The following is a 230,686-nucleotide window of genomic DNA, read 5'->3' on the forward strand; positions in this document are numbered from 1 at the left end:
AAGTGAATACAGCCCAAATTCTATGTTTGGGGGTTCCCCCCAAACATAGAATCTCCCACATTTCTGATAGGTGTCAGGCCACCGGGATGATGGGCAGGTCCAGGGTTTGGTCACCGCTAAACCGTGAGAAAGAGCCGGCAAGCGTTTCGTGCGGCACACCTTTGGCCACATCGCTGGCACCATCGAGTCGCGACAACTGATCCGCGCTCAGTTGCACGTTCAGTGCCCCCAGCGTCGCGTCCAATTGCTCACGGGTGCGCGAACCCAGAATCGGAATCAGCGCGGTGGTCGAGCGCTGGGCTTTTGCCCGCAACCAGGCAATGGCCACGTGCGTCGCGCTCGCGTCCAGTTCGGCTGCAACGGCGAGCAACGTATCAAGGATGGCGGTTTCCCGGGCGCCTTTTTCCGCATGAATCAACATGCCGAGTTTGGACGCGCGATTGTCGCCATCGTTGGAGCGGTACTTGCCGGTGAGAAAGCCGCCACCCAATGGCGACCATAATGTCGCCGCCAGGCCCAAGGCTTCGGCCATCGGCAGTTGTTCACGTTCGGCTGTACGTTCAGCCAGGCTGTATTCCACCTGAAGCGCTGCAATCGGCGAAAAACCACGCACCTCGGCCAACACATCGGCGCGGGCGATACGCCACGCGGGGAAGTTCGACAGCCCCGCGTAATGAATCTTGCCGGCGCGCACCAGATCATCGAAGCCGCGCAGGATTTCTTCCATGGGCGTCACGCCATCGCTCATGTGCGCCCAGAACAGGTCCAGGTGATCGGTTTTGAGCCGGGTCAGGCTTTCTTCCACGGCGCGAACCATGTTTTTGCGGTTGTTACCGGTGTGGGAAATGCTCGCGGACGGCGTCGTCCCCAAGGTGTACTTGGTGGCGATGACCAGGCGATCGCGCTCGGCGGCGATGAACTCGCTGAGCATCACTTCCGACTGACCCGCCTGATAACCGTTGGCGGTGTCGATGAAGTTGCCGCCGGCCTCCAGGTAGCCATCGAAAATACGCTTGGCCTCGTCACGCTCGGCACCATGCCCCCAACCCGTGCCGAAATTGCCGGCGCCCAGCGCCAGTTCCGAAACCCGCAAGCCGGTTTTGCGGCCGAACACTTTGTAATGCATGGGGTGACTCCTGAGAAAATACACCGGGATTAAGTATAGATGTCTGGCAACATGTATTTAATATGATGCCGATAATCTATGCCGTCAATGCGCTTTTCCTGGAAGTGGCAAAATAGGCGACCACCGGGCCTACTCAAGTTTTTGCGGGGGTCGCACGTAGCAGCTGTCGAGCACCGCGAGGCTGCGTTCGGCGACGCAGTCGTCGTAAACCCTGCGAATGCGGTTTTCCTGTCACACTGCGGTGTCTGATTTCACGACCACTTCGTCGCCGAACGCAGCCTCGCGGTGCTCGTCAGCTGCTACAGGCGAACGCAGTCTGCGGCAGTTGCTCCAGATCAGACGTATACTCCCGCGCATGAATGTCGACTCTCCGTTAAGCGCCTGGCAACACGCCATTGAAACCAAGGGCTTCGTCCAGGACGAAGCCCAGGAACACGCCGTGTGGGCGCTGCAAAAATGCCACGAAGCCTTGCATGAAGGGCGAACCCCGGTCACCGGTGTTTACCTGTGGGGACCGGTCGGGCGGGGCAAGACCTGGTTGATGGATCAGTTCTATCAAACCTTGCGCGTGCCGGCCCGGCGTCAGCATTTCCACCACTTCATGGGCTGGGTGCACCAGCGTTCGTTTCAACTGACCGGCACCGCCGACCCCTTGAAAGCGCTGGCACGGGAGTTGAGTGAGGAAGTGCGCGTGCTGTGCTTTGACGAGTTGTTCGTCAATGACATCGGAGACGCAATCATTCTCGGGCGCTTGTTTCAGGTGATGTTCGAGCAAGGCGTGGTGGTGGTGTGTACCTCCAACCTGCCGCCGGACCAGCTCTACGCCGATGGTTTCAATCGCGACCGCTTTGTGCCCGCGATCGAGGCAATCAAGCGGCACATGCAGGTGATCGCGGTGGAGGGCGGCGAAGACCATCGCCTGCACCCGGGCACCGCGTTGCAGCGCTACTGGGTGAGCGATGCCGCGCATCCCGATGCACTGGGCGAGGTGTTCAAGGCCTTGACCGTGGGCCAGTCCGTGTCCAGCGACCCGGTGACCGTCGGCTACCGTCACGTCAATGTCCTGCAGGCCAGCGCCAGCGTGTTGTGGTGCCGGTATGCCGACCTGTGCGAGCAACCTTTCTCGGCCATGGACTTCATGGCCCTGTGCGACACCTACAGCGCTATTCTGTTGAGTGAAGTGCCGAACCTCAGCGCACAAAAACGCGAAGGGCGCATCGCCCGAGGCACCGAAGACGCGGCCGAACACGTCGTTGCGGGAGACCGCGAGCTGCCGCAACTGTCCGTGCACGACGATGGCGTGCGGCGGTTCATCGCGCTGGTGGACGAGTGCTACGACCGCAAAGTGCCGCTGTACCTCGAAGCGCAGGTGCCGATGGAGGCCTTGTACACCGAGGGTTATCTGGAATTCCCGTTCCGCCGCACGTTAAGCCGTTTGAAGGAAATGCAGCTGCAACGCTTTGCTGAAGCCTGATTGTCGGGAGTCGCGAACATGAATCAGCCCCTGTCTCACCATCTGCTGACCATGGCTTATCAAAACGCCTGGGCCAATTACCGACTCGCCAAAGCCTGGAGCCGGTTGCCCCCGGCCGAGTTGGCGGCCCCGCGCGTCAGCTTCTTTCCCAGTCTGATTGCCACCCTCAACCACATCCTGACCTGCGACTGGTTTTACGTGGACGCGCTGGAGCGCGAGTTGCGCGGTGATGATCCGCACCCCGACTGCTACGTTTTTTTCAAGGATGACGAGCCGTTCAGCGTCGGCGCTGACCTCAAGCGCGAGCAATCGCTGGTGGACAATCGGTTGATTGCCTACTGCGAGCAATTGCGTGATACCGACCTCGGGCGAATCGTCACCATCGCCCGTGACACGCCACAACATGACAGCCGTTTACGTCTACTGTCCCACCTGTTCGAACACCAGCTTCATCACCGCGGCCAGGTCCATGGCATGCTCAGCGGCACCTCGGTGGCACCGCCGCAACTGGACGAGTTTTTCTGTTCCGGCGAGTCGGGTTTGCGCGCGGCGGATTTTGTCGAGCTGGGCTGGACCGAGACGCTGATCTGGGGTGTTTGAAGGCTGGATCAGGTTGTCGGCGATGGCGACTCACGTTAATGTCCTCCGACTTTGCGGCGCGAGTACGCGCCGGGACAACTCGACGGGATAGCAACGATGGAAATGGAATCCGCAGACATTCTGGTGCTTCAGGCCAGCTACACCAACCCGGTGCACGCCGAGGCGATTGGCGTGGTGCTCAATGCCTATGCCCAGGACCGGATGGGCGGCGGGCATGCATTGCCCGAAGATATTCTGCAGCAACTGCCGGGGGAGCTGGCCAAGCGTCCCCACGCGTTCAGTGTGTTGGCGTTTGTCGACGGCGCGCCGGCCGGGCTGGTCAATTGCTTCGAAGGTTTCTCGACCTTTGCCTGCCGGCCACTGGTCAACGTGCACGACGTGTCAGTGGTGCCGCAGTTTCGCGGGTTGGGGCTGAGCCAGAAGATGCTGCAAAAGGTGGAAGACATTGCCCGCCAGCGCGGTTGCTGCAAGATCACCCTGGAAGTCCTCGAAGGCAATGCGGTCGCACAAGCGTCTTATGGCAAGTTCGGGTTTGCTGCCGGCATGTTCGACCCGGCCCATGGCCGCATGCTGTTCTGGACCAAGGCGCTTTAACTGCTCAGGCATAAAAAAGGGCGCCCCTCAGGACGCCCGGCTGGCTTCGATTACTTCGGTTTGTAGTTTTCGGTCACTTGTGCGGTTTGATCGCTCGGAACACGCAGTTCAATATTTTTGATCTCGAAGCCATTTGCCTTTTGCTGGGCGAGATGCAACGTCTCGTAGTAATACTGCATGCGTTCGGAGCCGTATTCTGCAAAGGCAGAGACTGAGCCGAACATCATCAGGCCAGCAACGATCAGGGTCGTACATTTCATGGGTGCCTCCCATTACGGGTTCAGGGCCTTTCGTCCATGAAGCAATGTCGCAGGGACATTATCTGCCGATTCTGCCAAATGGGAATGAGCATGCTAGAGCTTCCAGTCCAGGCTTAACGTGACGGTACGCGGGTCACCCCAAAACACGCCGTTGTAGAACCCGACGTTGTCGTAATACATCGTGTCGAACAGGTTATCGACGTTCAGCGACGCCGAGAGGTGCCGGTCGAATTCATAGCGCGACATCAACTTCACCACGCTGTACGCCTCCTGGCGGATGTTCGCGCTGGCGGTGATCACTTCGCCATCGGCGCCACGCCCGACCGGGCGCCTGGCCGCGCGGTAGACGTCGCTTTGCCAGTTCACCGCGCCACCCACGGTCAGTGCCTGCCACTCGCCGGGCAGCCGATACGCCGTGGACAGCCGCACCATGTTCAGCGGTTGAGGGGTGTTGGTGCGTTGCTTTTCACCGTTGACCGAATGGGTGTAGGTGTAACCGGCCGTCATGTTCCAGCCTGCCATGACCTCGCCGGAGACCTCGGCTTCAAAGCCCTGGACCTTGTTGCCTTTGCCGCCGGATTTGAAAAACTCCTCACCGGTGACCGGGTCCGGCGGCACCGAGTCGTCGAGTTCGGCAACGTTGTCTTGCTTGCTCCAGAACAATGCCGTGGCGAGATTGAGGCGTTCTTCGAGCAGGCTGCCCTTGAGCCCCAGTTCATAGTTGCTGCCCACCACTGGCTCGAGGTATTTGTGGTTGCTGTCGCGCGCGTCTTGCGGCTTGAAGATGTCGGTGTAGCTGACGTAGGCGGTGTACTCGGGCGTGATGTCGTAGAGCAGACCGGCGTAGGGCGTCCACATGTCGTTGTGCTGCTGGCGGGTGGTTTCGACGCCGGTCAGTTGCAAGTTGTTGTCGTAACGGTTGGACTTTTTCGAGATTTCCCACGTGCCATAGCGACTGCCGAGTACCGCGTGCAGGTCGTCGGCCAGGGTCAGGCGCGTGGCCAGGTAACCGGCCTTTTGCCGGGTGCTTTCATGGGCGCCTTGCAGGCGGGTGACGGTGTCGGGGAATTTGGGAATGCCGCCCATGTATTTCCAGTCAGGCACATTTTCGTAATCCGACGGCCGTGCGCCATCCACCGTGTAAGGATTTTCTTCGCTGCGCTCCGATTCGCCATACCCGATCATCATTTCGTGCTCACGCCCGAACAGTGAGTAAGGCCCGGCCACGTTGAAGTCATACACGTCCATCTGTTGCGTGCCGATCATGTGGCTGACGTTGGCGACCATGCCGCTACGATCCGCCTCGGGGAAACCGCCACCGGCGTAGTAAATCTTGCCGTCGGTGTCACTCTCGCGATGGGTGTAGGCCGCCTTGAAGTGCCAGCCCGCGCCGAGTTGCTGCTCCAGCGTGGCGAATGCCGTCCTGTCCTTCAGCGGCCAGGAACTCCACGGCGTCGCCATGTTGGTGGAGCGACCCAGATTGGCTTTGCTGCCGTCGGCGTTCCAGTATGGGACCGTGCCCCAGGACGTGCCTTGCACCTGTTTGTCCTGATAGTCGTAACCCACGGCCAACAGGGTGTCGTCGGTCAGGTCGGCTTCAAGAATGCCGTAGCCGACTTCCCGTTGCAGTTGGTACTTGTCGCGGTAGGAATGGCTGTCGCGATACGCCAGCACGCTGCGCCCGCGCAAACGGCCATCGAAGGCCAGCGGCCCGCCAACGTCGACGTAACTGTAGTAATCGTCATAGCTGCCAGCGCTGACCCCGCTCTGCGCTTGCCACTGCGCGGTCGGTCGTTTGCGCACCATGTTGATCGTTGCCGAAGGATCACCGGCGCCCGTGGTCAGCCCGGTGGCGCCGCGAACCACTTCGATGCGGTCGTAGATGATGGTGTCCGAATCCGACTTCATGTAGCTGAAGGTATTGAGCATCCCGTCGATCTGGAAATTGGTGATCGAATAACCACGGGACGAATAGCTGACCCGGTCCGAGTCATTGTGCTGGACCACGATACCGGTGGTCTGGCCCATGGCTTCGGACAGCGTGCCGAGTTTGAAATCGTCCATTTGCTGGCGGGTGACCACGGACACCGATTGCGGGGTGTCCTTGATTGACAGGTTCAGGCGCGTGGCAGTGCTCATGGCGCCGGTGGTGTAGGACTCGGTGTTTTCGGTGGTGCTGCCCAGGCGGTCGGCGGACACGCTGGTGGCGGCCAGTTCAAGGGTGGCGGGCTGTTTGTCGGGATCAGTCTCGGCCAGCGCATCAGGGCTGAGTGCGGCACTGCACAGGCCGAAGGTCAAAGTCATGGAACGGGTGATAGGCGCGAACATCGCAGCCGACTCCTTGTCGTCAATGGAAAATTTCCGTTTGTTCAAAGACGAAGAGAGGAGAGGGGATTTAGCGACAAACGAGAATTAATCTCGTTTTAAGATGTTTCCAAGAGGGGAGGTTTTGCGCAGGGCACAACAAAAGGGGCCGGAATCGGCCCCTGAATGGATCTACTGCTTGACGATGGTCGGATCAACTTTCGAATCAGCTTTCGGCTTCATCAGGCTGAAGTCGATCAGTGGGCGCACCTGGCGCTCATAAGGGTTGCCGATCATCAATGGGCGCGGCTTGAAGCTGGCGCTGACCAGGCTCTTGCTGCGGTCCAGTTCATCAGAACTCAACCCGGCGAGGTCAGCCCAGGTGTGAATCAACTGCGAGCTGCTGTAAGGCCGGCTCAGGTCCGCGGCAAAACTCCAGTCATGGTTTTCACGCCATTTCGGCGAGGCCCAGGCCATGAACGGGATGGTGTACATCGGCGCGGTTGGCTTGTTCTCGTTGCGGCCGAGGGTGGTGTGGCCGACGGAGTCGAACACGTCTTCGCCGTGGTCGGAGAGGTACAGCAGGAAGCCGTTCGGATCGGACTTGGCGTAGTCCTTGATCAGGCTCGATACCACGAAGTCGTTGTACAGGACCGCGTTGTCATAGCTGTTGTACGTAGGCACCTGGTCGTCGCGCACGCCGTCCGGCACGCCTTTACGGTCGGTGAACTTGTCGAACGTTGGCGGGTAACGGTATTGGTAGCTCATGTGTGTGCCGAGCAAATGCACAACGATCAACTTGCGCGGCGCGGCATCGGCCAGTGCCTTGTTGAATGGCTCGATCACGTCGCCGTCGTACTGCGCGGCGTTCTGGTTACGGTTGTTGTTCAGGTACACCTGCTCGTCGGCCTGCTCGGAGAAGGTCGTGAGCATGGTGTTGCGCTTGGTCATGGTCTGTTGGTTGGTGATCCAGAACGTCTTGTAACCCGCCTGTTTCATCATGCTGACCAGCGAAGGCGTGGACAGGTAAAGGTCCGGGTTTTCTTCGTCAGCAAAGGTCAGCACCTGTTGCAACGCTTCAATGGTGTAAGGGCGCGGGGTGATGACGTTGTCGAAGACCGTCAGTTGATCCTTGAGCTTGTCCAGCTCCGGCGTGGTTTCACGCGGGTAGCCGTAGAGGCTCATGCGCTGACGGTTGGTGGACTCGCCGATCACCAGCACCAGGGTCGCCGGCTGGTTGGCCATGGTGTCCGTCAGGTTTTTCAGCGGTGGGATCTTGCTCGCGCTGTGCAGCATGTCTTGCATGCCTGCCAGGGTTTCCAGATAACGGTGGTAAGCCACGGCCATCTGCCAAGGCACGGCAGGCTCGATGCGGGTTTCGAATTTCTCGAAACCTTCAGCGAAACTGCCGGTGCGTGCGGTCTGCTTGACCAGCGGGTAGCCGACCACGGCGATCACAATGGCCGTCGCGGCAACCAGTGCCTGCCAGCGGGGCAAGACGACCGGGCGCAAGCGAGTCCACAGGAAATAAGCGAACAGCGTGTGGGCGAGGAACGCTGCGACCATCCACCAGGCGAAATACTGGGTCATGTACTCGCCAGCTTCAGAGATGTTCGACTCGAACATGATGAAGATGACGCTCTGGGAAAACTCCTGCTGGTAAATAAAGAAGTAACCCAGGCTGGCCATCGAGCAGGCCCACAGCACGACGCCGATCACCGCCGCCATCACGCGCGTCTGTTTAGGGAACAACAGCATCGGCGCAAGCCAGATGGCGCTCATCACAAACGCCTGGCGGAACCCGGTAAAGCCCGAGGTGCCGGTCAGTTGAATGAGTAATTGGGTGATGCCGGAAAAATACCAGAAGAACAGGAACAACCAGAGGAATCCTGCCCAATCGAAACCTTTCGCAGACGTAGTGCTGCGTTTAAACAATGCCATTCAACGCTCCAGCCAGAAATCACTTCGACGTCGTGCCATCCCTTGCCGACGAACGGAGACCACACGAGAACCGAGCGGCCATAATGCGCGGGATTATCAGTAAGTATTTGTGAAAAATTTGTGAAACGGAGGAGCTTGCGGGGGCCAGACGAGGACGGAAACAGCAGAAGGCTGTTTCCGATTTACCTGAACGAATCAGGCCTGAGGTGCGCGCTGGGTAACGGGTAAGGAAGGCGATTGAGTGCCTTGAGTCAGCTGGCGCAGTTGCGCGAGTTCCTGCTTCAAGAGGTCGCGCTCTTCTTTCAATTGACGCAATTCATCCCGACGAATCGTAACGTAAAGGGTCTGTGCTGGCCGTGCTGCGTGTACTGTGCCCATTGCTCACCTCGCAAATGGTTGACTCAACTGTAGATCCGCGCTTTGCAAGCGGGTGCTGATCTACTATCGGCGCTGATTTTGATTTCTTTTGCCTTACAAGGGAACTTTTTTATTTTTCATGGTCGTTGTGTCTTCGACGCGATTACCGACGTTATCAATCTGGATCGGGCACAATGCCCGGAAACTATGTGCCAACGCTCTGGACTAAACCCCATGTCTCACGTTGGGCTATAACCTTTGACACACTTTATTTGTAGTAGGGAGCATCAGCACATGCAACTCGGGATCATTGGACTGGGCCGCATGGGCGGCAATATTGCGCGGCGCCTGATGCTCAATGGGCATACCACTGTCGTTTACGACCGCAATACCGCCTTCATCGACACCCTGTCTGCCGAGGGCGCCACGGGCGCCGCAGACTTGCCGGCCCTGGTCGCCGGCCTGGCCAAACCGCGAGCGGTCTGGGTCATGCTGCCAGCCGGCGCACCGACCGAAGACACCATCGAGACCCTGAGCACCTTGCTCGAACCCGGCGATACCATCATCGACGGCGGCAACACCTTCTATAAGGACGACATCCGCCGGGCCAAGACCTTGTCGGAAAAAGGCCTGCACTACATCGACGTCGGCACCTCCGGCGGCGTGTGGGGCCTGGAACGCGGCTATTGCATGATGATTGGCGGCGATGCCGAGGAAGTAAAACGCCTTGATCCGCTATTCGCCAGCCTGGCGCCGGGCATGGGTGACATCCCGCGCACCAAGGACCGCAAGTCCGATGACGATCGCGCCGAACGTGGCTACATCCACGCCGGCCCTGCAGGGTCGGGTCATTTTGTGAAGATGATTCACAACGGTATCGAATACGGAATGATGCAGGCCTTCGCCGAGGGTTTCGACATCCTCAAGACCAAGGCCAGCACCCATCTGCCGCAAGACCAGCGCTTTGACCTGAACGTCGCCGACATCGCCGAAGTCTGGCGTCGTGGCAGCGTGGTCTCGTCCTGGCTGCTCGACCTGACCGCCGATGCGCTGGCCAGCGACCCGAAACTCGACGGCTATTCCGGTTCCGTGGCTGACAGCGGTGAAGGTCGCTGGACCATCGAAGCCGCCATGGAGCAATCGGTGCCCGTGCCAGTACTGTCGAACTCGCTGTTCTCGCGCTACCGTTCGCGCGGTCAAGGCACGTTTGGCGACAAGATTCTCTCTGCCCAACGCTTCGGCTTCGGCGGCCATGTGGAGACTTCGAAAAAATGACCCGTCTGATCCGCAATAAATCCAAGGCAGAACCCGCACCACCGACCACGTTGTTCCTGTTCGGTGCCCACGGTGACCTGGTCAAACGCCTGCTGATGCCGGCGTTGTACAACCTGAGTCGCGACGGTCTGCTGGGGGATGGATTGCGGATCATCGGCGTTGACCACAACGCCATCACTGACGATGCCTTTGCCCGCAAGCTCGAAGACTTCATTCGGACCGAAGTGGCCGCCAAGGTCGGCAAGGGCGATCAAGCCCTTGATCCGCAGGTGTGGGACAAACTGGCCCAAGGCATCAGCTACGTCCAGGGCGACTTCCTGGACGACAGCACTTATCAAGCGCTGGCGGCGAAAATCGCCGACAGCGGCACGGGCAACGCGGTCTTCTACCTGGCGACCGCGCCACGTTTCTTCAGCGAAGTGGTGCGTCGGCTCGGCGCCGCCGGTTTACTGCAGGAAACGCCTGAATCGTTCCGAAGGGTGGTCATCGAAAAACCGTTCGGCTCCGACCTGCAAACCGCCGAAGCCTTGAATGCGTGTCTGCTCAAGGTGATGACGGAAAACCAGATCTACCGGATCGATCACTACCTGGGCAAGGAGACCGTGCAGAACATTCTGATCAGCCGGTTCTCCAACAGCCTGTTCGAAGCCTTCTGGAACAACCATTACATCGACCACGTGCAGATTACCGCCGCCGAAACCGTCGGCGTCGAAACCCGTGGCAGTTTTTATGAACACACCGGCGCCCTGCGGGACATGGTGCCCAATCACCTGTTCCAGTTACTGGCGATGGTGGCCATGGAACCGCCGGCCGCGTTTGGCGCCGATGCGGTACGAGGCGAGAAGGCCAAGGTGGTGGGGGCCATTCGCCCCTGGTCCACCGAAGAGGCTCGGGCCAACTCGGTCCGTGGTCAATACGCCGCTGGCGAAGTCGACGGCAACCCACTGCCGGGTTATCGCCAGGAAAACAACGTGGCGCCCGACAGCACGACCGAAACCTACGTGGCGCTCAAAGTCATGATCGACAACTGGCGTTGGGTCGGCGTGCCGTTTTACTTGCGCACCGGCAAACGCATGAGCGTGCGCGATACCGAGATTGTGATCTGCTTCAAACCGGCGCCGTATGCGCAGTTCCGCGACACCGAGGTCGACGAGTTGCAACCGACCTACCTGCGCATCCAGATTCAGCCCAACGAAGGCATGTGGTTCGACCTGTTGGCCAAGCGGCCTGGCCCGGCGTTGAAGATGGCCAATATCGAACTGGGTTTTGCGTATAAGGACTTCTTCGAAATGCAGCCGTCCACCGGCTACGAAACGCTGATCTATGATTGCCTGACCGGCGATCAGACGTTGTTCCAGCGAGCCGACAACATCGAGAACGGTTGGCGCGCCGTCCAGCCGTTCCTCGACGCCTGGCAGCAAGACGCAACGGTTCAGCCTTACGCGGCAGGTGAGGATGGCCCGGTCGACGCCGATGAACTGCTGACCCGAGACGGTCGCGTCTGGCACGGCCTCGGATGACCGGCGTAACGCAACACCCCATCCGTTTTCTGCTCAGTGACATGGACGGCACGTTGTTGCTGCCCGATCACACGCTCAGTCAGCGCACTATCGAAGCGGTCCGTTCGTTGCGCGAGGCGGGCGTGCTGTTCAGCCTGGCCACCGGTCGCCCGCCCAAAGCGATGTTGCAGCAAATCGAAGCGTTAGGGGTCGATGTGCCGACGGCGGCGTTCAATGGCGGCACCATCGTCAACCCGGACGGCAGTTTGCTGGTGGCTCATTACTTGCCGGCGACCGCTGCGCTCACCACCCTGACGCAGTTCGCCGATCTGCCGGACATTGAAGTGTGGGTGTTCAGCGGCGGCGACTGGCTGTTGAAGGACGCCGATGGCCCGATGGTTCCCCGGGAGCAGCATGGCCTGGGGTATCCGCCGGTGGTGGTGGAGAGTTTTGAACCGTACCTGGAACGCATCGACAAGATCGTCGCGGCCAGTAATAACACCGGTTTGCTGATCGAACTGGAAGCGCAGTTGCTGCCCAAGGTCGAAGGCCAGGCCCAGGTCTCGCGCTCACAGCCGGTGTACCTGGACGTGACCGCGATGCAGGCGAACAAGGGCGCGGCGCTGGCGACACTGGCCGAGTACCTCGGGGTTTCGCTGGAGCAGACCGCTGCGTTGGGGGATGGCGGCAATGACCCGGCGATGTTTCATCGCGCCGGGCTGTCGATTGCCATGGGCCAGGCGGAAGAGGCGGTCAAGCGTCAGGCTGACGTAGTGACCGGGCCTAACACCGAAGACGGCGCGGCCCAGGCGATCGAGCGCTACATCCTCCCTCGATAAACACTCAAAACCAATGTGGGAGCGGGCTTGCTCGCGAAGGCGTCGTATCAGTCGACATCTACATAGACTGGCACACCGCTTTCGCGAGCAAGCCCGCTCCCACATTTGATTGCGGTGTTACAGCCAGTAACTCACGGCGTACCACCCAAGCACACCCATCACCACCGTATACGGCAATGCCATCCACACCATCCGCCCATACGACAACCGAATCAGCGGTGCAATCGCCGAGGTCAGCAGAAACAGAAACGCTGCCTGGCCATTGGGTGTCGCCACGCTGGGCAGGTTCGTCCCGGTGTTGATCGCAATGGCCAGCGTCTCGAAGTGCTCGCGGGTCATATGACCGGCAATGAACGCCCGTTTCACTTCCGTGATGTAAATGGTCGCCACAAACACGTTGTCGCTGATCGCCGACAGCACACCGTTGGCAATGAACAACATGCCCGGCTGCTGATCCGCCGGCAGCGCCAGGACCCACTGGATCAGCGGCGTGAACAGTTGCTGATCATGAATCACCGCCACCACCGCAAAAAACACCACCAGCAACGCGGTGAATGGCATGGCGTCCTTGAACGCGTTGCCGATCCGGTGTTCGTCGGTGATGCCGGTGAATGCAGTGATCAAGATGATCACCATCAACCCGATCAAGCCGACTTCCGCGATGTGAAACGCCAGCCCTGCAATCAGGATCAACGCCGCAGCGCCCTGTACCAACAAGGCAGCGCGCTGACGTGCAGTGCGTTCGGCGTCGTCTTCGGCGGCATAGTTGGCCAGCACGGCGCGCACGTTATCGGGCAACAGGGTGCCATAACCGAACCAGCGCAGTTTCTCCAACAGCACGCACGTCACCAGGCCAGCGACCAGCACTGGCAGCGAAACCGGGGCCACTTTCAAAAAGAATTCGGCGAAGTGCCAGCCCATCTCATGGCCGATCAGCAGGTTCTGCGGCTCACCCACCAGCGTGCACACACCGCCCAGTGCCGTGCCCACGGCACCGTGCATCAACAGGCTGCGCAGGAAAGCGCGGAACTGCTCAAGGTCTTCATGGTGCAGTTGCGGCAAATGCTGGTCATCGCTGAACTCGCTGTCCTGGCGTGGATCGTTGCCCGAGGCGACGCGGTGATACACCGAATAAAACCCCACGGCCGCACTGATAATCACTGCCGTGACGGTCAAGGCATCGAGGAACGCCGAGAGGAATGCCGAGAGGAAGCAGAACATCAACGCCAATAGAGCCTTGGAACGAACACCCAGCAGCAAGCGCGAAAACAGGAACAGCAGCAGGTCTTTCATGAAGTAGATGCCGGCCACCATGAACATCAGCAGCAGGATCACCGGAAAGTTGTGCACCAGTTCGTCATACAGCGCCTGTGGTGTGCTCATTTTCAGCAGCAGGGCTTCGATCACCAGCAGCCCGCCGGGCATCAGCGGATAACATTTGAGCGCCATGGCCAGGGTGAAGATGAATTCCAGCACCAGCAACCAACCGGCCACGACCGGACCTACGGTCCACAGCACCACTGCGTTGAGAATCAGAAAACCGAGAATGCTCGCCTTGTACCAGCGAGGTGAGTGGCCGAGAAAGTTATGCGCGAACGCCTGGGCCATTGAACCGGACATCGGCTACTCCTTGTATTAAGAAGCGCGCAACTTGCCGTAACAGGATGGGAATATCAAGTGCGGGGAATGCAGGTCTAGCCGAGGTATCGCACAACAACGGCCTTATAGTTGCCATCCAGCGAATAACCGCCGACGACGATTCTTCCGTCAGCCTGAGCGGCCACCGACGTGGCAGTGTCCAGGCTGCGGCCCAGCCGCGTTCGAACCCAGCAGGTGCCTTCGGCAAACCCCGGGTCCAGCTGACCGCCGGGTAAATATCGGGCCAATAGAAAATCGGCTTCGACGCCGCCAATCGTGGCGCCAACCGCCATCACTCGACCGTCGCTCAGGCGCCGGGCAGCTGTCCATTGGCAACCGCTGCGGCCGATTTTCAAGAGTTGGGGATGGCCACTGTTGCAATGGGTGTCCGGGCGGCCATTGCCGTGAACTTTGAACGCGAGGCAATGCATCGGGTCGCGGCTGCTGCCAAAGCACTGCAAGTCGCCATTGTCCTGCTCGATGATCTGGCTGACCTGAGCGCCGCGTTCCTCGGCCCGGAACGTCATAAAACCATCCACGGCGAACGTGTCATCCAGGCGCCCATCGGGGTGGTAACGGGCGAGCAAGCCTTCTTCGGGGAAATTGATTGACCCACCCACCATGATCCGGCCGTCGCGTTGCACCATCAGGCTGCTGAGCCAGGAGTTCATCAGTAGATGCCGGACGATGACAAAACCTCGGCCGTTGAAGGACGTGTCCAGTTCCCCCTGGCGGGTAAGACGTATCAGCAGGCCGACGTGGTCAGCCAATTCGAAATGGTGGTTGGCCAGCAGCAGGATCCGGCCATCCGCCTGGACCTGGACGTCGCAGGCTTCGGCCCCCGGGACCCCCGGAGGCAGCCAGAGGTCGCGCATGCCTTGGGACAGGTTTCCCGGCAGGCGGACGACACAGCGCCCGTTATCACCGAAATGTTCGACCGGGTGACCTTGCGAATCGAACAGTGCCAGCGCTGGCAGCGTTCGGTGGGCGTTTTCATAGTGCAGGCCAGCCACCAGCAGGTGTCCGTTGGCGAGGACGTGGACTTTGCCCGCCATGGCTTCGTGACCACGCTGAAACTGTCCGATCACGCTGCCGTTGAGCCCGAACGTCAGGTCCGCCGAGCCGTCTGCCAGTAGCCGGGCCAGGCCAAAGCAATTGCCATCTCGCATGCCGACAGTTGCCGCCACCAGCACACGACCATTCGGGTCGATTTCCACGCTGTTGGCGATGCTTGAGGTACTGCCCGCGAAATACACCTGGGTTTTACCATTGGCGGCAAAACTTTTATCGAGGTCGCCAGCGATGTTCCGCGATACAGGTAAGGCAAAAACAGTCTGGTGTGGCATGCGCGCATCTCCTTGCGAGCTGACCGAAACCCGGGTGTGGGAGGGGCAACTGCCTGCGAAACATTCAATCCCTGAATGCGCGATTGCACAACTGTCATAACTAACAGGCGGAGGGTCACTGTGTGCCAGAACAGTGTCTTTTCGAACCACTGGCGAGGCAGCCAAGTAATACGAGGCGGGGAAGTTGGAGTATCGAGTGCGCTGTTATTGCCACAAACAGCCAGATAAAGAGGGGGCGGATTACCTTGAAGTAATCCGCGAACACCCTTAATGCGGCATGGACCACGATTGCAGCTTATAACCTTCCTGGCTCAATTCGGCACGGGCCTGCTGCAACAGGTATTCGAGTTGTGCAGGATCGGTATAGGCGCTGCATGGGATTTGGGTGCGGCCGATATGGGTTTTGGTGCGGTCGATGACGGTGATGCAGAGCTCGCCGTTGCCGTCTTGTTGAGCCCAGGCGACGCATTGGAAAGGTTGGAATGCGCGGTCGGCAATCAAAAGAGCTTCGTTGATACGGAGCGGGGCGGTCATGGGGTCTTCTCTCTGTATGCCCAATCAAGTGATGTGCCGTCGGTTGGGCTTACCGTTCGGCTGGTTACTTGTACTGATGCCCCCAATAGGGGGTCAGGTCACACACAAACAAAAGAAATTTCAACTTTCTTTCATATACTCAATAGCAGGGATTGCTTTTGAAAGCTGAATGAAAGGTTCAACTCGTTAGGTAACTAAGCAAGTCGCTGCTTATAACTTATTAAGTGGCTGCTCTATAGTCAATCGATACAAGGCTGTGTCAAATTCTTGCTAATGTTACAGCCAGGTCCGCCAAATGACTGTTTTTACTAATATTTCCTATAATTTGGCGCCAAGGAACAGTCATGATCGAAGCGCCCGCGTTACGACGTCTGTTAGTAGTAGATCCCTGTGACGACTGCCATCGTCTGTTACCGGGTTTACGCTCTGTGGGTTGGGATGTTGATAGCTGTTCTCTGGAGAACGCCGCCGATAAAACCTGCGACGTTGGCCTCTTGCGATTACAACCCTTCCACCTGGAACGCCCGGAAGCCGTCAAAGAGCTGATCAGCCGCAGTGGCACCGAGTGGATCGCCGTACTCAATCAGGAAGTCCTGCGCCTGCAGAATGTCGGGGACTTCGTTTGCGAATGGTTTTTCGACTTTCACACCTTGCCGTTTGACGTCTCCCGGGTTCAGGTCACCTTGGGGCGGGCGTTCGGCATGGCGCGCCTGCGCGGGCAGGGCACGATTCACATCGATCAGCCTGAGCACGAACTGCTGGGCGACAGCAAACCGATTCGCGAACTGCGCAAGTTGTTGAGCAAACTGGCGCCCACCGAATCCCCGGTGTTGATCCGCGGCGAAAGCGGCACTGGCAAAGAATTGGTCGCCCGCACCCTGCACCGACAGTCCCAGCGCCACAGCAAACCTTTTGTGGCGATCAATTGCGGCGCTATCCCTGAGCACCTGATTCAGTCCGAGTTGTTCGGCCATGAGAAGGGCGCCTTCACCGGCGCCCATCAACGCAAGGTCGGGCGGATCGAAGCGGCGAACGGTGGCACGTTGTTCCTAGATGAAATCGGCGATTTGCCGCTGGAACTGCAGGCCAATCTGTTGCGCTTCCTACAGGAAAAGCACATTGAACGCGTCGGCGGCAGTCAGCCGATTCCGGTGGACGTGCGGGTATTGGCGGCAACACACGTCGACCTTGAGGCCGCTATCGAGAAGAAACGCTTTCGCGAAGATTTGTACTACCGCCTGAACGTCCTTCAGGTGGTGACCGCCCCGTTGCGTGAACGCCACGGCGATCTGTCGATGCTGGCCAACCACTTTTCCCACTTCTATAGCCACGAAACCGGGCGCCGTCCGCGCAGTTTCAGTGAGGACGCGCTGATTGCCATGGGCAAGCATGACTGGCCGGGCAATGTCCGCGAGTTGGCCAACCGGGTACGGCGCGGGCTGGTGTTGGCCGAAGGGCGGCAAATCGAAGCGCGCGACCTTGGGCTGATCAGCCAGCAAGCCTTCGCCACGCCCATGGGCACGCTGGAGGACTACAAGACGCGCGCTGAGCGCCAGGCGCTGTGCGACGTACTGAATCGGCACAGTGACAACCTCAGTGTCGCTGCCAGAGTGCTGGGGGTTTCACGCCCAACCTTTTACCGATTGCTGCACAAGCATCAGATCCGCTAGGGCGCGGCAAAACGAAAAGGCCCGCTGCGACTTGCATCGCAGCGGGCCTTTTCCATTCCTCGTCAGGCGTTAGAAGTAGTAAGGGAATTTCAGGCTGAACTGGAAGTCCGGGGCATCGTCCGTCATGCCCATGGACAGGTTGGGTACGATGGTCAGGTTGTCGGTGGCCGCAATGGTCATGCCGATGTTGAAGTAGCCGGCGTTTGCATCGCTGGAGACCACGGATTCCCAGTCCCCGCCATCCTGTTTCAGCTTGCTTTTGCGTTGCACCAGGTCAGACACCGAGAACGACATACTCATCTTTTCGTTCAGGGCAAACGCAATACCTGCGCCGATCTGGAAGCTGTCGCCGATTTGCACCTTGCCCGGGGTCTTCTGGTTGACCGTCGCGCTGATGTCGTCGAAGGATTCTTCGAAGTTGTGCGTGTAGGACAAGCTGCCGAACAACACCGCCGGGTCAAAGGTTTTGACCAGCGAGATACCAGGGGTGACGGACCACACGCCGTTACCGGTCGGCAGGGAGTCAGGTACGAACAGGTTGGTATTGGCATCGGTCTGACGCAGTTTGATCCCGAACGGGTCCTTGCCCGTCGGCGCCTTGACCCTGAAGGTGAACACGGCATCCGGGGTGTTTACCGACTCGTCCATAAATTTGTAGGCGACGCCAAAGTTCACGTCACCGATTTCCGGATCCTGGGTGACAGTCGCTTCTGTCGTGACGTTAGCCGCGCCCTGATTGCCGCCACCGGATTGATAGGTCGACTCGCGGTAAATCACCGGCACGTTCAGGTCGAACTGCCAGCGGTTGTTGAAGTTGTAGCGACCCGTGAGGTCGAGCGTCCAGGTGTCGGCCTTGATCCGGTCGAGGTTGATGTTGCCAAGGAAGATCGAGTCCAGTGCGAGAAAACCGTTGAGGATCAGCTGGCGGGTGTCGTATCGGGAGTAAGTGATCCCGGTTTCGACGCTGAATTTTCCGCCGCCGAAGAACCCGCTGGCTTCGTCGTACAGGTTGGAAACGCTCTGAGCCGGTTGTGAATCGTCAGCCAGCGATTGGCCGTAAGAACTGCCGCTGCCCCCCGCGGCTCCCCCCGATGCTGCGGCGGCGCCAGTCCCTGTGGCTACCGCGGTTCCCGCGTTCCCCTTCATGTCGGCTGGCGACTTGGCCAGGCGTCTTGGTGGGGGAGCTGCGGGTTGATCCTCTACCTGGCGGACCCGTTGTTCGAGTACCGCCAGGGCCTTTTGTTGTACTTCGTATCGTTGCTTTAGCTCCAGAAGTTCCTGTTTCAGGGCCTCTACATCGGCGTTGGGTGCTGCTTGCAACATTGCCGCCGGAAACAGAGTGCTCAAACAAACTACTGCACGCAGTGATACTGATCGATACATGAATAAGCCGTCCCTTAAAGCCCAATGATCGAGAGTCAGCGTAGTTCAATATCCTAAGGTGCGTAGGGCGTTAAGTTGGGTCAGGTTGCAGTCCAATGCGCCAGCACTCGGGCCATTATTATTGAGCACCACGTTGAGTTGGGTGAGGTTATTGACCATGTTGCTGTTGCCCAGCAATCGGGTGTTCTGCAGCAATCCGCCCTGGGCGACTTGTTGCAGCGCCGTGCCCTGGTTGCCGCTGGCTTGAATAGCCATTTGTATGCCACCCCCGGTGGCTGACACGGCGACGCTGCCGGCGGCGTTGCTGCCGCTGATGGTTTGCCCGGCCATCAGGGCTTGACCTTGACCCGGCACGAGCGCCGGAGCCTGGTTGGCTTCTTTCACGTCGATCGCGACGTTGTTGTAGGCGGTGTTGCCGTCCCCGGCGGCTCGAACGCTTTGGGTAACGCCCTGACTGGTCGCCAGGCCTGCTCCACCAATCACGCTGCCGGCGCCTTGGTCAGGCGTAGTGCCATTGCCGTCGATCTTGATGGTTGATACGTAGAATTCGGGTTTGATCGTTGTTGCCTGGATTTGCATGGACGACGCCGCTCCGATGACGTCACCGCTGGCATTGCGCCAGGTACTGCTCATGACCACGCCGAAGCTGATAATCCGGCCCGGCATTACATAACGGCCGCGCAACTGGGCGAGTTCCTGATCCTTGATTTCGATGGGTTTGAATCCATTGGCATAGCCTGATGCGCTCGCTGCCAGACAGGCAACGGCCAGCCAGTATGAGGTTTTCATCTGCTGCTCCCGGAGCATCCTGCCCCAATATCATCTTTTGGCGATTAAAAGAAGTCGCTCTGTATGAAACCAAAATCCATCAATTCAGCGTCTCTGACAGGGTTGAAGGTATCCAGCTTGTTCTTGGCCGTCAGCGGTACCGGTGGACTGCGCAATGCATTGGTTTTGTCGTAACCGGGACCTACGATAGCGAAGACTATGCCGTTCCAACCTTTGACAAAGTCATCATGGGAGTAGCGTTTGTGTCCAAGTACCGGGTCGCCGATATAGACCCACTGCTTGTCCGCACGCTGCATCACCACGAAATGCTTGTAGCCGCGAATTTCCATCAGTACCACCACCGGAATCGTCACAGCGTCCAGCTTTTCGGGTGGGATCTTGTAGCCTCTGGCGCGCATGCCGATGCTTTCTATGTAGCGCTTCATGTCCAGCATGGAGAAACCTTGAGTACGAACAAGGTTCTGGTCAGCGTTGACCAGCATGCCTTTGATGATGTGCTCCTCATCGACGTCGAGCCAATAAGCCTGGCGTAACACCGTCGCCAGTGCGGCTGCACCGCAACTGAAGTCGGTTTTCTGTTCGACGATGTCGGCAAACTTGCGCTCACGCAAACTCTGTACCTGCTTATAGACCAGCACGCCGCCAGGCAGGGCGGCAACCGGCATCTGTGCGGCCTGAGTCAGGCCAGACAGGCAGAGTAGGGCGAAAAGGGCAGTCTTGCGCATGATCGATTACGCCTTTGCGGACTGTGGAAAAGCCCCGTTGCCGGGGCTTTCATTTCGATCGCGATTACAGGCAGGCTTTGCAACCTGCGGCGATGGACAGCGAGTTGCTTTGTTGGTTGCCTACACCAGACGATACGTTGGCTCCGCCGTTGCCGGAGAAGTTGTTCATCGAGTTTTGCATTACAGCAGTGTTGGTTACAGGGTTTTTCCAGCCATCTGGGGTCATCACTTGTTGAGTGGTTACGCCAGCCAGACCGAAGACGCCAACTGCAACGAAGTCGGAATTGACTTTGCCATCATCATGGCCGCCGCCATGACCACCACCTCTGTTGTCGTTGCCATAGCCACCGTGACCATGGTCATCGTCAGCAGGAGTGGACACTGCTTTACCCGCTGCTACAAACGCGCCAGCAGCAGTGAAGGTACCTCTGAGGGTGTCGGTTTTGTAGGTCTGAGTGCCGTTGTTGGCCACTTGCAGACCACTGGAGCTTTGGTCAGCCGATGCGGCTGCTGCGGCTACACGGCCACCCGATACAGCAATCGCCAGGTTGTTTTTCTGTTGGTTGAAGTTGCCAGCAGTCACGTTCATCCCGATGTTGCCGGAACCATTGTTGCCTGCGTTAGTGAGCGTAGCAGTGTTGGTGTTGGAGTAGTTGCCAACGGCGTTGTTAGTGTTGGTTTGAGTGGCGCTGGAAGCCGCAACTGCGGAACCAAAAATAAAGCTTTCGTCAGCAGTAGCCAGTGCCGCGGCGTTGTCTTGTTGGTTGCCGTCGCCGGCTGCCACGTTAGCGCCCATGTTGCCGTTGGAACCATTGAGCGAGTTGTCGAGCGCGGCACCATTTTTGGTGCCTTGGTTCAGCACGGTGTTGCCATCGCTGTCCTGTGTATCCATCACAGTAGCGCCAGCGCCTGCAGTAATTGAAAGAATTTGATCCAGGGTTGGGCCTTTAGGCTGATGACTGCCATGCCCGTTGCCGTGCCCATTGCCATGACCGTGATCATCATCACGACCGCCTGCTTGTGCTGCGATTGCCATCACTGCTGCGAGAGCGAAAACCAGTGGTTTCAAGGCCATTGTAGGTTTCATGGTGTTTCTCCGTGCTTATTAGTTGGTTAAGTGTTGGTACTTTCTAATCGCACTGCGTTTGGGTCAGTCAGCGACCCGGATGCTCAGGGTGTTAGCCATTCGGTTCCCCACCCCGGCACTCTGGTTCACCTGGATAATCCCTCGGCTGCCGGTGAAGGCCTGGTCGCTGGTAACGACCTGGCGACTGCCGGTTTGGGACCCAGTTGCTCCTGAGTTTGGTAGCAACGCCACGTTCTGTTGAGAAAGGGCGCTATCGTCGACGCTCTGCGGTCCTGCACTGATGCTGATCCGCGCAGCGTTGGCCATCTGGTTGTTGGCCCCGGCGCTCTGGTTGACGCCCAGTACACCGTTGCCATTGCTGAAAGAGGTGCCGCCGATGGTGGCCGTCGCATTCATGGACGGATTGGCGGGGGTGTCGAGTGACTGGTGGATCTTGGTGCTCGCCCCGGCATTGGTGCCGATAGCGATGGCGCGAACGTTGGTTTGTTGTTGTTGATCACCGGCCGCCTGGTTGACGTTGAAGTTGCCTTTGTACTGGACGCCGGCATCCTGGATGTTGGCGTTGTTCACGGTTGGAACACCGGAGTCGGCCATGGCGCTGGCACTGGCCAACAGTGCGAGAAAGATCAGGCTACGATTCATGTCATTGACCTCCGGCCATTCTGGTCAGTGGGGCCAGGCCGGAACTCATGGCCCGATTGATGGTTCCGGAAATCGCGGCACCGCTGCCACCACCGTGGCCGGCGCTCATGCCAGGCATCCCGTTGGGATTGGTCACGACGTTGAGGCCGGGCATGCTGCCACCGGTTGAGTTCGGATTGATGTTGCCGCTGATGGTCGAACCGCTGGCAATGTTGGCGAAATCACCGTCAGTCAACTCGGTGTTGGACATGGTTGAAGTGATGCGTGCCGATGGGTTGGCATTGACGGTGGTCGGGTAGGGGTCTTTGCCACCAGTGCGGCCAATAGGGACGGGCTGTACATCGCGTTTCAGTACAATTACGCCGTTACCTTCAGCCTGGGCATTGAAACTGAGTACCGAGGTGGCGGCACATCCGATCAGCAGTAGGCAGGTCATGCCTTTATTGAAAGTCCCCACGGCAGCAATTCCTTCTTTTGTGGGCTGGCCCTAGTCAGCGTTGGGAAGGAGAGAGCGAAAGCTGTGCCGCTTTTGAATTATTGTTTTAATTCAAAGGGTTAACCTTTTATGAAAAGCGCGCGATACGTTCGCTGTTTCATAGCTGAGACAGGCCCTGCAGGGTTACGCTGAACAATCGCGACGCAAAGCTCTAGATCAAGGGTTTGCGCGGATGTGTTTCAAGCGCTTAACAAGACCCATGACAAGATGATGAAGGGCGCTGAAACGGCCTGTTTGCGGGCAGATGAGTGTTTCACGAACGGACACTCTTTCCCCAAAACAGGGGAAATCGCTGGGCAAATCGACCCAAAACAGGCTCAGCTAGCCAGTAGGCGAGAGACCGCTTCAATGGCCTGAACCCGGCGGTTTTCCCAGCTTCCCCGCAGGATCTGAAACGGTTGGCGGTGCTGTTCGAGCCAGGTGTGGGTCGCCTGGAAAAATACCAGGCGTTCACTCAGTTCGGGCTGACAGCGCTGGCCATCATCCGTCCAGTCGACGTGCTCCGGTGACAGCAGCAAGTGCAAATCGTAATGGCGAGCCAATAATGCCGGTTCAAGCCATTCAGGGCAGTCGCCAAACAAGGTCTGGCTCCAGAGGATATTGCTCAGCAAGTGAGTGTCGAGAATTAGCAGCCGGGGTTGCGGGGAGCGGGCCTCATCTTCCCATTGCAACTGGCCGCGGGCAATCTCGGTAATATCGCCAAGGCACGTATCGCGGGGGTTCTGCTCAATGAACCAGCGCACGTATTCATCGACCCGCACACCGCCGAAATGCCCCTGCAACTCGGCCGCCAGCCAACTCTTGCCACTGGATTCGGGCCCTGTGAGCACCAGCACCTTCATGTGCGCAATGCCGGGTCGGCATGCCATTCACGCCAGCCTTGCACGGCCAGCAGCAGGAACAGTGCATAGAGGGCAGAGGTGAGGTACATGCCTTTATAAATAAACAGCCCGACGAAAATCACATCAACGGCGATCCACAGTGGCCAGCATTGCACGCGTTTTTGCGCCATCCACATTTGCGCGACCAGGCTGAACCCGGTCAGTGCGGCGTCGAGCCATGGCTGGGCGGCATCGGTCCAGTGCGCCATGGCAGCGCCCAACAGCACACTGCCCAGCGCGCCGACCGCCAGGCCCAGGGCCACTGACCTGCTGTCGAGGCGGCTGACCTGCCGACCGGAATTCGCTTCGCCTGCGCGGGTCCATTGCCACCAGCCATAGAGTTGCAGCGCGGCGTAGATCACTTGCAGGAGCATGTCCGAATACAGCTTCACCTCAAAAAAGATCCAGCTATAGAGCAGTACCATGACCAGACCGATCGGCCAGCACCAGGGGTTCTGTTTGACCGTCAACCAGACGGCGATCACACCGAGGGCGGCGGCAAACAGTTCAAGCCCGGACATGGAGGTTCCTTGGGGAAAGCGAAGTGGGGTGCGGATTGTACCGGCAGGCGCCTCGGACGTGTAGCAGCTGTCGAGCAGCGCTCTGTGGCGAGGGGGCTTGCCCCCGCGGGGTTGCGAAGCAGCCCCCTAATTCTTGAGCGTTTCCATAATCGTGCCAGCGCGGCGCACTGGAACGGGGGCAAGCCCCCTCGCCACAGGGTTTATCGTGTGTGCGGTTACACGCGAAATTGCTTGAGCAATCCGTTCAACTGCTCGCTCAGGTCTTTGAGTCGAACACTCGCCACACTCGATTGCTCCGCCGCCAACGCAGTGCTGTGGGACAGCCCCGCAGCCTGGGTCACGTTCTGGTTGATATCCTCCACCACATGGGCTTGCTGCAACGTCGCGCTGGCGATAGACGCGTTCAGCCCGTTGAGGTTGCGTAACGCCTGGCCAATCGCATTCAGGCTCGCACCGGCCAGGCCGGCCTGTTCGATGGTCAGTTGTGACGCGCGGCTGCTGTCACCGATGACCTTGACCGCGGCTTCCGAATGGCTTTGCAGGCGTTCGATCATCGACTGGATCTCTGCTGTGGACTTCTGCGTGCGCTGGGCCAGCAGGCGCACTTCATCGGCCACCACCGCGAATCCTCGACCCTGTTCACCGGCCCGGGCGGCTTCAATGGCGGCGTTGAGGGCGAGCAGGTTGGTTTGCTCGGCGATGGAGCGGATCACCTCCAGGACGCTGCCGATCTGCGTGCTTTCCGTTGCCAGGGTGCGAATCACTTCGACAGCCTGATCGATGGTGCCGGACAGTTTGTCGATCTGCTGCAAGCTCCCGTCGATGTTGATCTGGCCCTGCTGCGCCTGGGATTCGGCGTCGCGCATTTCGCTGGCCGCATGCTCGGCGTTTTTGGCCACATCCTGCACGCCATAGGTCACTTCATTAATAGCCGTGGCCACCAGTTCCATTTGTTGGGACTGTTTCTGGCTGCGTTGCTGAGCCTGGGCGGCGTCACTGCCCAACTCACTGGACGACTGACCCAGTGCGCTGGCGGACACCTGCAGCTCGGTGACCACCAGGCGCAGCTTGGTGGTAAACGCGTTGAAGTGCCGTGCCAGTTGCGCCACTTCGTCCTGGCCGTGGGTATCGAGGCTGCGGGTCAGGTCACTTTCACCGCTGGCGATGTTGGCCATGGCGTTCACGGTGTCCTGGAGCGGGCGAACGATACTGCGCGCGATCAGGATGACCAGCAGCGCCATCACCAGCGCAATCACCACGCCGACGAAGGTGGCCTTCCACACTTGGCCATTGAATTCGGCTTGCATGTCATCGATGTACACGCCCGAGCCAATCACCCAGCCCCAGGGCTCGAAGAGTTTGACGTAAGAGGTTTTTTCCACCGGGGCACTGGCGCCCGGTTTCGGCCAGCGGTAGTTGACCATGCCGGCGCCCTTGGCCTTGGCCACGGCGACCATTTCGTTAAACACCGCAAAACCGTCCGGGTCGCGGATAGCCGAGAGGTTCTGGCCGTCCAGCTTGGGGTTGGCCGGGTGCATGATCATCACCGGCGTCAGGTCGTTGATCCAGAAATAGTCATTCTGGTCATAGCGCAGCCCGCGAACCGCGGTCAGTGCCTGCTTCTGTGCGGCATCGCGGGTGAGGGTGCCGGCTGTTTCCAGGTCATGGTAGTAATTCAGAATGCCGCTGGCGGTCTGTACCACGTGCTGGGTTTTCTGGGCCTTGGCCAGATAAAGGTCGTCGTGAATCTGTTTGAGCATCAACACGCCCAGCGTCAACAACATCACTACCGACACGATCAAGATGAGCCACAAGCGTCGGCTGATCGACACACTGCGCAAGCTGTTCATAACGCTGTCACTCCAGTTTTCTTTTTATTGTCATAAACGATTGCCAGCATCCAACCACGCTTTGCCGGTCGGGCATAGGCGACCCAAGTCGTATTCCGCGGCAGCGTTTTAAAGGCTTGTCTGATAGGATTTCGGCCCCGCGCGGAAAAACCTGAATCACGCTCGACTTTCACGGAATTTTTACAGTTTCGTCTGGATCCTGTGCGCGCGGAACTTCAACTACGCTCAGCGCAATGAACGTTTAAAAAAAACTAACGGGGCATGCCTGGGGGCATTGTTTCTTGGGGGATTGATGGATCTTTGGACCGCCTTTCAGGCATTGATACTTGGCGTAGTAGAAGGGCTGACAGAGTTTCTGCCCATTTCCAGTACCGGGCACCAGATCATCGTGGCCGACTTGCTCAACTTCGGTGGTGAACGGGCTATCGCGTTCAACATCATTATCCAGTTGGGTGCAATTCTGGCGGTGGTGTGGGAGTTTCGTCGCAAGATTCTCGATGTGGTGACCGGTTTGCCGACGCAACCGAGCGCCCGTCGTTTCACCGCCAACCTGCTGATCGCCTTCATGCCGGCCGTGGTACTGGGGGTGATTTTCTCCGACCTGATTCACCATTACCTGTTCAACCCGATTACCGTCGCGACGGCGTTGGTGGTGGGCGGTGTGATTATGTTGTGGGCCGAGAAACGCCAACATCAGGTGCATGCCGAAACGGTCGACGAGATTACCTGGCAAGATGCGCTGAAAGTCGGTTTCGCCCAGTGCCTGGCGATGATTCCAGGGACCTCGCGTTCCGGGTCGACCATCATAGGCGGGTTGCTGTTTGGCCTGTCGCGCAAGACCGCTACCGAGTTCTCGTTCTTCCTGGCGATGCCGACCATGGTCGCGGCGGCGGTGTATTCGGGTTTCAAATACCGCCACCTGTTCGTGCCGGCGGATTTTCCGGTGTTCGCGATCGGTTTCGTGACGGCCTTCATCTTCGCGATGATCGCGGTACGAGGCCTGCTCAAGTTCATCGCCAGCCACAGCTACGCAGCGTTCGCCTGGTACCGCATCGTGTTCGGCCTGGTCATTCTGGCCACCTGGCAGTTCGGCTGGGTTGACTGGTCTGCGGCCAAGCCATGAGTGACGCCGGCAGGCGCCACGATCCTGGACGCAGGTCCGGGGGCGAGCGCATCCAGCATCCACGGCTAAAACTGCTGGTTTTCGCAGCGTTGTGCGCGTTGCCGCTGTTTGGTTCGGTGTCGCTCTGGCTGCGCGGGGTGTCGCTGATTCCGCTGGCGGCGTACGGGATTGTCAGTGTGCTGGCGTTCTTCCTGTACTGGAGCGACAAGCGCAAGGCCCGCGCCGACGCCTGGCGCACGCCGGAAAACGTCTTGCACGCAGTCGAACTGGCCGGTGGCTGGCCCGGCGCCTTGCTGGCCCAGCAGGTGTTTCGGCACAAGACCCGCAAAGTCTCCTATCAACTGTTGTTCTGGCTGATTGTGTTGCTGCACCAGGTGTTCTGGATCGACCAGATGTTTCTCGGCGCACACCTGTTGGCCTTGTTTTAAAGCAGCAGTCCTACCCGGGTGCGTTTGGGCAGTTTGCTCGCCACCAACTGGTGGGACCGTTGCAACAAACCTTGCAGCTCTTCAGCGCCCAGCGGGTAGGGCGTTTGCATGATGATCCACTGGGCCCTCGCCAGATAGGGGGCCGGGTGGATGCCTGGTCGGTCGCAATGCCCCAGAAACAGGTCCTTGTCGACTTTGAACGCCAGGGAATCGCCGCGCAGGTTCTGCAACGCGAACATCTTGTTCCCGGCAATCGAAAACACCCGCACTCCGCCCCATTTATAGTCTTCCCGCGCACCCGGTAGCGCGAGGCAGAATTGCGCGACATCCTCTTCGCTCATACGTCCAGCCTTCATATCAATCGGTCCCCACACGCATTGAATGTTTCGATCAAATGGTCGAGCCAGGCGCGAACCGCCGGCATCACCCCGCGCCGGTGAGGGTAGACCGCTTGCAGCCAGCCGCCAGGCAATGACCAATCGGGCAGCAGTTGAACCAGCGAGCCGTCTTCCAGCTCCGGCTCGCAATACATCATCGGCAACATCGTAAAACCCTGACCGGCGAGGGTGCAGGCCTTGCGCACGATAAAGTCGTCGATGCCCAGCCGCGCTTCGAGGCTGAGTTCGACACTTTTGCCCTGTTGATCCAGCAAGCGGATATGCACCATGCGGTCGGCTTCAAGGGCGCCGAGCACGGGGAGGGTTTTCAGGTCGTCGGGGTGATTGATTTCACGCCCGTGCAAAAACGCCGGGGTGGCGACCATGGCCATTTGTGCCTGGCGCAGGCGTCGGGTCACCAGCAGCGGATCTTCGTCGCCCAGTTCACGCACGCGCAAGGCGACATCGACGCCTTCGGTTACCAGGTCGACCCGGCGATTGAGCAGCATGACTTCAAGTTGCACCTGCGGGTATTTCTCAAGAAATCGGGCGATAACCGTCGGCAGCATTTCATGCGCCAGGCCGACGGGGCAGGACACTCGCAAGCGCCCACGCGGTTCGCTGGACATGCTGGCCACCGCTTCATCGGCCATCTCCGCTTCCAGCAGCATCGCCTGACAGTGCCGCAAATAGCGCTCGCCCACGGCCGTCAACTTGAGTTGGCGGGTGGTGCGTTGCAGCAGGCGAGCGTTGAGGCGTTCTTCCAGTTCGGCGATGCGCCGCGACAGGCGCGACTTGGGAATCCCGAGCAAACGCCCGGCGGCCGCGAAACCGCCGGCTTCCACCACCTTGGCGAAATAGTAGAGATCATTGAGGTCTTGCATGACGGCAGTCCGATTGTTCTATCAGTGGGACGAACTATCGCATTGTTGCGGTCTAATCAGCCATTGGTTTCGCCTGTAGGATTCACTCCATCAGATCGCCCCGTGGCGGTCCTCACCTGGAGATCCCCACATGAAACTGTTGCATATCGATTCGAGCATTCTTGGTGACAACTCGGCTTCCCGTTTGCTGAGCAGCGAAGTCGTCAAAGCCTGGCAGACCGCTGAGCCTAACGCCGTGGTCACTTACCGCGACCTGGCCGCCGATGCCATCAGCCATTTCTCCGCCACGACACTGGTTGCTGCGGGCACTACCGCTGAACTGCGCGACGCCGCCCAACAGCACGAAGCCGAGCTGAGCGCCACCACCCTGGCCGAATTCCTCGCTGCCGATGCCGTGGTGATTGCCGCGCCGATGTACAACTTCACCATCCCGACCCAACTCAAGGCCTGGATCGATCGCATCGCCGTTGCCGGTCAGACCTTCCGTTACACCGAAGCCGGCCCAGAAGGCCTGTGCGGTGGCAAGAAAGTCGTGATCGTTTCGACTTCCGGTGGCCTTCACGCCGGTCAAGCCACTGGCGTGGCTCACGAAGAGTACTTGAAAGTGTTGTTCGGCTTCATCGGCATCACCGACATCGAGTTCGTGCGTGCCCATGGCCTGGCCTACGGTGATGAAGTGCGCACCAAAGCCATGAGCGACGCTCAAGCGCAAATCAGTGAGCAATTGTTCGCCGCCGCGTAAGGCTTGCGTAAAAACGCAAAACTGCTCAGGCAACACCCCAAAAAACTCTGTATTCTGGTCACGCAAGTGCCAGATACGGAGTTTTTTGTTTCTGGCCGTTTCAGGTTGTGGCCCAGGTTATGCAACAGGGGGTTAACGCTCCCGTTCTGCAACGACCTTGATGGCCGCGATTGCTGGTACAAGGCCGCTGCCTCGATCAACCGAGGAGAACGGGCTTTCCGGTCAAGTAACAAATGGTGGGGCATCCTTATGGTGCGTCTTTGTGCAACGTTACTGTTTTGCCTGCTCAGCAGCCTGAATTCAGTGCACGCCGCGCCTGCGCCGCATCCTCACTGGAGCGTCGGCTTCCATGAGATGAGTTTTCTCGACCCGCTCGATTTGCAACCGATGCACGCCATCGCTTTCTATCCCTCCAGTGACCGCGAACACACCAGTAAAATCGAGGGCTACACGGTCGAAGCCGGTGAAGACATCCCGGTGGCTATCGGCCGTTTCCCGATGCTGATGCTGTCCCATGGCAACACCGGAACCCCACTGGCCCTGCATGACCTCGCCACCTCGCTGGCACGCAAAGGTTTTGTGGTGGTGGCGGTGGTCCATCCCGGTGACAACTCCAAAGATCACAGCCGCCTCGGTACATTGAGCAACCTTTACGGTCGCCCGATCCAGATTTCCGAAGCCATTACCGCCACCTTGGGCGATCGCATGCTCGCGCCGTTCGTCAATGCCAATCAGGTCGGCGTGATTGGCTACTCGGCGGGCGGGGAGACAGCGTTGATCCTCTCCGGCGCCACGCCAGACCTGGATCGTCTGCGTCGGTATTGCGAGGAACGCCCGGACGATCGTGATGCCTGCAACACCAAGGGTGAATTGATTGTCGATCGTGACGACCTGCAACCTGTGGCCGACCCGCGGGTGCGCGCCTTGCTGTTGATGGCGCCGTTGAGTTTGAAATTCGGCCGTCACACCCTGGCCGACGTGCATGTACCGGTGCTGCTGTATAGCGGTGACGGCGACAAACTGGTGGCCTTCGACAAGAACGCGGCTGCACTCGCGCGTAAGCTGCCGATTGCACCGGATTTCAAATTGCTGGCGGGGGCCGGGCACTTCGTGTTTATGGCGCCGTGCAACGAAGAGCAGATCGCGGCCATGCCGGCGTTGTGTACCGATGCCGACGGTGTCGACCGCGAAGGCATCCATCGCGACATGATTTCCGAGGCTGGGCGATTTTTCTCTCGCACTCTGGGCATCGCCACCCGCGCCGGCCTGCAAACCGCAGATCAGTGAACACCACAACCCTTGTAGCAGCTGGCGAAGCCTGCGTCCGGCTGCGCAGCAGTCGTAAAATCAGCCGCTACGGTGTTTCATATAGACCGTGTTATCAGGGTTTACGACTGCTACGCAGCCGGACGCAGGCTTCGCCAGCTGCTACAGGTCGCGTGTCGGCTAGGCCATTGCGCGGCGTTTCAGTAGCAGGGTCAACGCCAATCCGGTCACCGACAACAACGCCGCGCTAAAGAAAATCCACGTATACCCCAGGTTCAACGCCACCGCGCCCATCAGCGGCCCGGCGATAGCCAGTGCCAGATCAAAAAACACCGCATAAGCACTCAAACCCGCACCGCGACTGGAGTTGGGCACCTGTTTGATCGCTTCAACCCCCAGCGCCGGATAGACCAGTGACAGGCCAAAACCGGTCAGCCCTGCGCCGATCAGTGCGTAACCCGTCGAAGGCGCCAGCCACAGCAGCACCAGGCCCACGGTTTCAATGCTCATGCAGGCAATGGCCGAGGTGAATCCGCCGAAACGGCTGATGCTGGAGATGAACAACAGCCGCGCCAAAATGAAGCAGACACCGAACACGGTGAGGCAATACGCGGCACCGGCCCAGCCACGGCTGACGTAATACAGGGTAATAAAGGTGGTCAGCGTGCCATACCCGATGGACGCCAGACTCAGGCTCGCCCCAAACGGCGCGATTCGCCCGAACACCGCCCAAAAGGGCAGCCGCTCGCCACGAATCACCGGCACCGAGGGTTTGTTGCGGATCAGCAACAGCGCGGCAAGCGCCAACAGTGAGAGCGCGATTCCCAAACTGGCGAAACCATACTCGGCGACCATCACCACCCCCAACGGCGCGCCGATGGCGATGGCACCGTAAGACGCGATGCCGTTCCAGGAGATGGAGCGGGCGGTGTGCTCCGCGCCGACCTGGCCCATGCACCAACTGATGGTGCCGACGCCGATCAAGCCCTGGGCTATCCCGAGCAGCAAGCGACCGGCAATCAGGATCAACAGGCTTACCAGCGGCATGCTCTGCAGCAACGTCGAAATCAGCGTCAACACGCCGCTCAGCACAATCCCCGACAACCCATAGACAATCGCCCGCTTGGTGCCAATGCTGTCCGACATGCGCCCGGCCATCGGCCGGCTGAGCAGGGTGGCCAGGTACTGCGAGCCAATGGTCAGCCCGGCGATGATCGCGCTGAAGCCCAGTTGCTCATGAACATAGCCCGGCAACACCGCAATCGGCAGGCCGATGCAGAGGAAGGCAATAAAGGTATAAAAAACGATGGAGACGATCTGCAGGGTGATCGCCAGGGAGCTTTGCGGGGGCTGTTGCTGCGCAGACATGTGGGCTCGTTCGCGGGCGGCGGTGGGAGAGCTGCATCATGGCTTGGGCTGTGAATAAAAGGAAGCAGGCTAACTATTTTGTCTGACTATTTTTGGTTGTCCTTTAGGGCCCCTTCGCGAGCAAGCCCGCTCCCACATTTGCCCGCATTCTTAAAGGGAGAACTCGATCAAATGTGGGAGCGGGCTTGCTCGCGAAGGTTTCAGCACCAGAAAAACTGTCGCCATGAAATGCAAAAAGCCCCGTCACCAGGACAGGGCTTTTACTTGCCGCTTGCAGCTTTAAACTAATCGCTGCTCTTAAAACACTACACCCTGGCTACGCAGGTAATCGTCATAAGTACCGCTAAAGTCGATCACGCCACTAGGGCTCAACTCGATGATGCGGGTTGCCAACGACGATACAAACTCACGGTCGTGGCTGACGAAGATCAGCGTGCCCGGGTAATTCTCCAGCGCCAGGTTCAGCGCCTCGATGGATTCCATGTCCAAGTGGTTGGTCGGTTCGTCCATGATCAGCACGTTCGGCTTTTGCAGGATCAGCTTGCCGAACAGCATACGACCTTGCTCACCACCGGAGATGACCTTGACCGACTTGAGAATCTCGTCGTTGGAGAACAGCATGCGACCGAGGGTGCCGCGAACGATTTGCTCACCGCCCTGCGTCCACTGGCCCATCCAGTCGAACAGGTTGCAGTCGTCTTCGAAGTCGTGCGCGTGGTCCTGAGCGTAGTAGCCCAGTTCCGCAGCGTCGGTCCATTTCACAGTACCGGCATCCGGGGTCAGTTCGTTGACCAGGGTACGCAGCAGGGTGGTTTTACCGATACCGTTCGGGCCGATGATCGCCACGCGCTCGCCGGCTTCAACCTGGAAGCTGAAATCCTTGAACAGGGTCTTGCCGTCGAAGCCTTTGGCCATGCGCTCGACGATGACCGCCTGACGGTGCAGCTTCTTGGTTTGTTCGAAACGGATGAACGGGCTCACACGGCTCGAAGGCTTGACTTCGGCCAGCTGGATCTTGTCGATCGCCTTGGCGCGGGACGTGGCCTGCTTGGCTTTCGAGGCGTTGGCCGAGAAGCGGCTGACGAACGATTGCAGCTCGGAAATCTGCGCCTTCTTCTTGGCGTTGTCCGACAGCAGTTGCTCGCGGGACTGGGTCGCCACGGTCATGTATTCGTCGTAGTTGCCCGGGAACAGACGCAGCTCGCCGTAATCCAGGTCAGCCATGTGGGTGCACACGCTGTTCAGGAAGTGACGGTCGTGAGAGATGATGATCATCAGGCTGGAGCGCTGGGTCAGAATGTTTTCCAGCCAGCGAATGGTGTTGATGTCCAGGTGGTTGGTCGGTTCGTCGAGCAACAGCACTTCAGGATCGGAGAACAGTGCCTGCGCCAGCAATACGCGCAGTTTCCAGCCTGGGGAAACCTCGCTCATCGGGCCAAAGTGCTGCTCGATGCCGATACCCAGGCCCAGCAACAATTCACCGGCACGGGATTCGGCGGTGTAGCCGTCCATTTCGGCGAACTCGGTTTCCAGCTCGGCCACGGCCATACCGTCTTCTTCGGTCATTTCCGGCAGCGAGTAGATGCGATCGCGCTCGGCCTTGACCTTCCACAGCTCTTCGTGACCCATGATCACGGTATCGATCACGGTGAATTCTTCGTAGGCGAACTGGTCCTGGCGCAATTTACCCAGACGCACGTTCGGCTCGAGCATGACCTGGCCGCCGGATGGCTCGAGGTCGCCACCCAGGATTTTCATGAAAGTCGACTTGCCGCAACCGTTGGCGCCGATCAGGCCGTAGCGGTTACCCGCGCCGAACTTGACCGAAACGTTTTCGAATAGCGGCTTGGCGCCGAACTGCATCGTGATGTTAGCTGTAGAGATCAAAGGTTTTTCCTGCGAAGCATTCAGAGTAGCTAGGGTTGCGGCAGTACCGATTCAGTACCCGTTTCCGGTATTCAAACCACGGGAAATGCATCCCGGTCAGAAGCGGAAGGTCCATCTGGCAATAAGTGGACAGCAGCATATGGAGCGCTTGGCCCGAGTCGAAGTGCGCTGAGACGGGGTTCATTCCCGTCATCAACCAAGGGGGGCGCGTAATGTTTGGCGGCGATTGTACTGGTCTGGCTCTCTAAACGATAGGGCGTTGAGGCCGCTCGGGCGCATTGACAGTACCAGCGGACAGATTTTCACATTTGTAAGCTAACGATTTGTTACAGAGAGTGGCTAAAATGCGATTTTCCACCCGATGCCGACAACCGGCGCAGGCTCAAGGACGCGCCACCGGGTTCGCTGTTTCGTTTTCAGACGCTGCACAAGACCCTTGGCCACTGGGTTGGCCGGGAAGGCAGTTTGTTCACTTCAGCCGTGTGACGATTTCTGTGAAACTGACCATCGCCCTTGTTTACATATTCTCCATTGCGTACGTCCACCTGCGTGGTCGCGTGCGTCACAAGCTCGGCCGCCAGTTGAGTGATCACTCTTCGTTTTTGGCGCCGCTCAATTGCTTCCTTTATCTGTTCTCGAAAACCCCGAACAAGCCTTATCTCGATCCTGCGGATTTTCCTGATCTGAGCCCGTTGCAGGCGCATTGGCAAGAAATCCGTGCTGAAGGTCAGAACCTGCTGAAGGCGGGGGAGATCAAGCGCTCGGATCAATACAACGACGTTGGCTTCAACTCGTTCTTCAAGACCGGGTGGAAGCGCTTTTACCTGAAGTGGTACGGCGACAGCCATCCTTCGGCAATGAAACTGTGCCCGCGCACCACGGAACTGGTCCAGGGCATCGGCTCGATCAAGGCCGCGATGTTCGCGGAATTGCCGCCAGGCTCGAAATTGGTCCGTCACCGTGACCCGTATGCCGGGTCCTACCGTTATCACTTGGGCCTGGAAACGCCGAACGATGCCGGTTGCTACATCAATGTCGACGGCGAGAAGTACCACTGGCGCGACGGCGAAGCGGTGATGTTCGACGAAACATTCATTCATTACGCCGAGAACACCACGCAACAGAACCGGATCATTCTGTTCTGTGATGTGGAACGTCCGATGAAGTACCGCTGGGCGGCGGCGTTTAACGGGTGGTTCAGCCGTAACGTGATGTCGGCGGCCGGGGCGCCGAATGACGAGGGTGACAGGACGGGGGGGATTAACCGTTTGTTCACCAAGGTCTACAAGATTCGCTTGCGGGGTAAAGCGCTGAAAAAGCGTAATCGCAAGCTCTACTATGCTCAGAAGTGGGCGATTTTTGGCGGGTTGCTGGCGGTGTTTGTGTTGATCTGAATGATGTGTTGTGCCGTTTGACGCCTTCGCGAGCAAGCCCGCTCCCACAGGGCATTTGTGTTCGCCGCGAATCCAATGTGGGAGCGGGCTTGCTCGCGAAGAGGCCCTGACAGCCACCACAAAACATCAATCAGCCACGAGAAGTCTTCGTGGCTTTTTTGTTTGCGGCAGGTTTTGCGGCCGGCTTCGTTTTGCCCGTACTCTTGCCGCCAAGACTACGCTTAAGCAACTCAGTCAAATCAATCACATCCGCCGTTTTCCGTTCCTCCTCACCCGTCGCCGTCTCGACATCCTCAATCTTGCCTTCATTGGCCTTTTTCTCCACCAGCGCCATGATCTTGTCTTCGAAACTGTCGCGGTAGTCTTCAGGTTTCCAGTCCGCGCTCATGTCCTGCACCAGACGCTTGGCCATATCCAGTTCACCCTTGGCCAGTTCGGGTTTGGTCACTTCGCTCCCCAGTTCAAGGGTATCGAGGCTGCGCACTTCCGCCGGCCAACGCAACATTACCAGCACCATCGCCGACTCCAGCGGCATCAATGCCGCCAGGTGCTGGCGTGTGTGCAACACCACGTGGGCGAGCGCGACTTTATTGGTTTTGCTCAACGTTTCGCGCAACAACGCGTACACCTTGCCGCCGCGTTTATCCGGGGCGAGGTAGTAGGGCGTATCGATGTTTTGCAGGGGAATCTGTTCACTGTCGACAAAGGAAAATATGTCGATGGTTTGCGTGGATAACGGGTGCGCCGACTTGATTTCCTCTTCGCTGAGGACCACGTACCGTCCCTTCTCGTACTGCACGCCTTTGACGATGTGCTCCTTGGTGACTTCCTTGCCAGTGACCTTGTTCACGCGTTTATACCCGACCGGCTCCATGCTGCGGCTGTCGAGCCAGTCGAAATCCACCCCCTGGGAAGACGTCGCCGAGACCAGCGCCACAGGGATATGCACCAGCCCGAAACTGATTGCGCCTTTCCAGATTGCCCGTGCCATGGTCGTCTTCTCGCGAGTGATGATCAGGTGACCTGTGGCCTGAGGCAAAAGTTTCAGCCAGTTGTGGGCCCCGGCCGGGCGGGGTGGTCGTCTCGTCTTACATCTTGTGAAGGAGGTTTTAGTTAACAAATCCGAACCTCGGGCGTAGCGTGCTATCGAAGACCCTATCCACGTCGAGAGGCTCGCCCCATGAACAGATATGTACTCGGCTGCTGCACTGTGCTGGCGCTGAGTGGTTTGCTGAGCAGCCTGGCCCAGGCTTCGCCACCCTCGTCATTGCTCCTGGCACAAAGCCCAACGGGGGTTTCGAGCAATCCCTACAACAGCCCGATTCGCCGCGCCAACCCGAACAGCATGCAAGGCTCTCAATCCAGCGCCCCGGCCATTCGTGGGCCCAACACCATGCCAGTGCCGCGTCCGCCGACGCTGGACAACGGCGGCATCGGCAACCGCTATCCGCAAAGCCAACCGGCCCCCTCCAGCCAACCTAAATTCATTCCCAATCCACCTCAGCGAGATACAGGCACCAACAACCGTTGAACCGAAACGACAAAAGGAAGCGTGCATGTTGCGTAAAACCCTCCTGGCCACCCTGTGTGCCAGCGCATTGATCACCGCCGCGGCGCCTGTCTTCGCGGCATCGACTCAGGAACTGGACAGCGAACAGGGCACCCTCGAAGTCACCACGATCACCAAGGGGCTTGAACATCCCTGGTCGGTCGCCTTCCTGCCGGATCGCAAGGGCATGCTGGTTACCGAACGGCCCGGCAACCTGCGCGTCGTCAGCGTCGACGGCGAACTCTCCGGCCCGATCGATGGGGTGCCGAAGGTCTGGGCCAAGGGGCAGGGCGGATTGCTGGATGTGGTGCTGTCCCCCGACTTCCGGCAGGACCGCACGGTTTACCTGTCGTATGCAGAAGGCGGCGGCGCGGGTGACAAGGCAGGCACGGCGGTCGGTCGAGGGCAATTGTCCGAAGACCTGAAAACCCTCAAGGACTTCAAAGTGATCTTCCGCCAGGAGCCGAAGCTCTCTGTCGGCAACCACTTCGGTTCGCGACTGGTGTTCGATCGTGACGGCTATCTGTTCATCACCCTCGGCGAAAACAACGATCGGGCAACCGCTCAGGACCTCGACAAGTTGCAAGGCAAAGTCGTGTGGATCTACCCGGACGGCAAGGTGCCGGACGACAACCCCTTTGACGGTCAATCCGGCGTGCGTCCGGAAATCTGGTCCTATGGCCAGCGCAACCCGCAAGGTGCAGCGCTGAATCCCTGGACCGGCGTTCTCTGGGAGAACGAACACGGGCCACAAGGCGGAGACGAGCTGAACATCATCGAACGCGGCAAGAATTACGGCTGGCCGCTGGCAACCCACGGCATCAACTATTCCGGCAATCCGATCCCGGAAGCCAAGGGCAGGACCGCCGTAGGCACCGTGGCGCCGCACCATGTCTGGGAAAAATCCCCGGGATTGAGCGGGATGGCGTTCTACGACGGGGATCGCTTCAAGGCCTGGCAGCACAATGTGTTTATTGGTGCGCTGGTGAGCCAGGAGCTGATTCGCTTGCAGTTCGATGGCGATAAAGTGGTTCACGAAGAGCGCCTGCTGGGTGAACTCAAGGCGCGGATTCGCGATGTGCGGCAAGGCCCGGATGGGTACTTGTATGTATTGACCGATGAAGACGACGGCGCGTTGTACAAGGTTGGCCTGAAATAACCCGAGCCGCTGCATGCCCCCTGTAGCAGCCGGACGCAGGCTTCGCCAGCTGCTACAGGGACGATTCAGCGTTGGGAGAGAATCACCGCCGCCCGCAACTTGCCCCGGCCAAAACTGCTCATCTTCTCGAACTCCCCATGACTCACCGGCAAATGCTGGCAGTCCATGGGCTGGCGATGCTGGCTGTGGTCGACATCCGGATCATGCAGGTACACAAACTCCTCATCGCAGTCAGTGACGATGACCCAATGCGGTGATTTGGAGCGGGTAAGCCGATAGCTGCTGATCAACACCAACGGCTGGCCAACGTCATTCAGCAAGCGCGGCAAGTCCAGCGGGCCGCCGATCACCTGCTCGACATCCGTAGCCTGCAACTGCGCGGTGAACTCTTCGTGCACCAGGCGCATGACGTCTTTTTTATGCTCGTCACGCACCCCATCGAGAAATAACGGCCCGGACATGCTCACTTGCAGACGCACGCCAAATCCGCGATTCCATGCGGCCAACGCCAGGCCTTGCGGGCTGCAACCGCCGTGACCTGAGGTCATGAACACGGTCGTCGCCTCGCGCCAGAGTTGCAGCTCTTCGCGGCGTTCCAGTTTCCGGTCTTTTTGCAGCGCGCCCATGGCCATCAGCAGGCAGGCCGGGCCGCAGGTGAAATCGGTGGTCTGCGGGTAATACGGGACCTTGATGTTTCTTGAATCACGGTGCTGGAGAATGCGTTTCTCCAGACGCAACGCATCGGCGTGGTCCTGGTAATAGTCATGGATCAGCGCGAAACGCCGGTATCCGTTGCGTTCGTACAGAGCAATCGCCGCTGGATTGTCCATGCGCACCTCCAGCCGCACGTAGGCACAATCGTGTTCCAGCGCACAGGCTTCGATGCGTTGCAGCAGCTGCTTGCCCAATCCGCTGCCACGCGCTTCGGCGGCAATCGCAATCGAATAGAGACGGGCCAGCGACGTGCCCCGATGAAACAACACCACGGCGTAGCCGACCAGTTGCTCGTCCCGCTGTGCCACCAGCAACTGTCCGTGTGCCCGAGTGATCATCCATTGAAAGCTGCGACTGGTGAGCCGGTCCGTGGTGAAACATTGCTGTTCAAGTGCCAACAATGCAGGTAAGTCTTCAACTACCGCCAAGCGAAAGACAAGATTCATATGACCGCCGTAAAAGTTGCGTAACGAAACGGGACTTTCGAAAAAGTTCGTGCTTAATAGGAAAGGTCTTGTTCTCCAACGGATCAATCACTATGTCAGCGGTACAAGGTCATTGGCGCGAAGTATCCGAGCAAACTTCGCCGGCGGCAACTTTTTTAAATGAAGCAGTCAGCACTTCAAGCCAGTTGATTATCATCGTCGAACGCAAGGAAGACTGGGCCTCCTACTTTCCCAGTGAAGACATCGTCACCGCCCAGGAATACCTCGAAAAGGCCCACGACAACGGGCAAGGCAAACGGGTCCAGGTGATCAACCTGTGCCGCAGCTACAAGTACCTGGGGCACGGTTATTACTGCTCGCTGCTGGCGGAAGCGCGGGGGCACAAGGTCATTCCGTCGGTGCGGACCATCAGCGAACTGACCAAAAAATCCTTGTACGGGCTATCGCTGGATGATCTGGAAAAACCGCTGGAAAAAGCCCTTACGCATCATCTTTACAGCGACACCGAAGGCTTTACCCTGACCCTGTATTTCGGCAAAACCAATATCGAACCCTTGCAAGACTTAGCGCGACAATTATTTGAAGTATTTCCATGTCCAATCTTGTTAGTTGAGTTTCGTCGAACTAACGGTTGGCACATTGAAGGCGTCAAGTCTGGCGCACTGCACAAGTTGCGAGAAGACCAGGAAGATCAATTCGCCCACTCGCTGGACAGTTTCAGCCGCAAGATCTGGCGCATGCCACGCTCACGGCGTTTGGCCCGTTATGACTTGGCCATCCTCCACGATCCGTTGGAAGCATTGCCACCGTCCAACCCCAAGGCACTTGAAAACTTCGTACGCGTCGGCAAGACCTTGGGCATCGATGTGGAACTGATCGAGCGCAAGGACTACGCGCGCATTGCCGAATACGACGGCTTGCTGATCCGCGAGACCACCAGCGTCGATAACCACACCTACCGTTTTGCCAAGAAGGCCGAGAGCGAAGGGCTGGTGGTAATGGATGATCCTGCGTCCATCCTGCGTTGCACCAACAAGGTCTACCTGACCGACCTGCTCAAAAGTCATCAACTCGGCATGCCGGCCACCGAAATTCTCTACAAGGAGCGACCGGAAGATTTCGAACGGGTCGGCGAGCGCCTGGGTTTCCCTTTGGTACTGAAGATCCCCGACGGGTGTTTCTCTCGAGGCGTGATCAAGGTTGAAAGCCAACAGGCGTTGCTGGAAGCCACCGCCGAACTGTTCGAACACTCGGTGCTGTTGCTGGCGCAGGAATTCTTCTACACCGAGTACGACTGGCGCATCGGCGTACTGAATCGCAAACCGATCTTTGCCTGCCAATACTTCATGTCCAAGGGCCACTGGCAAATCTACAACCACAAGGCCAAAGGTCAGGACATCAACGGCGAATGCCGCACACTGGCGGTCCACGAGGCACCGCGCGCCGTGGTGGAACTGGCGGTAAAAACCGCCAATCTGATTGGCGATGGACTGTATGGCGTCGACCTCAAACAGTCCGGCGACAAGGTGGTGGTGATCGAGGTCAACGACAACCCGAACATGGACGCCGGCATCGAAGACGCTTACTTGCAGGACGATTTGTATTCGTTGGTGCTGGAAGAGTTCGTCCGTCGGCTGGAGCTCAAGCGTCGCGGCCAGGCCTGGTGATCGCTCGATGATCAAGAGCTTTCAACTGACCCACGGCGCCCTGCAATCAGTCGAACGGCTGGACGCCGAAGTGATGCTGTTCAGCAATCCGGATGCCGCCGAACGCGATCTGCTGCACAGCCATTTCAAACTCGATGAACACGCGTTGGCTTCCGCCCTCGACCCGGACGAGGTGTCGCGCATCGAGTTCCATCCCGACAATTTGTTCCTGATCTGGAAACGCCCGGAAAACTATTCCGGCGCCGACAGCCTGGCGTTTGAAGTGTCGTCGTGTGGGTTGTTGTTTTGCGAGCACCGGTTGTTGGTGATCGCCACTGACGACTCACCGCTGCATGGGCTCGGCACCCGGCAGCGGTTGAACACGCCGTTGGATGTCTTGCTTGATCTGCTGTTCAACAACATCCATCACTATTTGGGTCACCTGAAGGTGATCAAACTAGTTGCCCGGGAGTTGCAGCAAAAATTCAACGCCTCGATGCAGAACCAGCACCTGATCCAGATGTTCAACCTCAGCGAGAGCCTGATCTATTACATCAACGCGATTCACAGCAACGGTGCGGTCCTGACGCGGCTGCGCAATCACGCGGCCAAGGAACACTTCAGCGCCGAGGCGATCAGCCTGATCGACGACCTGATCATCGAAAACAACCAGTGCTACAAACAGGCGGAAATCTACTCCACGGTGTTCTCCGGGCTGATCGACGCCCGGGGCAACCTGATGAACAACAGCATGAACAACCTGCTGCGCAAACTGACGCTGATCAACGTGGTGTTTCTGCCATTGAACCTGATCGCCAGCATTGGCGGCATGTCCGAGTTCAGCATGATGACCGCAGGCACGCCGTGGTGGGTGTCTTATCCGTTGTTTCTGAGCGCGATGATGCTGGGGGCGGGGGTGATGGTGTTGGGACTCAGGCGGTTGGCGAAATGAATGGGTTGGCAGGTCCGGCCCCTTCGCGAGCAAGCCCGCTCCCACATTTAACCGCGTCCTTCGGGAAATACTCGGTCGAATGTGGGAGCGGGCTTGCTCGCGAAGGCAATTTCAAGAACACACCTTCCGACCCTGCAGCCCCCGAACGACGAGATACAGAGTCAGCACCCTACACAAGCCCACGAAAATTGACCATTGACTTGCCATCCCCCCAAAGGCTAATTTTCCAGCCATGACTTCCACCGTATTGCGCTGCCAGCCAAGCATTATTACCGCCATTCCTTATCTGGCGGGCTAGCTCACGACTGCAGCACCCAACCCGCCCTAGAGGCGGGTTTTTACTTTCTGTCTCCAGGGCCCCGAACACAGCCAGGAGACGACCATGACCAGCACGCTCGCCCAGCAGACCTTGCTTGAGCATTACGTAAAAAAGATCCTCGCCGCGCCGGTGTATGAATTGGCGGTGCGCACCCCGTTGCAAGCGGCGCCGGCGCTTTCCGAGGCGTTGGGCAGCCAGGTGCTGCTCAAGCGCGAGGACTTGCAGCCGACCTTTTCCTTCAAGATTCGCGGTGCCTACAACAAGCTGGTGCAGCTAACCGACGAGCAAAAAGCACGCGGCGTGATCACCGCGTCGGCGGGCAATCATGCCCAAGGCGTGGCGCTGGCGGCGAAAACCTTAGGGATTGCCGCGACCATTGTCATGCCGCTGACCACGCCGGAGCTGAAAGTGCTTGGGGTTCGAAGTCGCGGGGCCGAGGCGGTGCTGTATGGCGAGAGTTTTCCGTTCGCCCTCGACTATGCGTTGAACCTGGCCGAACACACCGGTCGCACGTTTGTGTCGCCCTTCGACGACCCGGACGTGATTGCCGGGCAGGGCACCGTGGCGATGGAAATCCTGCGCCAGCATCAAGGCCCGCTCGATGCGATCTTTGTGCCGGTGGGCGGTGGAGGTTTGATCGCCGGCATCGCCGCGTACGTGAAATACCTGCGACCTGAAGTGCGCATTATCGGCGTCGAGTCGGAACATTCGGCGTGTCTGGCGGCAGCGCTACAGGCGCACGAGCGGGTTGTGCTGCCGAGCGTCGGCACTTTCGCCGATGGCGTGGCGGTGGCGCAGATCGGCGCTTATGGCTTTGAAGTCTGCCGGTTTTGCGTCGATGAAGTGTTGACGGTCAGCAATGACGAACTGTGCGCCGCGATCAAGAACATCTATGACGATACCCGCTCCATCACCGAGCCCTCGGGGGCGCTGGCCGTGGCTGGAATCAAAAAGTACGTCGCGCAAACCGGTGCCCGTGGTCAGACACTGGTGGCAATCGATTCAGGGGCGAACATCAACTTTGACAGTCTGCGCCACGTGGCCGAACGCGCCGCTATCAGCGGCGTCCCGGCGTGAGGCAGGAAGGTGTTATTCCTGAACGGCTTTCTCGACCTTGCTCGATGCAGACCAGATGCGATAGCGGACTTCGATGTCTTTAGGCACGTAAAGCACGATCGGCAGCTTGCTGTTGTACCGCAGCAAGAAGCCGTCGCCGACCACCGGTACGAAGTCTTTTTTGCTCTTGCCATCCGGGCAGGCCATCAGCGTGCTCATCGGGCCGATGACTGTTTCCAGTCGGTAGAACGGATAGCCCCAACCCTCTAGGTTTTTCTCTTCCAGCATCCCGCCAAGACGCTGGCGATTGCAGTCCACGGTCAAGGTTTTACCGGCGAGGATTTCGACCTGGAAGTCGTCTTCTTTCGTTTGCGGGGCGAGGTGAATGACCTGGCGGGTAAAACCGCTTTCAGGCTTGGGGAAGGGGGCGACGGTTTCCAGTGTTGCGGCGTGAGCGATGGTCGACAGCCCGGCAACCACTAGTCCGACAGTCGTGGTAAAGGTCAAAGAACCCATGATGCCTCCTTGCGTGTATTCAATTGGTGGCGCCATTCTTACTGCGCTCAGGCCCCAATGCAAACCCGGCACTGTCAGACCGTAATTTGCAACGCCTTCCAGACCCCTTCATGCAAATTGCACGGTAGTTTCATTAAGTCTTGCGGCTAAATCATTGATTTGCCGATGAACTGCACGGCGAAATCCAAGGCATGTTTTATGCTTCAGTTGCTCTTAATCTGGCCGGACTGCACATGAGCCAGCGTCGATTGTTGATTGGCTGTCTCACAAAGGAGGGGTCGCCATGTTTCTTTCTGCCTTGGAACTTCGCAACATCATCGAAAACAGCTTTTTGCCCAAACGTTGCCAATGTACGCTGTCCCCGGATTTATTGATGACGATAAAAGTGTACGCCGACGGTCAGACCGATCGGCTGGATCTGCACGTGACCGGGATTGATGCCAAGGGGCTGAATGGCTGCCGGGAAATCAACGAATTGATCGCCGGGCTGCGCACCAGGAAACATCCTGAGCTCTTTTCTCCACATCGGGCGAGGGCGCTTTAGCGCACAGTTTCGAGTTCCACCGACAGGCGCCGGGCCTGAAGAAATCCCAGGCCTAGCGCCAGCTCCACCAATACCGCCAGCAAAATGCCCGGCCCGGTATGGCCGTTGAGCCATTCGCCGAAACCCAGTGCCGCCAGACCGAAACAGCCGACCATAAAACCGCTGCTTAATGCGCTGCGGATGACCGAGGGTGGCTCGTTTCGAACCCAATAAAAGATCAACCCCAACGCCGCGAACACCACCGCGATGCGCCGTGAAACAACGCCTGTCGCCGAGGAGTATTCAATGCCCCAAATCGCCAGCAGCCAGTCCGGCATCAAACCCCAGACCAGCGCCAGCGCCAGACACAGGGCGGCGGTGAATATCGATAACGTGCGAAATGACAACTGCATAGCGAATCCTTGCGGCAGTGAGGGAGGCGCTAGAGCATAACGCCAGAACCCTCACAGCAAAACCGCCAGGTTTCGAATCAGACCTTTCCGTCAGTTTTGCAAACTGCACGCGTCGGAAAGTTTCCTGTAACTGATTTCTTCAGGCTTGCCCGACGTGTCGATGTACTTCATGTCTGCGGTAATCACTTTGCATTCATTGGTCGTAGGCTCTGTCAGCGCCACGACTTTGCCGACATTGAGCGGCATGCCGTAGTGATAGGGCGTGGCTTTGGACGTGGACGTGTCGTTGGCCTGAGCAAGCCCGGCATACGCGGTGCAGGCGAGGGCAGAGGCAAGGAGCAGCATGCGAGTGTTCATGTGACGATCTCCAGTGCAGACGGAAGTTAGTTCGACGATCAGCGTCAAACCTGCCGCACTGGGCATCAGAGGAGTCTGAGGGCGTGCGGTCCAGTAGAGTTTTGGACCGCGGCGTTAAGCGATGGTTAACCCGCCTGAACGCCGCCTGTCGCGAGGGGCGGTGTCTGACGGATGTTTCGTTAGGAAAGGGGGGACGGATTCTTCGGCCTGGTCCTACAGAGCCAGACGCCTTATCGACTTTCGCCTGATGGGGGGAGCGATTACTGTTTGGGCTCGCTGCAAAATCAGCGATCGGGTTTGGTCACCTGAAACAACGCACTTAAGTGTGCCATTATTCGCCCCGCGGACTTCTACGTCCTCATGTCGAGTAGTTATGGCGGCTGTGTGCCGGACGCTTTCGAGCGAGCCGATGGTTGTTTCGGTTGACCAAGCCTGTACACAGTCCGCCTCCCACCGTTTGGTCACGGTGTTTGCGGTTATTTTACAAACAACCGAGTAATTACTATGCCAACGTTCAAACCGTTTCCAGATCGCTATCGTCCACTCAACAGCGGCGTTACCGATTCAAGTCCTTTGCTGATCGACACCGAAGCCAACCCCCAAGACATATTCGAAGCTGGGTTACAGCGCGTACGAGCCTCTACCCAGCTACTTGAAACGCTTCATTGCCTATGTTTCAAACACAGCGATGTTCAAGATATTCCGCACATTACTCACGCGCTTTACTTGCTGACACAGGATGGGTTTGACCTGTTAGCGGTTGCGCAACAGCGAATGATGGGGTGGAAGGCGCCGGTCTGAGGCTGATCATTAAAAAATCCAGCGCATGTAGACGCTGGATTTTTTGTTGTCGATGGGAACTCAGCGTTCACGCTTAAGCATTATCGGCGCCAAGCCTGAATGCGCTTAAAGTGGTTTGTGAAAGTTCTTCAATCTGTTGCCGGTCTTTCACTTCCAAGAATCATAGGGCACACCAAACTCTTTGACATAAGCTTTGGATTCATCAGATAGAGAATCGTACTTGCCACCGGATTTCCCTTCATATGGGCCTCGCGGATCAATCACGCCTTTTACCCTGATTACCTCGATCGGAGAAAGGCATGACCCTCGTACCCAAACCTTGGCTATGCCACCGGGAGCCAAATTGATAACCAATGCGTTTCGGTAGTCTGTTATCCACTTGCCATCGGCAGCACAAAAAGCCTTTTCGCCCTTGCGCATGATCTCCTGAGTCGCCTCGGGTATGTTGATCACTATCTGATAAGTCTGGGGTTCGACCAAAGATTGCCAGCGGACATAGATTTTTTGGGGCAAATCCGCCCCAGTCACATTTTTACCTTTTCCAATGCCAGGTTTCTGAGGCTATCCTTTAGGGTCACCTGAATTGTTGGGAGGTCTCTGTATCGCAGCGGTGCCACTCATCGCACGGGGATACACCTGTTCCTTTACATCGACCACATCAGCTGACTCGATCCAAACCTCCATGTAATCGGGCGCCGAGAATCCCAAGTACCAGGATTTGTAAGGCATTGGCTCGCTGTTGGCGTATGTGCAACCACTGAGCAAAAATGCGCAAATCGTAGTTCGCAAGAAATTACTCATCAGGCTGCATTGGCTCTGTCACTTCCAGAATCATAGGGCACGCCAAATTTTTCGACGTAGGCTTTGGATTCATCGGAGAGTGAGTCGTACTCACCCCCTGATTTACCCTCATACGGGCCACGTGGGTCAATCACCGCTTTGACCGTTGTGACCTCGATCGGCGTCATGCATGGACCGCCAACCCAGACTTTGGCAATACCTCCGGGGACCAGCCTTATACCGATTGACTGACGATAGCCAGTGATCCATTTTCCATCGGCCGCGCAGAAAACCTTTTCACCCTTACGCATGATCTCCCGAGTAGCCTCAGGGATTTTAATCACCATCAGGTAGGTTTGAGGTTCGACCAGCGATTGCCAACGAACATAGATCTGTTTGGGCAAGTCGGCCCCTGTTACGTGCTTACCGCTGCCAATGGCCGCTCTTTTCGGCCAGCCTCGGGGATCGCCGGAATTGTCGGGAGGCTTTAGCATGGAGGCGACTCCACTCATCGCACGTGGGTATACGTGATGCTGAATATCGACCACGTCGGCGGTTTCGATCCAAACTTCCATGTAAGCGGGGGTCGAGAACCCCAAGTACCAGGATTTGTAAGGCATCGTCTCGCTGTTGGCGAATGTGCACCCGCTGAGCAGTAACGTGCAGATGGTTAATCGTAAGAACCTATTCATTAGAGTGCCATGGCTCTTTCTTTACCAAGAACCATATGGCACACCAAATTTTTCAATGTGAGCTTTTGATGCGGCGGAGGGCGGGTCGTATTGCCCGCCAGTCTTACCTTCATTCGGCCCACGTGGATCAACTTCAGCTTGTACCCGTGTGACCTCTATGGGTGGAAGACAAGGGCCGATTACCCATACTTTGGCGATGCCTCCAGGCGCAAGGCCTATGACCAATGCCTCGCGGTAATCTGTTATCGATTTACCATCAAAGGCGCAAAAAGCCTTTTCTTCCTTGCGCATGATCTTTCTGGTTGACTCGGGAATATCAATGGTCATTTGGTACGTTTGGGGCTCGACCAATGACTGCCAACGAACATAGAGTTGTTTTGGCAGGTCCGCTCGCAGAACATATTTGCCTTTCCCCCATCCAGGCTTTGCAGGCCAACCTTTAAGATCGCCAGTGCTGTTGGCAGGGCTCCGTATTGCAGCGTTACCGCTCATGGCACGGTTATAGACTTTCCCCTGAATATCTATAACGTCTACTGTTTCGATCCAGACCTCCATATAGTCAGGCACGAAAAAGCCCAGTCGCCAAGCATCATAAGGTAGTGGCCCGCTATAGGCAGATGTGCATCCAGTGAGCAAAAATGCGCAAATTGTAGTTCGCAAGAAACTACTCATATGAATGCTTTCGCGCTGTCACTTCCAAGAATCATAGGGCACACCAAATTTTTCGACGTAGGCTTTTGATTCATCGGAGATTGAGTCGTACTCACCGCCAGACTTACCTTCATAGGGACCACGTGGGTCAATCACCGCTTTTACCGTTGTGACCTCGATCGGCGTCATGCAAGGACCGCCTACCCAGACTCTGGCGATACCTCCAGGGACAAGTCTTATGGCTATTGCCTCACGATATCCGGTGATCCATTTTCCGTCGGCGGTGCAGAAAACGTTTTCGCCCTTGCGCATGATCTCCCTAGTCGCCTCGGGTATATTAATGACCATCTGATAAGTTTGCGGCTCAACCAGCGACTGCCAACGAACATAGATCTGTTTGGGCAAGTCTGCCCCTGTTACGTACTTACCTTTCCCCCAACCAGCTCTTTTTGGCCAGCCGCGGGGATCGCCGGAATTGTTGGGGGGAGTTAGTATTGAGGCGTTGCCGCTCATCGCACGTGGATATACCTGGCCCTGAATATCCACCACATCAGCCGACTCGATCCAGACCTCCATGTAGGCGGGGGCCGAGAATCCCAAACGCCAAGCTTTGTAAGGCATTGAATTGCTGTTAGCAGATGTATAGCCACTGATAAGTAAGGCGACAAGCGCAATACGTATAAAATTACTCATTTGGATGCACCGTGCGCACAGAGTTTTTGTCTGGCCGATTGATGAAAACGATATTCAGGTCACTATTATTTCGGCTTTTAGCAGCATTCCAGTTATCGGAGATATGAACATAGCGCTGGAAAAGCAGTTCCTCCTCCTGTGAGGTTAGCCCGGTCGTTTTTCTTTGCCCCTGGGCATAGGCCATTAATTTTTCGGAGATGGGGACCAGCTCTGCAGGTAACGCAAATCTTGGATTTTTCTCCGGGATATGTCCAAAAGGCACTCCATTTTCCACGGCCAGTTCGCGCATGATCCGTAAGTAGATCAAAGACAAATCGCTACGGACTTCGCGCTGGCTGCTAACCGCGGCGTAAACGTACTTCATGTTTTTGCTATTGTTTTTCTCTGTGGTACGAAATGGCACTTCCCACGTCCGGATTTCCAAAGAAAGGTTATATTGGGCCAGCTGATCTTGAAGTCGACGCAGGTCTTGTTGGGCACGTTTGTAACTGTTGGCTTCAACGAAAGATGTCCTCTCTTCGACCGCACTACTACGCGGTTTGCTGAGTAAAATCCGTTCGGATGCTTTAGGTAAGTAGCCACCACCCAAGTCCGAATGCACGCCAGGCAGGGAAATATCGGCCGCCCCAAGACTGTTGAGGGCAAAGTTATAGCGACGCTCATTTCGAGCGACCAATTGCACGACCTTTTTCGCTGCATCAGGTGCCAAAAATATATTGATTCCAGGGTTGTAAGCGTTATTACCATTCCAGTCCCCTACAAGCGGATTGGCAATGGCTGCGACAGTGTCGTAAACCCCTATAAAGTTTATGGAAACGTCGGAATGTGGTACCCAGCCAAAACTGTCAGCCAGTCCCTGTGATCCCGAAGGTAATGCTTTGGCGAGGATACTTTGGTTGCCCTTTAATACTTCATTTGCAAAGTCCCTTGCCGCTGCTGAGCCTCGACTGAACCCGAAAATATCGAACTCGATTTTCGCTACGCGCTTATCGGGATTGCTGTCCTGAAAGGCTTGGATAGCCTTAAGAATAAGTGAAGGTGTTTCTTCCACTCGTGTCCTTACGCCCTGCGGACCAATACCTGTGCCTTGCGAAAAAGTGGAGTCAGCTCCGGTGCTACTGGTACCAATTCCGTCCACATAAACAGGCACACTGGCCGTTTTTGCGTCGATGGGCAGAGTTTCATCCGTTTGGTCTATGTAAAGGTCATACAGCCTGGCCACGTTACTGACATCATTGCCATAACTGTTATCCGGGCTACTTCCCTTGCCGTCATAACCATGCGCCGCACAGAACTGACGAATATCCTCAGCCGATTCCTCCAAATTCACATCCGGCGCAAAGCAGCCAAACACCCGTTCACTGTTACTGCGGTTATTCCCCGTACCATCAAAGAACATCCCTATCCGCAAGATAATTTCTTCCTCCCCGACCTCTTCCTCTTCCTCTTCTTCCTCCAGCTCCTCCTCCTCAGCCGGACGTGCTGCCTTAGGCTCCAAATCCGCCACCGCATTAAACTTGCCAACCGGCGGAGCACTCAGCAGTTTCCCTGCTGCGGCCGCCGCTGCTGCACCCGGAATAATCGGCGGAAGAATCTTAATCCCGCTCCCCGAACCCGGCGCCCCACCCGAATTGGTCTTCACCTCAGCCCCACTGATCGTCACACCCCCGGCATCCACCTTGACGAAACTCCCGCCAGCCTTGGCCGTCAGTTCCATCCCGCCTTCAACCACGACCTTGTCGCCAGCGTTGTAGTGAATCTCTTCACCCGCCTCGACAAACTGCGCCGTGCCGACCTTCACATGCTGGGTCGCCGCCACCGTCAGGTGATCATCGGCCCGCGCTTCAGTCTTGCGGTCCAGGTGAGTGATGCGGTGTTCTTCAACCTTGAACTCGCTGAAGACATTGGCCTCGACCGTGTCGTGCCGCTCGTTGCCGATGCGGATTTTCTGGTCGTGTTCGATGTTTTCATCCCAGTCGCGCTGGGCGTGGAGGTAGATCTGTTCCGCGCCTTTTTTGTCTTCGATGCGAAATTCGTTGTAGCCCTTGCCGCCCGGTGAGCTGAGGGTCTTGAAGGTGCTGCGGGTTTTGTTTGCCGGCAGGTCGTAGGGGACGACGTTTTCCTTGTGGTACAGGCAGCCGGTGACCAATGGCTGGTCGGGGTCGCCTTCGAGGAAGGTGACGAGCACTTCCATGCCGACGCGCGGGATGGCGATGCCGCCGTAGGCACTGCCGGCCCAACCGGTGGCGACGCGTAGCCAGCAGCTGGTTTTGTCGTTGGCCTGGCCGTCGCGGTCCCAGAAGAATTGCACTTTGACGCGACCGTATTCGTCGCAATGGATTTCTTCGCCCGGCGGGCCGGTGACGATGGCGGTCTGGCTGCCGAGGACTTGCGGTTTCGGGTGTTCGAGGGCAGGGCGGTAGTGCGCGTCCCACTGCGTGGCGAGGAAGCGGTTGCGGTAGCCCTGGTGGAAATCGTCTTTGTTGTGGGTGACGTCGCTGGTGATGTTCTCGCCGAGCACTTGCGGCTGTTTGCCTTCGTGGACCACTTCCAGCAGCAGCCAGAGATCGTTCCATTCGCTGCGCGGGTGTTCGCTGAGGGCCATGAAGTGGCCGCTGACCAACGTCGGTTCGTCACCTTTGCCTTCAGCGAGTTTGTAGTCGCTGCGATGGCGTTCCAGCGCACGGGTCGCCAGTTGTTTACCGCGTTCGCGCGTGAGAAAGAGGCCGGGGTAATCGTAGTCTTCGAGGTCCGGGGCGACGCCGCTCTTGGCGGCGCCTTCGGGCAGGATGCGTGGCTTTTCAAAGTCGTAGTCGCGGCGGCTGACGCGGCTGGTGCGGGTTTCCAGGCGCAGGTTGAAGCGTTTGATCACCGGTTTCTCGGCGGCCATGCCGGAGTCTTGCTGGTAGGCCACGGGCGCGAGTTTGCGGAACACGGTCTGATCGTCGCCGAACACCAGTTTGTGGCCGCTGGCGCTGTGCTGGAAGTGGAAGTGAATGCCTTCTTCTTCGCACAGGCGCTGGATGAAATGCAGGTCGGATTCGTCGTACTGCACGCAATAGTCGCGGTCCGGGTAAACCGCGCCGAGCTGAAAACTGTAGGCGTCCGCGAGGATGCCGCGCGCTTCCAGGACCTGCGCGATGATCTTCGGCACGCTTAACTGCTGGAAGATTTGCTGGTCGTGGTTGTGGCGCAGGTAGGCCAGTTGCGGGCACAGACTGATGCTGTAGCGGGTCAGTTTTTTACCCGAGTCGCCTTGCTCGATGCGATAGACCAGGCCGTGGATGATGCCTTTGCCGGTAGCGCCGAAAGTCAGGCAACCGGGTTTGTGCAGGATGTCTTCGAGTTTCAGGTCGGGGCGGGCGCTGACCAGTTCGATGTCGAAACAGAACGGCTGGTTGAGGGCTTCACGGCCGACGAAACTGAGGACTTGCAGGTCGGCGGAAACACCTTCCAGCGTGAGGGAAATATGGGTTGCGTTAGCGTCCAGCATGCCTTGAATTCCGTCCTTTGGATAAGCTGGGGCGGATGGTGCAGGATTAAACCGCCTCGTTCAAGGCGCAAATGGCGTAGGCGCGGGGGGCTTGGGGTATCGGGAAAACCCTTAGTGGCACGGTTTTGGCCAGTGAATTCGGGGGGATACATCACTTGATGTGCCGCTCTTGAAGTGGTGAATGGCTGGCATTTGCGGTGTAAGTGATACCGCCTTCGCGAGCAAGCCCGCTCCCACATTGGATCTCCAGTAAACACAGATATTGTGTTCGGTGATTATCAAATGTGGGAGCGGGCTTGCTCGCGAAGGGGCCATTAGCCTCAGAGAAGATCCAACTGATGCCGATACGGCAAATCCGGCCCGGTCTTGCTGCACGTCAACGCCGCCGCCTGCACCGCGAACTTCAACATCCCGTCAATCTGCTCACGGCCGAGCGATTGCACACCTTCCACCGAATCCAGCTGTTGCTCAGTCAACCAGGTAATCAACGCCGCCTGAAAGGTATCGCCAGCCCCCACCGTGTCGGCAATCTTCACCGAATTGGCCGGCACCGACCAAGAACCATGAACCCGGCTAAATACCGTCGCACCTTCGCCACCACGGGTCAGGAACACCAACTGACAGCGATGCTGCAGCCAGCCTTCGATCACGCGCTGCGGGTCCTGCTCGGGATACAACAGGCTCAAATCCTCATCGCTGACTTTGATAAGGTCCGCAAATTCAACCAGCGTCGCGATCCGCGAACGCCACAGGTCGATGTTCGGCTCAGGATTGAGCCGCACGTTCGGGTCGAGGCTGATCAGGCGTTTACCGCTTTCGCGCTGCACCAGCGCCAGTAACGTGTCGGCAATCGGTTGCACCACCAGCGAGAACGAACCGATGTGCAAACCGCGCACATCAGCCCCCAGTTCTGGCAGGTGTTCCGGTTTCAGCTGACGGTCCGCGCAGCCTTCACCTCGGAAGCTGTAATGCGGCGAGCCGTTGGCGCCCACTGCAACCATCGCCAATGTCGTCGGTGCGGCGAAGTCCACGAGGAAGTCCTGGCGCACGCCTTCGTCCTTCAGCACTTGCTGCAAACGCCGGCCGAGGTAGTCGGTGGACAGTCCGGCAAACAGCGCCGAGTCCACGCCCAAACGGCGCAAACCGACTGCGACGTTGAACGGCGAGCCGCCGGCAATCGCCTTGAAATTTACTTTGGAAGCCAGGCCGCTGGCATCTTCTTCGCTGAAGAAATCGAACAGCGCTTCGCCACACACCAAATACATAATTGTTCACTCTTTAAAGGGTTGCGACATGCTGTTGATAGCGTTCGTAGGCCTGCTGACAGGCCGCTACATGCTCTGTAATCGGCAAGGTTTCGCTGGCCAGGTCGAGTTTGACGCAGCGCTCGCACAGGTCCGCCAGACTGTCTTCCTGGCCGTTTTCCCAGGACCTGCACCACGCCGCCTGAATCGCCGCGCCGAGGGCGGCGGCTTCGCTTTGTTCGGTGCAGATCACGGGTGTATTCATGATGTCGGCGACGATCTGTCGCCACACCGGACTCTTCGAGCCGCCGCCGATCAGGCAGATGCTGCGGCTTTGTAAGCCATTCTGGCGCAACAGGTCCAGCCCATAACGCAAACCGAAGGTCGTGCCTTCCACCACCGCGCGGCACAGGTTGGCCTGCGTCAGGTTGGTCATCGTCAGCCCCAGCAGGCTGCCGCTGGCATGGGGCAGGGCGGGGACGCGTTCACCGTTGAGAAAGGGCAGCATGCTCACGCCTTCGGCGCCAATGGGGGCTTGCGCGACTAAATCGTTGAACTGTTGGATATCCAGGTCGAACAACTCGCGAACAACACCCGTCGCATTGGTCAGGTTCATCGTGCAGATCAGCGGCAGCCAACCACCGCTAGAGGAACAGAAGGTTGCGACCGAGGCGTCCGCGCTGACTTTCGGTTGATCGGCATAAGCGTAAACGGTGCCCGACGAACCGAGGCTCATGGTGATCGCGCCGGGCTTGATGTTGCCAGTGCCGATTGCGCCCATCATGTTGTCGCCGCCGCCGCTTGAAACGAGCGCTTGCGGGTTGATGCCCAAGTGTTCGGCGATGCTCGGCAGGATCGTGCCGACGGCTTGATGGGCGTCGATCAATTCCGGCAAGGCCGCTTGCAGGCGCCCGCTGGGGTCGATGTCGCGCAGCAGTTGCAAGTCCCACTGGCGGCTGCGCACGTTGAAATACCCGGTGCCGGAGGCGTCGCCGTACTCGCTGCAACTGCGGCCGGTGAGCCAATAATTCAGGTAGTCGTGGGGCAGCAGTATGCGGGTGATTCGGGAAAAAACCTCGGGGTGCTGTTCTTTGGTCCAGAGCAGTTTGGACACGGTGTAGCCGGGTGCAATGACCACCCCGAGGCGCTCGAGTGAGCCTTTTTCACCGCCGAGGTGCTCCAGCAGGCGGTCGTTTTCAGGTGTGGATTCGGTGTCGCACCAGAGTTTGGCGGGGCGCAGGACCTGGCCCTGATCGTCGAGCAGGACCAAGCCGTGTTGCTGGCCGGAGACGCCGATGCCGAGGATGTGTTGGCCGTCGACGTTGGCGGCGAGCAAGGCGTTTCGGGTGGCGAGGGTGAAGGCTTCCAGCCACTGATTTGTGTCTTGCTCACGGCGGCCGTTGGCGCCGCTGATCAGGGGGTGGGCGGCGGCGCCCTGGCCCAGCACTTGTCCGCTGACTGCGTCGAGGACGATGGCTTTGGTGCCTTGGGTGCCGCAGTCGATGCCCAGGAATAGGTGTTGGTTTGGCATGTCAGGTCCTTGGTGTGTCAGGTCGATCTCGGTGAAACCATTCGCGAGCAAGCCCGCTCCCACATTCGATCGTTGTCGAACACAAACGCTGTATCCACTGAGAGTCTAATGTGGGAGCGGGCTTGCTCGCGAAGACGGTTGTCCATTCACCGCAGTACTCAGGCCAATACCCGCTCCAGCGTCCGCGTCACACCCACCTCCCGCAAGCTGTTACAGCACCACTCGAACGCCGCGACAAACCCGGCCGAATGCGGGATCGCCGTGCCAAAAATCTCCTCGACCGCCAGCAACCGCTGGGTAATCAACACATCATCCGCCACCAATCCCTGACAAAACGCCGCCCGTGGGTCCGGAATGGAATACGTATCACCGTTCTCATCCACCCCCTTCAAATACAGCGCCCACGCCGCCACCACCAGCGCCGCACGTTTGGTCTCGCGACCGTCGGCAATCAAGCGGTTGATCGTCGGAATGGTGAACTTGGGAAACTTCGACGAACCGTCCGAGCACACCCGCTCCAATTGATCGGCAATCGCCTGATTGGAGAAGCGTTCAACCAGTGTGTTTTTGTAGTCGGTCAGGTCAATCCCCGGCACCGGCGACAGTTGCGGGGTCACGTCCAGGTCCATGTAAGCCCGCATGTAGCGCACGAACAGCGGGTCGTTCATGGTTTCGTGAACGAAGCGATATCCCTTCAAGAATCCGAGATACGTCAGCGCCAGATGGCTGCCATTGAGCAGCTTGATCTTCATTTCTTCATAAGGCGTGACGTCATCCGTGAATTGCACACCGACCTTTTCCCAAGCAGGGCGACCGTTGACGAATTTGTCTTCCAGCACCCATTGCACAAACGGTTCGCAAACCACCGGCCAGGCATCGTCAACCGCGTGTTTGTCGGCCAGTTGCAGACGATGTTCGGTGCTGGTCATCGGCGTGATGCGGTCGACCATGGCGTTGGGGAAGCTGACGTTGCGGTCGATCCAGTCGCACAGATCGGCATCGCGCAACGCGGCGAAGGCCAATAGCGCCTTGCGGGTCACCGCGCCGTTGTGCGGCAGGTTATCGCAGGACATCAAGGTGAACGCCGGGGTGCCGGCAGCGCGCCGTTTGGCCAGCGCGGCGCAGAGGAAACCGAACACGGTTCTCGGTGCATTCGGGTGCGCCAGATCGTGCTGGATTTGCGGCAAGTGCGCCATGAACTCGCCGTTGCTGTCATCGATGCAGTAACCGCCCTCGGTGATGGTCAGCGAGACGATGCGGATCTCGGAGCTGGCGAGTTTGTCGATCAGCGCGGCCGCGCCGTCTTCCGCCAGCAGCATGTCGCGAATGGCACCGATGACTCGGACTTCGGTGTCATCGGTGTCGCCGAGCTCGAACAGGGTGAACAGGTAGTCCTGCTCTTTGAGATCTTCCCGGGCGCGGCGGTCTTCGGCGCGCAGGCCGACCCCGCAAATCGCCCAGTCCAGGCCTTCGCCAGTGTTCATCAACGCGTCGGTGTAATACGCCTGATGGGCGCGGTGAAAACCACCGACGCCAATGTGCGCGATGCCTTGGCGCGTATCGCTCAGGGCGTAGGCGGGCAGGACCACCTCGGGATTGAGGTGGTGGAGATTCTGTTTATTGAGTTTCATCACATAGTCTCGATATCAGGCCGCAGCGCGCAACGGACGGGTCAACGCCACGCCGTCGGCATCGAATAAATGGCAGTGTTCCGCGTCCAGGTGCAGGCTCAGCGTCTCGCCATAACGGCTGGCAAGGTCGCCACGAACACGCATGGTCAGCGCTTCGCCGGAGGAGGTCACGACGTGGCAGAAGGTGTCGCTGCCCAGGCGTTCGCTGACATCGGCGGTGACCTGCAATGTGCAGTCGCCGGGTTGTGCCAGTTCCAGGTGCTCCGGACGAATGCCCAAGGTCACTGCGCCACCGAGGCTCAGGTTGGCGCCGGTCAACGGCAAGGTGATGCGAGCACCGGCGTCGAGCAGCACTTCACAGCTTTGGCTGTCGATGCGAGTGACGTTGCCCTTGAGGAAGCCCATTTTCGGCGTGCCCAGGAAGCCGGCGACAAACAGGTTGGCCGGTTGGTGATACAGGTCCAGCGGCGAGCCGACCTGTTCGATTTTGCCGCCGTTGAGCACCACCACTTTGTCAGCCATGGTCATGGCTTCGACCTGATCGTGGGTCACGTAAATCATCGTCGCTTTAAGCTCTTTGTGCAGTCGCAGCAGTTCAAGGCGCATCTGCACCCGCAGGGCGGCGTCGAGGTTGGACAGCGGTTCGTCAAACAGGAAGATTTTCGGGTTGCGCACAATCGCCCGGCCGATGGCCACGCGCTGACGCTGGCCGCCAGACAGTTGTTTCGGTTTGCGCTCCAGCATCGGCCCCAGTTCAAGGATGCGCGCCGCTTCGCCGACTTTCTTCTCGACTTCCGCTTTCGGCACGCCCGCCAGATCGAGGGCGAACGACATGTTCTTTTTCACGGTCATGTGCGGGTACAGGGCGTAGGTCTGGAACACCATCGCCAGGTCGCGCTTGGCCGGGCTGACTTCGGTGATGTCGCGGCCATCGAGCTCGATGGTGCCGCCGCTGACTTCTTCCAGTCCGGCGATCAGGCGCAGCAGGGTGGATTTGCCGCACCCCGACGGGCCGACGAACACCACGAATTCCTTGTCGTTCACTTCCAGGTCGATACCTTTGATGATGGAAAAGCCTTCGAAGCCTTTTTGCAGATTCTTGATTTTCAGGTTGGCCATGGTGGCGCTCCTTTTATGCTTATTCTTTGAGGGCTATTTCACGGCGCCAAACGACAGGCCGCGGACCAATTGTTTCTGGCTGATCCAGCCGAAGATCAGGATCGGCGCGCAGGCCAGCGTCGACACCGCCGACAACTTGGCCCAGAACAAGCCTTCAGGGCTTGAGTAGGAGGCAATCAATGCGGTCAGCGGTGCGGCTTTGGATGAGGTCAGGTTCAAGGACCAGAACGCCTCGTTCCAGCACAGGATCAGCGACAGCAAAACGGTGGAAGCCAAGCCTCCCTTGGCGATCGGCAACAGTACCCGGACCATTTCCTGCCACAGCGTGGCACCGTCGAGGCGCGCGGCTTCGAGGATGTCTTTGGGGATGTCTTTGAAGTAGGTGTAAATCATCCAGACCACAATCGGCAGGTTGATCAGCGTGTAGATCACGATCAGCGCGATGCGCGTGTCGAGCAGGCCAAAGGTCTTGGCCAGCAGGTAGATCGGCATCAACACGCCCACTGGCGGCAGCATCTTGGTGGAGAGCATCCACAGCAGCGTGCCTTTGGTGCGTTGGGTTTCGTAGAACGCCATGGAGTAGGCCGCCGGCACGGCGATCAGCAGGCACAACGCCGTGGCGCTGAAGGAAATCACCACCGAGTTCCAGGCGAAGCTGAAGTAATCGCTGCGCTCGTTGATGTGCAGGTAGTTCTCCAGCGTTGGCGTGAAGATGAACTGCGGTGGCGTGGCGAAGGCGTCGATTTCGGTTTTAAAACTGGTCAGCACCATCCAGAAAATCGGGAAGAAAATCAGGATGGCGATGGCCCAGGCCAGCGTGCCGAGCAACAGGCTTTGCAGGCGACGGGATTGTTGAAGGGTCATGGCGCAGGCCTCAGGCTTTGTCTGTCAGGTTTTTGCCGATCATGCGCACCAGCACGATGGCCGCGATGTTGGCAATCACCACCGCGATCAAGCCACCGGCAGATGCCATGCCGACGTCGAACTGCACCAGCGCCTGGTTGTAGATCAGGTAGGCGAGGTTGGTCGAGGCGTAGCCGGGGCCGCCGTTGGTGGTGGTGAAGATTTCGGCGAACACCGAGAGCAGGAAGATGGTTTCGATCATCACCACCACCGCAATTGGCCGCGCCAGGTGCGGCAGGGTCAGGTGCCAGAAGATGGCGACAGGCCCGGCGCCGTCGAGGCGTGCGGCTTCCTTCTGTTCCTGGTCGAGGGACTGCATGGCGGTCATCAGGATCAGGATCGCGAACGGCAGCCATTGCCAGGACACAATGATGATGATCGACAACAGCGGGTAGTGCGCCAGCCAGTCCACCGGTTGCGCGCCGAACAGTTTCCAGACGTAGGCGAGAATCCCTGACACCGGATGGAAAATCAGGTTCTTCCAGATCAACGCACCGACGGTGGGCATGATGAAGAACGGCGAGATCAACATGACCCGGACGATGCCGCGCCCCATGAATTCACTGGCTTCTAGCAGCGCACTGATCAGCACGCCGAACACCACGCTGATCAGCAGCACGCTGCCCACCAGCAACAAGGTGTTGGTCGCACCAGGGAGGAAACCGGAATCGGTCAGGAAGTAGGTAAAGTTCTCCAGCCCGACGAACTCGTTTTCACCCGGATTGAGCAGGTTGTAGCGAATGGTCGAGAAGTAGACGGTCATGCCCAGCGGCACGATCATCCACAGCAGCAACAGTGCCACCGAAGGACTGACCAGAAACCAGCCGGGGTTGGCCAACCGGCTTTTGCGCACCGGTTGGGGAATGTCCATGTGAGCGTTGGCAGTTGAAATATTCATGGCATTAAACCGATTAGGAACAGACAGACGAAGATCGAAATGTGGGAGCGGGTTTGCTCGCGAAAGCGGTGTTCTGGTCGCTGAAGAAGCATCGGATGTACCGGCTTCTTCGCGAGCAAGCCCGCTCCCACATTTGATTGCGTTAAACCTGTAGGAGCGAGGCTTGCCCGCGATGGGGGCAACCCGGTGTCCCGACAATCAGGACATGGTTACTTGGGATAACCGGCGCGCTTCATCTCGCGTTCGGTGGTTTGCTGGGCCGCGGTCAGCGCTTGATCGACCGTGGTTTGCCCAATCAGCGCCGCCGAGAACGACTTGCCCACCTGGGTGCCAATGCCCTGGAACTCAGGAATGGTCACCAACTGAATGCCGATGTAAGGCACGGGCTTGAGCGTCGGTTTGCTTGGGTCTGCCGCTTTGAGCGATTCCAGCGTGACCTTGGCGAACGGCGCGGCATTCATGTAGGCCTCGCTGTAGGTGGAGGCGCGAGTGCCAGGCGGCACGTTGGCGATGCCGTCTTTTTCCGCGACCAGCGCGCCGTATTCCTTGGATGTGGCCCAGGCACTGAAGGTTTTAGCGGCGTCCTTGGCCTTGGAACTGGTCGGGATCGCCAGCGCCCAGGAATAGAGCCACGCCGAACCCTTGTCGGTGGTTTCGTGCGGGGCGTAGGTGAAGCCAACGTGGTCGGCCACTTTGCTTTGGGTTTTGTCGGTAACGAAAGAACCGGCGACGCTGGCATCGACCCAGATCGCGCACTTGCCGCTGTTGAACAGCGCCAGGTTTTCGTTGAAACCGTTGCTGGAAGCGCCCGGCGGACCGGATTGCTTCATGGTCTCGACATAGAAGTTCAAGGCGTTTTTCCACTCTGGACCGGTGAATTCCGGCTGCCACTTCTCATCAAACCAGCGCGCGCCATAGGCGTTGGCGACGGTGGTGATCAGTGCCATGTTCTCGCCCCAGCCGGCCTTGCCGCGCAGGCAGATACCGTACTGTTCTTTATCCTTGTTCGTGAGTTTGCTGGCGAATTCGCCGATCTGGGTCCAGGTCGGGCGCTCGGGCATGGTCAGCCCGGCCTCTTTGAACAGGTCGGTGCGGTAATAGGTGATCGAGCTTTCGGCGTAGAACGGCAAGGCGTACAGGGAACCCTTGACTGAAAGGCCCTCACGCACCGACGGGAAGACGTCGTCGAGGGCGTAAGACGCTGGCAAATCCTTCATTGGCTCCAGCCAGCCCTTGGCGCCCCAGAGTGCGGCTTCGTACATGCCGATGGTCAACACATCGAACTGTCCGCCCTGAGTGGCGATGTCAGTGGTGAGGCGTTGGCGCAGCACGTTTTCTTCCAGCACCACCCAATTGAGCTTGATGTCCGGGTGCTCGGCCTCGAAGGTTTTCGAGAGCTTTTGCATACGGATCATGTCGCTGTTGTTGACGGTGGCGATGGTCAGGGTCTGGGCGCCGAGACTGACGCTGCTGAGGGTCATGCAGGTGAGAGCAAGCAGAGCTTTGACAGAAGGTTGCATCGTGCACTCCTTTTCTGCGACCCAAGGGTTACAGAAGGACAGTTATTGTTTTTGTGTCTTCCTGCGGCAGGAAGAATGTGCACTGATTACAGCCCTCAATTGATGGTGTGACAAATCATCCATCGCACTTGGATCGATACTATTTTGCACTGGGCTTTAAAGCAGTAGACGTTGGGAAGGGCTTTTCAGCGCGCAGGCGCTATCGATTCCGTACAGGTTTCAGGCTGCAATACAGCCCCCTGTGGGATTAACCGAGATTTTGCTCAGTAAGACGCTGCACCGCCAGCCGCCGATAGTGCGACGGTGTCATGCCCTTGAGTTGCTGAAAACGCCGGTTGAAGTTGGAAATATTGTTGAAGCCCGACTCGAAACACACGTCGGTCACCGGTTTGTCGCCATCGGCCAGCAACTCACAGGATTTGCTGATGCGCAGACGATTGACGAACTCGATGAAGCAGCGCCCGGTGGCCTGCTTGAAGACGCGACTGAAGTAGGTCGGCTTCATGCCCAAATGCTCGGCGACTTCCTCGAGCGACAGCTCCCGGGCGTAGTGGGCGAAGATGTAGTCCACGGCCCGGTTGGTGCGATCGATATTGTGCTCATCGGCCAATTGCGGCGTCGTTGCACCAGACAGCAATTGAAAATCGTCGGAGGCCGCCAGCAGTTCCAGCAGAATGAAAAAGTGTCCCAGGCGGGTGACCCCTTTGGTGTCGGCAATGCGCTGCATCAGCGTCATGGCCTGGCGGATGGTGCGCTTGCAACGAAACTCGATGCCGTACTGTGCGCGCTCCAGCAGGGGTGAAAGGGTCTTGAGCTCGGCAAACACCTGATGGCCGCTTTCGAACAATTCGTCGGTGAAGTTGACCAGCATGTCGCGCTTGGGCACCACTTCGTCTTCCTCGACCTGGCTGATCCAGTTATGCGGAAGGTTGGGGCCAGTAAGGAACAACGTCTCCGGATAGAAGTTGCCGATGTAGTCGCCAATGAACACTTTGCCGGAGCTGGCGACAATCAGGTGCAGCTCGTATTCCTTATGAAAATGCCAGCGCACCAAAGGGCAGGGGAACCCGTGCTGACGGTAAATGATGGACAACCCATTATGGTCATCCATCAGTTCATAGGAGGGGTCTGTCACGCGGGCTGTTCGGGTCATGTCGGGGCGCTTTTCTTGTTATCGCTGCCGGATCATGCCCCTTTTGGCACCCGAGATGCCAGCCTGCAACGACTTTCGCCTATGCCGGCTCATGCAACCGGTGTCCGTAAACCGCCTTCATACTGGTTGCACTCCAGCAATAGCGGACAATGTCCGCCTCATCAAAGAAGTCGGTGCTGATGATGCTGCATCGGGTTACCCAATCGCGAGAGCTGTGGAACCAGTCGTTGATTTGGTTTTTTAAGTGTTGCGGGCCACCCAGCAGCGAATAGCAGGTCGCTGGTAACGACCAGAGGAAAGTCTCGTAAGGCGCTCCCGCGAGGGTGGTCTCAATGTGTGATTTCAGATCGCTGGAATCGGTGAATGCGTTGCCGTTCCACTTATGAGGAATCTGCGGCCAGAAATACTCATCGTCCAGTCCGGGTTTCGCCTGCGCCGCCAGGACGATACGGCGCTGCGAACTGGCACGCTTGAGCTGTTCCACGGTGCTGAATGCATCCGACCAGGGAATCAAGCGCGAACCCAGGCGACCCATCAGCAAACCATTGAATTGCTGGTAGTCGAAAATCCTTGGCCCATCTCCCAATTGATGGAAATCGAGGACGATGAATTCGTCCGGATTCTGAGTCAGGAATGTCGTCACCGCTTCGATCAGCTCATCAAGAATGCGGTGGGACTGAAAGCCGTTGTGATGAAAATAATAGACCGGTACTACCGGGCCGGCGGTACAGCCGAGCCGGATATCGAATGCCCGTGCGCCGTTGGCCAGTTGCCAGGCAAATGAATCGTTCTGGCACGTCGTCCAATTGCCGACCACTACCTCGTAGTTGGGTGCCTTCTTGTCCATCCCGGCGTTGTGCGTGCCGGGCCAGACAATATCGGTCAGCTTCAACCGGCCGATGTCCAGTACGTTGCTCATCCATTTCTGTTTGTCGAGTGCGGTTGTTGTGTTGTGGGTCATGACGTTTCCTTGTCGTTGATTCGCCCCATCCGTGGGGAGATTTCATGACCCAGCATAGAAGTGCCTTCCAGCATTGCCAGTCACGGAAACACTTGCACAAAAATAGCGGTTTGGTGGCACGGCAACCAAGGATTCCGCCGGCCGGTTTTTTTCAGGTTGCCAATTAAATGACTGACGAAAAATGATTATTGTGGGATTTTTACAGTGGGGTTTTATTCTTGGCTTCAATCCATTGAGCCATATACTGCGTACTTTTATGGTGGTGGTGACGCAGCATGCTGCCCGTGAAGTTATCTCTTCTAAGTTGCGTCAGGTTTTGCTGGCAGTACAACAATTTTTCGATCAATGCAGGGCCATGTTCAGACTGTTGATAACGATCGACCAACAACGTCCGCCCCTGAGATTGGGCCTCTATCCAAAGTGTTTCATCCTTGTACAGTCGAACCGCGCTATCGGCGAACGCCTGAGCTGTTTGGGTCACTGCGCCGGGCCACAGATGTTCGCCATGCATCGCTTCAGCACCGATTGGCGTCGTGACTGTAGGCGTGCCACACAACATCGCGTCGACGATCTTGCCTTTGATACCTGCACCGAATCGCAGCGGTGCCAGACACACCCGTGCCGCCGACATGACTTGCAAGGCATCTTCAGCCCAGTTCATGACATGAAAGCCCTGCGCCGGATTGTGCAAGGCCGTGGCCTTGGGCGGTGTGTAAGCGCCGTAGATATGCAACTGCGCCTTGGGCAATTGTTCGCGAATCAGTGGCCAGATAGCCGTTTTCATCCAGAGTACCGCGTCCCAGTTCGGCGCATGGCGAAAGTTGCCGATACTCAAAAAATGCGCCCGGTCTGCAAACGGCACCGGCGGCGCACTGGGCGGTTCAACCATCAGCGGGCACCAGTGCAACAGGTCGCGTGGCAGCTTGAACTGCTCGACCAGCAACTCGATTTCCACCTCGGAGATCATCAGGTTCAGGTCGCAACGATACAGCGCGGCAATCTCGCGTTTGGCCAGGTCCGCATCGGCCATCAACTCGAACTCTTCACGCAATGCCGGGGCAAATAACTCGGTGAAGTCATTGGCGTCATCACGGTCTTTCAATCGGTCTTTCAGTCGTTGATGCCGGGCATGACGCAGGCTTTGCAAATCGGAAGTTTCGAGCACACGTAACGCGTTGGGGCAGTGTTTTTCAACGCGCCAGCCGAACTGTTCTTCGATCATGAACTGATCGAACAGCACAATATCCGGCGCCAGCTCAGTGATGAACGCGTCGAAGCTGCTGTTGTTCAATTCGATGGCGACTTCACGGATACCCAGCGCCGTCAGGTCCGCCCGGTGTTCACCGGTGCCGGCCGGACTGCTGAAAGTGATGTCCCAGCCTTGCTGCAAGAACGTATCGAGGATCTGCATGACATGCCCGCTGGCCGCTGAAGAGCGGGGCTCGGGCCAAACGTAACCAACAACCAGAACTTTGGTTGCGCGGGGCTGACTCATTAACGGGTATTCCTTGGTGCGGGTAATGGAGAGGGGGAGTACGAAGAAGTCAGGCAAGCATGGACTTCACCTTGTCTCGCAACTGATCAATCGAGAACGGCTTGCCGATCACTTCCATGCCTGCAGGTACATCGATGCTTTCGGCATAACCGCTGGCGAACAGGATGGGCAACTCAGGGCGCAGCATCCGCGCCTGGGTGGCCAGTTCCCGGCCGTCCATCACGGGCAGGCCGACATCGGTCATCATCAAGTCGATGTGCTGGTCTTCGTCGTTGAGAAACTCCAGCGCCTGTTCGCTGCCATCCGCCTCAAGAACTTTGAACTCCAGCTCCTCCAGCACGTCAACGATCAGCATGCGCACAATGGCATCGTCTTCGACTACTAATATGATGGATGCGTCGGCGGACATAGTGGGGCTCTCAAAGAATGAATTCAGGTGCCGGTCGAGAAAATCACCGGGTTCTTGCATGAGTAAGTGGCGGATCCCGACAAGTTCCCAACGCTGTGCAAAAAAGAATAGCTGCACAAGACGGCAAGGATAACCGCTCCCTTCGCGCTCGCGCAGCTAATTGCGGGGATTTACCCTGATACGTGGCAGAAAATTGGATCAACACGCCCTATATGGGGCAAACTCCATCATTTCGAACAGTTCGACAAGGCCTCCACATGACCACTGCGTCTTCGGTTGATGAGCAACGATTCCGCAAACTCCTGAGCCGTAACGTCAGCCTGCCATTGGGCGTGGGTCTCATCAGTGCGGTGTTTTTTGTCTCGCTGATCACTTATCTGCTGTCGGTGATCCAGTGGGTTGAACACACCGACCGGGTGATCAATAACACCAATGAAGCGGTCAAGCTCACCGTCGATCTGGAAACCGGCATGCGCGGTTATTTATTGACGGGTGACGATCACTTTCTTGAGCCCTACGAAACGGCCAAGCCGAGAATAGCGGTTGCTCTCGACACGTTGTTGGAACTCACCGCTGACAACCCGTCGCAGACTGATCGTTTGCGGCGTCTGCAAGCGTTGCAGACCGAGTGGGCGAGCTACGCGCAATCGATGATCGATTTGCAGCGTGCCAGTGGTGATTATCGCGGTGCGGTCAAGACCGGGCGCGGCAAGCGACTGACCGATGAAATTCGCAAGCAGTTCGAAGAAGTGATCGACATGGAGCAGCAGCTGCGCGCCACGCGCAACGACGAAGTGCGCCGTACCACGATCTGGAGCATCGCCCTGTACCTGCTTTTCGTCGCCAGTATCAGCGCCTTGCTGGCCTACATTGGCCGTCGCGATTTGCTTAATCTCTCGCAAATCTACAGTGCCAACCTCGCGGCGCAACAAGCCAGCGCCCTGCGTCTGGAACAACAAGCCTGGCTGCGAAACGGCCAGACCGAGCTGGCCGAGCAAGTGCTGGGGCAGTTGAGCCTCAATTTGTTGGGGCGCAATATTCTGCAGTTCTGCGCGCAGTACCTGGGCACGGCGGTCGCCGCCATTTATGTCCGCGAAGACCACGGCGGCCTCAAGCGCGTCGCGTCCTACGGCTTCTCGCGCGAGCAGGAAGAGCGCGATCAGCAGATCTACAGCGATGAGGGAATTGTCGGCCAGGTCGCGAACCAGGCCCGCCTGATTCGTCTGGATGCTGTGCCGAGCAACTATTTCAAGGTCAGCTCCGGCCTGGGCGAAGGCCTGCCGCACAGCGTGCTCGTGGTGCCGACCAGTGACGACGACCGGGTCAACGGTGTGATCGAACTGGGCTTCCTGCGTCCGTTGTCTGATCGTGACATCGAGTTGCTGGAGCTGATTGCCGGCAACATTGGCACCTCCATCGAGGCGGCACGCTATCGCCAGCGTTTGCAGGAAGTATTGGCCGAAACCCAGCAGCTCAACGAAGCGCTGCAAGTGCAGCAGGAAGAGCTGAAGACCGCCAACGAAGAACTCGAAGAACAGTCGCGGATTCTCAAGGAGTCCCAGGCACACCTGGAAACCCAGCAGGTGGAGCTTGAGCAGACCAACGAGCAGCTCGCCGAGCAGGCGCAGATCCTCGCAGACCAGCGCGATGCCATGGACCAGAAGAACACCGAGCTCAACCTGGCCCAGGTGCAGCTTGAGGACCGTGCCCTGGAGCTGCAGCGCTCCAGCAAGTACAAGTCCGAGTTCCTCGCCAACATGTCCCACGAACTGCGCACGCCGCTCAACAGTTCGTTGATCCTGGCCAAATTGCTCGCCGAAAACCCTCAGGAAAACCTCACCGCCGAGCAGGTGAAATTCGCCGAGTCGATTTATTCCGCCGGTAATGACTTGCTCAACCTGATCAACGACATCCTCGACATTTCCAAAGTCGAGGCCGGCAAGCTGGAGATGCGTCCGGAGAACGTCAGCGTCGAGCGTCTGGTCGACGGCTTGCGCGGGATGTTCGAGCCGATGGCGGCTGACAAGCACCTCGCGTTTCACGTCGAGTTGCAACCCGGTGCGCCGAAGATGCTTTTCACCGACCGCCAGCGTCTGGAACAAGTGATCAAGAACCTGCTGTCGAACGCGGTGAAATTCACCGAGAAGGGATCGGTCAGCTTTACTGTGGCCTCGCAACCGAATGATGGCGTGGCCTTCATCATCCGCGACTCGGGCATTGGTATCGCCGAAGACCAGCAGGACAGCATTTTCGAAGCGTTCCGCCAGGCTGACGGCACCACCAATCGCCGCTACGGCGGCACCGGCCTGGGCTTGTCGATTTCCCGGGACCTGGCCGCGTTGCTCGGTGGCTCGATCAGCGTCAACAGTGAACCAGGGCAGGGCAGTGTGTTCACACTGGTGTTGCCTCAGCAATACGTCGAGCCGGGCGACGAGCCTGTCGAGCCGATGCAGGCTTCACCCGTCGCAATCACTCCCCGCGCAGCACCGCCAGCGTTGGCGCCACTGGTTGCCCCGGTTGATATTCCCCGTTTCAACGACGACCGTAGCCAGGCGCCGTTCAAGACTCGGTGCATTCTGATCGTGGAGGATGAGCCGAATTTTGCGAACATTCTTTTCGATCTCGCGCATGAACTGGGCTATCAGTGCCTGGTCGCCCACGGGGCCGACGAAGGGTATGACCTGGCCAAGGAGTTCATTCCCGACGCCATTCTGCTGGACATGCGTCTGCCGGATCATTCCGGGCTGACCGTGCTGCAGCGCCTGAAAGAACACGCTGAAACCCGGCACATTCCGGTTCACGTGATTTCCGTTGAAGACCGGGTCGAGGCGGCCATGCACATGGGCGCCATCGGTTACGCGGTCAAGCCGACGACTCGCGAAGAGCTCAAGGATGTGTTCGCCCGCCTCGAAGCCAAGCTGACCCAGAAGGTCAAGCGCGTGCTGCTGGTGGAAGACGACGATTTGCAGCGCGACAGCATTGCCCGGCTGATTGGCGACGAGGATATTGAAATCACCGCGGTAGGCCTGGCTCAGGACGCGCTGGACCTGCTGCGCACGACGATTTTCGATTGCATGATCATCGACCTGAAATTGCCGGACATGCTCGGCAACGACTTGCTCAAGCGCATGTCCACGGAAGACATCTGTTCGTTCCCGCCGGTGATTGTCTACACCGGGCGCAACCTGACCCGCGATGAAGAGACCGAACTGCGCAAGTATTCGCGCTCGATCATTATCAAAGGCGCGCGTTCGCCTGAGCGTTTGCTGGACGAGGTCACACTCTTTCTGCACAAAGTCGAATCGAAGTTGTCCCATGATCGGCAGAGGATGCTCAAGACCGCGCGCAGCCGCGACAAGGTCTTCGAGGGTCGCAAGGTGCTGCTGGTGGACGACGATGTACGCAACATCTTCGCCCTCACCAGCGCACTGGAGCAAAAGGGCGCAGTCGTGGTCATTGGCCGAAACGGTCGTGAAGCGATTGAAAGGTTGAATGAAGTCGAGGACATCGATCTGGTGTTGATGGACGTGATGATGCCGGAGATGGATGGCTTCGAAGCCACTATCGAGATCCGCAAGGACCCGCGCTGGCGCAAGCTGCCGATCATTGCGGTGACGGCCAAGGCCATGAAGGATGATCAGGAGCGCTGCCTGCAGGCCGGCTCCAATGATTACCTGGCCAAACCTATCGACCTGGATCGCCTGTTCTCGCTGATTCGCGTGTGGTTGCCGAAGATGGAACGTATTTAGTGGAAGGCCTTTATTCCGTGGAGCGAAACAGCGACATCGAATTGCGCTTGTTGATCGAGGCAATTTACCTCAAGTACAGCTACGACTTTCGCGACTACTCCGGCGCTTCGATCAAGCGTCGGGTGAGTCATGCGCTGGTTCAATTCGAGTGCAATACCATCTCGGCCTTGCAAGAAAAGGTCCTGCACGACCCGACTGCGTTCATGCAGTTGCTGCAACTGCTGACGATCCCGGTCAGCGAGATGTTCCGTGACCCTTCGCACTTCCTTGCGATCCGCAAGGAAGTGGTGCCGCTGCTCAAGACCTATCCCTCGATCAAGATCTGGATTGCCGGGTGCAGTACCGGCGAAGAGGTCTATTCGATGGCGATTCTGCTGCGTGAAGAAGGCTTGCTGGACCGCACCATCATTTATGCCACCGACATCAACCCGCGCTCGCTGGACAAGGCCCGGCAAGGGATTTTCTCCATGGAGAATGTCCGGGCCTACACTGCTAATTACCAACAGGCAGGTGGCCAGTGTTCATTCGCCGACTACTACACGGCGGCCTATGGCTACGCCATTTTCGACAAGAGTCTGTGCGAGAACGTGACCTTCGCCGATCATAGTCTGGCGACTGACAGCGTCTTTTCAGAGACTCAATTAATTTCGTGTCGTAACGTATTGATTTATTTTAATAAAAAACTTCAGGATCGTGCCTTCGGATTGTTTCATGAGTCGCTATGTCATCGGGGTTTCCTGGTATTGGGCAGTAAAGAAACCCCGGATTTTTCGGCCTTCGGCGACCAGTTCGAGCCGTTGGTCAAACAAGAACGGATCTACCGAAAATCATGAACAACGCTGCAACTGTTCCTTCAATTGAAGCCATCGCGATCGGCGCTTCGGCCGGCGGCGTAGAGGCGTTGCTCGCTATTCTCGGCCCGCTGCGCGAAGGTTTCGCGCTGCCGATCATCGTCGTGTTGCACCTGCCCGACGAGCGTCGCAGTCTGTTGGCCGAAGTGTTTGCCCGCCGGGTTTCGATGCCTGTTCGGGAGGCGACTGATAAAACCCGGATTGAAGCCGGCACCTTGTATTTCGCCACACCCGGTTATCACTTGTCGGTGGAGCATGACCGCAGCTTCTCGTTGAGCCTGGAAGATCGCGTCCACCATTCGCGACCTGCCATCGATTACCTGTTCGAGTCCGCTGCCGACACCTACGGTTCAGCCCTGGCCGCCGTGTTACTGACCGGGGCCAACCGTGACGGCGCCCGTGGTTTGTCTCACGTCAAACGTCGCGGTGGCATGACCGTCGTGCAAGACCCGAATGAAGCCCAGGTCGCCACCATGCCCCAGGCGGCGCTGGATATTCATGAGCCAGACCATATTCTCCCTATCTGCGGCATCGGCCGTCTGCTTGTCGAGCTGGAACGAATAGCATGCTAAGTAACATCCAAGCCAAACTGCTGATCGTCGACGATCTGCCGGAGAACCTGCTGGCGCTCGAGGCGCTGATCAAGCGTGAAGACCGCATGGTCTACAAAGCGTTGTCCGCCGATGAAGCCTTGTCGCTGCTGCTGCAGCACGAATTTGCCATCGCGATTCTCGATGTACAGATGCCCGGCATGAACGGCTTCGAGTTGGCCGAATTGATGCGCGGCACGGAAAAAACCAAAAACATCCCGATTGTGTTCGTTAGCGCTGCCGGCCGGGAGTTGAACTACGCGTTCAAAGGCTACGAAAGCGGGGCGGTGGACTTCCTGCACAAGCCGTTGGACATTCACGCGGTCAAGAGCAAGGTCAATGTGTTCGTGGATCTTTATCGCCAGAGCAAAGCGATGAAGCAGCAGGTTGAAGCGCTGGAGCAGAGTCGTCGCGAGCAGGAAGCGTTACTCAAGCAATTGCAGAGCACTCAGCTGGAGCTGGAGCAAGCGGTGCGCATGCGCGATGACTTCATGTCGATTGTCGCCCACGAAGTGCGCACGCCGCTCAATGGCCTGATCCTTGAAACCCAGTTGCGCAAGATGCACCTGGCCCGGGATAACGCCTCGGCGTTCACCCTCGACAAAATGCACGCCATGGTCGACCGCGACGAGCGGCAGATCAAGAGCCTGATCCGCCTGATCGAAGACATGCTGGATGTGTCGCGCATTCGCACCGGTAAGCTGTCGATCCGTCCGAACCGATTTGACCTGGTGCAATTGGTCAGCAATCTGCTGAATAACTTCAAGCCGCAAGTCGAGGCCGCCGAGTGTTCCACGCGCTTTACTGCCGAACAGCCAGTGGTCGGCAACTGGGATGAATTTCGCATCGAGCAAGTGATTTCAAATCTGCTCACCAACGCCTTGCGTTATGGTGGCAAAAGCCAGATCGATGTGCGGGTTTACGTGCAGGACGGTCAGGCGCGGGTCGAGGTGCAGGATCAAGGGATCGGCATCAGTGAAGAAAACCAGAAGCGTATTTTTCAACAGTTCGAGCGTGTTTCCGCCAAGACCGTTGTCGCGGGGCTGGGGCTTGGACTGTTTATTTCAGAGCAAATTGTCGCTGCCCATGGCGGCTCCATCGCCGTCGAGAGCAAAATCAACGAAGGCGCCTTATTTCGCGTCTGTCTGCCGCTTTAGGAAATGAGCCAGATAAACGCAACCTCTGAGCGACCCCACGGTCGTATCAGCAGCTATTGACCGAACAAAGGCTTCCCATGAGTGAAGATGCGCAAGATGTAGTACTCATTGTCGAGGATGACCCCTCGATTCTGATGGTGTTGTCCGCTTACTTGTCGGGTGAAGGTTACCGGGTGCTGCAAGCCGAAAACGGCGAGCAGGCCTTCGAAATTCTGGCGAGCAAGCCGCACCTGGACATGATGATCACTGACTTCCGTCTGCCCGGCGGGATTTCCGGCGTGCAGATCGCCGAACCTGCCGTGAAATTGCGACCGGAACTCAAAGTGATTTTTATCAGCGGTTATGCGCAGGAAGTCCGCGAGACGGACAGCCCTATCACCAAAAGAGCGCCGATCCTGGACAAACCATTCGACCTGAATGAACTGCAAGAGCTCATGCAGCAAATGCTGTCCTGAGCTCGTTGCCATAGGTAATCAAGGCGCATCAGATACTGATCATCTCCCGCACCTTTGCCGTCAGCAGGTCAAAGGTGAAGGGTTTGGTGATCATCTGCATGCCGGGGTCGAGGAAACCACCCCGCACGGCCGCGTGTTCGGCATAGCCGGTAATGAACAGCACTTTAAGGTCAGGTCGATACTGCCGACCGATTTCCGCCAGTTGCCGACCATTCATTCCCGGCAGCCCGACATCACTGATCAACAGATCGATCCGTTGCGCAGAATCCAGAATCGGCACCGCGCTGTCGGCGTCACTGGCCTCCACGAAGGCATACCCCAACTCACTCAACACGGCACTCACCAGCACGCGAACCGCCGGATCGTCTTCGACAATCAATACGGTTTCGCCGTCCTGGGCGTAAGGCGCCTGCTGGATGTCGAGCAGGTTTTCCTCGGCCAGGTCCCCGCCGCTGTAACGCGGCAAATACACACTCACCGACGTACCGTGACCCACTTCGCTGTCGATCGTGACGTGACCGTGGGACTGCTTGCTGAACCCGTAAATCATCGACAACCCCAACCCGGTGCCCTGACCAATCGGCTTGGTCGTAAAGAACGGGTCAAAGGCGCGGCTGATCGTGCTTTCGGGCATGCCGCAGCCAGTGTCGGTAACGCGCAGCACCACGTAATCACCGGGTAGCAGATTGCCTTGGGCCGCAACGAACCCCGCGTCGAGTTTTTGATTGGACGTATTGACCACCAGCGTGCCGCCTTCGGGCATGGCATCGCGGGCGTTGAGCACGAGGTTGAGCAGGGCGCTTTCGAGTTGATTGGGGTCGGCCTCGGCCACCCACAAGTCATCGCTCAACTGCATGTCCAGATGAATACTTTCATTGATGCTGCGTTGCAGCAGTTCGCCCATGGACACCACCAGTGTGTTCATTTCCACGGGTTTGGAATCCAGTGACTGACGGCGCGAGAATGCCAGCAGCCGGTGAGTCAGGCCGGCGGCGCGGTTGGCCGAGGTCACGCCCAGGTCGATCAAGCCGTCGAGGTCCTCGGTGCGTCCTCTCGCGAGGCGCCGTCGCAGCAACTCAAGGCTGCCGATGATGCCGGTCAGCATGTTATTGAAGTCATGGGCGATGCCGCCGGTGAGTTGGCCGACCGCTTCCATCTTCTGGGATTGTCTGAGGGCTTCTTCGTTGTGGCGCAACTGTGCAGTGCGTTCCTCGACCTGTTGTTCGAGGGTTTCCAGGGTGTTTTGCAGGCGCAGTTCACTTTGGCTCAGATCGATCAACCGGTCCCTGGCTTCATACTGTCGTCGACGGCCGCGCAATGCGGTGGTGACGAGGCTGATCAAGGTCACCGGGTGAAAAGGGCGCTCAAGGAACGTGACATTGCCTAATTGTGGACCGAGCCGCGACGCAGGGTTCTGCTCCGGACCACCATGGTGGGTCAGCAGGACGATCGGCAGATCGGACCAGGCCGGTTGCTGGTCGATCAGACCCCGCAGAGGGTCAAGATCACAGCCCATCAGGGCTTCTGAAGAAATCAGCAGCAGACCGGCACCTTTGACCAACTCGCCGCACAGCGCCACCAGATCACGGGTCACAATGCCCTCGAATCCCGCCTCGTTGAGCATCATCAGCGCAATCTGGCTGTCGCGTCCCAAGGGCGCGAGAATAATCGCGCGCTCGGACGTCGCCTCGACAATACTCACCGGACATCGTCCTTGAGCAGCGGCTGGCTGGCGCCCAGATAGGTCGGCACGCCGCGCAATACACCCTGGAACGCATCCAAAGGCTCACCAATCGTCATGCCCTGGCTACCGATGCGGTATTCGCGAATGGTCGATTCGTGGCTGCCGGTACGTTTCTTGATGATCGATATCGCCCGGCGAACCTTGCCCAGGGCTTCGAAGTAACGCAACAGAATCACCGTGTCAGCCAGGTACGTGATATCGACCGGCGCTTGCATGTCACCGACCAGTCCATGCTGAGCGACTGTCATGAACGTCGCAGCGCCTCGGCGATTGAGGTACAGCAGCAACTCGTGCATGTGCAGCACCAGCGCGTTTTCCTCAGGCATCGCGGCCTGATAGCCGTTAATGCTGTCGATCACCACGGTTTTGATTTGACGCTCATCGACACAGCGGCGCACGCGGTGAGAGAACTCGCCAGGGGACAATTCGGCGGCGTCGACTTGCTCGATCAGCAGGTTGCCGGTGTCTTGCAGGGCCTGCAGGTCGATGCCCATGTTTTTCATGCGCTCGAACAGCAGCCCCAGCTCTTCGTCGAAGATGAACAATGCTGCTTTTTCGCCACGGGCCACGGCGGCAGCGGCGAAGATCATCGAGATCAGAGATTTACCGGTACCGGCCGGACCCAGAATCAGCGTGCTGGAACCTGTCTCGATACCGCCGCCGAGCAGGGCGTCCATTTCCCTGATGCTGCTGGTCAACTGTTGGCGGATATAGCCACCGCGGTGTTCGGCCGCGACCAGACGCGGGAATACGTGCACGCCGTCGCCCATGATGGTGAAGTCATGAAAGCCGCCGCGATACTTCTGGCCGCGGTACTTCACCACGCGGATGCGACGGCGTTCGGCGCCATAGTTCGGCGTCAGTTCTTCGAGGCGAATCACACCATGCGCGACGCTGTGTACGGTTTTATCGAGGGATTCGGTGGTCAGGTCATCCAGCAACAGCACGGTGGCGTCGTAACGCACAAAGTAGTGTTTGATCGCCAGGATCTGCCGGCGATAACGCAATGAACTCTGGGCCAACAGGCGGATTTCGGACAGGCTGTCGAGTACCACACGCGTCGGTTTGACCCGCTCGACCACTTCAAAAATCTGCTTGGTGGCTTCACCCAGTTCCAGGTCCGAGGAGTACAGCAGGCTTTGCTGGTGCTCGGCGTTGAGCAGGCTTTCTGGCGGGGTCAGCTCGAAGATGTGGATGTTCTTATCCAGCTCCCAGCCGTGGGACAGCGCGCCTTGACGCAGCTCACGTTCGGTTTCTGACAGAGTGATGTACAACGAGCGTTCGCCGGCTCGAGCGCCGGCCAACAGGAAATGCAAAGCAACGGTGGTTTTGCCGGTACCGGGTTCGCCCTCCAGCAAAAATACATGTCCACGAGACAAGCCTCCGGCCAGGATGTCATCCAGACCTTCGATGCCGGTGGCGGCTTTTGCACTGAACAGCTCGGTTGATGTAGACAAGAAAAACCCTCTCATGACCAGGGGAAGCGAGGCAGCAGGCTTGAGGTGCCTGTTGGGACTGCCTGTTCTCTTGACCTTTGGCCGTGACGAGGGTTCCCACTATTTGCGGGGCAGCTGCTACAGAGGGGAGTGTTACAAACCTTGCTGCAATGCGGGGTCATCCGGGTTGAGCTGTTCCAGCTGCGCCAACAGGATCTGCACGTTCTGCAACTGGCCGCTTTCTTTCCAGTAATTGATCAGCAGTACGCGCGCCTTGCGGTCGGATGGGTGGCGCTGGACGATCTCTTGCAACTGCTTCTGCGCGGCTTCCAGCTCCTGCTCAAGGTGCAAGGTGGTTGCCAGGTCATAGCGATAATCCTTGTTGTCGGGCTCCAGCTCCACGGCTTTGGAAAGGCCGAGCACGGCAAACTCACTTTGTCCGTGGTGCAGCAACCAGAGCCCGAGGGCATGTTGCAGGTAGGCCGAGTCGGGTTGCGCTTTCAGCTGTTTGGCCAGCAACTGGCGTGCGGCATCGCTTTGACCTTGCCGGTCGAGCACATCGATTTGCATCACCAGCGCCGGCAGGTTGCCGGGGTCTAGCTGTAGTGTGCGGTCCAGCGCTTCTTGTGCCTCTTTCAATTCGGCGTTGTGCAAGTGCAGGCGCGCCAATTGGTATTGGTTTTGCGCGCTCGGCGGCTGACTTTTCAGGGCCAGTTCCCAGGCATCGATGGCTTGCTCCAGCGGCGCGAAATATAAGCCCAAGTCATCCGGCGACAATCCCAGCAGTGCATTGACGGCGGCAAATCGTACGCTTTCTACGCTGTCATCGAGCAATGGGCCGATCAACAGGCTGCGTTGCCCAGAGGCCACCAGGCCGCTGATGCTCTTGATCGCGGCGATTCGTACGTTTTCATCAGGATGTTGCAGGTCCGCATCCGCCAGTTTCAGGGCCTGCGGGCTTGGGTAGTTGGGGAGTTCGGCATGCAGCCAGATGCGCCGCTTGGGGGACAGGTCAGGGCGAGCCAATTGCTGGTACAGCACCCGTGCGGCACCCGGCTGACCGGAGCGTGCCTGGGTCAACGCTTCGCTGTAACCGCGTTTGATCGCTTCGGGCACTTCAGGCGTTGTGCTGCGCAGGAACAACCAGGCAATAACGATGGCAAACAGTACACAGAGACTGATGAGCAAGTAGCGGCGGGACTGGGGCATGCAGGAATCCGGGGGCTGGCAAGCTTTTGCAAAGGTCGTCAGCTTCGGTCAGGTGGGGCTGTGAGTCAAATCCCGAGGTGGCTCAATGTCGACGATTTTGCCTACGGGCTCCGTCGACATTGAAACCTGTCGGGGCCTTGAAGCAGTGACTACGCTTGCTGGATACGAACCGAAGAGTGCTCCCATGCAACCGCTGCTTCAATACTTCAAGGCAATCCTCAACCCCGGGCCCGGGGTACTGCTGTTTGCCTTGAGAACCATTGTGGCCGGGCTGCTGACACTGTACCTGGCCTTCCTGTTCGACCTCGATCAACCCAAGTGGTCGATCATGGCGGTGGTCATCGTCAGCCAGCCATTAGGAGGCATGGCACTGGCGCGCAGTCTCGGTCAGGTCATCGGCACCACCCTGGGCGCGGTCGCAGCGGTCGTGATCATGGCGATATTCCCCCAGGCGCCACTGCCTTTCATCATTACTTTGGCGTTGTGGCTGGCGCTGTGCACCGCCGGTGGCACACTGTTGCGCTACACCAGTTCCCAAGCCTTTGTGCTCAGTGGTTACACGGCAGTGGTGGTGGCGCTGTTGGCCGTGCCTGATCAGGACGGCACCTTCCTGCTGGCGGTGACGCGCTTGACCGAGACGCTGCTGGCGGTGGCGTGTGTCTGCGTCGTCAGCCTGCTGACCGCACGCCCCGAGACCGTGGCCCGGAGCTACTTCGCCAAGATCGATCAGGTGATCAAGTTGCTGGCGACTCACGCCGCGGCGGTCATTCGAACCGAAGAGAGCGAAGCCGATTTTCATCGCAGGCAAATGCAGTTGCTAGGCGAAATCAGCGTCCTTGAAGGATTGCGCCGGCACCTTTACTACGATGCCCCCCGATTGCGCAGCGCCGATGGCCTGGTGCAGCTGCTGGGAAACCAATTGGTGTTGCTGACCTCCCGGTTGACGGCGCTGCGCCACCAGCGTGAGTTGCTGGCCGAGCGCTGGGAGGGTGAATTGCCCCTGGAAATACAGCATTTACGCGCCGAAGAACTCACGTTTCTTGATGAACTGGCCGAAAAGGGCCGCTCGCTATCGGCCGATGCTCGTCATCATTTTTCGGCGTTGCAACAACGCTTTGATGATCAGGCTTACAAGGCAGAACAACTGACCGAAACAATGCCGGCCACATTGCGCTCGCTGGCGTGGGCCCTGCGCTGGGAGCAGGCGCGGTTGTTACAGCAACTGGAACAGATTCTGGAGCTGAGCGACGCCATTCAGGAGGAACGCCAGGCCAGCTGCGTCTACCGGGGACAGGCGAATCCGCTGCATCTGGATTTCACCCTGGCGGGGATGAACGCCATTCGAGCCTTTATTGCATTACTGGTGGCCGGACTGATCTGGATCGAGACCGGCTGGGACGGAGCGCGGGGCGGGATGGTGCTGGTCGGGATACTTTGTTCGCTGATGGCAACGTTCCCCAGACCGCTGTTGGCGGCGCAAAGCTATGCAAGAGGGCTATTCCTGGCGTTGATTGTGTCGGCGCTTTACCAATTCATGCTGGTGCCGATGATCAGTGATTTCGAGCTGATGGCCTTGCTGTTGGCGCCGTTGCTGTATGCGGTCGCGGTAGGTCTCTCCGCGCCGGCGACCACCGGGACGGGCATCGGTCTTGGGTTGTCGACCTTTCTCTTGCTGGGGCCGCAAAATGTGGGGATCGGCCAGAACAGTGCGAGTCAGTGGTTCGAGTTTGCCGGAGCCTATGTCAGCGCAACGGTCCTGGCATTGAGCGTCTTCGCCTTGATCTTCCCGTTCAGGCCTGTTCTGCGGATTCGCCGGCTGTTCAAGGAAAACGCAGAGCAGGTCTACACCTTGATGAAGACGCCGGCCACCGATGCACAGCAATTTGCCTTCGAAAGCCGCATGGTCGATCGACTGACCATGATGCTGGGGCTATTACCTGCGACCAGCGATAAGCAGTCTCGCGAACTGTTTCAGGTCAGCCTCGGGTGCATGGCTCTGGGTGTTGCGTTGAACCAGCTCAGGCAACAGGGGCAGGGCAATACCTTGTTGAGTTCGCAGCAACAGCAACGGTTGTTGGCTGCGGTCCGCGATTGCGCAAGATGGGTGGCCGGGCGGTCCGGGACTGACTCCGATCGGCTGCTGGGGGAATTGCGCGTCCTTGGCGACGAGCTGGACGACCTGCATCTGATGGTTCACGAGCACCTGTGGTCGGTGTTCCGAATGCGCGTGGCGCTGCTGATCGTGGAGTCGTTCGTGCGGCGATATCGCGAGTACTTTCAACCCGTAGTCGCAGAAGGAGTGCCAGCCCTTGCCCATTGATTTTGAACTGGGTGGCGTGTACTTGCCGCCCATCGCCCAGGCGCTGTTATTGGCGTTGCCGATTTTTCTGGCGCTGGACTGGGGGTTGCGCCGCCTCGGTGTGCTGCGTTTCGTCTGGCATGAAGCTTTATTCGAGGGCGCGTTGTATGCCTGCGTGTGCGCAACGCTGATTCTGGTAATGGGAGCCTGATGCCTTGAAGAAATTCCTTCCCCGACTCGCCACACTGATCGTTGTACTGCTGGCTTTCATTCTTGGCTGGTTTGCCTGGGAGCATTACACACGTGCCCCCTGGACCCGGGATGCACGGGTTCGCGCTGACGTGGTGACGCTGTCTGCCGATGTCTCGGGGCGCATCGTCAAGCTGAGCGTTCAAGACAACCAGCATGTTGAAAAAGGCCAGTTGCTGCTGGAAATCGACCCGGCTCGCTACACCCTGGCAGTGGAGCATTCCAAACGCTCGGTGGAAGTGGCGAAAGCTTCACTGGGGCAATCACAGGCGGCAATTGTGGCCAGCGAAGCGTTACTCAAGCAGCGGCAGAGCGAAGAACGACGCCGACGCACGTTGAAGGAACGCTCGGCCGTCTCTGGCGAAGAGTGGGAAAAAGCCAGCACGGACGTGTCCGTGGCAGAAGCCGATCTACTGCGTAACCAGGCCATCCTGGTGCTGGCCCAGGCCAATGTGCAACTGGCCATCGCGGCATTGACCCAGTCCGAACTGGACTTGCAGCGCACTCGGGTTGAATCGCCCGTCACCGGTTTTGTCACCAACCTGCTGACCCGTCAGGGCGACTATGCCTCCGCTGGCAGCCCGTTGTTGGCACTGGTGGACAGCGATTCGTTTTATGTCAGCGGTTACTTCGAAGAGACCAAGCTGCCGCGAATCTCAGAGGGCGACCGGGTCGATATCCAGTTAATGAGTGGCGAATCCTTTGGCGGCACCGTGCAAAGCATCGCTTTCGCCATCGCCGACCGTGAAAACCTGCCGGGCGGACGCTTGCTGGCCAACATCAACCCCAGCTACACCTGGGTCAAACTGGCGCAACGGGTGCCGGTACGGATAAAGATTGATGATGACTATGCCGGCAAAAACCTCCTGCGCGCCGGAACAACAGCGACCGTAACCGTCCGCGAAAACCGCAACGATAAGGAAGCCCACTAACCCATGTGGGAGCGAGCCTGCTCGCGAAAGCAGAGTATCAGACGACATTGATGTTGAATTTGCCGTCCTCTTCGCGAGCAGGCTCGCTCCCACAGTGGGGCGTGGTGGTTTCAAGAATCAGCAGACGAAAAAAAGCCCCGCGACCGAATGAGACGCGGGGCCAAAAATTTGGTTGGTTGCGACCAACCAAAGGAGCTCTTTAACAACTTACTTGCTGGCGACTGTCTCCGGTTGCCAGCCACCGCCAAGGGCTTTGTAAATCGCGACAATGCCGCTATACAGCTCGGTTTCGGCCTGTGCCTGGGTGTCTTCGGCCGCCAGTCGCTCGCGTTGAGCGTCCAGCAGGACGAGGAAGTCCGCCGTGCCTTCGCGGTAGCGAATTTCGGCCAGGTCGGCGGCGGCGCGGCTCGACTCGCTCTGACGAATCAGTGAGATCAAGCGTTGCTGACGCTTGCCGTAATCGCTGAATGCGTTTTCCGACTCTTCCAGTGCCAACAGCACTTGCTGCTCGTAGCTGGCCAGCGCGCCTTCGGCATCCGCGTCCGCACCGCGAATACGGGCCTTTACACTGCCCAGGTCAAACGCAGCCCAAGTGATGCTTGGGCCCAAAGCCCAGGCGTTGGCTGCCGAGGAACCGATTTGCGAACCGCGTCCTGCCGTAAAGCCAAGGAAGCCGCTGAGGCTGACCTGTGGGAACAAATCAGCCGTGGCCACGCCGATACGGGCGGTGGCAGACGCCAGTTTGCGCTCGGCGCTGAGGATGTCCGGACGACGTTGCAGCAGTTGACCAGGATCGCCAATCGGCAGCGCTTTGGCGATGGCCGGCAGGCTTTTGGGGCTCAGGTCGACCGTCAGCTTGTCCGGGCGCTCGCCCAGCAGGGTGGCGATACGGTTTTTCTCCCGAACCTGTTCGGCCTGCAATTGCGGCACGCTGGCTTCAACGGACGCCAGGCGTGCATCGGCGCGCTCCACATCCAGTTGATCGCCGACGCCGGCATCACGCAGGCTGATGGTGATCTTGCGTGACTCCTGTTGGTTCTCCAGGTTCGCCAGGGCGATTTTTTCCCGCAGTTGCGCACCGCGCAGTTGACCGTAGGAATCCACCAGTTCGGCAATCATGGTGACTTGCAGTTGGTACAGATCGGCCTCGATGGCTTGCTGTTCGGCGTTGGCCGATTCCAGGTTGCGCTGGATACGGCCAAACAGGTCGATCTCCCACGCCATGTCCAGGCCCAGGTCGTAGCGTTCGCTGTTGACCCGTTTGGTGGTCTGGCCAGGGATTTGCCCTTTGCCCAGCTCACTGCTGGCCCGGCTGGTGATGGTCGGCATGGCGTCATTGCTGATGTCATCGCGAATCGCCCGGGCCGCTTTCCAGCGGGCGAATGCCACGCGCAAATCACGGTTGCCTTGCAGCGATTGAGTCACCAACTGATTGAGGGTCGGGTCCTCGAATTGCTGCCACCAGATGCCTTCGAAGTGCGAGCGATCGAAGTTTTTCTGGCCGGCAGCGCCATCGGTAGCCGTGGTGATATGGGCCGGTTCAGTCGCTGGGGTCTTGTAGTCCGGGCCGACGGCACAGGCACTCAGGGCCAGTACCAGCAGGCTCGGAAGAAAGGCTTTCAAGCTCATTGTTGCGACTCCAGTTGCTTTTGAAGATTCAGCGCCTTGGCCGCTTTGCGCTTTTCACCGCGCTCCACAAAGTTGCGAATCAATACGTAGAAGACTGGCGTCAGCAACAGACCGAAGAAGGTCACCCCAAGCATCCCGGAGAACACCGCCACACCCATGGCGTGACGCATTTCGGCACCGGCACCGCTGGAGAACACCAGGGGCACAACACCCATGATGAACGCGAAGGAGGTCATCAGGATCGGACGCAGACGCAAGCGGCAAGCTTCCAGCACCGCAGCGAGCGGGCTCATGCCTTCGCCCTGCTGTTTGTCCTTGGCAAACTCGACGATCAGGATCGCGTTCTTACAGGCAAGTCCCACCAGTACGATCAAGCCGATCTGGGTGAAGATGTTGTTGTCGCCACCCGAAGCAATCACACCGGTAATGGCTGACAGCAGGGTCATCGGTACGATCAGGATCACCGCCAGTGGCAGGCTCCAGCTTTCGTACTGAGCCGCGAGTACCAGGAACGCCAGCAGTACGCAGAGCGGGAACACGAACAGCGCGGTGTTGCCGGACAGAATCTGCTGGTAGGTCAAGTCGGTCCATTCGTAGGTCATGCCGTTCGGAAGTTCATCCTTGAGCAGTTTCTCGATGGCTTTTTCGGCCTGGCCAGAGCTGTAGCCCGGGGCTGCTGCACCGTTGATTTCAGCGGTGATGAAGCCGTTGTAGTGCATGACGCGGTCCGGCCCCGAGGTGTCGCTGACCTTGATGAAGGTCGCCAGCGGGATCATCTCGCCTTTGTTGTTGCGCACTTTCAACTGACCGATCTGATCCGGTTCAAGGCGGAACTGTTGTTCAGCCTGAACGTTGACCTGGTAGGTACGACCGAAGCGGTTGAAGTCGTTGGCATACAGCGAACCCAGGTAGATCTGCAGGGTGTCGAAGATGTCACTGACGGCCACGCCGTGGGTCTTGGCTTTTTCCCGGTCGATGGCGGCATCGACCTGCGGCACGTTCACGGTGTAGCTGGTGAACAGGGCGGCCAGTTCCGGCACGTTGTGGCTTTTGTTGATGATGTTCATGGTTTCTTTGTACAGCTCGTCGTAGCCGAGGTTGCCCTTGTCTTCGATCTGCAGGCGGAAACCACCGATGGTGCCCAGACCCTGTACTGGCGGCGGCGGGAAGATCGCCATGTAGGCTTCCTGAATCCCGGCGAACTGACCGTTCAAGGCCCCGGCAATCGCACCGGCGGACATGCTCGGGTCTTTACGCTCGTCGAACGGTTTCAGGGTCACGAACACGATGCCGGCGTTAGGACTGTTGGTGAAGCCGTTGATCGACAGGCCCGGGAAGGCCACGGCGCTTTCCACACCCGGCTGTTTCAGGGCCAGGTCGGACATGCGTTTGATCACGTCTTCGGTGCGGTCCAGGCTCGAAGCGTCCGGCAGTTGCGCGAAGGCCACCAGGTATTGTTTGTCCTGGCCGGGTACGAAACCGGTCGGGGTGTGCGCGAAACCGAAGAAGGTCAGCACCATCAGGCCTGCGTACAACAGCAGGGCAATACCGCTGCTGCGGATAACCCGGGCTACGGTGCCGACATAGCCATGACTGGCGCGTTCGAAGAACCGGTTGAACGGACGGAACAGCCAACCGCCCAATAGTTTATCAAGCACTTTGGTAAAGCGATCTTTCGGCGCATCGTGGCTCTTGAGCAGCACGGCGGCCAGGGCAGGGGACAGTGTCAGCGAGTTGAACGCCGAGATCACGGTCGAGATGGCAATGGTCAGGGCAAACTGTTTGTAGAACTGGCCGGTGAGTCCGGAAATGAACGCCGCCGGGATAAATACCGCACACAGCACCAGCGCCGTCGCGATGATCGGCCCGGTCACCTCTCGCATGGCTTTCTTGGTGGCTTCTACGGGCGTTTCTCCCAGCTCGATGTGCCTTTCCACGTTCTCCACCACCACGATGGCGTCGTCCACCACGATACCGATCGCCAGTACCAATCCGAACAGCGACAGGGCGTTCAACGAGAAGCCGAACAAGTGCATCACCGCGAACGTACCGATCAGCGATACCGGCACGGCTACCAATGGAATGATCGAGGCGCGCCAGGTTTGCAGGAACAGAATCACCACCAACACAACGAGAATCAGTGCTTCGAAGAGGGTGTGAACAACGGCTTCGATGGAACCGCGAACGAAGATCGTCGGGTCATAGACGATGCTGAAGTCCATGCCTTCCGGGAAGTTCTTCTTCAGCTCGGCCATCTTGTCGCGCACTTCGTTGGAGATTTCGATCGCGTTGGAACCAGGGCGCTGGAAAATCGGGATCGCCACCGCCGGCTGATTGTTCAGCAGCGAACGCAGTGCGTATTGACTGGAACCCAGTTCAACGCGGGCAATGTCTTTCAGGCGAGTGATTTCACCGTTATCGCCGGAGCGAATGATGATGTTCTCGAACTCTTCTTCAGAAACCAGACGACCCTGAGTGTTGACCGACAGCTGGAAAGCGGTGGCATTCGGCGCAGGTGGCGCACCCAGTGCACCGGCGGCCACTTGACGGTTCTGTTCACGGATCGCGCTCACCACATCGGTGGCGGTCAGGTTACGTGACGCGGTCTTGTTCGGATCGAGCCAGACGCGCAGCGAGTAATCGCCCATACCGAACAATTGCACATCACCGACACCGCCCAGACGCGCCAGCTCATCCTTGATGTTGAGCAAGGCGTAGTTGGACAGGTAAAGCATGTCGTAGCGTTTGTCCGGCGAGGTCAGGTGCACAACCATGGTCAGGTCGGGCGAAGCCTTGTCGACAGTGATACCGATGCGCGTCACTTCTTCTGGAAGTTTCGGCTCGGTACGGGTTACCCGGTTCTGTACCTGCACCTGCGCGTTGTCCAGGTCGGTGCCCAGCGCGAAGGTGATGGTCAGGGTGATCTTGCCGTCAGCGGTGGACTGCGAGGACATGTACAGCATGTTCTCGACGCCGGTGATGGCTTGCTCCAGCGGAGCGGCCACGGTTTCACCGATGACTTTAGGGTTGGCACCCGGGAAGTTTGCGCGGACCACAACGGTCGGCGGCACGACTTCCGGGTATTCGCTGATCGGTAATTGGAACAGCGAGATGGCGCCGGCGATCAGGATCAGCAGCGACAGCACCGCTGCGAAGATCGGCCGTGAAATGAAGAATTGGGAAAAATTCATCGCAGTTGTTGCTCCCTTAACCGCGTGGAGTCGCAGCAGCCAGTTTCACAACCTCACCCGGCGCGACCTTGGCAGGTGCGACTTGGGGCAGGTTGCTGGCTTCCAGCGCTTGTCGTTGTTGAGCCAAAGCCGCGAGGGTTTGTTCGCTGGCCATCGGGATCACTTCAGGGGTGACCGGCGAGCCCGGACGAACCCGTTGCAGACCCTTGACGATGACGGTGTCATCCTTGTTCAGGCCGTTGCGCACGATGCGCAAACCTTCGATCTTCGGTCCGAGCTCGACGGCGCGGTACGCCGTTTTGTTGTCGGCATCCATCACCAGCACGAATTTTTTACCCAGGTCGGTACCAACGGCTTCGTCGTTGATCAGCACGGCGGAGTAGGTGCCGCTGCCGACCAGTTTCAGGCGAGCATAAAGGCCCGGGGTATAGCTGCCGTCGGCGTTGTCGAAGACTGCGCGACCGCGGATGGTGCCGGTTTTCGGATTGACCTGGTTGTCGACGAAGTTCATCACGCCTTGGTGCGGGTTGCCGTCTTCGTTGGACAGGCCCATGTAAACCGGGGTGGTGGCACCGCGTTTGCCCTGGCGAGCGAGCTGGGTGTACTTGAGGAATACGCGTTCGTCAGCGTCGAAGTAAGCGTAAACCTTATCGGTGGAAACGACGCTGGTCAGCGGCGTGGTGTCGGCGGTCACCAGGTTACCGGCGGTGATTTCCGCACGGCTGACACGACCACTGATGGGCGCGGTGACGCGGGTGAAGCTCAGGTTCAGTTTGGCCAGGTCCAGTTGTGCCTGCAGGGCACCGACGGCGGCGCGGGCTTCTTGAGCGGCACTGGTGCGCGAATCGGCCAGTTCGGCGGAGATCGCGTTGCTGGTGCGCAGACGCTCGCCACGCTGGGCTTCGTTTTCACTGCGGGTCGCGTTGGCGCGGGACTGGGCAACCAGGGCTTCGAGGCGGCGGACCTCAGCCTGGAATGGACGCGGGTCGATCTGGAACAGCAAGTCGCCTTTCTTGACCAGCGCGCCTTCTGTGAAGGCCACGTCATCAATCTGGCCGGAGACCCGTGGACGAATTTCTACAGTTTCCGGCGCTTCAAGACGCCCGGTGAATTCGTCCCACTCGTTGATCGGTTGTTCCAGCACCTTGGCGACGCTGACCTTCGCCGCCGGCATGGTCGCGGCAGACTCCGGCGCCTTGCCGCAGGCGCTCATCACCAGTACGGCCAACATGGCCAATGGGAAGCGCAAATGTTTGAGTGACTGTTCCATGGATGCATCCGCCAATGTATTAAGAATGGACGGATGATGAGCGGCGAGGGTGTGTCTCACGAATCGAATGAAGCGAAGGTAACTATCATTCGGAATGATATGAGGCTCGGGCGAGCTCTCTAGCATGCACCTTTGGCTAAACAGTGATCAATTGAATTGATGACAATTCAGTGTTGCAGGGAATGCAAAGGACAGGTTTGAAACTGTGTGATGGCTTTCGCGAGCAGGCTCGCTCCCACATTAGGATGCATTTCCCTGTGGGAGCGAGCCTGCTCGCGAAGAGGCCAGAAGCCTCAACACAATCTCAGGATCAGGCAAGGCTATCCGGATCCCCAAAGAACATCTGAATCCGCGACCGCAACCAACGCTCACCCGGATCATTATCCTGCGACCCACGCCAAGCCATGTGCAATTCAAAACTGCGCACCGGCAGCGGCGGGTCTTCAGCCCGGACACCGCCAGCCGCGGTCAACGCTTCGGCGGTGTAGTCCGGCACGGTCGCAACAATGTCGGTGCCACTGATGAGCGTGCTCAACCCGTTGAACTGCGGCACCGCCAGTACGACATGCCGTTTGCGCCCGAGTTTTTCCAGTTCTTCATCTATAAAGCCGCTCAGGTCACCCGCGAACGACACCAACGCATGCGGTCGCGCGCAGAAATCATCCAGGCTCAACGGCCCCGGCACGGTGTCGGCGCGCAATAACTTCGGCATGCTGCGACGCAGCACTTTGCGCTTGGCGTTGGCCGGCAGGTCGGCGGTGTAGCTGACGCCGATGGAAATTTCACCCGAGGCCAGCAGGCTAGGCATCAGGATGTAATTGGCGCGACGCACCACCAGCACGATCCCGGGGGATTCGGCACGCAGGCGCTTGAGCAGCATCGGCAGCAGGGCGAACTCGACATCGTCCGACAGGCCAATACGGAATACTGCGGTGCTGGTGGCCGGATCGAATTCCGCCGCACGGCTGACGGCCGTGGAAATCGAGTCCAGCGCGGGGGAGAGCAGGGCAAAGATTTCTATCGCCCGGGCGGACGGCTCCATGCTGCGACCGGTGCGCACGAACAGCGGATCATCGAACAGCCCGCGCAGGCGTGAAAGCGCCGCACTGATGGCCGGCTGGCCGAGAAACAGCTTCTCCGCAGCGCGGGTCACGCTGCGTTCGTGCATCAATGTTTCGAAAACGATTAACAGGTTCAGGTCGACACGACGCAGGTCATTACGATTCATCTGGAGTCCTGGCAGAGTCATCAAGCTTGACGAGAGCGGCCATATGAGAACAATGGCCGGCATGAATCTTACGGGGAAAGGCTGCTACTCTGCACCGTGTAATTCAGTTTTTCCTGAAGGGCCGCTTCGATTTTCACGACATTTGATGATGTCGGCGGTGCTGCGGAATCAATGACAGGCATGTCGACTATTAATAGCCACTGATAGTCTTGGGTAGAAAGCCCAGATAGAGTTCATGGCATTAGAGGTTACTTTGACGAGGTTTGCGATGTCCCGCACGATCCGTTTTCACAAGTTTGGTCCAGCCGAGGTGCTCAAATGCGAAGAGCATGCGGCCGCACTTCCTGCTCCGGGCGAAGTGCAGGTGCGTGTCGAGGCGATTGGCATCAGCTGGTATGACACGCTCTGGCGTCAGAACCTGGCTTCATCTCACGCTCGTCTGCCTTCGGGCCTCGGCCAGGAAATGTCGGGGGTCGTGACGGCGCTCGGTGAGGGCGTCGATGACCTGGCAGTCGGTGACAAGGTCGCCAGCTTCCCGTCCCAGAGCCCGAACGACTATCCCGTGTACGGCGAGCAGATTGTTCTGCCGCGCTCGGCACTGACCCGGTACCCGGATGTGCTGAATCCGGTCGAAGCGGCCGTGCATTACACGCCGTTGTTGATCGCCTACTTTGCTTATGTCGATCTGGCACGGATCAAACCCGGGCAGTTCGTCCTGGTGACTGACGCCAGCCATTGTGCCGGACCTTCGTTCGTACAACTGGGCAAAGCCTTGGGTGTACGGGTGATTGCCGCCACCAAAACGGCGGAAGAACGCGAAAACCTGTTGGCGCTGGGTGCCGAGAAAGTCATCGTCACCGAAGAAGAAGATCTGCTGATGCGGATCAACAAAATCACCGATAACCGCGGTGTGGATGTGGTATTCGACGGGTTGGGCGGGCCGCAGATGTCATTGCTGGGCGACGTGCTCGCACCGCGTGGCAGCCTGGTGTTGTACGGCCTGCAAGGCGGCAACCAGACGCCGTTCCCGGCCTGTGCAGCGTTCCAGAAGAACATCCAGTTCTTTGTGCACTGTATCGGCAACTTCACCGGCAAGCCGGAACTGGGGATCATCCAGGATGAGGTCGCACTGCAACGTGCGTTGCGTGACATCAACCAGATGACCGCTGACCGCGTGCTGCTGCCGCTCAAGACTCGGGTTTTTCCGTTTTCCGAGTTTGTCGAGGCACATCGCTACATGGACGAATGCCCATGCCGCGAACGGGTGGCCCTCCAGGTCGAACCTGCGTAAAACGCTCCAAAAAAAGTCCGTGCTTGCACGGACTTTTTCGTTCTCCCTCCGAAAATATGAGGCTCCCGTCAATTCGTGGCGGGTCAGTTCAGCAACTGAACTGGTTTTTGCCCTCAATCTGTATCTTCTAATCATCATATAAGCCCCGATAATTGAATGATTACTTTCATCTCAAGGAATGAGCTATGGCCAGGTATCGGGCAGATACTTTTCAATGCGCCCCGGCAATACAAACTCAACTATTAGTGCGTTATCGATCGTTTGCCGAAAAACTACGGGTGACTTCTTTCTTTATTTTTCGTGCTACTTGTCTGTGGGACGCTGTCGGACATTTCCTAGGACTCCTCGCGCCCGCGCCAGGCGCCCGCTCTGCCGGGGCTGGCGGGCTGTGGCTGTCAGGAGGACTAACGGTCAGTTCTAATCATTTCAAATAATGACTAAAAACTAAGTGTTAGCATTTGATATCCGGCACGACACTTTCATCATGACAGGCAACCGATTGCGCAATGCATAGCGTTGTTTGCGTGACATCGAACCTATGAGTAACAGGTAAACAATGATGACAAATACCCACGATCAGGCAATGAACTATGTCTATCAGCAAGTACTGCAACGATTACTGAGTTTCTTTTCAAGGGCGGAGCGCACTGCATTGCAGCTGATGATTCAGCGCGTGGTGGTCGCTGCCGGTGGCATGGAGCGTATTGGCGAGTTCAAGGTGCTGACGATTCAGTCCGGGACCCGCGACAGTTGTTACACCCTTGCGCTGCTGCGTGCTGCGCAATTGAGCATTGCCGGCCGGGCCCCTGCGACATTCCAGCTGCGGGTGGCGACCTTGCGGTCGAACGGTGCTGCCTCGGCAGCTCTTGAAAACATCCATCGCAGTTGCAGCGCGTTGTTTCTCTATGATGATCCTCGGGTCGAGGTACTGATGGTCGATAACCGCGAGGTCCTGCCGTTCAATCACGCGGCTGCGGTCTCTGAAGCCGGTCACGAGTCAAATCGCCTTAACTTGTTGATGGTCGGCCACCGCCGAACCTGGGACGACCCCCTCGACCTGTGGGATGACGGCTACCTGACATCCGGCGAATTCCATGGCCAGATTGCCCGTTGGGACCGAGGCGTCGATGCCTTGCTCAGCAGCGATTCACCTCGCCAGCAAAAACAGTTCATGGATGGATTGAACCGTGCGGCGGCCAAGGCCGGTTTTACGATGCCGGATCAGCCTCAAACCGGGTATGAGCAGCTCTTCGCGCGGCTCGATGAACTGGGCAGCGACTGTTTTCGCGAGTTTTATACGGGTCATGAACAGCCGGTGTGGCGGCCCGCAGAACGTTTTGAGGCGTGTCGCCGCGCGACGTTCATCGACATTCACGACATGCTGGTGAGCAACCTGGAGGAACGCTGGCCGCTGCTCACAGAGTTCCTCAAGTTTCAACCGGACGGGTGGGCGCCCCAGCTCAGTGATAACGAATACGTGAGCCCTGCGATTTCCGCACACCTGCGGGGGCTGCACGCCTGCTTCGTGCAGGGCCGGACCTATGAAGCCGGCATTGCCGAATACCTGCAGCGGGTGTTGGTGATGATGCGCCGCAAGCAGCTCCCGGAGCATGTGTGCGAGCTGGCATTGCAGACGTTCGGGGCTCCGGCAACCCCGTCAGACCAACGCGAACTGGCGGCGGCCGAGGCGCAAAAAAAACTCGGCCTGAACGAAGCACAACTGGTGTGCTTGCTGTTCGCGCCCTTTGTCGAGAACGGCGCATCGCTTGAGCGTTTTCTGCGCCAATGCCATCCCGGGATGCTCGTGGCGCTACCGGAACTGCATCGCGCAATGCAGGGCAAGCCTGCGCCCGAGCAGGTGCTGCAATGGATGGTCGACGTCAGCGGATTGCCCGTCAGCCTGATCGGTACGCTGTATCGCATGGGGCCGGTGGCCGGCGGCGTGACAGCGGACACGGGGTTGCAAGCCAATGTAATGGCCATTGACGCCGTGACGGGCGAACGGTCAATGGGGCGTTGAAAGTGCGTCGTTTTATAACGCCCACCCGGATGCATCGGGTTGCGCTCACCGTGTTCGGTCATTGCCCATGAAAGGCCCCCGGGAAACCGACTTCGCTTATCAGGCGGTGTACCGCTACCTGACCCACCTGATCAGCGAACCGGTCAGCGACACGCGCGTGCGACTCCCTTCGTTACGGCAGTTGGCGGAGCGCTTGAGTGTTTCAATCTCGACCATTCAATACGCGTATTCGCTTCTCGAGAAAGAAGGGCGCGTCTATTCGGTGGCCAAATCCGGTTATTACGCATTGCCCGTGTCGTTCATCCGGCCCGCGTGCAGCGGCAATGACCTGTTGGAGACGGTCTATGTGAACGCCAGGCGTCCGGGAATGCTGGTGTTGAGCTCCGATGAGCCCGCGCTGCTGCAGCCGTTGGACAGCCCGCTGTTGCTGCTTGAGAGAGAGCTGTTGCGCCAATATCCGCGTCTTCCGCAACCGACGTCTCAACCCTGCGGCGAAAGGGAACTGCGCGCAGCCCTGGCGGCACGCTATACCTCCTCGCCGGCGCGTTGTTGGCATGCCGACGACGTCTACATTGGCGCGGACCTGCGTGGTGTGCTGGAAATATTGATCGCGGTGCTGTGCCTCAAAGACGCCGTGGTCGTGGTGGAGTCTCCCTGCGACTGGACGATTTTGCGGTTGTTTCAGGATAACGATGTGCAGGTTATCGAGTTGTCCTTGCACGCCGATGGCGGCCTGGACCTCGACCATTTGCAAGTGCTGCTGGAAACCGAACCCGTGAGGCTGGTGATGCTGTCATCCGGCCTGAACATGCCGCGTGGCAGTGTGGCCGGTGAAAGCAACAGGCTATCAATCGCGCAGTTGCTTGCACGGCACGGCAGTTGGGTGCTGGAGAACGACTGTTACGGCGAACTCGAATTTGAACCCGATGGCCCACGGTTCCGCGATTTGCTGGACCCGGACCGGCTGATCGTCTTTTCCACGTTCGAGAAGGTTATCGGGCCTGAAGCGCCTTACGGCTATGTACTTTCGCGGCAACTGCGAGGCGAGCTGCAGCGGCACTTTCTGCTGCGCTCGTTCCGGTTGTCGCCGATTCGCCAGAAAGCCATCGCGCGCCTGTACAACAATGGGCGCATCGATCAGCACTTGTTGGTGCTGCGCCGGCTGCTCAAGGAGCGCAAAGTGCAGATGACCCAATTGCTGGAGGAGCGACTGGCAGACGCGTTGCACTTCGTCGATCCCCAGGGCGGTGCGACGGTGTGGGTGCGCTCGTTGCGTCAGGTCAATGTACGCGGCGTGTTCCACCGTCTGCTCAAACAGCAGGTGGTGGTGGCGCCGGGTGAGTTGTTCAGCTTGCGCGGGCTGCACGCGCAACATTTGCGCCTGAGCCATACCTTCGGTGGCGAGCATGATCTTGGCGCTGCGCTGGGTTTGCTGGGGGATGCCTTGCGTCTGGAAGCGATCGATTGAGCGACGCGGGATAACATCCTCGACCCTCATGGATCTATAACATCGCGTTGCGGTCGAACTGCCAGTAAACTGCCTTCAATTCCTGAACCACTCAATTTCAGAGGTTTTGCATGACACTCAGTCCTTTTGCGGGCAAACCGGCACCGGCAGAATTGTTGGTCGATATCCCGCGACTGGTAACGGCCTATTACACGGGCCAGCCTGACGCCGCCATCTCAACCCAGCGTGTGGCCTTCGGCACCTCTGGACACCGGGGCAGCTCGTTCGACCTGAGTTTCAACGAGTGGCACGTCTTGGCAATCAGCCAGGCGATCTGCCTGTACCGCGAAGCGCAAGGCATCGACGGACCGCTGTTCGTCGGGATCGACACCCACGCATTGTCTACGCCAGCGGGTGCCAGCGCCCTGGAAGTGTTGGCTGCCAACGGTGTCACCGTGATGATTGCCGAAGGGGATGAATACACACCGACCCCGGCCATTTCCCACGCGATCCTTTGCTACAACCGTGGCCGTACTTCCGGTCTGGCGGACGGTGTCGTCATCACGCCGTCGCATAACCCGCCGCAAAGCGGTGGTTACAAGTACAACCCTACCAACGGTGGTCCGGCCGATACCCACATCACCAAGTGGATCGAAGCCAAGGCCAACGAACTGCTGGCCGCCAAACTCGCCGGGGTCAAACGCATCAGCTACGAGCAAGCGCTAAATGCCGGCACGACCCATCGTCACGATTACCTCAACACCTACGTGGCCGACCTGATCAACGTGATCGACTTCGACGCTATCCGCGATGCCAAGCTGCGTCTGGGCGTTGATCCATTGGGCGGAGCAGGGGTGCGCTACTGGTCGGCGATTGCCGAGCACTACCGTCTGGACCTCGACGTGGTCAATACACAGGTCGATCCGACCTTCCGCTTCATGACCGTCGACTGGGATGGACAGATCCGCATGGATCCATCGTCCACCCACGCGATGCAAGGCTTGATCGGTCTGAAAGATCGCTACGACGTTGCGTTCGGCTGCGACCCGGATCACGACCGTCACGGCATCGTTACGCCGTCCGGTGGTTTGTTGGCACCGAACAACTACCTCGCTGTATCGATCGACTACCTGTTCCAGAACCGTCCGCAATGGCGCGCGGATGCTGCGGTGGGCAAAACCGTGGTCAGCAGCGGCTTGATTGATCGCGTGGCCAAGCGCCTGGGCCGTCGTTTGTACGAAGTGCCGGTGGGCTTCAAATGGTTTGCTGACGGTTTGTTCGACGGCTCCCTGGGCTTCGGCGGTGAAGAAAGCGCCGGTGCCTCGTTCCTGCGCAAGGACGGCGGCGTCTGGAGCACCGACAAGGATGGCTTGATCCCGGCGTTGCTGGCCGCAGAAATGACCGCTCGCACCGGTCGCGATCCAAGCCAGGCCTATCGCGCGTTGACCGATGAGCTCGGCGAACCGTTCTCGGTGCGCGTGGATGCCAAGGCCAACCCTGAACAGAAAGCCTTGCTGAGCAAGCTGTCACCGGATCAGGTCACCTCGACTCAACTGGCGGGCGAAGCGATTCAGAGCATCCTCAGCCATGCGCCGGGTAATGACCAGGCGATTGGCGGCCTGAAAGTCATGACCGAAAATGGCTGGTTCGCGGCACGTCCGTCGGGCACTGAAGACATCTACAAGATCTACGCTGAAAGCTTTGTCAGCGATGACCACCTCAAGCAGTTGGTGGCAGAGGCTCAAACGCTGGTGGATGGCGCAATCGCCGCCAAGTAATCCAGACAGAAAAAAGGGGCGACCATCACGGTCGCCCCTTTTTTTGCCCAGCGTTTACCGAGTTATGCGAGGTCAACCAGGACAATTTCACTGTCCTCGATAGCCGTCACTCGCAGCACCTGCTCATCGGCCACCGCAACCCCGTCTCGAGCTTGCGCACGTAAGCCATTGACTTCAATCACTCCCGTGGCCGGAACCAGGTAGGCGCGACGACCGCTGTCGAGATGATACTCGGCAGATTCGCCAGCCTTCAGGTTCGCTGCCACCAGCCGCGCATCAGCACGGATGCGCAGGCTTTGATCATCGCCGGACTTGCCGCTGGCCAACGTTACGAAGCCTTCACGATCACCTTTGGGGAACGGCTTGGCCCCCCAGGACGGAGCAAGCCCGGATTCGTTGGGGATGATCCAGATCTGGAAGATCTTGGTCGGCGTTGCTTCCAGGTTGTACTCGCTGTGAGCGATGCCGGTGCCGGCACTCATAACCTGAACGTCGCCGGCTTCGGTACGGCCCTTGTTGCCCAGGTTGTCCTCATGAGTAATCGCGCCTTCACGGACGTAGGTAATGATTTCCATGTCCCGGTGCGGGTGTTTTGGAAACCCGGTGCCGGAGGCAATCACGTCATCGTTCCAGACCCGCAGATTGCCCCAGTTCATGCGTTTGGGGTCATGGTACTCGGCGAACGAAAAGTGGTGATGAGCATCCAACCAGCCATGATGGGCGCCGCCCAGGGAGTTGAAGGGTCTGAGTTCGAGCATGATCGTCTCCTGAAAGGGGTTAATGGCGAGCATCATCTATCAGGCACTGATCGATAAAAAGCGTAAAAAATGCCGCATTACCATCGAATTGATTGATGTGAAATAACCTCGAAAGTTTCTCATCCAGCCTTCACTTCATCGCATAAGCCAATGACCTGTAAGCATTTCACTAGAACTCAAGGGCAAATGCAGACACCATAGCCCGCAACAGCCTCACACCCTGGAGTCAGCCCGCGTGCCGCAACACACCCCCGATCTTCCGCCCGAACTTCGTCCCTTGGCCGAGATGCCATTGCTCAAACGCCTGGCCGCCCGGTTCTTCGGTCATGGCTTGACCCGACTGCGTGCACAACACCGCGCGTCCTGGCTGCACGGGCAAGCCGACGGTTTTCGCAGCGGCCACAGCGCGGGGTTTGATTACGGCTTCAAGGAAGGCAAGGACGAAGGGCTGGAGCAAGGCCGGCAAGTGCTGCTGATCCGTGATTCGCGGTCAACCGAGCATCGGCCGCCCAACGTCGATGACAACCTGTTTGACGATTGGCGCCTGCCATTAAGTGCGGAGCTGAAGAAGCGCATGAAGGCCGATGTTGCCCGGCTGCTGCCACCCCATGCCCAGCCAAGCGTTGCGCAGTGGAAGATGATCTTCAGCGACACGCCGTCGACGTCGGTGATTGCCGGGGCGGGTGCCGGCAAGTCGACCACGCTGGTGCTGCGTATCCTGTTGCTGACCCACTACCTGGGCTTCGAACTGGATTCGATGACCGTCGTGACATTTACCCGCGAATCACGCAAAGACTTCATTAACAAGCTGATCGAACTGTTTGCGCTGTGGGGCCGGGCGCTGAGCCTTAAGGAGGCACGTGATCTGGTGCGCACCTTCCATTCGCGAATTCTGCCGATGGTTCGCAGCCTGCCGGGGTTCGAGCGCCTGCAATCCTTCGAAAACCTCAGCAATCGCCTGCAAAACGCCGATGAAGACGTCGACAGCAATCCGTTCGACCTGCGAATCAATGACGCTCAGCGCCAGCAGCTCAATGCCTGTTATCACCAGCTGCATACCCGCGATGAACGCTTTCGCGAGTTGATCAAGCCTTTGTCGCGCCATGCCTTGCAGCTCAAGGAGCTGGAGCGTGACCATCCCGACGTGCAAAAACGCGTGGCGGTGACCGAGCTGGCTGCCAAGCGCGATGAAGAACTCTGCGACGCCATTGAAGACTTGTGGTTTCGAGCGGGTGCCTGGCCGATCAAGGGCATCGAACCCAATCGGCAATCCTTCGATATCAACGGCGCGACATTCCATTGCCACGGCTACATCCCAAGCCTCGATGCGTGGGTCGTGCTGGGGTTTGATCCGCGGGAAAACCCGCGGGTCTGCCGTCCAAATGCCAAGCTGACTGTCCGTGCAGAATGGGCGGTAAAGCGCACCCTGTTTCAAGCTTTCTGTCGTAAGCCATTGATATGGCTTGATAGTTACGAGTCATCCAAGCGCGTGCTGGCCTCGCTGGCAGGCGACGCCAGTGCCGGGCCGGGCTTTGATTACAAGGTCAAAGGTGAACTGGCTTCCGCGCCGTTGCTCGACTGTTTTGTCGCAGCAGCCGGGTTTATAGAAAATCTCGGCCTGGATGTTCCGAACGCTGTTGGCCAGATGAGTTTCGCCAAGGACGATCCAGACCGGTTCTTCTTCGAGGCCTTGAGCCTGTTCTGGCGAGCGCTGGAAGATCATCTGCTCGATCAGAAACCACCGGTGATGACCTACAACCGGATGTTCGCCTTGTTCAGCGAGCATTCACCGGAAAACCTGAAGCTGCTCAGCGATGAACTGTTGCGGCCATTGTCACACCTGATGATCGACGAGTTTCAGGACGTATCGCCACAAATCGTCTCCTGGCTCCGCGCCAGTCTGACCGAGATTCGCAGTCGAGGCCCGGCGATGCACGTGGGGCGCGGTGCACAACGCTCATCGCTGCTGTGTGTGGGGGATGACTGGCAGTCGATTTACGGCTGGCGCGGCAGTTCGCCGACATACTTCATGGAATTCAACAAAGAGTTCCCGTCGCCCAGCACCACCAAAGTCATGCTCAGCGACAACTATCGCAGTCATCAGCACATCATCGACGCCGCCGAGCATATCGTTCGCGCGGCACCGGCCATCGCCGGCAAGAAAGCCAAAGCCAGCGGTGAGCCGAAAGCGCTGTTGCCGGTCAACGTTTTGGACCGCGACGATCAAGGCATGGCCCAGCGCTTGATGGAGCATTACCAAAAGGGTGATTCGATCTTGATGCTTTATCGAAAAAGCAGCGATAAGTTATTGATTGAACAACATATTCAACCTGTAGTTAATGTTGATTCGAGCTTGCCTTATGAAACGCGGCGTCTGAAACAACTGACCTATCACAGCGCCAAAGGCTTGCAGGCTGACGCGGTGTTTTTGCTCGGCGATTGCCAGCATCTGACCAGCTCACCTTACAAGAACCAGGTGTACCGGATGGCGGGACTGGGCAAGGCCGGCGACAGCGAGCCGTACGACAGCGCGCAAAAAGACGAAATCCTGCGCTTGGCTTACGTCGGCATCACCCGGGCCGTCAGTCATTGCTACTGGTATGTCGAGGGGCAGGACGCGGCGGTGAATATGCCCAAGGCGTCAGACCGGATCGACAGCGGCAAAGCGTTTTTCGCCGATCATCGAGTCGGTCAGAAAACGGCGTAACCCTGTTCGGCGCCCATTAAAAAGCCCACATCAAGTGGGCTTTTTAGTGAGTGACCAGCCTTCAGGCGTAGCTTTTTAGGGCCTCAGGTGGAATGAATGCTTCCAGTTCATCCTCGACGGCTTCAATGATTCGCTCGACATCCGCCGCATTCATGACGGTTGCACAAGGAATACCGGCAATGGCGATCATGGTCTCGCCACTGGCGCGATCAAACAAACGGGCGATCATGCTGCCCGGTGCGTCCATGCTCGCCTCAAATCCCATGGGATGAAAATGCCAGCGCATCAGCTGGCAGGCGTTTGGAAACGTGACTTTGCTGTAAGACCCCTTATTCATATGTTGCCCGCCTTCTTCATCGAGCGCTTCCTTTAGCTCATGTTAGGAGGGAAGAGCCTTCAATGGCTCAACCGGTGACTGCCTTTAAAAGTAGCATCGGTATGTGAAAACCATGTGATTTTTTTCGGGCCGTTGGGCGGTTAGTCGAGTTTTCATGATCGAGGTCATGTCCCTGTGCGCATAGGGGCTCGCCCGGCCAATATTTCAGCCATTGAACCCGCTGCAGAACTTCGGCAAGCTCGGCGTTTTCCCGTCGAGACCTTTATGCACCCCGATGATGATGGGCCGCAGCAAACCCGGGCCACGGGTGAGACGGTCATGCGCTACCACTTGTGCTGGAAACACCGCGACCTGGACGGCGTCATGGCGCTTTATCACCCTGGCATCCAGTACCACGATTTTTTCCAGAATCGCGTGATGGGACTCGACGAACTGCGCGAGTACGTGCGCGTCAGCATGCCGCGCAATCCGGACGAAGCGCTGGAGCACTCGGACCGTATTCGCCTGGACGGCAATACTGCGTTTATCCAGTACCGGATGACGTTGCGTGGTGGCGAAGGGTTGGTGTCCTTCCACACCAGCGAAGCGATCACGGTACGTGACGGGTTGATCTGGCGGGTCAACGAATACGCCACGCTGGTCCATGAACAGCCGTCCAGCACGGCGACCAAAACATTGCGCCCGGCGGTCAGTCGACTCGGACTGTCCCCGCGCCAGTTGAGTTTCATGGCCGACGACTTGCAGCAGTATTTTCAGCGTCAGCAGCCGTATCTGGACCCCGAACTGGATCTGCAACGGGTGGCGAAGGAGTGCGGTTACAGTCGCAACCAGATTTCCTATCTGTTGAATCAAGTGCTGGGACAGAGTTTCTATCGCTACGTGAACCAGGCGCGCCTGCAACATCTGCTCGGCACGCTGGATGCCGCGACGCCACCGCTGCGTATCGACGAACTGGCGTTTGCCGCGGGATTCAATTCGCTTTCGGCGTTTTATAACTGTTTTCGCCAACACACCGGCCTGTCGCCCAAGGCCTATGCCAAACAAATTTCCTTGCGTGCCCGCGCGCAAGACAGCCCCTGAGTCCACGCACTAGGATCGACGCCATCGAAGTTTGAGTGGCGGAGTCTTGCATGTCGGCGTGGCGCACTATCAGTTTATGGATGGATCAACTCGACGAGCCGTTAGCGGCGCGTGCGGCGCTGGAACACGACCTGGACGTCGACGTGGCCATCATCGGCGCCGGGTATACCGGGCTGTGGACCGCGTATTACCTCAAGCGCCAGGCGCCGGGCCTGAACATTGCCATTGTCGAAGCGCAAACCGCCGGTTTTGGCGCCTCGGGCCGTAACGGCGGCTGGCTGATGGGCAATATCCTCGGTGAAGACCGGTTACTGGCCGGCCTTTCCCCGGAACAACGTCGCGCGTCATTCGACTTGCTGCACAGCATCCCCGATGAAGTAGAACTTGTCATCGAACATGAAGGCATCGCCTGCGATTATCGCAAAGGCGGGGTGCTTTACTGTGCCGCTCGCTACCCCGAGCAGGAAGCCGGCCTGCGTCGTTATCTGGACGATCTCTACCGTCAGGGCCTGACCGAAAGTGACTACCGCTGGCTCAGCCCCGAACAACTGGCGCAACAGATCAGAGTTGCCAAGCCTTATGGCGGTATCTATGCACCGCACGTCGCGACCATTCACCCGGCAAAGTTGGTGCGAAGTTTGGCACGCACGGTGGAGAGCATGGGGGTCAAGATCTATGAAAACAGCCCGGTCACCCAGTGGCAGTCAGGGCGTCTGCGCACAGCCAAGGCGTCGGTTCGCAGTCGCTGGATTGTCCCGGCCGTAGAAGGTTACGCGACGACGTTACCGCCGCTGGGTCGCTATCAACTGCCTGTGCAAAGCCTGATCGTTGCCACCGAGCCGCTGTCCGCCGCGACATGGGACGAAATCGGCCTGAATCGCGGTCAGGCGTTCAGCGAAAGCAGCCGTCAGGTGACCTACGGCCAGCGCACCGCCGACAACCGCCTGGTATTCGGGGCCCGGGGCGGCTACCAGTTCGCCGGCAAGTTGCGCCATGACTTCGACCTGACGACCAGCGAAGTAGAACTACGCCGTTATCTGTTCGGCGAACTCTTCCCTCAGTTGAAGACCGTGCAGATCACTCACGCCTGGGGCGGCAACCTGGGCATGTCGCGGCGCTTCAAGCCGCACATGCTCTGTGATCATGCCAGCGGCATTGCCTTGTCCGGCGGTTATGGCGGGGAGGGTGTCGGGGCCAGCAACCTGGGTGGCCGGACCTTGGCCGACCTGATTCTTGAACGCGATACCGAATTGGTCCACCAGCCTTGGGTCATGCCGCAGGGCGGACTCGACACGCTCAAGGCCTGGGAGCCGGAGCCCTGCCGTTGGCTCGGTTACAACGCGATCATCCGCAGCTTCGTCCACGAAGACCAGACCCTGGCCAACCCGGCTACCGCCCCCTGGCGCCGAAAACTGGCCAGCGGGGTCGCGGGGTTCATGGAAGGTTTCATGCACTAAACAGCGCTTTCTCCATCGACAGGTACGCCCATGAGCATCACGCAATTCAAGAATACCGTCACCCTGCAGCTCGAAGAGTCCAACCCGGTTGCCGTGCCACTGGGAACACCCGTGGCTGTGGCCTCGACCACCAGTGTCGAACGCGACGATGGCGTCGAAACCGGTGTCTGGGAATGCACACCCGGGCGCTGGCGTCGGCAGATCGTCGCCCAGGAATTTTGTCACTTCATCCAGGGCCGCTGCACCTTCACCCCGGACGAGGGCGAAACCCTCACCATCGAAGCCGGCGACGCACTGATGTTGCCGGCCAACAGCCTCGGCATCTGGGATATCCAGGAAACCGTGCGCAAGACCTACGTTTTGATTTTTTGATCTTCTGATTGCCTGCCAATAACAAAAGCCCTTACAGGAATCGACTCATGATCCGAAAGACACTGACACTGACACTGGCACCACTTGCACTCGTCGCAACCCTCAGCCAAGCGGCCGAAACGGTCAAAATCTACAACTGGTCGGACTACATCGCACCGGACACCACGAAAAACTTCCAGAAAGAAACCGGCATCGCCTTTACCTACGACGTCTACGACAGTAACGAAACCCTCGATGGCAAGTTGATGACCGGTAAATCCGGGTACGACGTGGTCTTCCCGTCCAACCACTTCATGGCGCGGCAGATTGAAGGGGGCGCGCTGAAGAAGCTCGACAAGGCTCAATTGCCAAACTGGAAGAACCTCAATCCGGTGTTGCTCACGGCGTTGCAAACCAACGATCCGGGCAACGAGCATGGCTTCCCGTACCTGTGGGGCAGCACCGGCATCGGCTACAACATCGCCAAGGTCAAGGCCGTGCTGGGCGACAACGCCCCCGTGGATTCCTGGGACCTGATCTTCAAACCCGAGAACATGCAAAAGCTACAAAAGTGCGGTGTTGCCATCCTCGACAACGGCCCGGAGCTGTTGCCCGCCGCCCTGAATTACCTGGGTCTGCCGCACCACAGTAAAAACCCGGAAGACTATAAAAAGGCCGAAGCGCTGCTGCTCAAAGTCCGGCCTTATGTCAGCTACTTCCATTCGTCCAAGTACACAAGCGACCTGGCCAATGGTGACATCTGCGTGGCGGTCGGCTTCTCCGGCGACATCCTGCAAGCCGAGAACCGCGCCAAGGAAGCCAACAATGGCATCGACATCGGCTACTCGATTCCCAAGGAAGGCGCCGCCATCTGGTTCGACATGGTCGCCATGCCCGCCGACGCACCGGACGAGAAGGCCGGCTATGCCTTCATGAACTACCTGCTGCGCCCGGACGTCATGGCCGGTGTCAGTAACTACGTGCACTACGCCAACGGCAACCAACAGGCCGACAGCCTGGTCGACCCGACGATCAAGAACGACACCAAGATTTATCCGAGCCCGGAGATGATGGGCAAACTGTTCGCGCTGGAGGCGATGCCGCTGAACATTGACCGGGTGCGTACGCGGGTTTGGAACAAGATTCGCACCGGTAGCTGATTCATATTTTGTCGTCATAACCCCCAGTGGCTCGGCTGACAACACGATAAATTCCAGCTCCTTTCGATAGATCAGGAGGCAATGGAATGCCAGTCGATATAAAAGCGGGTCACCTGCGCATTGGACGCTTTTCGGAATCTGGGCGCATTTACTTATTAACGGTTGTCGTTCACCAGCGGCAGCCGTTTTTTGTTGATTGGGGGGTGGGGAGGTTGGTTGTGCAGCAATTACGTGTGGCACAGGAGGAGGGATGGGCCGATTTTCTGACGTGGGTGGTGATGCCGGATCATCTGCATTGCTTGGTGCAGCTGCGGGACAGGACGCTGGCGGAGCTGATGTGTCGAATCAAATCCCGGAGCAGCGTGGCGGTCAATCGGGCATTAGGGCGGCGAGGGCGGTTGTGGCAGAAGGGTTATCACGATCGAGCGGTTCGGCGGGACGAAGACGTGAAGGCGCTTGCGCGCTATGTCGTGGCTAACCCGATACGCGCGGGGTTGGTGACGCGGGTTCATGATTATCCGCTTTGGGATGCGTGTTGGTTGTAAGTTTTTGACGACTGCTTCGCAGCCGGACGCAGCCTTCGGCAGCTGCTACAGGGTTCATGCACACCGCAATCCATGTAGCAGCTGGCGCAGCCTGCGTCCGGCTGCGCAGCAGTCGTAAATACTCAAACCCAACATAAATTTAACTGATATCAATTCGCTGGCACTCATATTAATAAGTCCATAATTGAGACCTTCTGGACAAAAACAAACTTACCCCTATTTAATATTTAAATATCAAATCGTCAGACAATTTGCGCAAACGCACATACTCAAAAACTAACTTTCGACACCGCAGGCATTGTTTCCGGGCACTTGCTGGAACAGCACAATTTGACGTCAAAAAAACACTAGACGTTTCATTTCGAATTGTGTCAGTTTTCTTTCGCCTTCATTGGGCGAGTGATAGGACGATCTCGCCAGAGATTGTCGCTATCTGACAAAAACTGTTCCATAGCTAAACAAGGAAGTGTGTTTATGTCGAAAGTAGAAAACAGCGCTATTGATCAAGCATTGGCTGCACCGAGTTCGGCCTACAGCCAGATCGACAGCTTCAGCCATCAGTATGACCGGGGTGGCAATCTCACGGTTAATGGCAAACCCTCCTATTCCGTCGACCAGGCAGCCACCCAATTGCTGCGCGACGGTGCTGCCTACCAGGACAAGGACGGCAGCGGCAAAATCGAACTGACCTACACGTTCCTGACCTCGGCGTCGTCGAGCACCATGAACAAGCACGGAATTACCGGCTTCAGTCAGTTCAGCACCCAGCAAAAAGCCCAGGCAGTGCTCGCCATGCAATCGTGGGCCGATGTCGCCAACGTTACCTTCACCGAGAAGTCCTCAGGCGGCGACGGTCACATGACCTTCGGCAACTACAGCGGTGGCCAGGACGGCGCTGCGGCATTTGCTTATCTGCCGGGCACGGGCGCGGGTTACGACGGGACCTCCTGGTACCTGACCAACAGCAGCTACACGCCAAACAAGACGCCAGACCTGAACAACTACGGTCGTCAAACCCTGACCCACGAAATCGGTCACACCCTGGGCCTGGCCCACCCTGGCGACTACAACGCCGGTGAAGGCGCGCCGACCTACAATGACGCCACCTACGGGCAAGACACCCGCGGTTACAGCGTCATGAGCTACTGGAGTGAAAGCAACACCAGCCAGAACTTCAGCAAGGGCGGTGTCGAAGCGTATTCGTCCGGCCCGCTGATGGACGACATTGCCGCCATCCAGAAACTCTACGGTGCCAACACCACCACCCGAACCGGTGACACCACTTACGGCTTCAACTCCAACGCCGGTCGCGACTTCCTGAGCGCGTCTTCGTCGTCGGACAAGGTCGTGTTTTCGGTATGGGATGCGGGCGGCAAGGACACCCTGGACTTCTCCGGCTTCACTCAAAACCAGAAGATCAATCTCAATGAGGCCTCGTTTTCCGACGTTGGTGGTCTGGTGGGCAACGTTTCCATTGCCAAGGGTGCAATCATCGAGAACGCGATCGGCGGCTCGGGCAACGACCTGTTGATCGGCAATGGCGTGTCCAACGAGCTGAAGGGCGGTGCCGGCAACGACATCCTCTACGGCGCGGGTGGTGCGGACAAACTGTGGGGTGGCGCGGGTTCGGACACGTTTGTGTTCGCCGCCAGCAGTGACTCCACGCCAGGAGTTGCCGATCAGATCCTCGATTTTGTCAGCGGTCTGGACAAGATCGACCTGACCGGTATCACCAAAGGCGCGGGCCTGCACTTCGTGAGTTCGTTCACGGGTGCGGTCGGCGATGCCGTATTGACCAGCTCGGGCGGTAACAGCCTGTTGTCGGTGGACTTCTCCGGGCACGGCGTGGCGGATTTCCTCGTCAGCACCGTAGGCCAGGCGGCGTTCTCGGACATCGTGGCCTGATTCAAGGCTGTAACGGAGCGCGGTGCACGTTGCGCCGCGCTCTGTCCTTGCATCGATGCGCGCAGTGCGCAAGGCTACGCGACGGAGTGAAACGCCCTATGGCCCCTGACGCCTTTACCTACAGAAAGACCGCGTGGCTATTGGCGGCGCTGATGATGTTTCTTGGAGATGTAACCATGGCAAGCAGCCTGAAATTAGCCGACCCCTCTGAACTCGCCGGACAATGGCAGGCGACTTTGATTGCCAAAGAGGATTTGTCCGAGTCCCGCACCTTGCAGGACAAACCGTCGAACGTTTGCCTGATTGACCTTCAACCCAATCAGACGTTGGGCGAGGGCGCCGAGTGCCTTGGGGCCTGGCTGCAAGCGTCGGCCATTGGCTGGTTCACGGAGCCGGACGGGATTGCGATCACTGGCAATGAAGGCTCAAGAATTTTCTTTTTCAGCCGACAGCATGATGGGCTTTATCAAGGCAATTTGAAGTCAGGTCTGATCATCACGCTTGAGCGGGCTATGCGTTAGAGCAAATAGTTGGTGGGCCTGTGCAGATTTAAATATAGAGCCCGCTGTTGTAGTTATAAGTAGCAAAACAAAACGTCAACTCTTTATCGAGCATGGAAGTGAGTTGTTAGTTTGTAAGTGATTGCCGACAAAGAATGTCTTCAACCGCGCACACACACAGTTAATTAAAGCCTCGCCAGATCAGGGCGGGGAATATCATCTCGGGAAAAATCAATGAAGATGGCTAAGGCCCCAGCCACCGCTCCGTTATTCAAGGCACTGGGCGACTATAAAAGCATCTTGATCAGCGTCGGTTGTTTTACCGCGTTGATCAACGTACTGATGCTGGTCCCGTCGATTTACATGCTGCAAGTCTATGACCGTGTGTTGTCTTCGCAGAACGAAACGACCTTGGCCATGTTGTCGCTGATGGTGGTCGGCTTCTTTGCCTTCATCGGTTTGCTTGAGATCGTGCGCAGCTTCATCGTGATCCGCATCGGCAGCCAACTGGAACGCCGCTTCAACCTGCGGGTGTATCAAGCCGCGTTCGAGCGCAATCTGCTCAAAGGCGAGGGCAACGCCGGGCAGTCCCTGGGGGATCTGACACACATCCGCCAATTCGTCACCGGCCCGGCGCTGTTTGCCTTCTTCGACGCGCCGTGGTTTCCGGTCTATCTGTTTGTGATTTACCTGTTCAACGTCTGGTTGGGTGTTTTTGCGACGGTGGGGGCTGTGGTCCTGATCGGCCTCGCTTTCCTCAACGAAACAATGACCAAAAAACCCTTGGGCGAAGCCGCCGGTTTTTCCCAGAAGTCCAGCCAGTTGGCCACCAGCCACCTGCACAACGCCGAGACCATCCAGGCGATGGGCATGCTCGGCGTGTTGCGCAAACGCTGGTTTCAAGTGCACTCGCGCTTTCTCAGTTTGCAGAATCAGGCCAGCGACACTGGCGCGGTCATCAGTTCCGTGAGCAAGACCTTGCGTCTGTGCCTGCAATCGTTGGTCCTGGGACTGGGTGCGTTGCTGGTGATCAAGGGCGAAATGACTGCCGGGATGATGATCGCCGGTTCGATCCTGATGGGCCGCGTCCTGAGCCCCATCGATCAGTTGATCGCGGTCTGGAAACAGTGGAGCGGTGCGAAGCTGGCCTACCGTCGCCTGGATGCGTTGCTGCAAGCCTTTCCACCGACTGACGACGCCATGGCGCTGCCGGCACCGAAGGGGCAGATCACTTTCGAACAAGTCAGCGCCGGCCCTCCGGGGCAGCGCACGGCGACACTGCACATGGTCAACTTCAATCTCGGTGCCGGGGAGGTGATGGGCGTGCTCGGCGCTTCTGGCTCGGGCAAATCGACACTGGCCCGGGTACTGGTCGGCGTCTGGCCAACCCTCGGCGGCACGGTTCGGCTCGACGGCGCGGACATTCATCGCTGGAACCGCGACGACCTCGGGCCCTACATCGGCTACTTGCCACAAGACATCGAATTGTTCAGCGGCAGCATTGCCGAAAACATCGCCCGGTTTCGCGAAACGGATCCGCAGAAAGTCGTCGAGGCGGCGCAACAGGCCGGCGTGCATGAATTGATCCTGCGCATGCCGCAAGGCTACGACACGGTGCTCGGCGAAGACGGCAGTGGCTTGTCCGGTGGCCAGAAACAACGCGTGGCACTGGCCCGTGCGTTGTACGGCAACCCGAGCCTGGTGGTGCTGGACGAACCCAACTCCAACCTCGATACCGTGGGCGAAGCCGCCCTGGCCAGTGCCATCGCACAGATGAAAGCCCAGGGCACCAGCGTGATCCTGGTGACCCATCGGTCTTCGGCCTTGGCCCAGGCCGACAAATTGCTGGTGCTCAACGAAGGGCGCTTGCAGGCCTTCGGCCCGAGCCAGGACGTGCTCAAGGCACTGTCCGGCGCTCAGGAACAACACCGTGATAAAGCCGCGCAGGCACCGGGCGCGCTGAGCATGAGCCGGCAGTATCAGCCCACGACAAGGAATTCGGGTGTATGAGCAGCGCACGCATGAACTCTGAAAGTGAAGCCACGATGGAACACGATTACATCGCCGAACGCCCCGAGCGCGATGCGCGATTCTTCGCGCGCATGGGCTGGATTCTGGCCATCGTCGGCGCTGGCAGTTTCTTCACCTGGGCCAGCCTCGCGCCGCTCGATCAAGGCATTCCGGTGCAAGGCACCGTCGTTGTGTCGGGCAAACGCAAAGCCGTGCAGTCGATGAGCCCCGGTGTGGTCAGCCGGATTCTGGTGCGCGAGGGTCAAGTGGTGAAGCTCGGCCAGCCGCTGTTCCAGCTCGACCAGACTCAGGTCGCGGCCGACGTCGACTCGCTGCAGGCGCAGTACCGCATGGCCTGGGCCAGCGTTGCGCGCTGGGAAAGTGAACGGGACAACCTCAAGCAAGTGAATTTCCCGGTGGAGTTGAGCAAGGATGCCGACCCCCGTTTGGCCTTGGTGCTTGAAGGCCAACGGCAATTGTTCAGCAGCCGCCGCGAAGCGTTCTTCCGCGAGCAGGGTGGGTTGCGCGCCAACATGGAAGGCGCCAGCGCGCAATTGGCCGGCATGCGTCGTGCGCGCACCGACCTGACGGCCCAGGCCAACTCGCTGCAACAACAACTGAGCAACCTTCAGCCCTTGGCGGACAACGGCTACATTCCGCGTAACCGCTTGATGGAATACCAGCGTCAGCTGTCGCAAGTGCAGCAGCAACTGGCCGAGAACACCGGCGAAAGCGGTCGGGTGGAGCAGGGCATCCTCGAAGCGAAGCTCAAGCTGCAACAGCACATCGAGGAATATCAGAAAGAGGTCCGCACTCAACTGGCCGACGCGCAACTCAAGAGCGTGACCCTCAAGGAACAACTGACTTCCGCCGGGTTCAACCTGCAACACAGCGAGATCGTTGCCACCGCCGACGGCATCGCAGTCAACCTCGGGGTGCATACCGAAGGCGCGGTGGTGCGCCAGGGCGACACCTTGCTGGAAATCGTGCCCCAGGGCACACGCCTGGAAGTGGAAGGGCACCTGCCGATCAACCTGATCGACAAGGTTGGCACCCATTTGCCCGTGGACATCCTGTTCACCGCGTTCAATCAGAGCCGCACGCCGCGAGTGCCCGGCGAAGTCAGCCTGATTTCCGCCGACCAGATGGTCGACGAGAAAACCGGCGCGCCGTACTACGTGCTGCGCAGCAGCGTCAGCGATCAGGCGATGGAAAAGCTCAATGGCCTTGTGATCAAGCCCGGCATGCCGGCGGAAATGTTCGTGCGTACGGGTGAACGTTCACTCCTCAACTATCTGTTCAAACCGCTGCTCGACCGGGCAGGCTCCGCGTTGACCGAGGAATAAGGATGTTCGGCTGTATGAATAAGCTTTCCCTGCTCGCAGCGACCCTGGCGTTGCTGACGTGCAACAGTGTGATGGCCATGGGGCCGTTCGACATCTATGAGCAAGCGTTACGCAATGACCCGGTGTTCCTCGGCGCGCTCAAGGAACGCGATGCAGGCATGGAAAACCGCATCATTGGCCGTGCCGGCTTGCTGCCGAAGCTGGGTTACAACTACAACAAGGGCCGCAACTCGTCCAAGGCCACGTACCTCAATGACCGCGGGCAAAACCAGACCGATGACCGCAACTACAGCAGTTACGGCTCGACCCTGACCCTGCAACAGCCTTTGATCGATTACGAAGCCTACGCGGCGTACCGCAAAGGCGTGGCGCAGTCGTTGTTTGCCGATGAAGCCTTCCGCGGCAAGAGCCAGGAGTTGTTGGTGCGGGTGCTGGAGAACTACACCAAGGCATTGTTCGCTCAGGATCAGATCGACATTGCGCTGGCCAAAAAGAAAGCCTTCGAGCAGCAGTTCCAGCAGAACGAGCAGATGTTCCGCCAAGGCGAGGGCACGCGCACCGATACGCTTGAGTCCGAGTCCCGTTACGAACTGGCGACCGCCGAGGAAATCGAGGCCCGCAACGAGCAGGACGCGTCCTTGCGTGAACTGGGCGCGTTGATTGGCGTACCGACGATCGACATCGCCGACCTGGCACCACTGGACCAGAACTTCCAGACCTTCAGCCTGCAACCGGCCAATTACGACACCTGGCACGAAATGGCCGTGGCCAATAACCCGAACCTGGCCTCCCAGCGTCATGCGGTGGATGTCGCGCGTTACGAAGTTGAACGTAACCGCGCCGGGCATCTGCCGAAAGTCAGTGCCTACGCCTCGGTGCGCCAGAACGAATCGGAAAGCGGCAACACTTACAACCAGCGTTACGACACCAACACCATCGGCATCGAAGTCAACGTGCCGCTGTATGCCGGTGGCGGGGTGTCGGCGTCCACCCGCCAGGCCAGCCGCACCATGGAGCAGGCCGAGTACGAACTGGACGGCAAGACACGAGAAACCATGATCGAGCTGCGTCGACAGTTCAGCGCCTGCCTGTCGGGTGTGAACAAGTTGCGCGCGTATCAAAAGGCCTTGGTGTCTGCCGAAGCGCTGGTGGTGTCGACCAAGCAAAGCATTTTGGGCGGTGAACGCGTCAACCTGGATGCACTGAATGCCGAACAACAACTATTTACCACCCGCCGCGATCTGGCACAGGCACGCTATGACTACTTGATGGCCTGGACCAAGTTGCATTTCTACGCCGGAACCTTGAGCGAGCAGGACCTTGCCAAGGTAGACGAAGCGTTCGGCCAGGGCCCAAAGACCCAATGATGGACCTGTAGCAGCCTTCGGCAACTGCTACAGCAAGCGTGTGAATTTGCAGGTGCCTTTCGAGGCAAAAAGGGATTTTGGCAACACAACTAAGGACGGTAACTGGATGAATAACAAGCACAACACACTGGCCGTGCTCTGCGCACTGGCCACACTCGGTCAGGCGCATGCCGCGCCTTACGTGGAAAGCGGTCGCTCAGGCGACCCCAACAGCTGGCGCAGCGCCGAATTCAATGCCGATTGGGGCGTCGGCGCAATCAACGCACAGGACGCCTACGCCGCCGGTTACAGCGGCAAAGGCGTGAAACTGGGGATCTTCGACCAACCGGTCTACGCCCAACACCCGGAGTTCTCCGGCGCAAACAAAGTCGTCACCCTGGTCACCAGCGGTATCCGTGAATACACCGACCCGTACATCCCGGTCAAAGCCGGGGATGCGTTTCGCTATGACGGTACCCCCACGGTTGGCTACGACGGCAAGCTCGGTGCCCACGGCACTCACGTCGGCGGGATCGCTGCCGGCAGCCGCGATGGCGGACCGATGCACGGCGTGGCGTACAACGCGCAAATCATCAGCGCCGATAACGGCGACCCGGGCCCGGAGGACGGCATTATTCGCGGTAACGACGGCGCGGTGTATAAGGCTGGTTGGGATGCCCTGATCGCCAGCGGCGCACGGATCATCAACAACAGCTGGGGCATCGGCATCACCGATCGCTTCGACCTCGGCGGACGCGATCCGGCGTACCCGCACTTCACCGTGCAGGATGCGCAGTTGCAGTTCAACGAGATCCAGCCGCTGCTCGGGACCAAACCGGGCGGAGCCTATGACGGCGCCATCGCCGCCGCGCGCAGCGGCATCGTCACGATCTTCGCGGCCGGCAACGACTACAACCTGAACAACCCGGACGCCATCGCCGGACTCGGCTATTTCATTCCGGAGATTGCGCCGAACTGGGTGACCGTCGCGGCATTGCAGAAGAACCCGGACCTCACCAGCCCGGACCTCTACAACATCAGTTCGTTTTCGTCGCGCTGCGGCTACACCGCCAGCTTTTGCGTGTCGGCCCCGGGCAGCAAAATCTACAGCTCGATCATCGGCGGCACCAACGCGGATAACCTCACCACCGGATACGCCAATTACAACGGCACTTCGATGGCGGCGCCACATGTCGCAGGCTCCATGGCGGTGCTGATGGAACGCTTCCCGTACATGACCGGCGCACAGGTCGCCAGCGTGCTGCGCACCACGGCCACCGACCTCGGCGCACCGGGTGTCGACGCGTTGTATGGCTGGGGCATGATCAATCTTCGCAAAGGCATCGATGGCCCGGGGATGTTCGTCACCGAGCAGGACATTCCCGAGGAGTTCCGCATTCAGGGCGCTTATGGCTCCAGCCAGTTTGTGGCCGATTTGCCGGGCATCGGCGCGATCATCGACGCCGGCAAACCCACCGAACGTGTGTGCACCGACGTGCACTGCGGACTCGACGTCTGGCGCAACGACATTTCCGGCCATGGCGGCCTGACCAAGCAGGGCATCGGCACGCTGGTCCTGACCGGCGCCAATACCTATGCCGGCCCGACGCTGGTCAATCAGGGCCGGTTGGCCATCAATGGTTCGCTGGCTTCGGCGGTCACCGTCAACGACAGCGGCATTCTCGGCGGTAACGGTCGCATCGGCGGGTTGACCGCCAAAAGCGGCGGCACCGTGGCGCCGGGCAATTCCATCGGCACCTTGCAAGTGGCGGGCGACGTGACCTTCGAGCGCGGCTCGACGTACGCCGTGGAGTTGTCGCCGACTCGCAGTGACGAAATTGTCGCCGGTGGCAAAGCCATCATCGACAACGCCACAGTCAGCCTGTCCCTGGAAAACAGCCCGACGTTGCTGACCACCAGCGAGGTGAAATCCCTGCTCGGCCATCGATACAACATTCTGCAAGCGGCCGGCGGGATCGAAGGGCGCTTCGGTGCGGTGGTGCCGAACTACCTGTTCCTCGGGGGCACCCTTGATTACTCGGCCAATGGCATTCAACTGGCGGTAGAACGTAACGCCACTACATTCAGCAGCGTCGGCCAGACGCCGAACCAACGTGCGGTCGCCGCGGCTGCCGAGCAACTCGGCGCAGGTAACGCGCTGTACGAAACCTTGCTGCTGTCGCCCACCGCCAATGTGGCTCAGCAAGCCTTCCAGCAACTGTCCGGCGAGATTCATCCGGCCATCGGCACGCTGCTGATCAACGACAGCCGTTACCTGCGCGATGCCGTCGGCGAACGCCTGCGTGAGCGTGACCTGTTCAACGCCGCCGCACCCACCGATAACCGCAGCAACGCCTGGCTCAAAGTCCTTGGCGCCTGGGGCAAGAGCGATGGCGGGCACGACAATGCCAGTTCCAACAGCTCCATCGGCGGTTTGCTGGCCGGGGTTGACGGTCTGATCACTGACAACACGCGACTGGGTTTTGTCACCGGTTACAGCGACAGCTCGTTGAGCATGGGCGATGGCACGCATTCCTCGGCCTCGGTCGACAGCTATCACCTGGGCGCGTACCTGGGCCATGAAATCGACGCCCTGCGCTTGAGCGTCGGCGGCGCTTACAGCTGGCATCGCATCGATGTGAAACGTGACCTGCAGTTCGGCGACGTCAGCGGCAAACAGAAATCCAAGCGCGATGCGACCACGGCGCAATTGTTCACTGAAGCGGCGTATCGCCTGGACGTGCAACCGTTGGCGCTGGAGCCGTTCGCCAACCTGGCTTACGTGCACCTGAACAGCGACAGCTTCACCGAAAAAGGCGATGCCGCCGCGCTCAAGGGCGGTGAAGACAACCGTGATGCCGTGCTTTCAACCCTGGGCTTGCGGGCGAGCAAAGCGATTGCCCTGTCGGACAAACAGCAGCTGGAACTCTCCGGCACCCTCGGCTGGCAACACAACCTGAGCAGCACCCAGTCCGAAGATCACCTGGCGTTTGCCAACGGCAATACCGCGTTCAGCGTGCAAAGCGTTTCGCTGGACCGCAACGCCGCCGTGATCGGTGCCCGCGCCGGTTTGGCGGTGGCGCAGGATGTTCGCTTGAGCCTGGATTACAACGGGCTGATCGGTTCCAACGAGAAAGACCACGGCGTGGGCCTGACGCTGGACTGGCAGTTCTGATCATGCACTAACGGCTCCGGGGCGCTTCGTGAGTGAGGTGTCCTGGTTGTGAGCCATCTCTGACAATTCCAACAAAAGAGAGGCAATACCAATGGGTGTGTACGACTACAAAAACCTCGGCACAGCGGATTCCAAGGCGTTGTTTACCGACGCCATGGCGATCACGCTGTATTCCTATCACAACCTCGACAACGGCTTTGCCACCGGCTATCAGCACAACGGTTTTGGCCTGGGCTTGCCTGCGACACTGGTCACCGCGCTGCTCGGTGGCACCGATTCCCAAGGCGTCATTCCCGGCATCCCCTGGAACCCCGATTCGGAAAAAGCCGCACTGGATGCCGTGCAAAAGGCTGGCTGGACACCCATCACCGCCTCGCAACTGGGCTATGACGGCAAGGTCGATGCGCACGGAACCTTCTTCGGCGAGAAGGCCGGCTACACCACGGCGCAAGTCGAGATCCTCGGCAAGTACGACGCCCAGGGACACCTGACCGAAATCGGCATCGCCTTTCGCGGCACCAGCGGCCCACGGGAAACCCTGATCGGCGACTCGATTGGCGACGTGATCAACGATCTGCTGGCGGCGTTGGGTCCCAAGGATTATGCAAAAAACTACGTCGGCGAAGCCTTCGGCAACCTGCTCGGCGACGTAGTGGCGTTTGCCCAGGCCAATGGCTTGTCGGGTAAAAACATCCTGATCAGCGGCCATAGCCTCGGCGGGTTGGCGGTCAACAGCCTGGCAGACTTGAGCACGGACAAATGGGGCGGGTTCTTCAAGGACTCCAACTACATCGCCTACGCGTCGCCCACCCAAAGCGCCACCGACAAAGTGCTTAACGTCGGCTATGAAAACGATCCGGTGTTTCGTGCGCTCGACGGTTCATCGTTAAACCTGTCGTCGGTGGGCGTGCACGATGCGCCCAAAGAATCGGCCACCGATAACATCGTCAGCTTCAACGATCACTACGCGTCGACGGCGTGGAATGTGCTGCCGTATTCCATCCTCAACATTCCGACCTGGATCTCGCATCTGCCCACGGCGTATGGCGATGGTATGAACCGGGTGATCGAATCGACGTTCTACGACCTCACCAGCAAGGACTCGACGATCATTGTGGCCAACCTGTCCGACCCGGCACGGGCCAACACCTGGGTGCAGGACCTTAACCGCAACGCAGAAACCCACAAGGGCAGCACCTTCATCATCGGCAGCGACGCCAACGACCTGATTCAGGGCGGCAAAGGCAACGACTACCTGGAGGGCCGCGACGGTAACGACACGTTCCGTGATGGCGGCGGTTACAACATCCTGTTGGGTGGCCAGGGCAACAATGTGCTGGAGTTGCAGCAGTCGGTGAAAGCCGTCGAGTTTGCCAATGACGGCGCTGGCACGCTGTACCTTCGCGACGCCAATGGTGGCATCAGCATTACCCGAGACATCGGCAGCATTGTCAGCAAGGAACCGGGATTTCTCTGGGGGCTGTTCAAGGATGACGTGACGCACAGCGTGACGGCGAATGGGCTGGCGGTCGGTAACAATCTGACCGCTTATGCCTCATCGGTGAAGGGCGGTGCCGGGGCGGATACGCTCAAGGCGCAGGCGACGGGCGACTGGTTGTTTGGCCTGGACGGTAATGACCACTTGATGGGCGGCAAGGGCAACGATGTATTTGTCGGCGGGGCAGGGAATGACGTGATGGAGTCGGGCGGCGGGGTCGATACGTTCCTGTTCAGCGGTTCGTTTGGTCAGGACCGGGTGGTGGGTTATCAGGCGCACGACAAACTGGTGTTTCTCGGGGTTCAGGGGGTGGTGGCCAATGATGATGTTCGGGCGCATGCCGCTACGGTGGGGCATGACACGGTGCTGACGTTTGGCGGGGATTCGGTGACGTTGGTGGGGGTTGGGCTGGATAGCTTGTCTGGGGTTGTGATTGCCTGAGGGTTTTGGGGCGCCGGTAAGGGCCCCTTCGCGAGCAGGGATTTTGTGAACGCCAGAGATCCAGTGTGGGAGCGAGCCTGCTCGCGAAGAACGAGAACGCGGTCCTCAGTCTTCCTCGCGAACCGTGGCCACATCCTTGGCATTAACCTTAACTTTCGCCCCGGAAATATCCTCGAACTCGTAGAACCCATCCTTGGTCTTGGTTTTCGGCATGTCCTTGGTCAAATACTGGGTGCCGTTCTGCAGGGTTACCACCGTTGGCGTCGAGCAACCGGCCAGCACCAACAACGCCGCTGCGGCCAGCGGCAAACCCAGGGATTTGATGTTCATGTCCACCTCTCAAAATGTTGAAAAAAACCTCTATGCCGGTTGGTGCCATCGATTGGCAGAAAGTTCGATGCCCGCACGAAAATGACCGAATAACGCCGCCGCTTATCTTTTTCCGTTTGCACCGCACGGCGGGTAGCTGTTATCTGTACGCATAACCAGTACTCGCTTGCCATGGCGCTTTTCCTTGTGACCGCAAATCCCCTCGACGACCCGTTCTATTACCTCAACAACTTCATGCAAGTGCTTGACTGGCTTGAACATCGTTATGCCGATGTATTAAGTGTAGAAGAACAAGCGTTCATCCGTGATTTCACCCGGCTGCCCAAGGAGTCCCGGGCGCTGCTGGTCAGGATGGTGATGCGCAAGGGCGTGCATTTCAGGGCCGGCAAACTGAGTTATGTCGAAATCGGTGACGTCGTCAGCGCGGCCGAACCGTTGCTGGCGGCAGGCTGGGTCTCTGATGTGTCGCCGTTGCACATCGAGGAACTGTTCGACGTGCTGCTCAAGGCCGAGATTGTTCACTGCCTCGGCGCTGCGATTGATCAGCCCAAAGGCAAGAAAAGCGACTGGCTGCCGCTGCTGAGCGAACAGTTTCCCGAGCCACAAAGCTTTGCCCAATGGTGCCCGGCATTGAATGACCGGCTGTTCACCCTGACCATCATGGACCTGTGTGACCGGTTTCGACTGATGTTCTTCGGCAATCTCTATCAGGACTGGTCCGAGTTCGTGCTGGCCGACCTCGGCATCTTTACCTATGAAAAAGTTGAATTCAGCGCCGAATCCCGGGGCTTGCGCAGCCGTGAGGACGTGGACGCCTGCCTGTTCCTGCATCAATGCCAGCAGCATTTCGAAGCAGGCGAGCCGGTGGCAACCATCGTCGAGCAGGTCAACGGGCTGATACTCGGCAATCCGTGGTTGCAGCGCCGTCGTGGCAAGTTGCTGTTCCAGATCGGCCAGCACTGCGAGCGAATCGCCGATTTCTCCAGTGCGCTGACGATTTACCGCGATTGCGCCTATCCCGGCGCACGGGCGCGGCTGATTCGTGTGCTGGAACGTTGCGGTGAGTTTCAGCTCGCCCTGGACCTGGCGAACCATGCGCTGCAATTGCCGGAAAGTGCCACCGAACATCAGCATTTACTGCGTGTGCTGCCCAGACTGCGGCGCAAACTCGGTGGTCCGGCACTCAAGCGAGCAGCCCCACGTCTCATGCAGCGCCTGGATCTGCAGTTGCCCAGAATCGATCTGGCGCTGTCGGTGGAATATTACGTACAGGCGCATCTGGAGGAAGAGCAGGCACCGGTGCATTACGTCGAGAACAGCCTGATCAATTCGCTGTTCGGGTTGTTGTGCTGGCCGGCCATTTTCGCGCCGCTGCCGGGGGCGTTCTTTCACCCGTTCCAGCGTGGGCCGGTCGATCTGTTGAATGAAGACTTTTGCGCGCGCCGTGCCGAGTTGTTCGAGGCGTGCCTGGCTGAACTCGATGACGGTCGTTACCGGCAGACCATTCGTGAGCGTTATGCCGCCAAGTGGGGCGTGCAGTCACCGTTCGTGTTTTGGGGCGTCTTGAACGACACATTGCTGGATCAGGCGCTCGATTGCCTGCCGGCGGCACACCTCAAGCACTGGTTCAGCCGTCTGCTGCTGGACATCAAGGCCAACCGCGCCGGCATGCCCGACCTGATCCAGTTCTGGCCGCAGCAGAAAACCTACCGCATGATCGAAGTCAAAGGCCCGGGCGACCGCCTGCAAGACAACCAATTGCGTTGGCTGGAGTTCTGTCATGAGCATCAGATGCCCATCGCCGTCTGCTACGTACAATGGGCGGAGCAGAGCGCTTGAGCTACAGCATTGCGGTACGGGCGCTGTGTGAGTTCACCGCCAAGGTCGGCGACCTGGACCTGCGTTTCACCCCGTCACCGACGGCTCTGGAAGGCATCGTCGGACACCGCACGGTCGCGTCCCGGCGCAGCGACGGTTATCAAAGTGAAGTGCCCCTGGAAGGCGAGTACAAAACCTTGCGGGTCAAGGGCAGGGCGGATGGTTATGACCCAGGGCAAAACTGCCTGGAAGAGGTCAAAACCTATCGCGGCGACCTGAGCAAACAACCCCCCAACCACCGACAGTTGCACTGGGCGCAGGCGAAGATCTATGGCTGGCTGATGTGCCGCAAGCTGGACCTGGCGCAGATCAACCTGGCGCTGGTGTATTTCGACATCGTCAGCGAAAAGGAAACCTGTCTGGTCGAGGCGTTCAGCGCGGCGCAATTGCAGGAGTTCTTCGAACAACATTGCGCGCTGTTTCTGCACTGGGCCGAACAGGAAATGGCCCATCGCGACGCACGCAATCAGGCGGCGCAGCACTTGGCGTTTCCCCATGTGGGCTTTCGTCCGGGGCAGCGTCATCTCGCCGAATCGGTGTTCAAAGCCGTCAGTACCGGGCGCTGTCTGATGGCGCAGGCACCGACCGGCATTGGTAAAACCGTGGGCACGCTGTTCCCGATGCTCAAGACTCTGGCACCGCAGAAACTCGACAAGGTGTTCTTTCTCACCGCCAAGACGCCGGGGCGAAAACTCGCGCTGGATGCGGCGCAGGTGATCCTGCAAAGCACCGGTGCACCGCCGCTTCGGGTGTTGGAGATGATCGCCCGCGACAAAGCCTGCGAGCACCCGGACAAAGCCTGCCACGGTGAATCCTGCCCGTTGGCGCGGGGGTTCTATGATCGTTTGCCCGCTGCTCGCCAAGCCGCCAGTCAACTGAGCCTGTTGAATCAGGCGGCCTTGCGCGAGGTGGCGCTGGCCCATGAGATTTGCCCGTATTACCTGAGCCAGGAAATGGCCCGTTGGGCCGATGTGGTGGTCGCGGACTACAACTATTACTTCGATTTCAGTGCGCTGCTGTTCGGGCTTGCCCAAGCCAACAATTGGACCGTCGCGGTGCTGGTCGACGAGGCCCACAACCTGGTGGAACGCGGCCGGCAGATGTACAGCGCCAGTCTCGATCAGTCGACCCTCAACGGTGTACGCAAAACCGCGCCTGAAGCACTGAAAAAATCGTTGCAGCGGGTCAATCGGGAATGGAATGCCCTGCATAACCAGCAATCCGGTGTGTATCAGGCATACGACAAGGCACCGGAAAAGCTGCTCCAGGCTTTGTTTTCGTGCAGCGCGAGCATCGGTGACTACCTCAACGATCACCCGCAGGGGCTGGACAGCACGCTGCAAAATTTCTACTTCGAGATGCTGCAATTCTGTCGGGTGGCCGAACTCTTCGATGAACAGTTCCTGTTCGACATCAGTAAACGCGACCTCGACCGTCAGCGCCCGCTGTCGCAGCTGTGCTTGCGTAACGTGGTGCCGGCCGGTTTCATCCGCCCACGCCTGACCGCTGCGCGCAGCACCGTGCTGTTCTCGGCGACGCTCAGTCCGAAGCATTATTACGCCGACTTGCTGGGCACCCCGGCGAACACGGTATGGATCGACGTAGAATCACCGTTTCATGCCGACCAGTTGCAGGTGCACATCGTCAGCCAGATTTCGACACGCTTCGTTCACCGGCAGGCGTCGCTTGAGCCGATTGTCGAACTCATCGCCCGGCAGTTCGACCAGCGCCCCGGCAACTACCTGGCGTTCTTCAGCAGCTTCGATTACTTGCAGCAAGTCTTGCAGTTGCTGGCCGAGCGTCATCCCCACATCACTTTGTGGTCGCAGTCCCGCGGAATGGGCGAAGCGCAACGCCAGGACTTTCTCGACCAGTTCACCACGCACAGCCAGGGCGTCGGCTTTGCGGTGCTGGGTGGCGCATTTGGTGAGGGCATCGATTTGCCGGGCGCACGGTTGATCGGTGCGTTCATCGCCACACTGGGTCTGGCGCAACTCAACCCGGTCAACGAACAGATTAAACACCGCATGGCCGCCATTTTCGGTGCCGGTTATGACTACACCTACCTGTTTCCCGGTGTGCAGAAAGTGGTGCAGGCGGCTGGACGGGTGATCCGCACCCAGCAGGATCAAGGGGTGGTAATGCTCATTGATGACCGGTTTGGCGAGAGCAAGGTTAAACAGCTGTTCCCACGCTGGTGGTCAGTTGAGCCGACGCATTTTCGCGCTATCGAGTAGGAACATTCCTTTTGAAAAACAGCGACATATCTTGAAAGACACGCCGATTTGAACAAACACCGAATCAGCGCTTTATTCAAAGGGCAGGCAATCACTTCCAAGCGAATCTTTGATAAGGAAATCAAGGTATGTCAGTAACGCCGCAATACACTTACACCCCGGAGCAGGTCACTGCCGCCTTCAATGAAATCAAAGCGACGTTGTTCCGCGGCATCACCGCCCAGGCAACTCCCAAAGTCCTGATCGTTGCCGGGCTGCAAGGCTCAGGAAAAACCTATCTGCTGGAAAAAACCCTCCTGCCTTCCAAGCGCTATGAACAATATGTTCGCCTTTACTTGCCCGAGTACCGACAAAAACACCCTCAATACGCCGAGATGATCAAGCGTGGCGTCCTGCATGCGTATAAGCACACGGAAGCCTTTGTCCGGGAAGTCTGCACCAAGATCTTTACCGAAGCCTTCACCCTCAAATACAACATCATCATGGAATGTGCATTCGACAGCCTCGATTTCGCTGGCTTTCCACCCTTGGCCACCGCCGCCTGTTATCAGTTCGAGACACATATCGTTGGATGCAATCAGGCGTTCGCTCACGTGTCGAGCATCAAAAGAGCCTTGAGCAGCCTGGAAAAAAAGGAACTGGAAAGGTTCGTCACGCTCGCGTCGCTCGACGCCAGCATGAGTAATGCACAGGCGATCATCCTGGCTGTTGAAACCGCTTCCAAAGCGGTCAGCGGCTCACAGATCACGGTGTATGAACGCGGCCTCGGCGGGTTGAAAGAGCGGGTGTCGCGCTTCCAGAAGACTTATACCAAAGACGCGACCGAAGTCACCCTTCCAACGGCACCGACCGCGTGCAACACCTATGCAGACATCATCAATAACGACGTCTACACCAAGAGGGAGCGTGACGAGATGCTGAAGGAATGCCACCTGGCATTACTCAAAACCCAGGCACACGCCACACTGGTGCCTGATTTCGTTTACAACAACCTGCATGCCTACATCGTCAAATACGTGCACCGATAAGTCGTACCCATTCGGCGGCAAAGCGATGACAGTCTCCCGGCCAGCGAGCGGTCAATAACTGGCCATCGCTGACGACAAAACCTCGTTGTGGCTGGTCCACCGAATCACGTACGGCGAGAAAGGGGCCCCGCAGGAAATCTGCGGGGCTGGACAAGGCCGCGGTGACTTCCGCCTCGACCGTCTGCGGGTAGGTTCGGTAATAACGTCCAAGCCAGGGTGCGGTCATTGCCCAGGCAGGCAGTTCCATGGTGTTGGCCACCAGCGCGGTGACCTTGCGACCCCGCAATACGGAAAACCCGGTATCGGGATTGAGGGTGCGGGCCAGCAATAAAACACCGTGGCACACCGCAGCCACCGGTTTGTCTGCGTTAAAAAAGTACAGGGCGATCCGCTGTGCCTGGGCAGATTCCAGCAAGGTGCGCATGCCCTTGGCATGGCCGCCTGGAATCAACAATCCATCGAACTCGGACGGGTCGACAGCGTCATAGGACAGCGGTTTACGAAATGAGGCGTCTTCGGTCATTTGCCTGTAGCTGGCAAGGTCGGGCTTGCGAGTCATCAGCAACGGGTTGAGCGGACCAAAGCCAATGTCCACCAGACGCGAATCGGCGTAGGCAGGCAAACCCTGTGGTGTGGCAAAACACACTTTGATCCCGGCGCTGCGCAGCGCTTGCCAGGGCACGCTGCTCTCGGTCGGGTCGTAGTCGCAGGTCGGCAATAACATCAGGATCATGGGCGCGCCTTTTATCGGCCGGAAACGGCAGTGGGCGTCGAGCATAGGTGGTCTGCTGCCTGGACTCCACTGAACAAACGAGTTGCAGCTTTCCAAACCCACGGTTTGCCGCATACTCCATAAAAATGATAGTCGCGGGTGTGATTGATGAGTGATGTGCCGTCCAAAACCAATTCCATCGAGGAGATGCGCTTTCGCCTGCTGATTGATGCTGTGGTGGACTACGCGATCTACATGATCGATCCCGACGGCATCATCACCAGCTGGAACTCCGGCGCCCGGCGTTTCAAAGGCTACGAGGAGGCGGAGATTCTCGGCCAGCACTTCTCGCGGTTCTATACCGATGAAGATCGACGTGCCGGTTTGCCCCAGCGCGCACTGGACACGGCCATTAATGAAGGCCGTTTTGAAGGTGAAGGCTGGCGGGTGCGCAAGGACGGTACGCATTTCTGGTCGCACGTGGTGATCGACCCGATTCTTGACCCGACCGGCAAGCTGCTGGGGTTCGCCAAGATCACTCGGGATCTCACCGACCGTAAAATGGCCGAGGAAACCCTCAAGCAAAGCGAGCAACAGTTCCGTTTGCTGGTGCAAAGCGTCACGGACTACGCCATCTACATGCTGAACCCGGATGGACGCCTGACCAACTGGAATCAGGGTGCCCAGCGCATCAAGGGTTACCGGCCCGAAGAAGTCATCGGCAAACACTTCTCGATTTTCTATACCGCTGAAGACCGCGAAGCCGGTGAACCGCAACGGGCATTGGAAACGGCCACACGAGAAGGACGATTCGAAAACAAAGCCTGGCGCGTGCGCAAGGACGGTACACGGTTTTACGCTCACGTCGTGGTGGACCCAATCTGGGGCGAGACCGGCACGCTGTTGGGGTTTGCCAAGATTACCCGCGATATCACTGAGGCGACCCTGGCCCAGCAGGACCTTGAGCGAACCCGCGAGGCGTTGTTCCAGGCGCAGAAAATGCAGGCTATCGGCCAACTCAGCGGCGGGATCGCCCACGATTTCAACAATCTCTTGACGGTGATCCTGGGCAACCTCGAAATCGTGCGCAAACGCGTTGCGGATGATCCGAAAGTCATGCGCCTGATCGACAACGCTACCCAGGGAGCTTTGCGCGGTGTTTCCCTGACCCAACGCATGCTGGCGTTTGCCAGACGTCAGGAACTCAAGTACGAATCCGTTGACATCCCCGGGTTGATTGAGGGAATCAGCGGCCTGTTGCGCAGTTCCCTTGGGCCAGCGGTACAACTCGAGACCCGCTTTTCGCCAGGACTGGTCCCGGTCATGGCGGACAATAACCAGCTCGAACTGGCCGTGCTCAACCTTGCCACCAACGCTCGCGATGCCATGCCCCATGGCGGCAAAATCGTGATCAGTGCCCAGACGGAAGAGGTGCACGATCATTCGGCATTATCTTTGGCACCGGGCCAATATGTTTGCATGAGCATCGCCGATACGGGCGAGGGCATGGATGCAGGCACCCTGGCATCAGCGATGGATCCGTTCTTTACCACCAAAGGCATCGGCAAAGGCACTGGCCTGGGTTTGTCGATGGTTCATGGCTTTATCGAACAACTGGGCGGGCGATTCGTCCTCAAGAGCAAGGCGGGCAGTGGCACCCGGGCCGAACTGTGGATTCCCGCCGCCACGACGGCTTCAGTCGACACCAAGGTTGCCGACGACGAGGCAGTGACTCCCGAATACAGGCTGTGCGTCCTGGTCGTGGACGATGACAGCCTGGTGCTGACCAGCACCGGCCTGTTACTTGAAGACCTCGGCCATCGGGTGATCAGTTCGACTTCCGGTGCGCAGGCGCTTGAGCTGTTTGGGAGTACGCCGGACATTGATCTGGTCATCACCGACATGGCCATGCCGCAGATGAATGGCGCACAACTGGCACACGCCATCCGGACCATGAGACCGCAGGTGCCGATCGTCCTGGCAACCGGTTATGCCGAGCGCCTGGAAGGCTTTGCGCTCGAACTGCCGCGGTTGTCCAAACCGTTTACTCAGCTCAACCTGGTTGAAATTATTGCCCAAGCCATGAAATGACAAGGGCTAACGTGTGGCGAGGGAGCTTGCTCCCGCTGGACTGCGCAGCAGTCCCCTTCTTATTGGGGTGGAAAGGGGCCGCTTCGCGACCCAGCGGGAGCAAGCTCCCTCGCCACAGATACAGCGTCGAGTTTAAGTGATTGTTCAAGCAGCGAGATTGCCGTCACTCAATTCTTTTTTGTACTGAGCTTTGAGCATTTCCATCTGCGCGCCCAATTCTTCCAGCGTCGCTTTACCCAGCAGTTTTTTCGCCTGCGGGAACATTTCGGTTTCTTCCTCTTCGATATGGTGCTCCAGCAGCTCCTTGACCACTTTGACTCGGCCGGCAAACTCCGGGGTGGAAGGGTCGGTGACCTTCAAGTCCGGCAGTACCAGTGAGTCCACGGTGCGATGCTCTTCCTTGGCTTCGTAATACATCACGTCCTGCTCCTTGCCACCGGCCTTTTTATAAGCCGGGTACAGGACTTCTTCCTCAAGTCGCGTATGAATGCTGATTTCCATTTCCAGCTTGGCCAGCAACTCTGTACGTTTTTTAATGCCGCGTTCAGTGGATTCGCTCAATTGGCTCAGGATGCCTTTTACACGTTCATGGTCAGCTTTCAACAGATCGATGGCGTTCATGGTCAAGTCTCTCAAGTCGTCACGGGGATGAGCGCAAACGGTCTCATGGCCGAAAGTCGCTTGAGGGTATAGAGCAGGAGTCGTGCCGACTTTCGAATCGAATCAACCTTGATATAAATCAATCAGTTAATCCAACCAGTGGGCAACTTCACCCGTGCAGGCTGCATGAGTCCGGCATTTGCCTCATGCAGTTCGCATTGCCAGGCGAACAACCCATCAAAGGCACCCTTTCGCAGACAAAAAAAAGCCCGGCAATTGCCGGGCTTCTTTACGCTCAAGCTCGATGTTCAAGCTGCTGGCGCAGATGATGAGAGTTACTGACCGACAGTGGAATCGGCGGGAAATCCTCGTTGAGCAAGCGCAGATGCTCAATCGCTTCCTGAAACTTCAGATCAGCTTTGCGGCGCAATGCGCGATAGCGATCAAACAGCTCCACATCCAGATCGCCGCCATCGAGCATTTCGAACGCACATCGGCTCAGGTCTTGAGCCTCTTCGAACATCTGACGGTTACGCTCCAGAGCAAATGCCCGGCAGGCTTTGATTTCATCAGGGGAGGAACATTCGATCATGACCGGCACCTTTTTCTTTTCCAGGGTTCCTTTGAATAGGCGTCGTTGCCACAGTGGAACCGAACCTGTCGGATCCCGCGCGACACAAACACAGCGGGACTAAAGGTGTGACCGCCGAGAGAAAAAGGGATTTCAATTTTTTGCAGGCGAAAATTCGATTAATCCACTGAATGAAATACAGAGAAAAAATCAAATAACCTGTTTTTTCAGCCGTTCGTAACGGGCGAGGGTCGGCTGGGTCGTGATCCCGTGAATCAGGATACTCAAGGCAACCACCGACAAGGTCAGGTCGGTACACAGCGACGCGACCGACTGCCCGAGCCCGTGGTTCAACGCATAAAACAGGTAATAAAGGCTGCCGATGCCGCGAATACCGAACCAGCCAATCAATGCGCGCTGACGCCAGTCAAGCAAACGGCCCCACGGCATGGCGGCCACACTCAACGGCCGGATCAAGCAGAACAGCACGCCGCCGATGGGAATGGCGCGCCAATCCCAATGGGCAATCAGCACCACCCCCAGCAGCGTGACCAGAAACACTTCCATGGCCCGCTCCACGAGGCCACCGAAGGCGAGCATGTCACTCATCATGATGCCCGCCGCCACCTGGCCATCCTCAAGATGGTCGGTGTTGCCACGCATCGCGTGTTGCGGTTCGACATTCTGGTGACCCACCACGGGCTGGACCAGGTGTTCGGCAGGCTCTTGCGATTCGCCCGTGGTGCTGACTTCGGCCTGACGCAAGCCAAGGCCGGCGGCGAACACCGAGAGAAATCCATAGGCATGAATAGCTTCGGCCCCGACATAGGCCAGGGCGATCAAGGCGAGGGCGAGGTAATCATTCGGGGACAGCGTGCTGTCATCATTCTGGATACGCAGCGTAAGCGTCACGCGCCCGATGCCGCGTCCCATCCAGTAACCCATGAGCAAACCGGCGGGAACGGCCCAGAGCAGGCTTTTCAGCGCCCAGTGGCCCAGCCAGCCGGGATCGCCGTCGTGTTGCAACAACAGCAATCCAAGAATCACGAACGGAAAAGCAATACCGTCGTTGAGCCCGGCCTCGCCCGACAGACCGAAGCGCACTTGGTCGTCATCCCGCGCGTCGTTGACCTGTACGAGGGCAGCCAGCACTGGGTCGGTCGGTGCCAGAATCGAGCCGATCAGAACCGAGGCACCCCACGACACGCCGAAGCCATAGTGCAACAGCAAACACACGCCGCCAATGGTCAAGACCATGACCGGCCCGGCCAGCCCGAAAGCGATTCGCCAGGTCTTGTCCTTGAGCGGCAGGCGCAATTTCAGACCGCAGACAAACAACGAAAAGAGCACCGCGACTTCCGTCAGGTGCTCCATCCAGTCAGCGGCGTCATTGGTGTTGAGCTTCAACAAACCCAGGGCGCCCGGCCCGATGACCGCGCCCAGTACCAGGCAAACCGCCGATGTGGTCACCGGCATCCAGCGCAGATACGACGACGTCAACGCCAGTGTCAACAGCACGGCACCCAGCACCGCCACCCATAGAATGAAGCTCATGTCTTAACTCGCCGGGCAGGTGGTGCGGTGCAGGAATTGATGCGATCAACCAACCGTTGCGCGCAGGTATTCAGGCGACAGCAGGTTGGTCCACACCAGAATCATTTCCACCAGAATAGTCACTAAAACCAGCAGGCCAACGCCCCACACGCTCGCGGCGTACAGCAGGCCTTGTTCCTTGCGCTCGTGCATGAAGGTCGGCAAGCCGACAAACAGCAAGAACGTCGAGTAGAGCGATGCGGCGCCGAGTACGAGAATCGCCAGCCAGCGATTCGGGTACAGCCCGGCGAAGCCTGCGATAAAGAACGGCGTCACGGTGTACGCGGCAAACCCGATGCATTGGTTGAGGGTAGGGCGTGCGTCAAAGGTGCGCGACATCCAGCGAATGAACCCGCCCATCACCGCGACGCCGGCGACAATCGTCACGTACAGCAGCACGCAAAGCTGCAGGGCACTGGCGCTGCTGAGCTTGACCGTTTCGTTCTCGGCCAGGCTCCAGCCGACGTACGTGGTCCCGATAAACAGGCACACGGCGGGGATCAAGGCGAGTAACAGCAAATGAGCGAGGTAGTGGCGCGGGTGCGCTTCTTCTTCGCGACGGATATCGGTCCACGCGAAGTTCGGTTGGGTGAAGAGCTTCACGATAGGTGCAGACATGACGACCTCCTCAGCGGCCCGAAATGGGGGGCTTAATCTATTGAGGGCGGATAGTTGCCGGCGGTTCATTTTTTCGGTTGACCCCGCCCCCTGTAGCAGCTGCCGAAGGCTGCGTCCGGCTGCGAAGCAGTCGTGAAATCAGGCACTGCGGTATATCAGGACAACCGCGTGTACTGGGTTTGCGACTGCTGCGCAGCCGGACGCAGCCTTCGGCAGCTGCTACAGGGGCCGGTTTCGACAGCTGCTACAGGGTTCAAAGGATTGGCTTGCCGCCCGTGATGCCATAGCGTTGGCCAGTGATGTAACTGGCCTCGTCCGACGCCAGCAACACATAAATCGGCGCCACTTCCACCGGTTGCCCTGGCCGCCCCAGGGGCGTCTCTGAACCAAAATTCTGCACTTCGTCATCGGGCATGGTCGAGACAATCAGCGGCGTCCAGATCGGACCCGGTGCCACGCTGTTCACCCGGATGTTTTTCGGCCCAAGCATCTGCGCCAGTCCGCCGGTGAAATTGGCAATCGCGCCTTTGGTGGTGGCGTAGGCGAGGAGGGTTGGCTTGGGCAGGTCCGAGTTCACCGAACTGGTGTTGATGATCGAACTGCCGGCCTTCATGTGCTTCAGCGCCGCCTTGCAGATCCTGAACATGGCGGTGATGTTCACATCGAAGGTCATCACCCATTCTTCATCCGTGATGTCCTCGATGCTGTCGTGGCTCATCTGAAACGCAGCGTTGTTGACCAGAATATCGATGCGCCCGAACCGCTCGACCGTCTTGTCGACCAAGGCCTGGCACTGGGATTTGTGCGCGATATCGCCGGGCAGCAGCAGGGTTTGGCGACCCGCTTCTTCTACCCAACGGGCGGTTTCCTGCGCGTCTTCGTGTTCATTCAGGTAGGCAATGGCGACATCCGCGCCTTCACGGGCGAAGGCAATGGCTACCGCGCGACCGATGCCGCTGTCGGCCCCCGTGATCAAGGCGATCTTGCCCTGTAACCGGCCCGAGCCTTTATAGGACTGCTCGCCACAGTCCGGGACCGGCTGCATTTTGCGCTGGGAACCGGGGACGGCTTGGGCTTGTTTGGGGAAGGGTGGTTTTGGATAGTCAGTCATCTTCAATCTCCGGGTTCAAGGCAACGGGTCAAAGGGTTGACCCTGGGGTTTTGTCTTGAGTTCGGTTGGATTTCAGCTGCCGATAATCCAAATTTCCCACAAATCCCAATGTGGGAGCGGGCTTGCTCGCGAATGCGGTATATCAGTCAACATCACTGGTGACAGGAAAACCGCATTCGCGAGCAAGCCCGCTCCCACAGGGGATTTGTGTTGTTACTGAGAGAGGATCAGGCCTTGCGATTGCGCAAGCTGCGCTCCATCCGCGCAATACCCTCTTCGAGCAATGCCCGTGGGCAGCCGAAGTTCAGGCGTACGAACTGCCCGGCGTCATCGCCGAAGTCCAGGCCCGGGCTCAAACCGACTTTGGCTTGCTCGAGGAAGAACTGCTGCGGGTTGTCCAGGCCCAGCGCCGAGCAATCGAGCCACGCCAGGTAGGTGCTTTGCGGCACGTTCATGCTGACGCCCGGCAGGCGGGTGCGAACGGCGTCGACGAGGTAATCGCGGTTGCTTTGCAGGTACGCGCTCAGCTCCGCCAGCCATGGCCCGGCCTCGCTGTAGGCGACGCGAGTGGCTTCCAGGCCCAGCGGGTTGACGCTGTCGACCATGCCGCAACGGGCGTGGTTGACCTTCTCGCGCAGGGCGCGGTCCTGAATGATCATGAACGAGGTTTTCAGGCCGGCGATGTTGTAGGCCTTGCTCGCCGACATCAGCGTGATCGTGCGCCGGGCGATGTCCGCACTCAGGGTTGCCATCGGCACATGCTTGCGCCCGTCGAAGCACAGCTCGGCGTGGATTTCGTCCGAGATGATCCAGGCACCCTGTTCCAGGCAGATGTCGGCAATCGCTTGCAGTTCTTCGCGCGGGAAGGCTTTGCCCAGCGGGTTGTGCGGGTTGCTCAGCAGCAATGCGCCGCCACCTTGCAGCGACTGGCTGAGGGTGGCGAGCGGCGTGGTGTAGGTGCCGTCGGCCTGCGCATCGAAATTCAGCTCGACCTTGTTCAGGCCCCAATGACCCGGGGCATGACGCAGCGGCGGATAGTTGGGCACTTGCACCACGACGTTCTGTGGCGGCTGGACCAGCGCTTTGAGGGCCATGTTGAAACCCGATTCAACCCCCGGCAGGAAGATCAGCTCTTGCGGCTCGACGCGCCAGGCATATTTGTTCCAGAGGTCGGCGACGATGGCATCGCGCAGGTCATCCGGGGCCACGCTGTAGCCGACCATCGGGTGTTCCAGGCGTTTTTGCAGGGCCCGGATGATCATCGGCGGCGCGGCAAAATCCATGTCGGCCACCCACATCGGCAGCACGTCGACCGGGTAGCGGCTCCATTTGGTGCTACCGGTGTTATGGCGGTCGAACACCTGATCAAAATCGAAAGTCATGCGCGGTCTCGTGAAAGCAGGATTGGAATGGTGACCATGATAATCGCCAAGCCCTGTGGGAGCGAGCCTGCTCGCGATGAGGCCGGTACAGTCGGCATTGATGTTGTCTGATCGACCGCTATCGCGAGCAGGCTCGCTCCCACAGGTTCGGTGGTGTGGCGGGTATCGGGTGGGTGCCCGACGGTCGGTTTTCACACCGGGCACGCCTGGGTTGTCTAGAGTTTCAAGTGTCGGCAGCCCGGCTGCCGCCACCGTGATTGATTGAAAAGTCCGGCAAAGTCCCGGATTTCCACCTGATCAGGAGTGCACGATGGACCTCAGCCGTCGTCAGTTCTTCAAGGTCGCTGGTATCGGCCTTGCAGGCTCGAGCCTGGGCGCGTTGGGCATGGCCCCCACGCTGGCCTTCGCCGAGCAGGTGCGCCACTTCAAGCTTGCCGCCACCCATGAAACCCGCAACACCTGCCCGTATTGCTCGGTCGGTTGCGGTTTGATCATGTACAGCCAGGGCGATACAGCCAAGAACGTCGCGCAAAGCATCATCCACATCGAAGGTGACGCCGACCACCCGGTCAACCGCGGCACCCTGTGCCCCAAAGGCGCGGGCCTGCTGGATTTCATTCACAGCCCCGGTCGCCTGCAATACCCGCAGGTGCGCAAGCCCGGCAGCAGCGAATGGACACGCATCTCCTGGGATGAAGCGCTGGATCGCGTCGTCGACCTGATGAAGGCCGACCGCGACGCCAACTTCATCGAGAAGAATGCGCAAGGCCAAACGGTGAACCGCTGGCTGACCACCGGTTTCCTCGCGGCATCGGCAGCGTCCAACGAAGCGGGCTACATCACCCACAAGGTCATTCGCAGTCTCGGCATGCTGGGGTTTGATAACCAGGCGCGTGTCTGACACGGCCCGACGGTGGCAAGTCTTGCCCCGACGTACGGCCGTGGTGCCATGACCAATACCTGGACCGATATCGCCAACGCGAATCTGGTGCTGGTAATGGGCGGCAACGCAGCAGAAGCGCACCCGTGCGGTTTCAAATGGGTGACGGAAGCCAAGGCGCATAACAAGGCGCGGCTGATCGTGGTCGACCCGCGATTCACCCGCACGGCCTCGGTGGCCGACTATTACGCGCCGATTCGCACCGGCACCGACATCGCCTTCATGGGCGGTCTGATCAATTACCTGCTGACCGAGGACAAGATCCAGCACGAATACGTGCGCAACTACACCGACGTGTCGTTCATCGTCAAAGCCGGTTATGGCTTTGAAGACGGGATCTTCAGCGGTTACGACGTGGCCAAGCGCAGCTACACCGACAAGTCCGGCTGGGGCTATGAACTCGGTGAGGACGGCTTCGTCAAGGTCGACCCGACCCTGCAAGACCCACACTGCGTCTATCAACTGATGAAGCAGCATTACAGCCGCTACAACATCGACCTGGCGAGCCAGATTTGTGGGATGCCGGTCGACGCCATGCAGAAGATCTGGGATGAGATTGCCACGTGCTCGGTGCCGGGCAAGACCATGACCATCCTCTATGCGCTGGGCTGGACCCAGCACTCGATCGGCTCGCAGATCATCCGCAGCGCGGCAATGGTGCAATTGCTGCTGGGCAACGTCGGCATGCCCGGCGGGGGTGTGAACGCCTTGCGCGGACACTCCAACATCCAGGGCCTGACTGACCTCGGGTTGCTGTCCAACGCGCTGCCGGGTTACCTCACCTTGCCGACCGACGCCGAACAGGACTACGCCGCCTACATCACCAAACGCACGCAAAAACCATTGCGTCCGGGGCAGTTGTCCTACTGGCAGAACTACAGCAAATTCCACGTCAGCCTGATGAAAGCCTGGTACGGCGGCAACGCCACGGCCGAGAACAATTGGGCGTACGACTACCTGCCGAAACTGGACATCCCCAACTACGACATCCTCAAAGTGTTCGACTTGATGGGCCAGGGCAAGGTCAATGGCTACATGTGCCAGGGCTTCAACCCCATCGCGGCGTTGCCCGACAAGAACCGGGTGATGGCGGCGCTGGCCAAGTTGAAATGGCTGGTGGTGATGGACCCGCTGTCCACCGAGACCTCGGAATTCTGGCGCAATGTCGGGCCGTACAACGATGTGAAAAGCGCCGACATCCAGACCGAAGTGATTCGCCTGCCCACCACTTGTTTTGCCGAAGAAGACGGCTCGCTGGTCAACAGCAGTCGCTGGCTGCAATGGCACTGGAAAGGCGCGGATGGACCGGGCGAGGCGCAAACCGACATCCGGATCATGGCTGAACTGTTCCTGCGTTTGCGTCAACGTTATGAGGCGAAAGGCGGCGCCTATCCCGATCCGATCCTCAAACTGTCGTGGCAGTACAAGATCCCCGACGAACCCTCACCGGAAGAACTGGCCAAGGAAATCAACGGCTACGCCACTGCTGACTTCACCGACGCCACGGGTGCGGCGATCAAGGGCAATGCGCAACTGGCCGCGTTCAGCCAGCTCAAGGACGACGGCAGCACCGCGTCCGGTTGCTGGATTTTCTGTGGCAGCTGGACCGAAACCGGCAACCAGATGGCCCGGCGCGACAACAGCGATCCGTATGGCATGCACCAGCACCAAGGCTGGGCCTGGGCGTGGCCGGCGAATCGGCGGATTCTCTACAACCGCGCCTCGGCCGATCCACAAGGCCAGCCATGGGACCCGAAAAAACGCCTGGTGTGGTGGAACGGCAAGGTGTGGGGCGGCACCGACGTGCCCGACTACAAGGCCGATGTGCCACCGGAAGCGGGGATGAATCCGTTCATCATGAACCCCGAAGGCGTGGCGCGGTTCTTCGCCGTCGACAAGATGAACGAAGGCCCGTTCCCCGAGCATTACGAGCCGTTCGAGACGCCGATCGGCATCAACCCGCTGCACCCGACCAATAAAAAAGCCACGAGCAACCCGGCGGCGCGGATCTTCGATTCGGTGTGGGATTCCCTCGGCGTGGCCAAGGATTACCCGTACGCGGCCACCAGTTACCGCTTGACCGAGCATTTCCACTTCTGGAGCAAGCACTGCAAGCTCAACGCGATTGCCCAACCGGAGCAGTTCGTCGAAATCGGCGAAGTGCTGGCCAAGGAAAAAGGCATCGTCGCCGGCGACCGGGTGCGGGTCAGCAGCAAGCGCGGGCACATTGAAGCGGTGGCGGTGGTGACCAAGCGGATTCGTCCGCTGCAGGTCAACAATCAAGTGGTGCACCAGATCGGTATCCCGCTGCACTGGGGGTTTACCGGGCTCACGCGTCACGGTTACCTGACCAACACCCTGGTGCCGTTCCTCGGCGATGGCAACACACAGACCCCGGAATCCAAGTCATTCCTGGTCAACGTGGAGAAAGTCTAAATGGCCAGCCAAGACATCATTGCCCGTTCGGCCACCACGACTGTCCCGCCTTCGGTGCGCAATCAGGAGGAAGTAGCCAAGCTGATCGACACCACCAAGTGCATCGGCTGCAAGGCGTGTCAGGTCGCCTGCTCAGAATGGAATGAGCTGCGCGACGACGTCGGTCACAACCTCGGCACCTACGACAACCCGCAGGACCTGAGCGCAGAAACCTGGACCCTGATGCGCTTCACCGAGCATGAAACCGACGCCGGCAACCTCGAGTGGCTGATCCGCAAGGATGGCTGCATGCACTGCGCCGAACCCGGTTGCCTGGCGGCGTGCCCCAGCCCCGGCGCGATCATCAAGCACGCCAACGGCATTGTCGATTTCAACCAGGACCATTGCATCGGCTGCGGTTATTGCATCACCGGTTGCCCGTTCAATATTCCGCGGATCTCGCAAAAGGATCACAAGGCGTACAAATGCACCTTGTGTTCGGACCGGGTTGAAGTCGGGCTGGAACCGGCCTGCGTGAAAACCTGCCCGACCGGCGCCATCGTCTTCGGCACCAAGGAAGACATGAAGGAACACGCGGCCGAACGGATCGTCGATCTGAAAAGCCGTGGCTTCGACAACGCCGGCCTGTACGACCCGGCCGGTGTCGGTGGCACTCACGTGATGTACGTGCTGCACCACGCCGACACGCCGCAGCTGTACGCCGGGCTGGCGAAAGACCCGGAGATCAGTCCGTTGGTGGGCTTGTGGAAAGGCGTGAGCAAACCTTTGGGGTTGTTGGCAATGGGCCTGGCGGTGCTGGCCGGGTTCTTCCACTACGTGCGCATCGGGCCGCAGGTGGTGGAAGAGGATGAGTTGCCGCCGCCGCTTAAAGATCCTGCCGTGCACGAAGTCGATCCATCGGTGCATACCTTTGATCCGCGCAGGGAGGACAGACCATGAGCCGCAAACAGATCCTGCGCTACACCGCCGGCCAGCGCACCAATCACTGGCTGGTGGCGATCCTGTTTTTCATGGCGGCACTGTCCGGACTGGCGCTGTTTCATCCGGCGCTGTTCTGGCTCAGCAACCTGTTTGGCGGCGGCCCGTGGACGCGGATCCTGCATCCCTTCATGGGCGTGTTGATGTTCGTGCTGTTCCTCGGGCTGGTGTTTCGCTTCTGGCGGGCCAACTTTTTCATCCGTAACGACGGTTTGTGGCTCAAGCGGATCGACAAGGTCATTCAAAACGAGGAGGAGGGCGTGCCACCCATTGGCAAGTACAACCCCGGACAGAAGCTGCTGTTCTGGACTTTGTTGGCCTGCATGCTCGCGCTGTTGTTGACCGGATTGGTGATCTGGCGCGCGTATTTCAGCGTTTATTTCGGCATCACCGCGATTCGCTGGGCGATGCTGTTGCATGCGTTGGCGGGGTTTGTGCTGGTGCTCAGCATCATCATCCATATCTACGCCGGGATCTGGATCAAGGGCTCGGTCGGCGCCATGGTGCATGGCTGGGTCAGCCGCGCCTGGGCGAAGAAACACCATGAACTCTGGTACCGCGAAGTGACGCGCGACGAACGTCCCGACCCGCCGATCAGTAAAAAAGGATAAGCACTTGGCGACGATTCTTGAACCTGGAGAGATTGAAGCGGCGGCGAGTTCACCGCCGTTTCTGTACTTGCCGCCGCACAACCTGTTCACCTTGCGCGCCTTACGGCTGGAGCATTTGGCCGAGGGCCATCCGCTGGCCGATTACCTGCGCCTGATCGCCGGTTTGTGTCATGTGCAGCAGCGTTTGATCGACGATCCGCCGGTCACCACCTTGCCTGATCCCGAACGCATCAAAGTCTGCCAGGCGCACGGTCTGCCACCGTTGGCCGCCGACACGCTGGTGCGCGAGGGTCATTGGTTGCCGTACCTCGACGCCTTGTTGCAGCACTACCCGCCAGCGCCGCAACCGGCGGTAGCAAAAGCCCTGGCAACGTTGCGCAGTACCGACGCCGGGCAACGCAAAGCCTGGGCGGTGGCCTTGGTCAGCGGCCAGTTCACGCTGCTGCCCGCCGCGCTGGTGCCGTTTCTCGGCGCCGCGTTGCAAGCGGCCTGGAGTCACTGGCTGCTGAGCACACCAGACCTTTCGCTGAAACCCGGCGACAGCCTCAATCAATGCCCGGCCTGCGGTTCGCCGGCGATGGCCGGGGTGATTCGCCATCGCGGCAAACATAACGGTTTGCGTTATCTGGTGTGCTCGCTGTGTGCCTGCGAATGGCACGTGGTGCGGGTCAAGTGCGTGTACTGCGAACAGAGCAAAGGCCTGGAATACGTCAGCCTCGATGACGACCGCCACGCCGCCAATCAAGCGCCATTGCGCGCCGAAACCTGCCCCGGTTGTCGCAGTTACCTCAAGCAGCTGTACCTGGAAAACGATGCTGAAGCCGAAGCGTTGTCGGCGGATCTGGCCAGCCTGATGCTCGACATGCGCCTGGAACAGGAGGGCTACCTGCGTCCGGCGCCCAATCTGCTGCTGGCACCCGGCGGCGACTAAACACTCAGCGGCTACACTCAGGCGCGACGGTCAATCGTTTCCAGGAGCGCCTGATGCCTTCAACTTCCGCCAGTCAAACCTTGCGGCTGCCTTCCATCGACAGTCTGCTGCGCCATCCCGCGTGCCAACCGCTGGCCGAGCGTTATGGGCGTGACGCGCTGCTGGCGAACCTGCGGCAATTGCTCGATGACTTGCGTGCACCGGTCCTGACCGGGCAACTGGATGCCGTGGAAATCAGCCCGCAGGTATTGGCGGGACGGGCGGGTGAGCGTCTGGCCCGACATCACCAAAGCCATGTGCGCCGGGTGTTCAACCTGACCGGCACGGTGCTGCACACCAACCTTGGACGGGCGTTGCTCCCCGACGTCGCCATCGAAGCGGTGCAAATGGCCGCGCGTTATCCGCTCAATCTTGAATTTGATTTAAGCAGCGGCAAGCGTGGCGACCGTGATGACTTGATCGAAGGCCTGATCCGCGAACTCACCGGCGCCGAAGCGGTGACCGTGGTCAACAACAATGCGGCGGCGGTGCTGCTAACGCTCAATAGCCTCGGCGCGCGCAAGGAAGGGATCATTTCCCGAGGCGAGCTGATTGAAATCGGCGGCGCCTTCCGCATTCCCGACATCATGGCGCGTGCCGGGGTTCGGCTGCATGAAGTCGGCACCACCAACCGCACCCATGCCCGAGATTACGAAGCGGCCATCGGCCCGCGCAGCGGTCTGGTGATGCGCGTGCATGCGAGCAACTACAGCATCGAAGGTTTCACCGCACGGGTGCCGACCGCCGAGCTGGCGCAGTTGGCGCACAAGCATGGCTTGCCGCTGCTGGAAGACCTCGGCAGCGGCAGTCTGCTGGACCTGACCCGCTGGGGCCTGCCCGCCGAACCGACCGTGCGCCAGGCGCTGCTCGATGGTGCGGACATCGTCACCTTCAGTGGCGACAAATTGTTGGGTGGGCCGCAGGCGGGGTTGATAGTCGGGCGCAAAGACCTGATCGCGAAGATCAAGAAGAACCCGCTGAAACGTGCACTGCGGGTCGACAAACTGACTCTCGCCGCGCTCGAAGCGGTGCTGGGGTTGTACCGTGATCCGGATCGTCTGGCCGAACGTCTGCCGAGCCTGCGTCTGCTGACTCGCCCGCAAGCCGACATCCTCGCCCAGGCCGAACGGCTGCAACCTTCGCTGGCCAACGTTCTGGGTGATGGCTGGAACGTCAGTGCGCTGCCGGCGCTGGGCATGATCGGCAGCGGCAGCCAACCGGTGGCGCGCTTGCCGAGCGCCGCGTTGTGCCTGCGGCCTAATGTGTCCAAACGTCTGCGTGGCCGGCAATTGCTGGGGCTGGAGGCTGCGTTTCGTCAGTTGTCCATTCCGGTGCTGGGCCGTATCGATGACGACGCGCTGTGGCTGGACTTGCGCCAACTCGACGACGAAGTGGCATGGCTGGAACAACTTGATCAGTTGGCCGTCGAGGGGCGGGCAGGGTGATCGTCGGCACCGCAGGGCACATCGACCACGGCAAGACCGCGCTGTTGCAGGCGTTGACCGGGCAGGCCGGCGACCGGCGTCGGGAAGAGCGTGAACGTGGCATGACCATCGACCTCGGTTACCTGTATGCCGTGCTGGAGCCGGGCGCCGAGCTGACCGGATTCATCGACGTGCCCGGCCACGAGCGTTTCACCCACAACATGCTGGCCGGGGCGCAGGGCATTGATCTGGTGTTGCTGGTGGTCGCGGCGGACGACGGCGTCATGCCGCAGACCCGCGAACACCTGGCGATTGTTGAACTGCTGGGCATTCCCCGGGCGCTGGTGGCGATCACCAAGTGCGACCGGGTCGAGCCGGCCAGGGTGCAAGCGGTCCATGAACAAATGACCACGCTACTGGCACCCGGACCCTATGCCGATGCGCCGCAAATCGCGCTGTCGAGTGTGACCGGCGAGGGTGTCGAGACACTGCGCCAGGCATTGCTCGACGCACAGCGTGAGGTGCATCAGCGCAGTACCGACGGCGGTTTTCGCCTGGCGATTGATCGTGCTTTCAGCGTCGCCGGCGCCGGTATCGTGGTGACGGGTACGGCGCTGTCCGGGCAAGTGGCGGTGGGCGACACACTGGTGTTGAGCCCATTGGGCAAACCCGTGCGTGTGCGCGGTTTGCACGCGCAAAATCAGGCGGCGGACACGGCGTTTGCCGGCCAACGCGTCGCCTTGAACCTGAGTGCCGAGCGCCTGGCGCTGGAGCACATCCACCGTGGTCAATGGCTGCTGGCCGAGTGGCTATCTGCGCCGACTCAGCGGCTGGACATCGACCTGCGGTTGTTGGCCAGCGAAGCCAAAGCCTTCGAACATTTTCAACCGGTGCATGTACACCTCGGCACTCAGGACGTGACGGGGCGGGTGGCGTTGCTGGAAGGTACGAGCGTGGCACCGGGCGGGCGGATGTTTGCGCAGATCCTGCTGAATGCCCCGGTGCAGGCGGTGAGGGACGATCCGTTGATCCTGCGGGATCAGAGTGCGCAGCGCACCCTCGGCGGCGGTCGGGTGCTCGATCCGTTTGCCCCGACCCGACACCGTCGCAGCCCCGAACGACTGGCGCAGCTTCAGGTGCTCGCCACCCGCCATTCACTGGAACAACTGCTGCCGGCCTTGTTGGCCAACAGCGACAGCGGCCTCGATCCACGGCAACTGGAGCGTCAGTTCAACCGTTCGCGCGCGACCTGGGTTTTGCCTGATGACGTGCGTTTGATCGAGACCCGCCAAGGTCCGCTGCTGTTCAGCTCGACACGTTGGGAAGCCCTCAAAGCCCCCTTGCTGGAACACCTCGCACGCTTTCACGAACTCGAACCGGATCAAATGGGCCCGGACCGTGATCGATTGCGCCGCTTCACCGCCACCACGCTGGAGCGCCCGACCTTCCTCCGTCTGATCGACGACTTATTGGCCAGCGGCGCCATTGCCGCCAGCGGGCCGTGGCTGCATTTAACCAGTCATCAGGTGCGCTTGAGCGCAGAGGACGAAGCCTTGTGGCAGCGCTTGCAACCGCTGTTTGAACAGGCCGGTTTCGATCCGCCGTGGGTGCGCCAACTGGGGCATGACGAGGCAACCGTGCGCCTGCTGTTGCGCAAAATGGCGCGGCTGGGGTTGCTGCATCAAGTGGTTCGCGACCTGTTCTACACCGACGCGATGATCCGTCGATTGGCGGCTATGCTGTTGCAACTGGCCGGGCACGACCCGGTGATACAGGTCGCGGCGTTTCGCGATGCGGTCGGCCTGGGCCGCAAGCGCAGCATTCAGATTCTGGAGTACTTTGACCGCATCGGCCTGACGCGACGCATGGGCGACAAACGCCAGATCCGTCTCGACAGTGCCTTGGTCCAGACAGACGACCACTGAGTTCAAGGAAGGCAATCGCGCCCGGTGGCGCGGCCGGGCTTCAAACCCGGTTGGGGACGGCATCCGTTCCCGGGCAGGTTCGACTCCGGCTGCCTTCCGCCAATTTCCCGATCAAAAAGGCCCGAAGCTCAACGGGTACTGGATCACCACATACACCCGGTCGATATCATCGCCTCCCTGCGCCGGGTTGGCGCGGTGCGACACATGGGACAGTTGCAGGGACAAGTCCTTGGCCGCCCCCGATTGCACGATGTAGCGCAAATCGATGTCGCGCTCCCAATGCCGTCCGCCGTCGCCTTGTTGCGGGACGAAGGTGCCGGTCGCTGCGTCGAACGGGTTGTAGGCACCGCCCTGGGGCGCATGGGTGCCGTCGATCTGCGTGCCTTTGACGTAACGCGTCATGAAGGCCAGGCCGGGAACGCCGAAGGTGCTCAGGTCGAGGTCGTAGCGCACTTGCCACGATTGTTCGTGGGCGCCGTTGAAGTCGGCGTACTTGATCGAGTTGGCCAGGTAGATGGAATCGCCACCGACGAAATCGAACGGGGTGTCGCCGTTGACTTTCTGATAGGCCAGGGTGAAACCGTGGGCGTCGACGGTGTATTTGCCCGACAGGCTGAACGCGGTGTTGTCGATGGCGCCGGCCAATGCCTCACCCGTGTCCCGCGTGTGGTAGACATTGGCGTCGACGAACACGCCGGGCTGCTTGAGGTGAAGATTGCCGTAGTACTGGTGCCAGGTGTCGGTCAACGTCGAGGCATAGAGCGCGCCGCCGACAGGGCTTTGCGTGAACAGGTCGGCGCCGGCAAACGAAATGCCGCCGGCGTCGGTGTTGGCCCCGTAACCGGAAAAATTGCCCTTGCTCGATGAACTGTCCTGATTCTTGAACGCCGTGAAGTGACCGGCCTGCACATTCATGCCATCGATTTCGCGGCTGTTGAGCAGAAAACCGGTGGCGTATTCCGGTTGCAGGCGTTTGTCGGCGGTGTCGAACACCGGTGTTTCGACCATCATTTCGCCGTACGCCACGGTCGTTTTGGACGCCTTGATTTTCAGCGCGCCGCCAGCGCTGGAATAGTCGTCCGCACTGCGGCCATCACTGTCCACCGGCAGCAATCCGGTGCCGGAACGGCCCTTGCCACTGTCGAGCTTCACGCCCAAAAAGGCGTGGCTGTCGAGGCCGAATCCGAGGATGCCGGGGGTAAAACCAGACTCGAAAGCGCCAATGAAACCTTGCGCCCATTCCGCCTTGTAGCTTTTGCCGGACGGCGAAGGGGAGCGGTAATCACTGTTGAGGTAGAAGTTGCGGCTGAGCACATTCAGCGTCGCACCGTCCAGGAACCCTTGCCCGGTTTGCGCCGTGTCATCCGCCTGCGCCGTTGCGGTGGTGCCGGCGACTATCACCGATAACCAGAAAGACAGGCCGGGTTTGCGCTTGGAAAACGTCATCGATCAATCACCACCGGGAAGCGACTCCGCGAGTACGGAGTCGCTGGTTCTGGCTTAGTGGGCTTCCGAGGCACCGAACATGCTCTTGGCATAGATCAGCCCCAGACCGTAGGCACCGCCGTTGGCGATCGAGGTTTTTACGGTTTCGTCATAAGTTTCGCTGCGCGCCCAGTCACGCTGCAGTTCCAGCAAGTATTGCAGGGACGTCATCGGGCGTGCGCCGATCTGGATCATGCGCTGCAGGGCCACTTCGTGGGCTTCGGTGGTGACGTCGCCGCAGGCATCGGCGATCACGTACACCTCGAAACCCTGGTCGATGGCCGACAACGCCGGGCCGACGATGCACACGGAGGTCCATAGACCGGCCAGGACGATTTTCTGCTTGCCGAACTTATTGACTTCAACGGCGATGCGCTCGTCTTCCCAGGTGTTCATGCTGGTGCGGTCGATCACGTTGTGTTCCGGGAACACCGATTTGATTTCGTCGAAGATCGGCCCGGAAAAACTCTTCTCGGCCACGGTGGTGAGAATGGTCGAGACCTTGAACCCACGAGCTGCCTTGGCCACGAGCGCAGCGTTGTTGCGCAGGGTCACGGCGTCGATCGACTTGGTCGCAAAGGACATCTGTGATTGGTGATCAATCATGATCAGCGTGTGGTCTGAGGGGGTCAGCAGGGTTTTGCCGGGAACTGCTTTTGCAATGGCCATGATGAGGTCCTTACGGGGTGAGTGAGGAGGCCATGGTTGCGTGGATTGAGCCGCGGATATTGAATCCATGTGCTGTTTTTGCGGTTTTTTTTGCAGCACAGCGATGCAGAGCACAATGTGGATGTCGCACCTTGAAATCAGCGTCTATGCTGCCCTAACCGTTCCCCAACCGTTGTTTGCAGCTATCAGCAAGGAGGCATCCATGGTGCCCTTACCTCTGTCCGAGAAATCGCTGACCCGCAGCATGCTCGATGTCCTGATTCGTGCCGGGTTGATTGTCGTTCTGGTGCTGTTCTGCTTCGAGATTTTTCGACCGTTTCGCGACCTGATGCTGTGGTCGGTCATCCTCGCGATCACCCTCTACCCGTTACAACTGAAACTCATGGGATCGCTGGGGCGCAGCGAAGGGCGTGCTGCAACCATCCTTGTGGTGATTGCCATCGCGATTCTGGTGGTGCCGGTCTATCTGTTGGGTACCTCGATTGCGGAGTCGGTGGCCAAGGTCGTTGATCTGGTGAAGGAGGGCAGCTTCCATATCCCGCCGCCCCCGGATACGGTCGCCACCTGGCCGCTGGTGGGTAAATCCGTTTCGGCGATATGGCTGCAGGCCTCAACCGATCTTCCCGACCTGATGGTGAAATACCTGCCGCAAATAAAAGGCGTCACGCTGGGCGTGTTGGCCAAGATCGCTGGCGTCGGGGCAGGTTTGCTGATGTTCATTGTTGCCTTGATCATCGCCGGTATTTTCATGGCCCATGGTGAGGCTGGCAGCCGTTGCGCGGTGGATATCGCGTCGCGTGTCAGCGGTCCGGACAGGGGGCCACAGATCGCCGAGTTGTGCACGGCGACCATTCGCGCCGTTGCGCTCGGGGTGGTCGGTATCGCCTTCATCCAGATGTTGCTGGTGGGGATCGGCTTCGTGCTCAAAGGTATCCCCGGCGCCGGTCTGCTGGCCATCGGCGTGTTGCTGCTGGGCATCATGCAGTTACCGGCCACGCTGATTACGCTGCCGGTGATCGTCTATGTCATGGCCACCGAAGGGCCCAACACGAGGACCATTATATTCTCGGTCTTTGTGTTTATTGCGGGCCTGGTGGACAACGTCCTCAAACCGCTGTTGCTGGGACGGGGCGTGGATGTGCCGATGCCGGTCGTGTTGATTGGTGCATTGGGCGGCATGGTCACCAGCGGCATCCTCGGACTGTTCATCGGGCCGGTCGTGCTGGCGGTGGGTTACCAATTATTCTGGCAGTGGGTTCAGGATCGACCGGAGGGTGTCTGACGTCCTCAGGTCATGAGGAGGCGTGTTGAAACCATTCCAGCCCGGGCCAAGTGCGTCAACGTGGAACATGTTGCGCCAGGCGTGTCTGCAACGCCGGGATGCCGTGCCGCCGACCCTGACGGAACTGGCGGTCGTCCCCGGCATTCCCGAGGCACGTTACTGGCTGGACCGGGACCTCGCGCCGCTGATTCGGGATGTGCATCAGTCCAACTTGCGAGAAGCCGAAGCGCTGGCCAGGGCAGGGGAGCCGAATGACACCCTGCCACTGGCCAACATGCTGGCGATTTCCGGTGGCGGTGACGCTGGCACCTTTGCGGCGGGGATCATCGCGGGATGGACGTTGCATGGCTCGCGTCCCGATTTCAAAGTGGTCACGGGCATCAGCGCCGGGGCCCTGGTGGCTCCGTTCGCGTACCTGGGGCCTCAGTACGACGACATCATCCTGCGCATTTGCAGCGCCATTGGCCCCAAGGACGTTTTCCATTCGCGAAGTGTGCTGACCCGGCTTGCCAGCGACGGCATTGCGGACAGCAAGCCATTGGCGCGGCTGGTCGCGCAGTGCATTTCTACGGACATACTGGCGGCGATTGCGGCGCAATACGCCAATGGGCGGCTGCTGATGATCGGCACCACCGACCTCGATGCGGGGCGGCCCGTGACCTGGAACATGGGCGCGATTGCCGCCAGCGGCGCACCGGGAGCACTCGAGCTGTTCCGTCGAATCCTGATCGCGTCGATGAGTATTCCGGGGGCCGTTTCTCCCGTCATGATCGACGTGGAGGTCAGCGGCCAACCGTTCCAGGAAATGCACGTCGATGGCGGCGTCATCACGCAGGTATTCCTTTATCCCCCAGGCACCGTCATGGCACTGAACAGCGTGGCCGGCGCGCGTTTGCGCCGTGATCGCAATTTCTATGTGATTCGCAACGGCAAAATGGAGCCGCAGTGGTCGGGGACCAAACGCCGTACGTTGAGCATTGGCGGTCGCGCCATCAGCGCGTTGATTCAGATGCAAGGGATCAGCGATCTGGAACGGATCTACCGGATCGCCCAGCAGGACGGGGCGGATTTCAATCTGGCGTATATCGGGGCGGATTTTCATCACCTGCGCAATCGTCAGTTCGATGGAGAGTACATGAAGCGGTTGTTTGAGTACGCCTTTGAGCTCAGTGCGAAGGGGTATCCGTGGCATAAGTCGCCTGATACCTGAAGGGTCTTTTTGGTCTGGACCGGCCCCTTCGCGAGCAGGCTCGCGAAGGGGCTGGCCAAGGCTCTGAAAGACTTGCCGGTTGCCCATATGAAATTAATCATGTAGTTTTTCATGAAATTATATAAACATAATTTCATGAGGGCTTGTATGTTCCAGCAGTCCACGCAGCATGTCGCCAGCTACTACGCCCACAGCTGCGCCGATCGCCTGACCAGCCGACCCGCACTCGCCGGTGAACACGACACCGACATCCTGATCATCGGTGCCGGATTCAGTGGATTGCATACCGCGTTGCGCCTGGCCCTGGCGGGCAAGCGCGTGACACTGCTGGAAGCCAGTCGCGTGGCGTGGGCCGCCTCGGGACGCAATGGTGGTCAAGCCATTCTCGGCTGGTCGTGTGACATGCCACCGCTGGAAGCCGCGCTCGGTTATGAGCGCGCACGACGTCTGTGGGACGGCATGCGCTGGGCGGCGCAGGAACTGCGTGAATTGCCGGCTCGCCATGGCTTCGACTGTGATTATCGCGCCGGCCATTTGTGGACCTCGGTGATGCCACGACGTGTCGGCCTGCTGACCGAGTGGCAGCGCGAGGCCAGTCACAAGTGGGGGCACCACGGGTTGCAGTTCATCAGCCGTGAACAGTTGCCGGACTGGATTGCCAGCGAGCGCTATCAGGCAGGGTTGTACGACCCAGAGGGCGCTCATTTGAACCCGCTGAAACTGGCCATCGGCCTGGCCGCCGCCATCGAACGCGCGGGTGGTCGTATCCATGAACAAAGCAAAGCGTTGAGTTATCGAGAGGAGGGTGGCCGCTTCGTGGTGAACACTGAGCGCGGGTCGATTCGCGCCGATGTGCTGGTGCTGGCCTGCAACGCCTATCTGGATCGGCTCGACCCGCAGTTGGCCAGTTGCGTATTGCCCGTCGGGACGTATCAAGTGGCGACCGCACCCCTGACGCCAGAGCAAGCCACGGCGCTGCTGCCGAGCAATGTCTGCGTCACCGACAACCAGTTTGTCCTCGACTATTTCCGCCGCACACCCGACAACCGCCTGCTGTTCGGCGGCGGTTGCACGTATCTGGGCGGCCTGCCCAAGGACATCGCCGGGGCGACACGGCCGTTCCTGGAACGGGTGTTTCCGCAGCTCAAAGGTGTGGAACTGGAATTCGCCTGGGGCGGGCACATCGACCTGACCCTCAAACGAACGCCCGACGTTGGCCGGGCGGGGGATCGCTACTGGTTACAAGGCTATTCCGGGCATGGCGTGCTGCCGACACTGGCCGCGGCCCGTGCAGTGTCCGACGCCATTCTGGGCCAGGACGATGAATTGTCCTTGTATCAGGGCCTGAACAACGGCAGTTTTCCCGGCGGCAAATACCTCGCCGCGCCGCTGGAAGCCATCGGCAAAGCCTGGTATCGACTGCGCGACAGTATCTGATGAGTCATCTACCGGAATTCCAGGCATGAACAAGCAAGAAGAAATCGCTGCGCTGGCGATCCTGATTCACGATTTGCGCAAGCACAAGAAATACACCTTGAAGGAATTGGCCGACAAAATCGGCCGCTCCGTCGGCTTTCTTTCGCAGGTCGAACGCGGCCTGTCACGGCCCACCGTGGCCGACTTGACGGCGATCAGCGAAACCCTGGGCGTGCCGACCACGTACTTCTACAGCCTGCCGAAACCCAAGGAGTTGCCCTGGGTCACGCGGCCGGACGAACGCCGCACGCTGTACTACGCCAACGGCATTACCGACATCCTGGTTTCGCCAAAGATGCGCGCGTCATTTTCCATGCTCGAAAGTCATCTGGAAGCCGGTGCCAGCAGCGGCGAACGACACATGAGTGACAGCTCGGAGCAGGGCGGCTATGTGCTCGAAGGCGAGTTGACGCTGTGGCTGGGCGATGACGAAGAACCTGTGACTTTGGTGGCTGGCGACAGTTTTCAGTTCGACAGCCATACCCGTTGCCGCTACGGCAACCTCACCGGGCAACTCACGCGAGTGCTCTGGGTTTACACCTGATAACAAGCAAAGGACCGACAATGATGGATGCTACCTGCTCTGACCTGCTGGCCGAGGTGCGTGCCTTTCGCCAACGCTACCCTGAGGTGCGTTATGTCGACCTGATTTCCCTCGATATCCCCGGACATTTCTACGGCAAGCGCTACCCGGTGGACATGCTGGAAAAGGTCGCGGCCGGCACTGCGCTGAAACTGCCGCAGAACTGTGTGCTGCTGGGTGTGCAAGGCGGGTTGTTCAAGATTGGTGATTACTGCTTCAACGATGGTGATCCGGACGCCGTGCGTCGGCTGGTGCCGGGTACTCTCAAGCCAGTGACCTGGGAAGCGCAACCGCTGGGGCAAATGCTGATCACCTCGGACGGCACTGAAAAGCCTATCGTGTTCGAACCGCGCCAGGTGCTGGCGCAGGTTCTGGACCGGCTCGCCAGCAAAGGCATTCATCCGGTGGTGGCGTTCGAGCTGGAGTTCTACCTGTTCGATAAAAAGCTGCGCGACGGGCTGCCGCAGTTTCCCCGCGATGACTTCACGGACGATGCCGACGATCAACCCAACATGCACATCGAGCGACTGTCGCGCTTTGCGCCGGTACTCGACGACATGGTCGAAGCCTCGCGGGCCCAAGGCATCGACAGCACGGTGATCACGGCCGAACTCGGGCCGGGTCAGTTCGAAATCAATTTCGGTCACCTCGACGACGGCTTGCGCGCCGCCGACTGGGCGGCGCTGTTCTGTCGCAGCAGCCGTGGCGTGGCGCTCAAGCATGGTTACCGCGCCAGTTTCATGGCCAAGCCCTACTTGCAGCATCCAGGCAGCGGCATGCATGTGCATGTGAGTCTTTACGATGGGGCCGGGAATAACATTCTGGCGGCCAACCAGCAGCAATCACTGCGCCATGCTGTGGCGGGTTGCCTGGAGCTGCTGCCGCATTGCATGCCGGTTTTCGCCCCGAACCAGAACGCCTATCGACGCCTGGGCGGCACGACCAACATCGCCACCCAAGCGAGCTGGGGATTTGAAGACCGCGATGCGTGCCTGCGCATTCCGGAATCGGACTCGAAGAATTTGCGCATCGAACATCGCCTGGCCGGTGCCGATGCCAACCCCTATTTGGTGTTGGCGGCAATTCTGGTTGGATTGGAACATGGACTGGAGTCCGGCAAGGAACCGATCCTGCCGCTGAACGAAGACCGCAACAGTGGCGTCGACTTTCCGAAGGAAATGCTCGAAGCCGTGCGCGCGATGCAGCATCAGCCGCAACTGCGTGAAGGGCTGGGGGTGGAGTTTGTGGATGTGTATTGCGAGAACAAACGTCAGGATCACCTGGCGTTCATGCAGGAAATCACCGCCCGAGAATATCGCTGGTACCTGTAAACCGAGGATCGCGGGCAATCACCGTGATTGCCCGTGAATCTAACGGGACGAGCGTCGGCTACCCAGACGATTGAACGCGAGCAGGCAACCGCTCACCAACAGCGCGGCACCGATGACCAGCAGCGGCGAAGGTCGGATGGGCCTGGCGGCGGCCAACGGGTACGTGTTCAGAATGTCATCGGTCATTTCGGTGGGCAGGTATCTGGGGGCGTCGTACGCCATCTCGTTCAATTTCAGGCGCGCGCCATCCCCAAGGATCAGCGTCAGGTCTTCAATGGTGCCGGCGACGCGCCCGGGATACACCGGCTCGCCGGTCGTATCGAGCTGGTCATACAGAAACTGCTGCCCTTCAAGCCAGCCGACCGCCGTCTGCAACTCGGGCCCGAGGTAATACTTGCCATCGAGAAAGAAGCCGGGGAAATGCGGTGTGCGCTCAAGGCTTTCGACGCTGTAGCGCTCGCCCGGCCTCATGCCGGTTAATGGGTCGATCATGATGACTTCTCCTTCTGCTGGTCCTGCGATAGAGAACGGGCTTAATCCTTAGGTTCCATCGGATTGATCGAAAGGCGCGGTGCGCTGCTCATTCGCCATGGGCAAAAGAATTCGAACTCTGCTTGCGCGAGCATTTCAACTCTACACAGGACAATCCTTTGGGTGGTTTTCCCCGCGTGGAGATTGATTGAATGGGCCTGCCGATTTTCATCGGGTGTGCGGGATGGAGTCTGGCGCGCGAGTTTGTGTCGACCTTCCCGGTTGAAGGCACGCACCTGCAGCGCTACGCCTCGCACCTGAACAGCGTCGAGATCAACAGTTCGTTTTATCGTCCGCATCGCCGGGAAACCTACGCTCGCTGGGCCGATTCGGTGCCGGATGGTTTTCGATTTTGTGTGAAGGTGCCCAAGCTCATTACCCATGAACTGCGCTTGCAAGAGTGCGGCGGGGAGCTCGGTGAGTTTATCTCGCAGTGTTCAGGATTAGGTGATCGATTGGGCTGCTTGCTGGTGCAGTTGCCGCCCTCATTGGCGTTTGATCATTCAGTGGCTGACAGCTTTTTCAGTGCACTCAGATGTCAGTATGCCGGCCACGTGGTACTGGAACCCCGGCACGAAACCTGGCTCGGTGCCGAGCCGCTTTTGATCCGTCACCGAATTGCCCGGGCAGCGGTAGATCCATCACGCATCAGCCATGACGCTTTGCCGGGGGGCTGGCCGGGATTGAAGTATTGGCGACTGCACGGATCGCCCCGAACTTACTTCAGTCCCTACGAATTGCCCATGTTGCAGAGCCTGGCAATCAATCTTCAGACAGACACCACCGACAGCGAGGCGACGTGGTGCATTTTCGACAACACCGCCAGTGGTGCAGCAGTGGGCAACGCGCTAACGCTCTCGGCATTGCTCTGCTGAGTGGGCAGGACCGTTCGTCGGCCACGATGAACACCTTCCAGCGCTCGCGGCTCTCTACTTTTCATTGGGTGGAGACCGACTATGTCCTGTTTGATCTGTGAAAATCCTTTTGCACGAACACTCTGCGCAGGCGTGGGGCAGGAATTTCATTGCCCTGAATGCGGCCACGGACGGGTTTCCCAGGAGTTGCTGAGCCTGATGATGTTGTTGAATCTGCAACTGGATGTCGGACGCAGTCGCCAATGGCTCAAGGAGCGTCGGAAGACAGACCCGCTGCCGATCCTGCGCGTGGCTGACATTTTGCTGTGCTGCGCCGCCGCCAAGGATGCACCCGGTCCGGCCACCGGCGCTGAGGGTTAGCCGCTCGTCTGTTCGAACGCACGCAGCAACCCAGTCCAATTCAAATCTGTACGGACCGGAGAATCCGGACCCTTTGAGCGGTGAGGTGGGTATGTCCAGCGATTCGACGTTCCAGCAACAAGATCAGAACCCGATGCAAGACGCGGTCCCATCAAGACCTGAGCCAGGCACCGACAACCCGATGGCCAACCCTGAGGATCCGGGTCGATACGATCCGCTGACACGGCCAGACGACCAGCGCCCGGACGACTGGGAAGACCCGGACAGGGACATGCCGGAGGCGGACGAGCCGACCCCGCTGTCTGATGACCGACGCTGAACAAGGGGAGGGAGGTCAGCCATCGACCTCCCGCTTCCCGGGGTCGCTAATTACCATCCGCCACCTTGCGTTCTATTTCCGCGATTTTATCCCTGAGCGTTTCAGCGTCCTGTTCCTTGGCGCGGGTGGAAGAGGGGGTAATGGTTTCATCGACGCCCTCGGTTTCACTTGATGTGTCGTGCAGGTCCCTTTCGACCACGTTGACGGGCTTGCCCGAAACATCAGAGGGAGGGGCGTTGGATGCTTTATTCACATCGTCATCGTTGTGCATATCGTTTACCTCTGTTGACTGCGTTCACTCGGTTTTTTCTTCGCCCTTCGAGTCGCTCGACGTAGCGGCGTCTTTTTCCGTTTCGTGCGATTCGGCGCCAGAGTTTGAGCCCGAGGCTTCCTCGCCTTTTTTGTCGGCCTTCTGCTCGTTGGATTCGGCGCCTTGAGCCTGGTTGACGCCGGGGATGGCCGTTGGTGGGGTTTCTGTCTTTTCGGCGGCCATGGCGATCGTCGACAACAGGCTGGCGATGGCGAGGGTGGTGATTGTTCTGTTCATCATCCGGGTCTTCCTGCGGTGGGGTATAAAACGTTGGAAGATGCTGGTTGGGGATGGTGCGGAGGCGCTGACGAGTGGCAGCGCAAATATCTCCAGCACACCACAAAACCCTGTGGGAGCGAGCCTGCTCGCGATGGCGGTGTGTCAGTCGACATCAATGCCAACTGATCGACCGCCATCGCGAGCAGGCTCGCTCCCACAGGGTTTGTGGTGTGCATGCCTATTCAGCAGGCATAAAAAAAAGCCGCTCATCTCACGATGGGCGGCGTTTTCTATTGCGTTGTAACGTTAGGCTTGAACGACCGGGATGTTGGCGTTCGCAGCAGCTTCACGGAACTCGGCGATCTGGTCAAAGGACAGGTAGCGGTAGACATCGGCCGCCATGCTGTCGATCTTGCCCGCGTACTCCATGTATTCCTCGACGGTCGGCAGGCGACCCAGGATGGAGGCAACAGACGCCAGCTCGGCCGAAGCCAGGTAGACGTTCGCGCCGTCACCCAGACGGTTCGGGAAGTTACGCGTCGACGTCGACACCACAGTCGAGTTCGGTTCTACGCGCGCCTGGTTACCCATGCACAGCGAGCAGCCCGGCATTTCCATGCGTGCGCCGGCCTTGTTATAGATGCCGTAGTAACCTTCCTCAGTCAGCTGATGCGCGTCCATCTTGGTCGGCGGCGACAGCCACAGGCGGGTTGGCAACTGACCGTCGACCTGCTCCAGCAATTTGCCGGCGGCGCGGAAGTGACCGATGTTGGTCATGCACGAACCGATGAACACTTCGTCGATCTTCTGACCTTCAGCAGTCGACAGCAGACGGGCGTCGTCCGGGTCGTTCGGTGCGCACAGAATCGGTTGAGTGATCTCGGCCAGATCGATCTCGATGATTTCGGCGTACTCGGCGTCTTTGTCAGCCACCAGCAACTCAGGGTTGGCCAGCCAGGCTTCCATCGCTTGAGCACGGCGTTCCAGGGTACGCGCATCGCCGTAGCCTTCGCCGATCATCCAGCGCAGCAGGGTGATGTTGGAGGTCAGGTACTCGGCAATCGCCTTTTCCGGGAGCTTGATGGTGCAGCCGGCTGCCGAACGTTCAGCGGAAGCGTCAGACAGTTCGAACGCCTGTTCGACGGTCAGGTTGTCCAGGCCTTCGATTTCGAGGATGCGGCCGGAGAAAGCGTTGATCTTGCCTTTCTTTTCCACGGTCAGCAGACCGGCCTTGATCGCGTAGTAAGGGATCGAATGGACCAGGTCACGCAGGGTGATGCCCGGTTGCATCTTGCCTTTGAAACGCACCAGAACCGATTCCGGCATGTCCAGCGGCATGACGCCGGTGGCGGCGGCGAACGCGATCAGGCCGGAGCCGGCCGGGAACGAAATACCGATCGGGAAACGGGTGTGCGAGTCACCACCGGTACCGACGGTGTCCGGCAGCAGCATGCGGTTCAGCCAGCTGTGGATGATGCCGTCACCCGGTTTGAGCGAAACGCCGCCACGGTTGCGCATGAAGTCCGGCAGGGTGTGGTGAGTCGTGACATCGACCGGCTTGGGGTAAGCCGCGGTGTGGCAGAAGGACTGCATCACCAGATCGGTCGAGAAGCCCAGGCATGCCAGGTCTTTCAGTTCGTCACGGGTCATTGGACCGGTGGTGTCCTGGGAGCCGACGGTGGTCATCTTCGGTTCGCAGTAAGTACCCGGACGCACACCGGCTACGCCGCACGCCTTGCCGACCATTTTTTGCGCCAGGGTGAAACCCCTGGTGCTTTCAGCCGGCGCTTCAGGCTTCTTGAACAGATCCGAAGGCGACAACCCCAGCTCGGCACGCGCCTTCTCGGTCAGGCCACGGCCAATGATCAGCGGGATACGACCGCCAGCACGGACTTCATCCAACAACACCGGCGTCTTCATTTCGAAGGTGGTGATGACGTCGTCAGTGCCGTGCTTGCAGACTTTGCCTGCGTGCGGGTACAGGTCGATCACATCGCCCATGTGCATGTTGGATACGTCGAATTCGATCGGCAGGGCGCCGGCGTCTTCCATGGTGTTGTAGAAGATCGGGGCGATCTTGTTGCCGAAGCAGAAACCGCCAGCGCGCTTGTTCGGCACGAAAGGCACGTCGTCGCCGAAGAACCACAGCACCGAGTTGGTCGCCGATTTACGCGAGGAACCGGTACCCACTACGTCACCGACGTAAGCGATCGGGAAGCCTTGACCGCGCATTTCCTCGATCTGCTTCATCGGACCAGTGACGCCTTGCTCGTCCGGCACGATGCCGTCGCGGGCCATTTTCAGCATCGCCAGGGCGTGCAACGGGATGTCCGGGCGGGACCAGGCGTCCGGAGCAGGGGACAGGTCGTCGGTGTTGGTTTCGCCGGTGACCTTGAACACGCGCAGGCTGATCTTGTCGGCCAGTACCGGGCGGTTCTTGAACCACTCGCCGTCAGCCCAGGATTGCAGCACGCCTTGTGCGTGAACGTTACCGTTCCTGGCGCGTTCAGCCACGTCGTGGAAGGCATCGAACATCAGCAGGGTGTGCTTGAGTTCTTCGGCCGCCACTGGTGCCAGTTCGGCGTCGTCCAGCAGGTTGACCAACGTCACGATGTTGTAGCCGCCCTGCATGGTGCCGAGCAGTTCAACAGCGCGCTTCTTGTCGATCAGAGGGGATTTGGCTTCGCCTTTGGCGAGGGCGGACAGGAAGCCGGCCTTTACATAGGCTGCTTCGTCCACGCCAGGTGGAACGCGATGGGTGATCAGGTCAACGAGGAAAGCTTCTTCGCCAGCCGGAGGATTCTTCAGCAGCTCAACCAGGCCGGCCGTTTGTTCGGCATTCAGCGCCAAGGGTGGAAGCCCTTGCTCGGCACGTGCTTGTAATTGTTGTACGTAGGTCTCAAGCACTGGGTTTCTCCTGTCATACCGCGTGTTGGGCGAAAAGCCGCCCGGGTTGTGTCCGAAAAATAAAAGTAGGAGCTGATGCCCAGTAGTCGAGGGTGACCACCGGTAACCACTGGAGCATCGGCTCCTACAAAAGCTGTTCTGAGCTAGCTGAAGACAGTGATTGTCGACACTATTTCGTGATAGAGGCGGAATATAATGATTTATGCGGGTCGCATCAACAGTATTGTCGACACATTTGAGGGGTCGCTTAAACGCATGCGATGTACGGTCGCATGTTCGAGCGAGCAGGATCGTGGTCCCAGAGCGGTTGGAGCGACAAATGCAGACCGGATACCGCCAGAGCCTTCAGCCGACCGGTTCGGCCGTACAGTTCATCTCTCCAGAGCCCGGTTTCTGGAAAAACACCCCGTTTTCGTTTTGCCGGAAGCTGTAGCTCCCCAAGACATCCTTGCCGGTGTATTGGGTGCCTGAATAGCTTTGCACCTGGCTGAGGGTGACCGAGGTGTTCGCCCACTTCAGGTACACGACACCCGGTTGCGTAGTAAAAAAAGTCGCGGCAATCGGTGCGTTAAACCCGGCACATCGAAACGCCTGAGGGCCTTCGGTCAGCCTATCTGGGTCCTTGGTTCGCACAATGGCCGAGCCTTGGCGCAGTTGGTAGGCACGCTGGGCATAACTGCGGATCGTGCAGGCCTTGGCCTCAGGCCCGGAGCCGCACTGGTTGCGGGCGTCGATCCAGAACTGCTGGTCGATGATGACTTTGTCGGGCGGCGGTACGGACCGTTCGTCCGTGAGCGCCAGGCGATAGAGACGCGTCAGCTCAAGGTCCATCTGCGCGAGTTGCGGATCGCGGCAGATAAGCTTTTCCACGGGGACTCTGGTGCTGGTGCAGTCGAAACTGGTCTTGTAGGTTCGCGGAGGTGATGCGGCATTGGCGCAGGAGATTGCCGCCGCGCTGATGCTGGCGAGCAGGCAGGTGAAAAGGGCCGTGAGCGTTTTCATGTTGACGTCACTCAGATCATTTTCTGTAAGCGACTATAACCCCATGCGAGAGAAGTTCCACCCAGGCACTTCATTGAACTTATGGGCGATGACCGGTGCTCATAAGCAGCTATAGCCAGAAAGTAAGTTAGAGTGTCCGTCATTGCCTGTTCATCAGGCCCCCCCCACTCGATTCCCGTAATTGCGCCAAGCGGTTCCAGCGCACGAACCGGACAAAAAAACCGTACACCAATTGATAGTTGAAGAATGAATCGTCCGCTGTTTGTTTCTCTGGATGGGCCCAAGGGAACCGGCAAAACCACACTGTTGGAAGCCGTTACGAAAGCACTGAGGGCCGACAACAAAAAGGTGATCCGACTTTCCGAGCAAAAAAGCGATCCCTATCGGGGTGAAACAATGACCCTCGTTAACAAACTCGTCAGAAATCCCACCCGGGATTTAGAGTTGGAGGTTTGTGAGCGCCTGGCAGATAGCCGTAGCTGGATTTCCCAACACGTGCTGGCTGAACAGCCACCAGACAGCATCATCTTGATCGACCGCTGGTACCCGTCTGATGCCGCGTTTCGCCGAATCGTCCCGTTTGCAGAGATTCTGCAGTTGAACATTGATCGAAAAGTGCAAGTACCAGACCTGCATGTCGGGGTTGTCACCCACCCTGAAATTTCATGGGCAAGGGCAACGGCACGACGGCGTGGGCTGAGCAGTACGGTGATGCATAAGCTGGAAGAACATGTCGCTTGTACCCAGGCGTTCGAGCAAGCGATTGCAGATCACGGCTGGGTTTTGTGCCGTAATGAAGGAACGATCGAAGAGGCAACGATGCAGGTGGTTTCTGAGATCTATAGAGTCCTTCGATGCTCCGTAGGCAAAGTTCGCGACGCCGGCCTTGATTCGGTCGAGATAGCTGAAGACATAGGTCGTTAGCCAAGAGGGCAGGGGGCTCAGCCTGCCCGCAGCAAGTGTGGTGCGGTCGAGAATGGAAGCGGCCGTAGCGGACGGACTGTGCGCTCAGCTGCTGGCTAAACAATTCCGACAAACGACAGAATCACCAGGACAATCACAACGGCCCCAACGATGTAGATAATATTGTTCATGACAACCTCTCTATTTCTCAACAGGGTGTAAGACACCAAGGTGCCTAATTCAAATGACACCCTGGTTTGCATTTCCGTTCCGTAAACCGTTGGGTGGCTCCGCGCATTTGAAAATCGCGACCTCCGATATCGCGGATGGATGCAATCAGATGTGATCGCTCCAATACCGCTGCAGCGCGCCATTTACGCCCATACCGGGTCCTGGTCTGGAAACGGCAGATTTGCAATGCTCACCAGCTGCTCCGGATTCGGCGCTTCGCGACAAATGTTGCCGTTCTGCCCTGGTGGGTAAGCACCGACAACCATAAAGTCGTCACTGGAGCTTATATTGCAGTGGCCGGTGCCGGCAGGTAAGAGCAACACGTCGCCAGCGCTAACTTCCAGCACCCGACTCTCAGGGCCGCCAAGCATCAAACGAGCGAAGCCGCTGGCAACACCCAGCACCTCATGGCCTTCGGTATGGTAGTGGTGAAAGTCATAAACCCCATAACGCCATTGGGGCGGCCATCCATTGGCACTGAAGGTTTTCTCGAATAACGCAGCTGGATCGCTACCTTGAATTGCAATAGCTTTGATATAGATGAGCACAGGCAGGCGAGCGTTGTTCGGCACCCAGCCGTTGCGATCGAGTAGCAGGGCTTGTATGGGCGCATGTACAGCTTCTGACTTGACCATTAGCGGGCCTCAAACGAAAGTGGGTTCCCCATGGGACCTGCAATGGGATAGGAGCAAGGTAGGAACCTTCCAGAAGTTGGGTAACCACGCCTTGATTTTACGGCTATTGATAGTTGTCGAAGACAACACTGTCTGAGGAAGCTAGGGCTTAAAGCCCTAGCAAATCTAATCGCAGAGGTTACTTTTTCTTTTTCGCCGGCTTATCTGACTTCTCGGATTTTTTGGCCGTTGCTGGCTTGCTATCAGCTTTTTTTGCAGATTTCTTTGGTTCGGCATCTTTTTTCTTGTCTTTCTTTTGGGAAGATTTCGAAAGAGCCGAGGCCGCAGCTGATTTCTTTGTCGATGATGACTTTTTGTCTTTCAATTCCTTGCTGGCTTTCGAAGCATCACCTTTGCTTTTCTTCTCGTCTTTAGCCATTTTGCGCACCTCTCGGAGTATGCCGGTATTGGCACATTTGCCTGTGCGATTTTCCACAAGCTAATCATTAGGCGAGGGCGTCCTGAAGCGGTTCATTTTTTTTGAAACGTCGAAATGGCTTTGGGTGAAGCACCTGGTAGGGGTGGCACGCTTCTCATTGGAAACTCTTGATGGCTGCTTGCCGTGTGTTCAGTGGAATGCCATAGAAGCAGGCTGAACAAACGAGTAAGTTGATTGGCAGATGTTTTCAAAACTCGTTGCGACTTCAGAGGTCAACGATTCATCACTGCGCAAGTGCGCCGCAACGCGCGCGGAGAATGGATGGATACCTAGCACATCACCAAAATCTCTGTAGTCCTGTCAGAGACTTGAGGGCATGGACGGCTTCGAGTCGGCGCTGATCGCTGCGCGCGCCCAGTTTGCGATCACCATCAGCTTTCATATTGTGTTGGCCGCGCTCACCATCGGGTTGGCCAACTTTCTGATGGTGCTGGAAGGTCTTTGGCTCTGGCACAGACGAAAGATCTATCTGGATGTTTACCTCTTCTGGCTGAAGGTATTTGCCCTCAACGTGGCCGTGGGAACGGCGTCGGGTCTGATTCTGGAGTACCAGTTCGGACTCAACTGGTCGCGACTGTCCACACAAGCGGGCGATATCCTGGGCCCGTTAATGTTTTACGAAGTGCTCGCCGCTTTTTTTCTGGAGGCGGGCTTCCTCGGCATCATGCTGTTTGGCCTGAAGAAGGTCGGCCCTCGTCTGCATTTCTTCGCCACCTGTGCGGTAGCCATTGGCTCATTGATCAGTGCGTTTTGGATCCTGTCGGCCAATTCCTGGATGCGGATGATCGTCGTGCTCTCACCTCTGCAAATCGTAGTGGGTGATCTACACGGTCAGCACAACCTGAAGGTTCAACCCATGAAGGTTGCTGCTATTGAAGGCTCGTGGACGCGTCCACCTGAACACGCGGGTGAACCGTTACGCTTGTTTGCCATTCCCGACATGGACGAACGGCGCAATCGTTGGGAAGTGGCGATTCCACGGATTGGCTCACTGTACCTGCGGCACGACCTGACAGGCACCATCCCCGCGCTGGACGAATTCCCGCCCGAAAACCTTCCGCCGGTACCGATTGTGTTTTTCGCGTTTCGTTTCATGGTGGGTCTAGGGCTGTTGATGGTGGGGCAGGGGCTGACCAGTTTGGTGTTGCGAAGGCGGCAGCGGTTGAACACCTCACGTTGGATGCTGCGAGGGTGTACTGATGGCTCCGGCTGGATTTCTCGCGATGCTGTTTGGCTGGGTAGTGACAGAGGTAGGTCGCCAACCTTTCACCGTCTATGGCCTGCTGCGCACAGCGGACAGTCTGTCCTCGGTGTCGCGCCAGCAGGTGATCGGCTCAGCCTGGACGATCCTGATGTTTTACCTGCTGATATTCGGTGTCGATGCCGGCCATGACGTTGCTTGTTGCATTGCTGATTGGCTTCGCCTTGGGCTTTCGAAGCCGTCGTCATTTTCTGCCGCTGTTCTGTGCATTGGGCGTTTTCATATTGGCGTTTGCATTGATGATTGCGGCGCTCTTTCCAATGATTGTGCCGCCGAAATTGACCTTGCAGGCTGCTGCCTCAAGCCCCAACAACCAGATCTTCATGCTGGTGGGTTTTGCGGTGCTGATCCCGGTAACGCTCATCTATAACACCTACGGCTTCAGCGTCTTCAGCGGGAAGGTTCGATCTGATCGTGACTGACATCCGGCAGAACTTCGATCTGCACCCGAGTGTCCAGACCCTTACACGTTCCGACGGGATGTTCTGTCGGAAATGCTCGATGCACCGGTTGAAGGCGAGGAACAACATGACGACGACAGTTGGCGACTTTCTGATTGCACGGCTCAGCGAATGGGGTGTGACCCGGATTTTTGGTTATCCAGGCGACGGCATCAATGGCGTATTCGGAGCACTGAGCCGGGCCAAGGGAAAGATTGAGTTCGTTCAGGCCAGGCACGAAGAAATGGCCGCTTTCATGGCGTCGGCACATGCCAAGTTCACCGGTGAGTTGGGCGTTTGTATTGCCACTTCGGGCCCTGGCGCGTCGCACCTGATCACCGGACTGTACGACGCACGAATGGATCATATGCCGGTGCTGGCCATCGTCGGCCAGCAGGCGCGTACCGCGCTGGGCAGCCACTACCAGCAGGAACTCGATCTGGTGTCGATGTTCAAGGATGTCGCTGGAGCCTTCGTGCAGCAGGCGTCGGCACCGGCGCAAGTACGACACTTGATCGACCGCGCAGTGCGCACCGCCATCGGCGAGCGGCGTGTAACCGCAATCATTCTGCCCAATGATGTGCAAGATCTTGAATATGAGGCGCCGGGCAGGGCCCATGGTACTGCGCATTCGGGGGTTGGTTACAGCAAGCCTAGAGTAGTGCCTTACGAGGCGGATCTGCAGCGAGCGGCAGACGTTTTGAATGCGGGTGAAAAGGTCGCGATTCTGGTCGGCGCCGGCGCCTTGCAGGCCACCGATGAAGTGATTGCCGTGGCGGAAAAGCTCGGCGCCGGTGTGGCGAAGGCCTTGCTCGGTAAGGCAGCACTGCCCGACGATTTGCCGTGGGTCACTGGCAGTATCGGTTTGCTCGGTACCGAGCCCAGCTACAAGCTGATGACCGAATGCGACACCTTGTTCATGATTGGCTCGGGCTTTCCGTACTCCGAGTTCTTGCCAAAAGAAGGGCAGGCGCGCGGCGTGCAGATCGATTTGCAACCGGACATGCTAAGCCTGCGCTATCCAATGGAGGTCAATCTGGTCGGCGATGCTGCAGAAACACTTGCCGCGTTGCTGCCGTTGCTCGAACAGAAGACCGAGCGCAAATGGCGGAAAAAAGTTGAAGGCTGGCGCGGCAGTTGGGAGAAGACCCTGGAAAAACGCGCCATGGCCAAAGCCAGTCCGATCAATCCCCAACGCGTGGTCTACGAACTGTCCCCACGTTTGCCGAACCAGGCGATCATCACCAGTGACTCGGGTTCGTGCGCCAACTGGTACGCCCGCGACCTGAAAATCCGTCGCGGTATGAAGTGTTCGCTTTCTGGCGGATTGGCTTCGATGGGTGCTGCCGTGCCGTATGCGATTGCTGCGAAATTCGCGTTTCCCGAGCGCCAGGTGATTGCGCTGGTAGGTGACGGAGCCATGCAAATGAACAACATGGCCGAGTTGATTACCGTCGCCAAATATTGGCGTCAGTGGGAAAGCCCAAAATGGATCTGCGCGGTCTTCAACAACGAAGATCTGAATCAGGTCACCTGGGAGCAACGGGTGATGGAGGGTGATCCGAAATTCGAGGCCTCGCAAAATATCCCGGACGTGCCGTATCACCTGTTTGCCATTTCGATTGGGCTCAAAGGGATTTTCGTCGAGCGCGAGGAAGATGTCGCTGCTGCGTGGGAGCAGGCTCTGGCCTCGGACGTTCCTGTGCTGATCGAATTCAAGACCGACCCCGACGTGCCGCCGTTACCGCCGCATATCAAGCTCGAACAGGCGAAGAAGTTTGCCACGACTTTGCTCAGGGGCGACCCGAACGAGGCCGGGGTGATCTTGCAAACCGCCAAACAGGTATTGGGAGCGGTACTGCCGCACAAAAAATAAGCGCTGCCAGCCATTGAACCGATGCTTGTTCCTTACGCGCGACTCAAGTCAGTAGAGGAAAGTTTCGATGCACAAAATCATCAGTGCCCAAGACTTGAACATCGATCTGGAAAACGCGAATGAGGAGGGCCTGTTCAAATGGCTGGTCGCCAGTTTTTTGATGGGTAAAAGGATTCAGGCCCAGATCGCCGCCGAAGCTTATCGAGTGATTGTGGTTAAGCACCAGCGTGACACACCACGCAAGCTTGCCAACTGCACTCACCGCGAACTCGTTGCGATGCTCGGAGAGGCGCACTACGTGCGTTACGACGAAACCACTGCTGCGCGTCTGCTGGCGTTGGCCCACAAGCTCAACAATGATTATGCAGGGAAGGTGAGCAATATCGTAGAGGCGAGTACTGACCGCCGGGACTTTGAGAATCGGCTTGCCGCGTTTGAAGGCATTGGCCCCAAAACCGTCGAAATTTTCATGCGGGAGGGGTCAAGGGTAATCCTGTGAAACGCTCGGGCATGCCAGGCACAAGAAGATGCGCCTGGTGCGCACTGAGGATCAAACAGATGAAGGTTCATCCTGCGTTGGTTTTGATTTGCCAAGTATGTAACACGGATGGAGCTGGCCATTGGGGTGAGTAGTCACTACAACACTGAGGAGCTTCCATCCCTCGTGAAGTTTAAGATTCACGTCATTGGTAGATAACGCTTCGGTGATTTGGTACGCCTCAGACATATGCATATGACTTGCTCTGATTTATGGACTCACCCGTTAGGCATACGTCGATCAGGCGGGTTCCCCCGTAGTGTAGAGCGGTTTCGCAGCAAGTTTGACTGACAGTTGTGGTTCCCCATTACAAGGATTTCACCATGCGCAGATACGTCCTGGAATACCTTTTCAACGGCCAGTCCCGCACCCACCTGTTCGAACTCAAGCAGGCTCAGTTGCCTTTACACGAGGCGGCGATGCATTTGCTAGAGCTTCATTTCGGGGACGCAGAGAATGGCTTGATCATGCCCCCTGCGGATGCGACGCCAGAGAAGATTCTAGAGCAGGCTGAGCGGGTAGGGCTGACACAGATTAAGGTCGTCGATCAATCCAGTTGATACAAGGTGCGGCGAGCCGCAGCCGTGAACTGGCAGAATGGAAATGCCATTATTGACGAGGTTTTTTTTCGAAGTACAGTAACCCAAAGGGGTCAGCGCGATATCAGAAGAGCCGACGTGGCGCGTCAGGCGACTTATCGTGACGTTGCCATTCTCTAGTTCTGTTGTCCTTGAAGGTTCTTTTTGAACCCGCGCAGGTTCATAAGGAAGAGGCAAACCTGCAGAACGATTAATGCATACGCGTCTGCGTAGACTCCCCAGATCACCCAGAGCACGTTGCTCAGACTGAAACATACAAATCCTGCCATTCGCCTCGCGGGTCTTTGAGACCCGATCAGCCACGCGGCTAACACCGTAACCAACATTGCGGGCCATTGCACCCAGTCCAGATAGGCCAAGACTCTCAGCCTCCTTCCACATTGAATTTTTGATACGGCAGGGAAGCGCGGCCTCGTTCAGCAGATTCAATCCCTACATTTCCATCCTGGGTTCGTCCCGCAGGGCGCATCTCAATACACTTGGTTGCGGTGTGTCAGCATCAGTTTCACTCTGGTTTTGTAAGCAATCTTGCCTCCGGTATCCGAAAAAACGTGGTCGATGTCTACGACTCGATATTCCTCTTCTTCGGAGGCCGTTTCTCCCCATGCAGCACCAAGGCCTTGATGATTGAAGCGGTCACCTATCGACACAGCTGGGAACGGCGTTATTGCTTCAATGCTCCAAACGGGGGCATTAGTGAAAGACTCTTTGTAGACTTCGAAATAGTACTCAATTTGCTGAGCGCTCATAAAACCTCCTGACACTGGTTTGCTCACGAAAATAAGCAGTTCATCAGTATCAGATTGTTGCCTGAATCGGATCGTTCAGTTTGAATGCTCCTGAATGCCCTCGCCAATCACTCTTACAGCACCCTCTGGCGAGCCTCTCTTCACCAGCATCACGTAGTGACTAAGATTTCGGCGCCCCATGCACATCCATGTTTATTTTGCGCCAGGCGGCTTCGGAAAAGCTGTAGGCCGAAAAGGCGATCAACCCCAGAGCCATTACCATTAAAATCAAGGCTCCGGCTGGCAGGTTCTGGAGAGCATCAAGGGCTTCCTTCATGCCAGGAGGATCCATGGCTTTATAACGGGAGCCGCTGATCGCGAGCAACAGCGCTATCTCAATAAACACCACTCCTCGAGCTATTAGTCCAAACCGAGACACCGGGCGTATATAGCGCATTACGTCTTCGTCAGCCTCAAAGTACTTCTCGAACGACGCCTTCCATCCCTTGATGATGTGAGCGATTCCGACTCCGAGTGGGACGAGCGCCATAAGGTAGACCAACACGTTTGAGTGATCCCAAGACAAAAGATGCGCCAGTAAATCCTTTGTCTCCCCACCACTGGAGTTGCCTGAACTTCTGATGCCAGTGATGAGCAGGCCCAATGCAAAAAACGCAAGGGCGCCGTTAACCAAACCTCCCGCCAACAAACCTGTACGAATCACCAAGCCCTTAAGTTTCCTACCGTGATGATCGACGTCGCGAATCGCTTGAAGCAATCGCCACCCGGCGAAAGCTAGCAAACCAGCCACCACTAGCCCGACCAGGACATATCCGAACGGCTGGCTTAACAACGCCTCAAGGCTTTTCTGACTGTCCTTCGGTCTTGTCGAGTCTTGAGCCGCCAGCAGAGCGAAGATACCAATGATCAAATACAGAACGCCTCGAGCGGCATATCCGCCCCGAGCGAGTACGACAAGGGTTTGTTGAGCGGACATTGGATTATTTCCGAGGGGTTATACAGGAGCAGACCCATTACGTCGGAAGGGGTTCGATAAACCGACTCGTTCCATGTGGTTACATTGCGCATTAATTTTGTGCATTCATAGGATAAGCTGATCAATCTGTCTGATCCCGAGTGCGCACCATGGCCATCAACTTCGACCTCAACGACCTGCAAGCTTTTCGCGCCGTGGTCGAGCAGGGCAGTTTTCGCAAAGCCGCCGACGCCGTGCGTATATCCCAGCCTGCCCTGAGCCGGCGCATCGAAAAACTTGAAGACGCCCTCGGCGTGCGATTGTTCGAACGCACCACACGTAAGGTCAGCTTGACTCAGGCCGGGCGCGGGTTCATGCCCAGCGTCGAGCGCTTGCTGGACGATCTGGATGTGGCGCTACTGGGAATCAGCGAAGTCGCCTCGACCCGGCTCGGCCATGTCACGGTGGCCTGCGTGCCCTCGGCGGCGTATTACTTCATGCCGCGCGTGATCGCCCATTACCATCGGCAGTTCCCGAGGATCAAAGTCAAAGTGCTCGACTCTAGCGCCCACGACGTACTCAGCGCCGTGGTCAATGGCGAGGCGGATTTCGGCCTGAGCTTCATGGGTACGCTGGAGGCTGAAGTCGAGTTCGAGCCGTTGGTGCAGGAAGGTTATGTAGTGGCCTGTCGGCGCGATCATCCGTTGGCGGGTCGAACCAGCGTGACCTGGGAGGAGTTCTATCAGCAGGATTACATCTCGCTGGACAAGACCTCGGGCAATCGCTTTTTGCTGGATCAAGCGCTGGCCGGAATCGTGCCGCAACGGCAGAGCATCTGTGAAACCCGGCATGTGACGACGATGATTGGCTTGGTGGAAGCGGGGTTGGGGGTAGCGGCGGTGCCGCTGATGGCGATGCCGGCAGCTGATCACCCGATTCTGACGCGGGTGCCGCTGACCGACCCACAGGTGATGCGCAGTGTCGGCCTGATCAAGCGCCGGGGTCGCACGTTGACCCCGGCTGCATTGGAACTGGAACGGCTGGTGGTGGAAATGAAAATTCAGGTTAGCGACTGACCGAATCCAGCCCGGTGGCCTTTACGTCCGGTTGCGCTGCCGAGGACGCCAGGTACTCCAGCAAGGCTTTGGCTTCAACCGGGTGTTGCGCGCCCACGGGAATGCCGGCTGCGAAGCGCGTCACCGATTGCACCGACTCTGGAATCTTTGCCACAAAACTTACGCCCGGCACCGGCAGCAATTCGCTGACCTGCTGGAAGCCCAGTTGGTAGTCGCCGGTGGCAACCACCGAGCCTACCGGAATTTTCGGGATCATCTTTGATTTGGGTTTGAGTTGGTCTTCAATGCCCAGGCGCTTGAATAGTTGATCTTCGATGTACACGCCACTGGCGCTGTCGGAATAGGCCACGGATTTAGCGTCCAGCAACGTTTTTTTCAGTCCCTCGACGGAGCTGATATCCGGTTTCGGAGCACCTTCGCGCACCACCAGGCCGATCCGCGAATCCGCCAGTTCCACCCGTGAAGCGGGATCAACTTTGCCTTGCTTGATCAGGTCATCAAGGGCGTAGCCGACCATGATCACTACGTCAGCTTTTTCTCCGCGAGAAAGACGGTTGGGAATAGCTTCCGGCGCTTTGCCCATCGACGGGCCAAGGGCGGTGTCCAGCGTGTTGCCGGTAGACGCAGCGAATTTCGGGCCGAGGACTTTATAGGCTGCGGTGAAACCACCGGAGGTCATCACGCGGATCTCTTCCGCTTGGGCGAAAGGACTCAGGCCGAGGCTGGCCACCAAGGCCAGGGCAGCAACATTGAATAGTTTTTTCATGGTCATTTTCTCGAAAGTGCTGGTTCAAGACATCGCTGGTTGCAGGCGGCCACTAGAGCGGCGATAGAGATATAGCGTGGCGCACAGGGCACAGAGCGCGGCGAAACTCATCCAATAGCCGGGAGCAGCTTTGTCACCGGTGTACTGAATCAGGAAAGTCGACATCGCCGGGGTGAAGCCGCCAAACACCGCCGTAGCCAGGCTGTAAGCCAGGGAGAAACCGGCGACGCGGACTTCGACCGGCATGATTTCCGTGAGCGCCGCAATCATCGCGCCGTTGTACAAACCGTAAATGAACGACAACCACAGCAAAACCAACAGCATGTTGACGAAGCTTGGCGCGTTGACCAGATAAGTCAGCGCTGGATACGCAGTGGCTAGGGTAAACAGCGCCATGGCGATTAGCACTGGACGCCGACCGATGCGATCAGACAACGCGCCGCCAATGGGTAACCAGAAGAAGTTCGAAACACCCACCAACAAGGTCACCAATAGCGCATCCGACGTACTCAGGTGCAGCACGGTTTTGCCGAAGGTTGGTGCGTACACGGTGATCAGGTAAAAAGCCGTGGTGGTGAGGGCGACCATCATCATTCCGGCGAACACGATGACCCAGTTCTGCGCGAGGGTGCGGAACACATCGCCCATACTCGGCCGATGTTTGCGCGCTTCGAATTCCTCGGTTTCTTCGAGGTTACGGCGCAGGAAAAAAATGAACGGCACGATCATGCAACCGACGAAAAACGGAATCCGCCAGCCCCAATCGGCAATCATTGCGGGCGCCATCCACTGATTCAGCCCGTAGCCCAAAGCCGCCGCGACGATAATTGCCACTTGCTGGCTGGCCGACTGCCAACTGGTGAAGAAGCCTTTGTTGCCCGGGGTGGCGATTTCCGAGAGGTACACCGAGACGCCACCCATTTCCGCACCGGCCGAGAAGCCTTGCAGCAAGCGACCGATCAGCACGAGGGCCGGTGCAAATAGGCCGATGGTTTCGTAGCCGGGCACCAACACAATGAGAATCGTGCCGCTGGCCATAATCGACAGCGTCACGATCAAGCCTTTGCGCCGACCCACATCGTCGATGTAGGCACCGAGTACCACCGCGCCCAACGGGCGCATCAGGAACCCCGCGCCAAACACCGCGAAGGTCATCATCAGGGAGGCAAACTCACTGCTGGCCGGGAAGAACACAGCCGCAATTTGCGTGGCGTAAAAGCCGAAAAGGAAAAAGTCGAACTGTTCGAGGAAGTTGCCCGAGGTGACCCGGAAAATCGCACCGGCGCGTGAAAGCCCGGAAGGGTTTGATGTTTTCATTGACCTGTACTCCACCGCTTTTATGACGTGCGCTACCTGGACACAGCGCACGGTTCTTATTGGGGCGAATGGTGGAGCAGGGCGATCAATATGATAAGTGCATTGTTGGCATGCATTAATGCATGAAACAGATCAATACAGATCTATCGAGTCGGGAGAGGTTCGATTAAAGGTCGGGCTTCAGCAATGAATGCACTCGTGAAGTGAGTTCATTAAGACTGAAGGGTTTGGTCAGTAATCGGGTTGTCCTGTCGACAGAGACAAGTCGCGAACCGCCAGCAAACCCGGTAATGAAAAGTACTTTAAGCGGCGGATATTTTTTCTTGAGTTCCGCAGCCAGACTGATCCCGTTCATCAATCCTGGTAAACCTACATCGGTCAGCAGTAAATCAAGGTGTTCCAGCTTCTCCGCCTGTTTGATGGCAGAAACACTATCCACTGCCTCAATGACGCGATAGCCAATGTCTGACAAAAGCTCCGACGCCATTTGCCGGATAGCCGCTTCGTCGTCCACCAGCAAAATAGTTTCGTTCTGCCCCGACGGCACCATCTGTTGAGTGTCACCAAGATCTACTTTTGGGTCATCTGCCTGCGAATTATCTACCGGAAAATACAGCGTCACAGTGGTGCCGATACCCAGGCTGCTGTGGACTTTGACCTGACCACCGGATTGCTGAGTAAAGCCATATATCATTGACAGACCCAGCCCGGTACCTTCGCCCAACTTCTTGGTCGTGAAGAACGGGTCGAAGATGCGCGACAAGATGTCAGGACTGATCCCTGTACCGGTATCCGTGGCGCAAATGCTCACATATGCGCCAGGCGGCATCATTTTGTCGGATGAAGAGGCTTGATCGATAACGCATCGATCAACCTTGAGGTCGAGCCTGCCTCCATTGGGCATTGCATCCCGTGCATTGATTGCAAGATTAAGCAGCGCGTTTTCCAGTTGGTTAAGGTCACACCTGATACGGTCGGTCGTTCTGAATGAGCACTCGACTATAATGCTCGGCCCCACTGAACGCCGAATCATTTCTTCAAGATCTGCGATTACTTTTCGAGGATCAAGCAGTTCAGGCTCGAGTGATTGCTGCCTGGAGAACGCAAGTAGTCGTTGCGTTAATGCCGCCGCTCGAGATGCCGAGGTCAAGGCAACTGAATTGTATCGGGCCAGATCGTCGTAGCGACCCGCATCAATGCGTCGTTGCATCAGTTCCAGGCTACCGATGATCCCCGCCAACAGATTGTTGAAGTCGTGGGCGATTCCGCCGGTAAGCTGCCCGACCGCTTCCATTTTTTGGCTTTGCCGCAACTTGGATTCCGTTACGGCGCGCTCTCGCTGTTCTTCTTCCAGTTGTTGGGTACGTTCGCCAATGCGTTCTTCAAGTAAGTCGTTCCAGTCACGCAACGCACTCTCCAGTTGCACCCGGTCTTCTATGTCCTCGATGGTGCCGTACCATTGTTCGGATTTTCCGGCGCTGTCGCGGCTGCACAGCGCACGGACTCTAAACCAACGGTAATCGCCCGTGTGTTTTCGAAATCGGACTTGCAGATCGAAAGGCTGCAGTGTGGCCAGAGATTGATCCCAAAGAGCCGCGATTGACACCTGATCCGCCTCATACGCGGCATTGGCCCACTGACGTTCCAATGTCTGCTCGAGCGACAGACCGGTGTATTCGTGCCAACGCGGATCGATAGAAATCAGGTTACCGCCCTTGTCGGCAGTCCAAGGCCACAGTGGATTGAGCTCAGCTGCAATGCGGTAATGCCTTTCGCTTTCACGCAGGCGTTTTTCTGTGGAGCGCATAGCGTCCAAGGTCTTGAAGCGCTTCAACGCCGCACCAAGCAGATTGCTATATCCGCGGAGGAAGTCGATATCGCTCTGCGTAAACTGACGAGGACTTCGGCTGTCCACCTCAAATATTCCGAAAGGACGTTCTCCTTTTGCGCCGTGGACTAGAACGTTGACGAAGGCTTTTACCCCATTGTTCTTTTGAAAATCGTGATACCGAAACCGTGACTCCGTAGAAATATCCGTCGAAATGACGGGCGCGTTGGTGTTGAGTGAGAAGATTTCGGGACTGCCTTCGCAGGCTTGCACCCGAACCTTCCCGACCACATCGGGTGCCCAGCCCACACCATTTCTCACGAAGAACGTGATGCCGTCTTCTTCAAGCAGCATGAATTTGGCGAGGTTGGTTTCAAGCGCCTCACCGACTAGTCGACAGGCCTCGTCGAGGATTTGTTCAAGGTCATCTGACGCCAAGGCGAGCTCACCAAACTTGGCGAGCACCTTACGCTGGCGCAGTAACGTATCCTCTATTTTCATAGGCTCACCCAAGGTGGTTTCAATATCCGAGGCTTGGGTTTCAGCTAGGTTCAATCGGCTTGCAGGCTGATCATCCGCCACTGACCTTCCAGTGTTTGACATCATCAGCGAACATCATTTGTTTCATCTCATGCGCAATCCCGTAAGCGAGGGACTCGTGGGCAGCGATGACTTTTTCCTCCGCTGAAAGGCAGTGAAAAATATCGAGCTTGGTCTCTGCATCAGCGGTTTCCAGCGTGAAAATCTGGACGTAACGCGCGAGGTCATTGTCGAGGCTCGATAGATATTCGCGCAGGCGTTGGTGATCGACGGATTTCTGGTTGAAATACCAATTCATCGGGTGGATCAGGAATCGAGAGTGGGGCGACGTTATTCGCCGGCTTGCTGCCAGAAACATGATGATGCCCATCGACTCGATGTTCCCGGCATTAATCGCACATAGCGGAACAGGCAGTGACTTCAGAAAGGTATAGAGCGTGAAGCCGAAATTGGTGCTGCCGCCAGAAGTGGACAGGTTCAGCAGCAAGGACGTGGCGCCTTGATCAATGGCTTCAAGACAGCAATCTCTGAAACGCTCAGTCGTTGCCTGGTCGATCTGGCAGTGAAAGTGCACGATATGTTCGGTCATGACTGACTTCCGAAATTTGTCATTTGTAAAGCTGCTTATGAGCTAGAAAGCTTAGTTCATATTGGCCATTTTTTAGCGAAAAAAACGACTTCTAAAGCCCACTTTGATCACCCGTTCCGCCAGTCGAAAGTCTCTATCTTTCAGGGAACTAACGTCGAAAATCCATTGGTCGCCAAATTCGATTTTCGTCCAAACTTTCAATTTTCTGCGCCCTCCGAATTAGACGAGCAAATGCTCGTATTAACGAAGTAGAGGTGAATAGAAATGGCCAATACCGGAAACAACAATCCCGGCAATTTTTCTAATGACCGAGATAAGGCTTCTGAAGCAGGCAAGAAGGGTGGGCAAGCTTCAGGAGGTCAACAATCACGCGATGCCGATCGTATGTCCGGAGGAGGGCAAGGCACCAATCGCGGAGGCGAATTCGCTGACGATAAGGAAAGCATGGACAAGCCTGGGCAAAAAGGCGGCCAGGCATCGGGCGGGCAGCAATCAAACAAGGATGATCAGTCCACCGGCGGGGGCCAGAGCGGTCGCGGCGGCAACTTTGCCGATGACCGGGACAAAGCCTCTGAAGCGGGCCGTAAAGAAGGTGAAAACAGCGGTGGCGGAGGGCGTCAATCCTGAAGCCGGGTGATTATCAAGCCCCGAATTTTTCGGGGCTTGATTGAAAAAATTCGCGCGCCATGAACATTTTGGTGTTTGAAAGGTTCTACCGTGACACTGCTCAACACGAGTGACCTTTATGGACGCTGTCGAGTCGGGCCTTTTGGCTGCGCGAGCTCAGTTCGCAATCACCATCAGCTTTCATATCGTGCTGGCAGCATTCACCATCGGCCTGGCCAATTTTCTCATGGTGCTGGAAGGCCTGTGGCTGTTGCGTGGTAGGAAGATCTACCTGGATGTCTATCGTTACTGGTTAAAAATATTTGCCCTTACCGTAGCGGTGGGCACGGCCTCGGGGCTGATTCTGGAATACCAGTTCGGACTCAATTGGTCGCGTCTTTCAACCCAGGCCGCAGACATCCTTGGCCCATTGATGTTCTACGAAGTGCTGGCCGCTTTTTTTCTGGAGGCCGGCTTCCTGGGAGTCATGCTGTTCGGGTTGAAGAAGGTCGGGCCGCGCGTGCATTTCTTCGCTACCTGCGCAGTCGCATCCGGGTCATTGATAAGCGCATTCTGGATCCTGTCGGCCAATTCCTGGATGCAGACACCGGCGGGTTTCTCAATTGGCATTGATGGCCGTTTCATCGCCCAGGATTGGTGGGCGATCATCTTCAATCCATCTTTTCCGTATCGACTGGTGCACATGACCTTGGCAGCCATGCTCGGCACAGCCACTCTGGTAGCCGGAGCCAGTGCATGGCAGGTGTTGAAGCAACCAGAAAACCCGCGAGCTCGCCTTCAATACTCCATGGCGCTATGGACAATCCTCGTGCTCGCCCCCACACAAATCGTCGTCGGACACTTCCACGCAGAACACAGCCTCGTCGTACAGCCGCAGAAGGTGGCGGCCATCGAAGGCTCCTGGACACGTCCACCTGAAGGGGCGGGCGAACCTATGCGTCTGTTTGCCGTGCCGGACATGGAGGAGGGGCGCAACCATTGGGAATTGGCGATTCCCCGAATAGGCTCGCTATATCTGCGTTACAACCTGACGGGTTCCATCGCCGCGCTGGATGAATTTGCGCCCCATGACATCCCGCCCGTGCCGATTGTGTTTTTCGCTTTTCGTTTCATGGTCGGGCTGGGTCTGTTGATGCTGGGGCAGGGCTTGATCAGTTGGGTGCTGCGTCGCCGGCATCGGCTGTTCAGGGCTCGCTGGATGATGCGAGGTTGCGTGCTGCTGGCTCCCGCCGGATTCTTGGCCATGCTCAGTGGCTGGGTGGTGACGGAGGTCGGCCGCCAACCGTTCACGGTCTACGGTCTGCTGCGCACGGCTGACAGTTTGTCGTCGGTTTCGCATCGACAGGTGATTGCATCGACGTGGTCGATCCTCGGGTTTTATCTATTGATCTTCGGCATCGGACTTTGGGTGCTTTTGCGAATCCTGCGCAAACCTGCGCAGAAGGATGAACCCGGGCCGCAACCCACGCTGGCGGATGAGACCGGCGATGCCTGAGGGGAGGGCGAACCCATGTTGGGCAATGACTGGATAACACTGCTATCAGCCGCAGCCTTGGCGTTTTCGGTGTTGAACTATGTCCTGCTCGACGGCACCGATCTTGGGGTGGGCGTTCTTTTAGGGCTTACCCGTTGTAGCAAGCAACGGCGGGCCATGGCAGTGACCATCTTGCCGATCTGGGACGCCAACGAGACCTGGCTGGTGCTGGGAGGCGGTGGCTTGCTGGCGCTCTTTCCAATGGCCTACGCCATCTTGCTTCCGGCGCTATATCTACCATTCATTGTGATGTTTCTGGCTTTGATTCTTCGTGCGGTCGCGTTGGAATTTCGCGACTATGCGCCTGATCAAACCATCAAGCGTTGTATTGACGGCTTGCTCATGTGTGGTTCGTTGCTCGTCGGCGGATCACAGGGAATAGTCCTTGGCACGTTGGTTCAGGGCCTGCCGAATAACGGCGTGCAATACACCGGGAATGGGCTTGAATGGCTGAATATGTTTCCACTGTTTTGTGGCGCAGTGCTGGTGGTGGGCTACACATGGCTGGGCGCGTGCTGGCTCTATTGGCGCACCGAAGAGGAACTACAGCAGCGATCAAAGCGCCTGGCAAAAAGGCTGGCCGTGGTGACCATCGTTTTGCTGGTGGTTTTGGTTGCCTGGACGGCGAAGCTGGATGTTCGGTACGCGCGACGGCTTTGCGACACGCTGATCTGGCTGCCGGGCGCCGCGTTGTTTATTAGCCTCTCAGTGGGCTTCATCATGGGCTGGCGGAGCCGTCAGGAGTATCTGCCATTGTTTGCGGCGCTGGGTATCTTTGTCCTGGCCTTTGCGATGATGATCGCAGCGCTGTATCCAATGATTATCCCGCCGAACCTGACCCTGCAAGCAGCTGCCTCCAGCCGCGTCAGTCAGATGTTCATGCTGGTTGGCTTCGCCGTATTGATACCGGTGACGCTCATCTACAACACCTATGGCTTCAAAGTTTTCAGTGGCAAGGTTCATCCGGTTCGGGATTGATCAGGGAGGGCCATTGGAGAAGTTCTACTCAGACACATCATTTAACATAATATACATTACACGTAACACCGTATTTCACGATTTGCCCGGTTGCACGCAGATTTCACAGCCCTCGATCCACCTCAAGCCCTTATCCTCGTGTAAGCCTTTTTATCAACATCGAATACTCAGGAAACCGCTCACTGAGCTTTTCTCGATCACCCAATTCCATATCCGCATAATCAAACCCTGGCGACACCGCTTCACTGATCAAGCCGAATCCACCTGATCCCTCTACAAGCCGCGAAGCTTTCCAAACGCCGCCAGGTACATTCAGCTGCAAACATTCTCCCGCGATGACATCGCTGCCCATCATGACGGTCTTCAATGTGCCGTCCGGAAAAATCAGCGAGTACTCGATGGCATCGCCCAAATGAAAGTAATGAACAATATCGGACTGGTTGAGATGAAAATGGCCAACGGGGGAATCTTGCGTTAACAGATAATAAATCGACGTCATCCGGTAACGCTGTCCACCAGTCGTTGTGACCATGCTTTGATCATCCGACTGATACGTTCTGCGGTAGTAGCCGCCTTCCAGATGCGGCTCCAGATCGAGCGCTGCGACCAGATCGTCGATACCGGGTGTCTTTAAATACATTGTGAAAACCCCTGCTGAGCGTTATTGATGTAGATATCGACACGTTTGTAGACGTTAGCAACATAACTCGACTAAATAGTGCTTTAGATGAGTTAGCCCTGTCGGCCGCCTACAGGCGCATGGTGTGCCATCAGTTCGACCACCCACTCTATGAACACTCGCAGCTTGATGCTGATATGCCGGTTCGGCGGATAGGCCACGTAGAGTGGCATCGGATCGAGCCTCCAGTCTTTGAACAGTTGCACCAGTTCACCGCGTTCCTCGTGGATTCTGGACATGTATTTGGGCAGCCAAAGTACGCCCAACCCGGCAAGTCCGGCGGCGATATAAGCATTGCCATCGTCGACGGCCAATACGTAACGGCCTTTGATTTGAACGTGCTCACTTTGGTTATGCATGGCATAAGGCACGGGTTTGCCGGTGCGTGCCCACAAGAAACCGACGATACGATGATCCGAGTCTTCCAGTTCCTGCGGATGCGCGGGTGTGCTGTTGCGCTTCAGATAATCGGGTGATGCAAATACGCCAAGTTGCAGGTCCCCTACCCTCCGCGCTATCAGCGACTGGTCCGTCAACTCGCCGCCGCGCACTACGCAATCGACGTTTTCATCAATTATATCGACGAGGCGATCACTGACGCCCATGTCGATCTGGATGTCGGGATATCGCGCGTAAAACGCCGGTAATGCCGGCACCAGGATCAGACTGGCCAGCGGGCTGGGGACATCCACTCGCAGCCGGCCCCTGGGCAGCGCGGATGCGTCGGACAGGCTGGTTTCAGCATCGTCCATGTCGGCCAGCAGCCGCAGCACCCGCTCGTAATAAACTGCGCCATCGGCCGTGACGTTGACTTTGCGCGTCGTACGGTTGAGCAATTTAACGCGTAACCGGGCCTCCAACTGCTGCACCAGTTGCGTCACGGTGGTCTTGCTCATGTGCAGCGTTTCGGCGGCCTTGGTGAAGCTGCCCACCTCCACGACTCGAGCAAATGCCTGCATCGCATCAAAACGGTCCATTGTTGCCCCGGCTATCGATCGGATTGTTTGAGTTTTACAAACAGTGATGCCTAAGGTTGCTCGTTTATCGGCCTTGCACAAGTACTTACAGTCTCTCCAACGTTAGATCCGGGCCGGTTTGGGCTCTTCGAGGAGTAATGTATGACACCGCGTGATGTCGTTTTTCCACCAGGACGCCAGGCGCTGTATGAGCGCAATCGCTATTCGCCGGCCATTCGTTCCAATGGCTTTTTATTCGTTTCCGGGCAAGTCGGCAGCACCGAGGAGGGTTCGCCCGAACCCATATTGGAAGACCAGGTCCGCCGCGCGTTCAACAATCTCAATGCCATTCTGATTGAAGCGGGTTGCACCTTCGACGACGTGATTGACGTGACCATCTTCATGGTCGATCCCGAATCAACGTTCGAGAAGATCTGGACAGTAGTACCGGAATTCTGGGGTAACGCGCCGCACCCGACGTTAACCGCTGTCGGCGTGACGTGGCTCTATGGCTTCCAGTTCGAGATCAAGGTGATCGCCAGGCTCGCGGAATCTACAACCGGCTAATCCACACAGCGGTGCGCCCCATTCATCAACTTCCGAGACAAGCGCAAGCGCCCCGCTACACTTCCTTATCTGCGCCGCGCCTCCCAAGCGGCCGCTGTTATGGAGGTTCCCCATGAGCGACAGCACCGAACTTTCGACGTTCACCGGTTGGGCCGCAACGAAGGCTGGCGCGCCACTTGAACGCCATAGCTATGTTCCGGGCAGCGAGGAAGTGGGAGTCGCCGTGGAGTATTGCGGAGTCTGCCATTGCGACCAATCGATGATCGATAACGAATGGGACATCAGCCACTAAGCCTGAGAACGGAGTAATGGATGCTTTATTTTCAGCAAATGTTGGGCACTGCCGTGTTTGCCATTACCGGGGTGCTGGCGATCCAGAAGGCGGGGGTCGATGTGTTCGGCGCCGTGGTACTGGGCATCATCACCGCTATTGGTGGCGGCACCGTTCGCGACCTGATACTCGATCAACCGATTTTCTGGATCGCGGACTTCAACTACATCTGGGTTGGCTTGATTGCAGCCACGCTGGCTTTTTTCCTCACCAAAAAGTTCCAGCAGCGTTATCGCCTTTTGCTGTACCTCGATGGTTTTGCGGCCGCGCTGTTCGGGTTGGTCGCTACCGAGAAAGTGCTCGGATTACATCTGGCTGCGCCGTTTGCCGTGATGATGGGCGTACTGACCAGTATTGGCGGCGGCATCGTGCGCGATGTTCTGGCGAGCAGAACCTCGTTGTTGATGTCACGTGAGATCTATGCCACGCCGATCCTGCTGGGGTGCATCGTCTATGTCTTGTTGCGCGATGTATTCCCGACCATCCAGGTCGCCGGATGGATTGCCTTGCTCTTCACCTCGGGCCTGAGGTTTCTCGCGATTTACAAGGATCTGCAAATGCCGACGATTTTATCCACCCGGCAGGGGTAACAATGAAGCTGATGTTCGGCGTTACTCGAAATGAACCGTCCAACGCTGATCGACCCGAACGGTGTTGCTGGTAAGTAAAAATCTACTAAGGAGCTTGGTTATGAGAATCATCGCGACCCTTGGATGCACACTCTTGTTCTCCCTGGCTTTGCCATCGCTATCCTTCGCCGCTTCAAATTGCGATAACGCGGGCAGTGCAAGTGCTGCCAAAAACTGCATAAAAAACAACAATGATCAAAAAGGGAAAGGCAATTGCAATGGAAATGGCAACTGCGACAAAGCCAAGGATGCCAAAAACAAATCTGATGATTATTCGGTCAGTTGCATGGAGATCAACAACATGACCCTGCGCCGTCAATGCCTTGATAAACGCAGGGATTGATTGACGGACGCAAGTGGGAAGCGAGAGCTCTTCGCGCGTTTGAAGTCGAGCACTCGCCTCTCTCACCGATACGACCCAACAGCCAGAATTCAGTAGCGCGAGAAAAAACCAACGCTTGCATAAAACGACCTAGAACACAGCGGCAATTAAGCAGATTCTCTCGCTCGCTCTCCCGCAGGCCAGGCCTGCGCAGGCTGACAATTTAGTGACCGGTCCAATTCTGGTAATCAGGACCGCCCGCACTCCTAAAATCCGTGACTACACTGACCCAAGTACATCGCTTGTGCCATGAGGGGGAGACCATGCTGGATTACTTCGCGCTAGGCCTGTTGTTCTTTGTCGGCCTGGTCCTGTTCTACGGAATCATCGCGCTACACGACATTCCTTACGAAATCGCCGTACACCGCAATCACCCGCATCAGGACGCGATCCATGCCACCGGCTGGGTCAGTTTGTTCACCCTGCATGCGCTTTGGCCGTTTCTGTGGATCTGGGCGATGGCGTACCGGGAAGATCGGGGATGGGGATTTGGTGATGGCAAGTCACCACAAGTTCATGTCGCTCATCTGGAACAACAGGTGGCCGATCTGCAAAGTCGCATAGAGCGACTGGAGACGGCTACAGGCACTGCGCGGGGCAATCCGGCGTCGGACAATCGCGGTGAGGGAATCTAAGCCATGGATCTTCTGCTTGTTTTGACTTATGCCGCCATTTGCACCGCCATCTTCAAGATTTTCCGCATACCGTTGAACAAATGGACGGTACCGACCGCAGTCCTCGGCGGGATCCTGATCGTGGGGGCGATGATCTTCACGATGAACTACAACCATCCGTACTCCGAGGTGGCGCGCACTTACTTCGTTTCCGTGCCGGTCGTTCCGGTCGTCAGTGGCCAGGTCATTGACGTGCCGGTCAAGGTTAACGAGCCTTTGGAAAAAGGCGATGTACTGTTTCGGATCGACCCGGCCCCGTTCGAGTACAAGATCCAGTCCATCAAGGCACAGTTAGTCTCGGCAAAAGCTGATCGTGCCCGAATCACCGAGTTGATCAAACGCAACTTTGGCACCCAGCGTGAACTGGACGTCGTCGTCGCTCGCTCCGACGATCTTCAGGCACAACTGGACAATGCTCAGTATGAATTGGACAACACCACTGTTCGCGCCCCGAGCAAAGGCTTCGTCACCCATGTTTCCTTGCGTCCGGGCATGATGGCCACCAAGTTGCCCTTGCGGCCTTCCATGGTGTTTATCCCGCAAGAGGGACATTACTTAGCCGCTTGGATGCGTCAAAACAGCCTGTTGCGACTGGCGGTCGGCGATGAGGCGGAAGTGGCCTTCGATGGCATTCCCGGGAAGGTGTTCGAGGGCCGGGTCAAGACCGTCGTTACCGTTATCGCAGAGGGACAAGTTCAGCCCTCCGGAACATTGATTGGCTTCACGGGTTCACCGCCGGCAGGCCGGGTACCGGTCATTATCGAGATCACCGATCCGGACTACGCCCAATATGTTAACCAGATGCCTGGCGGCGCGTATGGGCAGGCGGCGCTCTATAGCCAGCACTTTGAGCATATCGCCATGATGCGCAAGATTCTGCTGCGCATGGCTGCTTGGATGAACTACATCTTTCCATTCCATTAATAAATAACAGGCGTCCCCTTTTACCGGGGGCGCCTGCCCTCCTCTGTGTGTTCTCGATCAACTGCATTTTCTGTCACTGCACGCCGCCGTTCAGGCGCCGCGTGGGCGATGGAATAGGGATTTAACGCGGCATGAAAAGTTTGGGTTGGAGCACTTCATGAACCAACAACGTAGCGGCAAGGACGATTCCCTGTTACCAGAGTGGCTTGGCAACTATCAACAAGGCTGGTTGAAAGGCGATGCCATCGCGGGATTGACCGCCGCAGCCGTGGTCATTCCCAAGGCACTGGCCTACGCCACCATTGCCGGCCTGCCGGTCCAGATCGGCCTCTATACCGTGTTGGTGCCGATGGCGATCTATGCCGTGCTCGGCAGTTCACGCCCGCTCAGCGTCAGTACCACCACAACCCTTGCCATCCTGGTCGCCTCCGCACTGGGCCAGGTCAGTCCGTCCGGTGATGCGGCAACCCTGATTGTTGCCTCCGCCACGCTGGCCTTGATGGTCGGTGCCATCTTGGTCCTGGCCGGGATAATGCGCCTCGGCTTCGTTGCCAACTTCATTTCAGACCCGGTGCTGGTGGGTTTCAAGGCCGGCATCGGGATTGTCATCGTGCTCGATCAACTGCCCAAATTACTCGGCATCCATATCGAAAAAGGTGGTTTTTTTCACAACGTCATCGCCACTGTTGAAGGGTTGGGTCATGCCTCATTGCCGACCGTGGCCGTCGGTGTGTTCATGGTGCTGATTCTGATCGGCATGAAGCACTTCACCCCGCGATTGCCCGCACCGCTGATTGCGGTGGCGCTCGGCATTCTCGGCATGAGTGTGCTGAATCTGGAGCAACTGGGTGTGTCGGCCGTGGGCGTCGTTCCAATCGGGTTGCCCGAATTGACGCTGCCCGACTGGTCGATCGCGTCGCAACTTTGGCCATCGGCCCTGGGTATTGCGCTGATGAGCTTTACCGAAACCATCGCGGCGGGACGAGCATTTGCCCGCAGTGATGAACCCGCGCTGCAGCCCAACCGTGAGTTGGTGGCGACAGGGTTAGCCAACATCGGCGGTGCATTGCTGGGGGCCATGGCCGCCGGCGGTGGGACCACCCAAACCGCCGTCAACCGCTTGGCCGGTGCGCAATCACAACTGGCGGGGTTGATCACGGCCGGACTGGCGCTGGGGACTTGCCTTCTGCTCGCACCGTTCATTGGCCTGATGCCCAATGCCACGCTCGCCGCCGTGGTGATCGTGTATTCGATTGGGCTGATCCAGCCTTCGGAATTTCGCGAGATTCTTTCGGTACGCCGCACAGAATTTATCTGGGCGCTGGTGGCACTGGTCGGGGTCATGCTGCTCGGCACGCTGCAGGGTATCGTCGTGGCAATCATTGTTTCGTTGCTGGCGCTGGCCTACCAGGTCTCGGACCCGCCCGTGCACAAATTGGGGCGCAAACCGGGCACCAATGTGTATCGCCCGCCCTGCGCCGAGACTGAGGACGAACACTTCGAGGGGTTGCTGATGCTGCGGCCTGAAGGTCGCATTTTCTTTGCCAACGCCGAACGACTCGGTTCGAAAATTCGCTCGTTGATCGTGGCGGCAGCGCCCAGCGTTGTGATTCTCGATCTGCGCAGTGTTTTCGACCTGGAGTACACCGCTTTGAAAATGCTCACGGCGGCCGAACAGCGTTTGCGAGAAAGAGGCATTTCGTTGTGGCTGGTGGGCATGAGTCCCAGTGTTTACGCGATGGTTATTCATGCTCCGTTGGGCGTCGCATTGGGTGATACGCGGATGCTGCCCAATCTGGAGCAGGCCGTTGCGGATTATCAGCACCCACAAAGAGATCAACCGTGATTTCGCGAGCGGCCCGGAAGGCGAATGACCTGCGTCATCTTGACCTTGCTAATTTGAACTACCCTCTATTCGCAAGCCGCACCGGGAATTCGCAACCGGCACACACCCTATTCAAGACCACCAGAGGTTGAAGCATCGCGATGAAAAAAACCAATCGTGAAATAGCCGATTCTGCGGAGAGAAAAGCCGACACGCTTAGCCGCAAAGACTACGAAAAACAGCTCAAGACCCTGCACGTCGAAATGGTCAAGTTGCAGCAGTGGGTGGTCGCCACCGGGGCCAAGGTCGTGATTGTTTTCGAAGGCCGCGACGGTGCCGGCAAGGGCGGCACGATCAAGGCGTTGACCGAGCGCGTCAGTCCGCGGATTTTTCGTGTGGTGGCCTTGCCGGCACCGTCCGAACGAGAAAAAAGCCAGATGTACCTGCAACGCTACATGCCGCACTTTCCGGCGGCCGGCGAGGTCGTGATCTTCGATCGCAGCTGGTACAACCGCGCGGGCGTCGAGCGGGTCATGGGGTTCTGCGACGAGAAGCAGGTCACCGACTTTTTAACGCTGGCACCGTCGTTCGAACGTCTCATGGTCAATTCCGGCGTGCTGCTGTTCAAGTACTGGCTGGAAGTCAGCCCTGAAGAACAGACCCGGCGGCTCAAGGAGCGCATCACCGACGGGCGCAAGATTTGGAAACTGTCACCGATGGACATCAAGTCCTACAACCGTTGGGACGACTACACACGAGCCCGTGACGATATGTTCGAAGCCACCGACACCGACTGGGCACCCTGGAACGTCGCCCGCTCCGAGGACAAGAAATCCGTACGGCTCAACGTACTGACTCACTTGCTGGGGAATATCCCCTATAAGAAGGTCAAGCAAGAAAAAGTCAGCCTGCCAAAACGCAAAATCGGCAGCTACAAGGCGGCCAATTACCCGTTCAAATACATCGCTGAACCCTACTGAGGGCCCAGCGCGATGCGACGGCCTTATTCCTCGGATTTGGCCGCTCGCGCGGTCTCTTCGATGGCGCGGATACTGACGGCGGCAAAGATGGCCGTCATCAGAACGCCATTAAAACCCAGCAACACTGCAAGGACACGCGAGATGGGCGTTTTGGGTACCAGGTCGCCGTAGCCGATGGTCAACCCGGTCACGAACCCGAAGTAGATACCGTCAAACGGCCCCCACCCTTCCAGGTAGGCGATGATCAGACCGAACAGCACGATCGTAAACAACAGGATTGAGAAAATCGGCCAAACAACACGAATGTAGAACCACACTGTTTTGTAAAACTCGCGACGGACGTGCTTTGCATGAGATTGCGTCATGACATGGGCTTCCTGAAGTTGAGCTTGGCGACATCTGAGTGCGTGGTGCAGTAACACCTGACAGCTTGGCACAAGTGCGGAAAAAGGAGTTTTTGATGGCCGACTCAAGCAAAAAAATGAGCCTTGTGGGGCTCACTACTCTGGTGATGGTCAACATGATGGGATCGGGCATCATCATGTTGCCGACCAGCATGGCCCAGCTCGGGGCCATTTCATTGCTGTCCTGGATCGTCACGGCCATTGGCTCCATGGCCATCGCCTACTGCTTTTCCCAATGCGGCATTTACTGTCAGCGCCCGGGCGGGTTATCCGCCTACACCGAAGAAGCGCATGGCAAGTCCGGGTTCTTCCTCTGTTCGTACCTGTACTTCCTGTCGCTGGCCATTGCCAACGTCGCGGTCGCTATCTCGGCCGTGGGTTACATGACCTCGTTCCTGCCCTGGCTGGGCACGGGCGCGATCCCACTGTTCATCGGCACGGTCGGCCTGCTGTGGCTGACCACCGTCGCCAACTTCGGTGGCCCCGGCATCACCGGCAGGATCGGTGCGATTACCGTCTGGGGGGTGATTATCCCGGTGGCCGGCCTGAGCATCATTGGCTGGTTCTGGTTCAAACCGGAGATATTGGTGTCCGCCTGGAACCCGAATAACCTTTCCAACGCCGATGCGATCAGCAGTGCGATTCCATTGACCCTCTGGGCGTTTCTGGGCATGGAGTCCGCAGCGCAAGCCAGCGACGCCGTTGAAGATCCCAAGCGCACCGTACCGCTGGCCTGTCTGTTCGGCACGCTCGGTGCGGCGGTGGTCTACGTGCTGTCGACGACCGTTATCCAGGGCATCATTCCCAATGAACAACTGGCCAACTCCTCGGCCCCCTTCGCGCTGGTGTACGCGCAAATGTTCAACCCCACGGTCGGCACCATCATCATGGCGCTGGCGGTAATGGCGTGCGTAGGCTCGCTGCTGGGTTGGCAGTTCACCCTGGCACAAACGGCGAAAATGACCGCCGACCAAGGGATGTTTCCGAAACTGTTCAGCAAGCTCAACAGGCACAACGCCCCTCTCATGGGCATGCTGGTGTGTGGTGTGTTGCAGACGCTGATGGCCCTGTCGACCATTTCACCCAATGCCGCGGCCCAGTTCGGCAAACTGGTCAATCTTGCCGCCGTGACCAACCTGATTCCTTACGTGACGGCGCTGACCGGGTTGCTGGTCATGATGTACAAGGCGCGGGTTTCGTCAGCGGTTTACTTGCGCAATACCCCTGTGTTGCTGATCGCCATCGCCTATTCGTTGTACGCCCTGCACTCGTGCGGCAAGGACGCTGTGTTCGGGGGCGCCCTTGTGCTGGTGTTCGGCTACCCGCTGTATGGCTGGCTCGCCAAGCGCTTTGCCGTTATGCCTGCCACCGACCCCGCCAGGAACGACACCCCTTAGGCCTGGTTTCTGGACGGTACTGACATCTGAACTCGGGGGAATCAGGACATGAACGCACAACGAAACAAAACCATCGCACTGCTCTTTGCCTGCCTGCCGTTGCTGGCCAGTGCCGACACACTTGAACGGGTGCGTTCAAGCAATACGTTGACCCTCGGCTACCTGCCGGATTTCGCCCCTTTTAGCATCAAAGTGGGCGACAAGGTCCAGGGTTATGCCATCGGTCTTTGCGACAAAATCGCCGACAAGGTCAAGGCCGAACTGGGCTTGCCCGAACTGCAGGTGAGTTACCAGCCTGTCACCGTCGCCGATGAAATCACTGCGGTCAGCTCGGGCAAGGTCGACCTCCTCTGCACGCCAACACCGCCAACACTGGAACGACGCAAGACAGTGAGCTACTCGGTGCCCATTTACACCGCTGGCCTCTCGGCGGTGGTGCACCAGGATGCCCCGGCAACGCTTTTGGATGTGCTCAACGGCAAAGTCGCTCACACCGGACCCACCTGGCGTGCCACCGTCAACCGTGGTCTGTCCAGCCAGACTTACGTCACCACGGCGGGAGGCGTGACCGAGGCGTGGATTCGTCAGCAGATGCACTTGCTGGGCGTGGTCGCCACACTGATCACGGTCGACACCACCGCCGACGGGCTCGAGTTGGTCGCCAAAGGCAAAGCCGATGCCATGTTCAGCGAACGGATGATGCTCAGGAACCTCCTCGACAGCCATTACCCGACCGGTAATCTGGTGCTGCTGGAACGTATTTTCGAGTACGCCCCGACGGCCATGGCGGTGCCACGAGACGATGAAGATTTCCGCTTGCTGGTCGACACCACGCTGAGTGAAATGTACCGCTCCGGCGAGATTGAACAGGCTTACGATAAGTACCTGGGAGGCGCCAGCGACACGACCAGAAAGCTGTTCAAGGTTTATGGGCTGCCTTAGCGCCGGTGACTGTCCTTCGGCTCTTGGGCGGGTGCCGTAAACCATTTTCCCCCGTCAGCGAGCAGCAAAAAAAAACAGGAGCGCGGCAAGCCGGGCTCCTGTTTTTTTTCATCCGGACTTAGTGCATCAACAGCACTTGGGCCCAGCCTTGCTGCCGTATCGAGCTTCCTGGCGTTCCCGGAAGAACACCTCGTAGCTCATCACCGGTTTGTCCGGGTGCTTGTTCTGCATGTGCTCGACGTAGGTGTCGTAGTCCGGCATGCCCACCATCAGGCGTGCGGCCTGACCGAGGTATTTACCGAGACGACTCAGGTCATTGAACATCAATACCCTCCTCCATCAAGCCTGTGGAATGGCCTGGAATGGCGCTTCTTTATCCGTACGTTCCTTGGTTCCCCAGGCGGCGATGCCGACCTTGAGGGCAAAGAACAGAATGCTGAAGACCACGAACAGGAACAGCGCCGTCAGCGTTGCGTTGGTGTAGGCATTGAAGATCACGTGCTGCATCTGGTCAATGCTTTTGGCCGGGGCCAACACCTGACCGTTGGCCAGCGCGTCGCTGTATTTCTTCGCCAGGGCGAGGAAACCAATCGCCGGGTTCGCATCGAACAGCTTGATGAAGCCTGCGGTCACGGTGCAGATCAGCAGCCAGACGGCTGGCAGCATGGTCACCCAGATGTAGCGCTGGCGCTTCATTTTGATCAGCACAACCGTTGCCAACATCAGCGCGATACCGGCCAGCATCTGGTTGGAGATACCGAACAGCGGCCACAAGGTGTTGATCCCGCCCAGCGGGTCGATCACGCCCTGGTACAGCAAGTAACCCCACATTGCCACGCAACCCGCGGTGGCGATCAGGTTGGCAGGCCAGGAATCGGTGCGTTTCAGCGCCGGCACGAAGGAACCGAGCAAATCCTGGAGCATGAAACGACCAGCACGGGTACCGGCATCGACCGCCGTCAGGATGAACAGCGCTTCGAACAGAATCGCGAAGTGGTACCAGAACGCCATGGTGTTTTCACCCGGCAGGACGTGGTGCAGGATCTGCGCGATACCGACCGCCAGGGTCGGCGCACCGCCGGCACGGGCGAGGATGGTGGTTTCACCGATGTCCTTGGCCACCGCTTGCAGGGCTTCCGGGGTAATTGCAAAACCCCAGCTGCTGACGGTTTGAGCGACGGAGACAACATCCGCGCCGACCAACGCCGCCGGGCTGTTCATCGCAAAGTACACACCCGGCTCGATCACCGAAGCGGCAACCATGGCCATGATGGCGACGAAGGATTCCATCAGCATGCCGCCGTAACCGATGTAACGGGCATGACCTTCACTGGCCAGCAGCTTCGGCGTGGTGCCGGAAGCGATCAGCGCATGGAAACCCGACACCGCGCCACAGGCGATGGTGATGAACAGGAACGGGAACAAGCCGCCTTTCCACACCGGCCCGGTGCCATCGATGAACTGAGTCAACGCGGGCATTTTCAGGTCAGGCATGGTGATCAGAATGCCGATCGCCAGGGCCACGATGGTGCCGATTTTCAGGAAGGTCGACAGGTAGTCACGGGGTGCCAGGATCAGCCACACCGGCAATACCGCCGCGACAAAACCGTAACCGATCAACATCCAGGTGATCTGGATGCCAGTGAACGTAAAAGCCTTGGCCCACACCGGATCAGCCGCAATCTGCCCACCGAGCCAGATCGAACCGAGCAGCAACGCCACGCCGACCACGGAGATTTCACCGATGCGACCCGGACGGATGTAGCGCATGTAGATGCCCATGAACATCGCAATCGGGATGGTCGCCATCACCGTGAAAATGCCCCATGGGCTCTCGGCCAGGGCCTTCACCACGATCAGTGCCAGCACCGCGAGGATGATGATCATGATCAGGAAGCAGCCAAACAGCGCGATGGTGCCAGGGATGCGGCCCATTTCTTCACGGACCATGTCGCCCAGCGAACGACCGTTGCGGCGAGTGGACATGAACAGGACCATGAAGTCCTGAACCGCACCGGCCAGCACCACGCCGGCGATCAGCCACAGCGTACCGGGCAGGTAGCCCATTTGTGCCGCCAGGACCGGCCCGACCAGCGGACCCGCACCGGCAATGGCCGCGAAGTGGTGACCGAACAGCACGTGTTTATTGGTCGGCACGTAGTCCAGGCCATCGTTATTGATGACCGCGGGCGTGGCACGATTGGGATCGAGTTGCATCACCTTGGTGGCGATGAACAGACTGTAGTAACGATAGGCAACGAGGTAGATAGCGACAGCTGCGACTACGATCCAGAGGGCGTTGATCGCTTCGCCGCGGCGCAGGGCCACGACACTTAGCGCAAACGCTCCCAGAACAGCCACGGCAAACCAGGCGAGGTGTTTAGCCAGACGGGGCATAGCGTGTCTCCTGCCGACAGCCAGTGACTGCGGCGGTAATTTTTATAATTGTGTCCGCGGTGCGGAGCTGGCCCAATATCCCCGCATGCCGTCTACAAATAAATCCGCGTTACTACGTACGTGCTGACTACGTAGTTCTACGTAGACGGAGTTGATCCCCTGTGGGAGCGGGCTTGCTCGCGAAAGCGGTCCGTCAGTTGGCATTGATGTTGACTGACACACCGCTTTCGCGAGCAAGCCCGCTCCCACAGGGGGTTTTGTGTTTCAACTCGCGGACACCCCGGTCATTCCGTCCAGCAGCGCTACTGGAAATAGCCCTCTTTGGCCTATGATGCCGGCCTTCGCCCTTCTTCGGTCCGGTCTGGAGCCAAGATGCAGCTCAAACACAAAATCGTCGCGCTCGGGATTCTGCCGTTGGTATTGGCCATCGCGGTGATCTGTGGGTTGGTGATTTCCCTGAACCGCCAACTCGGCGATCAACAGGCCCAGCTGATTGAAGACAGCATTCTGGCCAGCAAGCGTGCCGAACTGAAAAACTACGTGGAAATGGCGCAAAGCCTGATCGCTCCGCTGTACGACGACGGCCACGGCGACGCGCATGCCCAGCAGCAAGTCCTCGAAGAACTGCGCAAGCTCAGCTTCGGCATCAACGGCTATTTCTTCGTCTACGACCGCGAAGGTCGCAGCCTGATGCACGCACGCCAGACCGAACTGGTAGGCAAATACCTGTGGGACATGAAAGACCCGCACGGCTTGCCGGTGATCCAGGCGCTGCTCAAAAGTGCGCAATCGGGCGAAGGCTTTCAGCGTTACGCCTGGAACAAACCCTCCTCCGGCCAAGTCACCGACAAACTCGCCTACGTGGTGATGCTCGATCGTTGGGGCTGGATGCTTGGCACCGGTATTTACCTGGAGGACGTCGAACGCGCCACCCAGCAGGCCCGTGACGAAGTGGCTCAGGGCATCCGCAAGACCATGCTGGCGATTGCCGTGGTGGCGCTGGTGGCGGTGCTGTTTGTGTTCGCCAGCGGCATGACGCTGAACGTCAGCGAGCATCGCCTGGCGGATAAAAAATTGCAGCGCCTGACCCAGCGTATCGTCAGCCTGCAGGAAGAGGAACGATCCCGGGTCTCCCGCGAGCTGCACGACGGCATCAGCCAGTTGCTGGTGTCGATCAAGTTTCGCTTCGAACTGGCCAGCCATCTGCTGGAAAACCAACAGGGCCATGACAAGGGCTTGAGCACGCTGAAGGACGCCACCGAACGCCTGGGCGAAGCCATTGGCGAAGTCCGCAGCCTCTCCCACGACCTGCGTTCGTCCTTGCTCGACACCTTGGGCTTGCCGGCCGCCATCGGCCAACTCGCCGCCGAATTCGAGCAACGCAGCGGCCTGAAAGTGACGTATGACGACAACGAATTCGACTGTCACCTGGTCGACGGTGCGGCCGTCGCGCTGTTCCGGATCGTGCAAGAAGGCCTGACCAATATCGAACGCCACGCCCAGGCGAAAAACGTTTCCATTACCCTGCACGGCGCTGAACAATCGGTACGCCTGAGCGTGGTGGATGACGGGATCGGCTTCAATGTCGCCCAGGTCGAACGTCGCCACGCGGGCATCGGCCTGCGTAACATTCGTGAACGGGTCGAGCACTTTGGCGGACGTTTCGAGCTGATATCGATCCCCGGCAGAAGTGAACTGGACGTGCAGCTGCCGATGAAAGAGCCCGCAACAAAACGCTGACTCAGCCCTTACAACAAGAGTGAACACCCGCGATGAACCTGCCCTACCCGATCCGCGTCGCCCTGGTCGACGATCATTCCCTGGTCCGTGACGGGATCAAAGCGCTGCTGGCGGTCATGGCGCCCCTGGAAGTGGTGGGCGAAGCCGAAAGCGGCGCGCAGGCGATCGAGATGGTCGGGCGCTGCCAGCCGGACCTGTTGCTGGTCGACATCAGTTTGCGCGACATGAACGGTCTCGAACTGACGCGAGTGTTACGCAGCCAGTACCCGACGCTGAAAGTCCTGGTGCTGAGCATGTACGACAATAATGAATACGTGAGCGAGTCCGTGCGTGCCGGCGCCAGCGGCTATGTGCTGAAGAACTCGCCCTCGCGGGAAATCATTGCGGCCATCGAAGCCATTGCCAGCGGTGGCACCTTCTACAGCGCCGAAATCGCCCAGCGCCTGATCGCCGATAAAAGCACCGACAACGAGCTGACCCCACGCGAGAGCCAGGTCCTGTACAAAATGGCTCAAGGCCTGAACAACAAGGAAATGGCCCGGGAGCTGGACATCAGCGTGCGCACGGTCGAAACCCATCGCTTGAGCATTCGTCGCAAACTCAACATCGACAAACCGGCGGCGCTGGTCAAATACGCGATCGATCACGGGATTATTTCACGCTAGGAAAAAATCCGCCGCCAGCCACTCTACAGTTCATACAGCCGTCTATGCTCCAGTGATCTTTCTTGGCTGGACACGGAACTATGCTTCCAAGTCGGTCCCCGCTGGTGCAACCGGGCTACCTCATCCTGCTGGGTGCGCTGGCCCTGAGCGGCTGCATTAAGCTGGGCCCGGACTTCCAGCCGCCGGGTGAAGAATGGATCAAGCATTGGGACACTCCGTCCCTTGAGCAATCCAGCCAACGCGGGGCGAATCCGGATCTGCGCGAGTGGTGGAGTGTCTTCAACGACCCGGTGCTCGATCAACTGATTGCGCAAGCGGATGCTCACAACTCCAGCCTTAAAATCGCCGGTTTGCGCGTCATGGAGTCCCGCGCCCAACTGGGCATTGCGCAAAGCACGCTGTACCCGCAACTGCAGCAAGTGAGCGCCGACAGTGTGTACGTCAAACGTCACCAATACGGTGGCAACAATCCGCAGGACAATAATTTCTGGCAACACAGTGGCGGGTTTGACATCGGCTGGGAGCTCGACTTCTGGGGACGTTTCGCCCGCGCCATCGAATCCGCCGATGCGCTGTATTTTTCTGCCCAGGCCAACTACGAAGACGCGCTGGTCTTGCTGCGCGCCCAAGTGGCGGATACTTATTATTTGCTGCGCACCACCGAAGCCCGTCTACGCGTCGCCCGTGAAAACGCCAAGCAGCAAAAGCGCAACTTCGAGATCACCGAGAAACTGTTCAAGAGCGGCCAGGATGCCGAGCTCGATCTGCAACAGGCCAAAACCCAGTATTTGGGCACACTGGCCAGTATTCCCAACCTCCAGGATCAGTTGCAACGCACGCGTAACGCCCTGGCCGTGCTGATCGGGCAACCGCCGGGCGGGCTGCCGCAGGTGATCGAGAATGACAGCCTGGTGCCGCTGGTCGATCGCGCCGTACTGCAAGATGTGCCCGCCAGCCTGCTGCTGCGTCGGCCTGACGTGCGCGCCGCCGAACTCAATGTGGCCGCCCAGGGTGCGCTGATCGGCGTGGCCGAAAGTGATTTCTATCCGTCGCTGACGTTGCTCGGCAGCATCGTCTGGTCAACTGACACAATCCACGGCACGTCCAGCAGCCTGGACCTGGTCGGTGGTCCCAGCCTGCGCTGGAATGTGTTCGATTACGGGCAGATCACCAACAACGTGCGCGTGCAGGACGCTCGGTTGCAGGAGTTGATCGAAGCCTACCGCGACAAGGTTCGCCAGGCCGCACGCGAGGCTGATGATGCGGCCAACGGGCTGATCCAGTCGCTGGAAAGCGAACGCATCCTGCGTGAAGCCGGCGGCGCCGCCAAGCGCTCGCTGACGCTGGCCAGCGTGCAATTTCGCGAAGGCTACTCCGACTTCCAGCGGGTGCTCGACGCGCAACGGGCGCTGCTCGAACAACAGGACAATTACCTGATCGCCCGCGGCAATGCGGTCAGCAATGTCATCGCCCTCTACAAGGCTCTGGGCGGTGGTTGGTACTCCACCCTCCCGCGTGTCGACCCGGCCACCCGCCATCTGATGGAACAACGTACGGACTGGGGCAACATGCTGGATGAGCCTGCCGCCGACCTGCCCGCTTTCCCGATACCCGCCAAGGACATTAACCATGAGTGACGCCGCGCAGCCCTCCCCCAACGCCGCCGAGCCCGTGGCGGCCGATCCGGCGAAAAAAGGCATCAAATGGGTATTGCTGCTGATCATCCTGAGCCTGGTCTGGTACTTGTTGGCTGACCGTTTCACGCCCTATACGCAACAGGCGCGGGTCGGCGCATTCGTCATTCCGGTGGCGTCGGAAGTCGCGGGCCGGGTAATCCGGGTAAACGTTCACAACAATCAGATCGTCAAGGCCGGCGACGTGGTTTTCGAGGTGGATCCGGCCCCCTACAAGATTGCCGTCGACCGCGCCCGCGCCGACCTTGAGACAACCCGCCGGCAGTTGGGCGCCAGCACCGCGGGGATTGCCTCGGCGCAAGCAGCCTTGCGCGCCGCCCAGGCCAACGAAACCAAGGCCCGCCAGGAGAATCAGCGTCTGGAAGGGTTGTATCGTGAAGACCCGGGGACCATTTCCGTGCGCGTTCTGGACGCGTCCCGCACCAGCCGCGAAGCCGCGATCAGTCAAACAGCTGCCGCGCGCGCCGAGGTAGAGCGTGCAAAAGAAACGGAAGGTGGCGGCGAAGACGTCAACGCGAAACTGCGCAGCGCCGCCGGGGCACTGGAAAAAGCCGAACTGGACTTGTCCAACACGCAGACACGGGCACGCTCGGCGGGGTTGATCACGGACCTGCGCACCGACGTTGGGCAATTCGCCGCCGCCGGCAGCCCGGTGATGACCCTGATCACTATTCAGGACATCTGGATCACGGCCGACATGACCGAGAACAACCTCGGTCTGGTGCGGCCCGATACGCCAGTGTCCATTGTCCTCGACGCGGTGCCGGGTGAAGTCTTCGAGGGCCATGTACGCAGTGTCGGTTATGGGATCAGCGTCGGGCAGCCAACCCCGCCCGGCACCCTGCCCGGCATACAAAACAGCCGGGACTGGCTGCGACCGGCCCAACGGTTCCCGGTGATCATCGAGTTTTCCGAGCAGTCCATGAGCAAACTGCTAGGCAGCGGGAACATTCGTGCCGGCGGCCAGGCTGAAGTCATGGCCTTCCCTTCACCGGGCAATTGGCTCAATCCGCTCGGCCGGGTCTTTTTAGGGATGATGAGCTGGCTGTCCTATGCCTACTAAACGCACGCCACGGGCGCAACGTGCGTTGCGGTTGGCCAGCGGCGCGGCACTGTGCCTGGCGGTCAGTTTCGGCCTGGCGCTGCCGATCCCGTTTCTCGCGCCCGTGCTGTGCCTGCTGCTCCTGGCTTCGGTCAATCGCCCGCTGCCGTTCAAGGCGGCGATCGTGCTCGCCCTGGTGGCGATGCTGACTACGGGTATCGGTCTGCTATTGATCCCGATCCTGCGTTACTACCCGTTGACCGGCGTGCTGTTGGTCACGGTCAGCCTGTTCCTGGTCTTTCGTTGGGGGCTCAGTGGCGGTAACAACCTGATCGTGACCTTGCTGGTGATGGGGCTGACGATGATCTCTTCGGCGGGCGTTGCCGAATTCGACCTGGCGGCAATGGTCATCGGCGCGCTGGTCAAAGGGTTGTTGCTGGCGGTGATGGTCATTGCGATCAGTCACTGGATCTTCCCTGAACCGGCCAATGCGCCCTCGCCGCCCGCCGCCCCACCGCCGGAAGGTGCAGAAGCCAGTCGGATTGCGCTGCGTGCCACCTTGATTGTCTTGCCGACATTCCTGCTGGCGATGATCGACCCGGCGGCCTACCTGCCGATCATCCTGAAAGCGGTCGGCCTCGGTCAGCAATGCTCAACCACCAGCGCGCGCAATGCCGGGCGTGAGCTGCTCGGCGCGACCTTGCTCGGCGGCTTGCTGGCCATCCTGTTCTGGTGTGCACTGAGCCTGTTTGTACACCTGTGGATGTTCTTCCTGTGGATGCTGCTGTTCGGCCTGTTCCTGGCGCGCAAGCTGTATGCCCTGAGCCCGAGCCGCTATGGCCCGGGGTTGTGGCTCAACACCTTTATCACCCTGATCATCCTGCTGGGCCAGTCCGTGCAGGACAGCGCCTTGGGCAAAGACGTCTACACCGCCTTCGCCGTGCGCATGGGACTGTTCATCGCCGTCACGCTGTACGCCTGCGTGATGGTTCGCTTGCTTGACCGACCAACACCGGCACCGGCTCAGGGATTGACCTGATACCCCTTGCCTTGCAGGCAACTGGTATAGGCCGTCTGGCTGTTGGCTGTGCTGGTTTTCTCATTAGCCCGACGTTCCTGGCGCTGCTTCGAACCACCCACCACGACACCGGCCGCTGCCGCCCCTTTGGCTTGATTCTGCCGGTATTCCTGCTTCACGTTGTCATTGGCGTTGTCGTAAAACTCGTCGTGCTGACGCCCGCGCGCATCGGCTGCAACGGCACCGGCGGCGGCACCCACCGCGGCCCCCTTCACTCTTCCTCCGGAAGGCGACGTGTCGGTCGAGGCCGCCTGACTGGCCGCAATGCTCTGGCATTCATTGATATCCAGTTGAGTCTGTTGCGAACTCTGGCCTTTGGTCGGCACCACGGTTTGCGCCCAGCCCTGGGCAGCTGAAACCGATAACGCGACACACAGACCGATGGAAGACAACTTAGTCATGATGACCTCCTGCGCAGTTCCGAGCAGTCCGTTGACCACCCTCCCGCGCTTGATTGAGCATCAAGAAGTGTAGATCAGCCATCACCCGCCTCAGGGTCCTTATGTCGATTGCGGCCCGTCAAGATGAAACTTTTCGATCGTTTTGGCCTGATGACCTAACCTCATAGGCTGAGTGACCCACAACAGAGCCGAACGCCTATGCGTCATGCATTGATGTCAGTGATTTTCGTCGCGTTCACCCTGCTGGTGCCCAGTGGCGCAGCGCTGCCTGCCGACGATCCGACACCGTCTTCAATCATTGCGCCAAACGCTGCGCCAGCAGCGGTGTCCACCAGTGAACTGCAAGGCCTGCAATTACGCCTGGACCTGATCAAACAGCGGGTTTCACTGGCCAATAACATCACCATGATGGTCGGCCTGCAAGATTCCGTTCAGTCGTTTATCAATGACGTGGACAACCTGCAGTCATCCCTGCTGCCCGAACAGAAACAACTGCAAGCGCAACTTGATGTGCTGAGCGGTCCGGTTTCCCTGGGGGGCGAGGCCGTCGAGCAGTCGGATATCACCACACAACGCGCCGTTCTTTCCGAGCAAAAGAAAGTCGTCGATGCCAGCTTGAAAACCCTCGCCGCGCTGAGAGGCAGTGCCGTCGACCTCATCACTCAGATTGCCAGTATTCGGCGCAGCCTTCTGGAAAGTGAAGTCACGCTGCGCAGTGGCAGCATCCTGGGGCGGGATTTTTGGGAACCGTTGATTAATCCACTACCGGAGGATCGCCTGCGGCTCATAAATTTCATTGAGCAAGCCGGCAACACCCTTGCCGCCGCCTGGCAACCCGGCAAGCGTTTGTCGGCAGTCTTGCTGATGGTGCTGGCCTTTGTCATCTGGATCTGGGGCCGCAGACTGGCTGATCGTGGGCTGACCTGGATTTGCATCCATCGCCTGCCTGAGGGGCGATTGCGGCGAAGCACGCTGGCACTGGCGTCTGTCGTGGCCACGGTGTTGACCACGGCCTGTGCGTTGCAACTGCTGTTTTACGCGCTCACGCGAGAACTGCCGTTGTCGCCGATGATCCAGAACTTCGCCGAGGAATTCGAAAGGGTGGTCTATACCTGCGTGCTGATCACCGGGTTGAGCCGCGCGTTGCTGGCCAACCAGCATCCCTCCTGGCGACTGCCCGCTATTGACGACTCCGTCGCGGAGGCCATTGAGCCCTACCCCAAAATACTGGCCGCCACCCTGCTGGTGATGGCGTCGGGGGCTCAAATCACCAATGTCGCCGGCATGAGCGGCCCCACCTTGCTGTTGGGACGAGGCTTGATCGCGCTGGTGGTCGCGGTGATCTTCACCCTGCTGTTCCGCCGCGCCAGTCACGCCCGCAGAGTCCTGGCAGCCGCCGGCGACACCCCTGAATCGGGCACCGCACTGGCGGGCCTGATTTACACCTGCACGATCATTGCGCTGGTCATTTCGTTCTTCGCTTTGCTGATCGGCTACGTCTCCCTGGCAAGGTTCATCACCTACGAATTGGTCTGGGGCTTTATCGTCCTCTCCGGTTTCTACATGCTGATCCAGTTGCTCAAGGACAGTTGCGAATACCTGTTCTCACCCAAGAGCGCGAGCGGCAAGGCGATCAAACAGTTACTGGGGATGGGCGATGTGCGCCTTGAGCAAGCCCAGATCATATTGTCCGGGGCCGGTCGTGCAACGTTAATACTGTTGGCGGTCATTTCGCTGTTTGTCGGCGGCGTGGGCACCACGTTCGGACAACTGGTGGCTCAGGCGATGTCGATCCTCGGCGGCGACGGCTTGCGCAAACTGAACATCATTCCGGGTCATTTGCTCAATGCCATCATGGCGCTGTTCATTGGTATCTACCTGATACGGGCCCTGTGTCGCTGGCTGGATAACGAGTTCCTGCCGAAAACCGACATGGACCCCGGCATGTGTGCCTCGCTGAGCACCCTGTTCGCCAACATCGGCTACGCCCTGGTGATCCTGCTGACCCTGCAATCGCTGGGCATTGAATGGACTAACCTGGCATGGATCGTCAGCGCCCTGTCGGTGGGTATCGGTTTCGGCTTGCAGGAAATCGTCAAGAACTTCGTCTCCGGCCTCATCCTGCTGACCGAGCGTCCGGTCAAGGTCGGCGACCTGATCAGCATCAGCGGCGTCGAGGGTGATATCCGCCGCATCAACGTCCGGGCCACCGAAATACAACTCGCCGACCGCTCGATTGTGATCGTGCCCAACTCCCAGTTGATCTCGCAAAACCTGCGCAACGTGACGCTGGGTGGCAGTGCCCAAGGCGTGGCGAGCCTGGAGTTGATGTTCCCGCTGGACATCGACCCGGAGCAGGTAAAAGACCTGCTGTACGAGACCTACCAAGAGAACGAGAACATCCTCGATAAACCGGCGACGTTCGTACGCTTCAGCAAACTCAGCCCGGATGGCATTACCTTGACCATCACCGGTTACGTCAGCAGCCCGAGAATTGTCGGCATCACCAAAAGCGACCTGTTGTTCGAGATTTTGAAGCGCCTGGGCGCGGCGGGCATTGAACTGGCCAAACCGCCGCCCTCTGCGGATTGATGAGCGCTGCTCATAACTCTATAGACGAATTACGCAAAAACATTCGCCGCTCAGGCGGGTCACTCTTTCTGTGAGCCTTTGGCAACGCCCAAACACACAGGAATCGAATCAATGGACAACCGTGCCCCGCTACCGCTTTCCAGACGCACCTTCCTGATCGTCGGCGTCGTGACGGCGACAGCCATGGTGCTGCCGCCCTTTATCTCGGCCAAAGCCTGCGCCGCCAATGCCGCGCAGCCGATCAAGTCGGCCGTGTCCCTGTCGGTCAATGGCGAACAGCGCACCCTGGACCTCGACACCCGCACCACGCTGCTCGATGCGTTGCGCGAACACTTGCAGCTCACCGGCACCAAAAAAGGCTGCGACCATGGCCAGTGCGGTGCGTGCACAGTGATCGTCGATGGCCGGCGCATCAATGCTTGCCTGACGCTGGCCGTGATGCACGATGGCGCCAAGGTCACCACCATCGAGGGCTTGGGCACGCCTGAAAAGCTCCATCCGATGCAGGCCGCGTTCATCAAGCACGACGGTTACCAATGCGGGTATTGCACGCCGGGGCAGATCTGCTCGGCGGTCGCGGTGCTGGAAGAAATTCGCGCCGGCATTCCGAGTCACGCCAGTGCCAGCCTGACCGATTCGCCCCGACTGATCGCCAGTGAATTGCAGGAACGCATGAGCGGCAACATCTGCCGCTGTGGCGCGTACTCCAACATCATCGAAGCGATCACCGAAGTCGCGGAGGCCAACGTATGAGGCCCTTCACTTACCTGCGAGTCAAATCCCCCGCCGAAGCCGCTGCGCTGGCGGCTCAGGTCAACGGCTCCCGGTTTATCGCCGGCGGCACCAACCTGCTCGACCTGATGAAGCTGGACATCGAAACCCCCACGCACCTGATTGATGTCAACGGGTTGGCGCTGGACCGGATCGAAGCCACGCCCGAAGGGGGTCTGAGAATCGGTGCCTTGGTCCGCAACACCGACCTCGCCGCCGACGCCCGGGTTCGCAAGGACTACGCGCTGCTGTCCCGCGCCCTCCTCGCCGGCGCTTCCGGCCAGTTGCGCAACAAGGCGACCACCGCAGGCAACCTGTTGCAACGCACGCGCTGCCCGTATTTCTACGACACCAATCAGGCCTGCAACAAGCGCCAACCCGGCAGTGGCTGCGCAGCCATCGGGGGTTTCAGTCGCTCGCTGGGCATCATCGGCGTGAGCGATGCCTGTATCGCCACGCACCCCAGCGACATGGCCGTGGCCATGCGTGCGCTGGATGCACAGGTGGAAACCGTACGCCCGGATGGCTCGACCCGTGTGATTGCCATCGCCGATTTCCATCGATTGCCGGGTAACACGCCGAACATCGAAACCACATTGGCGGCCAATGAGCTGATCACCGCCGTCACCCTGCCGGCGCCACTCGGCGGCACGCACATTTATCAAAAGGTTCGAGACCGTGCTTCGTACGCGTTTGCGCTGATTTCCGTGGCGGCCGTCATCCAGCCGGACGGCAGCGGCCGCGTCGCACTGGGCGGCGTGGCGCACAAGCCCTGGCGCGTCGAAACGGCTGAAACGGCAATGCCACAAGGCGCCAAAGCCGTGGCGGATCAGTTGCTCACCGGCGCGACACCCACCCCGGAAAACGCCTTCAAACTCACCCTGGTCGAGCGCACGCTCGCGTCGGTCATGGCACAAGCGAGGACTCACGCATGAAATTCGACACCCTCGCCACCACCAATCCCATCGACCAGATGAAAGTGGTTGGCAAACCGACCACCCGCATCGAAGGGCCGTTGAAGACCACCGGCTCGGCGCCTTATGCCTACGAACACCATGACGTGGCGCCGAACCAGGCGTATGGCGTGGTGGTCGGTTCGGCCATCGCCAAGGGACGCATTGCGTCGATGAACCTTGAAGAGGCGCAGTCCGCGCCGGGCGTGATCGCCATAGTCACGGCCAGCAACGCCGGCAAGCTGGGCAAAGGCAAATACAACACCGCTAAACTGCTTGGAGGTCCTGAGATCCAGCATTACCACCAGGCGGTGGCGCTGGTGGTAGCAGATACTTTCGAACAGGCACGGGCCGCTGCGCAGCGGCTCGACATCCAGTACGTCAGCAGCGAGGGTGCCTTCGATCTGGCCAGCGTTCGCAACTCCGGCGCACCGACCCAAGAGGCGCCGGACACCACCCATGGTGACTTCGGCGCCGCGTTCGCGGCCGCGCCGGTGCAGTTTGATGCGACCTATACCACCCCGGATCAAGGCCATTCAATGATGGAGCCCTTTGCCTCGATCGCTTCATGGACGGGCGATCAACTGACCGTGTGGACCTCGAATCAAATGATCGACTGGTCGGTGACGGACCTGGCGACCACGCTCGGTATCCCGAAGAAAAATGTGCGCCTGATTTCGCCCTACATCGGCGGTGGCTTTGGTGGAAAACTGTTCTTGCGCTGCGACGCGGTCCTCGCCGCGCTAGGCGCGCGCCTGGCCGGTCGGCCGGTGAAAGTAGCGCTGGCACGGCCGATGATGTTCAACAATTCGACCCACCGCCCGGCCACGATCCAGCGCATTCGCATAGGCACCACCGCGGACGGCAAGATCACCGCCATGGGCCATGAAAGTTGGTCCGGCGACCTGCCCGGCGGCAAACCCGAACTGGCCGCGCAACCGAGCAAATTGTTGTATGCCGGGGACAATCGCTTGGTGTCGATTCGCCTGAGCACGCTTGACCTGCCGGAAGGCAACGCCATGCGCGCACCCGGTGAAGCACCGGGGCTGATGGCGCTGGAAATCGCCATGGACGAGATGGCCGAGAAACTCAAACTCGACCCCATCGAGTTTCGGATCCGCAACGACACTCAGGTCGATCCGGTCGACCCCAAACGCCCATTCTCCCAGCGGCAATTGATCGAATGCCTGCGCACCGGCGCCGCACGATTTGGCTGGGACAAACGTCATCCACAACCGGGCACGCAACGCGAGGGGCGCTGGCTGATCGGCATGGGCGTCGGCGTCGCGTTTCGAAATAACCTGCAGGTGAAGTCGGGGGCACGGGTGCGTCTGGATGCCAGTGGAACGGTGACCGTGGAAACCGACATGACCGATATCGGCACCGGCAGCTACACAATCATCGCCCAGACCGCCGCCGAGATGATGGGCGTCGGCCTTGATGATGTGGTGGTGCGGCTCGGCGATTCGAGCTTTCCGGTGTCCTCCGGTTCTGGCGGTCAGTTCGGCGGCAATTGCTCGACAGCAGGCGTGTACGCGGCGTGCGTCAAACTGCGCGAAGCGGTCGCGCAACAACTGGGCGTCAACGTGGAAGAGGCGGTGTTTGCCGGCGGTGAAGTACACGCGGGCGGCAACACCTATGCGCTGCACGATGCGGCCACCGCCGGCGAAATCGTCGCCGAGGACTCCATCGAATTCGCCGAGTTGAGCAAGCAATACCAGCAGTCCACCTTCGGCGCGCACTTTGTCGAAGTCGCGGTCGACAGCGCCACCGGCGAAACCCGTGTGCGGCGGATGCTCGCGGTGTGCGCGGCCGGGCGGATTCTCAACCCGACCTCGGCGCGCAGTCAGGTGATCGGTGCGATGACCATGGGTGTCGGCGCGGCGTTGATGGAAGACCTGGTGGTCGATAAACGCCTGGGCTTTTTCGTCAACCACGACCTGGCCGGCTACGAAGTGCCGGTGCATGCGGACATCCCGCATCAGGAAGTGATTTTTCTCGACGAAACCGACCCGGCCTCCTCGCCCATGAAAGCCAAGGGCGTTGGTGAGTTGGGCTTGTGCGGTGTCAGCGCGGCGATTGCCAATGCGATCTACAACGCCACCGGCGCGCGCGTTCGGGAGTACCCGATCACGCTGGACAAGATATTGCTGAAGCTGCCGCCGATGATTTGATCAGCAGTGGCACAATCCTGTAGCAGCTGGCGAAGCCTGCGTCCGCCTGCGCAGCAGTCGTGAAATCAGGCGACGCGGTGCATCAGGGAGTCCGCGTATTCAGGGTTTACGACTGCTTCGCAGCCGGACGCAGGCTTCGCCAGCTGCTACAGGGGGCTGTTTGCCCCCTTTTCAGCGTTGGCCGCAGCGCTTGAGTGTTTCACTCGGCAACTCCTTGAACAGCGCCCGATAACTGCTGGAAAACCGCCCCAAATGCCAGAACGACCAGTTCATCGCGACTTCCGCAACGGTGGTCTCATGGGGCGCACGGCTAAGCAATTCACGGTGTGCGCTGTTGAGCCTGCGCAGCCGTAGCCAATGAGTCGGCGTCATCCCGGTGAAGGCCTTGAATGCCTGCTGCAACTGGCGCAGCGACACCCCGGCGACCTGGGAAAGTTCGAGCAGATTGAGGGTTTCTTCCGGGGAATCGGCGGCCCACTCGCCGATGCGTTTCATGATCGCGCGCTCTACGGTGCGGCGCTGTAAGCCGCCCCGGTCGAGGCACACGCAGGCGTTGTCGAGGATGTACAAACAGTCCTCCAGCAACTGCTGCGTCAAGGCTTCCTTGCTCGGTGGGTCGAGGGTTTCTCCCAGGCGGGTCAGCGTGCCGCTCAACCAGCGGCTGAACAAGGCGTTCTGCCCCGAGTTCAGCGGCGACATGAACAACCCTTCCAGCCGCTCCACGTCCAGACCCTGTCGTTGAACGAACTCCGGGCCGAACACCACGGCGATTTCCTGGTAGTTCTCGGGGGTGATCCAGATGTTACGGCTTTCACCATTGAGCAGGTAAAGCGCGTTGTCGCTGCGATCGAAACAGAACGCCAGCGCCCCCTGTGGCGCGCTGAAATTCTGCTCGACCCGGGTGTTCATCTGTTCTTCGTAGATCTCCACGCCCTGCAAGTCCAGATAGCGCACACGCCCGGCGAAATGTCCCGGTGACATCTGCTGATAGTGCTGGACCCAACCCGGCGTGGCGCGGATTTGCTCGGCGACATCTTCGGTGTTGAACGCTTGAACCTGGATCGGACTGGACGCTGACATGGGTGACCTTACGCACTCGTTTGGTGCGTTTTGGTGCTGCTTAAAGTGGATAGATGGAACCGCAAGGCTCGCCCAAGATAGTCGTCAACGCGTCTCAGGGGAAGAGTGCGGTGGATGAAACCGCCCTCCCCGACGTTAATAAAACCAATAACGAGGTCTTTATGAATGTCCCTTTCGATCAGCTGTTCACTTGGCTGAAAGATCACAAGATTACCGAAGTCGAGTGTGTGGTCAGCGACTTGACCGGCATTGCACGCGGCAAGATTGCACCCACCAACAAGTTCCTGCATGAGCGAGGCATGCGCCTGCCGGAAAGTGTGCTTTTGCAAACGGTAACCGGGGACTTTGTCGACGACGACATCTACTACGACCTGCTCGACCCGGCCGACATCGACATGGTCTGCAAGCCGGACCCGAATGCGGTCTACGTGATTCCATGGGCCATCGAGCCGACCGCCATCGTCATCCACGACACCTTCGACAAGTTCGGCAACCCGATCGAATTGTCGCCGCGCAACGTGCTGAAGAAAGTGCTGCAGTTGTACACCGACAAAGGCTGGCGGCCGATTGTGGCGCCGGAAATGGAGTTCTACCTGACCCAGCGTTGCGAAGACCCGGACTTGCCACTCAAGGCGCCGATGGGCCGTTCTGGCCGCGCGGAAAGCGGTCGTCAGTCGTTTTCCATTGATGCCGCCAACGAATTCGATCCGCTGTTCGAAGACGTCTACGACTGGTGTGAACTGCAAGGCCTGGACCTCGACACCTTGATCCACGAAGACGGCCCGGCGCAGATGGAAATCAACTTCCGTCACGGCGACGCGCTGGACCTGGCGGACCAGATCACCGTGTTCAAGCGCACCCTGCGTGAAGCTGCGCTCAAGCACAACGTTGCAGCGACGTTCATGGCCAAGCCGATTGGCGATGAGCCCGGCAGCGCCATGCACATCCACCAGAGCGTGGTCGATATCGCCACCGGCCAGCCGATCTTCGCCGATGCCGATGGCAACATGAGCGAGTTGTTCCTGCACCACATTGGCGGTCTGCAAAAGTACATCCCCAAAGTACTGCCGATGTTCGCGCCTAACGTGAACTCGTTCCGCCGCTTCCTGCCGGACACCTCGGCGCCGGTCAACGTCGAATGGGGCGAAGAAAACCGCACCGTCGGTTTGCGGGTGCCGACCTCGTCGCCGGACGCGATGCGCGTGGAAAACCGCCTGCCGGGCGCCGACGCCAACCCGTACCTGGCGATTGCCGCCAGCCTGCTGTGCGGTTACCTGGGCATGGTCGAGCGCGTCGAGCCGAGTGCCGGGGTGCAAGGGCGCGCCTATGAACGTCGCAACCTGCGCCTGCCGATCACCATCGAAGACGCCCTGACCCAGATGGAAGAGTGCGACACCGTCGAGCGTTATCTGGGCAGCAAGTTTGTTCGCGGTTATGTCGCGGTCAAGCGTGCGGAACACGAGAACTTCAAGCGCGTGATCAGCTCCTGGGAACGTGAGTTCCTGATGATGAGCGTCTAGTCCGTAAGGGCCCCATCGCGAGCAAGCTCGCTCCCACAGGGGAATGCATTTCAAGTGTGGGAGCGGGCTTGCTCGCGAAAGCGGCCTCAGGAACACCAAAGAATCTCCGGAAGAATCCAATAATTAGAAGAGGTGTCGATATGCGTCTATTGAAATCCATGGTCCCGGTCGCGCTGGCGGCAATGTTCAGTGCCGGCGTGCAGGCTCAGCCACAGGTCAGCGTCTATAACTGGACCGATTACATCGGCGAAACCACCCTCGCCGACTTCCAGGCCAAAACCGGGATCAAGGTGATCTACGACGTCTTCGACTCCAACGAAACCCTGGAAGGCAAACTGCTCGCGGGCCGTACCGGCTACGACGTGGTGGTGCCGTCCAACCACTTCCTCGCCCGTCAGGTGAAAGCCGGCGCGTTCCTGAAACTCGACCGCGAACAACTGCCGAACTTCAAGAACCTCGACCCGAAACTGTTGGCGCTGCTGGAAAAGAACGACCCGCAAAACGCGCACTCGGTGCCGTACCTGTGGGGCACCAACGGCATCGGCTACAACGTAGACAAGGTCAAGCAAGTGCTGGGGGTCGATCACATCGATTCCTGGGCCGTGCTGTTCGAGCCGGAAAACATCAAGAAACTCAGCCAGTGCGGCGTGTCGATGATGGACTCGGCGGATGAAGTGTTCCCGGCGATCCTCAACTACATGGGCATGGACCCGCGCAGCGAAAACCCCGAAGACTTCAAAAAGGCCGAAGCCAAGTTGTTGGCGATTCGCCCTTACATCACCTACTTCCACTCCTCGAAGTACGTGTCGGACCTGGCCAACGGCGACATTTGCGTGGCCTTCGGCTACTCAGGTGACGTGTTCCAGGCCGCCAACCGCGCCAAAGAAGCCAAGAACGGCGTGAACATCGCTTACGCCATTCCCAAGGAAGGCAGCAACTTGTGGTTCGACTTGCTGGCCGTTCCCGCCGACGCGAGCAACCCAAAAGAGGCCCACGCATTCATCAACTACCTGCTGGACCCACAAGTGATTGCCAAGGTCAGCGCATCGGTCGGTTACGCCAACCCGAACCCGGCGGCCAAGGCATTCATGGACCCGGAACTGGTGAACAATCCTGAGGTGTACCCATCGCAGGCTGTCCTCGACAAACTCTACATTTCGACCACCCCGCCCCAGGCGATCATGCGTTTGATGACCCGTTCCTGGAGCAAAGTGAAGTCCAACAAATGACTCAGTACAGCAACGAACACGCCCATTCCTACTACGCCGCGTCGGCTAACGGCCTGACGCCGCGCCCCACGCTGGCCTCGGACCTGACGGCCGATGTCTGCGTGATCGGCGGCGGCTTCACCGGCGTCAACACCGCCATCGAACTGGCGCAACGTGGGCTCTCGGTAATCCTGCTGGAGGCCCGGCGGATTGGCTGGGGCGCCAGCGGACGCAACGGCGGCCAGTTGATTCGCGGCATCGGCCATGACGTCAGCGGGTTTGCCAAGCATGTCGGGGCCGAAGGTGTGCGCTACCTGGAACGCGCCGGTGTCGAATCGGTGCAAGTGGTGGGCAATCGGGTTCGCGAACACGGCATCGATTGCGACCTGCGCTGGGGCTTCTGCGAACTGGCCAACACCCCGGCGCAGTTCGCCGGGCTGAAGGCCGAACACGCGGAACTGATCGCGTCGGGCTACGCCCATGAAACCCGCCTGGTCGAACCCGGGCAGATCCGCGAGCAGGTGGTGAACTCCGGCGTGTATGCCGGTGGTTTGCTGGACATGGGCTCGGGGCACTTGCACCCGTTGAACCTGGTACTCGGCGAAGCCAAGGTCGCGCAATCCCTCGGCGTGCAGATCTTCGAGCAGAGCCCGGTGCTGGAACTGATCCATGGCAGTACCGTGCAGGTACGGTGCGCCGGCGGTACGGTGCGCGCCGGCAGCCTGGTGCTGGCGTGCAACGCGCATCTGGAAGAACTCGAACCCAAGCTCAGCGGCAAGGTGCTTCCGGCGGGCAGTTACATCATCGCCACCGAACCCCTGTCGGAAGAAGCCGCGGCGCAACTGATCCCACATAACGTCGCATTGTGCGACCAGAAAGTCGGCCTCGATTACTACCGGCTCTCGGCGGACCGGCGTTTGCTGTTCGGCGGGGCTTGCCATTATTCCGGTCGCGATCCGGCAGACATCGCCGCCTACATGCGCCCGCACATGCTCAAGGTGTTCCCGCAACTGGCCAATGTACGGATCGACTATCAATGGGGCGGCATGATCGGCATCTCGGCCAATCGCTTCCCTCAGGTCGGCCGCTTGAGCCAGCACCCGAATGTGTTCTACGCCCAGGGCTACTCCGGCCATGGCCTGAACGTCACCCATTGGTGCGCCAAGCTGTTGGGCGAAGCCATCCATGCCGGGCACAGCAAAGGCTTCGACGTGTTCAGCGCGGTGCCGCACATGACCTTCCCCGGCGGCCGCGCCCTGCGCTCGCCTCTGCTGGCGTTGGGCATGTTGTGGTATCGGATGCGCGAAATGTTGGGTTAACGGTGTGTGGCGAGGGGGATTGCCCCCCTCAGTCACTCTGCCGGGGCGTATTGCATCTCGCCATTGCCGAATGACCAATCCTCGCGCTTCACATCCACCAGGCTGATCCAGACATCTTCCTTGCGCAGCCCTGTCCTTGCGTGAATGCCTTCGGCAATCGCCCGGTAAAAGGCTTTCTTGACCTCAACGGTTCGTCCCGCATTCCACGTCACTTGAATGAACACGATCCCCGGGGTGTACGTCAGGCCCAGGTAGCCGGCCGACGGATAAACCAGCTCATCCTTGCGGTGGCGATTGATGATCTGGAACTTGTCGTGCTCGGGAACGTTGGCCGTCTGCATCATGGCCTCGTAAACCACATCGCTGATGGCGGCGACGGTTTCTTCGCAGGTATCAGCGGCAACATCGATTCTGGCTAAAGGCATAGTGGATTCCTGCTGGGGTTGAGGGTGGATGCGGCTTGCGATTCAAGTTAAGGCGGCGGGAACGGCGCGCGGCGCAGACTTCCCGACTTGCAATACATAGACCCCGACGATGATGCACAGCAGTGCCAGCACATCATGGGCCTGCAACGGTTCATGGATCAGCAATGCACCAATGCCCAGCGCCACGACGGGCGGAATGTAAGTGACACCCGCCGCCTTGAGCGCGCCGAGGTGCTGCACCAGAAAGTAATACAACAGGAACGCCACGCCGGTGCCGATGATCCCAAGCCCCAACACCAGCCCACTCAAGGCGACAGGCGCGTGTGCAATGCGCTCGATCCCGTGAAAATCGGTGGTCAACAACAGCACCAGCAGCGCCAGGCCGATCTGGTACGTGGACAACGCCAGCGGCGACAGATCCTTGTCCATCAGGAACCGTCTGGCGTAAACGAATGAGCAACCCAGGCTCAGCGAACCGCCGACCATGTACAGCACGCCACGGATATCAACGCCGTTGCTGCCGCTGTTCCATGGCTGGGCGATGAGCAGCACACCGACAAAACCGATCATCAGGCCCGTCACCGTCAAGCGATTGATCGGTTCCTGGCGCAAAAACACAAACGCCGTCAAAAAGGCGAAGAGCGGAATCGCACCGCTGAGCATGCCGGCGATGCCCGAAGGAAGCAGCGCCGCGCCTTTGGCAAACGCCAGGTAATACACGGTGGTGGCGAGCAAGGACATGACGAAGAAATGGTGCAAGTAGCGCAAATGGGACCAGCGCAACGCACGGCGTGACAGTGCCAGGACAAGGATCGGAACGAAGCCAAAGAGCACCCGCAACAGCACAATCTGCATCGGCGTTATCACCTCGGCAGCCCACTTCATGAAAATGAAATTGGTGCCCCAGATCAGCCCGAGCAATGCAAAGGCAGGATAGACAAATTTGTTCATGATGAACCTCTGCACGGGGAGTTAATGTGCGAAGGTACGGGCTAAAAGCCAAACTGAACAAACGATTAAAAAACCTGTATGGAGTAGAAAAACTTCAGTATGAACGGCATGCCTCCCCTAAAAGCCCTGATCGCGTTCGATGCCGCGATGAAACACGCCAGTTTTACCGAAGCGGCGGCGGAACTGCATGTCACCCCGGGCGCCGTGGGGCAGCAGATCCACAAGCTCGAGGAATGGTTAGGTACGCCGCTGTTCGTCCGGTCGGTGCGGCAAGTCCAGCCGACTCAAGCCGCGTTGAGTTACTGGGCCTCCGTGCAACCGGCGTTGCTGCGGATCCAGCAAGCCAGCAACGAGCTGCGTCTGAGCAACGTCAATGAAGTGTGGTTGTCCATGCCGCCGACGCTGGCAGCGAAATGGTTCGCGCCACGAATGGCCGACTTCTTGAGTTTCAGGCCGGACATTTCCCTGCACCTGAGTGCATCGACGGCCTTGATCGACTTTGAGCGGGACCGGGTTGATCTGGCGATCCGCTACTTTGACGGCAACGATCCGTCGTTGGACTCCACCTTGCTGTATCGCGATGAAGCGCGGCTTTATTGTTCACCCGACTATGCCCGCAAACTCAAACTCAAAGGCCCCGAAGACCTGGTGCGGGCGACACTCCTGCAAACCACCCTGCTCCCCCACTGGACGCCGTGGTTCAAACGGTTCAGCCAATTGACCGACGCGCAGGTGGCGGGCATTCCCAGCCAACATTTCGATCAGTCCATTCTGGCCATAGAAACGGCACGACATGGACAGGGGGTTGTACTGAGCAGCGCGGTCCTGACGGAGGTGGAAGTGCGCAATGGCTCGCTGTGCGAACCCTTTGACATGCGCCTGCCGGTGTCCAGAGGCTATTACCTGGTTCACCACCGTCAGGCCGGCTTACGTCCGGCCGCTGCGGTATTGAAGAAGTGGTTGATTGACCGGGCCAGCGCGGAGCAATCAACCACTTCCACGTGACCCGTTAACGCCCCACCGCCGCTTCAATCGCCGCAATGTCGATCTTGCCCATTTGCATCATGGCCTCGAACGCTCGCTTGGCCTTCGCTTGATCAGGATTGGTGACTGCGGCCGTCAACACACGCGGGGTGATTTGCCACGACAACCCCCACTTGTCCTGGCACCAGCCGCAGACATTTTCCGTGCCGCCGTTGCTGACAATCGCGTTCCACAGGCGATCCGTTTCGGCTTGGTCGTCGGTCGCGACCTGGAACGAAAAGGCCTGGTTATGCTGGATCCCCGATCCGCCGTTCAGGCCGAGACACGGAATGCCCATCACCGTGAACTCAACCGTCAAGACATCGCCCTGCTTGCCCGCGGGATAGTCACTCGGCGCGCGGTGCACGGCACCTACGGCACTGTCGGGAAACGTCTGGGCATAGAAGGTCGCCGCTTCCAGCGCAGTGCCGTCGTACCAGAGACAAATCGTGTTTTTGCTGATCATCTTGGTTCTCCTCGATTGGAACTCGAAGGTGCATTTTAGCAGCGCAGAGGATTGCGACCGGACGCCGAGGTGTTTACCGAGATTCGAGCAGGATCACTCATGAGCGAACCCCGCCGTTACGCAGTGGTCACAACTTGTGATGGCATCGCAACTGATCAGCGGCCCGGGGCCTCTATCTTCAAGCGCGACGCTTGCAGTCCCAACCTTTCAGGGTGCGCCGGATAACGTCAGCAAGCTCGGTTCCCGTCTATTACAGGCACTGGCTGCTGTCCCATCCAAGCTCCCTTTCTCGGAGTACGGAAATGACACAATCAATGCGGTTCTTCCTCTCGTTCTTCCTCGCGACCGCCGCGCTAGCCTCGGCGAGCCTGCTCAACACCGCGGGTGCAGCCACCGCCGAGGATTTGAATGCCGATGCTCGGCAAGAATTGAAAATCCTCTACAAATCCACCCCAGCTGCCGAAACCCTCTCAAAACAAGCCAAGGCTATTTTGGTCTTCCCGAAAATCATCAAGGCCGGCCTGGTGTTCGGCGGTAGTTATGGCGAAGGCGTGTTAATTGAAGGCACGAAAATCGATAAGTATTACAACTCCGTCAGCGGGTCATGGGGGCTGCAGGCAGGCGCCCAGTCGTATGGGTATGTGGTGTTTCTGATGACCGACAAAGCGGTGAAATACCTCGCCGAAACCAAGGGCTGGGAAATCGGTGTAGGGCCAACGGTGGTTGTAGTGGATGAAGGGATTGCGAAGAACCTGTCCAGCTCGACGATGAAAGATGACGCGTACGCGTTCATTACCGACCAGCAAGGCTTGATGGCCGGGGTTAGCATCGAAGGCACGAAGATTTCGCAGATCAAACGCTGAAATCGTTGGTTTTGAGCGTCTGGCGCCCTCGCCGATCATTCTTCTGGCCGGTTCCTGCCCGTCGTAACGGGCAGGAATCGCCTGTGGATTCAACCGGTCGAGGCAACAGATTGGCTAAATCGTTCAACGGGCGCTTCGTCGTTCAATGTTTTCCGAGGGGCAGCCATATATTTGCCTTGCCCTTCATTAAGCGAGGCTTGCGACCGAGGTTTTGATTACCGACTCATTTATCCCCATAAATGACTGTAGCTCTACGCAGCGGCCAATTAAGTCTCAGGAGCCCGCTGTAAGGTGTAGTATCAACACCTGTCCTTCAGATATCAGTTAGCCATGTCCACGCTAAGCGAAGAGAGCCGTCAGATCGTAGCTTCTCTGGCGCACCGTGTTGGCCCTAACGCTGACATTGCAACAGTCGCACAAGCGATCGCTTCAATATTGCAGGATATGGACGCAGCCCTCACGCCCATCATTGGCCAGCAAGGGGTTGCCGCGCTTTATCGCCGCAGCCTTCAACTGTGCGCCTCCCTTCATCCGCGCCTGGCCGGAACCTATGACAGTGTGCAGGCCTCCCTGGATCTGATTGCCCTCAAGTCCGTAATCGTTGAGCAAAGTGAAGCCGATGGGTTGTTTTTCGGTGAAACGTTGCTGATGACCTTTTACGAGTTGCTAACCACGCTGATCGGGCCATCGCTCACTGCCCGTTTGCTGCGTGGCGTGTGGGACCCTTCTTTGAGCGACACCCCTTCGCAGGAAACTTCGCCATGAGCACCAAAGTGACTATCAACCGTCTGGCCACCGGCGTGCCAGGACTGGACGAGGTGCTGGGCGGAGGTTTGCCGGAGTTTTCGTTCAACCTGATCGCTGGTCCGCCTGGCTGCGGCAAGACCACTCTGGCACATCAAATGATGTTTGCCCTCGCTACGCCCGAGCGTCCGGCGTTGTTCTTCACCGTACTGGGCGAGCCGCCGCTGAAGATGCTGCGTTATCAGCAGCAGTTCGACTTTTTTGACAGCGAAGCGATCAACCATTCGATCCGCTATATCAACCTGGCCGCCGATACGCTGGCAGGGAATCTGGACGAAGTGCTGCGGCGCATTGTCAGCGAGGTGGAGACGCATTCCCCGGCGCTCGTGTTCGTCGACTCGTTCCGTTCGGTGGTGCTGGCCAGCCAGACCCAGGACAACCCGAACAACAACCTGCCGCAGTTCGTTCAACAACTGGGCATGTTGATGACCACCTGGCAGGCGACGACGTTCCTGATTGGCGAATATTTCACTGAAACCGACACCAACCCGATTTTCACCGTGGCCGATGGCCTTATCTGGCTGCGCCAGAGCGTTCAGCGCAACTCAATGGTGCGCAAGATGGAAATCATGAAGATGCGCGGCCAGCCGACATTACCGGGGCTGCACACCTTCCGCATCGCAACGTCGGGGATCAAGGTCTTTGCGCCAGCAGCACTCAACCCGTTTGAAGCACCGTTGGAGTTCCCGATCAAGCGCCTGAAAATGGGCGTGCCACAGCTCGATGAAATGCTCGGCGGAGGCCTGCCCCGTGGTTACTCGTTGCTGGTGGCCGGGCCGTCGGGTTCGGGCAAAAGCATTCTGGCGTCCACCTTCCTGGCCGAAGGCGCGAGAAATGGTGAAACCGGCGTGATCGCGGTGTTTGAACAACGACCTAATCACTCCCAGAACGCCACCCTTGCGGGCCTGATCCAGAGCGGACAGGTCAGTCTGGTGGACAGCCGCGCCCCGGACCTGTCCATCGACGAGATCGTGCAATTGCTGCTCAGCGAGATCAGCCGACTGAAAGCCACCCGCGTGGTGATCGACTCTTTGTCAGGCTTCGAACTGGCGCTGGCGCCAACCTTCCGCGAAGATTTTCGCGAATCGCTGTCGCGCATGGTCACTGCTTTGACGAGCGCCGGGGTCAGTGTGTTGCTGACCTCGGAGCTGGAAGACCGCTACACTGATCTACGCTTCAGCCCTTACGGCACGGCATTTCTCACCGATGCGATCATCGTTCAGCGCTATATAGAAGTGCGGAGCCGCCTGATGCGCATCATGGCCGTGGTCAAAGTCCGGGCCAGCGCTCACTCCGATGAGTTGCGCCTGTACCGCATCGACAATAACGGTTTGCAGATCGGCGACATGTTACCGGACCAGGAAGGTCTGCTCGGAGGCCGTCCTACCCGGCAGCATTCGGGCAATGACAACGGATGAACGAAAATCATGACTGAGGCAAATGGCAAGAACGAACTGGCGATGGTTTCGGCCGCTCGCGAGCTGTTCCTGCTTGGCCAGAAAACCGTCGAGGCGCGCGCGGTACTGGCGGCGCTGAATCAGGAACTGAACGACGCCAACACCCAGCTCGCCCATAACCAGCAGCTCGAGCAATTGATCGAGGCCAATCAGCAATTGGTCCTGGCGATTTTGTTGGCGCAGTCGGATGCGGAAAAACCCCAGCGCTCTGCTGAGGAGCAACAGCGCTACCTGGAAATGCGCGAAGCCAACGAACAATTGATCCTGGCGGCCCTCAGTGCGCAAAACTTGCAGGCTTCGGCCGAGCATAGCCTGGAACAACAACGCAACATCCTGACGATGGTCGCCCATGAACTGCGTAACCCGCTGACGCCCATCAGCATGATCGCCGGCCGGCTGGTGCGGGTGCCCAGTGAAGAACTGCCGAGAATGCAGGCGCTGATTGAAGGTCAGGTGCAACACATGTCCCGGTTGGTGGACGATTTGCTCGACGTCTCCCGGGCCAGCACCGGCAAGCTGCGACTGGATTGCCACCTCGTCGACATGGTGCAGATCATCCATCAGGCCATCGACGTGTGCAGCCCGTTGATGACGTCCCACCATGTGCACTTCACCGCCGAACTGCCCGAGTTCGCGCTCACAGTAGAAGGCGATCCCGTACGGCTCGCGCAGATCCTCGGCAACCTGCTGGGCAACGCGGCCAAGTACACGCCAGCTGACGGCAGCGTCACGCTTTCGGTGACAGCCCAAGCCGATCTGCTGCAGATGAGCATCCGCGACAATGGCATCGGTATTTCCGCCAAGGCGCTGCCGTTTATCTTCGAACCATTTGTACAGGATGTGCATGCCGTCGGCTTCAATGGCGCAGGCCTTGGCATTGGTTTGACAGTGGTACGGGAGCTCGTCGAAGCCCATGGCGGCACGGTGAGGGGGATGAGCGAAGGCGACGGTAAAGGAAGCGAGTTTGTGGTGACTCTGCCGCTGGTGAAAAATCCAATTTTTTGACAAGGGTATTGGGAGCACTACTACCCGGCAATCCTTTCTTCCACAACGGCGTTTATCGATCTTCGACTCGGACCCTGTGACCTGGCCATGAATGAACACCTTTTCGTCGTCATTCACCTGTGTCTCTGCGCGGCATGGATCATGGCAGTCGTCGGCGTGCTGTTTTGGTTCGGTTTAACAGTCGCTTGATAGCTCTCCATCGACGGCGGTGACGCTTGGCAGTCTTCAAAATGATGCTGTAACAATGGCACACCTCGCCAATACCCAACGTAGACGCCTGCTCGCCGCAAAAAACCCTCCTTGCAAGCGCGATAAGTAGCTAGCTATTTGTTAACAAAAGTCTGAAGTATTCATTTGAACTTTCAGATTCTTTCGTCGCACCGCCTGTGCGTAACATCGGCGCCACAGTGAACCGGCTTCGGTATCGCTCGGTGGGTCAGATGACGCAGGAATCCGGATGTAACGTCCTCTGCCCCGCCTGACTACTGATCGCTGATTGGCCTGGCGCCATCGAAGTGCTTTTGCAGTAGGCCATGGGGTTTTTGAGGATCACCGATGAAGCTGGAAATCTTTCGCACGCTGTGGGGTTACACCGCCAGCAAAGCTCAAGCGCTCGAGGAGCTGCTGCAAGCGGGCTTTGATGGCATGGAAGCACGCCTGCCCCTGGACGCCCGGGAACGGGCTGAGTTTGGCGCCTTTCTCCAGGCCAACCGCCTGGGCTATATCAGCACCGTCTTCACCGCGTACGACGTGCTGCCGGAGCAGTCGGCATCGCCTGCCGTCCACCTCAATGACCTCGATCAGAAACTCGCCTGGGCCGCCGAGCTGGGCCCACGTTTCGTCAACGTGCTGGCGGGCAATGATCGCTGGTCCTTGCCGCAACAAGTCGAGTTCTTCGGTCAGGCACTGGAACTGGCGCGCAAGCATGGTCAGGTTTGCAGTTTCGAAACCCACCGTTCGCGTTCGCTGTTCAACCCCTGGGTGACCCTGGAGTTGATCCGTCAACTGCCCGATCTGTTGTTCACCAGCGACATCAGTCATTGGGTGGTGACTTGCGAACGACTGCTCAATGACCCGGCCGATGACCTCAGCGCTTTCATCGAGCGCGTTCACCATATCCAGGCCCGGGTCGGTTACGACCAAGGCCCGCAGGTCCCGCACCCGGCAGCTCCCGAATATGCAAAAGAACTGGCTTTCCATCAGCAGCACTGGGAAAGCATCTGGCGTTCGCAGCAAGCCCGCGGTTACCAGGTCAGCACCCTGACCCCGGAATTCGGCGCCGATGGCTACCTGCATCATTTGCCTTTTACCAACGTCCCGGTGGCCGACTTGTGGTCATTGAACGTGTGGATGGGCCAGACCGAGCGCGAGCACTTCGAGCGTTTCCACCACTCAAGCCATCCTTAGGGAGCCGATGCGTCATGCCTGACAATAAAAACAACAGCGCCAGCACTGACACCCACACAGCCAACTTCAATAGCATCCCGGTGGTGAACATCGCCGGTCTGTTCAGTTATGAACTGGAACACCGCCTGGCCGTGGCCGAACAATTGGGACGCGCCGCCAGCGACGTCGGTTTCCTCTATATCACCGATCACGGCATCGACCCGCAACTGATCGCCAACCTGCGCAAGGCTGCCAAGGATTATTTCGACCAGCCTTTCGACACCAAGATGCAGCACTACATTGGCACCTCGCAAACCCACAAGGGCTTTGTTCCCGAAGGCGAAGAGGTCTACTCCAAAGGCAAGCCGGACCACAAGGAAGCCTTCGACGTCGGCTTCGAAGTCCCGGCCGATGACCCGCTGGTGCTGGCCAACACTCCCTTGCTGGGGCCTAACGACTGGCCGCAGCTGGCAGGTTTCAAGGCATCAGTGCAGGCCTACTATGAAGCGATCTTCGCGTTGGGCCGGCGCCTGTTCGGCGGCTTTGCCCTGACCCTGGGCCTGGAAGAAAACTATTTCGACAGTCTGGTCACTCGTCCGCCATCCAAACTGCGGCTGATTCACTACCCCTTCGACGGTGCCGCCCACGACGCACCGGGTCTTGGCGCCCATACTGATTATGAGTGCTTCACCATTCTCTTGGCCGACAAACCTGGCCTTGAGGTGATGAACAGCCTTGGGCAATGGATCGATGCACCACCGATGGCTGATGCCTTTGTGGTCAACATCGGCGACATGCTGGAAGTGATGACGGCAGGCGCATTCGTCGCCACTGCGCACCGGGTGCGCAGCGTGAAAGAGGAGCGCTATTCCTTTCCTCTGTTTTATGCCTGCGACTATCACACCCAGATCAAACCGCTGCCAGGGTTCGCCCAGGCAGGCAACGACTACGAAGAAATCACGATCGGCGAACACATGTATGGCCAGGCTCTGCAGACCTATCAGTATCTGCGTCAGAGGGTAGCCAACGGGGAAGTTCAACTGCCAGGCAAGGCACGTAAGCCCGCCAGTTTCGGACATTTGAAAAATCAGGCTCAACCGTCCTGATTGAAGTTTTCAGTTACACCCTTACCTACGCCGGAGTCAGTAAAAAATGAAAAACAATAAAAAGAACCTGTTGAGCTTGGCTGTATTGGCAGCCGGTATGCTCGGTGCCTCGGTGAGCATGGCGGCGGCCGGTCCGTTCAAGGTCGGCATGGAGATCACCTACCCGCCGTTCGAGTCCTATGACAAGGACAAAAACGTGGTGGGTTCCGATCCCGAACTGGCAGCGGCACTGGCCAAGCACATGAACACCACGGTGGAGTTCGTCGACACCAAGTTTCCGAGCCTGATCCTGGGCTTGAACTCGGGCAAATACGACGCCGTCATTTCCGGCATGTACATCACACCGGAACGCCAGACTCAGGCCCAGACCATCGCCTATGCCAACACCGGTGCCGCGGTCATGGTGCCCAAGGGCAGCGAAATCAATGCGAAAAAACCTGAAGACCTGTGTGGTTTGAAACTGGGTCTGGAACAGGGCACCACCTGGGTCAAGGAATTCCGCAAACTGTCCGATGACTATTGCGTGCCCAACAACAAAGGTGCCATCACCGTCAGCGAATACCCTTCGGCGCCTGAAGTCACCCAGGCCCTGTTGTCCAAGAACATTCAGGCCCAGGTTGAAATCGCTGGCGCGGCAAAATTGATCGCGGAAAAGACCAACGGCCGGGTAGTCATCACCACCGATCACCCGATCTATCAGCAAACCCTGGGCATTTTCGTCAAGAAAGGTAACGAAGAAACCTTCCAGGCGGTGCAAAAGGCCTTCGAGGAGACCAAGAAGAGTGGTGAGTATGCCGCTATTCTTAAAAAATACGCCTTGGAAGAGCCGACCTCCAATTAAGAACCTGTCCTTGTAGTCTGGTCATCTGCCGCCCCTGCACGGGGGCGGCAGATCGAGGTGCCCTATGCCATTCGATTGGTCGTATTTCTTCTCCCTGTTCTCCCTGCCGGACTTCTGGAATGCCTGCGTCACGGTGATCCAGCTTAGTGCCCTGGCCTGGTTCATCGGCATGCTGCTGGGTTTTCTCCTGGCCACCGCCAAGCTGTCCCAATCGCCCTTGCTGCGCATTCCCGCCGCGGTCTACATCTGGTTCTTTCGCAGCATCCCGTTGCTGGTGCTGGTGGTGTTCGTCTACAACCTGCCGCAATTGTTTCCCGGTAGCGGCCCGATTCTGTCCAACCCCTTCTACTCCGGCTTGTTGGCCCTGGTGGTCACCGAAGCGGCGTACATGGCGGAGATCCATCGTGGTGGCCTTATTTCCGTGGCCAAGGGCCAGAAGGAAGCCGGCCGCGCGTTGGGTGTTGGCGTGTTAGGCATGCAACGCTTGATCGTAATCCCCCAGGCATTCCGTATTTCGCTGCCCACGTTGATCAATGAATACATCACGGTGGTCAAGCTGACATCGCTGGTCTCGGTCATCTCCCTGACCGAAATCCTCACGGTCGGCCAACGCCTCTATGCCACTAACTTCCTGGTCATGGAAACCCTGGCGGCGGTAGGCGTCTACTACGTGTTGATCGTCACCGTGTTCGGCTTTTTCCTGCAGCGTCTGGAACGCTACCTGGACCTGAACTTCCGCAAGCCGCACACACTCGATGACGCGGCCGTGGCCAGGTTCAAAGCCTGCGCCGAAGCATTGCCCGACAGTGCGCGCAAAGCCGCCGGCAACAACACAACGCCCATCCTGCAATTGAAGAACATCCAGAAGAGCTACGGCACGCATAAAGTGCTGCTGGGCATCGACCTCAAGGTCGAATACGGCCAGGTGGTCTCGATCATCGGGCCCTCCGGCTCCGGCAAGACGTCGCTGATCCGCACGGTCAACGGGCTGGAAAGCATCGATACCGGCGACATTCTGTTGTTCGGCGAAACCTTCATAGAAGCGTCGGACAAACCCGACAGTTCCCGCCTGCGCAAAGGCGTGCGGCACATCGGCATGGTGTTCCAGAACTTCAATCTGTTCCCGCACCGCACCATTCTCGACAACGTCACGCTGGCACCGCGTTACCACGGTCAGCCAGTCGAGCTGAGTGAACATCGGGCCTATGCGCTACTGGACAAGGTCGGCCTGCTGGCCCATGCCCACAAGTACCCGCATCAGCTCTCCGGCGGGCAGCAACAGCGCGTGGCAATCGCCCGGGCCCTGGCGATGGAACCGCAGATCATGCTATTCGACGAGCCGACTTCGGCCCTCGACCCGGAACTGGTCAACGACGTGCTCAATGTGATCCGCGACTTGGCCAAGGAAGGCATGACCATGCTGATCGTGACCCACGAAATGGACTTTGCCATGTCAATCTCCGATCGGGTGATTTTCATGGAGAACGGCAATATTCAACTCGATGCGGCCCCTGAAACCATACGCTGCGATGCCGAGGGCGAACGAGTGCGGCGCTTTATGGGAGTCGGTGCTCAATCACCCAATCGGTCCGCAGCGGTGGATCACGCATGAACAGGCAGCTACTTTCGTTGAGCACTCTTCTTTCAGGAACACACGCATGAACCTTGGAATAGCAGGACGCTGGGCGCTGGTATGCGCCGCCAGCAAAGGCCTGGGTAAAGCCTGCGCACAGGCACTCGTCAGCGAAGGTGTGAACGTGGTGATTACTGCACGGGGCGAACAAACGCTGAATGAAACAGCCCATCAGCTCAGAGCGATCAATCCTGAGGTGACGGTCATCGCCGTGGCCGGAGACATTTCGACGCCCGAAGGTCGGGCCGCCGCCCTCTTGGCCCACGAGCATTTCGACATCTTGATCAACAACGCTGGAGGCCCGCCTCCCGGGGATTTCCGCGAATGGGATCGCGACGCCTGGCTCAAGGCACTGGACGCCAACATGCTCACCCCGATCGAGTTGATCAAGGCAACGGTAGACGGCATGGCGGCACGCGGATTTGGCCGGATCATCAACATCACGTCGAGTGCCGTGAAGTCGCCTATCGAAAGCCTGGGTCTGTCCAATGGCGCGCGCAGCGGCCTGACGGGGTTCATCGCGGGGCTTGCCCGGCAGGAAAACATTGCCAGTCGTAATGTGACGATCAATAACCTGCAACCGGGCTCCTTCGACACCGATCGACTGCGTGGCAATCTGGTCGCGGCTGCCCGGGAGTCTGGGCAAGACGGTGAGGCATTCCTCGACGAATGCCGTAGTGAAATCCCTGCCAAACGCTTCGGTTCACCCGAGGAGTTCGGTGCGCTGTGTGCCTTCGTTTGCAGCCGGCATGCGGGTTACCTGACCGGGCAGAATTTGTTGATTGATGGCGGGGCAGTTCGCTCCAGTCAATAACAACGGCAGGCGCAACTGGAACGGACCTCGTGATGGTGTCCGTTCCAGCGCGAGATTCCCCCTCGCGCTGCCGGGGTTTAAACAACAAAAATCCTACTTGTTTAAACGAAGCCTCCTGTTACCACCCAAAGGCTACAACGCCTTGCGTCATCGCCTACGGGTAAGACAGAATCCGCCGGCTTGTGCGTCTGGGGCACGGGTTCTATCGTGGCTGGGTCACTGAAAAACAGTGATCGGGTTTGGTAGCCCGGTATGTCCAGGCGCATAGCGCCACCTTTTACAGAGATCGTTTTTATCTCTGTTTTTTATGGTGGCCATGCGTAGGGCTCCCTCGGGAGCGCCGGGTTCCTGGACCGGTCTACCAACCTGTGCATGGCCACCACCTTTCGTTTGGTAGCGAAGGGAGATGGCTCCTCAATAGTTCTTCCAGGAGTTTCACTATGAAAAAACCAACACCCAACCCACCGGACACTGACCCGGCATCACCCTACGAATCGCTCGATTCCAAAAAACTCCACGAAGCGGCCGAACGCGCCCTCGACCATTACCTCAACCCGGCCGCCCAAATCATGGCCAGCACCCACGAACCCGAACCGATGTTCCTCGCCAACCCCAAGTACGACACCGAATCCCTGCTGGTCAACGCCAGTGAATCACTGGGCTCGGCGACCACCATGCTGAGTAATTTGGCGGCGCTACTGGACCACTCAAACCGTAAGACCCTACTGGGGATTACCCAAGTGGTGATGTTGGGGGAATTAGCGGTGAATCAGGCGCTGGATAAGGTTGAAGTGAAGGCGTAAGCACGGCCCTTCTATTCACCTTCATCGAACGTTCCAGTGCGCACCTCCCCTTCGCGCACATATCGGGTGATCAGCACGCCGCCCGGCGTGCTGGTCGAATGCGCCAACGTGAAGGCCGAAGTCTGCGCCGTATCGTCAAACAAGCGCCTGCCGCGCCCGAGCATGACGGGAAACGTCATCAACCGAAGTTCATCGACCAATCCGGCAGCAAGCAGTTGCCGCACCAGATCGCCGCTGCCTTGGGTCAACAGGTTGGCGCCGTCCTGTTGTTTGAGCGCACGTATCGAATCGGCAACGTTCCCTTCCAAGGCATGACTGTTCTGCCATTCCAGCGTATCGGGGCGATGCGTGGCCACATGCTTGGGTGCTCGGTTGAACAGGTCAGCAATGCAATGGCTATGTGAATCAGCCTTTTGCCGCGGCCAATACGCCGCAAAGATGTCGTAGGTGCGACGCCCCAGCAGCAACTCGAACGGCTGCGAAAACAGGTCCTGTACCGCCTCGCCAGAGACCTTGTCGGCGTAAGGCACGATCCAGCCACCGAAGCGAAATTCGCCGCTGGTGTCTTCTTCGGGGCCGCCGGGGGCTTGCATTACGCCATCCAGGCTCAGGAAAGCGGCAACGGTGAGTTTGCACATGGTCTTCTCCTGTTGAGTGCACGGTTCGGGAATGCCGGGGATCAGCGTACCCGCCGATTCATTCCCTGATGGATAGTCGAACGGGCCGTTGCGAAATCGACAGTACGCCGTACAAAAGAAGTTCGCCGATACAGCATCGTTTAAACTTTCGATTTGCTCAATTGCGAGGCACTTCTATATTGAGGAGGTGCTCTGAACTTCCTGCCTACTGTTGAGCCTTGGCCCATGGCGAATACTGATCAATTGATCATCTGCGAGCACTGCGACTGTGTGTATGAAAAAGTCACGCTCGCCAAACACCAGAAAACCCTCTGCACGTGCTGCGGCGGCGTGCTCCAACGCTACAACGGCCTGACGGTGGAGCAACGACTGGCGTTGACCTTCACGGCGTTGGTGTTGTGGATTTTCGCTAACTTCTATCCGGTCATGAGCATCAGCCTCAAAGGCCTGAAAAACAGCGCAACCCTGTGGGATTCGGTATTGGCCCTGAGCCTGGGACCGATCACGTTCATCGCGATGGTCGCGGCGATTGCCATGATCATCGCGCCGATTTTCCAACTGTTGCTGCTGATCTGGGTCCTGGGTTTCGCCCTCTCGCACCGACGTTCCCCCGGTTTCAAATTCTGCATGCGCTGGCTGGAGGCCCTGCGGCCGTGGAGCATGCTCGAAGTCTGCCTGCTCGGTGCAATGGTCGCGGTGATCAAACTGGCCGGTTTGCTCGACGTACTGCCCGGCATCGGCCTGTTCGCACTGGCCGTGCTCAGCCTGATGATGATCCGAATCGCCGGGCGCGACATCCGTGAATTGTGGGACATCCTATGAATACGCCCCCGGTCGCCAGCGATCTCAACCTTTGCCTGTGTCATAGCTGCGGCATGGCCTGCGACATGACCGGTGAGCCTCATGAATGCGAGCGCTGCGGTGCGCCGCTGCACCGGCGTAAAACCAACTCGCTGACCCGCACCTGGGCCTACATGTTCACCGCCCTGGCGTTTTACGTCCCGGCCAATCTGTTGCCGGTGATGAACACCAAGATGGTCGGCAACGGCGCCGACAGCACGATCATGAGCGGCGTACTGGATTTCTGGCAGCACGGCGCATGGGACATTGCCCTGATCATTTTCATCGCCAGCATCGCAGTGCCGGGCATCAAGTTCGTGGCCCTGACCATGCTGCTGGTGACCGTCAAGCGCGAGAGCCAATGGGCGCGCAAAGAGCGGTCGAAGTTGTATCGGTTCGTCGAGGTCATCGGTTACTGGTCGATGCTCGATGTGATTGTGGTGGCACTGGTGGCTTCACTGGTCAAGTTTCAAGCCCTGGCCGACATTGAACCGCGCCCGGGCATTCTGTTTTTTGGTTTGGTGGTGGTGTTCACCATGCTGGCGGCAATGAGTTTCGACCCGCGCCTGATCTGGGATCAAAAGCGGGAAAACCCACAAAACGAGGAGGTCATGGATGAAGTCACAAGCCACTGAAGGGCCTCAAGCCCCCGGACAGGCCCCGGTCAAGACCGGTCGCAGCCTCTCACTGGTCTGGATCGTGCCCATTGTTGCGGTATTGGTGGGACTGTCACTGGTGGTCCACAGCATCTTGCAGGAAGGCCCGACCATCACTGTCACGTTCAAGACCGGTTCTGGCCTGACGGCCAACAAGACCGAGGTCAAATACCGCAACGTGGTGATCGGCCAGGTCTCGGACGTGGAGCTGAGCAACGACCAGAAGAGTGTCAACGCCACGATCAAACTGACCAAACAAGCCGAAAGTTTCACCCGTTCAGACTCGCAGTTCTGGGTCGTGCGGCCACGCATCGGGGCCGGTGGGGTGTCGGGCATTGATACCTTGCTGTCCGGGGACTACATCGGCGCCGACATCGGCCAGGCCAATGGCCGCTCGAAAAACTTCCAGGGTCTGGAGAATCCACCACCGATCACCTATGGCGAGCCTGGCAAACGGTTCACCTTGCGCACGCCGGACCTGGGTTCACTGGACATTGGATCGCCGGTTTACTACCGCAAGATTCCGGTTGGCCAGGTGGTGGCCTATGCGCTGGACCCCGACGGCAAAGGCGTGAATATCGACCTGTTCATCCATGCGCCCAATGACCAGTACGTCACCGAAAACACCCGCTTCTGGAATGCCAGCGGCGTGGACGTGAGCGTCGGTGCCAACGGCTTTGCGCTCAAGACCGAGTCCCTGTCCGCGATGCTGGTGGGCGGTATTGCCTTCCGCGCGCCGGACTACAACCCCAACGATAAACCGGCCGCCGAAGAGTATGCCTACGAGCTGTTCGAAGACCAGCAAACAGCCCTCGCCCCGCCCAATGGCAAGGCGCAGTTCCTGGCCCTGCGTTTCGATCAGGCGATGCGCGGGCTCAAGGTCGATGCGCCGGTGGAATTCCTCGGCATGGAAATAGGCAAGGTGGTGTCGGTCAATCTGGATTTTGACCCGGTAAAACGTACCTTCCCGGTCAATGTCGGCATTGTGATCTACCCGCAGCGTCTGGGTCAGGCCCACACCAAAATGATCAAGGCGCTCAATCATGACCCCAATGACGAAGCGGCTGGCGTGCGGATGATCGGCAGCTTCATCGACAACGGTCTGCGTGCCCAGGCGCGTACCGGCAACCTGTTGACCGGCCAGTTGTACATCGCCCTGGACTTCTACCCTAAAGCTGAAAAAGTCGCCTTCGACCCCACCGCACGCCCGGTCATGATTCCGACCCTGCCGGGCAGCCTCGAACAGTTGCAGGAAAAACTCGAAGCCATGGTGAGCAAGATCAACAAGCTGCCCGTGGAGCGCATTGCCGACAATCTCGACAGCAACCTCGTGGAGCTGCGCAAAGGCCTGGTGAAATTCAACAGCAAGACCCTCCCCGGCGTAGATTCCACACTGTCGGACGTCGGCAAAACCCTGCAATCGGCTAATACCACCCTGCAATCGGCTAACTCCACCATTGCCGAAGATTCGCCACAAAGGGAAAAACTGGGGCAGACCCTGGATGAGCTTTCACGCACGGCGCGATCGTTGCGTGAGCTGACGGATTACCTGGGCCGCCATCCTGAATCACTGATTCGTGGTCGACCTGACAATGCCGCGGCAAAGGACCTTAAATAATGACCGGGCCGCAGAAGAAAGGAGCAACACCCATGGCTTTTTTGCCGAAGCTCACGTTGGTTACTGCGTTGGTGCTGCTCGCGGCCTGCCGCAGTGATCCTGTTCACTACCACACCCTGATGCCGGCTCAAACGGGGGGTGCGACGCACTCCGGCGCGGGGTCCATCGAGATTGAGAGCCTCAGTGTGCCGGCACAGGTTGACCGGCCACAGGTGGTCATTCGCCAAGGCAACAGCGGCCTGGTGCTGCTTGAAACCGAATGGTGGGGGGCGTCGTTGTCCGATGAATTTCGAAGTGCGCTGGTGGATCAACTGGCCAACACCAACCCTGCGCGCAAGCTGTCGTTGCGCATCGACGTGCAGCGCTTTGACTCTATTCCCGGGCAATACGGGCTGATTGATGCGACGTGGCGCTTGCGCGTCGCCGGCGAAGGCAAAACCGACGCGATCACTTGTCGCAGCACTCTGCAAACGCCTTCGGGACCGACCATTGAGGATCTGGCCCAGGCCCAGCAGAACAACGTCAAGCGCCTGGCTGAACAAATCAGCCAGGCGGCCAGGGGAACACAACAGCGTTGCCCGTCCTCCTGATGACGCCTTCGCACTGATCAGCGGTGCCCCTGTCACCGCTGAACCACCCCTTGCATGACGGTTTGATTTCGACACGCCAACGTCGCAACAGGAATTAAGTAAAAGATAAGGGTTTTCAATCACTAACTAAGTTATCCCCGTCTTCTTTCCGCGCAATTTTTTCACATTCGTTTCACTCCTCCGCTACCTGCGCGGCTCTAGTTTTGCTCGTAATTCTTCTACTTCAGATTACGAACAAAACATGACTTCGCGCACAGTAAAACTGGCTTCACTGATCACCGCCTCAGTGGTTGCTGTCGTCGTTACGGGTTTTGTCTTGTGGCCGAAATCGCCTACTCACCTGGCCAGTGCCAATAACGCCGCCAAGGCTGAGCTCATCCAGGACTGGCAGGCTGGCGAAGTGGTAGCGCTGGTTCGCCACGCCGAGCGGTGCGACCAGTCCAGCAACCCTTGCCTGGGCCCGGCGGACGGTATTACCCGCTTCGGCAATGAGTCCTCCACGGCGGTCGGCCAGCACTTCATACGCCTGGGGATGGCGCAAACCGATGTGTTGAGCAGCCCGGTCACACGCACGATACAAACCTCGCACGCCATGTTCGGCAACGACCCGAAGACTCAGGAATGGCTGGCCAGTTGTGGCAAGACGCTGCGCAACGATGTGGTCGCGCACAAGCAGGCCCATCGCAATCTGGTGTTGGTCTCTCACAGTGGTTGTATCGGCGACTTCCTCGCCGAAACCGGTTTCCCGCATGCAGCCAAGAGTGAATATGGCAGTTCACTGTTCCTGCGCATTGACACTAACGGGCAACTTCAAGTGCTGGGCATTGTTAATCCCGAAGACTGGAACGCTGTGCAGGCTCAATAAAACTCGCCATCCGTCGACGCCGACTCAACTTGAGTTACCCCACTGCCTGTTGAACTTCGCTACCCACGCTGCCCACTCGCGGTATTGCGCCAAGGACGAGTCATGACTTCACTTCATCCATTGCCCCTTTCTGCAGGGCAGTTAACTTGCGCTCGCGCCCCCATCGACCGTTGGCTCGTGCCGGGCCTGTTGTTAGCGTTTGTGGTTTTTTACCTGCTGCCACTGGTGACGCACGGGTTGTGGATTCCCGATGAAGCGCGGTACGGCCAGATCAGCCAGGAAATGCTCCTGAGCGGCAACTGGGTTGCGCCACACTTCATGGGTATTCGTTACTTCGAAAAACCCATCGCCGGTTACTGGATGATCGCCATCGGCCAGGCGATCTTCGGCGATAACCTGTTCGGTGTGCGTATTGCTTCGGCCGTGAGCACCGGGCTGAGTGTCTGGCTGACTTACCTGATCGCCCGCAGGCTTTGGAACGATCCGCGCAAAAGTGCTGCCAGCGCGTTGCTGTACATGAGTTTCGGGCTGATTGCCGGTCAAGCCGGTTATGCCAACCTCGATCCGCAATTCACCCTCTGGGTCAACCTGAGCCTGGTCTCGCTGTGGTTTGCCATCGACAGCCCTACGTCGCGAAACAAAGCGGGCGCGTGGGCGTTGATGGGTTTTGCCTGTGGCATGGGTTTCATGACCAAAGGCTTCCTCGCCTGGCTGCTACCGGTGTTGATCGCCCTGCCCTACATGGTCTGGCAACGGCGCATGGGAGAATTGCTGCGTTACGGGTCGTTGACCGTGTTGGTCGCGGTGGCGGTGTGCTTGCCGTGGGTGCTCGCCATCGCGCATCGGGAGCCGGACTTCTGGAACTTCTTCTTCTGGAATGAACACGTGCGCCGGTTCGCCGCCGATGATGCGCAGCACGCACGGCCATGGTGGTTCTATCTGCCGCTGCTGGTTGCGTCGAGCCTGCCGTGGGCTGCATTGCTGCCCAGCACGTTCATCAACGCCTGGAATCAAAAACGCCAACCCGCCATCGCGTTCATGCTGCTGTGGCTGTTGTTGCCACTGGCGTTCTTTAGCTTGAGCAGCGGCAAACTGCCGACCTACATCATGCCGTGCCTGTTGCCGTTGGCCCTGTTGATGGGGCACACGGTCATGGAACAGTTGAATCAGGGGCGAGGCCGTTCAATCCGCATCAATGGGGTGATCAACATCAGCGTGGGTACCGCGGCCCTGATCGCCTTGCTCTATATGCAAACCAGCAAGGAAATCTACGAAAACACCGAGATGTTCAGCCTGTCCCTGGTGTTCATTGTGTTGATCGGCTGGATCATCTCCAACGCCTTGCAAGTCATGCGGCCATTGACGTTTTGGGCGATGCCGGCCATCGGTATCTGGCTGCTGGTTGCATTGGTACCGGCCGCGATGCCCTCGCAGATCGTCAACAGCAAGATGCCGGATCAGTTTATCGCCGAGCACTTCGATGCCTTGGCGCAAACCTCCTCGTTGCTGAGTAACGACCTGGGGGCGGCTTCGGCGTTGTCCTGGCGTTTGAAGCGGCCACAGGTCGACCTGTTCAATACCGTTGGCGAGCTGAAATACGGCCTCACCGACCCGGCCATGGACTCACGCAAAGTCACCAAGGACAGCGTCGGGAAGTGGATGACCGAGGCGCGTAAAAAAGGCGCGGTCGGCGTGGTCATGCGGGTGAACAGCGTCCAGGAAGTAGAGGAAGTCGAACTGTTGCCTATCGACGGCGTGCGCTATCGGCGAGGCAATTTGCAGATCCTGATATTTCCGAAAAGCGGCCCTGAAAGCGTTTCTGCCAACGTGCAGACTGGAAACCCGTCATGAAATTCTGGGCCAGCGACAAAGGCCGGTTGACGCTCCTGCTGGGCGTCACCGCGCTGATTCTATTGTTGGGCCTGGGCACCCGCGAGTTGTGGGGCGCGGAAACCCGCTGGGCCAACATCGCGTTGCAGATGCTGCAAAGTGGCGACTATTTCGACCCTTACCTCAAGGGCGGGGCGTATTACGACAAACCCCTGCCCTCTTATTGGCTGATCACGGCTTCCGCCTGGTTGACTGGCGGCCTGGACCACTGGTCATTGCGCCTGTCTTCGGTGATGGCCGCGTGGCTGAGCGTGTGGCTGGTGTACCTGATCGGCGAACAGTTGTTCCGCAAAGGCACCGGTTTGATTGCCGGGTGGATGCTGGCGACCACCTTCTATTTTGTTTTCTGGGCGCGGGTGGCCACGGCCGACATCCTCACGGTGTGCGGCGTGCTGGCGGCGGTGTGGTGGTACTGGCGCGGACCGGACGACACCCGCTTGGGTCGTTACCTGGTGTTTTTCCTGCTGCTGTCCCTGACCTCGCTGTTCAAAGGCTTGATCGGTTTCATCCTGCCGGGCTTGTTGCTGTTACCGCATCTGGTTCAGGAGGGACGCTGGAAACACCACCTCAATCTGCGGCTGTGTGCTGCCCTGCTGATCGCCGGCGTTTTCTACATGACCCCCTTCATGCTCTCGCATGTCTACGGTGCGCCGACCTATGGCGAAAGTGGCCTGGGCCTGGTGTTGCGCGAGAACGTGGTCCGTTTTTTCCAGCCGTTCGATAACATCGGTCCGATTTACACCTACCTGCTTTACCTCCCGGTCTACACCCTGCCGTGGGCGCCATGCTGGCTCTTGGCGTGCCGGGTCGCGTTGCGCAACTGGCGCAGTGTCGAGCCCACGACACGTTGGCTGATCTGGGGCCTGGGGTTGCTGATGCTGTTTTTCACCGCCAGTGGCAGTCGACGCAGCTACTACGTGCTCCCGCTTGTGCCCTTTGCCCAATTGCTGGGCGCGTGGTGGATCACCCGGCGCATGGCTGAGCGCAACGCGATCGGTACGTTTGCCAGTCGCGGCTTGAAGATCGGTTTCGGGGTCAGTGCCGTCGCACTGATGGCCGTGCTCGGCGTGCTGTATCCCTGGAGCAACAGCGGTGGCGGCGTGGTGGATTTCGGCGATACGGTCAAGCTTGAAGCCAGTAAACGGGCACCCTTGAATCACTGGCGCATGGTGATGATCGACGTCGACAACAAAGTGCCCCTGTACCTGCAAACCGGCGGTCCGGCGTTTTTTTACGTGCAGCAAACCGAGGACTTCCCTCGCTCCGGCGACACCGCCGCGCTGATGGCCTGGCTGGACCGCACCAGCGGCCAGCACTGGAATGCGCAACGCACCATTGTTGTCGCGCAGTACCGCAACGGCGATGCACTGCCGCTGAACTACCTGAGTGCCGACCACAAGGTCATCACCACCACGCCTACCAATGGCGAGCGGCTGTTTCACGCCCGTGAAGACCAGAGCGTCGCGTTTATCCCAGAGTCCTCCACAACGAAGCATTGAAACGTCGGGCCGCGCTTCCCGGCGTGCCTTTGAGAACAGTACTATCCTTTCGCCACCTTCTACACATGAGCGGCCGCAGGCCGGGTGCTCACAACGAGGTGCGCGAAACGAATTTCTGCCGGGCAAGCCGCTGAGGGGCTGCTAATCTGAATGAAAATGACATGTATTAACGGTTTCTTTGACGTTTTTTTCTCATTTTGCGTTCTACATTCCCTGCCACTCAAAACATGCAAATGATTCGCATTGATTTGCTAGCGAATCGGCGTGCGTGACACCTAACAAGAACAGGAGCCGCCCCCAGAATGACGCCCTCTATCCCTTCGTTCCTCAAAACAGCACTGCTGACCACTGCACTGCTCAGCGCCGGACACGTGTATGCCGCGGATACCGCGGGTATCGTGGTCTACAACGCCCAACACGAAAGCCTGACCAAGGCTTGGGTCGAGGGATTCACTCAGGAGACCGGGATCCCCGTCACCTTGCGCAATGGCGACGACACCGAGATGGGCAACCAGATCGTACAAGAAGGCGCCGCCTCCCCGGCCGATGTGTTCCTGACCGAGAACTCCCCGGCCATGGTGCTAGTGGACAACGCCGGCCTGTTTGCACCGGTCGCGCCGACCACGCTGGAACAAGTCGATGCGGCTTATCGTCCGGCGCATGGCAAATGGGTCGGGATCGCTGCGCGCTCCACAGTATTCGTCTACAACCCGAGCAAACTGCCTGAAGCCGATCTGCCGAAATCGCTGATGGACCTCGCCGGGCCAAACTGGAAAGGCCGTTGGGGCGCATCGCCCGCCGGTGCCGATTTCCAGGCCATCGTTGCTGCCGTGCTGGAACTCAAGGGCGAAGCCGCCACCCTCGAATGGCTTAAAGGCTTGAAAACCAACGCCACGATTTATCGCGGCAACAGCGCCGTGCTCAAGGCCGTCAATGCCGGCCAGGTCGACAGCGGTGTGATCTATCACTATTACAGCTTCGGTGATCAGGCCAAGACCGGAGAAAACAGTAAGAACACCGCCCTGTACTACTTCAAGCATAAAGATCCGGGTGCCTTTGTCAGCGTCTCCGGTGGCGGCGTTCTGGCCTCCAGCAAACACAAGGAAGAAGCACAGGCACTGCTGAAGTGGATCACCGGCAAGGAAGGCCAGAAAGTCCTCGAAACCGGTAAATCGTTCGAATACGCCGTGGGCAAGAACGCCCCCTCCAACCCTAAACTGGTGCCTTTGCAGCAACTCGACGCGCCAGCTGTCGATGCCTCAAAACTCGACAGCAAAAAAGCCGTGGAATTGATGACTCAGGCGGGATTGCTCTAATTGATGCCTGAAACCCTGCCAGGGGGTGTCGCCACGGCGATGCCCTCGAACTTGCGACGACGCTCTCGTGGCGTCTTCGCAGGTCGCGGCGGCGCGTGGGTGATCGGTTTGTCCGTACTGGTCTCGCTCCTGTCGCTGTTGCCGATTGCCTTCGTCATCGGCGTGTCGATTCAAACGGGCTGGGCGGCCATCGTGCCGCTGGTCTTTCGGCCTCGTGTCGCTGAATTACTGATCAACACCGTGTTGCTGGTGGTGATCACCATTCCGTTGTGCGTGATGTTGGGCCTGGCGCTGGCCTGGCTGACAGAGCGCACCAATCTGCCGGGTCGACGCGGATGGTCACTGCTGGCCACCGCACCGCTGGCCGTGCCGGCCTTTGTGCACAGCTATGCGTGGGTGAGTCTGGTGCCACCGATTCACGGGTTGTTTGCCGGCGTGCTGGTCTCGGTCATCGCCTACTTCCCGTTCCTGTACCTGCCGATTGCCGCCACCCTGCGCCGGCTCGACCCGGCCATCGAAGACGTTGGCGAATCAATGGGGCTCAAACCCTGGGCGGTGTTCTTTCGTTTGGTGCTGCCACAGCTGCGCCTGGCCATTTGCGGCGGAGCGTTGTTGGTGGGCCTGCATTTGCTCGCCGAATATGGCCTGTACGCGATGATCCGCTTCGACACCTTCACCACCGCGATCTTCGACCAATTCAAATCCACCTTCAACGGCCCTGCCGCCAACATGCTGGCCAGTGTGCTGGCGCTGTGTTGCCTGGCGATGCTGACCGCCGAATCCTCTGCTCGCGGCACGGCGCGTTACGCCCGGGTCGGGTCAGGAAGCGCGCGCACGCAGCGGGTTGTCCGCCTGGGCTCGCGAGACATCGCGCTCGGCCTGCTCCTGCAAGGCATCACCTGCGCACTGGCGCTGGGTGTGCCGTTGATCACGCTGGGCAAGTGGCTGATTGCGGGTGGCACGGAGGTCTGGCAACTGGATGACCTGATGCCAGCGCTGCAACAGACGTTGCTGTTAGGCGCTGCGGGTGCGGTCCTCACCACCTGCGCCGCGATCCCGATTGCCTGGCTGTCGATTCGCTCGCCGGGCCGGCTGCAACGGCTTCTGGAAAGCTGCAACTACATCACCAGCTCGTTGCCGGGGATTGTCGTTGCGTTGGCCCTGGTCACGATCACCGTCCATTTCGCCCGGCCGATTTACCAGACCACCATCACCGTGTTGCTGGCGTATCTGCTGATGTTCTTGCCCCGGGCCCTGGTGAGTTTGCGGGCCGGTATTGCCCAGGCACCGGTGGAGCTGGAAAACATCGCGCGCAGCCTCGGCCGCTCGCCCGGTCGGGCCTTGTGGCTGATTACCCTGCGCCTCGCCGCGCCTGGGGCCGCCGCAGGCGCTGCACTGGTGTTTCTGGCGATCACCAACGAGCTCACCGCCACCCTGCTGCTGGCGCCCAACGGCACGCGCACCCTGGCCACCGGCTTCTGGGCCCTGACCAGCGAAATCGACTATGCCGCCGCCGCACCTTATGCCCTGTTGATGATCCTGCTGTCGCTTCCACTGACCGGACTTCTTTATCACCAATCCAAACGAACGGCTGGCCGATGAACGCACTTGAACTGCATGCCATTTCCAAGTCTTACGGCGACCATCAGGCGCTGGAGAGCATCAACCTGTCGGTGCCCGCCGGTAGCCGGACGGTGATTGTCGGGCCGTCCGGTTCAGGCAAGACCACGCTGTTGCGGATGATCGCCGGCTTCGAATTCCCGGACACCGGCCGTCTTTCACTCAATGGCCAGACACTCGTCGACGAAACCCACGAGGTGCCGGCGCATCAGCGTTTGATTGGTTACGTCCCGCAGGACGGCGCCCTGTTCCCGCACATGACCGTGGCCGCCAATATCGGCTTCGGGCTTACGAGCAAGGGCAGCGAAAAAAGCGAGCGTATCGCCGAGCTGATGGACAGCGTGGCCCTGGACGCAAACATGGCCAATCGTTGGCCCCATGAACTCTCCGGCGGCCAGCAACAGCGTGTGGCGCTGGCACGGGCATTGGCGCAACAGCCGCGCCTGATGCTGCTGGACGAGCCATTTTCCGCCCTCGATACCGGCCTGCGCGGCGCCATGCGCAAAATGGTCGCCCGGCTGCTGTCCGATGCCGGTGTCACCACCATCCTCGTCACCCATGACCAGAGCGAAGCGCTGTCGTTTGCCGACCAATTGGCGGTGATGCGCGACGGTCGGCTGGTGCAGTCAGGCCATCCCCTGGATCTTTACCGCTACCCCGACGACGAACAAACCGCGCTATTTCTCGGCGATGCGGTGGTCATGCCGGCCCGAATCGAAGCCGGCTGGGCGCATTGCGACCTCGGCCGGATACCGGTGAACAACCACCGCAACAACAGTGCCGCGCAGATCATGCTGCGCCCCGAACAACTGCAACTGGTCAGCGCCCAGCCCAGTCCCTCCGAGGCTGCCGGCTGCCGTGCGGTGGTCACCGACCGGGATTTCAGCGGCAACACTTGCACATTGACCGTGGAGCTAGAGGCAACGACTGCCGGTGAACAGGCAGGACGGTCATTAACGGTGCGCAGCTCGGGCATGTATGCGCCCCCTGCCGGCAGCGCGGTCCACGTCTCGACCATCGGCCATGCCCACGTGTTCAGCGACGCCTGACGGTGGTGGGTCAAAGATCAAAGCGATCCACTGCGCGACGCCGCTCGTTGTCGTCGCGCACATCGTAGTTGGCGGTGGTCTGGATGTTGCTGTGATGCGCCAGTTTCTGCGCGATCGACAAATCGTGTTCTTCGATCACGCGGGTGATGAAGGAACGGCGAAAATCATGCGGCATGATCTTGACCCCGACTTCAGCACCGCGCTGGCGCGCAATGTAATAAATCGCATGTTTGGTCACGCGCTCGCGGGTGATATGGCTGCCACGGCGGATGCGGTTGAATAGAAAGGGGTCGTCCACCTCGCCTTCCTTGAGCTGTGATCGACGGAACGCCAGCCAGGCTTCCAGCTTGGCGAAGGCCCAGGCCGGCGCGTACTTGATCAGTTGCTTGTTGCCCTTGGCGGTGACCCGCAGGCTGCGCTCGGAAAAATCGACTTGTGACAGGTCGAGGTTCACCGACTCGGACTTGCGCATCCCCGAACCGTACAAAATCCCGATGATCGCCGCGTCCCGCAACCCTTGTGGGCGTGGATCGGCGGCACACACCGCCATCAACTCCTGGATCAACGTGCGTCGCAAGTTGCGCCCTTGGGACAATCGGGTGCCGGCAATGCCTTTGACCGAGCGCATTTTCAGCAGGTGTTCCTGGCTGATCAGGCTCATGCGCCACGCCTCATTCATCACCCCGCGGACCGCGTTCACGTACAACGAAGAGGTGTTCGGCGCATAGCCGTCCTCGCGCAACGCCGCGACCAGCGCAATGACATCTTCTGGCTGTAGCTGATGCCAGGGAATTTCCTCGATGTTCATGTCTTCGAAGCCCAACCGGTCGGCGGCATCCTGCAAAACATAACGCATGGTCAGCTGGCTGGAGGGCGCGAGCCGGGCCAGGTACACCGTCAACGGGTTGGTCTTTGAAGCAACAGGAGGGGTAACAGGTAAGTCAGTCAAACGAAACGGCCTTGAGTTAAAACACTGCAGTAAAACAACTAAGGATTGAAATATCCCTCATCTAAAGCGGAGACTTCCGTAGGGCTTTTCTTCTAAAAAACGCGATGAGCGGCAGGAGTCTGAACAGTGCCTGTATGACTCTCAGATAAACGAATTGCCGACCGGGTTTTCATGTTCCTTTCACGAAATTGCGCATACCCTCAATGAGTCGCGGCTGTCCCTCACAGGGCCCCAACGTGCCGACTGGAACAGGAAAAGTCAATTGATGCGGTTTGTCACACTTTTCGTGTAACTGATTGAAGCAGCATATTTTTTATCGACTACGCTTGCCTTGGATCCAATACACCCAGTATCAATGTTCGTCCAATTCAAGCCCGAGGTGCCCATGAGTCAGGCGTTTCTCCCCTTCTCCCGCCCAAGTATCGGCGATGAAGAAATTGCGGCCGTCGAGCAAGTATTGCGCTCCGGCTGGATCACCACCGGGCCAAAAAACCAGCAACTGGAAGAGCAGTTCGCCAACTATGTCGGATGCCGCCACGCCGTCGCACTTTCTTCGGCCACCGGTGGCATGCACATCACCTTGCTGGCCTTGGGCATTGGTCCGGGCGACGAAGTCATTACCCCGTCCCAAACGTGGGTGTCCACCGCCAACATGATCTGCCTGCTGGGTGCGACGCCGGTGTTCGTCGATGTTGACCGCGACACCCTGATGAGCGATCTGGCAAGCATCGAAGCGGCCATCACTCCGCGTACCAAAGCCATCATTCCGGTGCACTACGCTGGCGCCGCCTTTGATCTCGACCCGCTGTATGCGCTGGCCGACAAACACGGCATTCCTGTTATCGAAGACGCCGCCCACGCCGCCGGCACGTTCTACAAGGGTCGTCATGTCGGCTCCAAGGGCACGGCCATCTTTTCGTTCCACGCCATCAAGAACATGACCTGCGCTGAAGGCGCGATGTTTGTCAGCGACGATGAAGCGCTGGCCAACCGCGTGCGCATGCTCAAGTTCCATGGTCTCGGCGTCGACGCCTACGACCGCATGACCCACGGCCGCAAGCCGCAGGCGCAAGTGATGGAGCCGGGTTTCAAATACAACCTGGCCGACATCAATGCCGCCATCGCCCTGGTGCAACTGGAGCGTCTGGACGAGATCAACGCCAAGCGCACCGAACTGGCTCGCCTGTACCAGCAACGCCTGGAAGGCTGCGCCGTACAACCGCTGGCGTTACCGACCTACCCGCAGCAACACGCCTGGCACCTGTTCATCCTGCGCATCGATGCCGAGCGTTGCGGGCTGGACCGTGAAGCGTTCATGAAGGGCTTGCAGGAGCAGAACATCGGCACCGGTATCCACTTTATCGCCACGCATTTGCACACGTATTATCGTCAGCGGTACCCGAACATTTACTTGCCCAACACCGAATGGAATTCGGCGCGGCTGTGTTCGATTCCCTTGTTCCCGGACATGACTACCGATGATGTCAATCGTGTGGTCGATGCCATTGAAAACGTTATGGACAGATCTCAGTGAAACCTTACCCAATCCGTTGCGTGTCGGTTGTTATCCCGGTCTTCAACGAGCAAGACAGCCTGCCCGAGTTGCTGCGGCGTACCGAAGCAGCCTGTGCGCAGTTGCACCATGAATACGAAATCGTGCTGGTGGATGACGGCAGTCGCGACAACTCGGCGCAAATCCTCGAAGAGGCTGCCAGTCGCGAAGGCAGCCCGGTGGTCGCGGTCATTCTGAACCGCAACTATGGCCAGCATGCGGCAATCATGGCCGGTTTCGAACATTGCAAAGGTGATGTCGTCATCACGCTCGATGCCGACCTGCAAAACCCGCCTGAAGAGATTCCGCGCCTGGTGGCCCAGGCCGAACTCGGTTATGACGTGGTCGCCACCGTGCGCAATAACCGTCAGGACTCGGCCCTGCGCCGCTGGCCGTCGAAACTGATCAATATGGCCGTGCAGCGCTCGACCGGTGTTGCCATGAGCGATTACGGCTGCATGCTCCGCGCTTATCGCCGGACCATCGTCGACGCGATGCTGGCCTGCCGCGAACGCAGCACCTTCATCCCGATCCTGGCCAACAGTTTTGCCAGGCACACCACGGAAATCCTGGTGATGCACGCTGAGCGCGAACACGGCGAATCCAAGTACAGCCCCATGCGCCTGGTCAACCTGATGTTCGACCTGATCACCTGCATGACCACCACGCCGTTGCGCCTGCTGAGCATTGTCGGCTTCGCCATGGCCGGTCTGGGCGTGCTGTT

General features: G+C 58.7%; 199 protein-coding genes, 1 tRNA gene and 6 pseudogenes (1 of these 206 cut by a window edge). 119 read left to right on the forward strand and 87 right to left on the reverse strand.

What is annotated here, in order from left to right:
- Positions 1-73: 73 nt before the first annotated feature.
- On the reverse strand, positions 74-1,126 hold the full coding sequence (locus BK660_RS00005) for an aldo/keto reductase (RefSeq protein WP_123431499.1): 1,053 nt from the start codon (positions 1,124-1,126) through the stop codon (positions 74-76).
- A gap of 355 nt (positions 1,127-1,481) precedes the next feature.
- Between BK660_RS00005 and zapE the strand changes: the two genes are divergently transcribed.
- The 3 genes from zapE (at position 1,482) to BK660_RS00020 (ending at position 3,794) form a co-directional block, all read left to right on the forward strand.
- On the forward strand, positions 1,482-2,600 hold the full coding sequence (gene zapE, locus BK660_RS00010) for a cell division protein ZapE (RefSeq protein ID WP_123431500.1): 1,119 nt from the start codon (positions 1,482-1,484) through the stop codon (positions 2,598-2,600).
- An 18-nt stretch (positions 2,601-2,618) separates the two neighbouring features.
- On the forward strand, positions 2,619-3,200 hold the full coding sequence (locus tag BK660_RS00015) for a DinB family protein (protein WP_123431501.1): 582 nt from the start codon (positions 2,619-2,621) through the stop codon (positions 3,198-3,200).
- A 102-nt stretch (positions 3,201-3,302) separates the two neighbouring features.
- Positions 3,303-3,794, forward strand: coding sequence for a GNAT family N-acetyltransferase (locus tag BK660_RS00020; RefSeq protein WP_123432508.1), 492 nt, complete (start codon positions 3,303-3,305; stop codon positions 3,792-3,794).
- 50 nt (positions 3,795-3,844) lie between these two features.
- Here BK660_RS00020 and BK660_RS00025 read toward each other — a convergent pair whose 3' ends face one another.
- The 4 genes from BK660_RS00025 to BK660_RS00040 form a co-directional block, all read right to left on the reverse strand.
- Positions 3,845-4,054, reverse strand: coding sequence for a hypothetical protein (locus tag BK660_RS00025; protein WP_123431502.1), 210 nt, complete (start codon positions 4,052-4,054; stop codon positions 3,845-3,847).
- A gap of 93 nt (positions 4,055-4,147) precedes the next feature.
- Positions 4,148-6,382: a TonB-dependent siderophore receptor gene (locus tag BK660_RS00030; RefSeq protein WP_123431503.1), complete on the reverse strand. Its 2,235-nt coding sequence runs from the start codon at positions 6,380-6,382 to the stop codon at positions 4,148-4,150.
- Positions 6,383-6,550: 168 nt separating this feature from the next.
- Positions 6,551-8,299 carry a phosphoethanolamine transferase CptA gene (locus BK660_RS00035; protein WP_123431504.1) on the reverse strand — a complete coding sequence of 583 codons (1,749 nt, stop codon included), beginning with the start codon at positions 8,297-8,299 and terminating at the stop codon, positions 6,551-6,553.
- A gap of 195 nt (positions 8,300-8,494) precedes the next feature.
- The gene (locus BK660_RS00040) at positions 8,495-8,677 is read right to left on the reverse strand and encodes a DUF6026 family protein (RefSeq protein ID WP_123431505.1); all 183 of its coding nucleotides are present in this window, start codon (positions 8,675-8,677) and stop codon (positions 8,495-8,497) included.
- A 273-nt stretch (positions 8,678-8,950) separates the two neighbouring features.
- Here BK660_RS00040 and gnd point away from each other — a divergent pair, with 273 nt between their 5' ends.
- Genes gnd through BK660_RS00055 form a run of 3 tightly spaced genes read left to right on the forward strand, consistent with a single transcriptional unit; the run spans position 8,951 to position 12,269 of the window.
- Complete coding sequence (gene gnd, locus BK660_RS00045) at positions 8,951-9,931, forward strand: phosphogluconate dehydrogenase (NAD(+)-dependent, decarboxylating) (RefSeq protein WP_123431506.1); 981 nt, start codon at positions 8,951-8,953, stop codon at positions 9,929-9,931.
- On the forward strand, positions 9,928-11,451 hold the full coding sequence (gene zwf, locus BK660_RS00050) for a glucose-6-phosphate dehydrogenase (RefSeq protein WP_123431507.1): 1,524 nt from the start codon (positions 9,928-9,930) through the stop codon (positions 11,449-11,451). Before gnd ends, zwf begins: the two co-directional genes overlap by 4 nt.
- The gene (locus BK660_RS00055) at positions 11,448-12,269 is read left to right on the forward strand and encodes an HAD family hydrolase (protein ID WP_123431508.1); all 822 of its coding nucleotides are present in this window, start codon (positions 11,448-11,450) and stop codon (positions 12,267-12,269) included. The genes zwf and BK660_RS00055 overlap by 4 nt, the downstream gene beginning before the upstream one ends.
- Positions 12,270-12,386: 117 nt before the next feature.
- On the opposite strand, the gene nhaB is transcribed toward BK660_RS00055, so the two are convergent.
- The 3 genes from nhaB to BK660_RS00070 all read right to left on the reverse strand — a co-directional run bounded on the left by nhaB (position 12,387) and on the right by BK660_RS00070 (position 15,787).
- Positions 12,387-13,889 carry a sodium/proton antiporter NhaB gene (gene nhaB, locus BK660_RS00060; protein ID WP_123431509.1) on the reverse strand — a complete coding sequence of 501 codons (1,503 nt, stop codon included), beginning with the start codon at positions 13,887-13,889 and terminating at the stop codon, positions 12,387-12,389.
- 74 nt (positions 13,890-13,963) lie between these two features.
- Entirely contained in the window at positions 13,964-15,253 is a 1,290-nt protein-coding gene (locus tag BK660_RS00065; RefSeq protein WP_123431510.1) for a delta-60 repeat domain-containing protein, read from the reverse strand.
- Between the two features lie 267 nt (positions 15,254-15,520).
- Complete coding sequence (locus tag BK660_RS00070) at positions 15,521-15,787, reverse strand: hypothetical protein (protein ID WP_123431511.1); 267 nt, start codon at positions 15,785-15,787, stop codon at positions 15,521-15,523.
- Positions 15,788-16,131: 344 nt separating this feature from the next.
- On the opposite strand from BK660_RS00070, the gene BK660_RS00075 reads away from it, so the two are divergent.
- Positions 16,132-17,457: a sigma-54 dependent transcriptional regulator gene (locus BK660_RS00075; protein ID WP_123431512.1), complete on the forward strand. Its 1,326-nt coding sequence runs from the start codon at positions 16,132-16,134 to the stop codon at positions 17,455-17,457.
- Between the two features lie 69 nt (positions 17,458-17,526).
- Here the strand turns inward: BK660_RS00075 and BK660_RS00080 are convergent, their stop codons facing one another.
- The 9 genes from BK660_RS00080 to BK660_RS00120 all read right to left on the reverse strand — a co-directional run bounded on the left by BK660_RS00080 (position 17,527) and on the right by BK660_RS00120 (position 25,831).
- Positions 17,527-18,840 carry a transporter gene (locus tag BK660_RS00080; protein WP_123431513.1) on the reverse strand — a complete coding sequence of 438 codons (1,314 nt, stop codon included), beginning with the start codon at positions 18,838-18,840 and terminating at the stop codon, positions 17,527-17,529.
- 45 nt (positions 18,841-18,885) lie between these two features.
- Positions 18,886-19,629, reverse strand: coding sequence for a hypothetical protein (locus BK660_RS00085; protein WP_123431514.1), 744 nt, complete (start codon positions 19,627-19,629; stop codon positions 18,886-18,888).
- Between the two features lie 44 nt (positions 19,630-19,673).
- Positions 19,674-20,354: a C39 family peptidase gene (locus BK660_RS00090; RefSeq protein WP_046033098.1), complete on the reverse strand. Its 681-nt coding sequence runs from the start codon at positions 20,352-20,354 to the stop codon at positions 19,674-19,676.
- 64 nt (positions 20,355-20,418) lie between these two features.
- Complete coding sequence (locus tag BK660_RS00095) at positions 20,419-21,441, reverse strand: heme utilization protein (RefSeq protein WP_123431515.1); 1,023 nt, start codon at positions 21,439-21,441, stop codon at positions 20,419-20,421.
- Positions 21,442-21,504: 63 nt separating this feature from the next.
- Entirely contained in the window at positions 21,505-22,083 is a 579-nt protein-coding gene (locus BK660_RS00100) for an adhesin (RefSeq protein WP_123431516.1), read from the reverse strand.
- 1 nt (position 22,084) lies between these two features.
- Positions 22,085-22,540, reverse strand: a complete 456-nt coding sequence (locus tag BK660_RS00105) for a hypothetical protein (RefSeq protein ID WP_123431517.1) — start codon at positions 22,538-22,540, stop codon at positions 22,085-22,087.
- A 356-nt stretch (positions 22,541-22,896) separates the two neighbouring features.
- Positions 22,897-23,421 carry an AAA family ATPase gene (locus tag BK660_RS00110; protein ID WP_123431518.1) on the reverse strand — a complete coding sequence of 175 codons (525 nt, stop codon included), beginning with the start codon at positions 23,419-23,421 and terminating at the stop codon, positions 22,897-22,899.
- Positions 23,418-23,981: a nicotinamide riboside transporter PnuC gene (pnuC, locus tag BK660_RS00115; protein WP_123431519.1), complete on the reverse strand. Its 564-nt coding sequence runs from the start codon at positions 23,979-23,981 to the stop codon at positions 23,418-23,420. The genes BK660_RS00110 and pnuC overlap by 4 nt, the downstream gene beginning before the upstream one ends.
- 215 nt (positions 23,982-24,196) lie before the next feature.
- The gene (locus tag BK660_RS00120) at positions 24,197-25,831 is read right to left on the reverse strand and encodes a methyl-accepting chemotaxis protein (RefSeq protein WP_123431520.1); all 1,635 of its coding nucleotides are present in this window, start codon (positions 25,829-25,831) and stop codon (positions 24,197-24,199) included.
- 292 nt (positions 25,832-26,123) lie between these two features.
- On the opposite strand from BK660_RS00120, the gene BK660_RS00125 reads away from it, so the two are divergent.
- Together BK660_RS00125 and BK660_RS00130 are read left to right on the forward strand one after the other, a co-directional pair.
- Positions 26,124-26,954, forward strand: coding sequence for an undecaprenyl-diphosphate phosphatase (locus BK660_RS00125; RefSeq protein WP_027923530.1), 831 nt, complete (start codon positions 26,124-26,126; stop codon positions 26,952-26,954).
- Positions 26,951-27,382 (forward strand): DUF1294 domain-containing protein, encoded by a 432-nt coding sequence (locus BK660_RS00130; protein WP_123431521.1) that lies wholly within the window; start codon positions 26,951-26,953, stop codon positions 27,380-27,382. Before BK660_RS00125 ends, BK660_RS00130 begins: the two co-directional genes overlap by 4 nt.
- Here the strand turns inward: BK660_RS00130 and BK660_RS00135 are convergent.
- Together BK660_RS00135 and BK660_RS00140 are read right to left on the reverse strand one after the other, a co-directional pair.
- Complete coding sequence (locus BK660_RS00135; RefSeq protein WP_123431522.1) at positions 27,379-27,738, reverse strand: MmcQ/YjbR family DNA-binding protein; 360 nt, start codon at positions 27,736-27,738, stop codon at positions 27,379-27,381. The genes BK660_RS00130 and BK660_RS00135 overlap by 4 nt on opposite strands.
- A complete protein-coding gene (locus tag BK660_RS00140; RefSeq protein ID WP_123431523.1) occupies positions 27,735-28,643 on the reverse strand; it encodes a LysR substrate-binding domain-containing protein in 909 nt (302 codons plus the stop codon). The genes BK660_RS00135 and BK660_RS00140 overlap by 4 nt, the downstream gene beginning before the upstream one ends.
- Before the next feature lie 130 nt (positions 28,644-28,773).
- On the opposite strand from BK660_RS00140, the gene BK660_RS00145 reads away from it, so the two are divergent.
- Positions 28,774-29,385 carry an FMN-dependent NADH-azoreductase gene (locus tag BK660_RS00145; protein WP_123431524.1) on the forward strand — a complete coding sequence of 204 codons (612 nt, stop codon included), beginning with the start codon at positions 28,774-28,776 and terminating at the stop codon, positions 29,383-29,385.
- A 249-nt stretch (positions 29,386-29,634) separates the two neighbouring features.
- Positions 29,635-30,672 carry an alpha/beta hydrolase family protein gene (locus BK660_RS00150; protein WP_123431525.1) on the forward strand — a complete coding sequence of 346 codons (1,038 nt, stop codon included), beginning with the start codon at positions 29,635-29,637 and terminating at the stop codon, positions 30,670-30,672.
- A 159-nt stretch (positions 30,673-30,831) separates the two neighbouring features.
- On the opposite strand, the gene BK660_RS00155 is transcribed toward BK660_RS00150, so the two are convergent.
- The gene (locus BK660_RS00155; protein ID WP_123431526.1) at positions 30,832-32,019 is read right to left on the reverse strand and encodes an MFS transporter; all 1,188 of its coding nucleotides are present in this window, start codon (positions 32,017-32,019) and stop codon (positions 30,832-30,834) included.
- 297 nt (positions 32,020-32,316) lie between these two features.
- Positions 32,317-33,906: an ABC-F family ATPase gene (locus BK660_RS00160; RefSeq protein ID WP_080943075.1), complete on the reverse strand. Its 1,590-nt coding sequence runs from the start codon at positions 33,904-33,906 to the stop codon at positions 32,317-32,319.
- A 494-nt stretch (positions 33,907-34,400) separates the two neighbouring features.
- Here BK660_RS00160 and lpxO point away from each other — a divergent pair, with 494 nt between their 5' ends.
- Complete coding sequence (gene lpxO, locus BK660_RS00165; RefSeq protein WP_123431527.1) at positions 34,401-35,300, forward strand: lipid A hydroxylase LpxO; 900 nt, start codon at positions 34,401-34,403, stop codon at positions 35,298-35,300.
- Positions 35,301-35,430: 130 nt separating this feature from the next.
- On the opposite strand, the gene ku is transcribed toward lpxO, so the two are convergent.
- Positions 35,431-36,291 (reverse strand): non-homologous end joining protein Ku, encoded by an 861-nt coding sequence (ku, locus tag BK660_RS00170; protein WP_123431528.1) that lies wholly within the window; start codon positions 36,289-36,291, stop codon positions 35,431-35,433.
- Between the two features lie 189 nt (positions 36,292-36,480).
- On the opposite strand from ku, the gene BK660_RS00175 reads away from it, so the two are divergent.
- Positions 36,481-36,831: a hypothetical protein gene (locus BK660_RS00175; RefSeq protein ID WP_123431529.1), complete on the forward strand. Its 351-nt coding sequence runs from the start codon at positions 36,481-36,483 to the stop codon at positions 36,829-36,831.
- 25 nt (positions 36,832-36,856) lie between these two features.
- Entirely contained in the window at positions 36,857-38,008 is a 1,152-nt protein-coding gene (locus BK660_RS00180) for a PQQ-dependent sugar dehydrogenase (protein WP_123431530.1), read from the forward strand.
- Positions 38,009-38,073: 65 nt separating this feature from the next.
- On the opposite strand, the gene rimI is transcribed toward BK660_RS00180, so the two are convergent.
- A complete protein-coding gene (rimI, locus tag BK660_RS00185) occupies positions 38,074-39,168 on the reverse strand; it encodes a ribosomal protein S18-alanine N-acetyltransferase (protein WP_123431531.1) in 1,095 nt (364 codons plus the stop codon).
- Between the two features lie 92 nt (positions 39,169-39,260).
- Here rimI and BK660_RS00190 point away from each other — a divergent pair, with 92 nt between their 5' ends.
- From BK660_RS00190 to ilvA, 3 genes and pseudogenes are all read left to right on the forward strand, one after another.
- Positions 39,261-40,835 carry a RimK family protein gene (locus BK660_RS00190; protein WP_123431532.1) on the forward strand — a complete coding sequence of 525 codons (1,575 nt, stop codon included), beginning with the start codon at positions 39,261-39,263 and terminating at the stop codon, positions 40,833-40,835.
- A gap of 7 nt (positions 40,836-40,842) precedes the next feature.
- The gene (locus BK660_RS00195) at positions 40,843-41,766 is read left to right on the forward strand and encodes a magnesium transporter CorA family protein (protein WP_123431533.1); all 924 of its coding nucleotides are present in this window, start codon (positions 40,843-40,845) and stop codon (positions 41,764-41,766) included.
- A gap of 382 nt (positions 41,767-42,148) precedes the next feature.
- Positions 42,149-43,144, forward strand: a pseudogene (ilvA, locus tag BK660_RS00200) (threonine ammonia-lyase, biosynthetic); the annotation flags it as partial.
- A gap of 30 nt (positions 43,145-43,174) precedes the next feature.
- On the opposite strand, the gene eco reads toward ilvA, so the two are convergent.
- Positions 43,175-43,657 (reverse strand): serine protease inhibitor ecotin, encoded by a 483-nt coding sequence (gene eco, locus BK660_RS00205; protein ID WP_123431535.1) that lies wholly within the window; start codon positions 43,655-43,657, stop codon positions 43,175-43,177.
- Positions 43,658-43,940: 283 nt separating this feature from the next.
- Here eco and BK660_RS00210 point away from each other — a divergent pair, with 283 nt between their 5' ends.
- Positions 43,941-44,201: a DUF1652 domain-containing protein gene (locus BK660_RS00210; protein ID WP_123431536.1), complete on the forward strand. Its 261-nt coding sequence runs from the start codon at positions 43,941-43,943 to the stop codon at positions 44,199-44,201.
- On the opposite strand, the gene BK660_RS00215 is transcribed toward BK660_RS00210, so the two are convergent.
- Both BK660_RS00215 and BK660_RS00220 read right to left on the reverse strand, forming a co-directional pair.
- Complete coding sequence (locus BK660_RS00215) at positions 44,198-44,593, reverse strand: hypothetical protein (RefSeq protein WP_123431537.1); 396 nt, start codon at positions 44,591-44,593, stop codon at positions 44,198-44,200. The genes BK660_RS00210 and BK660_RS00215 overlap by 4 nt on opposite strands.
- Positions 44,594-44,683: 90 nt before the next feature.
- Positions 44,684-44,950, reverse strand: a complete 267-nt coding sequence (locus BK660_RS00220; RefSeq protein ID WP_123431538.1) for a DUF2790 domain-containing protein — start codon at positions 44,948-44,950, stop codon at positions 44,684-44,686.
- A gap of 504 nt (positions 44,951-45,454) precedes the next feature.
- On the opposite strand from BK660_RS00220, the gene BK660_RS00225 reads away from it, so the two are divergent.
- Positions 45,455-45,751 carry a hypothetical protein gene (locus BK660_RS00225; RefSeq protein WP_027923548.1) on the forward strand — a complete coding sequence of 99 codons (297 nt, stop codon included), beginning with the start codon at positions 45,455-45,457 and terminating at the stop codon, positions 45,749-45,751.
- Positions 45,752-45,898: 147 nt separating this feature from the next.
- Here the strand turns inward: BK660_RS00225 and BK660_RS00230 are convergent.
- The 16 genes and pseudogenes from BK660_RS00230 to BK660_RS00305 all read right to left on the reverse strand — a co-directional run bounded on the left by BK660_RS00230 (position 45,899) and on the right by BK660_RS00305 (position 64,924).
- Positions 45,899-46,552, reverse strand: a pseudogene (locus BK660_RS00230) (DUF2931 family protein).
- Positions 46,552-47,223, reverse strand: a complete 672-nt coding sequence (locus tag BK660_RS00235) for a DUF2931 family protein (protein WP_123431539.1) — start codon at positions 47,221-47,223, stop codon at positions 46,552-46,554. Before BK660_RS00235 ends, BK660_RS00230 begins: the two are co-directional and overlap by 1 nt.
- Positions 47,224-47,244: 21 nt before the next feature.
- A complete protein-coding gene (locus BK660_RS00240; protein WP_123431540.1) occupies positions 47,245-47,895 on the reverse strand; it encodes a DUF2931 family protein in 651 nt (216 codons plus the stop codon).
- A gap of 18 nt (positions 47,896-47,913) precedes the next feature.
- Entirely contained in the window at positions 47,914-48,567 is a 654-nt protein-coding gene (locus BK660_RS00245; protein WP_123431541.1) for a DUF2931 family protein, read from the reverse strand.
- Entirely contained in the window at positions 48,560-52,060 is a 3,501-nt protein-coding gene (tssI, locus tag BK660_RS00250; RefSeq protein WP_123431542.1) for a type VI secretion system tip protein TssI/VgrG, read from the reverse strand. Before tssI ends, BK660_RS00245 begins: the two co-directional genes overlap by 8 nt.
- A 320-nt stretch (positions 52,061-52,380) precedes the next feature.
- The gene (locus BK660_RS00255; protein WP_123431543.1) at positions 52,381-53,325 is read right to left on the reverse strand and encodes a carbohydrate kinase family protein; all 945 of its coding nucleotides are present in this window, start codon (positions 53,323-53,325) and stop codon (positions 52,381-52,383) included.
- A 13-nt stretch (positions 53,326-53,338) separates the two neighbouring features.
- Complete coding sequence (gene xylB, locus BK660_RS00260) at positions 53,339-54,835, reverse strand: xylulokinase (RefSeq protein ID WP_123431544.1); 1,497 nt, start codon at positions 54,833-54,835, stop codon at positions 53,339-53,341.
- 158 nt (positions 54,836-54,993) lie between these two features.
- Positions 54,994-56,466 carry a mannitol dehydrogenase family protein gene (locus tag BK660_RS00265; RefSeq protein ID WP_123431545.1) on the reverse strand — a complete coding sequence of 491 codons (1,473 nt, stop codon included), beginning with the start codon at positions 56,464-56,466 and terminating at the stop codon, positions 54,994-54,996.
- Between the two features lie 15 nt (positions 56,467-56,481).
- Positions 56,482-57,585: an ABC transporter ATP-binding protein gene (locus BK660_RS00270; protein WP_123431546.1), complete on the reverse strand. Its 1,104-nt coding sequence runs from the start codon at positions 57,583-57,585 to the stop codon at positions 56,482-56,484.
- Between the two features lie 33 nt (positions 57,586-57,618).
- Positions 57,619-58,449 (reverse strand): carbohydrate ABC transporter permease, encoded by an 831-nt coding sequence (locus BK660_RS00275; protein WP_123431547.1) that lies wholly within the window; start codon positions 58,447-58,449, stop codon positions 57,619-57,621.
- A gap of 10 nt (positions 58,450-58,459) precedes the next feature.
- Complete coding sequence (locus BK660_RS00280) at positions 58,460-59,359, reverse strand: carbohydrate ABC transporter permease (protein WP_228758773.1); 900 nt, start codon at positions 59,357-59,359, stop codon at positions 58,460-58,462.
- A 236-nt stretch (positions 59,360-59,595) separates the two neighbouring features.
- Positions 59,596-60,906, reverse strand: coding sequence for an ABC transporter substrate-binding protein (locus tag BK660_RS00285; protein WP_123431548.1), 1,311 nt, complete (start codon positions 60,904-60,906; stop codon positions 59,596-59,598).
- Between the two features lie 247 nt (positions 60,907-61,153).
- The gene (locus tag BK660_RS00290; protein WP_123431549.1) at positions 61,154-62,059 is read right to left on the reverse strand and encodes an AraC family transcriptional regulator; all 906 of its coding nucleotides are present in this window, start codon (positions 62,057-62,059) and stop codon (positions 61,154-61,156) included.
- Between the two features lie 79 nt (positions 62,060-62,138).
- On the reverse strand, positions 62,139-63,020 hold the full coding sequence (locus BK660_RS00295) for a phosphatidylinositol-specific phospholipase C domain-containing protein (protein WP_123431550.1): 882 nt from the start codon (positions 63,018-63,020) through the stop codon (positions 62,139-62,141).
- A gap of 199 nt (positions 63,021-63,219) precedes the next feature.
- Positions 63,220-64,515: a glycosyltransferase gene (locus BK660_RS00300; protein WP_123431551.1), complete on the reverse strand. Its 1,296-nt coding sequence runs from the start codon at positions 64,513-64,515 to the stop codon at positions 63,220-63,222.
- Between the two features lie 49 nt (positions 64,516-64,564).
- Entirely contained in the window at positions 64,565-64,924 is a 360-nt protein-coding gene (locus BK660_RS00305; protein ID WP_123431552.1) for a response regulator, read from the reverse strand.
- A 257-nt stretch (positions 64,925-65,181) separates the two neighbouring features.
- Here BK660_RS00305 and BK660_RS00310 point away from each other — a divergent pair, with 257 nt between their 5' ends.
- From BK660_RS00310 to BK660_RS00330, 5 genes are all read left to right on the forward strand, one after another.
- Positions 65,182-68,673 carry a response regulator gene (locus tag BK660_RS00310; protein ID WP_123431553.1) on the forward strand — a complete coding sequence of 1,164 codons (3,492 nt, stop codon included), beginning with the start codon at positions 65,182-65,184 and terminating at the stop codon, positions 68,671-68,673.
- Positions 68,673-69,506 (forward strand): CheR family methyltransferase, encoded by an 834-nt coding sequence (locus BK660_RS00315; protein ID WP_123431554.1) that lies wholly within the window; start codon positions 68,673-68,675, stop codon positions 69,504-69,506. The genes BK660_RS00310 and BK660_RS00315 overlap by 1 nt, the downstream gene beginning before the upstream one ends.
- On the forward strand, positions 69,503-70,096 hold the full coding sequence (locus tag BK660_RS00320; RefSeq protein WP_123431555.1) for a chemotaxis protein CheB: 594 nt from the start codon (positions 69,503-69,505) through the stop codon (positions 70,094-70,096). The genes BK660_RS00315 and BK660_RS00320 overlap by 4 nt, the downstream gene beginning before the upstream one ends.
- On the forward strand, positions 70,090-71,271 hold the full coding sequence (locus tag BK660_RS00325) for a hybrid sensor histidine kinase/response regulator (RefSeq protein WP_123431556.1): 1,182 nt from the start codon (positions 70,090-70,092) through the stop codon (positions 71,269-71,271). The genes BK660_RS00320 and BK660_RS00325 overlap by 7 nt, the downstream gene beginning before the upstream one ends.
- A 77-nt stretch (positions 71,272-71,348) precedes the next feature.
- A complete protein-coding gene (locus BK660_RS00330; protein WP_123431557.1) occupies positions 71,349-71,726 on the forward strand; it encodes a response regulator in 378 nt (125 codons plus the stop codon).
- A 28-nt stretch (positions 71,727-71,754) separates the two neighbouring features.
- On the opposite strand, the gene BK660_RS00335 is transcribed toward BK660_RS00330, so the two are convergent.
- The 3 genes from BK660_RS00335 to BK660_RS00345 form a co-directional block, all read right to left on the reverse strand.
- Positions 71,755-73,428 (reverse strand): ATP-binding protein, encoded by a 1,674-nt coding sequence (locus BK660_RS00335; RefSeq protein WP_123431558.1) that lies wholly within the window; start codon positions 73,426-73,428, stop codon positions 71,755-71,757.
- Complete coding sequence (locus BK660_RS00340; protein ID WP_123431559.1) at positions 73,425-74,927, reverse strand: ATPase domain-containing protein; 1,503 nt, start codon at positions 74,925-74,927, stop codon at positions 73,425-73,427. The genes BK660_RS00335 and BK660_RS00340 overlap by 4 nt, the downstream gene beginning before the upstream one ends.
- Before the next feature lie 132 nt (positions 74,928-75,059).
- The gene (locus tag BK660_RS00345; RefSeq protein ID WP_123431560.1) at positions 75,060-76,115 is read right to left on the reverse strand and encodes a tetratricopeptide repeat protein; all 1,056 of its coding nucleotides are present in this window, start codon (positions 76,113-76,115) and stop codon (positions 75,060-75,062) included.
- A 184-nt stretch (positions 76,116-76,299) separates the two neighbouring features.
- Between BK660_RS00345 and BK660_RS00350 the strand changes: the two genes are divergently transcribed.
- From BK660_RS00350 to BK660_RS00360, 3 genes are read left to right on the forward strand one after another with little or no spacing between them, the layout of a single operon-like run.
- Positions 76,300-78,435, forward strand: a complete 2,136-nt coding sequence (locus BK660_RS00350) for an FUSC family protein (protein ID WP_123431561.1) — start codon at positions 76,300-76,302, stop codon at positions 78,433-78,435.
- Complete coding sequence (locus BK660_RS00355) at positions 78,425-78,625, forward strand: DUF1656 domain-containing protein (protein WP_007949274.1); 201 nt, start codon at positions 78,425-78,427, stop codon at positions 78,623-78,625. Before BK660_RS00350 ends, BK660_RS00355 begins: the two co-directional genes overlap by 11 nt.
- A 4-nt stretch (positions 78,626-78,629) precedes the next feature.
- Positions 78,630-79,595, forward strand: coding sequence for an HlyD family secretion protein (locus tag BK660_RS00360; RefSeq protein WP_123431562.1), 966 nt, complete (start codon positions 78,630-78,632; stop codon positions 79,593-79,595).
- Between the two features lie 207 nt (positions 79,596-79,802).
- On the opposite strand, the gene BK660_RS00365 is transcribed toward BK660_RS00360, so the two are convergent.
- The 4 genes from BK660_RS00365 to BK660_RS00380 all read right to left on the reverse strand — a co-directional run bounded on the left by BK660_RS00365 (position 79,803) and on the right by BK660_RS00380 (position 86,913).
- A complete protein-coding gene (locus tag BK660_RS00365) occupies positions 79,803-81,224 on the reverse strand; it encodes an efflux transporter outer membrane subunit (RefSeq protein WP_123431563.1) in 1,422 nt (473 codons plus the stop codon).
- Complete coding sequence (locus tag BK660_RS00370) at positions 81,221-84,415, reverse strand: efflux RND transporter permease subunit (RefSeq protein WP_123431564.1); 3,195 nt, start codon at positions 84,413-84,415, stop codon at positions 81,221-81,223. The genes BK660_RS00365 and BK660_RS00370 overlap by 4 nt, the downstream gene beginning before the upstream one ends.
- 16 nt (positions 84,416-84,431) lie before the next feature.
- On the reverse strand, positions 84,432-85,685 hold the full coding sequence (mexE, locus tag BK660_RS00375) for a multidrug efflux RND transporter periplasmic adaptor subunit MexE (RefSeq protein WP_059182991.1): 1,254 nt from the start codon (positions 85,683-85,685) through the stop codon (positions 84,432-84,434).
- Positions 85,686-85,995: 310 nt separating this feature from the next.
- On the reverse strand, positions 85,996-86,913 hold the full coding sequence (locus BK660_RS00380; RefSeq protein ID WP_123431565.1) for a LysR family transcriptional regulator: 918 nt from the start codon (positions 86,911-86,913) through the stop codon (positions 85,996-85,998).
- Positions 86,914-87,181: 268 nt separating this feature from the next.
- Between BK660_RS00380 and BK660_RS00385 the strand changes: the two genes are divergently transcribed.
- From BK660_RS00385 to pgm, 4 genes are all read left to right on the forward strand, one after another.
- Entirely contained in the window at positions 87,182-88,204 is a 1,023-nt protein-coding gene (locus BK660_RS00385) for a zinc-dependent alcohol dehydrogenase family protein (protein ID WP_123431566.1), read from the forward strand.
- Positions 88,205-88,763: 559 nt separating this feature from the next.
- On the forward strand, positions 88,764-90,224 hold the full coding sequence (locus tag BK660_RS00390) for a hypothetical protein (RefSeq protein ID WP_259698454.1): 1,461 nt from the start codon (positions 88,764-88,766) through the stop codon (positions 90,222-90,224).
- Positions 90,225-90,291: 67 nt separating this feature from the next.
- Positions 90,292-91,692 (forward strand): aminotransferase-like domain-containing protein, encoded by a 1,401-nt coding sequence (locus BK660_RS00395; protein ID WP_123431568.1) that lies wholly within the window; start codon positions 90,292-90,294, stop codon positions 91,690-91,692.
- A 110-nt stretch (positions 91,693-91,802) separates the two neighbouring features.
- Positions 91,803-93,449, forward strand: a complete 1,647-nt coding sequence (gene pgm / locus BK660_RS00400) for a phosphoglucomutase (alpha-D-glucose-1,6-bisphosphate-dependent) (protein WP_123431569.1) — start codon at positions 91,803-91,805, stop codon at positions 93,447-93,449.
- A gap of 62 nt (positions 93,450-93,511) precedes the next feature.
- Here pgm and BK660_RS00405 read toward each other — a convergent pair whose 3' ends face one another.
- Positions 93,512-94,207: a pirin family protein gene (locus tag BK660_RS00405; RefSeq protein ID WP_123431570.1), complete on the reverse strand. Its 696-nt coding sequence runs from the start codon at positions 94,205-94,207 to the stop codon at positions 93,512-93,514.
- A 235-nt stretch (positions 94,208-94,442) separates the two neighbouring features.
- Here BK660_RS00405 and BK660_RS00410 point away from each other — a divergent pair, with 235 nt between their 5' ends.
- A complete protein-coding gene (locus BK660_RS00410; RefSeq protein ID WP_123431571.1) occupies positions 94,443-96,914 on the forward strand; it encodes a UvrD-helicase domain-containing protein in 2,472 nt (823 codons plus the stop codon).
- Between the two features lie 61 nt (positions 96,915-96,975).
- Here the strand turns inward: BK660_RS00410 and BK660_RS00415 are convergent, their stop codons facing one another.
- Complete coding sequence (locus tag BK660_RS00415) at positions 96,976-97,251, reverse strand: DUF1652 domain-containing protein (RefSeq protein WP_123431572.1); 276 nt, start codon at positions 97,249-97,251, stop codon at positions 96,976-96,978.
- A 264-nt stretch (positions 97,252-97,515) separates the two neighbouring features.
- On the opposite strand from BK660_RS00415, the gene BK660_RS00420 reads away from it, so the two are divergent.
- From BK660_RS00420 to BK660_RS00475, 12 genes are all read left to right on the forward strand, one after another.
- Entirely contained in the window at positions 97,516-98,331 is an 816-nt protein-coding gene (locus tag BK660_RS00420) for an AraC family transcriptional regulator (RefSeq protein ID WP_123431573.1), read from the forward strand.
- Positions 98,332-98,381: 50 nt separating this feature from the next.
- Positions 98,382-99,788, forward strand: coding sequence for an NAD(P)/FAD-dependent oxidoreductase (locus BK660_RS00425; protein ID WP_123431574.1), 1,407 nt, complete (start codon positions 98,382-98,384; stop codon positions 99,786-99,788).
- A 30-nt stretch (positions 99,789-99,818) separates the two neighbouring features.
- Positions 99,819-100,160 (forward strand): cupin domain-containing protein, encoded by a 342-nt coding sequence (locus tag BK660_RS00430; protein ID WP_123431575.1) that lies wholly within the window; start codon positions 99,819-99,821, stop codon positions 100,158-100,160.
- Between the two features lie 47 nt (positions 100,161-100,207).
- Positions 100,208-101,299 (forward strand): polyamine ABC transporter substrate-binding protein, encoded by a 1,092-nt coding sequence (locus BK660_RS00435; RefSeq protein ID WP_123431576.1) that lies wholly within the window; start codon positions 100,208-100,210, stop codon positions 101,297-101,299.
- An 86-nt stretch (positions 101,300-101,385) separates the two neighbouring features.
- Positions 101,386-101,844 (forward strand): REP-associated tyrosine transposase, encoded by a 459-nt coding sequence (locus BK660_RS00440; protein WP_123431577.1) that lies wholly within the window; start codon positions 101,386-101,388, stop codon positions 101,842-101,844.
- Positions 101,845-102,318: 474 nt separating this feature from the next.
- Positions 102,319-103,749 (forward strand): serralysin family metalloprotease, encoded by a 1,431-nt coding sequence (locus BK660_RS00445; protein ID WP_123431578.1) that lies wholly within the window; start codon positions 102,319-102,321, stop codon positions 103,747-103,749.
- A 98-nt stretch (positions 103,750-103,847) separates the two neighbouring features.
- Positions 103,848-104,270, forward strand: coding sequence for an AprI/Inh family metalloprotease inhibitor (locus BK660_RS00450; RefSeq protein WP_123431579.1), 423 nt, complete (start codon positions 103,848-103,850; stop codon positions 104,268-104,270).
- A gap of 213 nt (positions 104,271-104,483) precedes the next feature.
- Entirely contained in the window at positions 104,484-106,259 is a 1,776-nt protein-coding gene (locus BK660_RS00455; protein WP_123431580.1) for a type I secretion system permease/ATPase, read from the forward strand.
- Positions 106,256-107,605 (forward strand): HlyD family type I secretion periplasmic adaptor subunit, encoded by a 1,350-nt coding sequence (locus tag BK660_RS00460; protein WP_123431581.1) that lies wholly within the window; start codon positions 106,256-106,258, stop codon positions 107,603-107,605. The genes BK660_RS00455 and BK660_RS00460 overlap by 4 nt, the downstream gene beginning before the upstream one ends.
- 2 nt (positions 107,606-107,607) lie before the next feature.
- Positions 107,608-108,972, forward strand: a complete 1,365-nt coding sequence (locus BK660_RS00465; RefSeq protein ID WP_123431582.1) for a TolC family outer membrane protein — start codon at positions 107,608-107,610, stop codon at positions 108,970-108,972.
- Positions 108,973-109,078: 106 nt separating this feature from the next.
- Positions 109,079-112,126 (forward strand): autotransporter serine protease, encoded by a 3,048-nt coding sequence (locus tag BK660_RS00470; protein ID WP_123431583.1) that lies wholly within the window; start codon positions 109,079-109,081, stop codon positions 112,124-112,126.
- 91 nt (positions 112,127-112,217) lie between these two features.
- Positions 112,218-114,065 carry a polyurethane esterase gene (locus BK660_RS00475; RefSeq protein ID WP_123431584.1) on the forward strand — a complete coding sequence of 616 codons (1,848 nt, stop codon included), beginning with the start codon at positions 112,218-112,220 and terminating at the stop codon, positions 114,063-114,065.
- Between the two features lie 105 nt (positions 114,066-114,170).
- Here the strand turns inward: BK660_RS00475 and BK660_RS00480 are convergent, their stop codons facing one another.
- Positions 114,171-114,395 (reverse strand): YgdI/YgdR family lipoprotein, encoded by a 225-nt coding sequence (locus BK660_RS00480; RefSeq protein WP_123431585.1) that lies wholly within the window; start codon positions 114,393-114,395, stop codon positions 114,171-114,173.
- A 171-nt stretch (positions 114,396-114,566) separates the two neighbouring features.
- Here BK660_RS00480 and BK660_RS00485 point away from each other — a divergent pair, with 171 nt between their 5' ends.
- The 3 genes from BK660_RS00485 (at position 114,567) to BK660_RS00495 (ending at position 119,538) form a co-directional block, all read left to right on the forward strand.
- Positions 114,567-116,234: a VRR-NUC domain-containing protein gene (locus BK660_RS00485; protein WP_123431586.1), complete on the forward strand. Its 1,668-nt coding sequence runs from the start codon at positions 114,567-114,569 to the stop codon at positions 116,232-116,234.
- On the forward strand, positions 116,231-118,510 hold the full coding sequence (locus tag BK660_RS00490; protein WP_123432509.1) for an ATP-dependent DNA helicase: 2,280 nt from the start codon (positions 116,231-116,233) through the stop codon (positions 118,508-118,510). The genes BK660_RS00485 and BK660_RS00490 overlap by 4 nt, the downstream gene beginning before the upstream one ends.
- A 128-nt stretch (positions 118,511-118,638) precedes the next feature.
- Entirely contained in the window at positions 118,639-119,538 is a 900-nt protein-coding gene (locus tag BK660_RS00495; protein ID WP_123431587.1) for a zeta toxin family protein, read from the forward strand.
- Here BK660_RS00495 and BK660_RS00500 read toward each other — a convergent pair.
- Entirely contained in the window at positions 119,519-120,271 is a 753-nt protein-coding gene (locus tag BK660_RS00500) for a DJ-1/PfpI family protein (RefSeq protein ID WP_123431588.1), read from the reverse strand. The two genes, BK660_RS00495 and BK660_RS00500, sit on opposite strands and share 20 nt — an antisense overlap.
- Before the next feature lie 147 nt (positions 120,272-120,418).
- Here BK660_RS00500 and BK660_RS00505 point away from each other — a divergent pair, with 147 nt between their 5' ends.
- Positions 120,419-122,341 carry a hybrid sensor histidine kinase/response regulator gene (locus BK660_RS00505; RefSeq protein WP_123431589.1) on the forward strand — a complete coding sequence of 641 codons (1,923 nt, stop codon included), beginning with the start codon at positions 120,419-120,421 and terminating at the stop codon, positions 122,339-122,341.
- Between the two features lie 144 nt (positions 122,342-122,485).
- Here BK660_RS00505 and BK660_RS00510 read toward each other — a convergent pair whose 3' ends face one another.
- The 6 genes from BK660_RS00510 to BK660_RS00535 all read right to left on the reverse strand — a co-directional run bounded on the left by BK660_RS00510 (position 122,486) and on the right by BK660_RS00535 (position 128,216).
- A complete protein-coding gene (locus BK660_RS00510) occupies positions 122,486-122,962 on the reverse strand; it encodes a hemerythrin domain-containing protein (RefSeq protein WP_123431590.1) in 477 nt (158 codons plus the stop codon).
- Positions 122,963-123,236: 274 nt separating this feature from the next.
- Positions 123,237-123,533 carry a hypothetical protein gene (locus tag BK660_RS00515; RefSeq protein WP_123431591.1) on the reverse strand — a complete coding sequence of 99 codons (297 nt, stop codon included), beginning with the start codon at positions 123,531-123,533 and terminating at the stop codon, positions 123,237-123,239.
- A gap of 189 nt (positions 123,534-123,722) precedes the next feature.
- Positions 123,723-125,066: a cation:proton antiporter gene (locus BK660_RS00520; protein WP_123431592.1), complete on the reverse strand. Its 1,344-nt coding sequence runs from the start codon at positions 125,064-125,066 to the stop codon at positions 123,723-123,725.
- Positions 125,067-125,111: 45 nt separating this feature from the next.
- Positions 125,112-125,723, reverse strand: coding sequence for a Yip1 family protein (locus tag BK660_RS00525; protein WP_123431593.1), 612 nt, complete (start codon positions 125,721-125,723; stop codon positions 125,112-125,114).
- Between the two features lie 253 nt (positions 125,724-125,976).
- Complete coding sequence (locus BK660_RS00530; RefSeq protein WP_123431594.1) at positions 125,977-126,834, reverse strand: SDR family oxidoreductase; 858 nt, start codon at positions 126,832-126,834, stop codon at positions 125,977-125,979.
- 227 nt (positions 126,835-127,061) lie between these two features.
- Positions 127,062-128,216 carry a MalY/PatB family protein gene (locus BK660_RS00535; protein ID WP_123431595.1) on the reverse strand — a complete coding sequence of 385 codons (1,155 nt, stop codon included), beginning with the start codon at positions 128,214-128,216 and terminating at the stop codon, positions 127,062-127,064.
- Positions 128,217-128,526: 310 nt separating this feature from the next.
- On the opposite strand from BK660_RS00535, the gene fdnG reads away from it, so the two are divergent.
- The 7 genes from fdnG (at position 128,527) to BK660_RS00575 (ending at position 137,602) form a co-directional block, all read left to right on the forward strand.
- Positions 128,527-131,592, forward strand: a complete 3,066-nt coding sequence (fdnG, locus tag BK660_RS00545; protein WP_148057412.1) for a formate dehydrogenase-N subunit alpha — start codon at positions 128,527-128,529, stop codon at positions 131,590-131,592.
- A complete protein-coding gene (fdxH, locus tag BK660_RS00550) occupies positions 131,593-132,531 on the forward strand; it encodes a formate dehydrogenase subunit beta (protein ID WP_123431598.1) in 939 nt (312 codons plus the stop codon).
- Complete coding sequence (locus BK660_RS00555) at positions 132,528-133,181, forward strand: formate dehydrogenase subunit gamma (RefSeq protein WP_123431599.1); 654 nt, start codon at positions 132,528-132,530, stop codon at positions 133,179-133,181. Before fdxH ends, BK660_RS00555 begins: the two co-directional genes overlap by 4 nt.
- Positions 133,182-133,185: 4 nt before the next feature.
- Entirely contained in the window at positions 133,186-134,112 is a 927-nt protein-coding gene (gene fdhE / locus BK660_RS00560; RefSeq protein ID WP_123431600.1) for a formate dehydrogenase accessory protein FdhE, read from the forward strand.
- Between the two features lie 53 nt (positions 134,113-134,165).
- Entirely contained in the window at positions 134,166-135,596 is a 1,431-nt protein-coding gene (selA, locus tag BK660_RS00565) for an L-seryl-tRNA(Sec) selenium transferase (protein ID WP_123431601.1), read from the forward strand.
- The gene (gene selB / locus BK660_RS00570; RefSeq protein ID WP_123431602.1) at positions 135,593-137,500 is read left to right on the forward strand and encodes a selenocysteine-specific translation elongation factor; all 1,908 of its coding nucleotides are present in this window, start codon (positions 135,593-135,595) and stop codon (positions 137,498-137,500) included. Before selA ends, selB begins: the two co-directional genes overlap by 4 nt.
- A gap of 6 nt (positions 137,501-137,506) precedes the next feature.
- Positions 137,507-137,602, forward strand: a tRNA-Sec gene (locus BK660_RS00575).
- Between the two features lie 9 nt (positions 137,603-137,611).
- On the opposite strand, the gene BK660_RS00580 is transcribed toward BK660_RS00575, so the two are convergent.
- Together BK660_RS00580 and BK660_RS00585 are read right to left on the reverse strand one after the other, a co-directional pair.
- The gene (locus BK660_RS00580) at positions 137,612-138,946 is read right to left on the reverse strand and encodes an OprD family porin (protein WP_123431603.1); all 1,335 of its coding nucleotides are present in this window, start codon (positions 138,944-138,946) and stop codon (positions 137,612-137,614) included.
- A 54-nt stretch (positions 138,947-139,000) separates the two neighbouring features.
- Entirely contained in the window at positions 139,001-139,654 is a 654-nt protein-coding gene (locus BK660_RS00585; protein ID WP_123431604.1) for a hydrolase, read from the reverse strand.
- 202 nt (positions 139,655-139,856) lie between these two features.
- On the opposite strand from BK660_RS00585, the gene BK660_RS00590 reads away from it, so the two are divergent.
- The 5 genes from BK660_RS00590 to BK660_RS00610 all read left to right on the forward strand — a co-directional run bounded on the left by BK660_RS00590 (position 139,857) and on the right by BK660_RS00610 (position 145,536).
- On the forward strand, positions 139,857-140,936 hold the full coding sequence (locus tag BK660_RS00590; protein ID WP_123431605.1) for an AI-2E family transporter: 1,080 nt from the start codon (positions 139,857-139,859) through the stop codon (positions 140,934-140,936).
- A gap of 67 nt (positions 140,937-141,003) precedes the next feature.
- Positions 141,004-142,146 (forward strand): patatin-like phospholipase family protein, encoded by a 1,143-nt coding sequence (locus tag BK660_RS00595; protein ID WP_123431606.1) that lies wholly within the window; start codon positions 141,004-141,006, stop codon positions 142,144-142,146.
- A gap of 147 nt (positions 142,147-142,293) precedes the next feature.
- Positions 142,294-143,583 carry an NAD(P)/FAD-dependent oxidoreductase gene (locus BK660_RS00600; protein WP_123431607.1) on the forward strand — a complete coding sequence of 430 codons (1,290 nt, stop codon included), beginning with the start codon at positions 142,294-142,296 and terminating at the stop codon, positions 143,581-143,583.
- A 25-nt stretch (positions 143,584-143,608) separates the two neighbouring features.
- A complete protein-coding gene (locus BK660_RS00605; RefSeq protein WP_123431608.1) occupies positions 143,609-144,166 on the forward strand; it encodes a helix-turn-helix domain-containing protein in 558 nt (185 codons plus the stop codon).
- Positions 144,167-144,189: 23 nt separating this feature from the next.
- Positions 144,190-145,536, forward strand: a complete 1,347-nt coding sequence (locus tag BK660_RS00610) for a glutamine synthetase family protein (protein WP_123431609.1) — start codon at positions 144,190-144,192, stop codon at positions 145,534-145,536.
- 39 nt (positions 145,537-145,575) lie between these two features.
- On the opposite strand, the gene BK660_RS33490 is transcribed toward BK660_RS00610, so the two are convergent.
- Positions 145,576-146,028 (reverse strand): short chain dehydrogenase, encoded by a 453-nt coding sequence (locus BK660_RS33490; protein ID WP_123431610.1) that lies wholly within the window; start codon positions 146,026-146,028, stop codon positions 145,576-145,578.
- 191 nt (positions 146,029-146,219) lie between these two features.
- Here BK660_RS33490 and BK660_RS00620 point away from each other — a divergent pair, with 191 nt between their 5' ends.
- From BK660_RS00620 to BK660_RS00625, 3 genes are all read left to right on the forward strand, one after another.
- Positions 146,220-146,942, forward strand: a complete 723-nt coding sequence (locus tag BK660_RS00620) for a DUF72 domain-containing protein (RefSeq protein ID WP_123431611.1) — start codon at positions 146,220-146,222, stop codon at positions 146,940-146,942.
- 81 nt (positions 146,943-147,023) lie between these two features.
- The gene (locus BK660_RS32390) at positions 147,024-147,302 is read left to right on the forward strand and encodes a hypothetical protein (protein WP_148057413.1); all 279 of its coding nucleotides are present in this window, start codon (positions 147,024-147,026) and stop codon (positions 147,300-147,302) included.
- Between the two features lie 91 nt (positions 147,303-147,393).
- Positions 147,394-147,621, forward strand: a complete 228-nt coding sequence (locus tag BK660_RS00625) for a hypothetical protein (protein WP_123431612.1) — start codon at positions 147,394-147,396, stop codon at positions 147,619-147,621.
- Between the two features lie 46 nt (positions 147,622-147,667).
- Here BK660_RS00625 and BK660_RS00630 read toward each other — a convergent pair whose 3' ends face one another.
- From BK660_RS00630 to BK660_RS00650, 4 genes are all read right to left on the reverse strand, one after another.
- Entirely contained in the window at positions 147,668-147,892 is a 225-nt protein-coding gene (locus tag BK660_RS00630; RefSeq protein WP_123431613.1) for a hypothetical protein, read from the reverse strand.
- Between the two features lie 24 nt (positions 147,893-147,916).
- Entirely contained in the window at positions 147,917-148,168 is a 252-nt protein-coding gene (locus BK660_RS00635) for a hypothetical protein (RefSeq protein WP_123431614.1), read from the reverse strand.
- Positions 148,169-148,456: 288 nt separating this feature from the next.
- Entirely contained in the window at positions 148,457-151,057 is a 2,601-nt protein-coding gene (gene acnB, locus BK660_RS00645; protein ID WP_123431616.1) for a bifunctional aconitate hydratase 2/2-methylisocitrate dehydratase, read from the reverse strand.
- Between the two features lie 345 nt (positions 151,058-151,402).
- Positions 151,403-152,059, reverse strand: a complete 657-nt coding sequence (locus BK660_RS00650; RefSeq protein ID WP_123431617.1) for an MliC family protein — start codon at positions 152,057-152,059, stop codon at positions 151,403-151,405.
- 246 nt (positions 152,060-152,305) lie between these two features.
- Here BK660_RS00650 and BK660_RS00655 point away from each other — a divergent pair, with 246 nt between their 5' ends.
- On the forward strand, positions 152,306-152,983 hold the full coding sequence (locus BK660_RS00655) for a dTMP kinase (protein ID WP_123431618.1): 678 nt from the start codon (positions 152,306-152,308) through the stop codon (positions 152,981-152,983).
- Between the two features lie 315 nt (positions 152,984-153,298).
- Here BK660_RS00655 and BK660_RS00660 read toward each other — a convergent pair.
- Positions 153,299-153,828, reverse strand: a pseudogene (locus BK660_RS00660) (cupin).
- 178 nt (positions 153,829-154,006) lie between these two features.
- A complete protein-coding gene (locus BK660_RS00665) occupies positions 154,007-154,246 on the reverse strand; it encodes a hypothetical protein (protein ID WP_123431619.1) in 240 nt (79 codons plus the stop codon).
- A 376-nt stretch (positions 154,247-154,622) separates the two neighbouring features.
- On the opposite strand from BK660_RS00665, the pseudogene BK660_RS00670 reads away from it, so the two are divergent.
- The 6 genes and pseudogenes from BK660_RS00670 to BK660_RS00690 all read left to right on the forward strand — a co-directional run.
- A pseudogene (locus BK660_RS00670) lies at positions 154,623-155,435 on the forward strand (cytochrome ubiquinol oxidase subunit I); the annotation flags it as partial.
- A 94-nt stretch (positions 155,436-155,529) separates the two neighbouring features.
- A pseudogene (locus tag BK660_RS32845) lies at positions 155,530-155,628 on the forward strand (cytochrome ubiquinol oxidase subunit I); the annotation flags it as partial.
- A gap of 58 nt (positions 155,629-155,686) precedes the next feature.
- Positions 155,687-155,989, forward strand: coding sequence for a cytochrome d ubiquinol oxidase subunit II (locus tag BK660_RS00675; RefSeq protein ID WP_123432510.1), 303 nt, complete (start codon positions 155,687-155,689; stop codon positions 155,987-155,989).
- A 106-nt stretch (positions 155,990-156,095) separates the two neighbouring features.
- A complete protein-coding gene (locus tag BK660_RS00680) occupies positions 156,096-157,883 on the forward strand; it encodes a thiamine pyrophosphate-requiring protein (protein ID WP_123431620.1) in 1,788 nt (595 codons plus the stop codon).
- A gap of 67 nt (positions 157,884-157,950) precedes the next feature.
- On the forward strand, positions 157,951-158,382 hold the full coding sequence (locus BK660_RS00685; protein WP_123431621.1) for a DNA methylase: 432 nt from the start codon (positions 157,951-157,953) through the stop codon (positions 158,380-158,382).
- A gap of 362 nt (positions 158,383-158,744) precedes the next feature.
- Positions 158,745-158,981, forward strand: coding sequence for a hypothetical protein (locus tag BK660_RS00690; RefSeq protein ID WP_123431622.1), 237 nt, complete (start codon positions 158,745-158,747; stop codon positions 158,979-158,981).
- Positions 158,982-159,136: 155 nt separating this feature from the next.
- Here the strand turns inward: BK660_RS00690 and BK660_RS32850 are convergent, their stop codons facing one another.
- From BK660_RS32850 to BK660_RS00705, 3 genes are all read right to left on the reverse strand, one after another.
- Entirely contained in the window at positions 159,137-159,346 is a 210-nt protein-coding gene (locus tag BK660_RS32850; protein WP_123432511.1) for a hypothetical protein, read from the reverse strand.
- A 144-nt stretch (positions 159,347-159,490) separates the two neighbouring features.
- A complete protein-coding gene (locus BK660_RS00700; RefSeq protein ID WP_123431623.1) occupies positions 159,491-159,769 on the reverse strand; it encodes a hypothetical protein in 279 nt (92 codons plus the stop codon).
- A gap of 160 nt (positions 159,770-159,929) precedes the next feature.
- Positions 159,930-160,745, reverse strand: coding sequence for a DUF1206 domain-containing protein (locus tag BK660_RS00705; protein ID WP_123431624.1), 816 nt, complete (start codon positions 160,743-160,745; stop codon positions 159,930-159,932).
- Between the two features lie 149 nt (positions 160,746-160,894).
- Between BK660_RS00705 and BK660_RS00710 the strand changes: the two genes are divergently transcribed.
- A complete protein-coding gene (locus BK660_RS00710) occupies positions 160,895-161,800 on the forward strand; it encodes a LysR family transcriptional regulator (protein WP_123431625.1) in 906 nt (301 codons plus the stop codon).
- On the opposite strand, the gene BK660_RS00715 is transcribed toward BK660_RS00710, so the two are convergent.
- From BK660_RS00715 to BK660_RS00730, 4 genes are all read right to left on the reverse strand, one after another.
- Entirely contained in the window at positions 161,790-162,566 is a 777-nt protein-coding gene (locus BK660_RS00715; RefSeq protein ID WP_123431626.1) for a substrate-binding domain-containing protein, read from the reverse strand. The two genes, BK660_RS00710 and BK660_RS00715, sit on opposite strands and share 11 nt — an antisense overlap.
- 24 nt (positions 162,567-162,590) lie before the next feature.
- Positions 162,591-163,883: an MFS transporter gene (tcuC, locus tag BK660_RS00720; protein WP_123431627.1), complete on the reverse strand. Its 1,293-nt coding sequence runs from the start codon at positions 163,881-163,883 to the stop codon at positions 162,591-162,593.
- A gap of 166 nt (positions 163,884-164,049) precedes the next feature.
- Complete coding sequence (locus tag BK660_RS00725; RefSeq protein WP_259698457.1) at positions 164,050-166,293, reverse strand: ATP-binding protein; 2,244 nt, start codon at positions 166,291-166,293, stop codon at positions 164,050-164,052.
- Entirely contained in the window at positions 166,283-166,840 is a 558-nt protein-coding gene (locus BK660_RS00730) for an ATP-dependent Clp protease proteolytic subunit (protein ID WP_123431628.1), read from the reverse strand. Before BK660_RS00730 ends, BK660_RS00725 begins: the two co-directional genes overlap by 11 nt.
- Before the next feature lie 264 nt (positions 166,841-167,104).
- Here BK660_RS00730 and BK660_RS00735 point away from each other — a divergent pair, with 264 nt between their 5' ends.
- The 3 genes from BK660_RS00735 (at position 167,105) to cydB (ending at position 169,979) form a co-directional block, all read left to right on the forward strand.
- Positions 167,105-167,467, forward strand: coding sequence for a KGG domain-containing protein (locus BK660_RS00735; RefSeq protein WP_123431629.1), 363 nt, complete (start codon positions 167,105-167,107; stop codon positions 167,465-167,467).
- Positions 167,468-167,585: 118 nt separating this feature from the next.
- Complete coding sequence (locus BK660_RS00740; RefSeq protein WP_123431630.1) at positions 167,586-168,962, forward strand: cytochrome ubiquinol oxidase subunit I; 1,377 nt, start codon at positions 167,586-167,588, stop codon at positions 168,960-168,962.
- A gap of 15 nt (positions 168,963-168,977) precedes the next feature.
- Entirely contained in the window at positions 168,978-169,979 is a 1,002-nt protein-coding gene (gene cydB, locus BK660_RS00745) for a cytochrome d ubiquinol oxidase subunit II (RefSeq protein WP_123431631.1), read from the forward strand.
- Between the two features lie 130 nt (positions 169,980-170,109).
- On the opposite strand, the gene BK660_RS00750 is transcribed toward cydB, so the two are convergent.
- Both BK660_RS00750 and BK660_RS00755 read right to left on the reverse strand, forming a co-directional pair.
- A complete protein-coding gene (locus BK660_RS00750) occupies positions 170,110-170,619 on the reverse strand; it encodes a cupin domain-containing protein (protein WP_123431632.1) in 510 nt (169 codons plus the stop codon).
- 92 nt (positions 170,620-170,711) lie between these two features.
- Positions 170,712-171,635, reverse strand: a complete 924-nt coding sequence (locus BK660_RS00755; protein WP_123431633.1) for a LysR family transcriptional regulator — start codon at positions 171,633-171,635, stop codon at positions 170,712-170,714.
- A 141-nt stretch (positions 171,636-171,776) separates the two neighbouring features.
- Here BK660_RS00755 and BK660_RS00760 point away from each other — a divergent pair, with 141 nt between their 5' ends.
- The 8 genes and pseudogenes from BK660_RS00760 (at position 171,777) to ppk2 (ending at position 177,926) form a co-directional block, all read left to right on the forward strand.
- Complete coding sequence (locus tag BK660_RS00760) at positions 171,777-172,181, forward strand: RidA family protein (protein ID WP_123431634.1); 405 nt, start codon at positions 171,777-171,779, stop codon at positions 172,179-172,181.
- 112 nt (positions 172,182-172,293) lie between these two features.
- A pseudogene (locus BK660_RS00765) lies at positions 172,294-172,467 on the forward strand (alcohol dehydrogenase); the annotation flags it as partial.
- A gap of 26 nt (positions 172,468-172,493) precedes the next feature.
- Positions 172,494-173,102: a trimeric intracellular cation channel family protein gene (locus BK660_RS00770; protein ID WP_123431635.1), complete on the forward strand. Its 609-nt coding sequence runs from the start codon at positions 172,494-172,496 to the stop codon at positions 173,100-173,102.
- A 100-nt stretch (positions 173,103-173,202) separates the two neighbouring features.
- Positions 173,203-173,484, forward strand: a complete 282-nt coding sequence (locus BK660_RS00775; protein ID WP_123431636.1) for a hypothetical protein — start codon at positions 173,203-173,205, stop codon at positions 173,482-173,484.
- Between the two features lie 302 nt (positions 173,485-173,786).
- Positions 173,787-174,158 (forward strand): DUF3302 domain-containing protein, encoded by a 372-nt coding sequence (locus BK660_RS00780; RefSeq protein WP_123431637.1) that lies wholly within the window; start codon positions 173,787-173,789, stop codon positions 174,156-174,158.
- A 3-nt stretch (positions 174,159-174,161) separates the two neighbouring features.
- Positions 174,162-175,121: an HlyD family secretion protein gene (locus BK660_RS00785; protein WP_123431638.1), complete on the forward strand. Its 960-nt coding sequence runs from the start codon at positions 174,162-174,164 to the stop codon at positions 175,119-175,121.
- A 157-nt stretch (positions 175,122-175,278) separates the two neighbouring features.
- Positions 175,279-176,967, forward strand: coding sequence for a SulP family inorganic anion transporter (locus BK660_RS00790; protein WP_123431639.1), 1,689 nt, complete (start codon positions 175,279-175,281; stop codon positions 176,965-176,967).
- A gap of 140 nt (positions 176,968-177,107) precedes the next feature.
- Positions 177,108-177,926, forward strand: coding sequence for a polyphosphate kinase 2 (gene ppk2 / locus BK660_RS00795; RefSeq protein WP_123431640.1), 819 nt, complete (start codon positions 177,108-177,110; stop codon positions 177,924-177,926).
- A gap of 23 nt (positions 177,927-177,949) precedes the next feature.
- Here the strand turns inward: ppk2 and BK660_RS00800 are convergent, their stop codons facing one another.
- On the reverse strand, positions 177,950-178,291 hold the full coding sequence (locus BK660_RS00800; protein WP_123431641.1) for a potassium channel family protein: 342 nt from the start codon (positions 178,289-178,291) through the stop codon (positions 177,950-177,952).
- 95 nt (positions 178,292-178,386) lie between these two features.
- Between BK660_RS00800 and potE the strand changes: the two genes are divergently transcribed.
- Both potE and BK660_RS00810 read left to right on the forward strand, forming a co-directional pair.
- Positions 178,387-179,727, forward strand: a complete 1,341-nt coding sequence (gene potE / locus BK660_RS00805) for a putrescine-ornithine antiporter (RefSeq protein WP_123431642.1) — start codon at positions 178,387-178,389, stop codon at positions 179,725-179,727.
- Between the two features lie 48 nt (positions 179,728-179,775).
- Entirely contained in the window at positions 179,776-180,669 is an 894-nt protein-coding gene (locus tag BK660_RS00810; RefSeq protein WP_123431643.1) for an amino acid ABC transporter substrate-binding protein, read from the forward strand.
- 126 nt (positions 180,670-180,795) lie between these two features.
- Here BK660_RS00810 and BK660_RS00815 read toward each other — a convergent pair whose 3' ends face one another.
- Both BK660_RS00815 and BK660_RS00820 read right to left on the reverse strand, forming a co-directional pair.
- Positions 180,796-180,993 (reverse strand): YbdD/YjiX family protein, encoded by a 198-nt coding sequence (locus tag BK660_RS00815; protein ID WP_007949127.1) that lies wholly within the window; start codon positions 180,991-180,993, stop codon positions 180,796-180,798.
- A gap of 15 nt (positions 180,994-181,008) precedes the next feature.
- Complete coding sequence (locus BK660_RS00820) at positions 181,009-183,066, reverse strand: carbon starvation CstA family protein (protein ID WP_123431644.1); 2,058 nt, start codon at positions 183,064-183,066, stop codon at positions 181,009-181,011.
- Between the two features lie 372 nt (positions 183,067-183,438).
- On the opposite strand from BK660_RS00820, the gene BK660_RS00830 reads away from it, so the two are divergent.
- From BK660_RS00830 to BK660_RS00850, 5 genes are all read left to right on the forward strand, one after another.
- The gene (locus BK660_RS00830) at positions 183,439-184,806 is read left to right on the forward strand and encodes a cache domain-containing protein (protein ID WP_123431646.1); all 1,368 of its coding nucleotides are present in this window, start codon (positions 183,439-183,441) and stop codon (positions 184,804-184,806) included.
- Between the two features lie 32 nt (positions 184,807-184,838).
- Complete coding sequence (locus tag BK660_RS00835) at positions 184,839-185,471, forward strand: response regulator (RefSeq protein ID WP_123431647.1); 633 nt, start codon at positions 184,839-184,841, stop codon at positions 185,469-185,471.
- A gap of 80 nt (positions 185,472-185,551) precedes the next feature.
- Positions 185,552-187,108 (forward strand): efflux transporter outer membrane subunit, encoded by a 1,557-nt coding sequence (locus BK660_RS00840; RefSeq protein WP_123431648.1) that lies wholly within the window; start codon positions 185,552-185,554, stop codon positions 187,106-187,108.
- Positions 187,101-188,228, forward strand: coding sequence for an HlyD family secretion protein (locus BK660_RS00845; RefSeq protein ID WP_123431649.1), 1,128 nt, complete (start codon positions 187,101-187,103; stop codon positions 188,226-188,228). The genes BK660_RS00840 and BK660_RS00845 overlap by 8 nt, the downstream gene beginning before the upstream one ends.
- A complete protein-coding gene (locus BK660_RS00850) occupies positions 188,218-189,246 on the forward strand; it encodes a DUF2955 domain-containing protein (RefSeq protein ID WP_123431650.1) in 1,029 nt (342 codons plus the stop codon). The genes BK660_RS00845 and BK660_RS00850 overlap by 11 nt, the downstream gene beginning before the upstream one ends.
- Here the strand turns inward: BK660_RS00850 and BK660_RS00855 are convergent.
- On the reverse strand, positions 189,231-189,686 hold the full coding sequence (locus BK660_RS00855) for a YMGG-like glycine zipper-containing protein (RefSeq protein WP_123431651.1): 456 nt from the start codon (positions 189,684-189,686) through the stop codon (positions 189,231-189,233). The genes BK660_RS00850 and BK660_RS00855 overlap by 16 nt on opposite strands.
- A gap of 198 nt (positions 189,687-189,884) precedes the next feature.
- Between BK660_RS00855 and BK660_RS00860 the strand changes: the two genes are divergently transcribed.
- The 4 genes from BK660_RS00860 to paoC all read left to right on the forward strand — a co-directional run bounded on the left by BK660_RS00860 (position 189,885) and on the right by paoC (position 196,176).
- Positions 189,885-192,278 (forward strand): DUF3772 domain-containing protein, encoded by a 2,394-nt coding sequence (locus BK660_RS00860; RefSeq protein WP_123431652.1) that lies wholly within the window; start codon positions 189,885-189,887, stop codon positions 192,276-192,278.
- Between the two features lie 111 nt (positions 192,279-192,389).
- Positions 192,390-193,031 carry an aldehyde dehydrogenase iron-sulfur subunit PaoA gene (gene paoA / locus BK660_RS00865; RefSeq protein WP_123431653.1) on the forward strand — a complete coding sequence of 214 codons (642 nt, stop codon included), beginning with the start codon at positions 192,390-192,392 and terminating at the stop codon, positions 193,029-193,031.
- Entirely contained in the window at positions 193,028-193,984 is a 957-nt protein-coding gene (locus BK660_RS00870; protein WP_123431654.1) for an FAD binding domain-containing protein, read from the forward strand. The genes paoA and BK660_RS00870 overlap by 4 nt, the downstream gene beginning before the upstream one ends.
- Positions 193,981-196,176 (forward strand): aldehyde oxidoreductase molybdenum-binding subunit PaoC, encoded by a 2,196-nt coding sequence (gene paoC / locus BK660_RS00875; RefSeq protein ID WP_123431655.1) that lies wholly within the window; start codon positions 193,981-193,983, stop codon positions 196,174-196,176. Before BK660_RS00870 ends, paoC begins: the two co-directional genes overlap by 4 nt.
- 171 nt (positions 196,177-196,347) lie before the next feature.
- Here paoC and BK660_RS00880 read toward each other — a convergent pair whose 3' ends face one another.
- On the reverse strand, positions 196,348-197,256 hold the full coding sequence (locus tag BK660_RS00880) for a helix-turn-helix domain-containing protein (RefSeq protein WP_123431656.1): 909 nt from the start codon (positions 197,254-197,256) through the stop codon (positions 196,348-196,350).
- Between the two features lie 161 nt (positions 197,257-197,417).
- Between BK660_RS00880 and BK660_RS00885 the strand changes: the two genes are divergently transcribed.
- From BK660_RS00885 to BK660_RS00895, 3 genes are all read left to right on the forward strand, one after another.
- Positions 197,418-198,776: a glutamine synthetase family protein gene (locus tag BK660_RS00885; RefSeq protein ID WP_123431657.1), complete on the forward strand. Its 1,359-nt coding sequence runs from the start codon at positions 197,418-197,420 to the stop codon at positions 198,774-198,776.
- A 140-nt stretch (positions 198,777-198,916) separates the two neighbouring features.
- Positions 198,917-200,005, forward strand: coding sequence for a polyamine ABC transporter substrate-binding protein (locus BK660_RS00890; protein WP_123431658.1), 1,089 nt, complete (start codon positions 198,917-198,919; stop codon positions 200,003-200,005).
- The gene (locus BK660_RS00895) at positions 200,002-201,303 is read left to right on the forward strand and encodes an NAD(P)/FAD-dependent oxidoreductase (RefSeq protein WP_123431659.1); all 1,302 of its coding nucleotides are present in this window, start codon (positions 200,002-200,004) and stop codon (positions 201,301-201,303) included. Before BK660_RS00890 ends, BK660_RS00895 begins: the two co-directional genes overlap by 4 nt.
- Before the next feature lie 32 nt (positions 201,304-201,335).
- On the opposite strand, the gene BK660_RS00900 is transcribed toward BK660_RS00895, so the two are convergent.
- Positions 201,336-201,728 carry a tautomerase family protein gene (locus BK660_RS00900; RefSeq protein ID WP_123431660.1) on the reverse strand — a complete coding sequence of 131 codons (393 nt, stop codon included), beginning with the start codon at positions 201,726-201,728 and terminating at the stop codon, positions 201,336-201,338.
- A 42-nt stretch (positions 201,729-201,770) separates the two neighbouring features.
- Positions 201,771-202,679, reverse strand: coding sequence for a DMT family transporter (locus tag BK660_RS00905; protein WP_123431661.1), 909 nt, complete (start codon positions 202,677-202,679; stop codon positions 201,771-201,773).
- A 108-nt stretch (positions 202,680-202,787) separates the two neighbouring features.
- Between BK660_RS00905 and BK660_RS00910 the strand changes: the two genes are divergently transcribed.
- The gene (locus BK660_RS00910) at positions 202,788-203,684 is read left to right on the forward strand and encodes a LysR substrate-binding domain-containing protein (protein ID WP_259698458.1); all 897 of its coding nucleotides are present in this window, start codon (positions 202,788-202,790) and stop codon (positions 203,682-203,684) included.
- A 4-nt stretch (positions 203,685-203,688) separates the two neighbouring features.
- Here BK660_RS00910 and BK660_RS00915 read toward each other — a convergent pair whose 3' ends face one another.
- Positions 203,689-204,168 carry a VOC family protein gene (locus BK660_RS00915; RefSeq protein WP_123431663.1) on the reverse strand — a complete coding sequence of 160 codons (480 nt, stop codon included), beginning with the start codon at positions 204,166-204,168 and terminating at the stop codon, positions 203,689-203,691.
- 302 nt (positions 204,169-204,470) lie between these two features.
- On the opposite strand from BK660_RS00915, the gene BK660_RS00920 reads away from it, so the two are divergent.
- From BK660_RS00920 to BK660_RS00965, 10 genes are all read left to right on the forward strand, one after another.
- A complete protein-coding gene (locus BK660_RS00920; RefSeq protein ID WP_123431664.1) occupies positions 204,471-205,031 on the forward strand; it encodes a lipid-binding SYLF domain-containing protein in 561 nt (186 codons plus the stop codon).
- Positions 205,032-205,361: 330 nt separating this feature from the next.
- On the forward strand, positions 205,362-205,796 hold the full coding sequence (locus BK660_RS00925) for a hypothetical protein (RefSeq protein ID WP_259698459.1): 435 nt from the start codon (positions 205,362-205,364) through the stop codon (positions 205,794-205,796).
- Positions 205,793-207,253, forward strand: coding sequence for an ATPase domain-containing protein (locus BK660_RS00930; RefSeq protein ID WP_123431666.1), 1,461 nt, complete (start codon positions 205,793-205,795; stop codon positions 207,251-207,253). The genes BK660_RS00925 and BK660_RS00930 overlap by 4 nt, the downstream gene beginning before the upstream one ends.
- Positions 207,254-207,262: 9 nt before the next feature.
- Positions 207,263-208,297, forward strand: coding sequence for a sensor histidine kinase (locus tag BK660_RS00935; protein ID WP_123431667.1), 1,035 nt, complete (start codon positions 207,263-207,265; stop codon positions 208,295-208,297).
- A gap of 555 nt (positions 208,298-208,852) precedes the next feature.
- Positions 208,853-209,704, forward strand: coding sequence for a sugar phosphate isomerase/epimerase family protein (locus BK660_RS00940; protein WP_123431668.1), 852 nt, complete (start codon positions 208,853-208,855; stop codon positions 209,702-209,704).
- A gap of 14 nt (positions 209,705-209,718) precedes the next feature.
- Complete coding sequence (locus BK660_RS00945; RefSeq protein ID WP_123431669.1) at positions 209,719-210,789, forward strand: isopenicillin N synthase family dioxygenase; 1,071 nt, start codon at positions 209,719-209,721, stop codon at positions 210,787-210,789.
- A gap of 46 nt (positions 210,790-210,835) precedes the next feature.
- The gene (locus BK660_RS00950) at positions 210,836-211,630 is read left to right on the forward strand and encodes an ABC transporter substrate-binding protein (protein ID WP_123431670.1); all 795 of its coding nucleotides are present in this window, start codon (positions 210,836-210,838) and stop codon (positions 211,628-211,630) included.
- A gap of 64 nt (positions 211,631-211,694) precedes the next feature.
- Positions 211,695-213,242, forward strand: a complete 1,548-nt coding sequence (locus BK660_RS00955; RefSeq protein ID WP_123431671.1) for an amino acid ABC transporter permease/ATP-binding protein — start codon at positions 211,695-211,697, stop codon at positions 213,240-213,242.
- A 46-nt stretch (positions 213,243-213,288) separates the two neighbouring features.
- Complete coding sequence (locus BK660_RS00960) at positions 213,289-214,077, forward strand: SDR family oxidoreductase (protein WP_123431672.1); 789 nt, start codon at positions 213,289-213,291, stop codon at positions 214,075-214,077.
- Between the two features lie 440 nt (positions 214,078-214,517).
- Entirely contained in the window at positions 214,518-214,880 is a 363-nt protein-coding gene (locus BK660_RS00965) for a DUF6124 family protein (RefSeq protein ID WP_123431673.1), read from the forward strand.
- 11 nt (positions 214,881-214,891) lie between these two features.
- Here the strand turns inward: BK660_RS00965 and BK660_RS00970 are convergent, their stop codons facing one another.
- Positions 214,892-215,518, reverse strand: a complete 627-nt coding sequence (locus BK660_RS00970; RefSeq protein WP_123431674.1) for a dihydrofolate reductase family protein — start codon at positions 215,516-215,518, stop codon at positions 214,892-214,894.
- A 225-nt stretch (positions 215,519-215,743) separates the two neighbouring features.
- On the opposite strand from BK660_RS00970, the gene BK660_RS00975 reads away from it, so the two are divergent.
- From BK660_RS00975 to BK660_RS01020, 10 genes are all read left to right on the forward strand, one after another.
- Positions 215,744-216,340: a paraquat-inducible protein A gene (locus tag BK660_RS00975; protein ID WP_123431675.1), complete on the forward strand. Its 597-nt coding sequence runs from the start codon at positions 215,744-215,746 to the stop codon at positions 216,338-216,340.
- A complete protein-coding gene (locus BK660_RS00980) occupies positions 216,337-216,993 on the forward strand; it encodes a paraquat-inducible protein A (protein WP_123431676.1) in 657 nt (218 codons plus the stop codon). The genes BK660_RS00975 and BK660_RS00980 overlap by 4 nt, the downstream gene beginning before the upstream one ends.
- Positions 216,974-218,632 (forward strand): PqiB family protein, encoded by a 1,659-nt coding sequence (locus BK660_RS00985; RefSeq protein WP_123431677.1) that lies wholly within the window; start codon positions 216,974-216,976, stop codon positions 218,630-218,632. Before BK660_RS00980 ends, BK660_RS00985 begins: the two co-directional genes overlap by 20 nt.
- A gap of 32 nt (positions 218,633-218,664) precedes the next feature.
- Positions 218,665-219,222, forward strand: a complete 558-nt coding sequence (locus BK660_RS00990) for a PqiC family protein (RefSeq protein ID WP_123431678.1) — start codon at positions 218,665-218,667, stop codon at positions 219,220-219,222.
- Between the two features lie 241 nt (positions 219,223-219,463).
- Positions 219,464-220,087 (forward strand): lipopolysaccharide core heptose(II)-phosphate phosphatase PmrG, encoded by a 624-nt coding sequence (gene pmrG, locus BK660_RS00995; protein ID WP_123431679.1) that lies wholly within the window; start codon positions 219,464-219,466, stop codon positions 220,085-220,087.
- A gap of 102 nt (positions 220,088-220,189) precedes the next feature.
- Complete coding sequence (gene arnT, locus BK660_RS01000) at positions 220,190-221,938, forward strand: lipid IV(A) 4-amino-4-deoxy-L-arabinosyltransferase (RefSeq protein ID WP_123431680.1); 1,749 nt, start codon at positions 220,190-220,192, stop codon at positions 221,936-221,938.
- The gene (locus tag BK660_RS01005; RefSeq protein WP_123431681.1) at positions 221,935-223,476 is read left to right on the forward strand and encodes an ArnT family glycosyltransferase; all 1,542 of its coding nucleotides are present in this window, start codon (positions 221,935-221,937) and stop codon (positions 223,474-223,476) included. The genes arnT and BK660_RS01005 overlap by 4 nt, the downstream gene beginning before the upstream one ends.
- 302 nt (positions 223,477-223,778) lie before the next feature.
- Positions 223,779-224,792: an iron ABC transporter substrate-binding protein gene (locus BK660_RS01010; RefSeq protein ID WP_123431682.1), complete on the forward strand. Its 1,014-nt coding sequence runs from the start codon at positions 223,779-223,781 to the stop codon at positions 224,790-224,792.
- A 3-nt stretch (positions 224,793-224,795) separates the two neighbouring features.
- A complete protein-coding gene (locus BK660_RS01015) occupies positions 224,796-226,394 on the forward strand; it encodes an ABC transporter permease (RefSeq protein WP_123431683.1) in 1,599 nt (532 codons plus the stop codon).
- Positions 226,391-227,461, forward strand: a complete 1,071-nt coding sequence (locus BK660_RS01020; RefSeq protein WP_123431684.1) for an ABC transporter ATP-binding protein — start codon at positions 226,391-226,393, stop codon at positions 227,459-227,461. The genes BK660_RS01015 and BK660_RS01020 overlap by 4 nt, the downstream gene beginning before the upstream one ends.
- Positions 227,462-227,471: 10 nt before the next feature.
- Here BK660_RS01020 and BK660_RS01025 read toward each other — a convergent pair whose 3' ends face one another.
- On the reverse strand, positions 227,472-228,410 hold the full coding sequence (locus BK660_RS01025) for a site-specific integrase (RefSeq protein WP_311202900.1): 939 nt from the start codon (positions 228,408-228,410) through the stop codon (positions 227,472-227,474).
- Between the two features lie 385 nt (positions 228,411-228,795).
- On the opposite strand from BK660_RS01025, the gene arnB reads away from it, so the two are divergent.
- Together arnB and arnC are read left to right on the forward strand one after the other, a co-directional pair.
- The gene (gene arnB / locus BK660_RS01030) at positions 228,796-229,944 is read left to right on the forward strand and encodes a UDP-4-amino-4-deoxy-L-arabinose aminotransferase (RefSeq protein ID WP_123432513.1); all 1,149 of its coding nucleotides are present in this window, start codon (positions 228,796-228,798) and stop codon (positions 229,942-229,944) included.
- Positions 229,941-230,686 carry the 5' portion of an undecaprenyl-phosphate 4-deoxy-4-formamido-L-arabinose transferase gene (gene arnC, locus BK660_RS01035; RefSeq protein ID WP_123431686.1) on the forward strand. The gene runs 271 nt beyond the window's last position, so only the first 746 of its 1,017 coding nucleotides appear in the window; its start codon is at positions 229,941-229,943; the stop codon falls past the right edge of the window. Before arnB ends, arnC begins: the two co-directional genes overlap by 4 nt.

It is taken from the genome of Pseudomonas brassicacearum, assembly GCF_003732265.1.
GTDB lineage: Bacteria > Pseudomonadota > Gammaproteobacteria > Pseudomonadales > Pseudomonadaceae > Aquipseudomonas > Aquipseudomonas brassicacearum_D.

Bases quoted from the DNA above. Each gene is read 5' to 3' on its own strand.
- BK660_RS00005 (WP_123431499.1), bottom strand. From the start codon at position 1,126: ATGCATTACAAAGTGTTCGGCCGCAAAACCGGCTTGCGGGTTTCGGAA.
- zapE (WP_123431500.1), top strand. From the start codon at position 1,482: ATGAATGTCGACTCTCCGTTAAGCGCCTGGCAACACGCCATTGAAACC.
- BK660_RS00015 (WP_123431501.1), top strand. From the start codon at position 2,619: ATGAATCAGCCCCTGTCTCACCATCTGCTGACCATGGCTTATCAAAAC.
- BK660_RS00020 (WP_123432508.1), top strand. From the start codon at position 3,303: ATGGAATCCGCAGACATTCTGGTGCTTCAGGCCAGCTACACCAACCCG.
- BK660_RS00025 (WP_123431502.1), bottom strand. From the start codon at position 4,054: ATGAAATGTACGACCCTGATCGTTGCTGGCCTGATGATGTTCGGCTCA.
- BK660_RS00030 (WP_123431503.1), bottom strand. From the start codon at position 6,382: ATGTTCGCGCCTATCACCCGTTCCATGACTTTGACCTTCGGCCTGTGC.
- BK660_RS00035 (WP_123431504.1), bottom strand. From the start codon at position 8,299: ATGGCATTGTTTAAACGCAGCACTACGTCTGCGAAAGGTTTCGATTGG.
- BK660_RS00040 (WP_123431505.1), bottom strand. From the start codon at position 8,677: ATGGGCACAGTACACGCAGCACGGCCAGCACAGACCCTTTACGTTACG.
- gnd (WP_123431506.1), top strand. From the start codon at position 8,951: ATGCAACTCGGGATCATTGGACTGGGCCGCATGGGCGGCAATATTGCG.
- zwf (WP_123431507.1), top strand. From the start codon at position 9,928: ATGACCCGTCTGATCCGCAATAAATCCAAGGCAGAACCCGCACCACCG.
- BK660_RS00055 (WP_123431508.1), top strand. From the start codon at position 11,448: ATGACCGGCGTAACGCAACACCCCATCCGTTTTCTGCTCAGTGACATG.
- nhaB (WP_123431509.1), bottom strand. From the start codon at position 13,889: ATGTCCGGTTCAATGGCCCAGGCGTTCGCGCATAACTTTCTCGGCCAC.
- BK660_RS00065 (WP_123431510.1), bottom strand. From the start codon at position 15,253: ATGCCACACCAGACTGTTTTTGCCTTACCTGTATCGCGGAACATCGCT.
- BK660_RS00070 (WP_123431511.1), bottom strand. From the start codon at position 15,787: ATGACCGCCCCGCTCCGTATCAACGAAGCTCTTTTGATTGCCGACCGC.
- BK660_RS00075 (WP_123431512.1), top strand. From the start codon at position 16,132: ATGATCGAAGCGCCCGCGTTACGACGTCTGTTAGTAGTAGATCCCTGT.
- BK660_RS00080 (WP_123431513.1), bottom strand. From the start codon at position 18,840: ATGTATCGATCAGTATCACTGCGTGCAGTAGTTTGTTTGAGCACTCTG.
- BK660_RS00085 (WP_123431514.1), bottom strand. From the start codon at position 19,629: ATGAAAACCTCATACTGGCTGGCCGTTGCCTGTCTGGCAGCGAGCGCA.
- BK660_RS00090 (WP_046033098.1), bottom strand. From the start codon at position 20,354: ATGCGCAAGACTGCCCTTTTCGCCCTACTCTGCCTGTCTGGCCTGACT.
- BK660_RS00095 (WP_123431515.1), bottom strand. From the start codon at position 21,441: ATGAAACCTACAATGGCCTTGAAACCACTGGTTTTCGCTCTCGCAGCA.
- BK660_RS00100 (WP_123431516.1), bottom strand. From the start codon at position 22,083: ATGAATCGTAGCCTGATCTTTCTCGCACTGTTGGCCAGTGCCAGCGCC.
- BK660_RS00110 (WP_123431518.1), bottom strand. From the start codon at position 23,421: ATGAAGGTGCTGGTGCTCACAGGGCCCGAATCCAGTGGCAAGAGTTGG.
- pnuC (WP_123431519.1), bottom strand. From the start codon at position 23,981: ATGTCCGGGCTTGAACTGTTTGCCGCCGCCCTCGGTGTGATCGCCGTC.
- BK660_RS00120 (WP_123431520.1), bottom strand. From the start codon at position 25,831: ATGAACAGCTTGCGCAGTGTGTCGATCAGCCGACGCTTGTGGCTCATC.
- BK660_RS00125 (WP_027923530.1), top strand. From the start codon at position 26,124: ATGGATCTTTGGACCGCCTTTCAGGCATTGATACTTGGCGTAGTAGAA.
- BK660_RS00130 (WP_123431521.1), top strand. From the start codon at position 26,951: ATGAGTGACGCCGGCAGGCGCCACGATCCTGGACGCAGGTCCGGGGGC.
- BK660_RS00135 (WP_123431522.1), bottom strand. From the start codon at position 27,738: ATGAAGGCTGGACGTATGAGCGAAGAGGATGTCGCGCAATTCTGCCTC.
- BK660_RS00140 (WP_123431523.1), bottom strand. From the start codon at position 28,643: ATGCAAGACCTCAATGATCTCTACTATTTCGCCAAGGTGGTGGAAGCC.
- BK660_RS00145 (WP_123431524.1), top strand. From the start codon at position 28,774: ATGAAACTGTTGCATATCGATTCGAGCATTCTTGGTGACAACTCGGCT.
- BK660_RS00150 (WP_123431525.1), top strand. From the start codon at position 29,635: ATGGTGCGTCTTTGTGCAACGTTACTGTTTTGCCTGCTCAGCAGCCTG.
- BK660_RS00155 (WP_123431526.1), bottom strand. From the start codon at position 32,019: ATGTCTGCGCAGCAACAGCCCCCGCAAAGCTCCCTGGCGATCACCCTG.
- ku (WP_123431528.1), bottom strand. From the start codon at position 36,291: ATGGCACGGGCAATCTGGAAAGGCGCAATCAGTTTCGGGCTGGTGCAT.
- BK660_RS00175 (WP_123431529.1), top strand. From the start codon at position 36,481: ATGAACAGATATGTACTCGGCTGCTGCACTGTGCTGGCGCTGAGTGGT.
- BK660_RS00180 (WP_123431530.1), top strand. From the start codon at position 36,857: ATGTTGCGTAAAACCCTCCTGGCCACCCTGTGTGCCAGCGCATTGATC.
- rimI (WP_123431531.1), bottom strand. From the start codon at position 39,168: ATGAATCTTGTCTTTCGCTTGGCGGTAGTTGAAGACTTACCTGCATTG.
- BK660_RS00190 (WP_123431532.1), top strand. From the start codon at position 39,261: ATGTCAGCGGTACAAGGTCATTGGCGCGAAGTATCCGAGCAAACTTCG.
- BK660_RS00195 (WP_123431533.1), top strand. From the start codon at position 40,843: ATGATCAAGAGCTTTCAACTGACCCACGGCGCCCTGCAATCAGTCGAA.
- eco (WP_123431535.1), bottom strand. From the start codon at position 43,657: ATGGGTTCTTTGACCTTTACCACGACTGTCGGACTAGTGGTTGCCGGG.
- BK660_RS00210 (WP_123431536.1), top strand. From the start codon at position 43,941: ATGTTTCTTTCTGCCTTGGAACTTCGCAACATCATCGAAAACAGCTTT.
- BK660_RS00215 (WP_123431537.1), bottom strand. From the start codon at position 44,593: ATGCAGTTGTCATTTCGCACGTTATCGATATTCACCGCCGCCCTGTGT.
- BK660_RS00220 (WP_123431538.1), bottom strand. From the start codon at position 44,950: ATGAACACTCGCATGCTGCTCCTTGCCTCTGCCCTCGCCTGCACCGCG.
- BK660_RS00225 (WP_027923548.1), top strand. From the start codon at position 45,455: ATGCCAACGTTCAAACCGTTTCCAGATCGCTATCGTCCACTCAACAGC.
- BK660_RS00235 (WP_123431539.1), bottom strand. From the start codon at position 47,223: ATGAATAGGTTCTTACGATTAACCATCTGCACGTTACTGCTCAGCGGG.
- BK660_RS00240 (WP_123431540.1), bottom strand. From the start codon at position 47,895: ATGAGTAGTTTCTTGCGAACTACAATTTGCGCATTTTTGCTCACTGGA.
- BK660_RS00245 (WP_123431541.1), bottom strand. From the start codon at position 48,567: ATGAGTAATTTTATACGTATTGCGCTTGTCGCCTTACTTATCAGTGGC.
- tssI (WP_123431542.1), bottom strand. From the start codon at position 52,060: ATGCTGGACGCTAACGCAACCCATATTTCCCTCACGCTGGAAGGTGTT.
- BK660_RS00255 (WP_123431543.1), bottom strand. From the start codon at position 53,325: ATGTATTTGGTGTGTGGCGAAGCGCTGTTCGATTTCTTCAGCGAAGAA.
- xylB (WP_123431544.1), bottom strand. From the start codon at position 54,835: ATGCCAAACCAACACCTATTCCTGGGCATCGACTGCGGCACCCAAGGC.
- BK660_RS00265 (WP_123431545.1), bottom strand. From the start codon at position 56,466: ATGAAACTCAATAAACAGAATCTCCACCACCTCAATCCCGAGGTGGTC.
- BK660_RS00270 (WP_123431546.1), bottom strand. From the start codon at position 57,585: ATGGCCAACCTGAAAATCAAGAATCTGCAAAAAGGCTTCGAAGGCTTT.
- BK660_RS00275 (WP_123431547.1), bottom strand. From the start codon at position 58,449: ATGACCCTTCAACAATCCCGTCGCCTGCAAAGCCTGTTGCTCGGCACG.
- BK660_RS00280 (WP_228758773.1), bottom strand. From the start codon at position 59,359: ATGGACATTCCCCAACCGGTGCGCAAAAGCCGGTTGGCCAACCCCGGC.
- BK660_RS00285 (WP_123431548.1), bottom strand. From the start codon at position 60,906: ATGCAACCTTCTGTCAAAGCTCTGCTTGCTCTCACCTGCATGACCCTC.
- BK660_RS00290 (WP_123431549.1), bottom strand. From the start codon at position 62,059: ATGACCCGAACAGCCCGCGTGACAGACCCCTCCTATGAACTGATGGAT.
- BK660_RS00295 (WP_123431550.1), bottom strand. From the start codon at position 63,020: ATGACCCACAACACAACAACCGCACTCGACAAACAGAAATGGATGAGC.
- BK660_RS00300 (WP_123431551.1), bottom strand. From the start codon at position 64,515: ATGAGTCAGCCCCGCGCAACCAAAGTTCTGGTTGTTGGTTACGTTTGG.
- BK660_RS00305 (WP_123431552.1), bottom strand. From the start codon at position 64,924: ATGTCCGCCGACGCATCCATCATATTAGTAGTCGAAGACGATGCCATT.
- BK660_RS00310 (WP_123431553.1), top strand. From the start codon at position 65,182: ATGACCACTGCGTCTTCGGTTGATGAGCAACGATTCCGCAAACTCCTG.
- BK660_RS00320 (WP_123431555.1), top strand. From the start codon at position 69,503: ATGAACAACGCTGCAACTGTTCCTTCAATTGAAGCCATCGCGATCGGC.
- BK660_RS00325 (WP_123431556.1), top strand. From the start codon at position 70,090: ATGCTAAGTAACATCCAAGCCAAACTGCTGATCGTCGACGATCTGCCG.
- BK660_RS00330 (WP_123431557.1), top strand. From the start codon at position 71,349: ATGAGTGAAGATGCGCAAGATGTAGTACTCATTGTCGAGGATGACCCC.
- BK660_RS00345 (WP_123431560.1), bottom strand. From the start codon at position 76,115: ATGCCCCAGTCCCGCCGCTACTTGCTCATCAGTCTCTGTGTACTGTTT.
- BK660_RS00350 (WP_123431561.1), top strand. From the start codon at position 76,300: ATGCAACCGCTGCTTCAATACTTCAAGGCAATCCTCAACCCCGGGCCC.
- BK660_RS00365 (WP_123431563.1), bottom strand. From the start codon at position 81,224: ATGAGCTTGAAAGCCTTTCTTCCGAGCCTGCTGGTACTGGCCCTGAGT.
- BK660_RS00370 (WP_123431564.1), bottom strand. From the start codon at position 84,415: ATGAATTTTTCCCAATTCTTCATTTCACGGCCGATCTTCGCAGCGGTG.
- mexE (WP_059182991.1), bottom strand. From the start codon at position 85,685: ATGGAACAGTCACTCAAACATTTGCGCTTCCCATTGGCCATGTTGGCC.
- BK660_RS00380 (WP_123431565.1), bottom strand. From the start codon at position 86,913: ATGAATCGTAATGACCTGCGTCGTGTCGACCTGAACCTGTTAATCGTT.
- BK660_RS00385 (WP_123431566.1), top strand. From the start codon at position 87,182: ATGTCCCGCACGATCCGTTTTCACAAGTTTGGTCCAGCCGAGGTGCTC.
- BK660_RS00390 (WP_259698454.1), top strand. From the start codon at position 88,764: ATGACAAATACCCACGATCAGGCAATGAACTATGTCTATCAGCAAGTA.
- BK660_RS00395 (WP_123431568.1), top strand. From the start codon at position 90,292: ATGAAAGGCCCCCGGGAAACCGACTTCGCTTATCAGGCGGTGTACCGC.
- pgm (WP_123431569.1), top strand. From the start codon at position 91,803: ATGACACTCAGTCCTTTTGCGGGCAAACCGGCACCGGCAGAATTGTTG.
- BK660_RS00405 (WP_123431570.1), bottom strand. From the start codon at position 94,207: ATGCTCGAACTCAGACCCTTCAACTCCCTGGGCGGCGCCCATCATGGC.
- BK660_RS00415 (WP_123431572.1), bottom strand. From the start codon at position 97,251: ATGAATAAGGGGTCTTACAGCAAAGTCACGTTTCCAAACGCCTGCCAG.
- BK660_RS00420 (WP_123431573.1), top strand. From the start codon at position 97,516: ATGCACCCCGATGATGATGGGCCGCAGCAAACCCGGGCCACGGGTGAG.
- BK660_RS00425 (WP_123431574.1), top strand. From the start codon at position 98,382: ATGTCGGCGTGGCGCACTATCAGTTTATGGATGGATCAACTCGACGAG.
- BK660_RS00430 (WP_123431575.1), top strand. From the start codon at position 99,819: ATGAGCATCACGCAATTCAAGAATACCGTCACCCTGCAGCTCGAAGAG.
- BK660_RS00435 (WP_123431576.1), top strand. From the start codon at position 100,208: ATGATCCGAAAGACACTGACACTGACACTGGCACCACTTGCACTCGTC.
- BK660_RS00440 (WP_123431577.1), top strand. From the start codon at position 101,386: ATGCCAGTCGATATAAAAGCGGGTCACCTGCGCATTGGACGCTTTTCG.
- BK660_RS00445 (WP_123431578.1), top strand. From the start codon at position 102,319: ATGTCGAAAGTAGAAAACAGCGCTATTGATCAAGCATTGGCTGCACCG.
- BK660_RS00450 (WP_123431579.1), top strand. From the start codon at position 103,848: ATGGCCCCTGACGCCTTTACCTACAGAAAGACCGCGTGGCTATTGGCG.
- BK660_RS00455 (WP_123431580.1), top strand. From the start codon at position 104,484: ATGAAGATGGCTAAGGCCCCAGCCACCGCTCCGTTATTCAAGGCACTG.
- BK660_RS00460 (WP_123431581.1), top strand. From the start codon at position 106,256: ATGAGCAGCGCACGCATGAACTCTGAAAGTGAAGCCACGATGGAACAC.
- BK660_RS00465 (WP_123431582.1), top strand. From the start codon at position 107,608: ATGTTCGGCTGTATGAATAAGCTTTCCCTGCTCGCAGCGACCCTGGCG.
- BK660_RS00470 (WP_123431583.1), top strand. From the start codon at position 109,079: ATGAATAACAAGCACAACACACTGGCCGTGCTCTGCGCACTGGCCACA.
- BK660_RS00475 (WP_123431584.1), top strand. From the start codon at position 112,218: ATGGGTGTGTACGACTACAAAAACCTCGGCACAGCGGATTCCAAGGCG.
- BK660_RS00480 (WP_123431585.1), bottom strand. From the start codon at position 114,395: ATGAACATCAAATCCCTGGGTTTGCCGCTGGCCGCAGCGGCGTTGTTG.
- BK660_RS00485 (WP_123431586.1), top strand. From the start codon at position 114,567: ATGGCGCTTTTCCTTGTGACCGCAAATCCCCTCGACGACCCGTTCTAT.
- BK660_RS00495 (WP_123431587.1), top strand. From the start codon at position 118,639: ATGTCAGTAACGCCGCAATACACTTACACCCCGGAGCAGGTCACTGCC.
- BK660_RS00500 (WP_123431588.1), bottom strand. From the start codon at position 120,271: ATGATCCTGATGTTATTGCCGACCTGCGACTACGACCCGACCGAGAGC.
- BK660_RS00505 (WP_123431589.1), top strand. From the start codon at position 120,419: ATGAGTGATGTGCCGTCCAAAACCAATTCCATCGAGGAGATGCGCTTT.
- BK660_RS00510 (WP_123431590.1), bottom strand. From the start codon at position 122,962: ATGAACGCCATCGATCTGTTGAAAGCTGACCATGAACGTGTAAAAGGC.
- BK660_RS00515 (WP_123431591.1), bottom strand. From the start codon at position 123,533: ATGATCGAATGTTCCTCCCCTGATGAAATCAAAGCCTGCCGGGCATTT.
- BK660_RS00520 (WP_123431592.1), bottom strand. From the start codon at position 125,066: ATGAGCTTCATTCTATGGGTGGCGGTGCTGGGTGCCGTGCTGTTGACA.
- BK660_RS00525 (WP_123431593.1), bottom strand. From the start codon at position 125,723: ATGTCTGCACCTATCGTGAAGCTCTTCACCCAACCGAACTTCGCGTGG.
- BK660_RS00530 (WP_123431594.1), bottom strand. From the start codon at position 126,834: ATGACTGACTATCCAAAACCACCCTTCCCCAAACAAGCCCAAGCCGTC.
- BK660_RS00535 (WP_123431595.1), bottom strand. From the start codon at position 128,216: ATGACTTTCGATTTTGATCAGGTGTTCGACCGCCATAACACCGGTAGC.
- fdxH (WP_123431598.1), top strand. From the start codon at position 131,593: ATGGCCAGCCAAGACATCATTGCCCGTTCGGCCACCACGACTGTCCCG.
- BK660_RS00555 (WP_123431599.1), top strand. From the start codon at position 132,528: ATGAGCCGCAAACAGATCCTGCGCTACACCGCCGGCCAGCGCACCAAT.
- selA (WP_123431601.1), top strand. From the start codon at position 134,166: ATGCCTTCAACTTCCGCCAGTCAAACCTTGCGGCTGCCTTCCATCGAC.
- BK660_RS00580 (WP_123431603.1), bottom strand. From the start codon at position 138,946: ATGACGTTTTCCAAGCGCAAACCCGGCCTGTCTTTCTGGTTATCGGTG.
- BK660_RS00585 (WP_123431604.1), bottom strand. From the start codon at position 139,654: ATGGCCATTGCAAAAGCAGTTCCCGGCAAAACCCTGCTGACCCCCTCA.
- BK660_RS00590 (WP_123431605.1), top strand. From the start codon at position 139,857: ATGGTGCCCTTACCTCTGTCCGAGAAATCGCTGACCCGCAGCATGCTC.
- BK660_RS00595 (WP_123431606.1), top strand. From the start codon at position 141,004: ATGTTGCGCCAGGCGTGTCTGCAACGCCGGGATGCCGTGCCGCCGACC.
- BK660_RS00600 (WP_123431607.1), top strand. From the start codon at position 142,294: ATGTTCCAGCAGTCCACGCAGCATGTCGCCAGCTACTACGCCCACAGC.
- BK660_RS00605 (WP_123431608.1), top strand. From the start codon at position 143,609: ATGAACAAGCAAGAAGAAATCGCTGCGCTGGCGATCCTGATTCACGAT.
- BK660_RS00610 (WP_123431609.1), top strand. From the start codon at position 144,190: ATGGATGCTACCTGCTCTGACCTGCTGGCCGAGGTGCGTGCCTTTCGC.
- BK660_RS33490 (WP_123431610.1), bottom strand. From the start codon at position 146,028: ATGATCGACCCATTAACCGGCATGAGGCCGGGCGAGCGCTACAGCGTC.
- BK660_RS00620 (WP_123431611.1), top strand. From the start codon at position 146,220: ATGGGCCTGCCGATTTTCATCGGGTGTGCGGGATGGAGTCTGGCGCGC.
- BK660_RS32390 (WP_148057413.1), top strand. From the start codon at position 147,024: ATGTCCTGTTTGATCTGTGAAAATCCTTTTGCACGAACACTCTGCGCA.
- BK660_RS00625 (WP_123431612.1), top strand. From the start codon at position 147,394: ATGTCCAGCGATTCGACGTTCCAGCAACAAGATCAGAACCCGATGCAA.
- BK660_RS00630 (WP_123431613.1), bottom strand. From the start codon at position 147,892: ATGCACAACGATGACGATGTGAATAAAGCATCCAACGCCCCTCCCTCT.
- BK660_RS00635 (WP_123431614.1), bottom strand. From the start codon at position 148,168: ATGAACAGAACAATCACCACCCTCGCCATCGCCAGCCTGTTGTCGACG.
- BK660_RS00650 (WP_123431617.1), bottom strand. From the start codon at position 152,059: ATGAAAACGCTCACGGCCCTTTTCACCTGCCTGCTCGCCAGCATCAGC.
- BK660_RS00655 (WP_123431618.1), top strand. From the start codon at position 152,306: ATGAATCGTCCGCTGTTTGTTTCTCTGGATGGGCCCAAGGGAACCGGC.
- BK660_RS00665 (WP_123431619.1), bottom strand. From the start codon at position 154,246: ATGGCTAAAGACGAGAAGAAAAGCAAAGGTGATGCTTCGAAAGCCAGC.
- BK660_RS00675 (WP_123432510.1), top strand. From the start codon at position 155,687: ATGCCGGCCATGACGTTGCTTGTTGCATTGCTGATTGGCTTCGCCTTG.
- BK660_RS00680 (WP_123431620.1), top strand. From the start codon at position 156,096: ATGACGACGACAGTTGGCGACTTTCTGATTGCACGGCTCAGCGAATGG.
- BK660_RS00685 (WP_123431621.1), top strand. From the start codon at position 157,951: ATGCACAAAATCATCAGTGCCCAAGACTTGAACATCGATCTGGAAAAC.
- BK660_RS00690 (WP_123431622.1), top strand. From the start codon at position 158,745: ATGCGCAGATACGTCCTGGAATACCTTTTCAACGGCCAGTCCCGCACC.
- BK660_RS32850 (WP_123432511.1), bottom strand. From the start codon at position 159,346: ATGTTGGTTACGGTGTTAGCCGCGTGGCTGATCGGGTCTCAAAGACCC.
- BK660_RS00700 (WP_123431623.1), bottom strand. From the start codon at position 159,769: ATGAGCGCTCAGCAAATTGAGTACTATTTCGAAGTCTACAAAGAGTCT.
- BK660_RS00705 (WP_123431624.1), bottom strand. From the start codon at position 160,745: ATGTCCGCTCAACAAACCCTTGTCGTACTCGCTCGGGGCGGATATGCC.
- BK660_RS00710 (WP_123431625.1), top strand. From the start codon at position 160,895: ATGGCCATCAACTTCGACCTCAACGACCTGCAAGCTTTTCGCGCCGTG.
- BK660_RS00715 (WP_123431626.1), bottom strand. From the start codon at position 162,566: ATGAAAAAACTATTCAATGTTGCTGCCCTGGCCTTGGTGGCCAGCCTC.
- tcuC (WP_123431627.1), bottom strand. From the start codon at position 163,883: ATGAAAACATCAAACCCTTCCGGGCTTTCACGCGCCGGTGCGATTTTC.
- BK660_RS00730 (WP_123431628.1), bottom strand. From the start codon at position 166,840: ATGACCGAACATATCGTGCACTTTCACTGCCAGATCGACCAGGCAACG.
- BK660_RS00735 (WP_123431629.1), top strand. From the start codon at position 167,105: ATGGCCAATACCGGAAACAACAATCCCGGCAATTTTTCTAATGACCGA.
- BK660_RS00740 (WP_123431630.1), top strand. From the start codon at position 167,586: ATGGACGCTGTCGAGTCGGGCCTTTTGGCTGCGCGAGCTCAGTTCGCA.
- cydB (WP_123431631.1), top strand. From the start codon at position 168,978: ATGTTGGGCAATGACTGGATAACACTGCTATCAGCCGCAGCCTTGGCG.
- BK660_RS00750 (WP_123431632.1), bottom strand. From the start codon at position 170,619: ATGTATTTAAAGACACCCGGTATCGACGATCTGGTCGCAGCGCTCGAT.
- BK660_RS00755 (WP_123431633.1), bottom strand. From the start codon at position 171,635: ATGGACCGTTTTGATGCGATGCAGGCATTTGCTCGAGTCGTGGAGGTG.
- BK660_RS00760 (WP_123431634.1), top strand. From the start codon at position 171,777: ATGACACCGCGTGATGTCGTTTTTCCACCAGGACGCCAGGCGCTGTAT.
- BK660_RS00770 (WP_123431635.1), top strand. From the start codon at position 172,494: ATGCTTTATTTTCAGCAAATGTTGGGCACTGCCGTGTTTGCCATTACC.
- BK660_RS00775 (WP_123431636.1), top strand. From the start codon at position 173,203: ATGAGAATCATCGCGACCCTTGGATGCACACTCTTGTTCTCCCTGGCT.
- BK660_RS00780 (WP_123431637.1), top strand. From the start codon at position 173,787: ATGCTGGATTACTTCGCGCTAGGCCTGTTGTTCTTTGTCGGCCTGGTC.
- BK660_RS00785 (WP_123431638.1), top strand. From the start codon at position 174,162: ATGGATCTTCTGCTTGTTTTGACTTATGCCGCCATTTGCACCGCCATC.
- BK660_RS00790 (WP_123431639.1), top strand. From the start codon at position 175,279: ATGAACCAACAACGTAGCGGCAAGGACGATTCCCTGTTACCAGAGTGG.
- ppk2 (WP_123431640.1), top strand. From the start codon at position 177,108: ATGAAAAAAACCAATCGTGAAATAGCCGATTCTGCGGAGAGAAAAGCC.
- BK660_RS00800 (WP_123431641.1), bottom strand. From the start codon at position 178,291: ATGACGCAATCTCATGCAAAGCACGTCCGTCGCGAGTTTTACAAAACA.
- potE (WP_123431642.1), top strand. From the start codon at position 178,387: ATGGCCGACTCAAGCAAAAAAATGAGCCTTGTGGGGCTCACTACTCTG.
- BK660_RS00810 (WP_123431643.1), top strand. From the start codon at position 179,776: ATGAACGCACAACGAAACAAAACCATCGCACTGCTCTTTGCCTGCCTG.
- BK660_RS00815 (WP_007949127.1), bottom strand. From the start codon at position 180,993: ATGTTCAATGACCTGAGTCGTCTCGGTAAATACCTCGGTCAGGCCGCA.
- BK660_RS00820 (WP_123431644.1), bottom strand. From the start codon at position 183,066: ATGCCCCGTCTGGCTAAACACCTCGCCTGGTTTGCCGTGGCTGTTCTG.
- BK660_RS00830 (WP_123431646.1), top strand. From the start codon at position 183,439: ATGCAGCTCAAACACAAAATCGTCGCGCTCGGGATTCTGCCGTTGGTA.
- BK660_RS00835 (WP_123431647.1), top strand. From the start codon at position 184,839: ATGAACCTGCCCTACCCGATCCGCGTCGCCCTGGTCGACGATCATTCC.
- BK660_RS00840 (WP_123431648.1), top strand. From the start codon at position 185,552: ATGCTTCCAAGTCGGTCCCCGCTGGTGCAACCGGGCTACCTCATCCTG.
- BK660_RS00845 (WP_123431649.1), top strand. From the start codon at position 187,101: ATGAGTGACGCCGCGCAGCCCTCCCCCAACGCCGCCGAGCCCGTGGCG.
- BK660_RS00850 (WP_123431650.1), top strand. From the start codon at position 188,218: ATGCCTACTAAACGCACGCCACGGGCGCAACGTGCGTTGCGGTTGGCC.
- BK660_RS00855 (WP_123431651.1), bottom strand. From the start codon at position 189,686: ATGACTAAGTTGTCTTCCATCGGTCTGTGTGTCGCGTTATCGGTTTCA.
- BK660_RS00860 (WP_123431652.1), top strand. From the start codon at position 189,885: ATGCGTCATGCATTGATGTCAGTGATTTTCGTCGCGTTCACCCTGCTG.
- paoA (WP_123431653.1), top strand. From the start codon at position 192,390: ATGGACAACCGTGCCCCGCTACCGCTTTCCAGACGCACCTTCCTGATC.
- BK660_RS00870 (WP_123431654.1), top strand. From the start codon at position 193,028: ATGAGGCCCTTCACTTACCTGCGAGTCAAATCCCCCGCCGAAGCCGCT.
- paoC (WP_123431655.1), top strand. From the start codon at position 193,981: ATGAAATTCGACACCCTCGCCACCACCAATCCCATCGACCAGATGAAA.
- BK660_RS00880 (WP_123431656.1), bottom strand. From the start codon at position 197,256: ATGTCAGCGTCCAGTCCGATCCAGGTTCAAGCGTTCAACACCGAAGAT.
- BK660_RS00885 (WP_123431657.1), top strand. From the start codon at position 197,418: ATGAATGTCCCTTTCGATCAGCTGTTCACTTGGCTGAAAGATCACAAG.
- BK660_RS00890 (WP_123431658.1), top strand. From the start codon at position 198,917: ATGCGTCTATTGAAATCCATGGTCCCGGTCGCGCTGGCGGCAATGTTC.
- BK660_RS00895 (WP_123431659.1), top strand. From the start codon at position 200,002: ATGACTCAGTACAGCAACGAACACGCCCATTCCTACTACGCCGCGTCG.
- BK660_RS00900 (WP_123431660.1), bottom strand. From the start codon at position 201,728: ATGCCTTTAGCCAGAATCGATGTTGCCGCTGATACCTGCGAAGAAACC.
- BK660_RS00905 (WP_123431661.1), bottom strand. From the start codon at position 202,679: ATGAACAAATTTGTCTATCCTGCCTTTGCATTGCTCGGGCTGATCTGG.
- BK660_RS00910 (WP_259698458.1), top strand. From the start codon at position 202,788: ATGCCTCCCCTAAAAGCCCTGATCGCGTTCGATGCCGCGATGAAACAC.
- BK660_RS00915 (WP_123431663.1), bottom strand. From the start codon at position 204,168: ATGATCAGCAAAAACACGATTTGTCTCTGGTACGACGGCACTGCGCTG.
- BK660_RS00920 (WP_123431664.1), top strand. From the start codon at position 204,471: ATGACACAATCAATGCGGTTCTTCCTCTCGTTCTTCCTCGCGACCGCC.
- BK660_RS00925 (WP_259698459.1), top strand. From the start codon at position 205,362: ATGTCCACGCTAAGCGAAGAGAGCCGTCAGATCGTAGCTTCTCTGGCG.
- BK660_RS00930 (WP_123431666.1), top strand. From the start codon at position 205,793: ATGAGCACCAAAGTGACTATCAACCGTCTGGCCACCGGCGTGCCAGGA.
- BK660_RS00935 (WP_123431667.1), top strand. From the start codon at position 207,263: ATGACTGAGGCAAATGGCAAGAACGAACTGGCGATGGTTTCGGCCGCT.
- BK660_RS00940 (WP_123431668.1), top strand. From the start codon at position 208,853: ATGAAGCTGGAAATCTTTCGCACGCTGTGGGGTTACACCGCCAGCAAA.
- BK660_RS00945 (WP_123431669.1), top strand. From the start codon at position 209,719: ATGCCTGACAATAAAAACAACAGCGCCAGCACTGACACCCACACAGCC.
- BK660_RS00950 (WP_123431670.1), top strand. From the start codon at position 210,836: ATGAAAAACAATAAAAAGAACCTGTTGAGCTTGGCTGTATTGGCAGCC.
- BK660_RS00955 (WP_123431671.1), top strand. From the start codon at position 211,695: ATGCCATTCGATTGGTCGTATTTCTTCTCCCTGTTCTCCCTGCCGGAC.
- BK660_RS00960 (WP_123431672.1), top strand. From the start codon at position 213,289: ATGAACCTTGGAATAGCAGGACGCTGGGCGCTGGTATGCGCCGCCAGC.
- BK660_RS00965 (WP_123431673.1), top strand. From the start codon at position 214,518: ATGAAAAAACCAACACCCAACCCACCGGACACTGACCCGGCATCACCC.
- BK660_RS00970 (WP_123431674.1), bottom strand. From the start codon at position 215,518: ATGTGCAAACTCACCGTTGCCGCTTTCCTGAGCCTGGATGGCGTAATG.
- BK660_RS00975 (WP_123431675.1), top strand. From the start codon at position 215,744: ATGGCGAATACTGATCAATTGATCATCTGCGAGCACTGCGACTGTGTG.
- BK660_RS00980 (WP_123431676.1), top strand. From the start codon at position 216,337: ATGAATACGCCCCCGGTCGCCAGCGATCTCAACCTTTGCCTGTGTCAT.
- BK660_RS00985 (WP_123431677.1), top strand. From the start codon at position 216,974: ATGAAGTCACAAGCCACTGAAGGGCCTCAAGCCCCCGGACAGGCCCCG.
- BK660_RS00990 (WP_123431678.1), top strand. From the start codon at position 218,665: ATGGCTTTTTTGCCGAAGCTCACGTTGGTTACTGCGTTGGTGCTGCTC.
- pmrG (WP_123431679.1), top strand. From the start codon at position 219,464: ATGACTTCGCGCACAGTAAAACTGGCTTCACTGATCACCGCCTCAGTG.
- arnT (WP_123431680.1), top strand. From the start codon at position 220,190: ATGACTTCACTTCATCCATTGCCCCTTTCTGCAGGGCAGTTAACTTGC.
- BK660_RS01005 (WP_123431681.1), top strand. From the start codon at position 221,935: ATGAAATTCTGGGCCAGCGACAAAGGCCGGTTGACGCTCCTGCTGGGC.
- BK660_RS01010 (WP_123431682.1), top strand. From the start codon at position 223,779: ATGACGCCCTCTATCCCTTCGTTCCTCAAAACAGCACTGCTGACCACT.
- BK660_RS01015 (WP_123431683.1), top strand. From the start codon at position 224,796: ATGCCTGAAACCCTGCCAGGGGGTGTCGCCACGGCGATGCCCTCGAAC.
- BK660_RS01020 (WP_123431684.1), top strand. From the start codon at position 226,391: ATGAACGCACTTGAACTGCATGCCATTTCCAAGTCTTACGGCGACCAT.
- arnB (WP_123432513.1), top strand. From the start codon at position 228,796: ATGAGTCAGGCGTTTCTCCCCTTCTCCCGCCCAAGTATCGGCGATGAA.